Source organism: Amycolatopsis acidiphila (assembly GCF_021391495.1).
Lineage (GTDB): Bacteria > Actinomycetota > Actinomycetes > Mycobacteriales > Pseudonocardiaceae > Amycolatopsis_E > Amycolatopsis_E acidiphila.
Window position 1 is genome coordinate 1,069,468 of sequence record NZ_CP090063.1, and the last position, 229,686, is coordinate 1,299,153.

Sequence of the window (229,686 nt, forward strand, 5' to 3'; positions counted from 1 at the left end):
GATCCGTTATCCCGAAGGAGGCCTCGACGCCACCCGCGTCCGGGAGGTCCGCCGGATGAAGGCACGCGTGCAGACCGAGCGCATCCCGCGGGGCACCGACCCGAACCTGAACACCAAGCTGGGCCGCGGTGGTCTCGCGGACGTCGAATGGACCGTGCAGCTGCTGCAGCTGCGGCACGCGCACGAACTGCCGGCCCTGCGTACCACCGCGACTCCCAGCGCCCTGAGCGCCTCGGTGGACGCCGGCCTCATGGACCCGCAGGACGCCGCATCGCTGACCGAGGCGTGGCTGCTCGCGACGCGGGTCCGGAACGCCACGATGCTGGTGCGCGGGAAGGCGTCCGACCAGGTGCCGAGCAGCGGGCGCGACCTCGCCGCCGTCGCGCGTGTGCTCGGCTACAGCGACGAGGACGATCCAGGCGAGTTCCTGGACTACTACCGCAGGACGACCCGCCGGGCACACGCGATCGTGGAGCGCGTCTTCTTCCAGGACTGACATCACATCCGGAAATGTCCGACCCAAGACCTACAGTGGTCGGGTGACTGAGCGCGAACCGTTCCGGATGCAGATCAAGGTGCGGCTGTACGAGCTGGACCCGCTGGGCCATCTCAACCACGCCGTCTATCACTCCTATGCCGAGGTCGCGCGCATCGAGTGCATGGAGCAGGCCTCCCGGGGCAGCACCGTGCTGCACGACGAGCGCGTCTCGCCGGTGCTGCTGGCCTCGAGCATCAACTACCGCCGCGAGATCCGCATGGGCGAGACCGTCGAGGTCACCTGCGACGCCAAGTTCGGCACCGGGAAGAGCTTCCAGATAGAGCACCACATCCGGAAGCTCGACGGCACCCTGTCCGCCGAGCTGACCTGCACCGTCGGCCTGATGGACCTCGAGCGGCGCAAGTTGGTCGAAGACCCGCGCGGCCGCTTCGAACGCGCCGGCTACGACATGGCGGTTCTGTCCACTGCCGAGTAGGCGAAAAAGGAACGCCGACGGCGAGGGCGTTTTCCGCTCCTCGCCGCCGGCGTGCTCTGGTGTTATCCGGCGAACGGGTTACACGTCGTAGTACAGCGCGAACTCGTACGGGTGCGGGCGCAACCGCAGCGGGTCGATCTCCGCCTCACGCTTGATCGAGATCCAGGTCTCGATCAGGTCCGAGGTGAACACGCCACCCTCGGTGAGGAAGTCGTGGTCGGCTTCCAGGTTGTCGAGCACGGAGCCCAGGTCGGCCGGGACCTGCTTGACGTCCTTGGCCTCTTCGGGCGGCAGCTCGTAGAGGTCCTTGTCGATCGGGTCGGCCGGCTCGATCTTGTTCTTGATGCCGTCCAGGCCGGCCATCATCATGGCGGCGAAGGCCAGGTACGGGTTGCCCGAGGAGTCGGGGCAACGGAACTCGATGCGCTTGGCCTTGGCGTTGGTGCCCGTGATCGGGATACGCACGCAGGCGGAGCGGTTGCGCTGCGAGTACACCAGGCTGACCGGCGCCTCGAAGCCCGGCACCAGGCGGTGGTAGGAGTTCACCGTCGGGTTGGTGAAGGCCAGCAGGCTCGGGGCGTGAGCCAGGATGCCGCCGATGTAGTGGCGGGCGGTGTCGGACAGGCCGGCGTAACCGGACTCGTCGTAGAACAGCGGCTGGCCGTCCTTCCACAGCGACTGGTGGCAGTGCATGCCCGAACCGTTGTCGCCGAAGAGGGGCTTCGGCATGAAGGTCGCGGTCTTGCCCGCGTCCCACGCCGTGTTCTTCACGATGTACTTGAACAGCTGCAGGTCGTCCGCGGCGTGCAGCAGCGTGTTGAACTTGTAGTTGATCTCGGCCTGGCCCGCGGTGCCCACCTCGTGGTGCGCGCGCTCGAGCACGAAGCCGGAGTTGATCAGTTTCTGGCTGATCTCGTCACGCAGGTCGGCGTAGTGGTCGACCGGCGGGACCGGGAAGTAGCCGCCCTTGAACTTGGTCTTGTAGCCGCGGTTGCCGCCCTCTTCCTCGCGACCGGTGTTCCACCAGCCCTCGATCGAGTCGATCTCGTGGAAGGTGCCGTTCTCCGCGGAGTTGAACCGCACGGAGTCGAAGATGTAGAACTCGGCCTCGGCGCCGAAGAACACGGCGTCCGCGACGCCCGACTCGGCGATGTACTGCTCGGCCTTGCGCGCGATGTTGCGCGGGTCCCGGCTGTACGCCTCGCGAGTGAACGGGTCGTGCACGAAGAAGTTGATCGAGAGCGTCTTCTCCTTGCGGAACGGGTCGATCCGCGCGGTCTCGGGGTCGGGCAGCAGGAGCATGTCCGACTCGTGGATCGACTGGAAGCCACGCACGGAGGAACCGTCGAAGGCCAGGCCCTCGGCGTACGCCTCCTCGTCGAAGGCCTTCGCGGGGACGGTGAAGTGCTGCATGACGCCCGGCAGGTCGCAGAACCTGACATCGACAAACTGCACGTTCTCATCCGCGATGAGACGCTGGATATCTTCTGGAGTAGTGGACACCCTCTGTAACTCCTTCAACTGTATTGCCGGGGGCAGTACTCTCTTCGGCTAACGCTAAAAGCGCGGTGTTGCCCGACCGTCACCCGTATGTTTCGCGGATGTTAACGGGTGGCGCGATTTCGGCCAGTGGACCAGGCAGGACCACGTTTCCGCCAGCGACATACCCTGATGGTGTGGCGAGATGGACAGGCGAGTGGTTGTCGAGCGCTCCTACCGGTCTCGGTGGAGGTGACAGTGAGCCACCACGTTGGCGCGGAGAGCGACTGGGCCTGCCCGAAAGCGGTCCCGGCTCGGTCGCCCGTGGCGGCTCCCGGCTGCTGGCGCTGATCCTCGACCTGGTGCTCGCATCCCTGCTGACCTCGCTGTTCATGCGCCCGGTGTTCGCCGATCCCGCCGTGATGCAGACCTACAACCTGTGGTCCGTGGCGGTATGGGCGGTCATCACGGTGGTCCCGGTCACGTTCTTCGGCTTCACGCCGGGCATGGCCGCGACCGGTATCCGCGTCGCCCGGCTCGACGGCGGGTCGATGGTCGGTGCGTGGCGCGCTCTGGTCCGCGGCGCGCTGACCTTCCTGCTCATCCCGGCCGCGGTCCGTAACGTCGACGGCCGCAGCTGGCTCGACCGGCTGACCGGCACCGTGGTCGTGCGGTTGCGCTGAGATGAAAAAGGGACGCCCCGGCGGCGTCCCTTTTTTCGTTTTCGCGAAGGTCAGCGGCGGCGGATGGTCCGCTGCACGTTGCGCATCTTGGCGCCCTGCGGGATCGGGCCCTTCGGCATCGCGGCGCCCCGGTTACCCAGCGCAGCCAGCTTCGCCTCGAGAGCGGCGACCTGAGGGGGCTTGAGGTTGCGCGGAAGCTTCACCAGTTGCGGCTGCAGGCGGCGCAGCGGCGTCTGGCCCTCGTCGTTGCCGATGATCACCTCGTAGATCGGGGTGTCACCGACCAGCCGCGCGATGCGCTTCTTCTCCTGCGCGACGAGGTTCTTCACCCGGTGCGGGGCACCCTCGCCGACCAGGATGACGCCCGGCGCGCCGAGCACCCGGTGCACCGCGTCGAGCTGCGTGGTGGCGGCCACGGTCTGCGTCACGCGCCAGTTGCCGCGCATGTTGTCCAGCGCCCAGCCTGCCGCGCCCGGCTGCCCGTCGGCCTTCGAGTACACCGTCTTCTGCACGCGGCGGCCGAAGATGATCACGGCCAGCAGTACGCCGAGCACGATGCCGAGGGGAAGCAGGATCCACTGCGCGTTGAAGAAGAACCCGACCCCGAACACGACGCCGGCGACGACGATGACCGAGCCGAGCATCCACGGGATGAGCGCCTTGTCCTCTTTGCGCTGCATCTTGAACGCTTCGAAGATCTGCCCCCGCCGAGCCTTGCCCGCCGCGCGCTTGTCCCGCTTGGCCTGCTTGGCAGCTTCTTTGTCCTGCTTTCCCGCCATATGCACCAGGATACGGCCGGGTGGCCTTCGCGGAATCTGTCGGCCCCCTCTGCGAGGATGCGGGGGTGGTTGACGCAGCTGTTCGAACGAACCGGCCGGGCCTGCTGGACGGGCTCGATCCCGAGCAACGGGCCGCCGCGGTCGCGCCGCGGGGGCCGGTGTGCGTGCTCGCCGGCGCGGGCACGGGTAAGACGCGGACGATCACGCACCGCATCGCGCACCTGATCCGCTCGGGTCACGTCTCGCCGGGGCAGGTGCTGGCGGTCACGTTCACCACCCGTGCGGCGGGGGAGATGCGGACCAGGCTGCGGACGCTCGGCGTCGAGGGGGCGCAGGCGCTGACCTTCCACGCCGCGGCGCGGCGGCAGCTGCGCTACTTCTGGCCGCGCGTGATCGGCGATCGGCCATGGGACCTGCTCGAGGGCAAGCTGCGCCTCGTCGGCCAGGCCGCGAACAAGGTGGGCCTCGGCATCGAGGCGGAGGTCCTGCGCGACCTCGCCAGCGAGATCGAGTGGGCGAAGGCGTCGCTCATCTCGCCCGACGACTACCCGGCCACAGCCGTGCGCGTCCAGCGGGACACCCCCGGAACGCCGCAGCAGGTCGCCGAGGTCTACCGCGCGTACGAGAAGGTGAAGAACTCCGCGCAGGTGCTCGACTTCGACGACCTCCTCCTGCACACGACGGCGGTCCTCGAGGAGCACGGCGAGGTCGCGCGCGAGTTCCGCGACCGGTACCGCTGCTTCATCGTCGACGAGTACCAGGACGTCACCCCGCTGCAACAGCGCCTGCTCGACGCGTGGCTGGGGGGCCGTGACGACCTCACTGTCGTCGGCGACGCCAACCAGACGATCTACTCGTTCGGCGGCGCCTCACCGCGTCCCCTGCTCGAGTTCACCCGCCGCTTTCCGGAGGCGACGGTGGTGCGGCTGGAGCGCGACTACCGGTCGACCCCGCAGGTCGTCGAGCTGGCGAACAAGGTGATCGGCGCGGCGCGCAACCGGCCTGCCGGTTCCCGGCTGCGCCTCATCGGGCAACGCTCGCCCGGGCCGGAGCCGAGGTTCGCCGAGTTCGACGACGAGCCGACCGAGGCCGCCGCGGTCGCCGCGCGCGTCCGTGCCCTGCTCGACGCCGGGGTCGCGGCGAGTGAGATCGCCATCCTGTACCGCATCAACGCGCAGTCGGAGGCCTACGAGCAGGCGCTGTCCGAAGTGGGCATCCCGTATCTGGTCCGCGGTGGGGAGCGGTTCTTCGACCGCCGCGAGATCCGGCAGGCGATGAGTTCGCTGCGCGTCGCGGCGGCGGATCCGCCTCCGACGGAGCTCGTCACGGCGGTCCGCGCCGTGCTCGCCCGCGTCGGCCTGACCGATCAGCCGCCGTCCGGTGGCGCGGCGAAGGAGCGGTGGGACGCGCTGCTGTCCCTGGTCGAGGTGGCCGAGGAGCTGGCGGCGACGGTCGAGGGCGCGGACCTCCCGCGGTACGTGGCAGAGCTGGAGCAGCGGGCGGCGGCGCAGCACCCGCCGACGGTCGAGGGGGTCACGCTGGCGTCGCTGCACGCCGCGAAGGGCCTGGAGTGGGACGCCGTCTTCCTGGTCGGGCTCGCCGAGGGGACCATGCCGATCCTGCACGCGGACGGCGATGACGAGGCGATCGAGGAGGAGCGGCGGCTCTTCTACGTCGGCGTCACGCGGGCTCGCGAGCACCTGTGGCTTTCGTGGGCACTGTCGCGGCATCCGGGCGGGCGGCGGCACCGTCGGCGCAGCAGGTTCCTGTACGGGCTGCTGCCGGAGCACCACCCGGCGGCGCGCGTCCCGCGGTCGCAGTCCGGGAAGAATGGCCCGAAGCCGCGGTGCCGCGTGTGCGGCGGGCCGCTGCTGGAGACGATGGAGATCAAGCTCGGCCGGTGCGGCCGGTGTCCGTCCACACTGGACGAGGATTTGCTCGACCGGCTGAAGGAGTGGCGCATCACCCGGGCGAAGGAGCTCAAGGTGCCGCCGTTCGTGGTGTTCACGGACGCGACCCTCATCGCGATCGCCGAGCAGCAGCCCGCCGACCGGGGAAGCCTGGTGTCGATTTCGGGCATCGGCCCGAGCAAGGTCGAACGCTTCGGCGCCGAAGTCCTGGCGGTGATCAACGCCGAGCGCGGCTGAGACGGGCTCCCGCCCCCTCACCGGTTGACGCGTTGGTGCTCGCTGGCGGCCACGGGTGATTGGCGCCGCGGACCGGGCCGGGGCGGTCGCATCGGCTGCGGACGGTGCGTGGCGCGGGCCGGGACGGTCACATCGGCTGCCAACGGTGGGCCGGTGGGGGCGAGGCGGTCCTCTGGGTTGTCGGCGTTGGGTGGCGTGGCCGGGGGCAGCGGTCGTCTCGGTTGTGGGTGGCGGGAGCGAGGCGGTCCTCTCGGCTGCCGATGGTGGGCCGGTGGGGGCGAGGCTGTCCTCTCGGCTGTCGGCGTTAGGCGGCGAGAGCGATGCGGTTCTTTCGGTTGTCGGTGGTGGGTGGCGGGAGCGAGCGGTCGTCTCGGTTGTCGGTGGTGGGTGGCGGGAGCGAGCGGTCGTCTCGGTTGTCGGTGGTGGGCGGCGAGAGCGAGGCGGTCCTCTGACCGTCGACGGCTGGTTGCCCGCGCGGACCGTGGTCCGATTGGCGAGGCGTGGCCGTCCACCGCGGTTGGCCGCGATCGCCCAGTCCGCTGGTTGTCGATGAGAGCCGACCACCGAGGCCCCCACTTCGTCGGCACCGTAATGATCGACAGGTCTTGCGCAGCAGGCATTGCCGGGCGATCGTGTACTTACGAAGACCGGAATCGAGCGCAGTTGATCACGCCGATCGAACGATCCGCCGGCGCCTTGTTGGCAGCCGCCGGCGGCAGGCGCGGTTGACCGCGTCGGAGGCTCGATCCGTGCGGCAAAACCACCGCCAGAGGCAGATCTTCGTCGATTCGGAGAGTCTTCGGGAAAATGAGTTGCCCCCGTATGGCCAGGGGCAATAGCCTGCACAGGCCGGGTGATGACCACCCGAGGGGAATCCGCCCGTCGCGAAGGCGATGAGCGTTGGACAGCGAGAGGAGGTGCCCGGAAATGGAGATCACCATGATGATCGGTAACCCTGGCACCGCGCTGTCCTGCGCCACTCCGGTGAGCGCCGTCGTCGGCCAGGGTATCGGTCTGCGTTGGGCCAAGGAAAACGTGCTGTCGGCCGGAATCCCGGCCCGCCTCCGCCGCCTTGCCGCCCGTAGCAGCGCCTTCGGTGCCGAGGGCATGCCGACCGCCACCGATCTGCCGACGTACAAGCAGCCGACGATCCACGTTCCGCACCCTCCGCTTGAGCGAAGTCCCTGACGCCCATTCAGGGAATCAGGCTCACGAAGGCCGCGGAACCGTACATCGGATCCGCGGCCTTCGTGTTTTGTGCTGTACCCATCCACAACCGAAAACCGTTACTACACAAAGGAGAACGGGAATGTCATCGGCAATCGCCTTCGCGTCAGAGGGGGCGTTACCCGCCGAGTTCGTCGACCCCAGCACCGTGGGTGTCGGCGATCTGCTCGACGCGGCCGTCTCGCCCGACCTGGACCTGCCCTGCCGGTCCGGGGACGCCGACCTGTGGTTCGCGGAGGCCCCCGCGGACCTCGAGCGGGCCAAGCGCCTGTGTACCGACTGCCCGATCAGGGAGTCGTGCCTGGCCGGTGCGCTCGCCCGGCGGGAGCCGTGGGGCGTCTGGGGTGGCGAGATCTTCGAGCGCGGCGTGGTCGTCGCGCGGAAGCGGCCCAGGGGACGTCCGCGGAAGCACGCCGTCGTCGAGCGGTCCGTGGCGGAGCAGCCCATCGAGCGGCGGAACTCGACCGAGCAGCGGAGCGCTGCCGCGTGAGTGTCCTCCCCCTGACCAGCGAGAAGTCAAACCCAACGGATGTCCGACCGAGCTCGGCACCCGTCATGAACAAGGAGATCACCGAGATGTTGATGTATGAAGAACTGGCGAGAGCACGAATACAGGACCTGCGCCGGGACATCCGCGCGCAACAGGAGCGCGGGCACGCTCGCGCGGCCCGCAGGTGGAACCGGGTGGCGAGCTGGGCTATCCGGCGGGCCCACCGGCACCAGTCCTGACACGGGATCGCGGTGGCACGCCGAGCCAGCAGGCGCGCCACCGCGATGCCGGTGCAGGCCGTCGTAGCACCGGGGCGCGACCGTACGGCCCGGTTCCTGCGCTAGGTCGGGCCGGTGTCGGTGCCCCACGGGGATTGCTTGCCGTGGGTCGTCAGGCGCCGGCCCTCCGCAGGGGTCGCCTGCTGTGGGACCGGGGGCGCGGGAGTGCTGCCCGATTTCCGCGCTGGGTCAGACCGCCGCCGGTGTCCTGCACGGTTACCCGCCGTGGGATCGGAGGCACAGGTGTGCCGCCAGTTCCCCGCGGCGGGTGATCGGCATTGATGCCCCACCGGGGTTACGTGCCGCCGGTCCGCAAGGGTTACCTGCCGTTGCTCAGCTCCCGCCGGTCCCGCAAGGATGACTTGCCGCTGTTCGGTTGGTGTCGGCCCGCAGGGGTTACTTGTCGCCGTTCGGCTGGCGCCGGTCCCGCAAGGGTTACCTGCGGAGCGATCGTTGCGGGAGTGTTCGGCCGGGTTTCCGGTGGAGGCTCGGCCCGGCACCGATACCCGCAGGGGTTACCTGCGATCGAACGGCGCCGGTGCCCGGCAAGGGTTGCCTGCCGTGGGCCGGGCAGCGGGAGTGCGCCCGCTCTCCGATCCGAGGCCACGTCGCATCGGTTTGCCAGTCGCAACCGGACGCAGTCGCGCGTCGCTGCGGTAGCGTGCCGCGCCGGTCTGGTGCAGTGGATGTCCGCCAGGGTGGCGACAGCCGACCGCTCGCGGTAGCCGAAGTCCGTCGATTGTCACTTCAATTTGTGTTGACGCATCACCAATCCTGTCTGAGTGACAAGGGTTGTTCGCCGTAGGGAGACTGCGGCGAACGCCCTTATTGCGTTGTCGGGTCGTGTTGAATGAGGCCATGGCCGCACACGCGCACACGCACGACCACATCGACTGGGCGTCACGGATACCGGACCTGCGTCGAGCCGACGAACTCGACGCGGCTGCCTTCGCCACGATCGCCGCCCGGTTGACGGTCACGCTGTCCCAGGGCGCGACCGTCGTCGACGTCGGCTCTGGTGCCCGTGGGATGAGCGCCGCCTTGGCCGCCGCGCTCGCCACTCGCGGCGGCGGCACTCTCCTGCTCGTCGACGCGGTCCCGGAGCTGCTGACAGTCGCCGCCGAGACGGCGGTCGCCGGTGCTTCGCGCGGGGCCGCCACCGGAGGGGTGGCCCCCGAGGCCGGGCCAGCCGACGCGGATGTCGCAGGCACGCCCCGCTCAGGAGACGTGACAGTCGGCGCAGGGGGAGCCACGACAGTCAGCATCGAAACCGTCCGCGCCGACGTGGCTGCCCGTCCGCTCGGAGATCTTGTCCCATCCGCCGACCTCGTCTGGGCGGCATCGATGATTCACCACCTGCCCGATCAGCAGGCCGGGATCGCCGGTCTCGCCTCGGCGCTCGCGCCCGGGGGCGTGCTGGCCGTGGCCGAGGGTGGGCTCGAAACGCAAACCCTGCCGTGGGACCTCGGTGTCGGCGAGCCAGGTTTCGAACGCCGGCTGATGGCCACCGGCGACGAGTGGTTCGCCGAGATGCGCGCTTCGATCGACGGGGTGGTGCGCATGCCCTACGGCTGGAGCGCTGCCCTCGGCAATGCCGGATTGGCCGACGTCAGCTCGTTCACCGCGCTCATCGACCACCCGGCGCCCGTCACCGCTTCTGTACGCGAGTTCGTGATCGCTCGTCTCGAACGGCTCGTCGAGACCGTCGACGACCGGATCAGGGACGAAGACCGCGACACCGCACGGCGCCTGCTGGACCGGAGCGGTCCCGACTATCTCGGCAACCGCGACGACCTCTACGTGCTCGGCACCCGAACGGTCCACTTCGGACGAAAGCCGTGAACGCGACCTGTTCGCGGTGTGGTGCAACCCGAGAAGCGGAGGAGCAGCCGGCGCTCCTGCTCGCCTGGGTGTCCGAACGCGAACAGGGCACGCTCCGCTGGCTTTGCCCCAGGTGCGCCCGCGAGCACGTTCGCGACATCGAAGGCAAGCTTCCGGCTGAGTACTGGTAGCTGCCATTTCACACCGTCGCCGGGACCGAGCCGAGTGCGCGGACCTTCGGGCGTCTTCGTTTCGCGGCGTTGGCGAAGGCGCTCGTCAGTTCCTGCGCGATCCGTCTGACATGCTCTCGCAGCTGGTCCGGCGAGGTGCGAACCAGGACCACGCCCGCCGCGGCGAGAGCGAGGTGGTTCATCTTCGGGCCGGCGTTCTCCTGGCCGCCGGCTCCGAACTGCCAACCGAGCGCGACTTCGTCCCACCACGCGTCCACCACGCCGATCGGTCGCCCCTGCACGTCGCACACCGTCACGTTCCACACCGGCGGAGGCAACGGGACCGCTTCGAGCAACTCGCGGGCGACGCCCTGTAGGTACGTCTCGCCCATCGAGCCCAGGTTGCGCAGCATCTCGCGAACGGACGCGGTACCGCGCTGGTTACCCGAGTCGAGCTCGGCTCGGAGGTCGTCCGAGGTGCACAACCCGTAGTAGACCGGTAGCGCCAACAGCCGGCGGAGGCGTTCGGGAACCGTCTCGCGGCGGGCGATGTCGATGGTGGCGCGAGCGGGTGGTGCGAACGCGATGTCGTCGTGCCGCAGCGGTTCGGGCAGCCGGGACGTCCGCTCGAGGTGCACGAAATCCTGGGAGTGGATCCGCCGGTGCAGGGGCACGAGGGTGTGCACCTGATGTGGTGGCGCAAGACGGATGCCCTGCGCCCGCAGCGCGTCGATCCCGGTGACGACCGAGCCCTCGCCCCCGTAGGACGCCGCAGCGTGCAGCTTCTGCCGCCGGCTCGGCTCACCGTCGTCGAGCAGGACGACGCCGGGCAGTAGCCGGCGCCAGGGGCCGCCGGCCCGGCACCGTGACGCGATGGCGTGCGGGGTCACGCCGGCGTCGCGCAACCTGGTGGTCGTCACGACGTCGTCCGTTTCGGGCGCGCTCAGAGCTGCCAGCTCGGCGGATGTCAGTCGGGCCATGCCTTAAGCGTGACGCCATATCCGGTATCAGGGAACCCGATCTCGGAAATTGTGGACAACTCCCGTGAGCGAATGGTCGATTCATGCGAAAAGGGAGCGTCCTGTGGACAACTTGTAGCTCAAATGGCGCAGTCCGCAAAGCCCGGCTGCCATCGTTCGACAATCGCGCGAGCCGGGATCTCGGCGTCCAGCTGACAGAGAATTCCGGTCGATCCGGCCGTCACCCGGTGGATCATCAGATATTCCGGCGGCAGGTTCAGCGACCTGCCTACCCGAAAGTCCTGACCTCGGGAATCGCCGACACGCATGGCTTGGCGTTGCATCCATTTCCGGGTGAAATGGAATCGTTCGGTCGCCAACGGCTCGGTGAACGGCGCCAGATAGGCGAGCACGTCCTCCGCTTGTAAATCGCTGTCCGGGCGCACGAAACCGGCAGCGCGAAGCAGATCCATCAGTTCAGTCGAGCGACCGTCCAGTGCGAGCCTCGTCATTTCTCCGAGATGCCGTGGAATCCCATGCGGCAACCGTGCGACGGCGCCGAAATCGATCACGCCGAGCCTGCCGTCGTCGAGCAACAGGAAATTGCCCGGATGCGGATCCGAGTGCAGCAAACCGGCTTTCGCCGGCGAGGCGTAGTGGAATTCGGCGAGCAGTGCACCCACCGAGTCACGGGTCGACTTGTCCCCACCAGCGATGATCTTGGCCAGCGGGGTGCCGTTCATCCACTCGGTCACCAGCGCCTTCGGCGCGCTCGCGACCACTCGCGGGATGCGGACGTGCGTATCGCCCTCGAAGGCCCTCGCGAACGCGCGCTGGTTCTCGGCCTCGCCCCGGTAGTCCAACTCCTCGTCCATCCGGGCCGCCAGTTCGGCGAGCAGGGGTTTCACGTCGGTGCCCGGCACGAGCGCCTGGAACAGCCTGCTGAACCGCTGCAGCTGGCGAAGGTCGCTGCGCAACGCTTCGTCGGCCCCGGGGTACTGGACCTTGACGGCGACCTCGCGCCCGTCGTGCCATACGGCGCGGTGCACCTGCCCGATGCTGGCCGACGCCGTGGGCTCGTCGTCGAAATCCCGGAACCGGTCTCGCCACGAACGCCCCAGCTGCTCGGCGAGGACCCGGTGCGTCTGCTTGCTCGACATCGGCGGCGCGGCCGCCTGGAGCCGGGTCAGCGCGTCCCGGTACGGGGCGGCCATCTCGTCGGGGACCGCCGCTTCGAACACGCTCAGCGCCTGGCCGAACTTCATCGCGCCGCCCTTGAGCGAGCCCAGCACCTCGAACAGCTGCTCGGCGGCCTTGGCCGACAACGTCGCGTTGACCTCCTCGGCGCTCTGCCCGGTCAGCCTGCGACCCCAGCCGCCGACGGCCCGTCCGGCGATACCGAGGGGAAGACTGGCCAGCTTCGCTGTCCTCGCCGCGGTCCGGCGCGGGATGCCGGAGCCGTCTTGGTCGTCACGATCGCGGAAGTCGGTCACCTGGACGATTCTGCCTTGCGGATGATCCCCCGTGCAGCCTCCAGTGGGCGTACCTGGTCACGCCGGCAGCGGTCGGGCCCCACATCCGCAGGCCGGGTTCGGTGGCCAGGGGCGATGCTCGACAGTGCCTCCGAAGGTATCGATCTCGATCGTGGTGTTCCATGCCGGCGGCGGCCCGTTGCCGTGGTCGAGGGCTCGGAGGATCTGCCCGACGGCCATCCCGGCGGTGGTCTGCACACTGCACAGGTCGGCCCGCTGGCTGCGGCCCGCGAGCTGGCCCGCCACCATCGGCCACCGCGAGTCCATGGCCTTGCGGTGCAGATCGGCACAGCTCAGGCACGTGCTGCGGCCGGGATAGACGAGCGGGCCGACGATGCCCACCCCTTCGCGGACGCGCACGGGCAGGTGCGGCACACCCTCCTGCAGGAGGAGCAGCACGAGTTCGGGGGCGGGCACGATCGAGTCGGCGAGCACGACGAGCTCCGGCTGCCGATCGCCGCGCAGCCGTGTGTGCTTGACGGCCGGGTTCGCTCGCTGGATGGCTTCGCTCGCGGCTGCCCGGCGTTGTCTGCCGATGTCGGAGTCGAGGTAGCCGCTGCCGGTGTCCTTGTCGCTCACGACTCCCTCGGCCTCGACCTGGACGTGCCCGACACCGGAGGCGGCAAGGAGGGTGGCGATGGCGATCGTCAGGCGTCCGGTGCCGTGCAGGACGACGGCGCTGTGGGCGCGCCGGGTGAAGCTGTCGGCGCCGGACTGGCGGGCTCGCAACGACCAGAGGCCGACTTCGCCCGCGGTGCGGCCGTGGCCGGCAGGCGCCCACGCCTCTTCGACCAGGCCGAGCTCTGTCAGCTTGGTGAGCAGTTCGCGCAGGTAGTCGGTGTTCTCGGCGTCCGCCAGCGCGAGCAGTTCGTCGGTCCGCAGGCGTCCGTCGAGGCGGTGCAGGGCCCGGACGAGGTCAGGACTCAGCTCCTTCGCCACCATCGCGTGGCGTGGGTCCAGACCGATCTGGACCTCGCCCGGACGGCGGTCGAACACCTCCAGACCTGGTCTCAGACGTGGTCTCTTGGGTAGACGGGTTCCCGTCTTGCGGGTCAGTTGCTCGGTCATGACACATACGGTGACAACTCGACTACGAAACCGCCAGCTGAACACAGAAGTTATCCACAGGAGAAATTCGATGTGGATAACCCGGCTGGTCTGGCCGAGAACACTCCCGAGTTGTCGGTGGCTGCCCTTACCTTGGACGAGTGGCGAACGCACGGGTGCCCTCGCTGAGGGGACGGGACAAAACCGAGCAGGTGGAAAGCCCGCAGCAGAAAGTCGAAGTCAGGCGAAGCGCGCGGCGGCGGAGCACGGTCTCCGCGTACCGCGACGGAGACACGTTGGTCGTGCTCATCCCGGCCGGGATGAGCCGCGCGGAGGAGAAGCACTGGGTCGCGGAGATGGGGCGCAAGCTGCAGCGCACCGAGTCGCGGCGAGCGTCGCCGGCGCGAGAGTCGGATGCGGCGTTGCTGGCGCGCTGCGTGCAGCTGTCGGCGCGCTACCTGGACCGGAGCGCGCTGCCGGCGACAGTGCGCTGGGTGCCGCCCATGCGCACGCGATGGGCGTCCTGCACGCCGACCGACGCGTCGATACGAGTTAGTGAACGGTTGCGGCACGTGCCGTCCTGGGTGCTGGACTACGTGCTCGTGCACGAGCTCGCGCATCTGCGCGTGCCCGGGCACGACGCGGAGTTCTGGGCCCTGGTGCGGCGCTACCCCAAGACGGAACGCGCGATGGGGTATCTGGAGGGTCTGTCAGCCGCGGCGGGCTGGGGGATCAGTGAGTTGGACACGGAGGAGTGAAGCAATGGCCGATGGGGAGGTGTTTTGGGGAGCGAAGACGGCCGCGGGCGTGGGGCAGTGTCGGTCGGGTTCGTGACCGCGAGCCTGGGTCCTGCACCGTTGCCGGTGCGATGACGGGCAGGGTGATGCCGGTCCTGCGGGGTGAGCGTGGGCGTGTGCTTTTGCTGCTGGCCGGAGCCGTCCGTCGGTTGCTGGACGTAGGCGAGGTGAGGTGTCAGCCGCGGCACGCGCTGCTCGACCGCATGGGTGTGTCGCCTGCCGGGCGTGTGTGGCGGTAGGTGGACCACCGGGTTAGCAGGGCCGGTATCTGTGGTGGGATCCGTACGCCCACAGGTGTGGGGCGAGCGGTGCGCACCTACCCGGTGCGTAAAGGTCGTGGCATCTGCCTGTTGAGCAAGGTGCGGCATCTGCCTGGTCAGCAAGGTGCGGCATTTGCCTGTTCAGCAAGGCGCGGGACGTGCCGGTCGAGGAGGGTGCACGGCATCTGCCGGGCGAGCAGGACGGGTGCGCCGACGCCGCGTAGCGCTGCGGTGTGTCCCGTGCCGGCGTGGGTGGTGCGGTGCGCGACCTGCGTGCGCAGGGCAGTGTGTCCACCGCCGGGCGGGCAGGCCCATGGACTAACCACCGTGGCGCTGCGGCGTGTCGCGTGTCGGCGTGTGGCGGGGGTGCGCGACCTGCCTTGCCCAGGGCGGTACACGTCGCCTGCCGCAGGTGGGCAAGGCGCGCGCCGCCTGGCCGGTCAGGAGCGGCGGTGCCGCCACTCCTGACCGCGCGAGGTCAGCTGGACTCGCCGTCCTCACCCTTGTCGGAATCCGCACCCTTGCCGGGGTCGGCGTCCGGCGCCGGGTCGGACTTGTCGGCGGCCTTCTTGTCCTCGGCCTCCTGGGTGCGCTCCAGCTCGGCCATGGGGTCCAGGTCGTCGATGCCCGACTGGCCACCGAGGCGTTCGCTGAACTCCATCGGGTCGTCGAGGTCCTCGGCGTTCGGCATCAGGTCCGGGTGCGACCACAGGCCGTCGCGCTTCTCGGTACCGTGCTGGTCGCCGACCAGCTTCCACAGCGCGGACGCGGCCCGCATCCGGCGCGGACGCAGCTCGAGGCCGACCAGCGTCGCGAACGTCTGCTCCGCCGGGCCACCCGTCGCGCGGCGGCGGCGCAGCGTCTCGCGCAGGGCGCTCGCGCCCGGCAGCCGGTCACCGACAGCTTCGGCCACCACGACGTCGACCCAGCCCTCGACCAGGGCGAGCAGCGTCTCGAGCCGGCTGAGGGCCGCCTGCTGTTCGGGCGTCGTCTTAGGTTCGAGCAGACCTGAGGACATGGCCTCTTCGATGCTCGCCGGGTTGCTCGGGTCCACCTGCCCGGCCAGCTGCTCGAGCGCGGAGGTGTCCACCTTGATGCCGCGCGCGAACTCTTCGACAGTCGCCAGGAGGCGCTGCCGCAGCCACGGCACGTGAGTGAACAGTCGCTGGTGCGCGGCCTCCCGCGCGGCGAGGAACACGAGCACCTCGCTGTTGGGCAGCTCGAGCCCCTCGGTGAACTTCTCGATGTTCGCTGGTAGGAGAGCGGAAGTGGCGTCTGGACCCAGCGGAAGCCCCACCTCGGTCGACGTCAGCACCTCCGACGCCAGCTGCGCGAGCGCGTTGCCCAGCTGCGAGCCGAACGCCATGCCGCCCATCTGACCGACCATCTGCAGCAACGGTCCCGCCGCCTGCTTGGCCTCGTCCGGCAACGCCTCGACCCAGGCGCCGGACACCTGCTGCGCCACCGGGTCGCACAACCGCTGCCACGTCGGCAGTGTCTTCTGCACCCAGTCGCGCGCGGACCAGGCGACGGTCACATTGGCGCCCGCGGGCAGGATCGTCGCCGCGTCCAGCCACAGTTCCGCCAGGTGAGCGGCGTCGCGCACAGCCGTGTCCGAGTCACCGCTCGCCGCGAAACCGATCTGACCGCCGGCGGACCCGCTCAGCTTCTGCAGCGCGATCTGCTTGGCGAGGTCGTAGTTGACAGGCCCCGATGAACTCCCCGCCTGGCTGAGCATCTGGCCCAGCTGGCTGAGCATCTGGCCCAACTGGTTGAAGGCCTCGGCGCCGGACTGGCCGCCGCCTTCCGGCTCGTTTTCACCACGCTTGTCGGGATCGTTGGGCCCGAAGCCGAACGGGAGATTGCTCATATCCTCACCGTACGCGGCCGCGCCCGCGTATACCTCAACAGCCGGGTGCCCGATCCGGGCCCGGCAAGGGCTGGTGATCCAGAGCTTAGACCGGTCACCGTACGCTGTCTCGCGTGAGCGAGTCCCGTGAGGAAACCACAGGTCGAGGTGCAGCCCCGGCCAGCCCGGCGGACCCGGCGGCCGGCGAGGGCAAGAGCGCGAAACACGCACGGCGCACGCCACCCCCGAGCGGGGGCAAACGGCTCACCAGACGAGGCTGGACGGTCCTGCTGAGCGCGCTCCTCGTGATCGCGTTCGGGCTCACCGGCGCCTTCGTGCGCGTGCCCTATGTCGCCATCGGCCCCGGCCCCACCTACGACACGCTCGGTCAGGCCGGCGGGGCCCCGGTCATCCAGATCAGCGGTCGGCAGACCTACCCGACGGCGGGCGAGCTGCGCATGACGACGGTGTCGCTCAACGACCAGATCACCCTGTTCGGCGCGCTCGGCCTGTGGGCCAGCGGCCGCTACGCGCTCGCGCCCCGCGAGGAGTACTTCAAGCCGGGGGAGAGCGACGAGCAGGTCCAGCAGGAGAACGTCCAGGAGTTCCAGGACTCGCAGAGCAACGCCGAGGTCGCCGCTCTGCGGCACCTGGGCTTCCCGATCAAGGTGCTCGCGCAGGAGGTCGTCGGCGGGAGCCCGGCCGACAAGGTGCTCGCCGCCGGCGACCGGCTGCTGAACGTCAACGGCAAGCAGATCACGCAGGAGGACGACGTCCGCACCGCGCTGGCCGGCACCAAGGCCGGTCAGACCATCTCGATCACCTTCCAGCACGGCACGGACGCGCCCCGCACGAGCACGCTCACGCTCGCCGCGAACCCCGACTCGACGCAGCCGCAGGGCTTCATGGGCCTGCAGCCGATCGACCGGGCGGACGTGCCGTTCGACGTCAAGGTGTCGCTCCAGGACGTCGGCGGTCCGTCGGCAGGACTGATGTTCGCGCTGGCGATCGTCGACCGGCTGACCCCGGGCGAGATGGTGGCCGGGGAGCACATCGCCGGCACCGGGGAGATCGACGAGAAGGGCAACGTCGGACCGATCGGCGGCATCTCGTTCAAGGTCGTCGGCGCCCGCGAGGCCGGGGCAACGGTGTTCCTCACGCCCGAGCAGAACTGCGCCGAGGCGGCCGCGGCCGTTCCCAATGGGCTGAAGCTCGTGAAGGTGACCACTCTGGACTCGGCGCTGACCGCGCTCGACGACCTCAAGGCCGGCCGCCCGACGCCTTCCTGCTGAGAGCGAACACCGAGGTGGCTTTTCGGGTGGTGACCTGAGGGGCCGCTGGGGCCCTGGCTGCTGGGGTCGTGCCGGACCGCACCCGCCGGCGAGCTGACGGGAGCCTCGAAGCAGGCTCGTGACCGGGCCGGAACCCGAGGGCGGAGCCCGCTGCGCGCGTGGCCGCGATTGAGGCGCGAGCTGCGACGGAGCCTGGCGCCTGAGGTGATGTGGGCAGGAACCCCGGCGCTCGGGCCGAAGGTGGGGCGGCGGGCCTGGTGGCCAGGTGGGGCGGGAAGGCGGGTGGCCAAGGCCGGGGGCGGGCCGCGAACCCGCAGCCTCGGCTGGACACGGGCCGCAAAAGCCCGCGGCCTCGGTCGGACACGGCCCGCCAAAGCCCGTGGCGTCGGCCGGACACAGCTCGCAAAAGCCCGCAGTCTCGGTCGGACACGGGCTGCGAAAGCCTGTGTTCTCGGCTGGACACAGCCCGCGGCACCCGCAGCCCCGGCTAGATACAGTCCGCAAAGGCCCGCAGCCCCGGCTGGACACAGCCAGCAAAGTCCGTGGCCTCGGCTGGACACGGCCCGCGAAAGCCCGCGGCCCCGGCTGGACGCAGCTCGCAAAAGCCCGCGGCCCCGGCCGGACACAGCCCGCGGCACCCGCAGCCCCAGCCGGACACGGGCCGCGAAACTCCCCGCCAGAAGCGGGGGCATCAACCCCGCCCTGGCGGCAGGGCCTCAGGGGACCAGCGTCGCGCGGAGGGCTTCCACCAGGTTGGGGGCCAGGTCCGGGTGCTCGATCACCTCGTCGACCGCCTCACCGTCTTCGCCCTCGGGGGCGACCGCGTAGCCCCGCAGGCGCATCACGCACGCCGCGGGGCCGTCGCGCAGGACGGCGGCCACCAGGCGCGCCTCCGTGCGGTCCGGGTGGTCCGCGGCCGCCTGGCGCAGGCGCTCCGCGTCCGCCGACTCGTCGTCCGGCAGCTCCGCCTCCGCGCTCGGCGGCAGCACGATGATCTCCTGCGCCACGGCACACCCGACGACCACCTCCGGCCACGCGATGCGCCCCAGCGCCTCGGCCAGGTCGCCTTCGGGCAACTCTTCCTGCGCGACGGGCGTGAGCGGGCTCGCGGCATCCAGCTGACCGGCCAGGTCCGGCTCCTGCTGCAGCAGCTCCTCGGTCCGCACCAGCGCGAACAGCTGGGTCGGCTGGTCCCAGCCCGCCGAAGCCACGAACTCCTCCACCTCACGGGCCACCGCCGCCACGCCGGAGGTCTGATTCTCAGGTGTCGCCATTCGGTCATCGTGTCAGGTTGCGCCCGCCGGGGACCTGCGGGTGTCCGATTTGGGGCGGGTGGGGAACCAGGAGCGCCCTCCGTAGAGTTAGGTGACCAGGGGTAGCGTGCGATTTCGCCGCCCCGGACCGAACTCGCGACAACAGGAGCGTGTGCAGTGGCCAACCGGCCCCCTGTGAGCCTGCCGAAGCTGTCCCGCCGCAGCCGGATCCTGCTCATCATCGCCGCCGTGATCGTCCTGGCGCTGCTCCTCGGCGCGAGACTCCTGGACACCTATGTCAACTGGCTGTGGTTCGGCGAGGTGCACGCCCGCGAGGTGTTCAACACCGTGGTCCTCACCCGGGTCGTGTTGTTCTTCGCGATCGGGCTGCTGGTCGGCGGCAGCCTCGCGATCAGCCTGTGGATCGCCTACCGCACGCGCCCCGTGTTCGTCCCCATCTCCGGCGCCGACGACCCGCTCTCGCGCTACCGCTCGGCGATCGTCGGGCGCATCCGGTTGTTCGGCATCGGCATCCCGGTCATCACCGGGCTCATCGCGGGCGCCACCGGCGAGGGCGACTGGCAGCGGGTGCAGCTGTTCCTGCACGCCACCAGCTTCGGCCAGACCGACCCCGAGTTCGGCAACGACATCGGCTTCTACGCCTTCAGCCTGCCCTTCTACCAGTGGCTCATCGGCTGGCTGTTCGTCGCCATCACGCTCTCCTTCATCGGTGCGCTCATCGCGCACTACCTGTTCGGCGGAATCCGGCTGGCGGGCCGGGGCGGGCAGCTCGCGGCGGCGGCACGGGTCCAGCTGGCCACAACGGCGGGGTTGTTCGTGCTGCTCAAGGCGGTCGAGTACTTCTTCGACCGGTACAACCTGCTGTTCTCCGATCGCAATGCGCCCCTGTTCTATGGCGCCTCCTACACCGACCTCAACGCGGTCCTGCCGGCGAAGCTGATCCTGCTGTGCATCTCGGCGATCTGCGCCCTGGCGTTCTTCGCGGGCGCCTTCCTGCGCAACATCCAGCTGCCGGCGATCGCGCTCGTCCTGCTCATCCTGTCCGGCGTGCTGGTCGGCGCGGCCTGGCCCGCGATCCTCGAGCAGTTCTCGGTCAAGCCCAACGCCAACCAGAAGGAAGCGCTTCCCATCAGCCGCAACATGACGGCCACAAAGGACGCTTTCGGCCTCAACAACGTGCAGTACGAGGACTACGGCGGCAACGGGCAGGCCACCGCGGCGCAGATCAGCGACGACACCACGACGGTGCCCAACATCCGGCTGCTCGACCCGAACGTCCTCGCGCCCACCTTCACCCAGCGCGTCGGCCGCGAGAACTTCTACGGCTTCCCCGCGAAACTGGACATCGACCGTTACGACATCAACGGCAAGACCCAGGACTACATCGTCGCCGCGCGCGAGATCAACACCGCGAACCTCACCGGGAACCAGACCAACTGGATCAACAAGCACATGGTCTACACCCATGGCAACGGGTTCGTCGCCGCGCCTGCCAACACGATCGACCGCGCGGTCTCCAGCGCCAACAGCGACGGTGGCTACCCGATCGCGGCCACCAGCGACACCCAGAACCCGACCGGCAAGGGGCTCGACCCCAACAACCCCGCCGCGCCCGGCATCGAGGTCAGCCAGCCGCGCATCTACTACGGCGAACTGACCAACGACTACGCGATCGTCGGCGGCCAGGCGGGCAGGGCGCCCGGCGAGTACGACAGCGCCGCCAGCAGCGACTACCGCTACGACGGCACCGGCGGCGTGCCGATCGACAACTGGTTCAACCGGCTCGCCTTCGCCGCCAAGTACGGCGAACGCAACATCCTGTTCTCCGACGCCATCAGCGACGGCTCGAAGATCATGTACAACCGGGACCCGCGCCAGCGCGTGCAGAACGTCGCGCCGTGGCTTACGGTCGACGGCGACCCCTACCCGGCCGTCGTGGACGGGCGGATCCAGTGGATCGTCGACGGCTACACGACCCTGAACAACTACCCGTACTCGCAGCAGACGCAGCTCGGTGAGGCCACCGAGGACTCGCTCAGCGGTGTCGCGCGGCAGGCCAACAACAACATCAACTACATCCGCAACTCGGTGAAGGCCACCGTCGACGCGTTCGACGGCACCGTCACGCTGTACTCGGTCGACGACAAGGACCCGGTGCTCAAGGCCTGGGAGAGCGTCTTCCCCGGCACCGTCAAGCCCAGCTCCGACATCAGCCCGGACCTGCGCGCGCACTTCCGCTACCCCGAGGACCTGTTCAAGGTGCAGCGCGAGCTGCTGGCGAAGTACCACGTCGACGACCCGCAGGAGTTCTACACCACGAACACCTTCTGGAACGTGCCGCAGGACCCGACCCAGGAAGGCGGCACGAACCTCGACGCGTCCGGCCTGGCCAACCAGCCCGGCTACTACGTGCTCGCCGAGGCGCCGGGGGAGGGCAGTCCGACCTTCCAGCTCACGAGCTCGCTGACCGCGCTGCAACGGCAGTACCTCGCGGCCTGGATGTCCGTCTCCAGCGATCCGAAGGACTACGGCACGATCAGGGTCCTGCGACTACCCACGACCGCGGCGGGCAACAGCCAGGTCGACGGTCCGGTCCAGGTGCAGAACAAGTTCCAGAGCGACTCGCGCTTCGCTCAGGAGAGAACCCTGTTCAGCAACCAGAGCGTCACCGTCATCTTCGGCAACCTGATCACGCTGCCGCTCGAAGGCGGGTTCCTCTACGTCGAACCCGTCTACATCCAGCAACGCAACCAGAACAGCTATCCACAGCTGGCCAGGGTGCTGGTGGCCTACGGGTCCAAGGTCGGCTTCGCCTCGACACTCGGGGACGCGCTGAAGCAGGTGTTCGGCGATGGCGCCAACCAGCAGGCGACGTCACCGACCCAGCCCACCACGCCCACCACGGCGCCACCACCGTCGCCGAGCACGAACCCCTCGGCGCCACCGGCCGCCGGCAACAGCGGCAACCCAGCGCTCGACAAGGCGGTCACCGACATCACGACCGCGCTCGACCAGCTCCGCTCCGCCCAGCAGAGCGGTAACTTCGCCGCGCAGGGTGCGGCGCTGGCGGCGCTCGACGCGGCCACCCGCGAGTACGACGCCGCGAAGGGGACGACACCCACCACGACCACGACGGCACCCCCACCGGGAGGCTGACGGACCCCCGCTGCACCTCCCCGCAACCAGGGCGTAGACTCGTATTCACAACGCGGGGTGGAGCAGCTCGGTAGCTCGCTGGGCTCATAACCCAGAGGTCGCAGGTTCAAATCCTGTCCCCGCTACAGAGGTCGGAGGCCCGTGTCTGCGGAAAGCGCAGACCGGGCCTCCTTCGCATTGCCCTGGGGGTCGGACCCCCAGACCCCCGGCAGGGAGGCTCCGCCCCCTGCACCCCCGGTGGGGCTCCGCCCCTTGCCCCCCGTGCGCGGTGCGGGTTGGGGGATTGGTGCGAGTTGGGTGGGTGGGCGGGGGTGGTTTCCCAAGTGGACAAAAAATGGGGGGCGGGGGGTGTCGGGAGTGGTAGGGGGCGTGGGTGTATAGTTGTTTTTGCAACGCGGGGTGGAGCAGTTCGGTAGCTCGCTGGGCTCATAACCCAGAGGTCGCAGGTTCAAATCCTGTCCCCGCTACCACAGAGGAAGGCCCGGTCCAGGTGGACCGGGCCTTTTTCGTGCGGGTGGCCCACCGCAGGTTGGGCCGGATGGCGCATTTCAGTGACCATTGTGGACTGAGCTGGTGGCCACTGTGGACAGAACGTCGGAAAAGTGGGACGGTAATGGGGTGTCTGAACTGAATGCGACAGCAGCGGCGTTGCTTGGTCTGCTCCAGGACGGTCCGGCGACCGGGGGACAGTTGGTCGCGAGCGCTGAGGAGCGCTTCGGCGCCTTCTTCAGCGTCACCCGCAGCCAGGTCTACCGGGAACTGCCCGCGCTCGCCAAGGAAGGGCTCGTCCGGCTCGGCAAGCAGGGACCCCGCTCCAGCCAGCAGTACGCCATCACCGCCGCGGGCAAGAAGGCCTTCAAGGCCTGGCTCGGCTCCGACGCCGGTCCCGATCACTTGCGCAGTCCGCTGATCCTCCGGCTCGTGCATGCCGGATCGCTCACCGCGAAGCAGCGGGCCACGCTGATCGAGTCCGCCCGGACCGCCTACAGCCAGGAGCTCGACGAGGCGAGGGCCGCGGTCAAGGCCGCCAACGACCCGTACGTCAAGGCGGTGGCGGAGTTCGGCCAGGCGCACGCCAGGGCCGCGCTCAAGCTGGTGGACGCGATCCCGCAGTCCTGAACAGGGCACGGCGCGCCACGGCCGGTTCGCCCGTAACCGGCCGTGGCCCTTGCCGTAGCCTTGAGGGTTGTGAGTGCTGAGTTCGAAACCGACCTGAAAGACCTCGCCGGCAAGCTGGCGCAGGTCGAGGCCGTCATGGACCTGGACGCCCTGCGGGCACAGGTCGCCGACCTGGAGAAGCAGGCCTCCGCGCCCAACCTCTGGGACGATCCGGAGGCGGCCCAGAAGGTCACCAGCCAGCTCTCCCATCGGCAGACCGAGCTGCGCCGCGTCACCGAGCTGCGCCAGCGTCTCGACGACCTCGGCGTCCTCTGGGAGCTCGCCGAGGCCGAGGGCGACGCCGCGAGCCGCACCGAGTCCGAGGCCGAGCTGACCCAGCTCGGCAAGGACATCGACGCCCTCGAGGTCCGCACGCTGCTCTCCGGCGAGTACGACGACCGCAACGCCGTCGTCACCATCCGCTCCGAGGCCGGCGGCGTCGACGCGGCCGACTGGGCCGAGATGCTCATGCGGATGTACCTGCGCTGGGCCGAGCGCCATGGCTACCCCACCGACGTCTACGACATCTCCTACGCCGAAGAGGCCGGCATCAAGTCGGCGACCTTCAAGGTGAGTGCCCCGTACGTCTACGGCACGCTCTCGGTCGAGCAGGGCACGCACCGGCTGGTGCGGATCTCGCCGTTCGACAACCAGAGCCGCCGCCAGACGTCGTTCGCGCACGTCGAGGTCCTGCCCGAGGTCGAAGAGGTCGACCACGTCGACATCCCCGAGAAGGACATCCGCGTCGACGTGTACCGCTCGTCAGGCCCCGGTGGGCAGAGCGTGAACACCACCGACTCGGCGGTGCGCATCACCCACCTGCCGTCCGGCATCGTCGTGTCCTGCCAGAACGAGAAGTCGCAGCTGCAGAACAAGGCGGCCGCGATGAAGGTCCTGCAGGCCAAGCTGCTGCAGCGCAAGAAGGAGGAGGAGCGCGCCGAGCTCGACGCGCTCAAGGACGGCGGCTCCAGCTGGGGCAACCAGATGCGCTCCTACGTGCTGCACCCGTACCAGATGGTCAAGGACCTGCGCACGGAGTACGAGGTCGGCAACCCGACGGCGGTGCTCGACGGCGAGATCGACGGGTTCCTCGAAGCCGGCATCCGCTGGCGCAAGCAGGCCACCGTCGGCTAGCGGATCACTCCTGGTGACAGTGCTTGCTCCGAACCGGGGACAGATACCTACCAGGGCTTAACGGCGGCCATGAGTAGGATGGCCCACCGTGATCCGGCTCGACAGTGTCTCCAAGGTTTACAAGACGTCGACGCGTCCCGCTCTCGAGGGCGTGTCCGTTGAGGTGGACAAGGGCGAGTTCGTCTTCCTGATCGGCCCCTCGGGGTCCGGGAAGTCGACCTTCCTGCGGCTGCTGCTGCGGGAGGAGGTGCCCACCAAGGGCCGGGTGTTCGTGTCCAACTTCGACGTCGCCAAGATGGCCCGGCGCAGGATCCCCCGACTGCGCCAGACCATCGGCTGCGTCTTCCAGGACTTCCGGCTGCTCGGCAACAAGACCGTCGCGGGCAACGTGGCGTTCGCGCTCGAGGTGATCGGCAAGCCCAAGCACATCATCCGCAAGGTGGTGCCCGAGGTGCTCGAGCTGGTCGGCCTCGACGGCAAGGCCGACCGGATGCCCAACGAGCTCTCCGGCGGTGAGCAGCAGCGCGTCGCGATCGCGCGGGCGTTCGTCAACCGGCCGCTCGTGCTGCTGGCCGACGAGCCCACGGGAAACCTGGACCCGGACACCAGCCAGGACATCATGCTGCTGCTGGAGCGGATCAACCGCACGGGCACGACCGTGCTGATGGCGACCCACGACCACTCCATCGTGGACTCCATGCGCCGCCGTGTCGTCGAGCTGCAGTACGGCAAGGTGATCCGCGACGACGCCCGCGGCGTGTACGGCGTAGGCCGGTAGATCCCCCGCTCCGGTCCCCCGCCAGCTGGCCCGCTACTTCCCCCGACCCAAGGATCCGTTCCCCGATGCGCGCAAGCTTCGTCTTCAGCGAGGTCTTCACCGGCCTACGCCGGAACGTCACCATGACCATCGCGATGATCATCACCACCGCGGTCTCGCTCGGCATGCTCGGTGGTGGTCTGCTGATCGTGCGCACGATCGACAAGATGCAGGTCGACTACCTCGCCGACGTCGAGGTGTCGATCTACCTCACCCAGGACGTCAGCGCCAACGACAAGGACTGCTCGGCCGACCCGTGCAGCAGCCTGCGCCAGCAGATCCAGAACAACCCGGCCGTCGAGTCCGTGGTGTTCGAGAACCGCGACCAGGCCTACGCGCGGTTCAAGAAGATCTTCCAGGACAACCCGATCCTGGTGCAGTCCGCGCGGCCCGAGGCGCTGCCGGCGTCACTGCAGATCAAGCTGCACGACCCGAGCCGCAGCGAGATCATCCAGCAGCAGTACGGCAAGAGCCCCGGCGTCGACCGCGTCGAGGACCAGAAGCAGTTCCTCGACAAGTTCTTCGGCCTGCTGGGCGCGGTCCGCGACGGCACGTTCGTCATCGCCATCATCCAGGCGCTCGCGGCGCTGATGCTGATCTCCAACACCGTCCAGATCTCCGCGTTCACCCGGCGCACGGAGGTCGGCATCATGCGCCTGGTCGGCGCGACCCGCTGGTACACCCAGCTGCCGTTCCTGCTGGAGGCGGTGATGACCGGCATCGTCGGCTGGGCGCTCGCGGTCGGCGGGCTGGTCGCGCTGAAGTTCGCCTTCCTCGACCGGATCCTCGAGGTCACCACCGGCATCATCCCCAAGATCGAGGTACTCGACATCATCGTGACCTCGCCCTGGCTGCTGCTCGCCTCGATCATCATCTCCGCGACCACGGGCTACGTGACGCTGCGGCTTTACGTTCGACACTGACGATAAACTGGACCTCATGCCCAAGGAACGTGGTCACAAGGTGATCGTGTCGAACCGGCGTGCACGGCACGACTGGTCGATCCTCGACACCTACGAGGCCGGTCTCGTGCTGGTGGGCACCGAGGTGAAGAGCCTGCGCGCGGGCCGGGCGTCGCTGGCCGACGCGTTCGCCACCGTCGACGACGGCGAGGTCTGGCTGCGCAACCTGCACATCCCCGAGTACGAGCACGGCACCTGGACCAACCACGAGGCGCGCCGGCACCGCAAGATGCTGCTGCACCGTGGTGAGATCGAGAAGCTGATCGGCAAGACCAAGGAGAGCGGGCTGAGCCTGGTCCCGCTGTCGCTGTACTTCAAGGACGGCAAGGTCAAGGTCGAGCTCGCGCTCGCGAAGGGCAAGAAGGCCTACGACAAGCGCCAGGACCTGGCGAAGCGCGACGCCCAGCGCGAGATGAGCCGGGCCTTCGGCCGGGCGCTGAAGGGCCGTCGTTGACCGCCGTTCCAGGACCCGAGCGGGACGAGGACGTCGCGGAATGGGTACGTGAGCTGGGCCTGGACGGCCTGGTCGACCTGCACCTGCACTTCCTGCCCGAGCGGATGATGACCAAGGTCTGGGCCTACTTCGACCGGGTCGAGACGCGGATCGGCGCCTCGTGGCCGGTCTGGTACCGGCAGCCGGAGAGCGACCGCATCGCGCTGCTGGAGTCCTTCGGGGTGAAGCGGTACGCGCCGCTGGCGTACCCGCACAAACCGGGTATGGCCGAGTGGCTCAACGGCTGGCTCGCCGAGTTCGCCGAGCGCGTGCCCGCCGCCGTGCGCACCGCGACCTTCTTCCCCGAGCCGTCCGCGGCGTCCTATGTGGACGCGGAGCTGCGCGCGGGCGCCCGCTGTTTCAAGGCGCACGTGCAGGTCGGCGCCTACGACCCGCGGGACCCGCTGCTGGACCCGGCCTGGGGCGCGATCGCCGACGCGGGCGTGCCGGTCGTCGTGCACGCCGGGCACGGGCCCGAGCGCGGGCCGTTCACCGGGCTCGACGTGTTCGGCGAGGTCCTGGCACGGCATCCGCGGCTCGTCGCGGTGCTCGCGCACGCGGGGATGCCCGACTACGAGGCCGCGCTCGAGCTGGTCGAGCGGTATCCGCGGGTGCACATCGACACCACGATGGTCGGCACCCCGTTCACCGAGAAGCTCATGCCGCTGCCGCGCGACTGGACGGCCCGGCTCGCCGGCATCGCCGACCGGGTCGTGCTCGGCACGGATTTCCCGAACATCCCGTACTCCTACGCCACGCAGCTGCAGGCGATCGCCGGCTGGGCGGCCGACGATCGCCTGGGCGCGCCGTTCCTGCGTGCCGTGCTGCACGACACCCCGGCGAAGCTGCTCAACCTCTGACCGGCGTCCTGGTGCGCCGGGTCGCCAGCAACGCGCTGCCGAACACCAGCGTCACCCAGGGCACGGGTCCGTCGAGGACGTCGCCGTCCAGGGGAGTGGTGAACCCGCGGGCCGCGAGTCCCAGCAGCCCGATCGAGCCGAGCATGGCCGCGGTGACCAGCATCGGCGTCGGGGCGGGCGCGTGCATCGGCGTCGAGCGGGTCTCGAAGCGGCCGAACACGCGCAGCAGGCCGATGAGGACGACAGCGGCGGCGGCGAACCACAACGGTGCGGCGGCCAGCCACCGCAGCGAGCCGGGTTCCGGTGTGGCGTAACGAAAGCCGAGGACGCTGACCCCGGTGACGATCACCAGCGCGGGCATGTGCCACAGGTAGACGCTCATGAACCGGGCTCCGATCCACCGCAGCGCGCCGCCTGCCCCCGGGCGCGCCGCGAGTGTCCGCAGCTGCGGCCGGATCGCGAGCACGAGCCCGATCTGACCGACGGCGAGCGCCACCAGGACCGCGGTCGGCGGGTTCATGTTGGACACCGGCGCGCCCGGCATGCCGATCATGCTCATCGGATACGGGCCGAAGGCGACCATCAGCGCGGTGCCCCCGAACCCCGCCGCCGACAGGGCGAGCGCGGACTTCCGGGTCAGCGAGCCGAGCCTGCCCTCGACGTAGTGGAACCCGAGCTGGTGCACGGCCAGCCAGACGAAGACGGCGTTGACGTACCCGAACAGGCCGAAGCCCTCGAAGCGGACGATGTCCACGAGCACCGCCAGCACGCCCAGCGCGGCCGGGACCGCCGGCCCCCAGCGCCGATGCGCGGCGGCCATCAACGGGGTGACGAGCACGGTCAGCAGGTACACGGCCAGGAACCACAGCAGCTGCCCGGCGATCGCGCCCGCCACCTCGACCGGTTGCTCCGGCGCCCCGAAGTCGCGCAGCAGCACCGGGGCGGCGAGCCACACGGCGGCCAGTGGGAGCACGGGCAGCAGGAGCCTGCCGATCCGCGAGGAGAGCCAGACCCGCGCCGAGGCGGCGCGCTGCAGTGAGATGAAGTTGGCCGCGCCCCCGGCGAAGAACACCAGCGGCATGACCTGTGAAAGCCACGTGATCGCCGCCCAGCCGGGCGTGGCGAGCGCGTTACCGGTCGCCAGGCGGCCGTCGGTGTAGCTCAGCACGGGCATCAGCCAGTGCTGGGAGATCACCGCAAGGATCGCGCCGGCGCGTATGACGTCGAGAAAGGTGTCCCGCTGGCTTCGTTGCATGCCTGGAAGCCTTGTCGCGCGCGGGCTTCCAAACAGCAAGGACAGCCGCCGTCTTCACTTCCGGTTCCAGGCGGTTCCGTGGTGGGGCAGCCCCTACTCAGACCTCGTCCACTTCGGGCGTCGCGAGCCCGCACAGCCGGTACTCCCAGCCGGTCTCGGGCGTGTAGCCGAGGCGGTAGTGGGTCTCGATCTTCGGGCCGTCGTGGAGGTGGACGTGCCGCATCACGCTGCCGCAGACCGGCTCGGCCTCGCCGAGGGTCTGTACCCGGCCGTCCAAGGGGCCGCCGAAGAAGCGGACGCTCACCTCGGGCATCGTGCCCCCTTCGAAAGCATTGTCGATGTGGCGACGTCCGACCATGGTAGGGGAGCTTCCCGGGTCCTGCCGCCCTCGGATCGGGTGAGAGTTCACCACACCGGGCGTAGCTTGACCGGCCGCTCCCGGGCCGCGTCCCGCACGAACTCGATCAGGCCGTTGCGCAGCTGGTCCAGCTGTCCGGCGCCGATCAGTCCGGCCCACCGGGCCTCCGCGTCGACCGACCACGCGACTACCCGTTCGATGCACTGCCAGCCACGCTGCGTCAACCCGACCATCCTCGCGCGCCGGTCGGTCGGGTGCGGGCGCCGCTCGACGTACCCGCGTTTCTCCAGCTCGTCGATCAGCTGCACCGCGGCCTGCTTGGTGACGCCGAGGTGCTCGGCCAGTTCGACGGCGGTCGCGCCGCCCGAGTGCGAGAGGTACTGGAACGCGAACCCGTGTGCGGGTCGGACGTCGTCGAAGCCCTCGGCCGCCAGGTGCTCGTGGATCTGGTCCATGACCGCGCGGAAGGTGAGGGCCAGCAGGCCGGGCAGGTCTCCGTGCGGCATCGCGCCTCCTTTGGTCAAGTGGCTTGACTATATCGTGAGCCGCTCGTAGTGTCCTTCTGGTCAATCTAGTTGACTACTTGGAGGTCTTCCGATGACTCTGGCTTCCCTGGTGGACGCGCCGACGTTCGAGAACCTAGGCTTCACCTTCCGCCCGCTCGCCGTGCCGAGCCGTGGCTCGACGGAGCTGGCGGTGTGGGCACTCGAAGCGGCACCGGGTGCGGCGAGCGAGAGACACACGGTCAGCCGCGAGGAGGTCTTCGTGTTGCAGGAGGGCCGGATGCGCGCGGAGGTCGGCGACGAGACCCACGAGCTGGCGCCCGGTGACGCGCTGATCGTGCCGCCCGACACGCCGCTGTGCCTGCGCAACTCCGGTGCCGAGACCGCCCGGCTCACCGTCGCCACCTCGAAAGGAGTGGTCGGGGTCGTCAACGGCACCAGCGTGAACCCGCCCTGGGCCCGGTAACGGTTTCCGTCCGACCCTCGTCCAGGCGGTTCAGGTGCGGCCGAGGTAGGTCAGCACGGCGCGGACCCGGCGGTGCTCCTCGGGACTGGCCTCCAGGCCGAGCTTCGCGAAGATGTTGCCGATGTGCTTTTCGACCGCGCCCTGCGACACGACGAGCCTGCTGCCGATCGCGGTGTTCGACAGGCCCTGCGCCATCAGGCCCAGCACCTCGGACTCACGCGCGGTCAGTGCGTCGAGTGGGTTCTTGCGACCACGTGCCATCAACTGCGCGATCACCTCCGGGTCGATCGCCGTGCCGCCCCTGGCGACCCGGCGTACCGCGTCGAGGAAGTCCGCGACATCGGCCACCCGCTCCTTGAGCAGGTAGCCGACGCCGCCGGCGCCACCCGACAGCAGTTCGACGGCGTAGCTCTCCTCGACGTACTGCGAAAGCACGAGCACCGGCAGGCCCGGCACGGCTTCGCGGGCCGCGAGCGCCGCGCGCAGGCCCTCGTCGGTGAAGGTCGGCGGCATCCGGACGTCCACGATGGCCAAATCGGGCTTGTGCTCGGTGACCGCCTGAACGAGATCGTCGCCGTTGTCGACGGCGGCGGCGGTCTCGATGTCCTCGTCGGCGAGCAGGCGCTGGACCCCCGCGCGCAGCAGGACGGCATCCTCGGCAATCACCACACGCATGTCGCCCCCAGGGTGAGTTCGTGAGTGTCAGCCGCTATTCACTCACGAACCGCTCACCACGTACACGGTAGGTCCGCCCGCACGACGGTCGGGCCGCCTGCCGGGCTCACCACCGTGATCACCCCGTCGATCGTGGCCGCCCGGTCGGCGAGGCCGGACAGACCGCCGCCGGGGCGGAGCTCCGCGCCGCCGTGACCGTCGTCGGTGATCTCGACGATCACCTTGTCGTCGGTCCGCCACACCTTGACGCTCGCCTCCGTCGCGCCCGAGTGCTTGGCGATGTTGGTCAGCGTCTCGCCCACGATGAAGTACGCCGTGGTCTCGACCGCGGCCGGCGGGCGCGGTTCCACGTCGGTCCGCACGTCGACCGGGATCGGCGATTTCGCCGCCTGCGCCGACAATGCCGCGTCGAGCCCGCGGTCGCCCAGTACGGCCGGATAGATGCCGCGGGCGAGGTCGCGCAGTTCGGAAACGGCGAGCTTCGCGTCGAGATGGGCCTCGTCGATCAGTTCCCGCACCGCCTGCGGGTCCTTGTCCAGCTTGTTCTTCGCCCGGCCGAGGCTCATCGCCACCGCCACCAGCCGTTGCTGCGCCCCGTCGTGCAGGTCCCGCTCGATCCGCCTGCGTTCCGCCTCGGCGGCGTCGACCCCCCGCGCCCGCGAAGCCTGCAGGTGCTGCGCCTTGACCTCGAGCCGCTTCGCGCGGTTCGGGCCGAGCAGCGCCAGCGCGAGCGAGCCGTGCATCCAGCCGATCCAGGGCGACACCCAGATGGCCATCGGCAGCAGCACGATCGACGCGATCCCGATCGCCGCCTCGGCGATGCTCAGCGGGAGCGACAGCATCAGGTAGCCGAAGTCGCGCCAGGTCGTCGGATCGACCAGCCGCAGCCGCCAGCGCCGCAGGATCCCGCCTTCGACGGGGGCACGCTCGACCTCGGGCAGCGGGGTGCCGAGCATGCTGCGGACGAAACGGCGCTCCAGGTTCCCCGAGCCGCGCACCACACTCGTCATGGCCATCAGGATCGGGATGCCGACCCAGATCACGACCGTCGCGATGCCGACCGCGATGCCGACCACGATCAGCACGAACTGCGCCAGGTGCAGGGGGAACCCGCTGATCAGGTACGTGATCGTGCGGACCGCCTTCGGGCGCGGCTGCTCCAGGGGCGCCCGGTCTGCGGCCATACCGGTCATCATGCCACCGCGCTCAGGGCGTCGTTGTCCGCTTCGGCCAGCCGGCGCGCCCGCGGGCCGGGCCCGAGCACGAGGCGCACGAACCGGGCGTGCCCCGCGCCCAGAGTGCGGGTCAGCGCCAGGGACAGCGCGATCACCAGCAGGCCGAGCGCGGCCCACGGCAGGGCCTTCCCGGTCGAGTCGACCACGAACCACGGCTGGTCCTCGCGGAAGAAGACGAACGCCCCGCCCGGGAGGTAGCGGAAGTACACCGGGAGCGCGGCCAGGCCCAGCCCGGTCGACCAGGACGTCACGAGCACGACGAACTCGGCCACCCCGACGGGGAACAGCAGGACGAAATAGCCGAGATCCCGCCAGGTCGCGCCGTCGAGCAGCCGGGCGCGCCAGCGCACCTGCCAGCCGCGCGCCGGCAACGGCCGGTACGGCGCGGCGATGTAGGTCCCCAGCAACGCGTGTGCCCTGGCGCGTTCGAACCGTGCGGCGGCCCGGGTGCCCAGCAGCAGCGCCGCCAGCACCGGAACCCCGGCCCAGACGATCACCGTGCCCATCCCCACGGAGGCGAGCGTGACCACGGCCACGAACCCGGCGATCCCGAGTGGCAGGTTCAGCAGCAGGTAGCCCAGCGAGCCGGCCGCCGAGGGGCGTGGCCTGCTCCCGTCCACGACCGAGTGTGCCGACGTCATGATGGTTCCTTCCTCGGATGCGACAGGCACCAGCATGCGGTCGCGCCGCCGGCCCGGGCCATGGGGAACCCGGGCGTCTCCGGGGTGGGGCAGGCCCTACCCCGGGGGAACAAACCGGCTTGCCGGGGGCGTTAGACTAGGTGGATCGAGGATCACCGAGGGGGTGAACGGTTTCGACTTTGGACGTTGAGTCAAGGGAAGCGTGCCGGTGCAGGCGAGAGACCACCGTAAGCGTCATCGCAACTGAATAAGCGCCAAGACTAATAGTCAGCGCGACTACGCCCTCGCCGCCTGAGCGAGTGCGTGTCTGTCGGCCCGGGAGTGCCTCCGTCCCGGTAGCCGGCATCAGCTAGGAGGCTCACCGTCCGGACCTGGCCGCGGGGTCCGGATGGAACACTTACAGCGGCTGGGCCCGTCACATCGGCTTGTCCGCGTGACCGATGGGGCCGAGTAGAGGCATAGCGGGCTGCGCACGGAGAAGCCTTGGTGAGGCGCCAGAGGACCCGGGTTCAATTCCCGGCACCTCCACTCGACGGATGGGCGGACCATGCTCGCGGAAAGCGCTCGCATGGTCCGTCTCGTCGTGTCTTCTGGGGGCGCAGCCCCCAGACCCCGCCCGGGAGGGCTTCGCCCCCCGGACCCCCCGGTTGTGGTTGCGTCGCGTTGTTGGGTGACGGTGGGTGGGTTGGGGCGTCGCCCCTTGCCCCCGACCGTGGCTGAGTTGGGTGGGGCTTCGCCCCTCGCCCCCGGGGTGGCTGAGGTGGGTGCGGACGTCAGGTTGGGCGGAGGCTGGTGGTTAGGGTGGATAGGTAGGTCTTGACCAGTCGTGGGGGGTGGGGGCCGCAGCGGAGGGCGTGGGTGGTGCCGCCCAGGAGGCGGCGGATGTCCGAAGCGCGGAGATCGGCCCGGACGTGGCCGTCCTGCGTCGCCCGGCGCAGGAGTTTGCCCAGTGCCCTGTCGAATCGGGACTTCAGTGCGGTCGTGCGGGCATCGGCCGCCGACGGTGACTCCAGAACTTCGGCGAAACCGAGTTCGTTCAGTGCCCGGGTGAGCGCAAAGCGTAGTAATTCGTGCAACTCCGCCAATGGCTCCGCACCGGTGGCCGCGCTTTCCGCGCGCTCCGCCAATTTCTCCAGCGACGCGCTCGAAACGGCTTCCAGCAACGCCTGACGGCCGGGAAAATGCCGATACACCGTACCGACTCCGACGCCGGCGAGCCGTGCGATAGTGTTGAGCTGGAGCGAGTCGTCACCTGCGGCGAGCTGCTCGCGCGCGATCCGCAGCACGCGCTCGCGGTTCCGTGCGGCATCCGCGCGCAATGGCGTTTCACCCCTCGATTTCACGCGCTCATCCTACGATACGCGGAACGACTATCCGATCGGATGTGCGATCCATTTTCGACTCTCCACAATGCACCAAATCAGTGACCAGGCAGATTTCCAGGACGTTGCGCTCAGGTGACGGAGCGAAGCGAAACTGGACGGCTCGCGACCGGGCTGCGATGCTTGACAGGCGCGTGACGGATTTCGTCATGACAAACGCGAAGCCGGAAGAAGGTGCCAGATGGCCCGGGTAAGCCGTGCAAGCAGCTCCGATGAAGCTATGCAAGGGGGCTGGCTCGCAGGTGTTCGCGCGGAGGAGAAGGTCCACCGGGACGTCCAGGAGTGCAAGGCCGCGCGGACCGTGGCCGGGCACTCGGTGGACGCCAGCGAATGCGCGGAGTTGCTCGAGATGCTGGGCCTGCAGGCCAAGCAGGGCAAACAAGTCCTGATCTGACGATCACCCAGGGCGGCCGCCGATCCTGGTGGTCAGCTCACCGGCCGTGAGCCGCACCTGATGGGCGAGCTCTGGCCAGTCCTGCCCACACAGCACAGCCTCGTCGGGGCAGTGGTGCCGCAGGGTCACGCTGATCGCCGCCATCGGGCGGCCGCCGTGGTCGAAGACCGGATACGCCACCGAGGCGAACCCGGCCGTCACGAAGCCGTCCTCCACCGCCCAGCCGCGCCTGCGCTCGGCCTCGAGCACGCGACGTAGCTCGGCGAGGCCTCGTGGCCCCCGGTCGGTCCGGCGGACGAACGCGGCCGCGTTCGGGAACAACGCCCGCACGTGCGCGGCGGGCAGATGCGCCAGCATCGCGCGGCCCGACGCGGGCAGGTGCGCGGGAATCCGCACGCCCACGTCGGTCACCAGGGTCTCCGGCTTCGCCGGCCGTTCCTTGAGCAGGTACACCAGCTCGTTGCCGTGCAGCACACCCAGCTGCGCGGTGTGCCCGGCCTGGTCGACGAGCTTGCGCAGCAACGGTCCCGCGAGCCGCTCCAGTGGGTCGTGGCGCAGGTATGCGGAACCCAGCTCGAACGCGGCGATGCCGAGCCCATAGCGGCGTTCCGTGGGCAGGTGCACGACGAAGCCGGCGGACTCCAGTTCGGCCAGCAGGTGGTACGTCGTGGACCGCGGCAGGCCGAGCTCGCGCGCGATGGCCGGGGCCGAAGCCGGGCCCGCCCGCCTCGCCAGCGCGCCCAGCACCGCCAGCCCCCGCCGCAGAGCAGGTACGTCGGTCATCTGTCTGGGATACCAGACACAAGCACGCGCTCGTCAAGTGTGCGAGGCCGCCCGGGCGGGTGGAATGGGCTGATGGTGCGCACAGTGCGGTTGGACGCAGGGTCCGTGAGCCGGGAGCAGGTGGTCGCGGTCGCCCGGGGGGCGGCCCGGGTGGAGCTGGGCGAGACGGTCCTGAAGAACCTGGCCGCGACGCGAGAGCACATCGAGGCACTCGCCGACGCGACCGAGCCGACCTACGGCGTGTCCACCGGGTTCGGCGCGCTCGCCATCCGCCACATCCCGCCGGACCGGCGGACGGCGCTGCAGCGCTCACTGATCCGCTCGCATGCGGCGGGGGCGGGGCAGGCCGTGGAACCCGAGGTCGTGCGCGCGCTGATGTTGTTGCGCCTGCGCACGCTCGCGACGGGCTACACGGGAGTGCGCCCGGAGACCGCGGCCGCGCTGGTCGGGTTGCTCAACGCCGGCATCGTCCCGGTGGTGCACGAGTACGGGTCGCTCGGCTGCTCCGGTGACCTCGCGCCGCTGGCCGCGGTCGCGCTCGCGCTGATGGGGGAGGGCGAGGCCGACCACGACGGACGCCGCAAGCCTGCCGCGGAAGCCTTGCGGGACGCGGGTTTGCGGCCCGTGACGCTGGCGGAGAAGGAAGGTCTCGCGCTCACCAACGGGACCGACGGCATGCTGGGCATGCTGGTGCTCGCACTGGCGGACCTCGACCGGCTGCTCGACACCGCCGACCTCACCGGTGCGATGAGCGTGGAAGCCTTGCTGGGCACCGATCGCGCGTTCGCCGCGGACCTGCAGGCGCTCCGCCCGCATCCCGGCCAGGCCCGGTCCGCGCGCCGGATGTTCGCCGCTCTCCAGGGTTCCGGGATCGTCGCGAGCCACCGGGGGCCGGACTGCACCCGCGTGCAGGACGCGTATTCGCTGCGATGCGCCCCGCAGGTGCACGGCGCGGCGCGGGACACCGTCAGCCACGGCGAACTGGTCGCCGAACGGGAGCTCGCGTCCGCGATCGACAACCCGGTGGTGCTGGCGGACGGGCGCGTGGAGTCCAACGGCAACTTCCACGGCGCGCCGATCGCCTATGTGCTGGACTTCCTGGCCATCCCGGCGGCCGACGTCGCGAGCATGGCCGAGCGCCGGACCGACCGGCTGCTCGACATCACCCGCTCGCAGGGGCTGCCCGCGTTCCTGGCGGACGACCCGGGGGTCGACTCCGGGTACATGATCGCGCAGTACACGCAGGCGGCGGTGGTGAGCGAGCTGAAGCGGCTCGCGGTCCCGGCCTCGGTGGACTCGATTCCCAGCAGCGCCATGCAGGAGGACCACGTGTCCATGGGGTGGTCGGCCGCGCGGAAGCTGCGCCGTGCGGTCGACGGGCTGACCACCGTGCTCGCCGTCGAACTGCTGGCCGCCTCGCGGGCGCTGGACCTGCGGGCGCCGCTGCGTCCGGCGCCGGTGACGGCGGCGGTGCGGGACATCGTGCGTGAGCGGGTCGGCGGGCCGGGGCCGGACCGGCATCTGGCGCCGGAAATCGCTGCGGTGGAGGAGCTCGCGAGGTCAGGAGCCGTTCTCGAAGCACTGGAGGAAGCATGATCGTGCGAGCCGCCCGCGGGTCCGCGTTGACCGCGAAGAGCTGGCAGACCGAAGCCGCGCTGCGGATGTTCCACAACAACCTCGACCCCGAGGTCGCCGAGCGGCCCGAGGACCTCGTCGTCTACGGCGGCACCGGCAAGGCCGCCCGAAACTGGGCGAGCTTCGAGGGGATCACCCGCTGTCTGACCACTTTGGACGAGGACGAGACGCTGCTGGTGCAGTCGGGCAAACCGGTCGGGGTGTTCCGCACCCACGAGTGGGCGCCCCGGGTACTGCTCGCGAACTCGAACCTGGTGGGGGAGTGGGCGAACTGGCCGGAGTTCCGCAGGCTCGAACAGCTCGGGCTCACGATGTACGGGCAGATGACCGCCGGTTCGTGGATCTACATCGGCACGCAGGGGATCCTGCAGGGCACGTACGAGACCTTCGCGGCGGTGGCGGCGAAGCGGTTCGGCGGCTCGCTCAAGGGCACGCTCACGATCACCGCCGGACTCGGCGGGATGGGTGGCGCGCAGCCGCTCGCGGTCACGATGAACGGCGGTGCCGTGCTCGTCGTCGAGTGCGATCCGGAACGGGCCACGCGTCGCGTGGAGACGCGCTTTCTCGACGAAATAGCGTCCGATGTGGACGACGCCGTGCGGCGGGTGTCGAAGGCGAAGAGCGACGGTCGTGCGCTGTCGGTCGCCGTGATCGGCAATGCCGCAGAGGTCCTGCCCGAGCTGCTGCGCCGGGGTGCCGAGGCCGACATCGTCACCGACCAGACGTCGGCGCACGATCCGCTGGCGTACCTGCCGATCGGGGTGAGCGTCGAGGACTGGCACGACTACGCGGCGAAGAAGCCCGACGAGTTCACCGACCGGTCGCGGGACTCGATGGCCGAGCACGTCGGCGCGATGCTCGGTTTCCTCGACGCGGGTGCGGAGGTGTTCGACTACGGCAACTCGTTGCGTGGCGAGGCGAAGCTCGGCGGTTGCGAGCGTGCCTTCGACTTCCCCGGGTTCGTGCCCGCCTACATCCGCCCGTTGTTCTGCGAGGGCAAGGGCCCGTTCCGCTGGGCCGCGCTGTCCGGCGACCCCATGGACATCGCCGCGACCGACCGCGCCATCCTCGAGTTGTTCCCGGAGAACGAGTCCCTGGCGCGCTGGATCCGGCTCGCCGGGGAACGCGTTGCCTTCCAAGGGCTTCCGGCGCGCATCTGCTGGCTCGGTTACGGCGAGCGGCACCTGGCGGGCCTGCGGTTCAACGAGATGGTCGCCAGTGGCGAGCTGACGGCTCCGGTCGTCATCGGCCGGGACCACCTCGACTCGGGCAGCGTCGCCTCCCCGTACCGCGAGACCGAGGCGATGGCCGACGGCTCGGACGCGATCGCCGACTGGCCGCTGCTGAACGCGCTGCTCAACACCGCCTCCGGGGCGAGCTGGGTGTCGATCCACCACGGCGGCGGCGTCGGGATGGGCCGGTCGATCCACGCCGGGCAGGTCTGTGTGGCGGACGGGACCGAGCTGGCCGGCCGCAAGATCGAGCGGGTGCTGACGAACGACCCGGGCACCGGCGTGATGCGGCACGTCGACGCGGGGTACGAGCGCGCCGCGGAGGTGGCGCGGGAGCGCGGGGTGCGGGTGCCGATGGCGGAGCAGCGGTGAGCGCGCTCGGGTTGCTCGGTGAGATCGCCGACGTGGGGCGCGATCGTGTCCGGGGCGGTTACTCCCGGCACGCTTTCGACCCGGCGGAGGGCGAGCTGCGGACGTGGTTCACCGAGCAGGCGGAACGGCGAGGGCTCGACGTGGAGACCGACCGCAACGGCAACCTGTGGGCGTGGTGGGGGACACCGGGGCCGGACGCGCTGGTGACCGGCAGCCACCTCGACTCCGTGCCGGGCGGCGGCGCGTTCGACGGGCCGCTCGGGGTCGTCAGCGCGCTCGACGCCGTGGCGGCTCTGCGCGCGGAGGGGTTCCGGCCGCGCAAGCCGCTGGCGGTCCTGGTGTTCGCCGAGGAGGAGGGCGGCCGCTTCGGCGTGCCGTGCCTCGGTTCGCGGCTGCTCACCGGGTCGATCGACGCCGACAGGGCACGTGCGTTGCGGGACCCGGACGGCGTCACGCTCGCCGAGGCGGCGTCGCGGGCGGGGTTCGAGCCCGAGCGGTTCGGGCGGGACGACCTCGCGCTGTCGCGGATCGGCACGTTCCTCGAACTGCACGTCGAACAGGGCAAGGGGCTGATCGACCTGGGCTCGCCGCTCGCCGTCGGCAGCACGGTCATCGCGCACGGGCGGTGGCGGTTCTCGTTCTCGGGGCAGGGAAATCATGCCGGGGCGACGGTGATGGGCGACCGGCACGACCCGATGATCCCGGCAGCGGCGGTCGTCGCGGCCGCGCGCCGGGTGGCGTCGAAGGTCGAGGGTGCGCGGGCGACGGTCGGCAGGCTGGTGCCGCGGCCCGGCGGCACCAATGTGATCGCGTCCACTGTGGACGTTTGGCTGGACGCGCGGGTGACCGGCGAGGACCGGGTCCGCCCGCTGGTCGACGAGATCGCCGGCATCGCGGGCGAAGCCGCGGCCGAGGAGGGCTGCGCGGTGCAGCTCTCCGAGGAGTCCTACAGCGGCACGGTCGCGTTCGACGCCGGTCTGCGGGGGCGGTTGGGGGATCTGCTGGGCGGGGTGCCGGAGCTGCCCACCGGGGCCGGGCACGATGCCGCGATCCTGTCCGGGCACGTCCGCGCCGGCATGCTGTACGTGCGGAACCCGACCGGCATCAGCCACGCGCCGGAGGAGTTCGCCGAGGACGACGACGTGGAGCGGGGCGCGCGAGCACTTGCCGACGTACTGCGGAACTTGTCGACATGACGACCTATTGGTGTGCCTACGCGTGGCTGCCCGGCGGCGTGGCCCACGGGGTCCGCATCGACGTGGAGGCGGAGGTCCTGACGACCGTCACGCCGGGCTCGCCGCGCGCCGGGACCGTCCTCAATGGACTCGTGGTGCCCGGCTTCGCCAACGGTCACTCCCATGCGTTCCACCGGGCGCTGCGGGGCCGGACGCACCACGGGCACGGCACGTTCTGGACCTGGCGGGAGCGGATGTACGCGCTCGCCGAACGGCTCGACCCCGAGTCCTGCTACCGGCTGGCGCGCGGCGTGTTCGCCGAGATGACGCTGTCGGGCTATACGAGTGTGGGGGAGTTCCACTACCTGCACCACGCGCCGGGCGGGCGCCCGTACGCCGACCCGAACGCGATGGGGTACGCGCTGGCGCAGGCCGCCACGGACTCGGGCATTCGGCTGACACTGCTCGACACCTGTTATCTGACCGGCGGTTTCGGCCGTGAACTCGACGGACGGCAGCAGCGCTTCGCGGATGCCGACGCCGACGCCTGGGCGCGCCGTGTCGAGGCTTTCGCGCCGGACGGGCAGACCCGGGTCGGCGCCGCGGTGCACTCGGTTCGTGCCGTCCCCGCCGACCAGCTGCCCGTGGTCGCGGACCGGCCCGGTCCGCTGCACGTCCACCTGTCCGAGCAGCGCGGGGAGAACGAGGAGTGCCTCGCACACTACGGCCGGACCCCGACGGAAGTGCTGGCCGAGGCGGGTGTCCTCGGGCCGCGCAGCGTTGCCGTGCACGGGACGCACCTGAGCGACGACGACATCGGCACCCTCGCCGCGACCGGTACGCGGGTGTGCTTCTGCCCGACCACGGAACGGGACCTCGGCGACGGGATCGGGCCCGCACGAGCGCTGGCCGACGCGGGCGTCCCCCTGTGTCTCGGCAGCGACAGCCACGCCGTGGTCGACCCGTTCGAGGAAGCCAGGGCGCTGGAGCTGGACGACCGGCTCGCTTCGGAATCGCGTGGCCGGTTCGCCATGTCAGAGCTGCTGGCTACTGCGACCGACCACGACGCGATCGGCTGGGGTGAGCTGGTGCTGATGCCGGGCGCGTCGGCGGACCTGGTCGTGGTGGACCTCGGGTCGGTGCGGACGGCCGGATGCGAGCCGGACGCGGTGCTGCTCGCGGCGTCGGCGGCCGACGTGACGGACGTGCTGGTCGGCGGCAGGTGGGTGGTCCGCGACCGCGTCCACCAGCTGATCGACCGGCCGGAAACGGTGCTGGCGAAGGAGATCGAGGCGCTGTGGCGATCCTGATCGATGGTATCGGCGAGCTGACCACGAACTGTGCGACGGGCAGGCTCCGGGACGCGGCCCTCGTTCTCGACGGCGAGCAGATCGCGTGGGTGGGTCCGTCGAGGGCCGCACCGGCCGCGGACGAACGCGTCGACGTCGCGGGCAGGGCGGTGTTGCCCGGCTGGGTGGACAGCCACACGCACCTGGTCTTCGCCGGCGACCGGACGGCCGAGTTCGAGGCCCGGATGTCCGGAAAGCCTTACAGTGCCGGGGGAATCGCCGTCACGGTCGACGCGACGCGAGCGGCCACCGACGAGCAGCTGGCCGCGAACCTGCGCCGGCACGCGGAGGAGGCCCTGCGCCAGGGCACCACCTGCCTGGAGACGAAGACCGGATACGGGCTGTCCGTCGTGGACGAGGTCCGGTCCGCGCGTATCGCCGCCGAGGTGGCCGACGAGGTCACCTTCCTCGGCGCACACATCATCCCGCCGGATTCGCTGTCCTATGTAGACCTGGTGTGTGGCGAGATGCTCGACGCGGTGGCGGATTCCGTCCACTGGGCCGACGTGTTCTGCGAAGAAGGCGCTTTCGACGAGGCGCAGTCCGAGCGCGTGCTGTGTGCGGCGGCCGCGCGCGGGCTCGGCCTGCGCGTGCACGGCAACCAGCTCGGCCACGGGCCGGGCGTCCAGCTCGCGGTCCGCCACGGCGCGGCCAGCGTCGACCACTGCACGTACCTGACCGACGCCGACGTGGACGCACTCGCCTCGTCGGACACGGTCGCGACCCTCCTGCCGGCCTGCGACCTGTCCACCCGCCAGCCACTCGCGGCCGCGCGCCGCCTGCTCGACGCGGGCGCCGTGGTGGCACTGGCCAGCAACGCCAACCCCGGCAGCTCGTACACGACCTCGATGGCCTTCTGCGTCGCGACGGCCGTCCTGCAGATGCGGATGTCCGTCGAGGAGGCGGTGTGGGCCGCGACAGCCGGTGGCGCACGGGCGCTGCGGCGGGACGACGTCGGCGTCATCCGGCCGGGTGCCCGCGCCGACGTGCAGGTGCTCGAGGCGCCGTCCGTGACGCATCTCGCATATCGCCCCGGAGTACCGCTGACCTGGGCCGTTTGGCAGCGTGGCGTTCACCGGATGTTCAACTACAGACCGTCTGCCTGATTCACTCGCTGGGTATCGTCGAAGTACGTGGACCCCTCACTCATCGTCATCGTGGTGGTCGTCGCCGCACTGGCCTTCGACTTCACCAACGGATTCCACGACACCGCGAACGCCATGGCGACCTCCATCGCGACCGGGGCGCTCAAGCCCAAGGTCGCGGTCGCGATCTCCGCGGTGCTCAACCTCGCAGGCGCATTCCTGTCCATCGAGGTCGCCAAGACGATCTCCGGCGGCATCGTCGACGACACGAAGGTGACTCCCGTGATCGTGTTCGCCGGGCTCGTCGGCGCGATCATCTGGAACCTGCTCACCTGGCTGTTCGGCCTGCCGTCGAGCTCCTCGCACGCACTGTTCGGCGGCCTGATCGGCGCGACCTGGATCGCGTCGGGCGCCGACGCGGTGCACTTCGGCTCGGTCGTCTCGAAGATCCTCATCCCGGCCGTCGCGTCGCCGCTGGTGGCGGGGCTGGTGGCCGCGGTCGGCACGTTCCTGGTGTACAAGATCACCGCGTCCGTGCGACAGGACGTGGTGGGCAAGACGTTCAAGACCGCGCAAGCGCTTTCGGCTTCGCTGGTCTCGCTCGCGCACGGCACCAACGACGCGCAGAAGACCATGGGCGTGATCACGCTGACGCTGATCTCGTCCGGCTCGCTCGCGGCCGGGTCCGCGCCGCCGCTGTGGGTCATCCTCACCGCGGGCACGGCGATCGCCGCCGGCACCTACCTGGGCGGCTGGCGGATCATCCAGACGATGGGCAAGAAGATCACCGAGATCCAGACCCCGCAGGGCTTCGCGGCGGAGACCAGTGCCGCGGTGACGATCCTGGCGTCCTCGCACCTCGGGTTCGCGCTGTCCACCACGCACGTGTGCTCCGGCGGGATCATCGGTTCCGGCGTCGGGCGCAAGCTGGCCGAGGTGCGCTGGGGCGTCGCGGGCCGGATGGCGCTGGCCTGGCTGTGCACGCTGCCGGCGGCCGCCGTCGTCGGCGCGATCGCGGCGGAGGTCTCCAGCAGCGGCAGCATCGGCACGGTGCTGGTGGGCGTCGCCGGGGTGATCGTCGCGCTGGTCATCTACCTGTGGTCGCGGCGAAACCCGGTGACCGCGGCCAACGTCAACCAGAGCTCGCCGGCCGAGCCGGTCGCGGCATCGGCCTGAGGAGTGTCATGACGATCGACTGGGCTGCCCTGGGCAGCGTCTTCCTGATCGCCCTCGTCGCGGTCGGGGTCATCACGAGCGTGTTCGCCGTCGGCGTCCGCGGCCTCGCCGCCCGCACGACGGCGCGGGACACGGGCGCGAGCGGCAGCGGCGGGCTGACGGCGGCGATCATCTGCTTCGCGGTCTGCGCGGCCATTGTCGGCTACGGGATCTACCTGATCGCAGCCTGATACACCTCAGGTCGTCAGGTCGTCAGGTCGTCAGGTCGTCCGCGATCGCGTCCAGGCGGTGCTGCGGCAGCAGATCCGTGACGTAGTGCACGCGCGCCGGGTCGTCGAGCATGCGGGCGACCTGGGGGAGTGCCTTGTCGGGGATGACCTCCAGGCTCGACACGATCGTGCTCTCCGGCAGCGTGTCGACGAACCGCGCGATGGTGATCCAGTCCCGCCTGCGGGCCAGCTCGCGGGCGACCGCGACCACCACGGGCGCGGGGATGCCGGCGATGATGCCGGCCGCGCGACGCGGGTCCAGCTCGGCCGCCACGTCCGCGAGGAAGCCCGGCGAAAGCCGTTTCGCGATGTCCACCCCGCGGGCGACGTCGACCAGGCCCGCGATCCGCGCCGACAGCAGTGGCCCGAACACCCGCTCCGCCATCTTGGCCAGCAGCGGGCTCGGCAGCAGCTTGCTCGCGCCGGCCATCCGCTCCAGCACGCCGAGGTGCGCATCGAACAGCGTGCTGGTCACCCGGTCACGCAGCAATCGCAGGTCCGCGGCCGGGACGTCCCGCAGGTAGCCCAGCCGCTCCGGGGAGACGCCCAGCACCCTGGCGAGCTTCAGGATCTCCGCGTCCGAGTCCATCTACAGCCCCACGGCCTTGCGGATCGCCGGGCGCAGCAGCGCCGGGACGTACCGCAACGCCTCGTCGCCCGCCTTCGCCAGCGCCTTGGCCTGCCGCCGGCTCGCCTGGTGCAACGCGTCCGCGAGATCCTGCTGGTGCTCGGCCGGAAGCGCCGCGACGCCCTCGGGCAGACCGCCGAGCTCGGCGGCGAGAGTGCGGTCGTTCATCGCCCGATCATCTCACCTGATTACGGTTTCCCGCATGACAGTTGAGATCGAGACCTCCTACCCCGGCGTCGGCGGCCTGACCGCCTACCTCGCCCGTCCCGCGGGCGGTTCCACCCGCGGCATGCTCCTGCTGCCGATGATCACCGGCATCGGCGAGCAGGTCCGGAACTGGGCCGACGAGCTGGCAGGCCGCGGCGTCACCGCGTTGACCTGGGACCCCTGGCACGGCGTGAGCAGCGACGACACCAGCTACGACGCCCTGCACGCGCGCATGGTCCAGCTCGACGACGAGGTGGTGCTCGGCGAGCAGCGCGCGCTGCTGGACCACCTGCTCGGCGAGCTCGGCTGTGCGAAGGCCGGTGTCATGGGCTGGTGCCTCGGCGGCCGGTTCGCGCTGATCCTCGGCGGGCAGGACAGCCGGCTGGCCAACGTCATCGCCTACCACCCGACCGTCCCCGCGACGCCGCCGCCGAACCACACCGTCGACGCCGTCGCGCACACCGCGCAGATCCAGGCACCGGTGCTGATGCTCTACCCGGGCGCGGACGACCTGGTGCCCGCCGAGAGCTTCAACCGGCTGCAGACCGCGCTCCAGTCGCGCCCCAGCGGCCCGAGCATGGTCCACGTCTACCCGCACGCCGAGCACGGGTTCAGCAGCAGCCAGCGGCACGGCAACCCGGTCAACGCCGAGGCGTTCGCGCTGTCCTGGCCGCAGGCGCTCTCGCTCATCGACGTGACGACCGGGTAGTCCGGGCTGCCGGGAAACGTTCGTCCGGCTGTCGATTCCAGCCGTCGGCATTCGACGTACTGGTCATGGACTATCGCCTCGAACTGATCCCGCTCCCGGTCACCGACGTCGACCGCGCCAAAGCCTTCTACGCCGACCGACTCGGTTTCGGGGTCGACCTCGACTTCAGCCCGAACGAGGCGTTCCGCGTCGTACAGCTGACGCCGCCGGGATCGGCCTGCTCGATCGTCATCGGCGTCGGCGTCGTCGGCACTCCGCCGGGTTCGGTCCAGGGCCTGCACCTCGTCGTCGACGACATCCGTGCCGCCCGGGCCGAGCTGGCCGGGCGTGGGGTCGAGGTCGCCGAGGTGGCGGACATGAGCGCACCGGGCAAGTCGACCGTCTCCTACGCGGCGTTCACCGACCCCGACGGCAACGGCTGGACCCTGCAGCAGCTGCCCCGGCTATGAGCGCTTGGTCCGGCGGGTCGCCGTCGCGGTGAGCGGGTCCTCGGGCCAGGGATGCTTGGGGTACCGCCCGCGGAGTTCCGCGCGCACGGACACATACCCGTTGTGCCAGAAGGACTCCAGGTCACTCGTCACCGCGGCGGGACGTCCGGCGGGCGACAGCAGGTGCAGTACCACCGGCACGCCCGACACCCGTGGGGTGGCCGGCCAGCCGAACGTCTCCTGCAGCTTCACCGCGAGCACCGGTTCGCCCGTCGAGTAGTCGACCCGGATCCGCGAGCCCGACGGCACCTCGATCCGGTCGGGCGCGAGCGCGTCGAGCCGGGCGGCCTCGGGCCAGGGGAGCAGGCCGCGCAGCGCGTGCACGGTGTCGATGCGCGCCAGGTCGGCGTGGCGGCGGGCCGTGCCCAGCCAGTCGGCGGCGTTCGCCAGCAACGCTTCGTCGGTCATGCTGGGCCACGGCTCGCCGTGCACGCGATGCAGGAACGCCAGGCGCTGCCGCAGGTTGCGGGCCTCGGCCGACCACGTCAGCAGGTCGAGGCCCTCCTTGTGCAACCCGGTCAGGAGCGCTTGCCGGACCAGTTCCGGGTCGGGGTTCCGCAGCGGGCGTTCGGACAGCACGATCGCGCCCAGCCGACGGACGGATCTCGCCACCACGTCGCCGGCCCAGCCCACTTCGTCCACTTCGGACACCAGGTTCGGCGCCGCACGGAGGGCGAGTTCGGCGTCCGCGCGGGCGGCCAGCCTGATGATGCCGTGGGCGCGGCCGGGATCCCGGGTCGCTTCCGCGACCGCCAGCCATTCCCCGTCGCCGAGCCCGCTGCCCGCCGGCAGCTCGGCGGCGGTGCCGCTCGCCATCAGGTAGACCGGCGAGCCCTTTTCCCGCCGCCGCGCCAGCCGTTCCGGATGCGCCAGCGCCACGACCAGCGCCGGATCGGGCGCCTCGGGTGCGCCGGGCACCAGCCGGGCGAGGCGGCGCACCTCCGTGCGCCAGCGTTCGTCACGGGTGTCGCGCAGCCTGCGCAACTCGGCCTCGACGTCGGTGAGCGTGCCGCCCGCGTCCAGCATCGCCACGACCTCCGCGGCCGGGCGGGGCCCGACCTGTGCGGCGCCGTCCAGCAGGGCGCGCGCGAGCCGCGGGTGCAGCCCGAGGTCGGCCATCTTGCGGCCACGTGCGGTGATCTTGCCGTTCTCGAGGGCGCCGAGCGTCCGCAACAGTTCCTGCCCGGCGTCGAGCGGGCCGTCCGGCGGCGGATCCCACCAGGACAGCCCGGCGCCGTCCGGGGTCGCCCAGCAGGCGAGCTCGAGCGCGAGCCGGGTCAGGTCCGCGGTCCGGATCTCGGGCTCGGGGTAGGCGGGCAGGCTGACCTGCTCGTACTGCGCCCAGCACCGGTAGGCCCGGCCCGGCGCCTCACGCCCCGCGCGTCCGGCGCGCTGTTCGGCGACGGCGGCGGAGACGCGGACCGTCGCCAGTCCGGGCAGGCCGCGGCGGTGGTCGACCCGCGGCACCCGGGCCAGGCCCGAGTCGACCACGGCCCGCACGCCGGGCACGGTCAGGCTCGATTCGGCGACGGCGGTGGCCAGCACGACGCGCCGCCGGGGCCCCGGCTTCAGCGCGGCGTCCTGCCGGGCGGCGGTCACCCTGCCGTGCAGCGGAAGGACATCGGCGTCCAGCTCCGACAGCAAGGACGACGTTCTCGCGATCTCCCCGGCGCCCGGCAGGAAGGCGAGCACGTCACCGTCCACTTCGGACAGGGCAGTGCGGATCGCGCGGGCCACCGAGACCTCCACGCGCTCGTTCCGGGCAGGGGGCAGGTAGCCGAGCTCGACGGGATACGTGCGTACGTGTGCGGTGATCACGGGCGCGTCGCCGAGCAGCGCCGCGAGCCTGCCGGAGGCGACGGTCGCGGAGGTGGCCAGCAGCTTCAGGTCCTCGCGCAGTCCGCCGCGCACATCGAGCAGCAACGCCAGCAGGAGGTCGGCGTCGAGATGGCGTTCGTGGCACTCGTCCAGCAGCACCGTCCCGACCCCGGGCAGCTCGGGGTCGTGCTGCACCCGCCGCACGAGCAGACCGGACGTCACCACCTCGATCCTCGTGCGCCGGGAGACCTTCCGATCGCCCCGGACCGCGTAACCGACGGTGTCGCCGACCTGCTCGCCGAGCAGGGCTGCCATCCGGCTCGCCGCCGCGCGAGCCGCGAGCCGCCGTGGCTCGGCGACCACGATCCGGCCATCGGTGTGCTCGGCGAGCGCGAGCGGGACGACAGTCGTCTTCCCGGTGCCCGGCGGCGCGACGAGCACCGCGCTGCCGTGGGCGTCCAGCGCCGCGGTCAGCTCGCCCAGCACGTCGCGGACTGGCAGGTCGGGCAGCGTCGTCATCGCTCGGTCACGGCGGGTGGGGCGGGCAGCGGGTAGCCGGACGGCCCGAGGTTGACGCGCAGCGAGTCCAGCCACTTCCCGCTGCTGACCATCTGCTGGATGGCGTCGTCGAGCGCGTGCAGGCCTTCGGCGTCGCCCTTGCGCAGGCCGATTCCGTAGCGCTCGGTGGAGAACGGCTTGCCGACCACCTTGAGCAGCTCGGGGTTCTGCGTGACGTAACCGGCGAGGATGACGCCGTCGGTGGTCACCGCGTCGACCTGCCCGGCGAGCAGTGCCGTCACGCAGTCCGGGTAGCGCGGGTACTCCACCAGCTGCACGGCCTGCGCGAAGCGGGTCTTGACCTCCTGTGCGGGCGTGGAGCCCGTGACCGAGCAGAGGCGGCGGCCGTTGAGCGTCTCCGGGCCGGTGATCGCGTTGTCCGACCGGCGTACGAGCAGGTCCTGCCCGGTCTCGAAGTACGGCCCGGCGAAGGAGATGACCTGCTTGCGCTTGTCGGTGATGGAGTAGGCGGCGATCACCAGGTCCACGGTGCCCGAGGTGAGGTCGGTCTCCCTGGTCGCCGAGGTGGTCTCCCGCCAGATGATGCCGGGCGGCTTGACGCCCAGCTGCCCGGCGACGTATTCGGCGACGTCCACGTCGAACCCCACGAAGCGCCCGTCGAGCGTGTGCTCGGCGAGCCCTGGCTGGTCGAAGCGGATGCCGATGGTGAGATGCCCGCTGTCGGCCTTGCCGAGGAGGGTGCCGGGGTCGTGGGAGGAACACGCCGTGAGCCCGCAGAGCAGGAGAAGCACGGCCATCACTCGAACGAGCGGCACGAGCTCCTCCTTTCGGCCCGAGCGGCGTGACCTCACAGGTTTCTCAGGACGCGCCGATAGCCTAAGCGTGTGTTCCGACCTTCCCAACCCGTGCTCGACGTCGTCGGGACGGTGGTGCGGCTCGGCCTGGCCGCGGTCTGGCTCACCTCGGGATCGATCAAGCTCGCGGATCCCGGGCAGACCTACCTCGCGGTGAAGGCCTACCAGCTGCTGCCCGACGCCGTGGTGCACCCGGTGGCGACCGCGCTGCCGCTGCTCGAGCTGGCGCTGGGTGTGCTGCTGCTGTTCGGCCTGCTGACCAGGGTCGCGGCCGTCGTGTCGGCCGTCGTGCTGGTGCTGTTCATCGCCGGCGTCGCCCAGTCGTGGGCGCGCGGCCTCACGATCGACTGCGGCTGCTTCGGCGGCGGTGGCCAGGTCGCCGCGGGGCAGACCCAGTACCCGCAGGAGATCGCCCGCGACGTGGGCTTCATGGTGCTCGCCGGGTGGCTGATCGTGCGTTCGCGGACGCGCCTGGCCGTGGACGGGTGGCTCCGTTCGGAACAGCAGGTCTCGGACCTCCCCGTGTAAGAAGCAGAAAGGACCTGAACAAGTGGGTGGAGCGGAGCGGTCCGCACGTAACCGCCGGCAACAGCAGCAGCGGTCCGGCGCCCGCGCGGTGGCGCAGGCGCGCGGATCGTCGGGCGGCAACCGGCGGACGATCGTCGTGGTCGTCGCCGTGGTGGTGCTGGCCGCGCTGGTGATCGGCGGGGTCATCTGGACGAACCGGTCGAAGAACCAGACCCAGGGCGAAGCGATCCCGCCGGTGACGACGAACGCGTCGCTGGACACGCAGAACGTGCGCCAGGGCGCCGTGGTGGTCACCGGTAAGGCCGACGCCAAGGCGAAGATCGATATCTACGAGGACTTCCTCTGCCCGTACTGCGGCCAGCTGGAGAAGACCTACGGTAACCAGGTCGACCAGCAGATCGAGGCGGGGAAACTGCAGGTCAGCTACCACATGATCCCGCTGCTGAACAGCCGGTCGGACCCGCCGGGCTACTCGCTGGCCGCGGAGAACGCCGCGCTGTGCGCCGCGGACCAGAGGAAGTTCACCTCGTTCCACGACAGCCTGTTCGCGAAGCAGCCCGAGGAGGGTCAGCGCGGGTACGACAACGCGCAGCTGATCAAGCTGGGGCAGGACCTGGGCATCACCGCCCCGGCCTTCGCGACGTGCGTCAACGCGGGTACCTACAACCAGCCCCTGAACGACGCACTGGCGAAGATCTCGGCCGACCCGACCTTCCAGGGCACGCCGACGATCCTGCAGAACGGCGCCCAGGTCGACTGGACCCAGCCCGACTGGGTGACCAAGCTGGTGGGCCAGTCCTGACCCCGCGCGGGGGGTCCTTTCCCGGCCCCCCCGCGTACGGGCCGGTGGCGAGGTCATGTAACGTATGCGCAGACACGACGCGGGGTTGACTCCGCTCGCGGGGCTATGGCGCAGCTGGTAGCGCACCTCACTGGCAGTGAGGGGGTCAGGGGTTCGAGTCCCCTTAGCTCCACTTCGTGATCAACCCCCTTCGATCAGGCTGTTTCGGCTGGTCGGAGGGGCTTTCTTGTGGCTTCGGTTGATCTTGGCTGATCGTTTGTAATCGGGTCAGGCTGTCCCTGGTGGGGTGTTTCTGGGGAGTGCCACTCCAGGTCGTTGATAAGGGATCGACCTGTTTTTCGTTGCCCCGCTGGACGTGGCGGGTGTTGTCCCTCTTTCCAACGGTGAGAGGGGCGGCGGGAATTGGCCGTTGACGCGTGGTTAGCGACGGGGGAATAGGTCGCCGGGTTTTCATTGCTGGCTTTCTCTGTTGGGGTCGTTTGGGGTAACGGCTGCGGGTGGCTTTGTGCCAGCGGCGTTGGAGGTCGGCGAGCAGTCGGGTTTCGACCTCGGGGGCGACGTGGGAGTAGGTTTCGACGACCCGGTTGGGCAGGTGATGGCCCAGGCGGCGGGCTTGCGCGATCTCGGGGGCTCCGCCGGCGATGAGCCAGGTTGTGTGGCTGTGTCGCAGCCCGTGGAAGGTCAGTCCCGGACACACCGGGTAGATCCGGGCGCCCGGTTTGCGGGTGCCGTCGATGGCGGGGCGAAGGATGCGACGGTGGAAGGACGAGCGCCACAGCCAGGTGCCGCACGGGTTGGTGAACACGAACTCGTAGGGGTGCGTCTGGAGGTGCTGGCGCAGCAGTCGGACCAGGAATGGCGGCAGGGTGATGGTGCGGGCCGAGGAGGGTGTCTTCGGCGGGCCGAGCCAGCGGCGTCCGCCGCACTCGTGGAGCGAGCCGTGGTCGGGGTCAACGGTGAGATGGCCGGTGTCGAGGTGGAGGTTGTCGCGGTGGAGGGCGGCTAGTTCGCCCCGGCGGCAGCCGGTCCACGCGGCGGTGATGATCAGAAGCCGGGCGGTGGTGCCGCCGAGGGCGGAGGCTTGGTTGGCGATGCGCAGCACCTGCTCGGGCGTGGGCCAGACACGTTCGCGGGCGAGGGTGCGGCAGCGTCGGCCGCGGTGACCGCGTTGTCGGACGGGGTTGGTGGGGATGAGGTGTTGGTCGACCGCGTCGGTGAGGATCATCGACAGGAGTTTGACCCAGCTGGCGATGGTGGCTGCGGCGTAGCCAGCGTCCGCAACCTGTTTGGTCCAGGTGTCGATGTCGAGCGCGGTGATCTCGCCCAAAGACGCGTCGCCGAAGTGGGGCAGAATCTGGCAGCGCAGGTAGCTGCGGTAGTTGTCGATGGTGCGCGGGTCGAGGTCCTGGGCGGGCAGCCAGCGGGCGGCCCAGTCGGTGAGTGTGGTGCGGCTGTCGGCGGGGTCGATCCAGACCTGGCGCCTTTGGTCGGTTTCCATGTCCCGGGCGTAGGTTTCGGCGACCTTGCGGTCAGGGAAGCCCGGTATGGCGCCGGTGGTGCCGGTGTGGCGGCGGTAGCGGACCCGCCAGGAGTGTTGTCCGGATTGCTCGACCCAGGCCATGATGACCTCCCGATGCGCGACTGCTGGTCAGTTCCGTGATGCGTCCGGCCGTGACGGATGTCAAGTCGCAGCGCGCCGCGAAACGTGGGAAGGGGGCTGGAGCGCCTGTCTCCCAGGTTTCAGATGGCGGGACGAAGCATGTGACAAAGTGACGGCGGCTGGGTGGACGCGGCGGCTGTGGCCTGGCGGCAGGGCGCAGTGACCCGCAGTTAACGGTTGACACGCGAGCGATGATCTCGAGGTCGGCACATCTTCTATGGCCCGACCGTGTGCTTTCCAGCAATCCAGTGACGGCGGTGGGCACGCTAGCGGGCCGAGCGGTGAGGTGCTGGACCCAACCCGGCCCCGGCTTGCGGCGCCGCGCGCCACCGGTCGATCGCACCACGCACGCCGGTGATCTCTTGGCCGTGGGTCGCCCGAATCGACAGCGCTGCGTCGAGCAGGGCCGCCTCGATCTTGCCCGGTTACTCGCGGGGCACTCCGCCCAGCGATTCGGGCTGAGGAGTTGGCTCCGGATGGACGTGGTCACGGTAGCGAGATCGGGGTCACCATCGGGAGCCTGGTGTCTTTGCACACGGGGTTCAGCATGGTGCGACCGCTCCTTGTGTACCGACCGCACACCATCCCGGGTGCTGCCGAAGCCATTGCTGCTGGCTTGATTTCACGTCGCTGGGGGTCAGCCCGCGTGCGGCGTTCACGCAACCACCGGTCTGGCACTTGATGTTCGTGCCTGGTTCGTAGCACTGGTTCTCGTCGCGTAGGCAGGCATCCCTGCTGTGCGATGGTGCCGCGGCCTTGGTGGTACTCGCCGTACTTCGGGTCATCGCCGGCTTGGTGGTTGAGGACGGGGACGGGGCAGTGGTCGCGGGCTGCGGCGTCGATGTCGGTGCTGATTCTGGTGTGGATGTGGGAGCGCTGGTTGATGTGGGCGCAGCTGGACTCGTCGGCATGGGAGTACCTGCTTGCGACGTGTCACACCCGACCAGAAGGGCGAGCAGTACCGCGATCGGAGCCAAGAGGGTCAGACGCAGCACAAGCAGGTAGTCGCAGGCCAGTGGCTACCCGTTACCGGAGGCGGACACGGGCGGCTCCGGTTCGGCGGGGTCGCAGTGACGAGGACCGCAGGGACAACAGGCTGGGTGTAACGCACAGCCGTGGTTTGAAGATCTCCCAACGGCCAGCTGCCTCACCACCGGAGAAGACCTTCAATGCACGACCCCGACCTACCCGCCACGCCGCCGCGCCCAAGAAAACCAATTTGGAAGCGGTGGTGGTTTTGGCTGCCCGTCGGGTTCGTGGTTTTGATCGTCGTCGCCGGAATCGTGGGCCCCGCCTCTCCTGCCACGAACCAGGTCGCTGTCTCGGACCCGGCCGGCGCTCAGTCACCGCAACCGGCTCGCTCACCAGGCACATCGGAACTGCCAACGTCCTCGGTGTCATCGGCTCACACGAGCGCGCCACCACCGGTCGTGCCGGCGGCGGCGCTTCGCGGGCTGTGGGAGCAGCCAAACTGGTGGGATCAAAACCGCAAAGCAACGTCGACGTCTCTGTGCACCGAGGAGGGGGAGACGCCCGTCGGAACTGAGCGCGCATGGTCGTTGGCGTCCGGTGCTGTCGCCTGCGTTGACGACACGCCCGTCACGGCTGGGGTGGGGCCGTGATCAACGTCGACATCTACTTCCCCATGAAGGTGAACGAACAGCAAGCGCTGGCGATAGCGATGTCGATCCTCCCGGTCGACGCGGCGCCTGTCGCGACGTTCAACGGCGTCAACCCGGACTACTCGACCAAGTCCAGCGGGTCATGCCGCCAATCGACCTACACCTCGGCGGCGCTCGGTGGGGCGGTCCGGCAAGCCAACCCGACCTGGACTGCGGATCCGGCCAAGGCCAACATCATCCTGTACTCGGGGCACGCGACGTCCGAGGACGGCGCAGACAAGCCCTACTCGCCAACGAGTGTGAATCTCGCGTCGGTCGGAATCGGGCCAGAAAACCGCGGCACGGACGGGATTGTGCACTGCTGATCCGCACCAACGCGCGCCGGGGTTTCAGGTAGAGCGGCCCCAGCCGTGCCGCCCTACCCGCCCAGGGTATTTGGCCGCGGTCCGTTCGGAGAAATGCCAGCGCATCAGCTTCATTCGGAACCGATGGATGGGGGTGTGCGCGGCGAGGATGGCCTTGCTGACGTCACCTGGCTCGAACATACCGACCGCCGTCGACGGCGCCAAACCCGGCTCGGTGGCCTGGCCCCATCGAGTTTGCGACAATCAACCATACCGGACCAGCGGCGTGAGCTGCCCACCCGCGATCCAACCAAACTCGGTGCTGTTCCTTGTCACTATCGTGCGTGAACGCAGGCCTTGTCACGCCAATGGTTGGGGACACACCTGTCGTGAGGTCGGACGCTGCCTCCGTCTGCCATCCGCTGGTGTGGGTCCAGGGCGCGGACCACGGCCGTGTAGATCACGTCTACCGCGGTGTCGGGCGACGGGTTCGGAAGGTCGGGTACGCGGGCGCGCGCCAAGGCGGATGCGTCGTCGATGAGGACTGCGGTGGGAGCTTTCTGCGCCCTCTACGGTTCGACTTCGGGACCACGGACCGCTTCCGTGCGTAGGAGTCGGCCACCTCTGGCCCAGACCCGGGGGCACGATTCGCTAACGATCGACGCCTGTTGTCCTGGTCGGGCGGCATCTCATTTCGCGTGAACTTCGCCGCGTAGGCGCGTTGACCTGGGCATTGTCCGAGTCTGGCGGGTGCGACGTGTTAGCTCGTGTCACCGGAATGGGTGATCTTCGCAATGTGAAACATTTTGGCCGCCGTACCGATACCCACCAGCGCTGGGGTTGTTGAGGTCGGAGGCACATCGATGGGTCGTCGCCGGGGGTTCTTCGCCGAGATGCAGTATCAGGCGGCGAAGGCGCAGAAGGAAAGAGCGAGGCAACTCGCGGCCGCTGAACGCGAGCGGCTGCGTCTCGAAAGGGAGATGCATCGCGCTGAGGCCGCGGCCGCTATGGCACGCGAGCGCACAGCGCGTGCTAACGCGCAGCTGTCGGCACAGGCGGAACGCGAAGCCAAGCGCCTCCACGTTGAAGCCCAACAAGCGAAGGTCGAGTCGCTGAACGCGAACCTGCAAGAACAGTTCGCGGCTATCGATGGCGTGCTTGAGTTGACGCTAGCCGTCGATGACTACGTGGATCTGGAAAAGCTTCGCCGCGTGGCGCAGCACCCGGAGTTCCAGTCGCCGCACCAGGTCGTGCCGCCGCCACCTGCACCGATCGTGGCTCCGCCGGAGCCGTACTACCAGCCACCGGCTCCACCCACCGGAATCTCGGCGGTCTTCGCCAAGAAGAAGCACGCCGCGGCGACCGCTGCCGCTCAGGCCCAGTTCGCGCAAGCGCATACGTCCTGGCAGGCGGTGGTAGCGCAGATTCCGCAGCGGCAACTGGCCGCCACGCAGCAATACCAAGCTGCGGAGAACGAGCGGTTGCGGAGGTTGGCCGATGACCGGAGGCGTTACGACGCCGAGTGCGACGAACGTCAGCAGGTCGTCGACGCGGAGAACGAACGTCTCGACGATCTCATCAACCGGTTCGCGGCCTCCGAACCCGATGCGGTCGACGAGTACGTCGGTATCGTGTTCGGCAACTCGATCTACCCTGACGTGATCGCCGCCAACAGTGATGTCGACTTCTCCTACGATGCTGATCTGCGTGAACTGTCCATCACGCTTGTCTTCCCTCCGCCTGACGCGATCCCGACGACCAAGTCCTTCCGCTACGTGCGAGCGAGTGACGAGATCGCGGAAACCAAGCTGACACAGAAGGACATCACGACCAGGTACGTCAATTTGGTTCACAACATAACTCTGCGGACTGTTCACGAGGTCTGGGAGTCTGACCGTGCGGGAAAGATCGGCAGCATCTCACTGGTCGGCGGTGTCAACCACGTCGATCCCGCTGTCGGCAAGGACGTGTTCGTCCGTCTCATGGCGTTGGCAGTGAGCCGTGAGGACTTTGTGGAGATCGACTTGTCTCGCATTACTCCTTCCGAAACGCTGAAGCACATTCGTGCCGTCGTGTCGAAGGCACCGCATCGCCTGACCCCGATCGGCGACATGAAAGGAGTACGTAAATGAACTCCGACGCCGATGAGAGGATCCGGTGAGCGGGTTCCGCTTCGTTCCGCCCCCGGGCTGGCCGCAGCCGGCGCCTGGGTGGGCGCCCCCGGCCGGGTGGCAACCGCCACCATCTTGGCCGCCAGCGCCTCCGAGCTGGCAGTTCTGGGTCGCGGACGCGCCAACGGGCGACGGGAGGCAGGACACCGCCGAGGGGCCTGTCGACGTTCCCGCGGCCGAGCCCGACATCGACGACACATCGCGAGAGGGCGACCGGCAAGAGGTATCCACCGCTTCGGCTCAACAGGAACTGCGGCGCATCCAACTGCAGATCGATGAGGCGCGGCAGGAGCTCGTCGAACTCAATGATGCGATCCTGCTCCAACAGGTCGGCATCTACGAGTACCACCACCCGCTGGAGAGCGCGGAGCAGTACAAGGAGGCGCTAGCCGAGGTTCGCCAGGCGATCAAGGACTTCGTCAAGCGCAACGCCGCGATCCTCGCGGCCGAACGGTTCGCCTACAACAACTCGCTGGCACAGGGCCGAAAGATGACGGCTGATTTGTCAAAACTGATGCTGCGAGCCTACAACGCGGAGGCCGACAACTGCGTCCGGTCGGTTCGTGCGGGCACGGTTGCCTCGGCGAAGCAGCGACTCGACCGATCGGTCGAGTCGATCGCGAGACTCGGCAAGATGATGGAGATGCGCGTAGCTCCTGACTACCACCTCCTTCGCCTTCGTGAGATCGAGCTGACAGGTGACTACCAGATCAAGGTGCAAGAGGAACGAGAAGCTGTCAGGGCCGAGCGTGAACGGTTACGCGAGGAGCGCCGGGCCGAGGCCGAGCTGCAGGCCGAACGCGAGCGGCTGGACAAGGAACGCACTCACTACAACAACGTGTTGGCGAAGCTCGATCAACAGGACAAGCAAGAGCAGGCCGATGAGCTTCGTCGGCGCCTGGCCGCTATCGATGATGCGATAATGAAGAACGACTACCGCATCGCCAACATCCGAGCGGGCTACGTGTACGTCATCAGTAACATCGGTGCCTTCGGCGAGAACGTCGTGAAAATCGGAATGACTCGGCGCCTCGAACCTCGGGACCGGATCGTGGAGCTCGGTGACGCCTCAGTTCCGTTCCCCTTTGACACTCACCTGCTCCACTTTTCGGAAGATGCCGTCGCGCTTGAGAACGAGCTGCACAAGACGTTCGCCGATCGTCGTCTCAACCGGGTCAACCTTCGCCGAGAGTTCTTCTTCATCACGCCGCAGGAAATTCGTGCGGCCTTGGCGGAGAAGCTCGGCAACCTACTCGAGTTCACCGACACCCCGGAGGCATCACAGTACTTCCAGAGCCGATCAGCGTGGCCCGACCACAACTAGAGGTGAGGCGGTTGACGTCGACCGCCAGAGCAGTCAGGCCCGGCAACGATCGTGCCCGATCCATCCACCACAACCTGCCCGGTTGTCGACCGATGCTCAGCCGGAAAGGACGCTGTCCGCGGCCACCACAGTGGTATCGACCGCCCCTTTGGTCACCCCGGTCGAGTCCGGACGACCAACACCCGCGCCCACGCCAGGTCCGTCCGCCGGCCCTGTCAACTGGGCAAGCAGTTCAAAGCCTTGAGGACGCGATGTGGGGCAGCGCACCAAGCACTTAACGGAACGACAGAGGGAGCAGGTTCACGCATGACGACGGTTGGCGATCACATCCAGAGCACGGATGCAACGATCTGTCAGAACATCGCATCGCTGACTGACCAGCGCGAGCTGCTGTCCCAGAACGTCCTTGCTCAGCTCCGGAACCTCGTTGAGGGTGTCGCCGTGCGTCTTCAGCTCGGTTCCGCCGACGCTGACTACAATTATCCGGCGATCGGGCTCGGGCTTGCCTTCATCAAGGGCAGGGGCCAGTACGGATTCTTGAGCCGATTCCATAAACTTCTCGAAGCGAGCGCCTCTCACTACACCATGGATGGGGACGCCTCCGAGCGCCTGATGCTCAAGTACTACGAGTACCTCCTCCGTATCCGGACATTACTCAAGGACAAATGCGGAATCGAGGTGCTCGGCAATCTGGAGTCGTTCCCGGTCGACCTCGACCCGTCGCTGCGCGAGTACCACGATAAGATCGCCGCCCGGATCGAGGCGTTGCGATCGACAGGGTCGAGTAGTGGCGCGCGGGATCGCTACTATATCCACAAGACGCGCCCGTTCTTCGTTGGTGGGCGCATCTACTACGAGGTCACCTTCTATCGGGCCATCAACAAGGTCAGCAAGTTCGACCGTATCATCGCCTTCACCGACATCGACATGACCGACAAATACTCGGCCATGCTGACGCTCCAGCGTGACTCGATCGACGTCCTCAACCAGACGATGCCGATTATGATCATCCGCGATTGGGCGGTCTCGATCCGCCCGTGCGAGTTCGACAACTTCGCGCGCCTCCTAGGCATCACGACGAAAGTCCGTACTAGTTCTGCGGAGTATGGCTACCTAATGCGGGGGCTGACCGTGGGATCAGGAAGCCTACTCGACCTCATCGACATGGCCGACGACCAGTACGAAGCGACCAAGGCCGCGGGCACGGCTGGTATCGCCACGCCGCAGATCTTCCCAGTGCTGGACGATGCGCGCCGTATTGTGCGGTTGGCTGCGCCAGGTCATAACGTCATCCGATACCTCATGCTGAGGATGCACAATCGGACGTTGAAGCCGCAGTACAACTGGGACGAGTGCAGCCGTCTGTCTGACCTGAACCTTCTCTATGGCTGCATACCGTTCGACCAAATGCCCTTCTGCACCTCACTACCCGGACACAACCCGCGCTACTGGGATCTCGTCGAGAGCCTCGATGCGACTGACCGGGATCACGAGCTGCTCGCGCGGCGAGTGCGGAACAACGTCGACCGCCATGGAACCCTCTACACGCCCGTAGCCGATCTTGAGACGTTCGGAGACGTCGCTAAGCTGATCGCCAACTACAACAGGACGCTCTACTACAAGCAGGCAGAGCGTCAGCTGGTGCAGGACAAGGACCACGTCTTCATCCGAGGGTATGAGGACGACACCGTCGCCATCCTCGAGAAGCTCCAGGAGTACGCGGCGTCCGGGATCGACGGCTACACCCCGGCCGTCGAGCGTTGGATCGACGAGGCCCCTCATGCCATCGATGACGACGCCAAGAAGAACGCGCTGAAGCTCCTATTCAACCAGTCGAAGGTTGCCGTGATCTACGGCGCGGCCGGCACGGGCAAGTCCACGATGGTCGACCACATTGCCAACTACTTCAACGACAAGACGAAGCTGTTCCTGGCTCATACCAACCCGGCGATCGACAATCTCAAGCGCAAGGTCACCGCCCAGGACTCGACCTTCCGGACGATCAGCAGCCAGATTTACCGGACCGCGTCGGATCCGGAGTACGACCTCCTGGTCATCGATGAGTGCAGCACCGTCAGCAACGCCGACCTGATCAAGGTGCTGGAGAAGACGTCCTTCGAGCTGCTCGTGCTGGTCGGCGACGTCTATCAGATCGAGTCGATCCAGTTCGGCAACTGGTTCAGCACCATCCGCTCGTTCATCCCGGACACGTCGGTCTTCGAGCTGACGACCCCGTTCCGGACCAATAGCGCGCCGCTCCTCGGCTTCTGGGGCAAGGTACGGAACACCGAGGACGACATCGCCGAGGTCATCGCCCGCAACGGTTACTCCACCGTGCTCGACAGCTCCCTGTTCGAGTCTCAGCGCGATGACGAGATCATCCTGTGCCTCAACTACGACGGTCTCTACGGAATCAACAACGTCAACCGCTTCCTGCAGAGCAGCAACCCAAACCCGGCGATCAGTTGGCGTGCCTCCGCCTACAAGGTCGGCGACCCGGTGTTGTTTAACGAGACCGAGCGGTTCCGGCCGGTGACCTACAACAACCTCAAAGGTCGGATCGTCGACATCGCCCAACGGCCAGGCCAGATCCAGTTCGACGTCGAGCTGGATCGTCCACTCACCGAATTCGATGTCGTCGGTGAAGAGTTGGAGTGGGTGGAGGGTTCGACCGTACGCTTCTCCGTCTACGACTACGACACGAGCGATGAGGACGACGACTCGCTCAACACATCTGTGCCCTTCCAGGTGGCCTATGCCGTCTCGATCCACAAGGCACAGGGCCTCGAGTATGACTCCGTCAAGATCGTTATCACCGACGCCAACGAGGATGACATCACACACAGCATTTTGTACACGGCCGTGACCCGCGCACGTGACCGTTTGCGGATCTTCTGGACGCCAGAGACACAGCAGGCTGTTCTCAAGAGTCTCCACAGGAGCACCAACCCGAAAGATGTCGCCGTTCTTACCAGTCGTCGCGATCTCACTCCGGTTGCCGGGTCTCGGCGCAGCCCCTGACCCGCTGCAAAAGGTCAGGGGCTGCGCCAGCGTCGAACGCGATCAGGCGCGAGACCGATCCCACGTCTCCGCGTTCGTGGCACAAGCCGTGTGGCGGGGGGTTCGAGCGTGGGAACATCAAATTCCCATCGAAGTCGCAACCCAGGCGGAGCGCGTTGGGCGTCACCGAGGGAGGCCGTCAGGTTGGTACGAGTTGCGCACGTAGCTGCATGCTCGCACGACGCTCGATGCGGCTGGCGTCGCATTGACCGAAAGTGAACTGTGCTCATTGAGGTCCCGCGTATTGGAGGTCTTGATGTCCCGCGCTGATCGGTCGTAGGCCGAGCACCGCGCCGTCGTTGTCCATTGCGATGACTCCGCCCCAGTCTTCCTCGGCGTCACCGCGTCGTTGGGACCACGCCGAAAGCACCTGTGGCAGCGCCTGCTGGTAGCCCTGGAGATCTTGTTCGGCAAGGAGTCGATGAAGCCCCACCAACACGCCGGAGAACGCTTCCATCCGCTGCGAGCCGAACCGGAAGACGTGGTCGGTGCCTACGAACGACAGGCCGCCCAACGTAATGCCAGTATCGAACACCGCGTCGGTGCCGGGGAGGGTGTACGCGGAGCCGACCCGCTCTTGCTGCCGGCGCGTCAACAATTCGCGGGCCCCTGTTCGGTCCCCGACGAACGTCAATAGGCTGGCCGCGGATGTCCTGGCCAGGACGCGAGAGAACCACTCCGAGCGCTGCGGTGGAATGTAGAACCCTGGTCGAGCGTCATCGCGGCCTTCGGGTGTCTTGGTGGGGATTCCGGCGAGGTCGTTGAACTGCTCGACCGGTCCGTTCAGCGATGGCGCGCGCTCTCCGGGTACGGCGAGAACACCATCACCTTCCGGGTCTAAAATCCGCATCTCGATCCCGCCGTTACCTGCCAGGGCCGTGGCCATGAGCAGACTCGGCGGTGGTGCGGCCTCCTTGTCGGCGTCTCCGATCATGACGGCGTGGACCTGCGCTGACGCCTTCGCCAACTGCGTGTGTTGCGCATTGACCTTGCCGTGGGACCCCTTGCATTCCACTGTGACGAGGCGAGCTGGTTCGCCTTCCTTGAGGCCGATCAGAAAGTAGTCTGGTCGCAGCAGCGTGTTCTCCCGTGACCTGACTTCCGCGCCTTTCAACGCCCACCCGGCTTCGAGGGCGACATCGGCGTCAACCACGTCGAAACGATAATCGAGGTGTCGTTCCTGCACGATCCGGAGTGCAGCGGCCAAGGCGAACGCGATTCCCAGGTCCTCGGCTTGCACGGACTTTCGGTGATATCGCGGATCGCGACCGTCGGGCGAGAGTTCCATCCTTCCCTGATAATTGGACTGGAGAGTGCTGATGTACTTGAGGCAGCTCCAATGCTGCGCGAGCGCACGGGAGGAGCCCTGTCCCGACAGGACGGTCGCCCGGCCGAGCGTGTGGAGCAGCTCCCACGGGGTGATCGACATTCCACCCTTGTGTTCCTGCTTGGGCACTGGAGTCAACCGTGGTTTCCGATCGAGGGCCCACTGCTGCTTGATGCGGCGATCCACATCGATCTTCGCCGCCTTCTTCATGACTTTCCCTGCCAGATAGGAGCTCGATTGAATGGTCACCAGCGACGGCTCGAAAAGTCGCTTCAATGCTTCTCCGATATCCATCAGTTCCCCCATTGTCCCCGTTGGCTCCGACCAACTTGTCTACCGTGGTGGATGGCGGCTTGTCTGTCCGCCGATGGTGCGCTGATCGAAAACGTCACATCACGATGCGTGACACGGCCCGTGTTGCCCGCTCGGACGACGCAGGCCATTCAAGATCGTGGTCGTCACTGGCGCTGTCGGGTGGGGTTCCGCGTTCCCCGGAGTCTTGTCAGCGCGGTGCGTGGTCAACGCCCCGGGCTCCGGCGACCGGCAACACCAGCCGAGGTTGTACAGGTGGATAACGATGTCGACCTGTCCCGGGAGAGCCTGCGGCGACGAGACCGAGAGGCGGCCGCCGGTGGACGAGGTCGCCACGGCTTGCTGGCCGGGCGGTGCGGTGATCCACGATAGAGGCGCGACTACGACGCCAAGGCCCAGTGGGCGCGGCGATGCGCGCGCGGGAGTCGCGGCGGAGCCAGGCGATGAGGGCGAGCAACCACCAGATCTGAGCGCGAACCCGAAGATCAGGCAGCCGAGCGCGACGGCGGCAGCCGCGACCGTGCGGCCGTGGCGGGGCAGCGCGATCGCGATGAAGCAGCACCTGCACGTGCGGCGCACGTACCTCGGCCAGGAAGGCAAGCTCGGCGGGGATGGCGGCGAAAAGCCGCAGGCAGCGGACGGTGTACGGCCAGATGCGCTGGCAACGGGAACGATGGCTTGCGGAGCGGGTCCCTTCGCGCCGATAGCGCGATCGAGGGAGCGCTGCGGTCCGAGTTTGCCACCTGCCGCCAACCGATGTTGCGGCCGCGCGCATCCGCGAATGGGGCGTTGGCTGTTGAAGCGGATGTCTTGGTTGACTACGATGGAAGCCTGATCGCAGGGAGTGATCGCGCGATGATCGGCCTTCACACGGTTTTCGCTGGAGCAATTCTGGAGCACACCTGCGTGCACAACGGCATTCAACTGCGCCGAACCGCATTGAACGGAACCGTTTTTCCTGCGGATTCTCCGTTTGTGCAGGTGGAGAGGTCCAGTCCACCTGACTGGCAGTGAGGGGGTCAGGGGTTCGAGTCCCCTTAGCTCCACATCAGGGGTCTTACTAGAAACCGGGGCCAAATCAATGCCCTGGAGCAAGACCTCAACACCGTTGATCGATGTCGGGCCAGCCTCCAGGCTGGCCTTCGTCGTGTTCGAGGGTGCACTGGGCTCGTAGGTCGATCCGTAGCGGCTGTGCTGGATGGCGTGGAGCCGGTCGAATGGCTGGTTGAGGTCGGCGCTGACGACCCCGCCATCTTCGAGGTAGAGAGCCTGGAAGATCGCCTGGTTGAGCAGGCGGCGTTGCTCGTCGTCGCAGCGGCGGTAGAGCTCGCGGGGGTTCTCGAGGAGCTTGAGGCAGACCTCGATCAGGCGGGCGCCTTCGGAGAGGTCGCGGCCGGTCTCAGTGAGTCGTTCGCTGAGTCGTTGGCGCTGGTGTTCGATCTCGCGGAGCTTGGCCTTGATCTTGGCTTGGGGCAGTGTGCCGTCGGCGGCCAGGTCGATGAGGTTCTCCTCGCGGGCGTCGAGCGCCTGGAGTTCGCTGGTGAGCTGCCGGTGTAGCAGCCGGGTGGCGGTCTTATCTTCGGCGATCATCTCGGCGACGTGGTTCCTTACCTGCTTGGCGAAGTCGGCAGCGAACCGGACGGTCGCGTAGTGCTGCCGGGTGTGCCCAGGTTCTGGTTGACACCTGATGTGTGAGGCTTCGGTCTCGCTTAGAAGGATGTCATCGTGCCCAAGCCCTATCCCCGTGAGTTCCGTGATGATGTGGTCGCCGTGGCCCGTCGCGGCGAGGCCCCGTTGAAGCAGGTCGCGAAGGATTTCGGGATTTCCGAGTCGTGCCTGGCCAACTGGCTGCGTGCCGCCGAGGTTGAGGACGGCACCCGGCCCGGAGCGACGCGGGAGGAGTCCGCTGAGCTGCGGGAACTGCGCAAGCGCAACCGTCTGTTGGAGCAGGAGAACGAGGTCCTGCGCAAGGCGGCGGCGTATCTGGCGCAGGGCAATCTGCCGGGAAAATAGTCTTCCCGCTCGTCCGTGACCTGGCCGCGGCCGGCGTCCCGATCAGGGTGCCGGCCGCGGTGACGTGCAGGGTGCTGGGCATCTCCCGGCAGGCCTACTACCAGTGGCGATCCGCCCCGGTCTCGCAGCGCGACTGGGATGACGCCCATCTGATCAACGTCGCTCTCGAGATTCACGCCGACGATCCGGGCGATGGGTACCGGTTCATCGCCGACGAACTCGCCGCGTGTGGGTTCACCGCCTCGGAGAACCGGGTGTGGCGGATCTGCTCGATGCAACAGATCTTTTCGTTGCATGCCAAGAGAAAAGGCCGCTACCGGAAGGCGGGACCACCGGTGCACGATGACCTGGTGCGACGAAACTTCACCGTCAGTGCACCGAATGTGCTGTGGCTGATCGACATCACCGAACACCCCACCCGTGAAGGAAAACTCTACCTGTGTGCGGTCAAGGACTGCTGCTCCGGCAAGATCGTCGGCTACTCCATCGACTCCCACATGCGGGCCTCACTGGCCGTCAGCGCGTTGCGTAACGCGATCGCGCTCCGCGACCCATCCGGTACCGTCGTCCACTCCGACCGCGGAGCCTAATTTCGGTCCACAAGCTATCGACGTCTGCTGGGCACCCACGGGCTGACCGGGTCGATGGGGCGGGTCGGCGCGTGCGGTGACAACGCCGCCATGGAATCGTTCTTTTCCTTGCTGCAAAAGAATGTCCTGGACACGCGGCGCTGGCGCACCCGGGAGGAACTGAGACTGGCGATCGTGTCGTGGATCGAGACGAAATACCACCGCAAACGCCGACAACGAGGGCTGGGGAAACTCACCCCGGTCGAGTTTGAGACCATCTACACGGCCGCACCAGCGGCCTGAAAACCAGCCAGCCCCGGTGTCAACCAGACCCTGGGCAGCCCCACTCGGCAGCGGAGGCAGCTGGCGTTGAGGGCGGTCTTGACGTCCGCGTCGCGCGTGAGCTCATCGACAAGGCCCGCGCGGACCGGGTGTCGCTGGTCGGGCCGGATGGTGTGCTGCGGCAGCTGACGAAGACGGTGCTGGAGACGGCGCTCAACGCCGAACTGGACGAGCACCTCGGCTATGCGAAGGGTGATGCGGCCGAGAAATTCGGGACCAACGAGCGGAACGGGTCGTCGGCGAAAACTGTACGGACCGATGTGGGCGAAGTGCGCATTGACGTACCGCGTGACCGGGAAGGCACCTTCACGCCGCAGATCGTGCCGAAATACTCTCGACAGGTCGAAGGATTCGACGACGCCGTCATCTCACTCTACGCAAAAGGACTCACGACGGGCGAGATCCAGGCCCACCTATCCGACATCTATGACGCCAAGGTATCCCGTGACCTGATATCGAAGATCACGGACAAGGGGGTCGAGGATCTGAATTCGTGGCAAGCGCGACCGCTCGACAAAAATTTACCCGGTCGTGCATCATTGATGCTATTCATGTCAAGATTCGCGACGGGCAGGTGGCCAACCGTCCGATCTACGTCGCCGTCGGGATCACCCTGCCGGCGAGCGGGACGTGCCGGTATGCGGGTCGGCACCGGTGGCGAGGGCGCCAAGGGCTGGTTGAACCACCTGTCCGATCTGAAAAACCGGGGCGTGGAGGACATCCTGATCGTCGCCTGCGACGGTCTGAAAGGCCTGCCAGATGCGATCACCGCGTTGTGGTCGCGCGCGGAGGTCCAGTTGTGTGTGGTCCACCTGGTGCGGGCGAGTCTCCGGTACGCGTCGAAAAAATATTGGTCGGCGATCACGAAACGACTCAAACTCATCTACACTGCACCCCACCAGGAGGCGGCGGAAGCGGAATTCGCCGATTTCTGTGCCGAGTGGGAGGATACCTATCTGGCGATGATCCGGCTCTGGCGCAACAACTGGGAACAGTTCACTCCCTTCCTGGCGTAGCCTCCGGAGTTGCGGAAACTCGTATATACGACCAACGCGATCGAGAGCCTGAATTCCCGGTTCCGGCAAGCCGCCCGACGCCGCGGCCATTTCCCTAACGAGCAGGCCGCACTGAAGGTGCTCTATCTCGTGATCCAAAACCCGCTCAAAACCGTTCAAATATCACAGGAAAAGTAGTAGGATGGAAACAAGCGTTGAACACGCTCGCCATGCATTACGGCGACCGGCTCGACGTGCAGCACTGACAAGGTGATCACACTGTCACCCACAAGATTGCTGACACTCCCAGCTCTGGAACAACTCCTGGGAGATCGTGGTAGCCGCCTACGGCCTACTCATCCTCCTCGGCGGCATCCTCGTAATGGGCCACGAGCGCGTGCGCTGGCCAGGTGGACGCGAGGCAACCCAGGGACACCTGGTTGTTGGAAGAAAACGAGCTGATTCAGATGATCGAGCCGGATGTTTTCGTGCCGTCCCGCGTGTTCCAGCACGGTATGGTTCGGCGCCACATTGATTCCAACGATCCAGGGCGTCGACTTCCAGCGGTTCCCGTTGGAAACCCGGGAATCGTGCCCATCCCGCCGGCCTTCCTACTCGGCTGTCGGGTCGTCATCAGTTGAAGGTGCGTGCCTCGGTGGCCAACCGGACCAGCGATGGCGCCGGTTCCCAGCTGTCGTCACCATGGAACCGCCGCAGCGCGGACAGTACGTTCGCTAACCCGACCGTGTCGGCGTAGTACATCGGACCGCCACGGTACCGGGGGAATCCGTATCCCGCCACGTACACCACGTCGATGTCCGAGGCGCGGAGCGCGATGCCTTCGTCGAGGATTCGGGCGCCCTCATCGACGAGCGCGAAGACGAGACGCCGCACAATCTCGTCCGGCTCATACTTGCGGCGCGCCGTGCCGCGCTTCTCCAGAAACGCGGCCAGCAGATCGTCGACGACCGGGCTCGGGATCGCATCTCGGCTCCCGGGCTGATAGTCGTACCACCCGCCGCCGGTCTTCTGGCCGAACCGCCCCGACTCGCACAGGGCATCAGCGATCTCGTCCCGCGGCATGTCGGGTTGCTCTGCATAGCGCCTCTTGCGGACCGCCCACCCGATGTCGTTACCCGCCAGGTCGCCCATCCGGAACGGGCCCATGGCGAACCCGAAGCCCTCGACGGCGGAGTCGATCTCGACCGGTGTCGCGCCGGCATAGAGGAGATCCATCGCAGCATCCCGATACTTGGCCAGCATCCGGTTACCGATGAAGCCGTCGCACACCCGAGCGATCACACCGACCTTCCCGACCCGCTGGCCCACCGCCATCGCGGTGACCACCACGTCATCCGCGGTCTCCTTACCACGCACGATCTCCAACAGCTTCATCACGTTGGCGGGGCTGAAGAAGTGCATACCCAGGACATCTCGGGGGCGCCCGGTCACCGCGGCGATCGCGTCGATGTCCAGGGTCGAGGTGTTCGACGCCAGGATGGCGCCGGGTTTCGCCACCTCATCGAGCCGGCTGAACACCGAGCGCTTGACGTCGATGTCCTCGAAGGCCGCTTCGATGACCAGGTCGCTGTCGGACACGTCCGCGTAGTCGAGGGACGGCGTCAACAACGCCATGCGGTGCGCCAGCAGCTCCGGAGCCAGCTTTCCCTTGTCCACCCGGGTTTGATAGTTCCGAAGAATGACCCCCAGCCCGCGGTCGAGTCCCTCCTGGCTGCTGTCCAGGATGGTGACCGGAATCCCCGCGTTGATGAAGTTCATCGCGATGCCCCCGCCCATCGTTCCGGCACCGATGACCGCCACCGTGTCGACCGTCCGGGCCGACGTGTCCCGAGGGACGTCTGGGATCTTGCGGGCGGCTCGCTCGGCGAAGAACACGTGGCGCAGCGCGGCCGACTGCTCGCCGCTCACCAGCTCAAGGAACGTCCTCCGCTCCTCGGCCAGCCCCTCCTCGAACGGCACGGTGATGGCCTTCTCGACCAGGTCCAGCGCCGCCAGCGGTGCCAGAAATCCACGGCTGCGCCGACGGAGTCCCTCTCGTAGCGTGCTTATCGCATTCCGCTCGTCAGCCTCGACGTTGCGGTCCCGAACCCGCGGGAGCGGCCGTACCGCGGCGATCTCGGTCGCGAAGTCTGTCGCCGCCCGCACCAGATCGGTGTCCACGACCCGGTCGAGCAGCCGTTGCCCCTCGATGCCAACGAGATCTCCCGCCGTACGCGGCCTACCGCCGATGATGATGTCCGCCGCGACCTCTGCCCCCACCACACGCGGCAGCCGCTGGGTACCACCGGCGCCGGGCACCAACCCAAGGTTGACCTCCGGCAGCCCGATCTTGCTGGCCGAGGTCGCGATCCGGTAGTGCGCGCCCAGCGCGAGTTCCAGTCCGCCACCCAAACAGTTGCCGTCGATCGCCGCCACGATCGGCTTGTCGGCTTCCTCAAGCGCCGCGATGACGGAACCGAGCACCGGGTCTGCGGCTGACTTGGGCGTCCCGAACTCGGAGATGTCGGCTCCGGCGGAGAAGAATCCCTCGCGGCCGGTGAGCACTATCGCCTCGATGTCGGCGGAGTCGATGGCACGTCGCAGCTTGCGCACGACGCCCTCCCGCGTTGCGTGGCCGAGGCTGTTGATCGGAGGGTTGTCGATTCGGATGATCGCGATGCGTCCGGAGACGCTGTACCGAGCAGACATGTGGCAGAACTGCTTTCTAGGTTGGTGATGGTCGGACGGCCGTGTCCTCAGTGGACCCGAACGCGGCCGATGCGCTTAGCCGCGGCACTTCGGGCTCGTGGATTCGGTCAGCGGCGGCACGATGCCGCCGCGCTGCCCGCCCACGCCATGCCCTGCACGAAGCGCGACGCCACCAGCAGGATCGGCGCGAAAACCCCGATCGTCGCGCCGCCGGGTGATGACCACGGGCTGGTGGCCGTGCCGGTCACCAAAGTGGCCGGTGAGCGGCAGGGCGATGAATCCTGCTCGCACCAGAGAAGCCTGCCCACACTGGACAGAGTAGGTGTCACCGAACATCAACACCGTCTTCAGCGGGGCGGGCCGTACCCGGGCAGCGTCGCCCTGATGAGATACCGGCGGCTGGTGGGCCCAGCAGAGCGTTCGCGATCGCAGCCCGGTGCACGCGCGTCGGCCCGTAGGCCTGCTCTAGTGCCTTGCCGCGCTTGAGCCACAGGTGTAGGTCGTGTTCCCAGGTGAAACCGATCCCCCCGTGGCACTGCAGCGCGTGCTCGTTCGCGGTCGCCTCCGCCTCCGCGGCCGCGGCCTTCGCGACCGCGGCGGCGACTGGCGCCTCGGGCGCGCCGATGGCGAGCAGGTGCGCCGCCACCCAGGTCGCTGGCCGTGCGAATTCCACCGCTAGGTGCGCGTCGGCCAACCGGTGCTTCACCGCCTGGAACGACCCGACCGGTCGGCCGAACTGCCGGCGCTGCTGCACGTAGTCCACGGTCGTCTGGACCAGGTGCGCCCCGATACCCACCAACACCGCCGCGCTCCCCACCGCCAGGCGATCACGCAGCCGGGCCCCCGCGGTTTCGTCCCCCGCGAGGCGCGTAGCACCGGTGGAGAGCGCGCGGACGGTGGCGAGCCGACGGGAACGGTCGCAGCCGGTCTGCTCGATGAACTCGCAGCCGGCGGTCGGTACGGCGTGCAGTTCCTCACCCACGTTGAGGACGATCAGGTCGGCCACGTTAGCGCCGACGACCAGCGGCTGGTCCGGGACCGCGACGGTGGCGACGACCTCGCCGGCCACGATCGCGGGTAACCAGCGCTCCTGTTGTTCCGGTGTCCCGACCTCGGCCAGGGTCACCGCGGCGGCAGCGGTTTCGAGCAGCGGCCCGGGCAACGCAACTCGCCCGACCTCCTCCAGCACCAGCGCCATTTCAAGGTCGCCGAGCCCGAGACCGCCGAACCGATCGGGTACGGCGATGCCGAGGAACCCGACCTCGGCCAGCCGCGCCCACAGGTCGGCGTCGTGGCCGGTCTCGGAGTCCCAGGCCGCTCGCACCCTGTTGGGCGGGCACAGCGTGGCGAGGATCTCGCGGGCGGCGACCGCCAGATCGTGCTGGTCCCCGGTCAGGTCGACGTGCATCGGGGCTCCCTTGGTAGGCCGAGCACCCGCTCGGCGACGATGTTGCGCTGCACTTCGCTGGTACCCGCGAAGATCCGCGCCGCCCGCGCGTGCCAGTACCGCCGGTGCAGGCCGGGCGCCACGCCTTGCCAGGCGTCGTCGCCCATCTCCGCGAGCGGGCCGAGGATGTACAGGGCCGTCTCGAAGATCCGCGCCTCCATCTCGGACCAGAAGAGCTTGGTCATGCTCGCCTCTGGCCCTGGCCGTTCGCCTGCGCCGAGCCGGGTGGTGACCCGCTGCATGTACCGGCGGAACTGCTGGACCTCGACGTACCGGGCCGCGATCTGGTCGCGGATGAGCGGGTCGTTGGCGACCCCGGCCCACCGGGCAATGGCGACCAGTTGTTCGACGTCGCGGGCGAACCGAACGTGGTCGCCGAGACCCGTGCCGCGTTCGAAACCCAGCGTGGTCATGGCCACCGCCCAGCCGCTGCCGATCTCGCCAACGACGTTAGCGGCAGGAACGCGGACATCGCTGAGAAAGACTTCCGCAAAGCCCGGGGCACCGTGCATCTGGACGATCGGGCGCACCTCGATCCCGGGCGTCCTCATGGGCACCATGACAAACGTCAGCCCGCGGTGCCCGCTGCTGTCTGGGTCAGTGCGGACCAGCGCGAACATCCAGTCGGCGAAAACCGACAAGGAGGTCCAGGTCTTTTGGCCGTTCAGCACGAAGTCCGGCCCATCGCGCGTGGCGCGGGTCCGCACAGCCGCAAGGTCGCTGCCGGCCTCCGGCTCGGAAAAGCCCTGGCACCATAGCTCCGCACAGGTCAGCATGCCGGGCAGCCAGCGGGCCTTCTGTACCTCCGTGCCGTAGTGGATGATCGTCGGCCCGGCGAGGCCGAGGGCGAGGCGGTTGAGCCGCTGGGGGGCACCCGCGCGCAGGTACTCCTCGCCGAAGAGTGCCTGCCGGACGAGGTCGGCGCCGCCCCCGCCGTACTCATCCGGCCAGTGCAGGGCGGCGTAGCCCGCGTCGTGCAGGCGTTTCTCCCAGTCGCGATGTTCAGCGATCCCCACCTCGGTGTACGGCGGGGCGAGCGGACGATCCGGCACGTTCGCGGCCAGCCAGGCCCTGGCCCGCAGCTGGAACTCACGTTCGGCGTCAGAGTAGGACAGGTCCATCGATCACCTCATGCGCGTGAAAGTTAGCCAGAGTTCTGAGACACCTCGCCTCGATTGCCACCCGGTCGAGCGCCGACTCCAGGTGCGTGGTCGGGATGTACTCGTCGCACCAGGACCAGGGTTGCCCGGGCGCGAGCCGGTGCTCCTGGAGGAACCCAGTCGCGCCGTGAACCTGGTGGGCGCTGCGCGCGAGCCACGAGTGGCTCCGCAGCTCGAACGTCGCGGCGGCGCGCTGTTTTGTCAGCTCCGCACCCCATTCCCCAATGCGTCCATGTCCGGGTGACGGTCGGCCGGCGGCCAGCCCGAGAGCGCCGGTGCCGGTCATCGCCATGGCGAGAAGTCCGGCGTCCGCTTCTCCATGAACGCTTCCGCCCCCTCGGTCTGCTCGCCGGAGGCGAAGAAGCCGGGGTTGACCTGGTTGAGGATGTCGAACCGATCCTGCGACTCGCGGATCGCGGCGACGGAGTCGTCGAACGACTTCTTCACCAGCTTGAGGACGGTGGGGCTCAGTGCGAGCATCTCCTGCGCCCACTTCGCCACCTCGGCGTCGAGCTGCTCAGGCGGGACGACCGCGTTGACCAGTCCCCAGTCGAGGGCCTGCTGCGCACTGTAGCGCCGGCAGAGCATCCAGATTTCCTTTGCCCGCTTCATGCCGACCACCGTCCAGAGGTGGCTCACGAGCCAACCCTCGGCGGGACTCGCGACACGGGGCCCGTTCTGGCCGAAGATCGAGCGCTCCGAGGCGATCGTGAAATCGCAGAAGTAGGCCATATGGTGTCCGCCACCGATGGCGTAGCCGTCGACCCGTGCGATCACGGGCTTCAGGCACTCGCGGAACGCCCGGTAGAGCTTCTTCATGAGTTCGTCGAACGACTCGTCGCCGGCACGGAAGGTGTCCTCGCTCTCGACACTCACGTCACCGCCCGCGGAGAACGCGCGGTCGCCCGCGCCGGTGAGCACGATCACGCCCACTTCGCTGTCAGCGCCGGCTCGGCGTACCGCCAGAGTCAGCTCGCGCACGGTGTGCGGGGTGAAGGCGTTGAGTCGCTCAGGGCGATTGATCACCACTCGGGCGATCGAGTCCTTCACTTCGTACAGGACGTCTGCGTACTTATCCGGTTCCAGGCTCATGAGACCTCCTTGAGGTATAATTAGTTCCATTAATACTAGGTCCTGCCATGGGTCGCCGTCCAGACGGCCCATGGCAGCCGAACTTCTGAGGGAGTGGCGATGAGCGAAGCGGTGCAAGAACAAGTCCGTCGGGTTGCGTTCGTCACCGGCGGCGCCGGTGGCATCGGAACCGCAATCTGCCGTGCGTTGGCCGAGAGCGGGGTGAGCGTTGCCGTTGCCGACCTGTCCCGGCCGGCCGTAGAGAAGGTCGGGGCGGACATTGGCGGCATCGGAGTGTCGCTGGACGTCACCGACCCCGACTCGGTCGCCGCGGCCGTTACCGAGACGACCGAACGTCTCGGTGCTCCCGGGATCGTGGTGAACGTCGCCGGCTGGGACGAACTCAAGCCCTTCCTGGAGACCGACGAGGCCTTCAGCTCGAAGGTTCTGGAGATCAACCTCAACGGGCCGATCCGAGTGCTGCGCGCGACCCTGCCCGCGATGGTCGAGGCTCGCTGGGGGCGCGTCATTAACGTGGCCTCCGACGCCGGCCGGGTCGGGTCGTCGCTCGAGTCGGTGTACTCCGGGGCCAAGGGCGGCCTGATCGCCTTCACCAAGACGATCGCCCGGGAGTTCGCCCGGCACGCGATCACCGCCAACTCGGTGTGTCCCGGCCCTACGGACACCCCGCTCCTGCGTGACATCATCAGTGGCGAGCGCGCCGACAGCGTGATCAACGCCATGACGAAGGCGGTCCCCATGCGGCGACTCGGGACGCCGGACGACATCGCGCCGGCGGTGGCGTTCCTTGCCTCCGGCGCGGCCGGCTACGTCACCGGCCAGACGCTGTCGGTCAGCGGTGGACTCACAATGGCCTGACCACGGCGAGTGTCGGTTCCCAGGAGTCGCCCGCCCCCGACCGGTCAGCCAGACGTCGGTCGGGAGCGGTGTCGAGATTGACTTTCCCTCGATGTCGGCGGGCAGTTCGTCGACGAGGATCAGGTCATCGAGCAGCTTGACGCGCGCGAGCTGGCGGTCCAGCAAGAAGTTGGAGTGTGTCGAGGTCGGTCCGCCGGGCGCGGGGATGACGACCGCCCAGGCCCGTTCACACGGACGCGGGTCCGGTGGGCCGACCTCGACCACGGCCGCGGCAGGCTGCTCCGGCAACACCAAATCGACCTCCGCCGGGTAACCGGCAAACCGTCGCGACATCATCAAGGCGCTGGCGAACAAGCCCGTCGAGATCACCGTCGACGGCGCCCGGATGAAGGGAACTTCTCGTACGGCGCGAGGAGCATGTTCTTGATTCGTCGACAACGCGGAGCCGGCCATCTGCGTCGACCGCACCGAGGTCGCCGCGGACGTCGTCATCGGCGCGCGAGCAGTGCCCGTTGAGAAGCAGCCGCCGTCGCCAACCAGATGCACCGGTGCTCAGCTTCATCCACGAGTACCCCTGCACCACTTCATGCGAAGGCGGTGGAGTGGCGCGACGAGCCCGGCTCCGAGAGCCGGTGGCGGACCGCGCTCGGTCGCCATACTGCCGCGTCTGGTGCCGATCGGTTCCGGCCGGCGCTGAAAGCGACTCAGAGCGTCTCGTTTGGAGTTTATTGGGTGAGTTGCGATGATCTTGTGCCGTGATCGACTCGCTGTCGCAACGGTTGGTGCCCGACGAGTTGTGGGCACTGGTGGAACCGCTGATATCGTCCGCCAAAGTGCGTCCGCAGGGCGGTGGGCGGCCGCGGGCCGACCCCCGCGCGGTGTTCACCGCGATCGTGTTCGTGTTACCCAGCGGCTGTACGTGGCGACATCTACCACCATCGTTCGCGTCTCTGTGCCGACGGCGCATCGGACCTTCACCGAATGGACCGAGGTGGGACTGTGGCGCCAGCTACACCAGGTCATGCTCGATGAACTGGGCAGCCACGGCCTGATCGACTGGTCCCGGGCGGTGCTCGATGGAGCATCCCTGCGGGCGAAAAGGGGGGACCTCTGACTGGCCCAAACCCCGTGGATCGCGGCAAACCCGGATCGAAGATCCACGCCCTCTCCGACCGCGCCGGGCTGCCGCCGCGGGCCGTCGGAGGCCTCGGCGGCCAAACACCCCGACAGCCACGCTCTCAAACCGTTGATCATGGCCGTGCCACCCATACGATCCCGTAGAGGTCCCCGCCGGACGCGCCCGGCGAAACTCCACGCAGACAAGGCCTACGACATCCCCGAACTCCGCACCTGGCTGCGGCAGCGCGGCATCACCGCGCGCATAGCCCGCAAAGGCATCGAATCCTCCATCAAACTCGGCAAGCACCGCTGGGTGATCGAACGCAGCATCGCGTGGCTACTCGGCTACCGCCGCCTCACCATCCACTACGAACGCAAACCCACCCACTTCCTCGCCTTCCTCACCCTCGGCGCGGCCATCACCTGCTACAAGAAACTCCCCACATGAGACACTTCCCAATCTTCTTGTCAAGTGGCTGCGGAGCTCGACGTACTTCGTAGCAGCGTTTGTCGCGAAGTAGGGCCCACAGAACGTTGACGCTTCGGCGAGCTAGCGCGAGTACGGCGTGGGTATGGCGTTTGCCCTCGGCCCTCTTGCGGTCGTAGAAACGACGGGACTCCGGGCAACATCGGATACTGATCAACGCCGAGGTGTAGAAAACACGCTGCAAGCCACGGTGATAGCGTCTGGGCCGGTGCAGATTTCCGCTCACACGTCCAGAATCGTGGGGCGTCGGCGCCAAGCCCGCGAACCCAGCGAGGCGATCAGCGGTCGCGAAGAAGCTCATGTCACCGCCCGTCGCCGCGAGAAACTCGGCCCCGAGCAGCGTTCCGACGCCAGGTAGGCTGACGATCACCTCTGCGTGAGCGTGCTGGTGAAAGCGGTCCTCGATGAGCCGGTCAATCTCGGCGACCTTGTCGTTGAGGGCCATCACCTCCCGCGCCAAAATGGTCACCATCGAAGCGGTGGCCTTTTCTCCAGTCACAGTGGTCTGCTGCTGCTCGGCAGCGCCCACCGCGGCCTGAGCCAGCGTTGCCGGATTGCGTACCTTTCGTGTACGGAGCCACGCGTCCAGCCGCGCCGCTCCCAGACGGCGAATGGGGCTGCCCAGGCTTCGGTTGACACCGTGGGCTGACTGGTTTCAGGCCGCTGGTGCGGTCGTGTAGATGGTCTCAAACTCGATCGGGGTGAGTTTGCCGAGGGCGCGTTGTCGGCGTTTGCGGTGATATTTCGTCTCGATCCAGGACACGATCACCAGCCGCAGTTCCTCGCGGGTGCGCCAGCGCCGCGTGTCCAACACATTCTTTTGCAGCAAGGAAAAGAACGATTCCATCGCGGCGTTGTCGCCGCACGCACCGACCCGGCCCATCGACCCGGTCAGCCCGTGAGCACGCAACAGGCGCCGGTAGGCTGCCGATCGAAATTGGGCGCCGCGGTCGGAGTGGACGACGACGCCGCGCGGGTCGCGACGACGGGCCACGGCAACGACATCGTCACGGAACTCACGGGGATAGGGCTTGGGCACGGTGACATCCTTCCAAGCGAGACCGAAGCCTCACACATCAGGTGTCAACCAGACCCTGGGCAGCCCCAATCGCGGCGGGAGTCTGGTATCCCGCCACCAGGGTTAACGGTCCAGCGTTGGTCAATTCCAGGACGCGCTCCAGCGCGGGGAACATCGCGGTGATCGTGCCTCGCAGCCGATTGACCGCTCGCGTGCGGTCACAGACCAGATCACTGCGTCGAGCGGTCAGCAGCTTGAGCTCGACGATGGTCTCGTCGCTGGGGTGCAACGGATTCAGATCACGCCGCATACGGGCCTGATCGGCGATCACCAGCGCATCACGGGCATCGGTTTTGCCCTCGCCACGGTAGCTGCCTGATGCCCGGTTGACTGTCCGGCCAGGAATGTAGAGCAGTCGTTGGTCGTGATCGACCAAGATCGCGATGAGAAGGGCGGCCCCACCATCGGCTAGATCAACCGCCCATGTCACCTTATCGCCCAGCGTCGTCACGTCCGCGAGCAATGCCAGCAGCTCTGGCTCGTCGTTGGCTACTCTGCGGGACAGCAGCTTTCTGCCCTCAGTATCGAGGACGACACAGTGGTGGTCAGTCTTGCCGGCGTGGATCCCGGCCCAAATCCGGCTCATGGTGCTCCTGCAGCTCGTCGTGTAGCAGTGGTCCCGCCGACGACCTCGCCGACGTTGTCCTACACAGCGATCTGCTCGCACATCCCAATCAGCGGCCGAGTCGTCGCGGGGCACCGGGTGACCAAGTGTCTCCAGCCACCAACGGCAACGCTCTTACAGCCACGCCCGGCACCCCTGGGCTGATCGAACCCTACGACTGGCTCGCCTCACCCACCGCAGAAGGTAGGACGCTCTTAGCGTGCTCCGTCGCGAGGCGCGGTGGCGATCGCGACCAGTCGCCGGACGTTGCGGTCCGCGCGCGGCGCCGCCAACCCGAGCGTGGGTGCGTAGAGGATGACGTGGTCGACGGTGCCCTCGTAGCGCCGCAGCGCATCGCGCACCTGCCGAGGCGTGCCGGCTACGGCAATCGCGTCGATCATTCGGTCCGGCACGGCGGCGGTCATCGCTTCCAGGTCGCCGCGGGCGAACGCCTCCCGGATGGCCCGCGCCTCGGCGGCGAAACCGGCGACCGCGAGCGCCCTGTCGTAGGTCTTGACCGACGCGTAGAAGGCGATCTGCGATGCCGCGTCGCGCCTCGCCTGCTCCTCGTCCTCGTCGACGGCGGCGATCACCATTGTTGTGATCCGGATGTTCTCCGCGCGACGTCCCATGCGCCCCGCACCCTTGGTGATCGCCGGCCGCACGACCTCGTCGAGGTAGCGGAGAGTGAAGAGCGGGTGGCCGACGAGCCCGTCGGCCACCCTCCCCGCCACTTCGATCATGCGCGGGTTGACGCCGGCGAGGTAGACGGGGATGCACTCGCGCAGCGGGGGCCGGACATCGCCGGTCGGGGTTATGTCGACGTGGTAGAAGTGCCCGTCGTGGTGGACACGCCCCTCGTGGATCCGCCACAACTTGCGAACTACGGTGACGAGCTCCTCCATCCGCGCCGCAGGCGCGCTTGGATCCGTCCCGTGCCAATCGCGCAGCATCCGTACCGTGCCGTTGCCGAGACCGAGCACGAGTCGGCCGCCCGACAGCTTGTCGAGGCTCCGGGCCTCGGCGGCGAGGACGAGCGGGGTGCGGCCGACGCCGTAGAGGATCGAACTGCCGAGCCGGCAGCGCCTTGTGCCCGTCGCCATCGCGGCCAGCGACACGGTCGCGGACATCGAGTACAGCTCGCTTGTCCAGATGGCGTGGACTCCCGCGGCATCGGCCTCGGCCGCCAGCGCGACCGAGGCCTCCAGGTCGAGCCCGGCGGTCGAGATCCCCAAGGTCGTCGCGGCGGTTCCCGCATGGTCGGTCATTTTTCGGTCCTCTCGACTCGGCATCAGATGTCGAGTACCAGCCGGGGTGTCCGCGAGCGCGAGACGCAGATCATCATGCAGTGGTTGGCGGCCCGTTCATCGGGTGTGAGCACGGAGTCGCGGTGGTCGGGCTCCCCCTCGAGCACCGGGGTCTCACAGGTGCCGCAGGTGCCCTCGCTGCAGGACATCAACACGTCGACCCCGGCTTCCTCGACGACCTCGAGCACGGACCGGTCAGGAGGGATGGTGAGGGTGAGCTCGCTCTTGCGGAGCACGACCTCGAAGGACCCGCTGATCACCGGGTCGGTGAGCGGCTTGGCCGTGAACCGCTCAACGTGCAGCGAGCCGGCCGGCCAGCCTTCGCACCGCGCCTCGACGGCGGCCAGCAGCGGCTCGGGGCCGCAGCAGTAGACGAGGGTGTCCGCGCGCGGGGTGCCGAGCAGACTGTCGAGGTCGAGCAGACCGGTCCGGTCCTGCGGCGCGACGGTGATCCGGCCGCCGTAGCCGGCGAGCTCGTCAAGGAAGGCCATCGAGGCGCGCCTGCGGCCGCCGTAGACCAGGTGCCAGTCGGCACCGGCGGCGTCGACTGCGGCGATCATGGTGAGGATCGGAGTGATCCCGATGCCGCCGGCGATGAACAGGTAGCGCGGCGAGGCGAGGAGCGGGAAGTGGTTGCGCGGCCCGCGGACCCGCACCCGTGTGCCGGGGTGCAGCCGGTCGTGGATTTGGGCCGACCCGCCGCGGCTCTCCGGTTCGCGGAGGACGCCGAGGCGCCAGACGTGCTGGTCGGCGGGGTCGCCGCACAGCGAGTACTGCCGGACCAGCCCTTCGGCGAGGATCAGGTCGACGTGCGCGCCGGGTTCCCAGCTCGGCAGCGGGCGGCCGCCGACCTCGCGCAGGGTGAGGGTGACGACGTCCTCGGCGGGCACGTCGCGGGTCTCGACCACGACGTCAGCCTCGTACTCGCGCTCGACGGCAGTCACGCTGCTGGCGGTGTGTAGCACCGGCTCTCCGATCGGGGCGGGAACCGGGCGGGCAAAGGGACGGGTCACGAGGCCCTCCAAGCGGGCTGGGAAAGAGGCGGAAGATTGACGCGCATGTATAGTGTAATAGTAACCCTTTATAGTCTACCCGGGAGTGCTGACGTCGACCCTCGTGGCGACGAGTAGCCGAAGTGAGCGAAGGAGCCTCATGAAAGATCAGTACCTGCTTTCGCCCGAGCTGATCTCGGACCCCTATCCGTACTTCGCGCAGCTGCGAAGCACCGACCCGGTGCATTGGAACGAGCGTCACCGCGCTTGGTTTTTGTCCCGTTACGCCGACGTGGTCGGCGCCTTCCGCAGCCCGGACCTCACGGCGGACCGCATCAAGCTCGTCTACGAGAAGCAGTCGTCATCGCGGAAAGAGGACCTGAAGCGCACGTTCGACCTGATCCGTAGCAAGTGGTTCGGCTACATGGATCCCCCAGAGCACACGCGGCTGCGCAAGCTCGTGCAGAAGTCCTTCTCGCCGGAAGTGGTGCGAAGGCTTGAGGATCAGGTCGATGCGGCGTGCGACGGGCTAGCGGACAGGCTCCACGGGGACCTCAACACCGGTGAGCCGATCGACTTCATGGAGGTCTTCGCGCGGCCCCTGCCGGCGTACGTCATCGCCGACATGCTCGGTGTCCCGCGCGAGGACCGCGAGCAGTTCGAATACTGGTCATCGGAGCTGGTTCTGATGCTGTTCGGTGCCCTTGGCTCCCCGGACCGGGTCGAGCGCACGCACGCGGCGATGATGCAGCTCGAAGAGTACTTCCAAGGCCTCGTCAGGCTGTACGAGGGACGGCCGGCCGACAATGTGATCAGCCACCTGCTCCGAGCCGAGGAAGAGGGGCGCGTCCTCAACCGCGACGAGATCACGGCGACCTGCATCATGCTCCTCACCGCAGGCGACCACACGACCGCCAGCCTGCTGGGGAACACCGTCCTCGCGCTCTCGAATCACCCCGACCAGCTCGACAAGTTGCGCGCGAGGCCCGAGCTCGTACCGCAGGCCGTCGAGGAGTTCGTCCGTTTCGAGGGCCCGCTGAAGGTCACCGTGCGTGTGGCCGCACGGGAGCACACGCTCCACGGGCGGACCATCCGCGAGGGCGACAGGGTCTACCTACTGCAGGGCGCCGCGAACCGCGACCCCGAGCAGTTTTCCGACCCCGACAAGCTCGACGTCGAGCGGCAGGGGCCGACGCACGTCGGCTTCGGCCACGGGATTCACTTCTGCCTCGGCTCGGCGGTCGCCCGCATGACCGCCCGCGTTGCCATCCGGGCGCTCCTGACGCGCATGCCGCGTTTCGAGGTCAATGCCGACAGTGTGCAGTGGGAGCCGTACATGATCACGCGTAGTCTCCAGTCGCTGCAGATCCGGGCCGTTCAGCCAACCCGGCAGGAGGTGGGGGCGTGATGACGGCTCGGGTGGTGCGAGTTGATCCCTCTGTTTGCGTCGGGTCGGCAACGTGCAGCAGCACCGCTCCGGGTGTCTTCGCACTTGACCAGGAGGCCGGCGTCGCGCGTGTGATCTCGCAGGACGGAGCCCCGATCACGGACATCGAAGAGGCGGTCTCGCTATGTCCTGTCGAGGCGATCGCCTGGGAGACGGGAGATCGAGACCCGTCGTCCGGCGCCTCGCCCGCGTAGCGGCGAGGCGCAGTGTCCGTACTGGGAAATCGTTTTATGACGACGATGCCAGGCGCCGGTGATAGATATCAAGGACGCAGGCGAGCCGGAGCAGCCCGAGGCGGATGTCGGCGCGCGGTGTCCGTGGCGGGTGCGCAGCCTCTTGAAGGCGTGGCAGTCAGGCGGACGGGTCGACCGTGCGGCGAGGGGTCTGCTGGGCGAGTCCCTTCCGCGCGGATCCCGCCGAAGCGGACGTCGTGGTTTCCCGATGATCCCGCTCTTCGGTGACGACTGCTGAGTGGTTGGGCTGGGCTGCCCGGCGTGGTGTGGCGGTGACGGGAGGCGGGGACAACGAGCGTCCTGCGTTGCCGGTTCGGATCCAGGCCGGTCGTTCGAGCCAAGAATTTCCCTCCAAATCCCTCTCGGCTCAGTCGGAGATCGAACAAAACGCCTCGCGGCGCACAAGCCCGCGTTCGACGATTCAGCGGTGTGTGCTGAGCGCGGAGCCGTGCGCCGCGGCGCGGCGGGTGACTCGCCGGCTGCCCCTGCCACCCGAAGCACCGCCAACAACAGCTCGTGTAACGCCCGGCCAAACCCGACCCCGGGGCCAGTTCCCGCGACCGTCGCCAGCAGATCCCCTGGGACACCCAATCAGTTCGCCGGGGCAACTGGCTCCGGGCGAGGCCGGATTTGACCACGAACACGATCGCGGCCATGGCGGTGCGGTCAGTGACCGGCTTACGTCCGAGGTAGCGGTACCGATGAGCCGGCAACGGCGGGGTGGCCTGCTCCCACAGCGAGTCCGGAACGAGGCACCGCAATCACCAACGGCAGCTGCCCCGGTAGTCGCGACCATCCACAACAGACACGTCAAGGTCATTGTGATAACGACTTCTTGACCCGCTCCAACAAGTAGGCTATTAATTACACCTGGAACAGCGAGAGTCTCAAGCGCGAGGGACAGTGCGGTCTCGAGGAGGGCCAGTGCAGTTCGTATGTGGAATCGACATCGGCGGGACGTTCACGGACTTGGTTGTTCGGCCCATGGACGACGGCGCGGATGTCCGTCAGTACAAAGTCTTCACCGAGCGGGATCTGTCGAAGAGCACGTTGAGCGCCATCGAGGTGGCAAGCGCGGACTTCGGCCTTGAGCCCCGCGCTTTCCTCGAGGGCGTTGAGCACTTCTTCCTCGGGTCGACAGTAGCCCTGAACACGCTGCTGACGAGGTCGGGCTCGCGTGTCGGCATTGTGACCACGAAGGGTCACGGCGATACGTACCACCTCGCACAGATGGCGCGAGGTGGGGTGCGTGACCTGCGGGACGCCGTCACGCAGAATTTCCAGCCCCTCGTTCCGCGGTCGCGCATCGCTGAGATCGAGGAGCGCGTCGACTGCTTCGGCAACGTGCTTATCGGCGTCGACGATCAGCAGGCCACCTCCGTCGTGCGTCAGCTCGTGGAGGAACAGGGCTGCGATGCGCTTGTCATCTGCTTTCTCTGGTCGTCGGCGTTCCCAGACCACGAGAAGCACGTCAAGGAGCTGGCGCGTGGGTTGTATCCGGACCTGTTCATCACCGCCTCGAGCGATCTGACGCGGCTGCTGGACGAGTTCAGCCGGACCGCGACGAGTGTCGTCAACGCCTACGTCGGCAAGCGGGTCGAGACGTACTGCCGCGAGCTGTCGACCAAGCTGGCGGAGGCTGGCCTTAGCACGCCTCTGCTCATCATGCAGTCGACTGGCGGGCTCGCGCCGGTCGAGGATGTGGCCGACAAGGCCGTGAACCTGATCGGGTCTGGCCCGGCGGGCGGCGTCATGGCGGCCCAGAACATCTGGGCCAACCGCGGCAGCGGCAACGGCCACGGCGCGAAGCGCCCCTCACCCGGAGCGATCGCGGTCGACATGGGGGGCACCAGCTTCGACGTTGCCCTCATCCCGCAGGGCGAAATCCAGCTCACGACCGACATGCGGATCGCCCGCCACCCGCTGCTGATTCCGGCGATCGACGTCAACTCGGTCGGAGCAGGGGGTGGCAGTATCGCCGCCGTCGAGACCACGGCTGCCGGGTCTATCCTGCGCGTCGGCCCAGAGAGCGCGGGAGCGGTCCCCGGGCCCGCCTGCTACGGACGCGGCGGCTTGGTGCCGACGGTCACCGACGCAAACGTCGTGCTCGGTCTGATCAACCCGGACTACTTTGCTGGCGGATATGTGGCGCTCGACCGCGATGCGGCGGCTGAGGCGATGCGCAAAGTCGCCGAGCCGCTCGGCATGTCGATCGAGGACGCGGCTCGCGGCGTCATCAGTGTCGTCGACGCGGTGATGGGCGACGCGATCAAGGACGTCAGCATCCGCCGCGGTTATGACGCACGCGAGTTCTCAATGATCGCCTATGGCGGTGCCGGCGGTCTGCACGCCGCGAACATTGCTCGTAACCTCGGCATCTCGGAGCTCGTCGTGCCGAACCTCGCGGGGACGCTCTCGGCCTATGGGCTGACGACCGCGGATATCCTCTATACCTATCAGCTCACCGACCAGTCGATCACGGTCGCACCACCTCCGCCGTGGGGCAACGGCGTCCCCGGGCAACTCTTCAGCAAGTCCGCGGTCGAGTACATCGAGCAGCTGTTCGGCAACGTCGAGCGAACGCTCAACGAGTCGCTCGCCGCGCAGAGCATTCCGCCGGAGCAGCGCGTCTTCCAGCGCAGCGTGGACGTTCGCTACCAGGGCCAGATGCTGCGCCTGCCAATCTCCCTCCCCAGCGGGGCGCTGTCTCCCGCAATCCTCGAGGGTGTCGTGGCGCAGTGGGAGGAAAAGTTCCGCCGCATCTACGGCGCCGGCGCGGCGTGGCCGCAGGGTGGCATGGAGCTGATGAACTACTACGTCACGGGCACCGGGAAGATCAATAAGGCAAACGCCGGTGGGTCGAACGGGACCGCGAAAACGTCGGCCGAGCCGGTCGAGACACGCGCGGTCTACCTCGAGGAGTGGACCGACGTACCGGTCTACCGGATGAAGGCGCTCGCCCCGGGCGCCGAGGTCACCGGGCCCGCGATTGTCGAGGACCCGATGACGACCGTTTTCCTCGGCGAAGGCGATCGCGGGTCGATCAGCGAATCTGGTGCCCTTGGCATCACGGTCGCGGAGAAAGCGTAGAGACGGGACGACGTCGGAGAGAGAGTGGAAGGTGTCAGTGGCGATGACCAGGACCGCGCCGGCGACGGCTCAGATCAGCACCGACCCGGTGACGCTGGAGGTCTTCAGCAACCGGATCCAGAACCTAATGAAGCTCATGACGAGCACCCTCGAGAATCTCGCGGGCACGCTCGTCGGCCGGGAGTCGGGAGACTACTCGACCGCTCTGCTCGATCGTGACGGGGCCACGATCGCGTTCGGGAGCATGGTCGGCTTCCACCTTGGGCATATGACGTCCGTGGTGCCGTGGATCTACGAAAACCTCGGCCGAGAGAACGTCCGTCCAGGGGACATGTACCTAAGCAACGACCCGTATTCCGGCGGCGCCGTGCACAGCAACGACGTCGGGGTATTCGCGCCGATCTTCGTCGACGACGAGCTAGTTGGCTGGACCGGCTGCGACATGCACTGCATGGATGTCGGCGGTGCGCTCCCGGGCAGTTTCGTCCCGAACGCACTCGACGTCGTCGCCGAGGCGTGTCGCTTCACGCCGGTCCGGATCTACAGCGGGGGAGAGTACCGGCCGGACGTCGTTCGGGCGTTTCTCACCAACACCCGGCTGCCCGAGCGCGTCGGCCAGGACATCTCCGCCGAGGTCGGCGCCAACCACTACGGGCTCAAGATCGTTGAAGAGACGGTGCGCGAGTTCGGCACCGAGCGTTACCTCCAGCTCGTCGAGGACGTTAAGGCTTTCTCGGAGGCGCGGACCCGGCAGCGGATAAAGGAGGAGCTCGTCGACGGCGTCTACGAATACGTCGACTACGAGGAGCACGACTTCGTAAGCCACACGATCTACCCGATCCGGGTGCGGCTTACGGTGAGTGGCTCCGAGCTGTTCTTCGACTTTTCGGGGACCGCCAAGCAGGCGCCGAGCCTCATCAACTGCGCCCGCTCGGGGCTCAAGGGCGCGGTCATGGCCGCGCTGCTGATGCAGCTGGTGCCTGACATCCCGTTCAACGCCGGTGTGATGCGGCCCGTGCACGTGTTCAGCGAGGGCGGCACGATCAACGACTGCTCGCCGCCGGCTCCGGTGTCGTTGGCGACCGCGATGGCCGCGTGGCGCACGATCGACAGCGTCAGCGGGATCCTGACCCGAGCGGTCGACGCGTCTCCCTCGGAGTTCTTGCGGGAGCGGGCGACGGCGTGCTGGGGCGGCACGTGGCCGGTCTACGTGCTCAGCACACCGAGCGACCAGTACGGTCAGTACAGCGTGTTCCTGAACATGGACGGGAGTGGCGAGGGCTCCGGGGCGCTGCGCGGTATCGACGGCGCCCGCGGGAGCTCGGTGCTCCTGGCGGGACGCGTGCCGAGCGTCGAGGCGCACGAGCTGACCGAGCCGAACCTCTACATCAGCCGGCGCATCTGGCAAGACTCAGCGGGCGCAGGGAAGTGGCGTGGCGGCTGGAGCTTCCAAGAGGCCATTACGCCGTGGGGTGAGAAAACGGCCGACCAGTCCGGTACGTTCGCGATCGCGCGCAATGCCATCCCGACACCTGGAGCCTTCGGCGGCTACCCCGGTTCCGGGATCTTCTACGGCGTCCTGGAGGGTGTCGACATCGAGGGCCACGTCGGTCGCGGGCATCTGCCGAGTTGGGACGACCTGGGAGTCGACACCGACCTCGAGATCCTCGAAGCCAAGGAGGTCTGGGAGGGGCGGCGCCAGCTCCGCAAGGGCAAGGATGTGCTCGTCCTCAGCTTCGCCGCCGGCGGGGGATTCGGCGATCCGCTCGAGCGCGACCCGGAGCGGGTCCGAACCGACGTCGAGGAGGGGATCGTCTCGGTGGAGGCGGCCAGCAGCCTCTACGGTGTTGATTTGGTGCAGGGGGACGAAGGGAAGTTCGAATTCAACCCGGGCCGTGTCGAGGAGCGTCGCTCCGCGCTGCGCGCGGAACGGCTCGCCGGGGCGGAGTGAGTGAGCACCCGCCGCAGGTGGTGCGCAACCACCTGCGGCGGATCCCGAACGGGTTCATGTCCAACGACAAGGAGTAGTGGCGATGGAGCCATTCATTATCGGTGCGGTGCGGTACGACCCCGAAGACGGTCTTAGCTGCGAGAAGTGCGGCGGCCGGTTCTGCACATGGGGTGGGAACTACAAGGAGCACGTGAAATCCCGTCGGCTCGCGGCGACGGAGCTGAAAAAGCGCGTCTCACCTTCGTATTACGTCAAGGAGCACGACGATGTGGAGCTCCGGGAGTTCCACTGCCCGCACTGTGGGCTGCTCCTGGACTTCGAGGTCTACCGAGTCGGCGAGCCGAATCGCGTTGATTACGAGCCGCTCGATCGCGCGGGTGCGCGCGGATATGACGCGCGTGCGCTGTTTGAGCAGGCGCCGGACAGCTGGATCACGTTCCAGTGACCGGGGCCTCTGTCGGAAAACCAACGGCCGTTCTCGTCACGGGCGCAGCGGGCGGCATCGGGCGGGAGATAGCCTTCAGCCTCGGCCGGCGCGGCGTCGCCGTGCTTGTGAATGACGTTGACCCCGGCCGCGTGTCGGCCGTGGTCAAGGAGTTGCGCGCAGCAGGGGTGGACGCTGCCGACGCGCTGTTCGACGTCCGCTCGACGTCGGAGGCCAACACGGCCGTCGCGAAGCTCCTGGAGCGGTACGACATCGACGGGCTCGTCAACAACGCGGGCGCTTGGGTCGTCAAACCCTTTCACAAGTCCGACCGCTCCGACTGGGAGCAGGACATCGAGCTGAACCTCTACGGCGTCCTCACCGTCACGCGAGCGGTGATCGAGGGAATGATGGCGCGCGGTGGCGGCTCGATTGTGTCGGTTGTATCCGACGCGGCCCGCGTCGGGGACCCGACCGCGCCTCCCTACGCGGCCGCGAAAGGCGCTGTGATTTCGTTCAGTAAGTCGATCGCCCAGGCTTACGGCCGCAAGGGCATCCGCGCCAATTGCGTCGCCCTCGGCGTGATCGAGACCCCGCGAACCGAGTCGATGCTCTCCGACGAGAAAATCCGGACCGCGCTGCTGAAGCGCTATCCAGCAGGCCGACTTGGCAAGCCGAGCGATGTAGCGGCGACGGTCGCGTTTTTGCTCTCGGACAAGGCCGACTGGATTACCGGCCAGGTGCTGCCGGTTAACGGCGGCTACAGCATGATCGGCTAGTGCAGATGGAGGACAAATGAATTCGGCTCCCAACGGGCCTCCCAACGAGCGCAGCCACCCGCCGTCTGACGATCGCGCCTGGCGCGAGAGCTTCTATTTCGGCTTCGTCGACTCGCGGTGCGGGCTCGGGGTGTACAACAGCCTCGGCGAGAAGCCGGTGTCCGGGCGGTCGGCCTACATCTGCACGCTTTGGCGGGAAGACCTGCTCGCGGAGACGTATATCGCTGGGCTCGAGCGCACGGCTACCGAGCACGCGTGCGGCGGGCTACGCTACCGGCTAAACGAGGATGACAGAAGCTGGGCGATCGAATACCAGGCGAAGGTTCCCGTTCTCGGACCGGTCGGCCGGAGCTACGTCGGACAGATCGACGTCGACGAGGCGTTGCCTCGCCTCGACGTCGCGATGGACCTCCGCTTCGAGCCGACTACACCGGCCTATGAGTATGCGTCGTCTCCCGCCTGGAGCCGGCTGTTCGATGGCCACGTCGAGCAGTCGGGGCGCTTCACCGGCGTCGTGACCATCGCCGATGCGCGGTACGAGATCGACGCGTTCGGCTCGCGCGACCACTCGTGGGGCCCGCGCGACTGGAGCCACCCGCGCGGGTGGACGTTCTTTACCGCGAGCTTCGACCGCGGCCCCGCGTTCATCTCGCTCTGGGCCGCGGAGACGGCATCGGGAAGCTCCGTCGATGGCTACGTGTGGCGCGACGGTGCTGCCGCGAAGGTCACCGCGATCGCCTGCGATGTAGCCGGCGGGCGCCCGGCCCCCGGCGTGCCGTTCACGGTGCGCATTACCGACTCGAGCGGTGCGACAACCGATCTCGTCTGCCGCGCGCATTCGGTGATGCGCCATCAGGTGGGCGGCGGAAGGGGCCAGCTCCCCTCGCACGTCGACCGTTGGCTGGTCGAGATCAACTCGCCCCGCGATGGCATCGGCCACGGGGAGTTCGAGCTGCTCTCGCCCATAGGTACCGAACCCGCTGCGCCCCGGCAGCTGACGTCAACACCGGATTGAGAAGGAAGTCGGCCATATCGTGAATGTCGAAGCCCAAGCGGCCACCGTCGCGGACGACACGCCGCTCCTCGTAGGCGGTCGGGAGTATTGGTCCGACTCCCTCCACGAGGTGCGCAACCCCGCCCATCCCGAGCAGTGTGTCGGCAGGATTGTGCAAGCCGACGAGACGATCGCGATCTCCGCAATTGAGGCGGCGGCCGCGGCTCTTCCCGGCTGGGCGGCTACTCCCCGCGGCGAGCGGCTCATGCACGTTCGCCAGGCGTTGTCGGGAATCGAGGCGTTCGCCGCCGACCTCGCGCCCCTCATCACGCGCGAGATGGGGAAGAACCTCCGCGAGTCCGAGTCCGAGGTCGCGCTTCCCGGCGTGGCCCTCGGCAAGTACGAGCCGCACTTCCAGCGGATGATCGACGAGCGGATCTCCGACGAGCGCGGCGACGTGGTGGTCTCGCGGGCCCCTCGCGGCGTCACCACCCTGATCGTCCCGTTCAACTGGCCGGTCGCTCAGCTGGCGCTGAAGCTCGTCCCGGCCCTGCTGATGGGGAACACGGTCGTCGTCAAGGCCTCGCCGCTCGCACCGCTCGCTGTCACGAAGGTGGTGCACGCGATCGCGAGCGCGCTGCCGCCCGGGGTGGTCAACGCGGTGTTCGGGCCCGACTCGGTTGCCTCGGTCCTCACCACGCATCCCGCAGTCCGAACAGTGTCCTTCACCGGGAGCATTGCGACCGGTCGCAAGGTGATGGCCGCGGCGGCCGCGTCGCTGAAACACGTCGTGCTCGAGCTCGGTGGGAACGACCCGGCTTTGATCCTCGCTGACGCGGCGCTGGACAAGCGGCAGTGCATCCGGATCCTGCAAGCGATCTTCTCCACGTCCGGACAGGGCTGCCAGCTGATAAAACGGATCTACGTCCACCGCTCGCGCCACGATGAGCTCGTCGAGAAGCTGGTCGCCTGCGCCGACGACTACTACGTCGTCGGGGATGGGATGGAGCCGGAGGTGAACCTCGGCCCTGTCGTCACCAAGGCACAGCGTGACCGGATTCAGAACCTCATCGAGCGCAGCAGGGGCGCTGATACGACCGTCAGGGAGACCGGGAAAGTCCACGACACGCAGGTCTTCGAGCGCGGCTGGTTCGTACGCCCGTCGTTCATCACCCATGTCGACAGCGATGCGCCGATCGTCACGGACGAGCAATTTGGTCCAGTTGTGCCGATCATCGCGTTCGACGAGGAGGACGAGGCCCTGCGACTCGCGAACGCGACCGAGTTCGGGCTCGCGGCGTCCGTCTGGACCGAGGACGCCGAGCGCGGCATGGCGCTAGGTCGTTCGATCGAGGCGGGCACTGTCTTCGTCAACAACCACAATACCTTTGCGATCTTCGATGTTGGCGGTGTCGGTGGCGTCAAGCAGAGTGGCAACGGGCGTGAGCTCGGGCCATGGGGCCTTGAGGAGTTCGCCGACCTCCAGATCCGGAGCACGCGAGCCAAGTAATCACGGAGTGCGATCACGATGCTCGAGCGGGAGATAGACACTACTGGCGTGGCAGTTGCCCGGCTGAACCAGCCGGAGCGCGGCAACTGTCTTTCCGACGACCTGATCGCGGCGCTGATCGGCTGGATCGACGAGCTCGAGCAGGGGAAGGACGCCGCCGTCCTCGTCATCGAGGGCCACCCCCGCGTGTTCTGTGGTGGGGGAGACGTCCACCGCTTTCGCAGCTGGCATGCGTGGACCGGCGCCGAGCGGCAGCGCTACTTGAAGACCGGAATCCAACCCCTGTTCCGGCGCCTGCTCGACTCCCCGCTGCTGACGGTTGCGTGCGTGGAGGGTGCCGTCGTCGGCGCTGGGCTCGACCTCCTGCTGGCCTGCGACCTGCGGTTCGCCGCTACGTCGGCGAGCGTCCGCGGTGGCTATCTCGATGTCGGCCTGGTGCCCGCCGCCGGCGCCCCGTGGCACCTCGCGCGTCTCGTTGGGACGAGCCGCGCGCTGGAGCTGCTCGTCTCAAGCGAACGCCACCCGGCTTCCCAGCTTGCCGAGTGGGGCATTTTCAACCACGTCTACGCCGACGACCAGCTGCGGTCGGCGGTCGCAGCGACGTGCCGGGCGATCGCCGGGCACGGGCGAGACCGAGTAAGCCGGCTGAAGTCGTTGGTCGGCATCGCCGGTGAGGAGTCGTTCGCCGCGCATCTGGACCGCGCGGCGGCGCTGCTCGCGGTGCTCGGAGAGACGCGGACCGGAAAGACCGATACCAGGGAGAGCGAGCGCGACGATGCGTGACCGTGATTCAGCATGGGATTGGATGTCGGCACAGGCCGAGCGATCGCCGGAGCGACGCTTCATCTTCTTCGAGGGAAGGTGGCTGACCTACGGCGACGTCGTTACCCGGGCCGACGCGGTGGCCGGTGGGCTGAGCAAGGTCGGCGTCGCGAAGGGCGATCGGGTCGCCTTCCTCGCGGGCAACTCGCCAGACTATTTCGTCGCCTTCCTCGCCGTCGTGCGTCTGGGCGCGCTGTTCGTGCCCATCATTGACGGGTCGAAGGCACCCGAGATCGAGTACGTCTTCACCCACTCCGGTTCGACCTTCCTGGTCACGGATGCCACCCAACTCGCGGAGCTGAGCGGCGCGAACGCGGAGCTCCTCGGCGGATTCCGGCGCGTCTTCCTGCTGCCGGACCCCGATACCGGCTACCAGAGGGCTCCGGCCAGCGCCGATGGCCCCCAGTGCCTGACGCTCGACGAGCTGGCCCATCTCGACGGTCCCCGGCCCGATGTCGTCGTCTCCGGCGATGATGACCTTGGCATCTTCTACACGTCCGGTACGACAGGCAAGCCGAAAGGTGCCGTGCTACCGCACCGCGGCTTCGCCGCCGCGGGGCGACTGATGGCCGAGCAGCTGCAGTATCGCGAGGATGACGTGGTCCTTTGCGTGCTCCCGCTGTTCCATGTCGGCGGGCTGCACTACTGCGTTGCGCCGGCGATCGCCGCCAGGAGCGGCGTGATGCTGCAGCGCAAGTTCAGCGTCACCCGGTTCTGGCGCGATGTCGACGAGTCCGGCGCGACAGGCGGGCTTCTGATGCCCGCGCACATGGCGATGCTGCTCACACCGCCCCCGGCCCCCGACGACCGCTCCCACCCGCTGAAGCTTGTCTGCTCGCACTACCGCGATACCAAGTTCTCGGGTCGCTTCGGCGTGGACATCGCGACAACGTGGGCGCTCAGCGAGGGAAGTGGGATCGGGACTTTCACTCGCAGGCTCTATGACCGTTATGAGGAGAAGCTTGTCGGCTGGCCACTCGGAGACGGGAAGCTCAAGATCGTCGATGCCTCCGGCGAGGAGCTGCCACCGGACTCGGTCGGGGAAATCTGCATCCAGCACGACTCGCTGATGCGCGGCTACTGGCGCGACCCGGAGCAGACCACTCTTACGCTGCGCGACGGCTGGCTGCACACGCTCGACGCTGGTCGGCTCGACTCCGAAGGCCGGCTGTTCTTCGAGGGGCGCGTGAAGAACATGATCAAGCGCTCGGGCGAGAACGTCGCGGCAGAGGAGGTACAGAACGTGATCACGTCACATCCGGCCACGGTCGAGTGCGCTGTGATCGGGGTGCCCGATCCCATCCGGACCGAGGAGGTCAAAGCTTTCGTGGTACGCACGGCGGGCTCGGAGCTTGAGCCGGAGGAGATCGTACGCTGGTGCGAGGAGCGGCTATCCAGCTTCAAGGTGCCACGCTATATCCACTTCGTCGGCCAGCTGCCCAAGAGCACCACGGGCAAGGTCCAGCTCTTCAAGCTCCGCGCGCTTCCGGATCAGACCGCGTGCTGGGACCGCCTCTCGGTGGACGGCGCCCGACATTGACAGGCGCTTCGACGACACACGTGGCGGACGACGACCAAGTCCCGATCGAGCGCCTCCGGCAGTTCCTGCGCGACGCGATGCCTGCGGCCGCTGAGCTCGCGTCGGTGGAGCGGCTCAGCGGTGGCCTGTCGTGCCTAACGTATGCGATCGGTGGGGACGGCTGGGAGGCGATCCTGCGCCGAGCACCACAGGCCGTCAGCTCGTCGCGCGCCTACGACTTCGCGCACGAATTCCGCATCCTCGAACGGATGTGGGCCAACACGGAGATCCCCGTCCCCAAGCCGCTCGCCCTCTGTGAGGATGCGGCGATCATCGGGGCGCCGTTCTATGTGATGGAGCGCGTCAAAGGGCTCGTCCTGCAGCGACACATGCCGGAACAGGCAAGAGCGACGGTGGACGGCACGCGGGCTGCCGCCCTGCTTGTGGACGCGCTCGGCGCGCTCTCCGATGTCGCGCCCGAGCTGATGTCGAGCCGCCGTAACGGCGGCGCCTACCTCGAACGCCAGCTGGCGCTTTTCCGCAAGCTGTGGGCCGCCAACAGGACGCGGCCCATTCCAGAGGTCGAGGAGCTGGCCGGGTGGCTCGAGCGGAACCGACCGGCCACCCAACGCCTGTCGGCCGTGCATGGGGACTTCAAGCTCGACAACGTCATGTTCTCGGCGGGCAAGCCGCTCGAGATCGCAGCCGTGCTCGACTGGGAGCTGGCCACCGCCGGCGATCCACTGGTCGACCTGGGGTGGCTGGTGTTCTTTCTCACTCGAGACGACCACGACGACCTTGAGCTTGGAGAGCACGCGATCCGCGCGGGCAGCCCGTTCCCCCCGCGCGCAGCGCTCGCCCAGGCCTACGCCGAGCGCACGGGGCTCTCGGTCGACGCGCTGCCCTGGTACGTCGCGTTGTCCGGCTTCAAGCTTGCGGCGATCATGGAAGGCTCGTACCGGCGCTACCTGGAAGGCGACCGGAGCCAACCGAAGTTCGCGGGCCTTGAGCAGGCCGTCATGCGCTGGGCGCGCCGTGGACTGCGGGCCGCCCGGGGCGAACTGTCGATGGAATAGGTATGATGAGTCGAATTAGTCTTCACCGCATTGAAGGGAACGGGTGGGAAATGGCGACGGTCGTCGGACGGTGGTCGTGAGTCGGGGCGGATCCCCGCCGCGGCTCGCAACGGTCGACCTCGAGCTGTCCGCAGGGGTGGCGACAATCCGCCTCGCGCGACCGGAGGCGCTGAACGCGTTCGATCGCCAGCTGGGGGAGGACCTCCTCGCGGCGCTGCGTCACGTCGGGGCAGACGACGGCGTCCGCGCGGTGGTGCTGACCGGCGCCGGCCGCGCGTTCTCCTCGGGCGCCGATCTCAGGAGCGTCCGCGACGACGACGTGCGGACCCGGTCCGGGGGCCCGAACCTCTACCACGTGCTCAGTGAACGGTTTCATCCCGCGGCCGCATGCATCCGCGAGATGCCGAAGCCGGTGGTGGCTGCAGTCCGGGGGCCCGCGGTGGGTGTGGGCATGTCGCTGGCGCTGTCATGCGACTTCGTCGTGGCCTGCGAGAGCGCCTACTTCATGCTCGCTTTCGTGAACGTCGGACTAGTTCCCGATGGTGGGGCGTCGGCGTTCGTCCTGAGCCGGGTGGGGTTCACCCGCGGGGCACGCCTCGCGCTGCTGGGCGAGCGCCTCGGCGCGGATGAGGCGGTGGATTGCGGCCTCATCAACGCGGTCTACGCCGACGACGATCTCGACGACTGCGTACACGAGCTCGCCATGCGGCTGGCCGCCGGGCCGACGCTCGCCTACGCGGGCATCAAGCGGCAGCTGAACCATTGGCTGTTCGGGCGTATGGCCGAACAGATGGAACTTGAGGCCTCGATCCAGCAGCGCCTGACGGAGTCAGCCGACTTTGGGGAGGGCGTCGCCGCCTTCGTCGAGAAGCGCCCGCCTCGCTTCATCGGAGGCTAGAGGCGTCGAGGCAATGATCGAGATAATAAAGTTATGATGACAACCAAGCGAAGAGAGCTGAACATGGTGCTAACTGGGCAGCGACTAGGAACAGTTCCGGGGGCGTGGAAGCTTTGTTGAGCGTCAAATCGCACGGGCTGTCCCGAGCCGTCCGCCTCGCATCCCTTCCTCCTGTCCTGGCTCACGCCGTGACGCAGCGCAGTAGTCAAGGGCGTGCAGCGGGCCGTCAGAACCCGCTGCCGTTGACCATTTTGATACCTCGCGACCGCGCCCGAGTGCTTGGCGTGGTGTCGTAGATGTCGGGGAGCACGGTGCCCGATTCCGTCGCCCGTCCGTCCATCCTTCCCCCCAAGGCTGGCGAGATGCTCGCCGACGACATCCGCGCGAGCATCATCGGTGATGCCCTCCCTGCGGGCACGAGGCTGCCCTCTGAGCGTGAGCTCGTCGAGCAGCATGGCCTCAGCCGCGCGACCGTCCGCGAGGCGCTCCGCTTGCTCGACGCAGAAGGCCTCATCACCATCAAGCGCGGCCCGCGGGGCGGTATTACGGTGCGCCACCCCGACCCCACGCATTTCAGCCGGTCGCTGGCGACGATGGTCGCCTTGCGCGGCGCCTCGCTCGGGCAGCTTTTCGATTTCAGGCTATCGATCGAGCCGGACGCCGCCGCTGCGGCTGCGACCATGATCACCGACGAGCAGCGCAAGGTGCTCCTCGACTCGACCTTGCCACGGGACGCGGAGGTCCCCGAGAGCGTCGACTTCCACGTCCAGGTGTCGGCAGCGTCGGGGAACGCGCTTTACCACATCGTGGTGGCGTCGCTGCACGAGGTGCTCGAGCAGCATGTGACGCTCGAGGCGCTATCCGACGACGCCTGGGAGCAGACCCGGTCGGCTCACGAGAAGATCGCGAAGGCGATCGCGTCGGGCAACGCTACCAAGGCGCGCAATGCGATGCGCTGGCATCTTGAGCGTTTCCGCGAGGACATGGCGGAGCTCGGCCGGCTCGACGAGTGGATCATCCCGCGCTCGGCGTGGCATCGCCCCGCCACCCACCGGGCCACGGCACTCGGCTGAGCTGGCACCCAGCCGGGGAAGTGTCCCCCGATCGGGGGGATGCGGCTTGCTGAAGGTCCATCCATAGCGAGGGGGACCGGCCCCAGCGGCTCCACGGCGCGACGACAGCTCCAGCACCATCGCCACCGAGGTCCCACCACGGCCCGCGGCGTCCGCCTGCGGGCCGAGGCGCTGGCCCTGAGCCGACCGGGTGGATGCGCCTGTTCGGCGAAGCACCTCAGCCGGCCCAGCCCGGCCCAGGGCCGAACCGCGTTCCGGGCACCGGCCGAGGGTTCCCGCAGCTGCCGGACAGCCGTGACCGGGCAAAACTGGGCCGGGACTACAAGAGACGATCACTCGAGGTCCGTCGCTGAATCCGCGCTCAGTCGCGCCGCTCGAAGAAGCGTCGGATCCGCTTTGTCGCCTCGTCCCCCGCGAATAGCGCGACGATCTCCTCGAGCTCCTGCGCCGCCCCGAGGGCGGGGTCTGACCCGGCTGCCTCGACGCAGCGGATGATCGCCTCCCCCGCTCGTGTCGAATTCTCGCAATAGCGCGAGGCCCATTCGATGGCCGCCGAGTCCGCCGGGTCGGCGATCCGAGTGACAAGACCCAGGGCGGCCGCCTCAGCCGCCTCGACCTGGCGCCCCGAGAGCATGATCTCGATGGCGGTTGTCCGGCCGATCAGGCGCGTGAGCCGCTGCGTCCCGCCGGCGCCCGGCAGGAGACCAAGCCTGACCTCGGGCAATCCGAGGCGCGAGCGTGAGCTGGCGAAGCGGAGGTCACAGGCGAGCGCAAGCTCGAGCCCGCCCCCGAGCGCCATGCCGTCAATCGCGGCGAGCGTCACGCAGGGGAGGCCGGCAACCGCTTCGACGGCGCCCCGGACGGCCTCGACGTAGGCCCGGAAATCTGCCGGGCTCGCGCCCCTGACCACCGCTAGATCGGCGCCAGCGCCAAAATAGCGCGCGATCCCGGAGCGGAAGACGACGGCGGGCGGATGCTGCTGCGCGAGCAAGGTGACGGCTTCGTGCAGCGCGCGGATGAGTTCGAGCGAGAACGCCCCCACCGGCGGGTTTGACAAAGTGACGACGGCGACACGGCCCTCGTGGGAAACATCGACGCGGGCGATCGCTTCGTGGGCGGCCCTCACTGCTCGTCGCCCTCTGCTCGATCGAGCCCGCGCCAGGCGACGGGAGCGCCGTCGTGCATGTTCTTGACCATCGGGAAGGACCTCACCGGCTGGCACCCCTAACTGCTCGGCTGGCTGACGTACTCGGTCGTAGGCTTGGCAACCTCGTTGCTAATGAATAGAATCAGTATACTCGACAACGCGATGGTGACAACGGTCTGGGCCATCGATAGCGCGATGGTCAGGTCCTTGCCGGCGCGGGCTGCACCGGGACCTGCCGCGGTGAACACCCCGGACGGCGCCGATCACTTCGCGCCCCGCGCCAATGCGGGGTGAGTACACCGTGGAGGTGCTGGTGGGGCCCGATTTCCCGGCTACGGACCTCGATCGTCTGTTGGGGTGTGGAGCACTTTGGACACCCGGGTCCGCAGGGCGGGCTCGGCACACTTGAGGAGCGAATGACGTTGGCCGATCTGGAGTATGAGGTGCGCGAGAACGTCGCGACGATTCGGCTGAACCGGCCGCACCGCAAGAACGCGTTCACCCTCGAGATGGTCGATGCGTGGGCGGCCACCCTGGTAGATGCGCAGGGGGACCCGGAAGTCCGGGTGATCGTGGTGACTGGATCGGGAGGCTCGTTCTGCTCGGGCGTTGACCTGTCCGAATTCAAGGGTGAAGAGCGTGATCCCTTGGCGGAGAAGGAATTGCTCACCCGACGAGTGCATCGAGTGGCGCTGGTTTTGGAGGAGGTCGACAAGCCCGTTCTCGCGGCGATAGCTGGTCCAGCGGTCGGTGCGGGCATGGACATGGCCTTGCTGTGCGATTTGCGTTTCGCATCGCGCGGAGCCAGGTTCTGCGAGGGTTACATCAAGGTCGGCCTGGTGCCCGGCGACGGGGGATGCTGGCTGCTCCCGCGGGTTGTCGGCACCTCGACGGCGTTGAAACTGCTCTGGAGCGGCGACTTCATCGAGGCAGAGGAAGCACTGCGCATGGGGTTGATCGATGGGCTCCACGACGACGCCGACCTCATGGCCAAGGTGTATGCCTACGCGGAACGACTCGCCAAGCGACCTCCGGTCGCGATCCAAATGATCAAGCGGGCGGTTCGGCAGGGTGCGCGGCACGACCTGCGCACTGCCCTGGACCTGATTTCGTCGCATCAAGCGGTCGTCACGTCGACCCGTGATTCGCGGGAAGCATTCGCGGCATTTCAGGACGGGCGTGTTGGGGCGTACGTCGGGCGGTAGTAGGGAGCCGGAATCTCTTTCTTGGTCACTGTTTGGGAGAAGGTCACTGTGGATCATTTTGCGCCCCAGGAGAGTTGCGCCGCGTTGCGAGACGAGGTCAGGTCGGTCACGTCGGCCTGGCGCTCGCAGGGGCGGTACTCGCCGCGCAGCGATGCGTGGCTGCGCGCGTTCGATCTCGAGTTCAGCAAGGAGCTCGCCGCACGGGGGCTGATCGGCATGACCTGGCCGGCCGAGTTCGGTGGCGGCGAACGCAGCAACGTTGAGCGGTTGGCCGTCACTGAGGAGCTGCTTCGTGCCGGGGCGCCGGTCGCGGCGCACTGGATCGGGGATCGCCAGATCGGTCCCGCGATCCTGCGGCACGGCTCACGCGAACTCCAGGAGGAGATCCTGCCGCAGATCGTGTCCGTGGACGCGATCTTCTGCCTGGGTATGAGCGAACCGGAGGCGGGTTCCGACCTGGCGGCTGTGCGGACCACCGCCACGCCGGCGGACGGTGGCTGGCGTTTGAACGGGCACAAGATCTGGACCAGCCATGCGCATCGCGCCACCCACGCCTATGTGCTTGCCCGCACCGAGCGGACCGAGCGCAAACACCACGGCCTGACCGAGTTTGTCGTAGACATGGGCGCCGCCGGAGTCATGGTCAGTCCGATCGTCGATCTCGCGGGGGAGCACCATTTCAACGAGGTCCGGTTCGAGGACGTGTTCATCCCCGCACACCGGGTGATCGGCGAGATCGGCGCTGGATGGCGACAGGTAGTTGAGCAACTGTCATTCGAGCGTGGCGGCGCCGAGCGGGTACTGTCGAGCTATCCGGTGTTCGCGCAAATGGTCGCCCACGCCGCACAGCAGAGCGACTCGGAACTGCGGGTCGTGGTCGGGTCGCTGGTGTCTCGCCTTGCTGTGCTGCGCCAGCTGTGTTGGGAGGTCGCGCGCGCGCTCGATTCCGGGCAGGCCCCGGTGCAGCAGGCAGCGGCCCTGAAATATCTCGGCAACGCGTTCGAACGCGACGTGATCGAAGCGCTGCGTCGCACCGAGCTGGGCCGGGAACCGACGATGAGCAGCAGCTTCGGGCAGGCACTACTGGCCTCACCGGGATTCGGACTTCGCGGCGGATCCGCCGAGGTACTGCTGTCCCTTATCGCAAAGCAGGAGACACGAGCATGAGTGAACTAGCCGCCGACCTGCGTGACCTGGTTGGCGATCTGGTAGCCCGGACGACCGATGGAGGGACACCGGCCGCAGCGCTGCGGCTGTGGGAGCGGGCTCGCGAACTGGGGTTGCCACAGGTCGGTGTCCCGGAGGAATTCGGGGGATCGGGCGGCACCCTGAGCGATCTTCTCGTGCTTGTGCACACGTTGGGGACCCACGGAATCGGACTACCGATCGTCGAGGCGTCGGTCGCGGACTGGGTACTCGGTGAACACCGGGACGATTCGTGGGCCACAATCGCGTTTGCCGGCAGTTCGTCGCCCACGCCGGCCGACCGAGTCACGGGCGAGTTTCCCGCTGTGCCGTGGGCCCGCAACGCCGACCGGCTCGTGCTCTGCATGGCTGACGATGTTGCTGTGGCGGTCGATCTCCGGCACGAATCGGTGATTGTCCACGCCGAAGACAACATCGCTGGCGAGCCGCGCGACACGGTCGTGCTCGCACAGACGCCCGTCACGCCGATCGTGGGCAGCCCACCGGTGTCGGCGATCCGGGATCGCCTCGCGTTGCTGTGGTCGACCGCGGTTGCCGGCGCGGCACACGGGGCCTACCGGTTGACGAAGAGTCATGTCGCGCAACGGCGCCAGTTCGACGCACCACTGCTGAAATTGCCGGCAGTGGCCACGAATCTGGCGACGATGCGAGTTCACCTCATGCAGGCCGATGCCGCGCTGGCAAGCGCGGGTGGCACCGCGGACTCCGCTGGCGTCGCCATCGCGCGAATCACCACCGCAGCCGCGGCCACCGAGATCGCGAGGTTGGCTCACCAGCTGCACGGGGCCATCGGCATCACGCAGGAGCACCCGTTGCACCACTACACGCGGCGCCTATGGGCATGGCGGGACGCTCTTGCCACTGAGCGTGACTGGTGTGCGGTCCTCGGCGCGTACGCCAGCGAAGGGGGAGAGCATGAGGTGTGGACACGGTTGACCGCGTCGTCGACATCCACAGTGGAGTCCGAGCGCTGTCGCGGGTGAACCAGCTAGCGCCGGCCGTTCCCCAGGGCAACGGGGGAGACGAGTGGCGGCCTCGCTTGAGCACGATCAGGTGCACGAGGGACAGTTGAGTGACGTGCCCGACGGTGACCCGGCCGTGCCGTCCTATCGAGCGAACACCGAGCGTTTTGGCCGGCCGCCGTGGCGTCCGGCAGGTGAAAGATCCTTCAGGCCAGCGCAGACTCTCTTGCCGGGGGTGACGATCCCGTACTCGTGGATCTTCCGCTAGTTCAACTAGCGCGACAGGGCGAGTTCGATCAGCTCCTCCGGCGCGCAGCTGCGTTCGGCCAGCCCGGCGGCGACGGCGGCCGACGGGGTGTAACTGCGGGCCGCGAACCGGATGACGCCTCCGGAAATGATCCTCGTGTCGGCCGCCTGCGCGAGCGCGTACCCCGCCCCCACCGCGTCGCCGTTGATGGCCGCCACGATCGCCACCGGGTGCGCACGCAGCGCCGCCAGCGCCCGCGGCAGGTACTGCTGGGCCTCGGCCGTCGGCTCGAGGTCGGGCGCGAACACCGCCCCGGTGCCGGTGAGCACGACGGCGCGTTCCGGGCCCACGTAGGCGATCGCGGCCAGCAGGCTTTCCAGCAGTCCGGCAGTCAGTGCCGGCGCTGGGCGCATTCTGACCACAATCGCCCTGTCGTCGTAGCTCAGGTCAAGCATCGAACAGCTCCCTCATGGCGATCCGGCCCGCACACTTTCCCGAGATTAGAACGAAACCGGGCAACGTCGTGTCTCAAAGTGAGACCGCCCGGGGCGCGGCCGTGCGCGATCGTTGGGGAAACCGAGAAGACATGGAGTGGCCGATGTGGACAGTGAGCGAAGTGCCGCCGACGGACCGCCGCGAAGACGACGCGGACACCGAAGTCGTGCGCGGCGAAGGCAGCCAGGACGAAGCGCCCGACCAGGAACACCGGCCCTGCCTCGAGCGCGCACGCCGCCGGCTCCTCGACACCGGATGGCAGATCCAGGCCCTGACACCGTGAATGACAAAACCGCGTCCGGTGCTCGCGAAAGCACCGGACGCGGTTTTGTCTAGTAGATGTTCGACGGCCGCACCATGCCCTCGGCCAGATCGCCGGTGCCCGGGGCGATGATCGCACCCGGGTTGACCAGCACCTGCTCCACCACGGCGGTTTCGGTGGTGATCAGCAGCGCCGCGATCGACGCCGCGCTCTCCAGCGCCGAACGGGTCACCTTGAGCGGATCGACCACCCCGGCGGCGAAGAGATCGCCGTACTCGCCGGTCAGCGCGTCGAACCCGCCCCCGTTGTCCAGTTCGGACACCCGTGCCACGACCTCACCGCCGTCGTAGCCCGCGTTGGACGCGATCCACCGCAGCGGTTCCCCGAGTGCCCGGCGCACGATCTCGCGTCCCTGCGCGGCGTCTGCGTCGAGGCCGACCAGATCCACGCACCGCGCGGCCTGCGCCAGCGGCGCCCCGCCGCCGGCCACCACACCCTCCTCCAGCGCCGCACGGGCCGCCGCCAGCGAGTCCTCGACCCGCAGCATCCGCTCCTTGAGCTCGACACTCGTGGCCGCACCGACGCGCACGACGGCGATGCGGCCCGACAGCCGCGCGATGCGCAGCTTCAGGCTGTCCTGATCGTGCTCGATCCGCGCGCGCTGGAGTTGCTTGTCCAGCTGGCCGATCCGGGCCCGCACGAGCGCCTCGTCACCGGCACCGCCGATGATCGTCGTCGTCTCCTCGGTGATCGTGATGTGCTCGCAGCGGCCGAGGTCGGCTTCGGTGACCTCGGTCAGCGTGACGCCCGAGTCCTCGCTGACGACCCGTCCGCCGAGCGCGGCGGCCAGGTCCTCCAGCTCGGCGACCCGCCGGTGCCCGAAGCCGGGTGCGCGCACCACGACCGCCGGGCAGGTGCCGTGCACGTTGCCGCTGACGATCATCTGCAGTGCCGGCCCGTCGACGTGCTCCGCGAGGATCACCAGCGGCCGGTCCAGCCTGCGGGCCGCCTCCACGGTCGGCATCAGCTCCTGCACCTGGCTGATCTTCTTGTTCGTCAGCAGGATGACCGCGTCGTCGTAGGACGCCTCCATCCGTTCGCGGTCGGTGACCATGTACGGCGAGGTGTAGCCGTGGTCGAGCTCGATCCCGTCGACGAGCTCGACGCTCAGCCCGGGTTCGCCGGATTCCTCCACCTCGACGACGCCTTCGCGGCCGACCGCGGCCAGCGCCTGCCCGATGACCCGGCCGATCCGCTCGTCGTCGCTCGCCGCCAGCGTCGCGATCCGCTCCAGCTCCGCCTCGCCCGCCACCTGGGTCGCGGACTTGCGCAGCCACTCCACGACCGCCTCGACGGTCTCCTCGATGCCGCGGCGCACGCGCATCGGATTCGCGCCCTCGCCGAGCGCGGCCAGCCCTTCCCGCACCATCGCCTGCGCGAGCACCGTCGCGGTGGTGGTGCCGTCGCCGACCGCGCCGTTGGTCTTCATCGCGACTTCCTTGACCAGTTGCGCCCCCATGTTGGCGAACGGTTCGGCCAACTGGATCTCGCGGGCGATGGTCACGCCGTCGTTGGTGATCGTCGGCGGCCCCGTCAGCTTCTCCAGCACCGCGTTGCGGCCCTTGGGTCCCAGCGTCACCTTCACCGCGTCGGCCAGCGCGTTGACACCCAGCTCCAGCTGGCGCCGCGCGTCGACGCTGAATCGCAGCTCCTTCGCCATGATGCTTCCTTTCTTCTGATCAGGGAACGAGAATCGCCCGGCCGCGAACCTTGCCCGCGTTCAGGTCGTCGATGGCCAGCTGGAATTCCGCCAGCCCGTACCGCGCGGTGTGCAGCTTCACCTTGCCCTGCGCGGCGAGCACCATGAGGTCCTGCAGATCGGTGTAGGACCCGACGAGGTTGCCGATGAAGTTGATCTCGGTCGAGATGACGTCGATGGTCGGCACGTTGATGTTCTCGCCGTAGCCGACGACGTAGTAGTTGCCCGCACGGCGCAGCATCCGCACGCCTTCGGCCGTTGACCCGCCTTCGCCGACGAAGTCGATGACGGCCTCCGCGCCGTGCCCGCCCGTCACTTCGAGGACCTCGTCGACGTGGCTGCCGTCGGCCACCACGGTGACGTCGGCGCCGACCTGCCGCGCCAGTTCGAGCGCCGCGGGGTTGCGGTCCACGACGACGAGCGTGGCCGCGCTCATCGCCTTCATGCACTGGATGCCGATGTGGCCGAGGCCGCCCGCGCCGATGATCACGCAGACCTCACCGGGACGCAGGAACCCGGCCGCCTTCGCCGCGGCGTGCTGCGCGGTGAGACCGGCGTCGGCGAGCGCGGCGACATCGGCGGGCTCCAGGCTGTCGTCGAGCTTCACGCACGAACGCGCCGAGGTCAGCAGGTACTCGGCGTACCCACCATGCGTGTCGATACCGGGAAACCGCGAGTTCTCGCAGTGCACGTCGTCTCCGAGACGGCAGGCGCGGCACAGCCCGCACGTCATCAACGGGTGCAGGATCACCTTGTCCCCCACCGCGACGTTGGTCACCGCGTCGCCGACCGCGTGCACCCAGCCCGCGTTCTCGTGCCCGATCGTGTACGGCAGGGTGACGCCGGACTTCTCCGCCCACTGGCCTTCGAGGATGTGGATGTCGGTGCGGCACACCCCGGCGGCACCGATCTTGACCACGACGTCGAACGGACCGGTGATCTTCGGTTCGTCGACGTCGCGCAGTTCGAGCTTGCGGTGGTAGCCGGTTACCTGTGCGGCTTTCATGGGTGACTCCTGGAATTGGTGATGACCGGGGCGGCGCCCACCGGATCGGCGTAGCGGGTGGCGAGCAGTCCCCGGCAGAAATGGGCGTTGCCCTCGATGGACACCCGGGTGGTCGCCGCCAGCCGCAGCCACAGCTTCAGATCCGACTTCGCGACCGGCTCGCCGTCGTGACCGACCAGCACCCGGGCGTGCGAGTGGTTGAGCAGGCCGATGGCCTCGCGGCGGCGGAGCAGGGCCAGTTTCAGCCGGTCCTCGGGCAGGTCGAAAAGTTCGAGCAGCGGCAGTTCCTCCAGCGTCCACGCACCACTGGCCAGTACCGCGCGGCAGCAGCGTTCCATCGCGGCCACGTGGGCTTTGCGCTGGAACGTGCGGCGCAGCTCGTCGAGGCCTTCCTCGGCCTCCACACCGAAAGTCCCGACGTAGCCCAGCCCCGCGGCGGTGCCGGCGTTGATCTTGTCGGAGTCATGGTGGTCGTCCAGCAGCACCCGCACCCGCCCCGTGTCCGGGACTCCCGCCAGCGCGTCGTAGGCGTCGGCGACCATCAGGTACGCGAAATTGGGCGCACAGAAGGAAGTGGGGAGGCGCAGGTGCACCTCCACCCCCTCGTCGTCGATCGCCACGGACCGGACGAAGCCCAGCTCGGTCACGGGTTCGTCCAGCTCGGGGTCGAGCACCGTCGCCAGCGCCGAGAGGATTTCCGTTTCCACGGTCTGGACCGTCGCCGTCATCACACACCCGCCCCCGAGGCCGCGGGCAGCCGGAACTGTCGTGGCACGTCGAGGCCGTACAGCGAGGCCGCGTTGAGCCCGAGGATCTTCTTCTTCTGTTCCGGGGTGATCGCCGGGTACTCCGGCATGTCCTCGGGAATCTGGAAGTCCACGAACTTCTCGACCAGCCACTTCGGCGTCCACAGCGCGTAGTCGCTGCCGAAGAGGATGCGATCCTCGCCGATCCAGTACAGCAGCTCACCGATGATCTGCGCGAAGTAGCGCGGCCGGGCGTGGATGAACGGCATCGCGACCGCCAGTCCGCCGTAGACATTGGACTCCTGCGTGGCGATCCAGCAGAAGTCCTCCAGCCGCGGCAGCCCGACGTGCTCCACGATGAAGTTCAGGTCGAGGTAGTCGGTGGCGACCTTGTCGATGTCTGCGACATCGAACGCGTCCCGGTCCAGCGGCTTGATCGTCGGTCCCTTGTGGACGTGAACGTTGGTGATGCCCAGCTCCAGGCACTCTTCGAGGTAGCGGCGCGACCACGGTTCGTCCAACTTGTAGCCGCGCGAGTCACCGTGCCATTCCGCGGTGTAGAGCTTGACGCCCTTGAGGTTGAACCGCTCGGCGTCGCGCCGCAGCTGCTCCAGCCCGGCCTCGCCGTTGCGCGGGTCGTAGGCGTGGTTGTAGGTCAGCCTCTCCGGGTGCTGCCGGGCGAGCCCGAACGCTTCCTCGGTCTGGCCGAACCCGTTGTGGTAGAAGTCGGACAGCAGGGTCGCCTGGAAGATCGCGTGGTCGACATAACCCTCGGCGAAAAGGTCCTTCATGAACCGCTCGGCGCCGTAGTAGGTGTAGGTGTCGTAGTCCCAGATGACGTCTTCGGGGCTGAGATTGCGGTGGTAGTCGTAGAAGCAGTCGATGAACTCCTTGCCGTGCACGTTCTTGTGGTTCGACGCACGGCCGTCCCAGATGTGAACGTGCCCGTCCACGATGTAGTAGCTCTCGCCGTCCTTTTCGTACATGGAAACCTCTCGCTGTGTGGGGTGCGTACTGGAAGGGTGGTGGCGGGGCTCCCCCAGCGAGGGCCCCGCCACCACCGGGATCGGTTGTCCGGCCTCAGCCGTGTGCGAGCAGGTCGAAGCCGATGTAGTCGGCGGCGTCCTCCGGGTTGGCGAACAGCAGCGTGCGGTCGTCCAGGTGCACCATGCGCCCGTAGTGGGTCGAGCTGATCTCTTCGAAGATCGAGCCGTCGAAGGGCTGACCGAGTGCCTCGGTCAGCTCGTCGTAGTCGAACTCCAGAAGCTTGGTGCCGTCGACCCGGATCATGGACGGGTACTCGACCAGCGAGACGCCCTCCTTGGTCGCCATCACGTCGGCGACGACCCGCCCCACCGGGGTGTTCATCAGCGTGACACCACACATGTTCGAGGATCCGGCATGCGAACCGAACTGCATTTCGCTCACTTCGTCAACTCCTTGGGAACGTCGAGCCCGATCTCGTCGAGCAGCTGGGTGAACTTCTCCGTGGTGGCGGCGAGCGAGTCGGCGAACGTGACCGTCTTCTCAGCCGGCTGCGACCAGATCGGCTGCAGCGCGTGCGCCGCTTCCAGGCACGGCGGCACCCACTTCGCGAGCCACTGGCCGAACAGCTCCTTGTTGCTCGCGCCGAACTTCTCGTCGCGGGTGAGCAGCTGGAACAGGGCACGGGTGTAGCCGAGGTCTCGGCTGTAGTCGTGCTCCCCGGTGCCGACAATGGTCGGCGTGATGTAGTCGCCGTTCTTGGCCGAGATCTGCATGACCAGCTCGGAGCGGAACAGCTGACCGACCAGCTGCTCGAACACGACGTTGGTGCCGAACAGCAACTCGGCCCAGTCACCGACCGCGGTCAGCTCCTCGACGACCTTGCGGGTGGGCTGCCACTCCTCGGCCGAGGCCCACACCTCCTTGTGCGCCGAGCCGTCGAACGATTCGAGCGAGTCGGACAGGTCCAGGTTGAACAGGGCGAGGTCCTGGGCGAAGCGCATCTTGTGCGCCGCGTTGACCGCCACCGCCGTGTTGATCATGTTCGTCGGCCCGGAACGCTGGATCGAGGTGAACACGTGCAGCGCCATCCCGTTCTCGGCGTGCATCCAGGCACCGAGGTTGCGCGAGATGAACTTCTGCCAGGCGGTGTTCCAGTTTCCGTAGCCACCCGCGCGCTTGGCGTTCTCCAGGCACAGGGCGACCTGACGCACCACCGCGGAGTTGTTGCGGTAGATGGTCTGTTCCCACTCCTCGTTGGGATCGAGGAAGGCATGCCAGTTGGAGGATTTCGCGGCCGTCCACTCCTGCGGGTAGCCGCCGGGGCCGTCGCCGAAGCCGTAGATCCAGCCCTGGCTGAGGTGCCGCTCGGGGTCCGGCTGCACGTCGACGGTCACGTCCTCGTACACGGTCGCCCGCAGCTTGGCCGGTTTGAAGTAGTTGTAGGTGCGGCTCTTCGAACTGGGGAAGTCCAGGGCACCGGCTTCGGAGTCGGTGAACTCGACCTTGGGGAAGCTACGCACCTTCGGCGCAGGCGTTGCGCTGCTCGCCATGTGATATCTCCTCTGATATCTACTCGTCACGAACCGATGTGGTGAACTTGTCGTAGAAGACCTGGTCGTCGGGTACGCCCTGGCGCGCGGCCAGCTCCAGCGCGGCGTCCACCATGGGCGGTGGCCCGCACAGGTAGACCTCGGTCCGGTGCAGCTCCGGCTCGCGGGCCTCGGCCACATCGGTGACCATGCCCTGCTCGGCCGTGACATCGAGGTCCTCGATGCCCGCGTCCGATTCGGAAAGGGCGACGACGAACTCGAAGTCCGCGAGCCGTTCACCCAGTGCGCGGATCTCGTCCAGGTAGAACAGATCCGCCGGGGTGCGGGCGCCGTAGTAGAAGCGGATCCGGCGGGTGTCGCCGGTTTCGCTCAGGTGCCGCAGCAGGCCGAGCACCGGTGCCATCCCCGCCCCGCCCGCCATCAGCACCAGGGGAAGGACGTGCCCGCTCTTGAGCGTGAAGTTGCCGTACGGCCCTTTCAGCTCGATCGTGTCGCCGACCGCGATGCCCCCGTCCAGTAGCGACGAGAACACCCCACCCGGGTACTTCTTGATGACGAACTCGATGTGGTCCGACGTTGACGGCGTCGTCGCCATCGAGAACGACCGGTGCTCGTCGGTGCCGGGGATGGTCAGATCCGCGTACTGGCCTGGCTTGAACTCGTACGCCGGCGGGTCGACCGGCTTGAGCTTGAGGCCTACGATGTCGTGCGTGTGCGGCACGATCTCGGCGACCTCGGTCCGGATCTCCTGCAGCGGGGCGGAGTTGAGCAGCTCGTCCTCGTCGAAGTTGAGCAGCTCGATGGTGCAGTCGCTGAAGGCGTGTGCCCGGCACAGCAGCACGAAGCCCTCCTCGACCTCCGCGTCGTTGCAGGCGAAGGTGGAGTAGCGCTCCATCTGGATCTCGCCGTCCAGTACGTAGGACTTGCACGCCGAGCACTGGCCCTCGCGGCATCCGTGCATGAGGTGGATGCCTTGGCGGAACGCGGCGTCGAGGATCTTCTCGTCCTCGCCGACCTCCATCTCGATGTCGACCGGTTCGAAGGAGATGCGATGCTTGTCGGCCATTGATCTCTCGATTCTCGGGGCGGACGGCGGCGAGGTTCGCCGCCGTCCGCGGGCCTAGAAGACCGTCAGGCGGCCGTGACGTTGGGGTTGGCGCGGTAAGCCGCGGCCCACTCCTCGCGTTCGGCGTCGGTCATCTGGTTGAGCGTGACGTTCGGGCTGGCGAACCGGATGCCCCGGAGGTCGTCGAGCGTCCACAGCTTCTTCGGGTCGTCCAGGTCCAGATGCGGCTGCGGGATCAGCGTCCTGCCGTCGTCGCGGACGTAGCCCAGGTCCTTGACGATGTCGGCGAGATCGCGGTCGTGGTGCAGCGTCTCCCACTCGCGCTTGCCGGTGAGCCGGCCCATGTTGGGGGTCTCCCGGCCCTCGTACTCGGGGCGGAAGGCGACCTTGTCGGTCCAGGCGCAGGTTTCGGAGCAGTAGGTCCGCCACTGGTCGTCGACCTTGTCGACCACCAGGTCCTCGCGGACGAGGCAGGGCACCATGCAGGTCCAGCAGCGGTGCGGGTACTCGTAGCCGACCTCTTCGAACGCGATCGGCTTGTTCCGGCCCGGGTAGCGCAGCCGGTTGTAGGCCTCCCACCACTTGCCGAACTGGCTGTACCAGCCCGGGTACTTGTCCTCGAACCACTCGAAGTCGGCGTCGGTCATGCCGTCGATGCGCCAGTAGTTCACCGGCCAGCCGGTGGCGAAGAACTGCGCGACCCGGTGGACGTAGAACTTGTTGGTGATCCGGTTCCACGCCTCCTCGACCAGGTCGTGCGGGATCACCAGGCCGTACTTCTCCAGCGGGAGGAGATAGCTGCGGTAGTAGTCGTCGTAGATCCAGCGACGCCACATCTCGGCGTAGGACTCGCGGTCCTTGCGGCGGTCCTTGGTGCCGTACTCGATGAAGGTGCCGATCGCGGCGTCCACCACGCAGTGGTTGTTCCACCAGGCGTAGCGCAAATCGCGCTCCAGCAGCGGGCGGTTGCGCTCGTCGGCCAGCGCCATCAGCAGGATGGAGTAGCCGTTGGAGATGTGCCGGGACTCGTCCGACTGCACCGAGTGGAACACCGTGGGCAGCAGGTAGTCGCCGTTGGCGGCCGCCTCGTCGGGCATCGCGACGAACAGCGTGTTGGTGAACGCGGTCTCCGCGACGACGGTCAGGTAGATGTTGGCCGCGGTGATCGCGTCACCGGTGATGAACCCTTCACCGAACTGGCGGCCGATGGTGCCCGCGTAGTTGTTCGAGAACGCCTTCTCGGTGATGTCGAACCCGGCCGGGTCGATGTAGTTGTTCATGTACAGCTTTTTGAGGTTCATCTGGATCGTCGAGTGCCGTACCTCGTCGATCATCTGCACCGCGAGGCCGTTGTGGATCTCGGGGTTGGGCACCGCGTCGATGGCCATCGGCATCGCCCGCGCGGCGGAGATCTCCGGGAACGGGATGATCGACAGGAACAGCTTCTGCCACTCCAGCCAGCGCTGCTGCACCTGCCGGAACATGTTGCCCCGGATCGCGCCGTCCATCGCGCCGAAGACGCGGTTGTCCTTTTCCTCCTCCATCGGGAAGTACGACCGCATGATCTGCTTGAGCGGGTCCTTCTTCGGCGCCTTCTCGAACGTGTAGTCGGTGCCGAAGCGCGTCGCCGGGGTTGCGAAGGTGGGTTCCCACGACAACTCGGTGATCTTGTTATGCGCCTTGGTGAGACTTTGCCTGCTCAATTCAGCCTCCTTGAAACCGGGGTCTGGCCGCCGGAAGTCGTCACTGACGGAGAAGAGTGTGTTGCGGATCGCAGGTAACTTCTGTCTCATTGTGAGACTGCGGTAACCCGGGGCAGCCGTCACGATGGCTGCCGTGGGCCAATGAGCGCACCGAACAGCGCGTGACGTCGAAGGAGACGGTGGTGACGCAAGGACACGGGGCCAACTCGCAGATCAGCGTCCTGCGGGAGAAGTTTCTCTCGCGACCCCTGCCCGAACTCCCCGGCGTGCGGGACATCATTTCCGCGTCCTGGCGCCGCGCGCTCGAACACCGGGTCGACACCGACCAGCCCGACCCCGTCTTCGTCGCCGACCCCGACGGCGAAAGTCTCCTGGTCCGCAGCGCCAAGCCGGTGCTGGACAACCTCGCCTCGGAACTCGGCGACCCTCCGGTCGCCATCCTGCTCACCGACTCCGACGGGCTCGTGGTCAGCAGGACCACCGTCGATCGCAGCCTGGACAGCGGCCTGGACCGCATCCTGCTCGCGCCCGGCTACAGCTACGCCGAGAGCTCCATCGGGACCAACGGGATCGGCACGACGCTCGAATGCCAGCAGCCGGTGCTGGTGTCCGGATTCGAGCATTTCAACAGCGGCCTCGCCCAGTTCGAATGCGCCGGTGCGCCGATCCATCACCCCGTGCGCGGTCACCTGGTCGGCGTACTCGATCTGACGTCCTGGTCGGGCACCCCCGGCCCGCTGCTGCTGACGCTGGCGCGCCGCACGGCCAAGCAGATCGAGGAGGCGATGCTCGCCGGCGTCGGCGCCCGCGAACTGGCTTTGCTGCGCGAGTACCTCGCCGCCTGTCAGCGGGGATCGGGCGCGATACTGGCCGTCAACGAGGACGTGGTCATGGTCAACAACCAGGCGCAGGAGCTCTACGACGTGGCTGACCGCTCGGCTCTGATCACGCACAGCGGCGATGTCGCGGGATCGTCCAAGCCGGTCACCGTACTGGCGGATCTGCCTTCCGGGATGGTCGCCCGGCTGGAATACCGGCCCGTGTACAGCGGGTCGACGCTCGCCGGCGGGTTGTTCCGGGTGAAGAACCAGGCCGCCTCGCGGCGCACGGCCACGCAACCCGAGCTGAGCCTGCCCGGGGTAGTCGGCGGCAGTCCCGGTTGGCGGCAGACCTGCGCCGCCGCGGAGGCGAGTTTCACCGCCGGAAGCTGGCTGGTGCTCACCGGCGAGCGCGGCACCGGCAAAACCGCACTGGCCACGGCCGTGGCACGCCACCATGCACCGAGCGGCACCCTGCTCGTGCGGGACTGCGAGGGCGTCGACGACTACGAGGAGTGGGCGGCCGCGCTGGACGAGGAGGTCGCCGGGGGCCATTCGCCCGCCGTCATCCTGCGCCACGCCGACACGCTCGGCACCGAGGGTATGCGGCGGCTCACCGACCTGTTCACGATGTGGCAGGGAGCGCCCCCGGCGCACGCCCCGGTGTGGGTGGCCGTCACCCTCAGCGACGTGCGGCGCGATCCGGATGCCGCCGGATGGCTGATGCCGTTCTTCGCCCACACCGTCGAGGTACCGCCGCTGCGGCACCGGATCGAAGACGTGCGCCGCCTGGTGCCGCATCTGCTGGCCCGCCACGCGAAGAGCCGCGATCTGGAGCCGTCGGACGCGTGCCTGCGCCAGCTCATGCGGCTGCCGTGGCCGGGCAACATCCGCCAGCTCGACCGGATGCTGGCCGAGGTCTCGCGGCGGCACCGCTCGGGCAAGATCGAGGTGGCCGACCTGCCCGCGGAATGCCGGACGGTCATGCGGCGCCAGCTCACCCAGCTCGAATCGATCGAACGGGACGCCATCGTCCGCAGCCTTGCGGCCAACGACGGAAACAAGGAACGGGCCGCGGCCGACCTCGGCATGTCCCGCGCCACCATCTACCGCAAGATCCGGGCCTTCGGCATCGTCCCCGGCCCGTGACCTGTCCGGCGCAGCCGAGGGCCCTGGACAACACCTCGCGGGTGTCCGCGGGGTCGGTCACGTCGACGGTGGCCACACTGAGCGCCTTACCCCGTTCGTAGTAGCCGGCCAGCAGTTCCTCGTACCGGTCGCGGCGTGCCCGCAGATCGGTGATGGTGTCGCGTTCCGTGCGGTAGCCCAGCCGGACCGCGACTTCCAGGCCCATGCCACCGAACTCACCGGTCGGCCAGGCCACGGTCAGCGCGGTCGCGAGCAGGTCACCGCCATGGCGCCAAGGCGCCGACGCCGTAGCCCTTGCGCAGCACCACCGCGACCAGCGGCGTGGACAGCCGTGCCCCGGCCACGAACGTCTCCCCGAACCGGCGGACGGTGGCGGTGCGTTCGGCCTCCTGGCCGACCATGAACCTCGTGGTGTCCACAAGCGACACCACGGGCAGCCGGTGCTCGTCGCAGATCCGCAGGAAGCGGGTCGGCTTGTCGGCGGCGTCACCGTCGATCGCTCCGTCGAGATGTCCCGGATCGTTCGCCAGCACGCCGACCGGCCTGCCCGCCGGCCGCGCGAAGGCGGTGACGATCCCGGTGCCGAAGGCAGCCCGGATCTCCAGCACGCTGCCGGTGTCGAACAACGTCTCCGGCACGGGCCGGATGTCGTAGACCCGCACCCGGTTCTCCGGGACGAGGTTCCGCAGCATGCGCTGGTCCGCGCAGGCGACGTCCTGGGCGGCCACTCCGGTCACCGTGCGCAGGTAGACACGAGCCGTCGCGACGGCGGCAGCCTCGTCCGGGACCAGCACGTCGACCACGCCGTTGGGCACCTGCACCGGCATCGGTCCGACGTCCTGTGGCGCCACCACGCCGAGCCCGGCGCCCTGTTACGTGAATGTCGGCAGTCTTCGCGTTGAGGAGGCTTGAGTCTAGCCGTGACTCGGGCCCACAAACCCCTCGGCACGAATCTGGCTTCACCGAAATTAGCGCCCCACCTACGACCCTGCCACCAGACGCCTGCTGTCCGTCACACCACCGTTGCCTCTCTGGGATCCGCAAGGAGGGAACGGCTACACCTGCGGCTGATCGGGTTCTTCGCTGATGGGGACACGGGCGCACGGGACTTCGCCTGACGCAGGATGGCCCGCACGTCCCGGGGGACGCCGGTTAGTAGCACAGCTAGCCACCCCGAGCGCCGGGGCCAGTGCCGCCCAGCTGGTGCCGTTCGAGCGGGCCGCGCTGATCAGTTCCGGTTCCCACGCACTGAGCTCATCGCGCACCGCGCGCAGCGCGGCCAGCGCGTCGAGCAGTTGCTCGCGCTCCGCGCCACCTTTCCGGGCGGCGACGACCACGGCGCGAATGTCGCCGAGAGTCGTGATCGACGACTACCCCGCCGCGTCATCGGCTGGCGCACGTCCACGTCGATGACCGCCCAGCTGGTACTGGACGCCATCGGCCATGCGATCTGGACCCGCCAGCGCGAAGGCCGGCCGATCGCCGGTGTGATCCAACATCACGACCGCGGCAGTCGACACACCTCCGTGGCCTACAGCGAGCGCCTGGCCGCTGACGACATCCGCGGGAGCGTGGGCGCGACCGGCGCTTCCTACGACAACACTCTGGCCGAGTCGATCAACGGGCTCCACGAGACCGAGCTGATCAAGTCACAGGCCCCTGGCGCACCGTCGACCACATCGAGGTCGCCACCGCCGAACGGGTCGATTGGTTCAACCAACGCAGGCTCGACGAGTACTGCGGCGACATCCCACCGGCCGAGATGGAGAACCGCTACTACGCTCGGCAAACGACCCCGGCAACCACCGAAGTCTCAAATTAGTCTCCGGACACGCCGGGGCGGTTCAGCCATGGACTCAAGCGTAGCTGGACCCGATTAGTGTGCAGTTCTCGTTCGGTGGAGACGAGAACCACCAGACCAGCGCGCCGCTACGCCTGGCGGTGGCCGCGGCCCTACGCGTTGCCGGTGAGGATGGACATGGCCACGACGCGGATCTCCGCTGCGACGTTTGGCCGGACGTGGAATCGACCGAGGCGAACGAGGTCGTCGATGACCGTCAGGGCCGCGTGGGAGCGGACCCGGGCCGGCCGCAGGCCGATCTCGCTGTTCTCGGTGGTGACGGCGTCGGCCCATTCGGCGACCCGCTGGCGGAGCACGGCTCTGATCTGGCGTTGCAGGTCCGGCGGCAGATACGACACGTCCGAGACGTAGATCCCGACGAGTTCACGGTTACGGAGACAGAAGTCGGTGTACATTCCGACGAGCTCGGCGAGTGCGGGGGTGGGCGTCGCCTTCGAACGAAGGTCGTACTCCTCGGTGAGGCGTTCCGTGGCACGGGAAAAGGCTGCCACCAGGATGTCGGTTTTCGTATTGAAATGGTGGTAGAGACTGGGGCCGGCGAGTCCCGCCGAGGCGCCGATGTCGTCCAGGCTGACACCCGCGTAGCCCCGGCGGAAGAACAGGCCGATGGCGCTTTCCAGCAGCTCGTCACGGCGGGAGTTCGGCGACGGTGCATGGGTGATGGAACCGCCCCGCGTCTCGACCTTCGCCAAGCACTTTTCCAGCTGCAAGTTGAGGATCCTCATCGCGGAGCCGGCCAGTTCGCCGCTGACGAGGGCGCGGGGCACCGATTTCGGCATCGCCGGGCTCGCCAGCGCTGATGTCGCGGCGGTGATCAGCAGCCGGGCCTCGTCAGGCGCGAGCTCGGGACGGTGCTGGCGGAGGCGGCGAACCAGTTTGCCGATCACGCGGTCGAACTGCCGCCGGATCGACGCTTGCGATTCCGGGGCGAGAAACCTGGCCTCGCGCTGGAACAAGGCCCACAGGTAGCGTCGGTCCATCATCAGGTCCGCCATGGCCACGACTAGGTCTTCCAACGAGTCGCCGGCTGTCCGCGCGAGTGTGCGCTCGACGAGGTCGAGGCCGTCCAGGATCGCACCGACCAGGAGATCCTGCTTGTTCTTGAAGTGCCGGTACACCGCCGGTGCGGTCACTCCCACATCGGCCGCGACGTCGGCGAGCGACACCCGGGGGTACCCGTCCCGCTCGAATCGCCGTGCGGCGGCCTCCGTCAGCTGAGCACGTCGTTCGGCCGCGGTGAGTCGTTGTCTCGCTCCACCTGCCGCAGCGCCCGTTGCTGCCATCGCCACCCCGTCCTGTCGGTTCGGCCCCGATACCCGGCTGCTCGGGTACTGCCTCATTCTCCAGGTTGCATTCCGGTACAGGATGGCCGGACCTCTCGGCACTTGCCGGCGTGGCCTTGCGAATCCGGTTTTGGAGACCCGCCCGCCCGCAACCGCCGGAGGCGTGCGTCGAGGACGTTCTGTCACTCGTGGTCCACTGGCTGAGCTGGTGGGTCGTGAAGAGCAGGGTCTCTTGGACAGAGCGGCCGTCGGCCGCGGGGCACGGGCAAGCCGGCAGGCTCCTCGACCTCGTCGTCGGGCGACCCGGTGTTCGTGATCCACGTGACCAAAGCTGCTTCGCGCGCTTGGTCAGCGTCCAGCCGCTCATCGAGCCCTACTACCGTCGCGGCATTACGCGTACGTTTCGTTGTCGTGTACCTGCTTCAGGTCGTGTCCCGCGCAGAAACTGAGCCCCGCGCGGCCGAACACGACTGCCCGGCCCGGGCTTTCGCCGAGCATCCTGCGCGTCGTGCACGGACGCCCGGTTGTGGTTACCCGCGTACGCGGTTCACGCCGGTGACGAGCAGCGAGGATTCTTCGTTGCCACTCATGCGGAGAACCCGCCGTCCGCGACGAGCGTGTGGCCGGTGATCCACCGGGCGCGTCCGACATCAGGAATGCCGCGGCCTCTGCAATGTCATCCGGCGCGCCGAATCGCCTGAGTGGCATCGACTCTCGCGATGCCTTCAGCATCTTCTTGTCGCAGCCCCCACGTTCCAGTAGTTCTTCCCATGTCCCTTCACCTTCGACGAGTCCGCCGGTGACGTGGTTCGCCCAGGAGCAAGAGTCCGCCACGTCCGTGTTCACCCTGGTGGCGAACCGGGCTGGAGTATGGGGGAGATGTGTCCCGGTGGATTCGAAGGTCCCGGCGGCGTCGACGATGTCGTCCATGCCACCCTCGACACTGTCCACCGCAGACCGAGCGGGAGGCCCCGCCGGCCAGATCAAGTTGGACTGTGCCGGCTTGGCTGTCCTCCGCACGCACCTTGGCTGCCGCCTATCCGGCACGTCCGGCCTGATTGCGGTACGCGAAGGTGTCCCGGACGACACGGCATCCGATCGCGCACCCAAGACGCCTGAACCTCCGGCGATCAACACTTGCCGCATTGACTGCGTCATCCGAGGGCTGCGTGGCGGTGAGGCAGCGACCGGCTTGTGGTGGATATCTCGGCCGCTTCTTGGTCCGATCGGTATCGGCATCCGGCGGTGGAGCTCATGTCGGCGAGTGTCCGGGCTTCGTGTCCTCGATGCGAGTGTGGCGGTCGCCGACCCGTCCTCCGTGGAGACCGCCGCACCGGGCTCGTCCAAACCGGACACGCGCACGGCCTGGTTGTGGCGGGGATCCGGTCGGAGGTGTTCCTGGTCCGTCGTGGGCAGCGTTCGAACCCGTGCTTACGGTTGACCCAACAACGGTCTCACCACCGTAAGGCGACATAAGGAAGATTATGTCTCCTTCGGGTATCGGCGCGAGCCGATACTAGGAGGTGTTCGCCCTGACTGGCCGAGCCATCACCCGATTGGGTGTAGCTCGGCTGTTGGGCTCGCCTGCCTTTATGACCCAAGAGAGCGTCCTGGCCAGCATCTTTGGGGTGAAAAGGTGGCCAAGTCTGTCGGTTGTGGAGGGATGGCGGGAGCGAGCTTCGCCTACGAATCTCTCGGCACCTTGTTGTCTAGAATCTAGTTTATGTTAGGCTCCTCCGCGCTGGGTGAGCCCGATCACGGAAGCGCCCGGCTGGAACTTTGACCGGAGGGGCGCGAGAGTGCCGGCCTCCGGGAGTTCGACGATGGTGCGCCGGCGCACGCCGTGCTGCTCGGCGCACCTGAGTGCCGAGAGAACGGACTTCAGTGTGGACGTGCGTGCCTTACGGTGTGATTCGGTAGGAGCGACTCCGACCGCCGGCTCCTGTGTGGACACCTCACATTCGGTTGTCGGTCGTGATGGATTTACGCGCAGTCACCGGTGGATCGTCAGTGCGACTGCGATGTTCGTGCTTCCGGGGCGGCTGTCCGGGGCGGTGCGGGGATGGTTGGTATGACGGAAACTGCGCAGCGTGCCCAAACCCTCGAGGGCGGATTCCTCCGTCCGCCGAGTAGGTTCGCCCGGCTGGTGACACCGCTCGGTGCCTTTTTCGGCATGTCGATCGAGGCGTTCCGGACGATGTTCAAACGCCCGCTGCAGTGGCGTGAGTTTGTCCAGCAGACGTGGTTCATCGCCCGGGTTTCGATCGGCCCCGCGATCTTCGTCGGTATTCCGCTCACCTGTCTGGTCACGTTTCAGTTCAACGAGGTGCTGCGGGAAGTCGGCGCGATCGATCTGAGCGGTTCGGGTGCGGCACTGGCGACGGTCACCCAGATCGGTCCGGTGGTGGCGACACTCGTTGTCGCGGGTGCCGGAGCCACTGCGATCTGTGCTGATTTGGGGGCTCGCACCATCCGTGAAGAGATCGACGCGATGGAGGTCCTCGGTATCAACGTCGTGCACCGGCTGGTTGCGCCGCGGGTGCTCGCCTCAATCTTTTGCGGGGTCATGCTCAACGCGTTGATCATCCTGATCGGGCTGGCGGGTGGCTACGTGTTCTCCGTGTACTTGCAGGGCGCTTCGCCTGCTCTGTACGTGGCCGACTTGAATCTCCTGATCGGTGTTCCCGATCTGGTCCAGAGTGAATGCAAGGCGCTGGTGTTCGGCATGCTCGCCGGGCTTGTCGGTTGTTACCGCGGGTTGAGTGTGAAAGGCGGACCAAAAGCGGTCGGCAACGCGGTGAACGAAACCGTTGTCTATTCGTTCATGACGTTGTTCGTGGCGAACCTGTTCCTGACCGCGTTGCCCTACCAGCTCGGGCTTGTCGGCAAATAGCACGTGATGCCACGTGATGAGAGGACGATCCGCGATGGAGACGAGCAAAGTGTCACCCTTCGCGCGTTTCAAGCGCGCGGCCGGCGCGCCCGTCCGGCTCCTTGAGACGCTGGGCGACCAGGGGACCTTCTATCTGCGTGTTTTCGCGTGGGTGTACCGGGCGATCTTCCGGTACAAGAAGGAACAGACCCGTCTGGTCGCCGAGGTAGGTATGGGAAGTGGTGCGCTGGCGCTGATCGGCGGGTCGGTCGCCATCACCGGCTTTATGACGTTTTTCGTCGGTACGAGCTCGGGTGTACAGGGTTATCAGGCACTACGACAGGTCGACTTGACTGCATTGTCGGGATTCGCGTCCGCGTTCATCAATACCCGCCTCGCGGCACCGATCATCGCGGGCGCTGGGCTCGCGGCGACCGTGGGCACGGGAATCACGGCGCAGCTCGGGGCGATGCGGATCAGCGAGGAGATCGACGCGCTCGAAGTGATGAGCGTGCCTTCGCTGCCATATCTGGTCAGCACTCGGTTGATCGCGGGCCTGATCGCCGTGGTTCCGCTTTACGCACTGGCGCTGATTCTCAGCTACCTCGGCTACGAGGCGGTTTCAGTGCTGTTCTACGGGGTTTCCTCGGGTGGTTACACCCATTACTTCTACGCTTTCCTGCAGCCGATCGACATTCTCTATTCCTTCGTACAGGCGATGGCGATGGCTGTGGTGGTGATCCTCGTCCACTGCTACTACGGATACACGGCGAAGGGCGGTCCAGCTGGTGTGGGGGAGGCGGTCGGCCGCGCGGTCCGGACCTCACTGATCGGCGTGACGACCGTCACCCTCTTCGTCGCTCTCGCCGTTTACGGCGGCCACGACACCCTGCGGATCTCGGGATAGGAACCGGCGATGTCTCAAGTCACCCTGGATTCCCCCATCACCAAGCGCGTGTCAGGGCTCGGCATGCTGGTCGTCTTCGCCGGGATCGTCGCTCTTGTCTTGGCCATGTTCAACGGGGCGTTCACGTCGACGACCACTGTGTCCCTGCAGGCTGACCGGGCCGGTCTCATGATGGCCGCCAAGGATCGGGTCAAGTACCACGGCGTGCAGGTTGGCTCCGTGTCCTCGGTGGAGCTGAACGGGAACATTGTCAAGATCGTGATGCAACTGGATCCCAGTCAGGCGTCCATAATCCCGGCCAATGTCACCGCGGCGATCAGCCCGGAGACCGCTTTCGGCAACAAGTTCATCGAATTGCAGTCACCGCGGGCTCCCGCGCCCGGGCGGCTGCGAAACGGCACCGTGCTCATCGCCGATCATATCGGCACGGAGATCAACACCGTGTTTCAGAATCTGATGAACGTGCTGACGGTGGTCAAGCCGAGCCAGGTCAATGAAACCCTGCAGGCCCTGTCGTCGTCGTTGCAAGGGCGAGGTGACCAGCTCGGGCGATTCCTCAGTGAGATCAACTCCTATCTCGGATCGTTCAATCCGTTGCTGCCCGAGCTTGACCGGGACATGATCCAAGTGAGCAATGTCAGCAACCTTTACGCCGACATTTCCCCTCAATTCTTCAAGACATTGGAGAACGCGACCCAGATCGGCGCGACCGTGACGGACAAACAGGTCGCACTACACGATTTCTTGCAAGAACTGACGAGGCTTGGTGCCACTGGCACCGACTTGTTCAAGCAGAACGGCCAGAACCTGATCGACACGATGAGGCTACTCGAGCCCACGAGTGCCTTGCTGGACAAGTACTCGCCCGAGCTCTCATGCTTCCTGCAGGGTGAGGACAATGCCCGTCGGCTACTGGAACCCGCACTGGGTGGCAAGAAGCAATCGGGCGTGCTCACGGTGAACATCCTTCCCGGCAAGGAGCCGTACCAGTACCCCAATGACCTTCCGGAGGTCAACGCGGCATCCGGTCCGGACTGTCACGGGTTGCCGAACCTCGCGAACACACCGGTGCCGGCGCCGGAGATCGTGATAACCGGGAACGGCTATGTTCCTCCGTCCGGACAAGGCTCGGACGATGTCCAGCTCGGGAACCCGCCGTTGCAGCTTCTCCTTGACCCGACCAGGCGCCAGCAAGGAGCGAAATGAAGCGGTCATCGGCGATCGCCGTACGGGGAGATCTCATCCGCGTCGGCATATTCGCCGTCATCGGAGTCGTGATCATCACGCTGCTCGGCATTCAGCTCTCGGGCACCCAGTTCAACGACGAGAGCAACTACGCCGCGGCGTTCACCGATGTCAGTGGCTTGCGAGCCGGCGACGAAGTGCGGGCTGCCGGTGTCCGCGTCGGATCAGTCGAGGACATCGCACTGGCCGACGGCGTTCCGCGCATCACCTTCACAGTCGACAAGAACGTGTCGATGACCGACGATGTCCACGCTGCGGTCCGCTACAAGAACCTTATCGGCGACCGCTATCTCGAGCTGTCCAAAGCAGGCGAATCGATCGTGCTGCTGGCCCCGGGAGCGACGATCCCGGCCACCCGTACGTCGCCCGCATTGGATCTCGACTCATTGCTCAACGGTTTCCAGCCCTTGTTCCAGGGTCTGCAGCCAGACCAGATCAATCAGCTGTCCCAGGAGCTCATCACGGTCCTGCAGGGTGAAGGCGGAACGATCCAGGACCTGCTGGGCCACATTGGCTCCCTGACCAGCACCCTCGCGGACCGTGACCAGGTCATCGGAAGCGTGATCACGAACATGAACAGTGTGTTGGGCACCGTCAACCAGCACGGCAGTGAGTTCTCCGTGACGCTTTCGCGGCTACAACAGCTGGTGAGCGGGCTCGCCGCGGACCGGCAAGTGCTCGGGTCATCGCTCGACCGCATCGCGTCGCTGACCGGGTCGTTCAACACGATGCTCGAGCAGGTCAGGCCCTCGTTGAGGTCCACGGTGGACCAGTTCGGCCGGACGATCACCAACGTCGACGCCGACAAGGGCGAGCTGGATCAGAACTTGAAGGATCTCGTGGACTTCTATACCCGGGCGAGCAGGATTGGCGCGTACGGGAGTTTCACCAACGCTTACCTGTGCGGGCTGCAGATCAAGCTGACCGGCCCCGATGGCAAGACGATCTACACGCCGTGGATCGATTCGAACAGCAGCAGCGAACGTTGCAGGGACAACTGATGAAGACCTTCCGCGAGATGAACCACACCCGCGTCGGCGTCATCGGTGTCGTCGCGGTAGTGGCCGCCATGCTGATCCTGTTCAACATCACCACATTCCCGCAGCTGACCGGTGCGACCGAGTACACCGCGGATTTCGCCAACGCGGGTGGCCTGCAATCCGGCGACGCCGTGCGGATAGGCGGAGTCCAGGTCGGCAAGGTCAGGGACTTGACGCTCGCCGGCGACAAGATAGTCGTGACCTTCGACATCACCGATGACAACGCCCGCATCGGCGACGAGAGCACGCTGGCGATCAAGACGGAAACCCTGTTGGGAAGGAAGTTCCTGGCGATCACCGGCAGAGGGGCCAAGGCCGCTGATCCCGGCGCCGCGATCCCGGTGTCGCGCACTCAGGTGCCCTATGACCTCACGACGCAGCTGGGCGATCTCGCCACCACGTCGGGACAGATCGATGTCACCCAGCTGTCACAGGCATTGGATTCGGTCTCGGGTGCCCTTGCCGGCTCGCCACCGGAAATGAAGCAGGCACTGACGGGTTTGAGCAGGTTGTCGCAGACCATCTCCTCCCGCGACGGTGAGATCCAGCAGCTGCTGACCAACGCGGAGGGAGTGACCGGTGTGCTGGCCGACCGCAACAAGCAGCTGACGCAACTGTTCGTCGACGGCAATTCGCTACTGTCCGAGCTCGTGGCCCGCCGACAGGCCATTCACGACTTGCTGGTCAACGTCGGTGCTGTCGCCGATCAGCTGTCCGGCTTGGTCAAGGACAACCAGGCCCAACTGGGCCCGACGCTGACCCACCTGAATTCCGTGCTGGACATGTTGCGGCAAAACGAAGGCAACATCGCGACCGCACTCGAGCAGCTCGGTCCCTACGCGACGCGGCTGGGATCGGCGATCTCCAGCGGACCGTTCTGGGATGCCTACATCCAGAACCTGATCCCGGGCAACCTCATTCCCTTACCAGCCTTGCCTGGCAGCGAGGGCGCCGCCACCCAGGCCACCGGAGGTCGCTGATGGTTCGCGTGAAATGGCCCCGTCTCGACGGAAAACGGGCTTGGGCCTACAAGATTCTCGCCGGATTCGTCGTGCTGGCTCTGCTGGCGGCCGGTGCGGTGATCTACCTGGGGAGCGGAAGGACGACAGGTAACGTCGTTTTTCCCACCGCGACGAGCCTGTATGCCGGCGACGACGTCCGCATCCTCGGCCTCAAAGTCGGCTCGGTCGACGAGGTCACCCCCGCCGCGGACGGAGTCCACGTCCGCTTCCACTACGACTCGAAATACCACGTCCCTGCGGAGGCGCGGGCGGCCATCGTCTCCCCGGCACTGGTCTCCTCGCGATATGTGGAGCTGACGCCCGCATACACCGGCGGCCCAGAGCTCGCCGACGGCGACACCATCCCCGTACAGCGCACCGCGGTGCCGGTCGAATTCGACCAGATCAAAGATGAGCTGAACAAGCTGGCGTCCGGCCTCGGCCCGGACGGGGCCAACAAGTCCGGTTCACTGACCCGGCTTCTGGACACCGGGGCCAGCTACCAAGGGCAGGGACAGGACTTCCACGACACGATCCAGCAAGTGACGCAGGCGATCCAGACGTTGTCGGACGGGAGGACGGACTTGTTCGGCACGGTGCGAAACCTGGCGGTGTTCGTGAGCGCGCTGAACGCCAGCGACGACCAGATCACGCAGTTCATGGGCAGGCTCGACAGTGTTTCCGCGACGCTGAACGACAATCGGGACAATTTCTCCACGGCCATCTCACAACTGGACACCGCGGCCGCGGACGTGCAGACGTTCCTGGCGAGCAACCGTGGCCAACTCAAGGACGGAACCGACAAACTGTCGGAGCTGCTCGGGGTCGTCGCGAACGAGCGTGACGCTCTCGCGCAGGCCCTGCACGTGGCGCCGACGGTCCTGTCGAACGCCTACAACATCTACGACCCGCTGAGCGGCGCGTTCACCGGCTCGCTCCAGGTCGCCAACCTGCAAAATCCGGCCCTGTTCGTCTGTTCCGGAATCGGCGCTGCGGCGAAGGCGACTCCGGTCGAAGCCGGCCAGTTGTGCCAGCAGACGCTGGGGCCGCTGCTGAACCTGCTGCAGGTCAACTACCCGCCGGTGGGGGTCAATCCGATCGTTCGGCCCGGTACCCCCGGCAGCGGCACTGTCCGGCCGACCGGACCGGGTACACCAGCCGGCCCGGGCACCTCGCAGAGTCCGGCGGTCGTGCCCGATTCCGGTGGTGCGATGGCGAAGACGCTCGGACAGCTCCTCGGCGGACAGGAGACGAAGTGATGCGACCGGTACGCACGTTGGCTCCGCTGTGCCTGGTGGGCGCGCTCACCCTCAGCGGGTGTATGGCGGGTGGTCTCGGCGCGGTCCCGTTACCCGGCACCGAAGGCCGGGATCAGGGCTCATACACCGCGAAGATCGAGCTCCCCAACGCCTCCGAGATCTATCCCAATACCCGGGTCATGGTCGACAACGTCGACGTCGGCACTGTGACCTCGGTGCGGCTGCAGAACTGGCATGCCGAAGCAACGGTCTCCCTCAACCCGGGCGTGGTGCTGCCGGCCAACGCCGAAGCCAGCGTCGGCCAGACCACCTTGTTGGGGGCGAAGTACCTCGCGCTGGATCCGCCGACCGGAGCGGCGGCGCAAGGAAAGCTCACCGACGGAGCGATCATCCAGCTCGGACAGAGTCACAACTATCCGGACACCGAAGATGTACTCGCCAGCGTTTCCCTGCTGCTCAACGGCGGCGGGCTGCAGCAGGTCCAGACCATTACGACCGAGCTCAACAAAGCTCTCGGAAACGGCCGCGACGTACAAGTCCGGCAGACGCTGCAGCAGATGGACACCTTGACCAGCACTCTCGACCGGCAGCGCAACGACATCACCGCCGCCATCGACGGGCTCGACCGCTTGGGACGCCAGGCCAAAGAGCACGACCAGGTGATCCAGGACGTGCTCACCCAGATGCCGGCGGCACTGCAGACACTGAACCAGGAACGAACCACCTTGACCGATGCGCTGAACAGCCTCGGGACGTTCTCGGACTCGGCGACCAGCACCGTCAACGAGCTCCGTGACACCCTGACGCGCAACCTGGAGAACCTGACGCCGGTCCTGCAGGGGCTGGCGGACTCGGGGCACGCCCTCGTCGGCTCCACCGGGCTGCTGGCCACGGGGTTGTTCCCGCTCAAGACGAACAGGAGTCTGTTCAAGGGCGACTACGCGAGCCTTTCGATCATTTTGGACCTGACCGATTCGGCGATCAGCAAGTACTACCTCGCCCTGCTCCAGGGGACCCCGCTGGGCAATGTGCTTCCCGGGCTCGGCGGGGCCGCGGGCAATCCGCTCCAGGCACCTGTCGGTGGCAAATACGAGGGCGTCGGCGGGACTGGCCCGCTTCCCGCTCCACCACCGAGCAACGATCAGGATCCCTCGCAGGCGGCCGGCAGCGTCAACGGATTGATCAACGGCCTCCTCGGCGGGCTGACCGGCGGACAGGCAGGTGGCCGATGATCCCCAGGTTCGTCCGCGTTCAGCTGCTGATCTTCGCGATCGTCAGCGTGGTGAGCATCGCCGTGGTGGTCGTGGTGTACGCGCAGGTGCCGACCTTGCTGGGAATCGGCCAGCGCACGCTCAACGTCAAGCTCACCGACGCGGCGGGGCTGTACGTGGGCTCCCGCGTCACTTACAACGGGGTCGAGATCGGCCGGGTCACGTCCGTGACCGCCAGCCCCGACGGGGCGAACGCCGCACTGTCGGTCAGCAGCGATTACCGGATCCCCAGTGATGCCCGCGCGAACGTGCACAGCGTGTCCGCCATCGGTGAGCAGTACATCGACCTTGCGCCGGGAAGCGCCCAGCAGACCAGGTTTCTCGCCGACGGGGCAACCATCCCGGTCGGACGTACCAGCGTGCCCACTCCCACCGGCACGCTCCTGGACAACGCGAACAGCCTCATCGCGTCCGTGCCACCGGACAGCCTGCGGACATCCCTGCAAGAGCTGTCGGCCGCCTTCGACGGCACCGGGCCTGACCTCCAGCGCATCCTCGATCAGGCGGGTGCGCTCGTGGGAGATGCCCAGCAGAATTTCGGGCCTACTCAACAGTTGATCCAGGACGCGGGCCCGCTGCTGAACACCCAGACCGTGAGCAGCCCGCAGATCCGGGCTCTGGTCAACAGCCTCGCCGGCTTCACCGACACGGTCCATGCCGACGACGCCACCATCCGATCGCTGGTCGACCGCGGGATCCCCGCGGCGCAACAAGTCGACGGCCTGTTCCAGGACCTCAAGCCCACGCTGCCGATCCTGCTGGCCAACCTGTCGAGCGTGGAACAGGTCCTGGTGACCTACAACCCGGCGATCGAGGATGTACTGGTCACCTATCCGGCCTTGACCACCGCGCTCATTTCGGCCACCGCGCCGCATCAAGACGACCAGAGTCTCGCCATCGACTTCCGGACGACGGCACTGACACCGCCGCCTTGCACTACCGGGTTCCTGCCTGCGGATCAGCACCGGTCGCCGGATGATCTCAGTGAGGTGTCCACCCCGGACGATCTGTACTGCAAGCTGCCCCACGACGACCCGACCGAGGTCCGGGGTGTGCGCAACATTCCCTGTCTCGACGCTCCCGGGCGCCGTGCCGCGACCGTGCAGGAGTGCGCCGGCGCGGGTTTCCAGCCGACGCAACAGAAGAACACCGCGTTTCCGGCGGGCAGCCCGCTCGGGAACCTGACTTCCGCTCTGTACGACCCGAAGACCGGCTCAGGAGTTTCCGCGGACGGACAGTTGTTCGACCTCGGTGGGATCGGAATCAACGGAAAGTCGAAGGAGGACCTTACATGGCAACGAATGCTGCTCGCTCCGGTGGAACGATGACCGAGCCCGACGAAACGGGGCGGGATGCGATTCCGGACGACACCATCGTGGACGAGGAAACCGTGCCGGGTGACGTGACTCCGGATGAGGAGGCCGTGGACGGGACGAGTCCCCTGGCCGCTCGTCCTCGCCCCAGCCCGTTCCCGCGCAAGTCCGTTTCCGACGAGGCGGGCGACTCGCCGGATGCCACGGACGATCGGGACGAGGACGCGGACCAGGCCCGGCCGAAGCCGCGAAAAAGGCTCCATGGCTGGTTGATCGCAGCCACGCTGGTGATCTGCCTCGCGCTCGTCGCAGTCGGGGCCATGGCCGGCTTCGCCTTGTGGCGCGGGCACGAGCAAGACCTCGACCGGGCCGCCGCAGCCGACGCCGCGCGGGCCGAGGTCACCAACATCCTGACGATCGACCCGAAAACGGTCGACGTGGATGTGCAGCACATCATCGATGGCTCCACCGGGGCGTTCAAGACCGACTTCACCTCGCGCAAGGACGTGTTCGCCGACGTGGTCAAGGAACAGAACGTCAGCTCGACCAGCGACATCCGGTCCATCGGTGTCGAGTCGTCGACCGTGAGCCAGGCCAGTGTGCTCGTCGCGGCGACATCGACCGTGACCAACACGGCGTCGTCCGGTCAGCCGCAGCCGCGGGACTACCGGATTCGGGTGCAGCTGGACAAGGAAGCGGGCCACTGGCTGGCCTCGCAGATCGAATTCGTGCCGTGACCGGAGGAGTAGCAGCGATGGCCGCAGAAACCACAGTCGACGAACGCGATGAATTGGACGACCGGCGCGACCAGAGGCCGGAGGAGACACCCGATGAGAACCCGCGGGGAGAGGACGCGGACGAGACGCCGGAGGAAGTGACCGGTGAAGACGAGCCGACGCGCCCGGCTGCCCGCGAACGACGGTCGTGGATCAGCGCCGTTCTGCGCTGGCCGACCACGCCGGTGCGCGCTTTTGCGCGTCTCCTCATGCGAAAGCCCGTGCTCACCCTTTGTGTGCTCGGCGTCATCGCTCTGCTGCTGGCGGGCGGTGTCGGCGTCGTGGCGTACCTGCGACAGCAGCAAACCACAGCGATGGACGCGCGTGGCGCAGCCACGGACGCGGCGCGCTCCGAGATCACCACGATCCTGTCCTACAACTACCAGACCTTCGACCGCGACCTCATGAACGCGACAGAGCTGCTCACCGGCGACTTTCAACAGCAGTACCGGGATCTGATGACCGGTACCGTCCGGACTGCCGCACTGGACCAACAAACCGTGACGAACGCGAGTGTCGCCAGGTCGTCGGTGATTTCGGCGACGCCCGCCAGCGTCGAGACCCTGATCTTCGTGAACCAGACCACGACCAGCAAGGCGAGTCAGGGACCACAGCTCAGCGGAAGCCGAGTGCAAGTGACGATGACCAAGGTGGGGGACCGGTGGCTGATCTCCCACCTGACGCCGCTGTAGCCGCCCGACGCGGATGGCATGCGCGCTTTTCGGACATGCCATCCGCCCTCAGGCGGTGCGGGCGGGCAGGGCCATGCCTTCAGCGCCGAGGACCGGACCGCTGGTTCGCCGCGGCCGCTTCTGTGGCGCGACCGGTCCGGTTCAGGACCATGTCGACGTATTGGTCCAGCGACCACTTGAGGTCGTCCAGGTTGACCGGGGACTGCAGCTGCTGCATCCCGACAACGATGCTCAAGCCCAGCATCGCCAGCCGCTCGATTTCCGGATCGCGCGGCGCGGCATTATGCACGGCTCTGCGGATCAACCCGAGACGAAGCTCGTCGACCTCTTGCTGAACCGCCTGCACCATCGGATCGACCTTGCTCCACGCCCGGATCGCCGCCTCGGCACCGTGTGGCACGGTCATTGCCAGCGTGGTCAGCTTTCGCAGGCGTTCCGTCGGCTCGTCGACCGTTTCCGCTGCTTCGATGAGCTGTTTGGTGAGTTCCTGCCGCCACGTCTGCAAGAACTGGGCGACGAAATCCTGCAAGTTCTTGAAGTAGTTGTAGAAAGAGCCTGTGGTGATGCCCATCACCTTGCACAGCTTCACGACCTGCAGGTCCCGGAACCCTTCCGTGGAAAGGATTTCGAGTGCGCTGTCAAAGTACTCCTGGCGGGTGACCAACGTTGGCACCGCGGCTCCGATCGAGTGTGTGGTGCTCCGTGAGCACAGGTATCCGCTCTTGACTTAATCCATAATAGGCATTATCTGCAGCGGTGACAACCGGCCTGGTGGCCGGATGTGGGTCGTCGGACCAGCGACGTCTGTCGTGTCACTGCGCCCAGTTCTGTGACTGTAGCCGAGTGTGATGACGCAGTCGCGGTCGTCCGTTGCGCATAATCGGATTTATGTTAGGCTTAGATCGCTGGTGACCCGGATTACGGCATCAGCGATCTGAAGTGGTGAATTCCTGAGGTCGACGATCGGGCCTCGGGGTTGCCGATGGTGCGCCGCCGCACGTCCGTGCTTCTCGGCGCGCCGGACAGTGCCGAGAGGAACCAACACTATGGACGTTCGGGGCTTGCGTTGTGTCGTGACCGGCGCGGCGTCTGGTATCGGTGCGGAAGTGGCGAGGCAGCTCGTCGAAGGGGGCGCTACGGTCGCGGCCCTGGACATCAAGGCGCCCGATGTTCGGGTCGATCGATTCGTCGAGTGCGACCTCGCCGACCCCGCCTGTATCGAAGCGGCGGTCGATGAACTGGGGTCCGGCTGGGATGTGCTGTGCAATGTCGCTGGGGTGCCGGGCACGGCGCCAGCCGAGCTAGTGATGAAAGTGAACTTCCTGGGTTTGCGACACCTTACGGAAATGTTCCTTGACCGGCTCCACCGCGGTGGAGCCGTCGTCACGGTCGCTTCGATGGCCGGCTTCGGATGGCCGCAGCGGCTGGAGCAGATCCGCGATTTGCTGGCCACCGACGACTTCGACGCCGGCCTCGCCTGGTTCCGGGAGAACCGGCCCGAGGGCAACGCTTACAACTTCTCGAAGGAGGCCGTCACCGTTTACGTCATGACGATGGGGCTGGCGCTGGCCGAGCGGGGGCTGCGGATGAACGCGGTCAGTCCGGGGCCGGTGGAAACGCCGATCCTGGGCGATTTCGAGCAGACGATGGGGAAAGACAACCTGGACGGTGTCCGGGATCTCATCGGTCGGCACGCGACCCCGGCGGATATCGCGCCCGCGGTGCTGTTCTTGGCATCGGGCGAGTCGTCCTGGATCAATGGCGTGAACCTCGGTGCCGACGGCGGGATCGGGGGAGCCGTCGTGTCGGGATTGATCCCGGCGCCCGAGATCTGATCGTTCGTTCATCTTTCTCCCGCCATATCAAGAGATTTCTGGAGTCAGTTCATGCCTGGATTCACGACCGTCGACGAGGTCAACAAGTACATTGGCGGCATTTTCGAGAAAGCCTTGCAGGACGAAGGTATCGGCCCGAAGCTGGTCGCGACCGGGATGACGCTGCGGATGGATTTCTCCGACCCGGACTCGACAGTGACGATCGACTTTCCCCAGCGGCGGATCCTCACCGGCGAGGACGCCGTGATCGGTGCGGACGCCGTGCTGTCGATGTCGACCGACACCGCGAATCGCTACTGGCAGGGCAAAGTGAGCCTGCCGCTAGCGATGGCGAAGGGAAAGCTGAAGGTTGGTGGATCGGCGGCACAGCTGCTCAAGCTCGCGCCGATCGCGAAGGACCTGTATCCGGTCTACGTCGCGATGCTCAAGGAAGACCACCGCGACGACCTCGTCGTCTCCTGATCGAAAACGGGAAGTAGCGATGACCGCGACGGCGCGTGAGTTCGACACGATCGATATTTCCGACATGGCGTTCTGGGGGCGCCCGCCGGAGGAGCGTGAGGAGGTGTTCGGCCGACTCCGCGCCGAGCGTCCGGTTTCGTGGCAGCGCCCGGTGTTCAGTCCGTTGATGGGAGAGACCAACGAGGACGAGGCCGGATACTGGGCGGTTGTCCGTAACGAGGACATCGTGACGGTGAGCCGCCGTGCGGACGTGTTCTCCTCCGCGACAGGCGGGGTCACATTCGAGGATATGCCGTCGGAAATGCTGGAACTGGCTACCTCGATCCTGACGATGGACGCACCTCGGCATTCGAACGTCCGGCGCCTGATCAGTTCCACGTTCACCCCGAAGCGGGTGGCGTTGATCGAGGACCAGATCGCCAACCAGGCCCGCCAGATCGTGAACGCGATTGCGCCACTGGGTGAGGCGGAGTTCGTTTCGTCCGTTTCGGCCCGGCTTCCGATGTGGACGATCTCGGAGATGATCGGCATTCCCGAGGAAGACCGTGAGTCGGTGACCGCCGCCGCCAACTTGATGATCTCGTGGGACGACGACGAGGCCACCGGCGGCCTCGACGCGGCGACCGCGATGCTCAACGGCGTGGCCACTCTTCACGGAACCTGTCAGGACGTGATCGAGGCACGGCGGGCGAAACCTGCCGACGACCTGATGACGGCACTCGTGCAGGCCGAAGTGGACGGTTTCGGTCTCACGGACGAGGAGATACGTTCGTTTTTCGTCCTGCTGTGCGTGGCTGGAAACGACACGACCAAGCAAACCACGACGCACACCCTGCGTGCGCTGACGAACCATCCGGAACAGCGGCGCTACCTGACCGAGGACTTCGACGGGCGGATCGGTGCCGCGGTCGAGGAATTCGTGCGCTGGGCCACGCCGGTCATGACGTTCCGGAGGACCGCGCTCGAACGGTTCGAGCTCGCGGGCCAACTCATCGAACCCGGTGAAAAGGTCGTGATGTTCTACAGTTCCGGTAACCGCGACGAGACCGCGTTCGACCACCCCGAACGGTTCGACCTCGCGAGGGACAACCGCAACCATGTGGCTTTCGGCGGGCGTGGCGCACACTACTGCCTCGGCAACCACTTGGCGAAGACGCAGCTGAAGGCGATCTTCTCGGAGTTGCTCACCCGTTTGCCCGACATCCGTGCAGACGGCGACGCCGAGTTCTTGACGAGCACGTTCATCAACGGAATCAAGAAGCAGCGGTGCGTTTTCACGCCGCAACGCTGACGCGGACGGCGCCGGAGGCGCCGATGCCGGCTACGCACGAGGAGGTGCGATGGGTGCCGAGGTGGTCATCGAGGGACTGACGAAGTCGTTCGGCAGGCAGACCATCTGGCGGGACGTGACGCTGACACTGCCTCCGGGTGAGGTGTCGGTGATGCTGGGTCCGTCGGGGACCGGGAAATCGGTGTTCCTGAAGTCCATGATCGGTCTGCTCAAGCCTGATGGTGGAAAATGCCTGATCAATGGTGTGGACATCGTTCGCTGTAGTGAGCACAAGCTGTATGAGACGCGGAAATTGTTCGGGGTGCTGTTCCAGGATGGCGCGCTGTTTGGGTCGATGAATCTTTACGACAATGTGGCGTTCCCGTTGCGTGAGCACACGAAGAAGTCCGAGTCCGAGATCCGGCGGATCGTGTTCGAGAAGCTGGAGATGACCGGTCTGGCCGGTGCGGAGAAGAAGCTTCCGGGTGAGATCTCCGGTGGGATGCGCAAGCGTGCGGGCTTGGCTCGCGCCTTGGTGCTCGATCCTGAGATCATTTTGGTGGACGAGCCGGACTCCGGGCTGGACCCGGTTCGTACCACTTACATCAGTCAGCTGTTCCTGGATGTCAACGCTCAGAGTGATGCGACGTTCCTGATCGTCACGCACAACATCAACCTGGCCCGTACGGTGCCGGACAACCTGGGCATGCTCTTCCGCAAGGAGCTGGTCATGTTCGGGCCGCGCGAGGTGCTGCTGACCAGTGAGGAGCCGGTGGTCAAGCAGTTCCTCAACGGCCGGATGGACGGGCCGATCGGGATGAGCGAGGAGAAGGACTCCGCGACGATCGCCGCCGAGCGGGCGATGTTCGAGGCCGGGCACCATGTGGGTGGTGTCGAGGAGATCACCGGGATTCCGGAGCAGATGCAGCCGGCGCCCGGGATGCCGGAACGGATGGGCGCCCACCGTCGCAAGGGCCGTGTCATGAAGATCCTGGGCACGCTGCCCCCCGAGGCGCAGCAAGGGATCATCGACTCCCTCTCCCCTGAAGAACAGCAGCGCTACGGATTCCATTCCGATGGCAGGCGGCCCGCGGGTGACCATGCGTCATCCACGGCGAACTTCGACACCGCTTATCAAACGGCACAAGGAGATCTGAGGTGACGCTCAATGCGGAAACGATGGCGCGGTTCGCTCAGGTCTACCGCGACAACCGCGGAGCGGTCTACGCGTATCTCTACGGCCGCGCACCCGAACACGATCTAGCCGAGGATCTGACGAGCGAAACGTTCGTGCGCGCCTTGCGCGCGTTCGACGCCTACGTCGCGGGAGACCGTCCGATCCGCGCGTGGCTGTTCACCATCGCACGCAACCTGGTCACCGACGAAATGAAGAGTGCACGCCGACGCAGGCAGACACCACTACCGGACATGCTCGACGAATCCCGGTTCGTGGTGGCTGAGCCGGATCCCGCCGAGCTGGTATCGGCAGGCCACGCCCGGGACTCCATCCGGAGCAGCCTGGCGCGGCTCGGCGGGGACCAGGCGCGCTGCCTCGTTCTTCGCTTCTTCGAGGAACGCAGCATCGGTGAGACGTCCACGGTGATGAGACGCAGCCCCGGCGCGATCAAGGCGCTGCAGCACCGCGGTATCGACAGTCTGCGTGCGCTGATTACCACTGGCGCGATCGCGCCCTGACACATCCCGGAGGCCCGATGTATCCCGGAATCCACGCCCGGCGGAACCCTGCGAAGCCCGCCGTGATCCTCGCCGAAACGGGAGAGCTACGCACCTACGGCGACCTCGATGAGAACTCGGCCCGGTTGGCCCGGCTGTTCCACGACGCCGGGTTGCGCTCAGGCGACGTGGTCGCACTATTGTCGGACAACCAGCTCGAATGTTTCGACGTCTACTGGGCGGCACTGCGTTCGGGCCTCTACATCACGGCCATCAACCGTCATCTCGCCGTTGACGAGATCGCCTACATCGTCAACGACAGTGACGCACGAGCGGTGGTCGCCTCAGGCAGCTTGCGTGCCTCCGCTGAGGGGATCGTCGAACTGACGCCGGGGGTCGCCGTCCGGTACGCGTTCGGTGGCACCGTCGCGAACCACGACGACTACGGCGACGCGCTGAGGTCTGCCGGCCTTCGGTTGGAGGAACAGCCGCGCGGCGCCGAGATGTTGTACTCATCAGGCACGACAGGCAGGCCGAAGGGAATCAAACCACCGCTGCCCGGACGATCGGTCGATGAGCCGGGTGACCCGATCGTTGCGATGCTCCGCGGTGTCTATGGCATCACGAGCGAGAACGTGTACCTTTCACCGGCCCCGGTCTACCACGCAGCCCCCCTGCGCTGGTGTGGCGTCATGCATTCCCTCGGTGCCACGGTTGTCATGATGCACAAGTTCGAGCCCGAGCCCTTCCTCGCGGCGATCGAGCGGTACGCGGTGTCGGTGACCCAGGTCGTCCCGACCATGTTCGTGCGCATGCTGAAGCTGCCGGAGGCGACCCGCCACCAGTACGACGTCACGAGTCTCAAACTGGCCGTGCACGCGGCCGCGCCGTGCCCGCCCGAGGTGAAGAAGGCCATGATCGACTGGTGGGGACCGATCATCCACGAGTATTACGGGTCGACCGAGGCGAACGGCATGACCTTCATCGACACCGCGCAGTGGCTGGAAAAACCCGGTTCCGTGGGGCGCAGCGCGCTGGGGAGGATCCACATCTGCGACGACTCGGGTGCGGAGTTGGCTGCCGGTGAGACCGGGCTCGTGTACTTCGAACGCGATGAGCTTCCGTTCGAGTACCACAATGATCCCGAGAAGACCAAAGCCGCACAGCATCCCGCACATCCGTTGTGGACGACCGTCGGCGATGTCGGTTCGGTCGACGACGAAGGCTTCCTGTACCTGGCCGACCGGAAGGATTTCATGATTATCTCGGGTGGGGTCAACATCTACCCGAGGGAGATCGAAGACGCGCTGGCGCTGCATCCGAAGGTCGCCGACGTCGCGGTGATCGGTGTGCCCGATCCCGAGATGGGGGAGCAGGTGAAGGCAATCGTCCAGCCGGCGCCGGGGGGAGGCGCGGAACTCGAAGGCGAGCTGATAGCCTACCTGCGGGACCGTATCGCTCATTACAAGGCGCCCCGCAGTATCGCCTTCGTGGACGAGCTGCCCCGGACCCCGACCGGGAAACTCCTGAAGCGACTGCTCAAGGAACGCTTCGCCGCGCAGCCCGAGGAAGTGTCACGATGACCGTCGATACCGATACGGCCACCACCGTCGGCGAAACCATCGCCGGTTTGAGGCGAACCTTCGCAGACGGGCGCACCCGTTCCGTGGACTGGCGGATCGCCCAGCTGTCCGGGCTGGAGCGCCTGCTCACCGAGGCCGAGGACACCATCGTCGCGGCACTCGCAGCCGACCTCGGCCGTCCGGCCGCCGAGGCGTTCATCGGTGACATCGGCGCGACCAAGGCCGAAACCACGTTCGCCCGGAAGCGGGTCGCCAAGTGGATGCGGCCCCGCCGCACCAGGCTTCCGTTGACGGCACTGCCGGGACGGGGCTGGTACCAGTACGAGCCGCTGGGCGTGGTGTTGGTGATCGGGCCGTGGAACTATCCGTTCTACCTCACCCTCGGCCCGCTCGTCGGCGCGATCGCCGCGGGTAACTGCGCCGTCGTCAAACCGTCCGAGCACGCCCCGCGCTCGTCCGAAGCGCTGGCGGAGCTGCTTCCCCGTTACCTCGATGCCGAGGCGGTCAAGGTGGTCGAGGGCGAGGCCGACGTGACCCAGGAGCTGCTCGCGCAAGGGCTCGATCACGCGTTCTTCACGGGTGGCACCGAGATCGGCCGTCATGTGATGCGCGGGGCCGCGAACCACCTGACACCCGTGACGCTGGAACTGGGCGGCAAGAGTCCGGTCATCGTCACCGCGCAGGCCGACCTCGACGTCGCCGCGCGGCGGATCGCCTGGCTGAAACTGATGAACTCGGGACAAACGTGCATCGCGCCCGACTACGTCCTGGTGGAACGTGCCGTCCGGAACGCTTTCCTCGAACGCCTAGTGGCCACGGTCCATACCTTCCGCGACGGCAACGCCGGGACCGGTATGCGGATCGTCGACGAACGCCAGTTCGGCCGGCTCGCCGGCCTGATCGAGGGCGCTGGGGGCGAGATTGTCCTCGGTGGCGGGGTGGACCGGGATGGTCTGACCGTCGAGCCGACCGTGATCGCCGATCCCGATCCCGGTTCGGGCCTTATGGCGCAGGAGATATTCGGCCCGGTCCTGCCGGTGCTGACGGTGCCCACACTCGAAGACGCGATCGAGTTCGTCAACGCCAGGCCCAAACCCCTTGCGACCTATCTTTTCAGCCGCCGTAAACCCGAACACGATGCCGTGCTGCGGAGGACGAGCTCGGGTGGCGTGGTCATCAATCATCTGGCGTTCCATTGCATGACGCCACAACTGCCGTTCGGTGGGGTGGGGGCGAGCGGGATCGGCAGTTACCACGGTGAATGGGGGTTCCAGACCTTCAGTCACCGCAAAGCGGTGGTGTCCAAGCCGTCTCGGCCCGATATCGCCTTGCTCTATCCGCCGTACACCGGCCGGAAAATGAGGATGATCCGCCGATTCTTCTGAGATTTGCCGCGAAAGAGAAAATGGATGAGCGATCGGGAGCTCAGGCGCCGTCAGTTGCCCCTGTTAAGGTGGGCAAGTGCCTGGTGAAGCCGACGTTCCTGGACCGGGTTCCCGATCGTCGACCCGTGAACGGGTGCTCGTCGCGGCCGCGCAGGTGTTCAGCGCCAACGGATACGGTGGCGCCACCCTGCTCGACATCAGTCGCATTGTCGGAGTGCGACAGGGCAGTCTGTACTACCACTTCCCGTCGAAGGAAGTGCTGGTCGTTGAGCTGCTGAGGGCCGGTGTCGAGCGGACTTCCGCAGCGGTCAAGAACGCGGTCAACGCACTGCCGGCCCGAGCCGGCGCATCCACGCGGCTCCACAGGGCGATCGCCGAATACCTCGACCAGGCTCTGGCGCGAGGTTCCTTCAGCGCTGCTTACGTGCGGATCATCGGGCAGGTGCCCGCTGAGGTCCGCAACGAGGTCGAGCCCGAGGCCCGGGAATTCAGCCGCTACATGCTCGGCTTGTTCGAAGACGCCCGCAGTGCCGGTGCACTGCGCACGGACATCGACTTGCCCACGGTCTGGCTGCTCGTGGTCGGTGCGGTGAACTGGACTGTCGAATGGCCCGGGTACCGCAAGCAGGATATCGGCATGGTTCACGAGAACCTGGAAAAGCTGGTGTTCGGCGGAATCGACCGACGAGTATGACGGTTTCCTTCAGCTGACGCGTTTCACCTCGCTTCACCGCGGTCTTGCCGAACTCTTTCAACATAATCTACTCTATGTTAGATCGTTTTCTTGAGGAGGAAGCATGGAGATCATCGTTGACCGCGCCAGGTGCACGGCGCTCGGTATCTGTGAATCGCTGGCCCCCGAGGTGTTCGAAGTGGACGACCAAGGCGACCTGTTGTTGAAGAGCAACACTGTTCCCGAAGGGCAGCAGGGCGAGGTCGAGGCGGCGATCGCCGGATGCCCGACGGAAGCCCTTCGGCTGCGTGGCTGACGGCGCGCGGAAGGAGGAAACGACGATGCACGGTGGACGACTGGTCGTGGTCGGCGCCTCACTCGCCGGACTACGCGCTGCGGAAACCGCGCGCAAGGCCGGTTTCGGTGGAGCCATCACCTTGGTCGGCGCCGAGGAACACCTACCGTACGACCGCCCGCCGCTGTCGAAAGCCTTCCTCGATCGCGGTGCGGATTCGGCCGGGGCCTGCGTACCCACCTTCCGGCCGGTGGAGACGTTGCGCGACGAGCTCGGCGTCGAGCTGGTGCTCGGCAACCCGGCGTTGGCTCTGCATCCGGCACGGAAGGCGGTGCAGGTCTTCGATCGCGAAATCCGCTACGACCACGCCGTAATCGCGACCGGTGCCACTGCGCGCAGGTTGCCGGCTACGGAGGGGCTGCGCGGCGTACACACCTTGCGCACGCTCGATGACGCGGTCGCGGTCCGGGCGGCGCTGGACGCGGGTGCGCGGACTGTGGTGGTGGGCGCGGGTTTCATCGGATCGGAGGTGGCTTCCGGTGCCCGCAAGCGCGGCCTGGAGATCACGGTGGTGGAGGCGCTGCCCACTCCGCTGGTCCGGGCGGTGGGCCAGGCGATGGGGGAGGTCTGTGCGTCGCTGCATCGGCGTAACGGCACGGATCTGCGGTGCGGGGTCAGTGTGACTGAGATCCAGGGGGACGGCCGGGTCGAGCGTGTCGTGCTGTCCGACGGATCCACCGTGGAAGCGGACCTTGTGGTCGTCGGTGTCGGTACCGAGCCCGCCACGGGCTGGCTCGAGGGCTCCGGACTGACGCTGGACAACGGGATCGTGTGTGACGAAACGTTGTTCACCGGTGTCGAGGGCGTCTACGCGGCTGGTGACGTGGTCCGGTGGCGCAATCCGGCCTTCGGCAGGCAGATGCGCCTGGAGCACTGGACGAGCGCGGCGGAGCAGGGGGCCGCCGCCGTCCGCAATGCGCTGGAGCCGGCTGCCGCGAGACCGTACTCGACGGTGCCCTACTTCTGGTCCGATTGGTACGACAGCCGCATCCAGTTCGTGGGACTGCCCCAGGCGGACGAAGTCCGCGTCGTCGAGGAGCACGTACCCGGCCGCCACCGGTGTGTGGCATTGTACCGGGAGGGCGACCGGCTGACCGGTGCGCTGACGATCGACGGTCAGTCCGTCATCATGAAGTACCGCGGTCTGATCATGAAGAATGCCGGCTGGGACGAGGCATTGGCTTTCGCCGAGCAACGTCGGGCCGCGTAGCGGGTCAAGCCACGAGCAGGGGCCCTGGGGCGATTTGAACTGCTCACCGGAAGTTGGACTGGAAATCCAGTGCCAGCTTCCGGTGAGCAGTTGTGTGCATGTGCGTAGTTTGCTGGCTGAACATCCGCGGGTCACGGCGGTAGGGTTGTTCGGGGCCGGGTGGGGGTGGCACGTGGTCGCAAAGCGGTTTGGGTTGAACCCGGCTGCTGTTCACCGGTTGTATGACCGGTGGCGGGTGTGTGGAGGTGGAGCGCTGGTGGCCAAGCCGGCGAAACGTTCGTTCTCGTTCGAGTTCAAGCTGGACGTGGTGCGGCGGTTTCCGGCTGGTGAGACCGAACTGGATCTGGCCTGTGAGTTCGACCTGTCCTCGCCGAAGCTGATCGAGACGTGGGCGCGGAAGTACCGCAACGAGGGCGATGACGGGTTTACGTCCGAAGCAACCCGGCGGACGTCTGAAGCCCGACGCGGTGCCGAGTGAAGCGGGTGAGCTGGAGCAGTTGCGGCGCAAGAACGAACAGTTGCGAGCCGAGGTTGCGTATCTGGGAAAATTGCGGGTCTTTAGGGCGCAACAAGACGGTGAAGGTCCGCTCCGTCGCCTCCTCAAGGCGAGCATCGACTGGACGTGCTGTTGCGGGTCGTCGGGCTTGCCCGGTCAACGTTCTTTTATCACCAGGCCCGTTTGGGAAGGCCTGACCCGCGAGCCGGGCTGAAGGCCGTGATCACGGATGTATTCACCAGCAACCACGCCCGTTACGGGCATCGCGATGTCCACTGGGAACTGGTCAAGGCCGGCTGGCAGGTCGCGAAGAAGACCGTGCTGAAAGCCGACGCGGCGGCTCGGGCTGGTCTGCCGGTCACACCGCGAGAGGCGATGCGTCTCGTATCACGGGAGATCGGCTAGGTCGCCCCGAACCTGCTGGATCGGGACTTCACCGCCGACGCGCCGAATCGGAACTGGGTCACCGATGTGACCGAGTTCCGCGTCGGCGAGGCCAAGCTCTACCTGTCGCCTGTGATGGACCTGTTCGACCGGCAGATCATCGCCCACTCGATCGGGGCCTCCCCGAGCCTGGCGCTGACCAACAGTTCACTGCTGCCAGCGCTCGCCACACTCGGTGCCGATGGCGCACCAATGGTGCGTTCCGATCAGGGATTCCCCTATCTGCACGCGTCCTGGCGGCGCCTGCTCGCCGATGCTGGAGCGACCCGGTCGATGTCCCGCAAGGGAAACTGTTACGACAACCGCGGTAATCGCGAACTTCTTCGGGCATCTCAAACACCGACCGCATCTCCACAAGACTCGAGGGCCTGAGCCCGGTACAAAACCGGACCCAAGCCCTCGCGGCCCAGACTCTCAATTACCCGGTCCAACAAACGGGGACCAGTTCACATTGCGGCCGGGGCCCCTTGTTTCGGGGCTCAGTCAGCTACGCGTCGTCCGGGTCAACGACAGCAGATACGCGCCGCCGATCTTGCCGTCACGTGGTGGCAGGGCGCCGAGCTGGCGCATCATCTCGGTGATCTCGTACTGGGCCAGATAACGGGACAACAGCCCGTCGGTGAACCGCAGGAAGATGTCGCAGCCGTAAGTGCTGAACCGCTTGTCTGGGTCCAGCTGCGGCGGGCCACTGCCTTCCTGCCGGAACAGCACGAGTCCCCGCCCGTCCTCGGGGGCGGTGAACAACTGGACTTCCTTGAACTCCACGTCGGGCATGGTTTTCCAAATGCGCTCCACGTACTCGTGCATGTTGTCCCGGCCGTGGATGACGTCGGTCCAGAAGACGGTGTCCTCCCAGACGATGTCCTGATGCAACAGCGCGAGTACCTGCTCGGTGTCGTGGGAGTTCCAGGCCGCCAGCCAGTCGGTGGCGAAACGCCTGAGGAACGCAGGATCTACGGGGCGGTTCTCGGTCAAGGGGTTGGCTCCTAACTGCCGGAGGGGAACACTGGAGGACGTCGCTCCAGGAAGGCGTTGACTCCTTCCTGCCCGTCCGCTGTGTCGACAAGGGCGGAGATGGACGCCGCTTCGGCGTCGAGGTGTTCTTCGAGGGGACGTGCGGGTGCGTCGCGCACCAGGCGAGCAGATGAGGCCAGCGCAGCCCTGGGGCCTCGGGTGAACGCACGTGCCAGTCCGGTCGCCCGCTCGAGTGCCGTCCCGGGGTCGACGACCCGGCTGACCAGCCCGAGCCGTTCGGCCTCGGCACCGTCGAGCCTGCGGTTGGTCAGGATCAGGTCGTTGGCCCTGGCCGGGCCGAGTAGCCGCGCCAGGGTCCAGGACACCCCGCAGTCCGGGGAAAGCCCGGCCGCGGTGTAGGCGACCACGAACCGGGCCGTGCGCTCGGCCACCACCAGGTCCGCGGACAGTGCGAACCCGATTCCACCGCCGGCGCAGGCACCCTGGACCGCACTGATCACCGGCACGGACAGCGAGCGCAGGCCCAGCACCGCCTGGTGCGCCGTCCCGGCGAGTTCCGCGAGGAACTCGCTGGGACGGTCCGCATCAGCGAACGAGAGCAGGTCTCCGCCGACGCTGAACTGGTCGCCGTGGCCGAACAAGACCGCGGCCCCGACGTCGGCGTGCGCGACCACGTCGGCCACGGCGTCCCGGAGTGCCTGGGCCATCGGAAGGGTGATCGCGTTGCCGTTGTCGGGCCGGTTGAGGCCGATCAGCGCGAGGCCGTCTGTGATCTCCAGGCTCACCGGGCCCTGTGTTCGTGCGTTCACAGGCCGAGGTCCCGCCCGATGATCTCCTTCATGATTTCGGTCGTGCCGCCGTAGATGGTCTGGATCCGGGCGTCGACGAAAGCCCGGCTGACCGGGTACTCGCGCATGTACCCGTATCCGCCGTGCAGCTGGAGGCAGCGGTCGGCGACCCGGACCTGCAGTTCGGTGCACCACCACTTCGCCTTGGCGGCCTGGACCGGACTGAGCCGGCCCTCGGAGTGCAGGTGCACACAGTGGTCGACGAAGACCCGCGCGATGTCCACTTCGGTGCGCAGTTCGGCCAGTAGGAACCGGCTGTGCTGGAAACGGCCGATCGGGTTCCCGAACGCGCGTCGTTCGCTCACGTACTCCAGAGTGCGCGCCAGCACACCCTCGGCGGCCGACACCGCAGTGACAGCAAGCGACAGGCGCTCCTGTGGCAGGTTGCGCATGAGCTGGAAGAAGCCTTCGCCTTCCTCTCCCAGACGGTTGGCGACGGGGACGCGCACGTCGGTAAAGTGCAGTTCGCTGGTGTCCTGTCCGTGTAGACCGAGCTTGTCGAGGTTCCGTCCGCGCTCGAAACCCGCCATCCCCCGTTCGACCACGACCAGGCTCAGACCCCGGTGCTTGTCTTCGGAGGTCCGGGCGGCGACGACGACCAGGTCGGCGTTCTGGCCGTTGGAGATGAATGTCTTGGATCCGTTGAGGACGTAGTCGTCACCCTCGCGCACGGCGCGAGTCGCGATGCCGGACAGGTCGCTGCCCGTGCCTGGTTCGGTCATCGCGATCGCACCGACCAGCTCGCCCGAGGTCATGCCGGGCAGCCAGCGTGCTTTCTGTTCCTCGTTCGTCAGATCGAGGATGTAGGGGCCGACCACGTCGTTCTGCAGTGCCAGAGCAAGTCCTGCCGAGGCGTAGCCGGACCGCCCGAATTCCTCGTCGAGGATCGCGCTGAACCGCCAGTCGCCGATGCCGGCCCCGCCGTGGGTCTCGGGTGTGGCGAACAGCAAGAGGCCTGCGTCACCCGCTTTGCTGAACAGCGACCGGTCGACGATGCCCCGCTGTTCCCAGTCCTCGTCGTGAGGTGCGACTTCGGTCTTGATGAACGATTGGACGGTCTGCCGGAACAGTTCGTGATCCTCGTCGTACACCGTGCGGATCTGCTCAGGCATGTTCACCTCCTGGCAGGAACAGGTCCGGTTTGAGGTCGCCCTCCAGCGCGTCGCCGTAGCGGTAGGGCGAGAAGTCGGTGACGCCTTCGTCGCGCAGCACGTCGTCGTCGATGAAACAGACACCGGTGCGGTCGGTCGCTTTGCGGGACAGAATGGCGTGCGCAGCGTCAGCCATGATCTCGGGCCTGCGCGATACGGCCATCGCCGCGTCGCCGCCCACGATGTTCTGGACCGCGGCGGTCGCGATCGTCGTCCGCGGCCACAGGCAGTTCGCCGCCAGCGGACGCGGGTGGTCCTGTCCCGCCAGGCCGAGCGTCAGCATCGTCATGGCGTACTTGCTGATCGTGTAAGGCGCGTGCTGGTGCAGCCAGACCGGGTCCGGGTTGAGCGGTGGCGAGAGCGTCAGCACGTGCGGGTTGTCGGAGTCGTAGAGGTGTGGCAATGCTGCGCTGGTCAACGCGAAAGTGCCGCGTGCGTTGATGTCGAGCATCAGGTCGTACCGCTTGAGGGCCAGTTTCCCGAGCGGTGCCAGCGCGATCGCCGAGGCGTTGTTCACGACGATGTCGATCCCGCCGAACGTTTCCACGGCCTGGCTGACAACGCGTTCGACATCCTCCTCACGGCGCACGTCACCGACCACCGCCAGGCCTTTGCCACCGGCTTTCTCGATCTCGGCGACCGCCGTGTGCACGGTGCCGGGCAAGCGGGGGTCGGGCCGATCGGTTTTGGCCAGCAGCACGATATTGGCGCCGTCTCGCGCCGCGCGGGTAGCGATGGCCAGACCGATGCCCCGGCTTCCGCCGGACATCACGATGGTGCGGCCGGCCAGCGGGCACTGTCCGTCCTGTGTGGTCACTGGTAGTCCTCTCCGTTTTCGGACTTGCGCACGAGCGACGCGGGTGGGGTGAACCGTTCTCCGTAGCGGGCCGCCAGCTCCCTTGCCCTGGCGACGAAACCGGGCAGACCGCCCTCGTACTGGTTGACGTACTGGATGACGCCGCCTGTCCACGAGGGGAAACCGATGCCGAGGATGGAGCCGACGTTGGCGTCGGGGATGGACCGCAGGACACCCTCGTCGAGACAGCGGATGGTGTCCAGCGCCTCGGAGAACAGCATGCGTTCCTGCATGTCGATCAGCGGCACATCGGTGTTGGTACCGTCGAACGCCTCGGCCAGACCGGCCCACAGGCCCTGCCTTCGGCCTTTGTCGTAGTCGTAGAACCCCGCACCGGCCGCGCGGCCGGTGCGGTCGAACTCGTCGATCATGCGGTCCACCACAGCCGCTGCCGGATGCACTGGTTGGTCGACCCCGGCCGCCCGGTAGCCCTCGGCGGTCTCCTCGCGGATCTTGCGCAAGAGCGTCAGGGCGAGCTCGTCCACAAGTGCGAGTGCGCCGACCGGATAGCCCGCTTGGGTCGCGGCCTGTTCGATCGACGCCGCAGGCACACCTTCGCCGAGCAGCGCGATGGCTTCGTTGACGAACTCCAGGATGACCCGGCTGGTGAAGAATCCGCGGCTGTCGTTGACGACGATCGGGGTTTTGCCGATCTGGCGTGCGAAGTCGATAGCCTTGGCCAGGGTGGCGTCGCTGGTCTTCTCGCCGACCACGATCTCCAGCAGGGCCATCTTGTCCACGGGGGAGAAGAAGTGCAGGCCGATGAAGTCTTCGGGCCGTGTCACCCCTTCGGCGAGATCGGTGATGGGCAGGGTCGAGGTGTTGGACCCGAGCACCGCGTCGGGCGTCAGGTGCTCGGCGATCTCGGCGATGACCTTTTTCTTCAGCGAGGGGTCTTCGAAGACCGCCTCGATGAGCAGGTCTGCTCCGTCTGCATCGGGAGCGTCGGCGGTCGGCGTGATGCGGCCGAGGAGTGCGTCCCGTTGCTCCGGTGTCGTGGTGCCTCGCTGCACCGCTTTGTCCAGGATCTTGGCGCTGTAGCCTTTACCGCGTTCGGCGGCGTCGAGCGTCACGTCCTTGAGAACGACATCGAGTCCGGCTTTGGCGCTCACGTAGGCGATGCCGGCGCCCATCATGCCCGCGCCGAGCACGACGACCTTCTTCGCCTCGTACGGCGGGTGGCCGTCAGGGCGGCTGGCGCCGCGGTCGATGGCCCGCATGTCGAAGAACATGGACTTGATGATGTTCGCCGATACCTGCCCGCAGATGAGGTCCGCGCAGTAGCGGGACTCGATGATCAGGGCGTTGTCGAAGTCCACCTGCGCACCTTCGACCGCGGCCGCCAGCAGGTTGTGCGGCGCCGGAGCCGGCGCGCCGTGGTTCTGCTTGCGCAGCACCGCGGGCAGCGACGGCAGCACGGCGGCCAGGCCGGGGCTGGCCGGTGTTCCGCCGGGGATCTTGTGGCCAGGACGATCCCATGGCTGGGCTGGTTCGGGATTCGCGGCGATCCACTCTCGCGCCGCGGTTGCCAGCTCGGCAGGGCCGGAGACTACGGCGTCGAGCAGACCGCGTTCCACAGCGGCGGCAGGACGGAATTTCCTGCCTGTCAGCAGGATGTCCTGTAGCGCGGTTTGCAAACCGAACATCCGGACCGTCCGGGTCGTCCCACCGCCACCTGGCAGCAAGCCCAAGGTCACCTCGGGGAGCCCGACCCTGACGTGGGAGGCGTCGACCGCGATCCGGTGATGGCAGGCCAGCGCGATCTCGTAACCACCACCGAGCGCGGCGCCGTTGATCGCCGCGACGACCGGCCTGCCGAGCGTCTCCAGGCGCCGCAGGGAGTGCTTGACCGCTTCGAGCATCGCGGTGATGTCGGCGACCTGGTCCCGGGTGGCGCGCATCATCATGCCGAGGTCGCCGCCGGCGAAGAACGTCTTCTTGGCCGAGCCGATGATCACCCCGGTGATCGAGTCCCGCTCCGCGTGCAGATGTTCTACCAGAACCGGGAATTCACGGCGGAAGCGTTCATTCATAGTGTTGGCCGACCCGTCGGGGTCGTCCATCGTGACGGTGACGACTCCGTCATCGCCACGGTCCCAAAGGAACATCGGGTGTTCGTGCTCAGTCATCGACAACTCCTACGAATTCGGCGAGAGGGTTCACAGACGTTCGATGAGGGTGGCCACGCCCATGCCGCCGCCGATACACAGCGTGACGACCGCGCGGCGGGCCTGACGGCGTTCGAGCTCGTCGAGCATGGTGCCGATGAGCATCGCGCCGGTGGCTCCCAGCGGATGCCCCATGGCGATGGCTCCGCCGTTGACGTTCACCTTGTCCAGCGGAATGCCGAGATCCTTGGCGTACTTCAGGGGGATCGCGGCGAAAGCCTCATTGATCTCGAACAGGTCGATGTCGTCGACGGCCAGTCCGGTGTTGTCCAGCAGCTTGCGAGTGGCGGGGATGGGACCGGTCAACATGATCGTCGAATCCGCGCCCGAGGTCGCGGTGGCCACGACCCGGCCCCGAGGGGTGAGGCCGTACTCGGCGCCTGCCCGCTCGGCACCGATCAGGACCAGCGCGGCGCCGTCCACGATGCCGGACGAGTTGCCGGCGTGATGCACGTGGTCGATGCGCTCTACCCAGTGATAACGCTGCAGCGCCACCGCGTCGAACCCACCTTGCTCGCCGAGCTTCGCGAAGGACGGCTTGAGTCCGCCCAACGACGCGACGGTCGTGTCCGGTCGCATGTGCTCATCGTGATCGAGCATGGAGGTGCCATTGCGGTCCCGCACCGGAACGACGGATTTCGCGAAGTAACCACCCGACCACGCCGCCGCGGCCAGACGCTGGGACCGTTCGGCGTAGGAGTCGACCGTGTCGCGGGTGAATCCTTCGATGGTGGCGATCAGGTCCGCGCTGACACCTTGCGGGATGTATGACGTCGCGTAGTTGGTTTCGGGGTCGTTCATCCACGCTCCACCGTCGGAGCCGAGCGGCAGCCGCGACATCGACTCGACGCCACCGGCGATGACCAGCCTGTCCCAGCCGGAGCGCACTTTCTGCGCGGCGGTGTTGACCGCTTCCAGGCCGGATCCGCAGAACCGGTTGAGCTGCAGCCCGGAGACGGTGTCGGGCAGGCCCGCGGCAATCGCGGCGGTGCGCGGTAGTACGGAGCCCTGGTCGCCGACCGGCGACACGATCCCGAGCACGAGGTCGTCGATCGCGGCGGGGTCGAGATCCGGTTGCCGTCGGCGAAGTTCGTGGATCAGGTCCACCACGAGGGATACCGGCTTGATGGTGCGCAGGGAGCCGGTGTTCTTGCCGCGGCCGCGGGGCGTGCGGATCGCGTCGTAGATGAACGCTTCCGGAACCGACGGTGGGTTGGGCATCGCTGACGCTTCCTTCCAGATGGATTCTGCGTGTGGCTATTGACCCAGACGGTAGTCTAGTTAATATTCACTAGGCAAGCCCGCCGGTTGTCCGGGGCTGGGAGACACTGGAGCTGGGACGCACGTGGGACGGATGGCGACGCAAAACGGGCATAGTGGAGGCGTTGGTCGCCTGACGGCCCGGCAACGCGGGCGTCAGCTGACCGAGACGGCCGCGCGCCGGTTCCACCGGTACGGCTTTCACGGGGTGGCGCTCATCGACGTGGCCCGTGACGTCGGGATCACCGCGCCAGCGCTCTACCGTCACTTCCGCAACAAGAACGCATTGTTGGCCGCGACCGTGCACAGCGGACTCGACTTGGTCGACGCGGCGTTCACGACGGGAGGGGAGTCGTGGGTCGAGCTCTTGTCCGAATTCGCGGGCGTCGCACTCGTCCGGCGGGACCTCTGGGCGCTGCTGCAGCGCGAAGTCCGGCATCTGGGGGAACCGGAGCGGCACGCGGTCGAGGCGAGGTTCGACGACTTCGTCGCGCGGCTCTCCATGCGGTTGCGCGCCGTGCGGCCCGATGCCGATTCCGAGCAGCGACAGTTGCTTCTCGTTGCGGTCCTGGGGACTCTGGCCAGCCCAGCGGTGAGTGGTTTGCGAATCGGGCGTGAGCGGTATCAGCGTGTCCTCACCGCCGCGGCGATCGCGGCGTCCAAGGTCTCCCTGCCAGCCGTGGCAGCGGCACCGCGTGTGGCGATGTCGCGTCAACGGTCGGCAGTGCCTCAGACGCGCGGCGAACAACTTCTCGAGACCGCTGTTTCGTTGTTCCATGAGCGCGGCTACACCGCTGTCACGCTCGATGACATCGGTGCAGCCGTCGGACTGGCAGGCCCCAGCATCTATCACCACTTCGCGACGAAGTCGGACCTGCTGGTGACGGCCTTCAGCAAAGCCGCGCGGCGGCTGGCCCTCAGCCGCGCAAGTGGCGTCGACGAAGCCGTGCTGGACAACCTGGTACGCGGGTACATCGAACTCGGAGTTCAGCAGCGCCAGCTGTTCGGGGTGTACGTCACCGAGGCCGTCAATCTGCCGCCCGAAGCCGGCCGCCGGATCCGGCGCGAACTGGCCGCGAACGTCGCCGAATGGAGGTACGCGCTGCAGCGCAGCCGCCCCGAACTCGGCGAGGCGACGAGCTCAGTGCTCGTGCATGCGGCTCGCGGCATCGTGAACGACGTTGTGCGCGTAGGGGGTCTGCATGCCAGGCCCGGCATCGTGGCGGAGCTCACGGCACTCGTGCGCGGCGTGCTGAATACCGCGGTACCGAAAGAACGGGGGGTGAGCGGATGAGAATCGGACTACAGCTGGGCTACGGAGGGGACGGGCGGTTCACTCTCGGCCTTGGGGCGTCCGGCTCACAGGTGGTCGAGGGTTTTCACGGGGTTCCCTACGATGCCCCGTTCGGGCACATCCGGGAGATCGTCGAGATCTGCCGGCAGGTCTGGAGCCGAGAGCCGATGTCTCATCAGGGTGCGTACTCCCAGATTCCTTTGCGAGCGGGGGAGGGCACCGGCCTCGGCAAGCCCCTCAACCTGATCGACTGCCCCGTGCGTACCCGGATCCCGATCAGCATTGCCGCGCTCGGCCCTCGGAACGTGGCGCTGGCGGCCGAGATCGCAGAGGGCCGGGAGCCGATCTTCTTCCACCCGGACAAGGCTGCGGAAGTGCGGGCGGAGAGCGTGGCTGCCGGCAAAGCCCGGCGCGATCCGGCTCTGGGAGAACTCGACATCGCTGTCGGGCCTTCCGGTCGCCTTCGTCGAAAGGTCGCAGCAGGCGGCGTATTTCGACGACGTGCGTCCCCAGCTCGCGTTGTACGTCGCAGGGATGGGTGCACGCGGGAAGAACTTCTACCACGATCTCACGTGACGCTATGGATACGAAAAGGCGGCGCGGGATGTCCAGGACCACTACCTCGCCGGGCGCGGGAACGATGCCGCGGCAGCAGTGCCGGACGAACTCATCCAAGCTGTTTCCTTGATCGGCCCACGTTCAGCCGTTCAGGAACGAATGGCTGCGTTGCGCGCCGCCGGTGTCACGACGATCAAGGCTCAGCTGCTGGCCCTGACGACGCGGGCCGGCTGGCCGCCGTCGAACAACTGGTCGGACTGGCCGGCTGAGCCGGTAAACCGTTCAAGAGAGGAATCCGTCATGGGCGACCACCAGTACCTCATAACGTCGATCGGCGAGGGTGTCGGCGTGATTCAGCTGAACCATCCGCGGAAACGCAACGCACTGGGCTGGGAGCTGCACCGGGAGATCATCGCGGTGCTCGGCGAGTGGGCCGAGGACGACCGCGTGGCTGCGGTCCTGCTGGTCGGCAATGAGGACTATTTCTGCGCGGGCTGGGCCCTCGACGTACTCGAGGAAGTGACGGGTGACGACCTCATCCGGTTCAACGATCTGGCCTGCAAGCTCATGGTCTCCCTGTACGACTACCGCAAGCCGACCGTCGCGGCGGTCGCCGGTGTGGCGCCGGGCTACGGCATGGATCTCGCGAACATGTGCGACATCACGGTCGCCTCGGAGAACGCCATGTTCGGCTCGACACAGGTGAAGTACGCGATGAACGGGTTCTACCACGGGATGCTGCGCAAGGTCGGCGCGCAGCGTGCGCGTCGGATGCTGTTCACCGGGGATCCCATCGACGCGAAGGAAGCGCTCCGCATCGGGCTCGTCGACGAATTGGTTCCGGTGGGCACCGTGCGGGAGAGCGGATTCCGTCTGGCCCGCCATATCGCCGAAGCCGGTCCGGAGCTGGCGACGGTGCTGAAGGAAGTCGCCCTGCGTGCGAGCAACATGGACCACATCGGCGCGACGGCGTACGAGCTGAGGGTGACTGCCGATCTGATCCAGCGGGGCCTGTTCACCCGGCGCCTGTCCGAGGGGCTCGCCGCGTTGCGCTCTGGACAGAGCAAGGCGACCGCACGGTTGCGCTCGTGACGTTGCCGTCTTCCAGGGTATGGCCTCACGCCGCCGGGAACCACCAAGGCCGGTTCTCTAGTGAATATGCACTAGATATGCTGACTACGGTTTCATCGGAAGGGAGCACGTCGATGACCACGATGTCAAACGTGGCCGCCGAGTACCGGCAGGCCGGCTACCGGGCGAGCGGGTTGTGGACCGAAGACAGGATCGGCGACCTGGTGAGGTCGCGGGCCGCGCGGTATCCCGACCGGGAGCTTTTTTGCTTCGAGGGACGCCGCGTCACCTACCGTGAGTTCGACGGCTGGACCACCGCGGTCGCCGCCGACCTTGTCCGGCGCGGGGTGCGGCCAGGTGATCGGGTGCTGGTCCAGCTGCCCAACTGCCTGGAAGCCTTGGTGCTGCAGGTCGCGGCGTTCAGGATCGGCGCGATCGACGTTCCTGTGGTGCCGATCTACCGGGAACACGAGATGCGCCGCATTCTCGCCGACTGCCGGCCAGCGGCCGTCGTGGCCGCCGCAGAGCTCAGTCCCCGCCGTCCGGCCGAGGAGTTCGATGGCTTGCTGGCCGAGATGGGGCACCAGCCCGCGGTCCGCTACATCGTCGGGGATCACCGCGACGGCTGGGAGCAGGTCACCGCGGATGCGGGCGACGGCTTCGAACTGCCTGAGCCGTTGCCCGCGAGCGCACCGGCGCTGCTGCTGTACACGTCGGGTACGACTTCCGCGCCGAAAGGCGCACTGCTGACCGGGCAGGCGCTGTACGCACACATGCGCAACTTCCAGGAAGCGCTCGGTGCTGGCCAGCAAACGGTGACACTGGCCGCGACTCCGCTGTCGCACCTCGGTGGTTTCATCGCGGGCGTCATCTTCCCGGCGTTCCTCGGTGGTAGATCGATCATCATGCGCGGCTGGAAGCCCGATGAAGCCGTTTCGCTCATCGAGGACGAGCGGGTATCGCTGATGATGGGCGCGACGGTCTTCGTGTCCGATCTCGTGGAGCGCTACGAACGGGGGCTGGCGCCGAGGCACCGCCTGCCGACCTACGCGTGCGCCGGTGCTGCCATTCCCGGCGCTCTCGTCGATCGAGCCGCGGAAGTCGGAGTGTCCGTGGTCCGGGCCTACGGCATGACCGAGACAGCCGGGGTCTGCGCCATCGCGGCGGCGACTGACCCACTGGATCGGCGCCGTGACTGGGACGGCAGGGTCCTGCGGGGGATGGAGATCCAGGCCGTGGACGACAATCGCCGGCTGCTGCCGCTGGGGAGCCAAGGTGAACTCCGGATCCGGGGCCCGCAACTGCTCACCCGGTACACCGACCAGGGCCTGACCGAGTCGCAGATCGACGAGGACGGATGGTTCTACCCCGGCGACGTGGGCCGTGTCGATCGATGGGGCTGGGTACAGATGACCGGCCGCAGCAAGGACATCGTCAACCGCGGTGGCGAGAAGTTCTCGACGATGGACATCGAGCTCGCCCTCGCGTCTCACCCCGACATCGAATCCGCCGCCGTGACAGCCGTCCCCGATGCCCGGCTGGGTGAGGGTGTCGGCGCCTGGCTCGTCCTGGCCCCGGGCGTGACCTGGCAGGGGCCCGAAAAACTGATCGCCCACCTGGAACAGGAGAAGCTCGCCAAACAGAAGATTCCCACCCAATGGCACGTCATCGCGGCGATTCCGCGTACCGCGGCCGGAAAGATCCAGAAACACCTTCTCGCGCGAGTTGACGACGTCGTCGTCCAGTAGCCGAGCGAAACAGACAAGGAACGATCTCATGACTCAGTTCGACAACATCAAATCGACCGTCAAGAACGGCGTCGGCACGATCACGTTCGACCGGCTCGACCGGCGCAACGCGCTCAGCGTCGAGCTGATGGCGGACCTGAGTGACCAGCTCGACGAGTGGGCATACGACGACGAGGTCGCGGCCGTCGTGCTCACCGGCGGCGAAGACGTCTTCTGCGCGGGGCTGGACCTGGATCTGCAATCGGGCTTCACCCAGGAAACCCGTTCGGTCTACTCGGACGCGTGTCTCCGCGCCTACAGCACTCTGCTGGACTACCGCAAGCCGACGATCGCCGCGGTCGGCGGCCCCGCACTCGGCGGCGGCTGCGACATAGCGGTGTTCACCGACATCCGGGTCGGCAGTGACAACGCGATCTTCGGGTACCCGCAGATCAAGTTCGGCCTGACCCCCTATTTCTCGCCGTTGTGGCGGATCGTGGGCCTGAGCCAGGCGAAGCTGCTGACTTTCTCGGGAGACAAGGTCGATGCGGCCGAAGCCCTGCGCATCGGGTTGATCGACCGGCCGGCACCGAAAGGCGAGGTTGTCGCCCGCGCGACCGCGCTCGCCGCGTCGATCGCGGAAACGACGGTGAAATCAGCGGTCAACAACAAGGAGATGGCGCGGACGTCCCCCGGACTGGACCCGATCAACGCGCTGACCTACGAGACGCTGGCGTACCGGGAAGTGATCTGGCACCCGGACATCGTCGCCCGGATCAACGACGCCTACAGCCGGATCAAGAGGAAGTAGGCGAGCGTCCGTTCATCGCGGGGGAGCACGATGTCACTGCCGCCCAGCGGGGCCAGCACCGGCGACAGCGGTCCGGAGCCTGTGGCCGAGGTCCTAGAATTGGATGCGGTGAGCAACGATTCGGCATCAGCCGATGTCCCGCCGACGACGGGGAGCTGCGCCGCCGGTCGCTGACAACGGACCTGGCTTTGGACATCCTTACTCCGCCGCCGTGGTCCACGACAGCGCTTCACGCGACGGCGAGGGTGTTACGAGCTGAACCGACAGGTGGTTTCGGACAGTGCAGCGTGACGGACGACCGGGGCGAGTTGGTGGCCGTAGCGTCTGGCCGGTTCCAGTATGTCAAGGCCGGCGGACCGGGCGAACGAAGTGCTCTTGGAATCGTCCATGATTCCGCCTTCCCGGCGGCCGCCGACCTCGCCGCGTACCTCGGCGCGCGGACGGAGACCGAGGGCGAAACCACGAAGGTGAATCTCCTGACTCGCGGGTCTGGAGCAACGCTTGTGGGCGGCTGCACGGTGGGATCTGGATGGCGCTGGCCGAGATAGCGGCATCGGCGGTCCTCGCGCGGCGGGGAGACCTGCGGCCAGCCCACGTGCACGTCCGTTATCTGCGCGCTGCTGAGCCGGGAGAAGTGTCGGCCGTCGCGCGGCCTGTGCATGTCGGCAGATCGTTCGGGCTGGCCGAGGTCACCGGTTCCGACAGCGGGGGCAAGCTCTGCATGACGGCCACGGTGACCGGCCGGTTGTGGGAAGGAGGTCATGATGGCGGGACAGATCAGAGTCGAGGGTGACGGTGCGGTGCACCGTCTCTTTCTGGGCAGACCGGAGCGGCACAATGCGCAGACGCCCGCCCTGTGGGCGGAACTTGCCGCTGCTGGCCGTGAGCTTTCGTCGGATCCAGCACTTCGCTGCCTGGTCGTCACCGGGGATGGCGCGTCCTTCAGCTCGGGGATCGATCTGGACGAGATGCGAAACCCCGAGGGATTCATCCGGCGGCTCGCGCCGCACCCGTGGGGATCCCGATCGCATGATGGCCGAGATCTCGTTGGTGCAGCGGGCATTTCGCTGGATACCGGCGGCGCAGCATCGCGTGCACCCGCGGCGCACCGTATGTGCCACCGGAGCAGGTGTGGATCTCGACGATCTCGGCCAGCAACCGCTCGTCGGCCAGCCGACGCGCCGAAGGCTGTTTCGCTGCTTGAGCCACCCATAGAAGGTCGAGGACGCGATATCCAGAACCCGTAGTACGAGATCGACCGGGTGCTGCGGGTGTTCGTGCGCGAACCGCAGGATCACCTCCGGGTCTGGCCGATCTCGGAGGCGAAACACGCGCTCGCATCACGCAAGTTGGCATTGATGCGTTCCAGCTCCGCGACCCGCTTGCGCAGCTGCTTGTTCTCCTCGGCCATCTCGCTCGTGGGCCGGTCGCCTCGCTCGCCGCGGTCGGCTTCGTCCTGGCGGATCCAGTTCCGCAACGCCTCGTGATGCACGCCGAGTTGTTCGGCCAGCTTGCGGATCACCGGTTTGGGGTCGCAGTCCCGGTACAGCCGAACCGCGCGGGCCGGCAACTCGTCGGGGGTACTTCTTCGGTGCTGCCACTGACGCGCTCCTTCCGGTCCTATCGGACCATGGATTGGAGCTCTCCGTGAAAGCGGGGGAACCTCAATCGTCCCCCACCGCTGCGTCGCGGCGGAAAGGCCTATGAACCAAGTTGTTCGAACGCCCGGCTCCGGGAGGCCGAACTCGAAGCGGCGCTGCCGGGTTTGCTGCCGACGGTGCTGGCCGCGGCGACGCGAACGGGGCCGGTGACGAGGTGGTCGCACTGAACCGCTGATCACCCGGTGGTCGCTGTGGACGTATGCCACCGAGCCCCCGCTGGGAAACTGGTCAGGATCTGACGACCTGGTAGGTGAGGTGCGTCGCCCGCGGTGATTCGGTGACCTCCTGCTGGACCAGCGTCGTCGGGCCGACGAGGTCGAACAGGCGCGTGCCGTCGCCGAGTACCAGTGGTGACAGGTGGATGCGCAGCTCGTCGACCAGCCGTGCCGTCAGGCTCTGGTCGACGACATTCGCGCCGCCCATCACAGCGACGTCCTTGTCGTCCGCGGTTGCGCGGGCTTGGTCGATGGCGGCTGCTACTCCTTCGGTCACGAACCGGAACCTGGAGGCGAGCCGCACGTGGGTGGGTGGCTCGTGGGTGACGACGTAGCACGGCGGCGCGACCGACTGGTCCTGGTCGTACCCGTATCCGACGTCGTCGCTCCAGCCGTGCGGTCCGTCCACGATGTCGTACAGCCGTCGCCCCATCACTACCGCGCCGGTCTGCTCGAAGCTGCGCGCCAGCACCGCTTCGTCGACGGGGGAGCGGGGCTCCTCGAGCACCCACGCGTGGATCCCCTCGCCGCCGACGCCGAGGCCGTGCTCGGAGTCCACGCCGGATGCGGTGACGTATCCGTCCAGGGACATCGAGATGTCTGCGATCACCTTGCTCATGCTCACTCCCTCAGGGTCTGTTGTCCGGATAGACCCGACAAGTGCGCAGAACTCATCGGTGGCGGGTCGTTCGACGAGCGGCCGGCGCGGGGCTCCATGAGTACAGGGTTCGTTCTCGACCATGCTACGGCCGGTGGGATATCGTCGGCATATCGAAAATCAGATACGTGCTGGTAACACCACGCTCCCTTGACTGGGGGACATGACCTACCGCGAACCAGCACGAACAGCGGCCCGCCGCAGCCGATCGCCGGCGCCCGCGTCCTCCTCGGCCGTCCCGACAATGGGCATCACGATTTACGAATGCGGCCGGGACGAGGCCGTCTTGTTCCGAGAGTTGGCGCCTCGCTGTGGCGTTACGCCAACCATCACGGACGCTGCGGTATCGGAGGCCAACATTGAACTGGCATTCGGAAACCAATGCATCAGCGTTGGTCATAAAACTCATATCACCAACGCCACTCTTCTCGCGCTCAGTCGGGCCGGCGTAAGGTATATCGCCACAAGAATCATCGGGTACAACCATCTCGATGTGGAATACGCGGAGAGTGTTGGCATCTTCGTCGAGAACGTCGCTTATTCGCCCGACAGCGTGGCTGACTACACAGTGAGGTGATCTCATCAAGTTGTGGTGTTGGACGCCGAAAAAGCGTAGGCAAGGCTATGCGGGCGGGTTGCGGGACGCTGAGCTGAGCCCTGGGAAGACGGGCGGGGAGCCCCTGGTAAGACTGGATTTGCGAAGATCAAGTCCGGACCAGGAAGCTCCCCGTGATCACCTATCATGCCATCCTCGACGTGCCCGGTGAACTGGCTCAGTACCTGGGCAGACTGCTGCATGCCGAGCGCCGCCGACGTGGCACCCGCAAGACGACCCGCGCGTTGAGCTGCTTCGCCCAGGCGGTGCTGGGCCTGCGCTGGTTCCGTCACCACGTCGATGTCACCGCACTGGCCCGTGATCACGGGATCTCGCGCGCCACCGGCTACCGGTACCTGGACGAGGTCATTACCGTCCTCGCCGATCAGGCGCCGGATCTGCACGACGCATTGCGGAAAGCCAAAGACGACGGCGTGACCCACCTGATCTTGGACGGCACGGTCTTCTCCGCCGACCGTTCTGGCGAGCAGGCCACCAGCGTGAAAGGGAAGCAGATCGACGCGTGGTACTCGGGAAAAGCTCACCAGCACGGTGGCAACGTTCAAGCGCTCTCGGCGCCGACCGGGTTTCCGTTGTGGGTCAGTGACGTCGAGCCCGGCTCGGTCCACGATCTGACCGCGGCCCGGCAGCACGTGCTGGGCGCCTTGTACTGGGCGGCATCGCAACTGGATCTGCCGACGCTGGCCGATGGCGGCTACACCGGCGCCGGCATCGGAGTGTTCACCCCGATCCGGCAACCCGCCGAGGGTCACGTCCTTGACATCGACAACCGTACCTACAACGCGCTGCTCCGGGGCCTGCGATGTTTGGGCGAACGCGGCTTCGCTCTGCTCACCGGACGCTGGCGAACGCTGAGCCCCATCACCGCGAGCCCACGCAAGATCGGTGACATCGTCAAAGCCTCGCTCGTGCTCACCCAGTACGAGCACGGCAAGATCACGTGAAAGTCGCTGAGATCACCTCACTGATGCTGATGCTGATGGTGGTACGAGACGCAAAATCCATTATCAGACGTGCGGATGTTCATGATTACAGGTTGAACGATGTACGCGGGAAAGAACTGCGCGATCTGACCATCGGGGTAATTGGAACAGGACGTATCGGTGTGGCGGTCATGGACAGGTTGCGCGGCTTTGGCTGCCACGTACTGGCCTATGACAGTCGTCCCAGGAACTCTGCCAACTACCTTCCTCTCGATGAAGTGCTGCAGCTGAGCGACATTGTCACGCTCCACGTCCCACTGAACGCGGACACGCACCACCTGCTCAACCGTCGACGTATCGCGCAGATGAAGCACGGTGCGTTCGTCATCAATACCGGGCGCGGTTCACTTCTTGATACCGGCGCCCTCCTGCCGGCGCTGGAAAGTGGCAGGTTGGGCGGCGCGGCGTTGGACGTCCTCGAAGGAGAGGAAGGGATCTTCTACACCGACTGCCGCAACAAGCCCCTCGAAAGCGGGCCGCTGTTGCGGCTGCAAAGAATGCCGAACGTGATTGTCAGTCCGCATACCGCCTATTACACGGACCACGCCCTGAGTGACATCGTCGAAAACAGTATGATCAACTGCTTGAGCTTTGAAAGTGGGAAGCAGCATGGATAGGTTGAAGATCGGAATCATATTCGGGGGAACTACCGAAGAGCATCCCGTCTCCGTCAAGTCTGCGCAAGAGGTGGCAGGAAACCTCGACGCCGAAAAGTATGAGCCGTTCTGGATCGGGATTACGAAGAGCGGTTCCTGGAAGCTTTGTGACTGCCCTGGAGCAGAGTGGGAAAACGGCGACTGCCGTCCGGCCGTGCTGTCGCCGGACAGCAGCGTCCGCGGGCTGCTTGTTCTGGAACAGGGACAATACGAAACGATCAGTCTGGACGTCGTGTTGCCTGTTCTGCACGGCAAGCTGGGCGAGGACGGTGCGATGCAGGGCTTGTTGGAGCTCTCCGGCATCCCGTACGTCGGCTGCGATGTGCAAAGTTCTACCCTGTGCATGGACAAGTCCCTCACTTACGTCGTCGCCAGAAGCGCTGGAGTCGCAACGCCGAAGTTCTGGACCGTCACGGCGAACGAGAATATTGATCCCGGCCAACTCGCCTACCCCGTCTTTGTCAAGCCGGCCCGTTCGGGTTCGTCCTTCGGCGTCAGCAAGGTATCTCCCAAAGAAGAACTGCCGGGTGCGGTGGAGACCGCACGACAGTACGACTCGAAGGTGTTGATCGAAGAGGCTGTTGTCGGCAGCGAGGTCGGATGTGCGATCTTGGGGAACGACCTGGATCTGGTCACGGGCGAGCTGGACCGAGTCGCGCTCTCTCATGGCTTCTTCAGGATCCACCAGGAGAGCGAGCCCGAAGCTCGAAGGGCTTCGTGAGGTAGTCGTCGGTACCGAGTTCGAACCCGGTGGCCTTGTCGTCGAGCCGGTCGGCAGCGGTGAGCATGAGGATCGGCATGCCGCTGCCGGAGGCGACGATGCTTTTGGCGACCTCGTCACCGGTAGGTCCGGGAATGTCTCGGTCGAGGACGGCGATGTCGTAGCCGTTGACGCTCAGCAGTTCCAGCGCGGTGTCGCCGTCACCGGCGATGTCTGCCGCGATCGCTTCCAGGCGCAGGCCATCGCGGATGGCCTCTGCCATGTAGGGTTCGTCCTCGACGATCAACACACGCATGCTCCCCGATGCTACAAGCCGGCGCATATCGTCGGCATATCGAAAATCAGGTACGTGCTGGCAACACCACGCTGCCTTGGCTGGGAGGCATGTCCTACAGCGAACCAGCACGAACGGCGGGTCGCACCCGGTTGCTGGCGTCCTCGTCCTCCTCGGCCGTCCGGCGCGCCCTCGGCAAGGCACACGGCGCTGTCCCCGACCCCGTGACGGTCTTCGACGACGAGATTCCGGCCGTGGGCAACCTCGATCCCGATCTGCTCGGTGCCCTGCGCCGAGCTGCGACCGATGCCGCGGACGACGGGGTCGAGATCTTCGTCAACGGTGGCTGGCGTTGCCGGGAGTACCAGGAACAACTACTCCGCGAGGCGGTCTCGAAGTACGGCTCGGAAGAGGAAGCTGCCCGATGGGTGTCGACCCCCGACAGGTCTGCTCATGTGTTGGGGGCGGCGGTGGACATTTGGCCCCCCGATGCCAAGGCGTGGCTGTCCGAGCACGGCGCCGGGTACGGGCTGTGTCAGATCTACCGCAACGAACCCTGGCACTACGAACTGCGCCCCGAAGCCATCGAGGACGGCTGCCCGCCCATGCATGCCGACCCTGCGCAGGATCCAAGGATACGGCAGTGACCAGGATGCGCGGCATGTTCGAGCCCGGATCGGTCGACCTCCTGCCGCGGCAGGAACATCGCGATCGGACGGCGCTGCCATGGTCGCGGGGCCGCAATCGCCGCCGGCGCGGAGTGGCTCGGCGGCACGGCGAGGAGCACCGCTCGACGTCGCTGGTCAAATTCCCAATTCCACGTTGCACCACGCGGACCGTCCGTCCACAACGGACGACGAGAAGTTCCTGCGCTCGGCAGTGGTGTGAGCAATTCCGGCGCATCCGCGGGGGTGGTCGGCCGTCTGGGGGAGGGGCTTTTGCATGCGTTCGGTCGAACGATCCATGACTTCGCTGGCGCTCAGGCGTATTCGTCGGGGGGATCGGCGGAGCGCACCACTCGCCATGGCCGGTCAGCTGGGTCCGGTCCCTGCTGGGCGCGCACCTGAAGGCCGTCGAGGAGCAGGTCGACAACGTGTCCATACAGGACGAACCCTTCGTTGCCCACGGCGGAGCGGGACTCACCCCGGTCCCATCGCTCGTCCTCTGCGGCCACGAGCCCGCAGGTGGTGGCGAAGAATCCCCGCGCCAGTTGCTCGGCATCGGTCAAGCCTGCGGTGCGGAGCAGGTCGGTGATCTGGCGGGTGAGTGGTGCCGCAGGCCCGGTGTCGGAGGTACACCAAGCCGCCAGCGGGCCGGCGCAGCCCGGGCTGGTCCATAGGACACCGAACAGCGCGCCGGCCCATCTGCGCAGCCTGATGTCCCAGGCCGTGTCCTCGTCGACAGGGATACGGGGGATGAGCGTGGTGACGCGAGCGACGACGGCGTGGCGAACAGTGCCGATGTCGCCGAGCCTGTTGTTGATGGTGAAGCGGGCGACACCCAGTTCGCCGGCGAGCCTGTCCATGGTCCAGCCCATCAGGCCGTGCCGCTGGGTGAGCGCGAGCGCGACCGTGACGATCCGCTCCTCAGTGACCCGGGCGCCCGGGCTGCGTTTGCCTCTGCCTCCACTGATGCGCGCGCTCATACCAGCACCAGGCGTGGCAGCTGGGTCAGAGGGAGAAGACAGCCGGTGCAGAGAGCGGCAGGAACGTCTGTGCGCCGCCGAACCTCGACATCGGCGATGGGAAAGGTGATTCCGCACAGGCGGATGGCGATGCCCACGACATAGGCGGCCCCGTCGTCGAGGTCGAAATCGAGCTGCATTGGCGCCGGTGATCGACCGGGAGCCGGGACGAGTTCGTTCATTGTCGCTCGTTGCTGCCGGACTTGGGCTGCCCCTGGCCGATCCGGTGGAGATTCCGCCACCGAAACGCCGTGTCCCCTTGCTCCGGGGGGTCCGGCATCGGTGAGGCCGAACCGCCGCACACGGGCCGGAGCAGCCTTGGCGAGACGAGTCATCGTTCGCTGCTGTCGGACTCGGGCCACCACTGGTCGAGGATCTCCATCCGTGCGTCCAGGAGTGCCGGGTCGCGCAGGTCGATGATGTGCACGCCGTTCCAGCGGCGGAACCCGATGCCCTCGAGCATCGCCCCGGCGCGCACGCTCGCCAACTCCGCCGCCACCCGGCCGCCTGGGGAGGGGAAGTCCAACGGCGAGACGCGGCACGCGCCAATCCGCGCATCGGGGGCGAGGATGCGCAGCGCGCTCGCGACCAGTGCGGCGCCCAGGCCGTGCCCGCGCCAGCCCTCGACCAGCTCGACCCGGCGCAGGATGACCATCCGCGGTGGCCCGGGGGAGATCTGCTTGTCCAGCTCGGGGTGCAGCTTGCCCTCGTCGGGGTCGATGACGGTCTCGGCGATGAACTCCAGTGCCCATTCGCCGAGCACGACCGAGTCGAGCAGGTTGCGTTCCTTGGTCAGGTCGGCGATGACCAGGGAGATGTCCCCGACGTGCCGCAGCTCCTCGGGGCACACGTCGAGCGGGGAGATGTCGGCGGAGGCGTGCCACTGTTCGGGTTGTTCGTCCTCGTCGTCGATCTGCCACCAGAACCGGCGGTGCGACAGGTTCAACTCGATCGACAACGGACTCGCCGGAAGGTCGGGCACCATTGTGATCACGCTCTCTCCGGAGCCGCCGACCGTCACGTCAACGTCTCCTAGCTGCGACTTTGCTGACACCACTCCTGAACCTACCGAAGAACCTGCAGGTCAGCTCATGCATTCAACTGCATGTCGTAGCATGCATGCTCGCTCCAGCATGGCTTTTTGATCATGAAGGCACCATCGTGTTGCCGATGCCTGCGAGGATTGCGCCCCAGCACGAATCGGCGGCCAGTGTGCTGGCTCGCCGTATTCGTGCACGGCGGGCCGAGCTGGGGCTGACCGTCGAACAACTGGCCTTCCGGTCAGGCCTGTCCGTCCGCTACATCGCTTCGCTGGAAGCTCGCGATGTCACGTCGCCGGGCCTGCAGCCGTTGCTGCAGATCGCTCAGGCGCTGCAACTGGAGAGTGGTGACTTCCTGGGAGGTCTGGCTCCCAACAGTGCAGCGTCCCCACCCGACAGTAAACCGCACAAATAGCACTTTAGTTAATTCGTGGTGAAGCCCAACCCTCGCTTTCGAGCCGTATTTCTTTGCGGAACAGAAGGCCGAACGCGGAAGGTACAGCCTCCTGTACCCCGCTCCGGGTGGTCACGGGAATGACCTTCGAGCGGGCGGCTGGTGAACTCTTCACATCAAGCCAACCGCCTTCTCCCGAAGGGAAAAAGCACCGCGATGACCATCAACAGCCAAGCGATCGCCGCCGGTCGGCTGGTACGGCGCACCGGATTACGGGGCAGTGTCGGCCGCCGCCCGCTCACCTGGTTCTTCTCGCTGTCCTTCCTGCTCAGCTGGGTCGCCTGGCTACCTTACGTCTTGTCCGAGGACGGCCTTGGCGTCCTGCACTTCGGCTTCCCGGTCATCTTGGGCACCACCCAGTTGCTCGGCGTGCTGCCCGGCGCCTACCTCGGCCCGATCTTGTCGGCATTCGTGGTCACCGCCGCCGCGGACGGCCGCACCGGGCTGCGCCAGTGGACCGGCCGGCTGGCCAAATGGAAGGTCAGCTGGCGCTGGTATCTCGGGGTGCTGATCAGCGTGCCCGCCGTGCTCACCCTGACCACCGTCGCGGTGGCCGGCCAGAACCCCATCACGCCCTCGGGCGCGGTCATGGTCGCCTACCTGCCCGGCCTGATCCTCCAGCTGCTCACCACCGGCATCGCCGAGGAGCCCGGCTGGCGTGACTTCGCCCTGCCTCGCCTGCAAAGCCGGTTCGGTCCGCTGCGCGGCACCCTGATCCTCGGACCGCTGTGGGGCGCCTGGCACCTGCCGCTGTTCCTGACCCAGTGGGGCGGGCCGCACGTCACGCCGGAGATGCCGCTCGAGTTCATCGGCACCTGCATCGCCTTCAGCATCGTGATGACCTGGGTGTTCAACCGTACCGGCGAAAGCCTGCCGCTGGCCATGCTGCTGCACACCAGCGTCAACACCTTCTTCTCCGTCGCCTTCAGCCAGATGTTCCCCACGCTGGACCAGACGGACACCATCCACGCGTTCCTGATCGGCGCGACCGCCGTGGCGCTGATCCTGCTGGTCGCCACCCGGGGCCGGCTGGGCTACCGGCGACACGTCGAGGTCTCATCCCAGCCGGACTGACACCAGGACCGAAACCGGGCGAGCCGGCGCAGCGCATCAGGCGCTGCGCCGGCTCTCGTCCTTGAGATAGTGCAGCACCGCGGTGACGCGCCGGTCGGCGCGGTCGGTCGGGGCCAGGTCGAGTTTGGCGAAAATACTGCGGATGTGCTTGTGCACCGCGCCCTCGGTCACCACCAGCCGCTCGGCGATCGCGCTGTTGCCAAGGCCCTCGGCCATCAACGCCAGCACATCGCGTTCCCGCGCGCTCAGCCGCGCCAGCCGGTTGTCCGGCCGCGTCCGCACCATCAGCTGAGCCACGACCTCGGGGTCGATGGCGGTGCCGCCGCCGGCCACCCGGTGCAGTGCGTCCAGGAACTCCTCGACCCGCCCCACCCGCTCCTTGAGAAGGTAGCCCAGCCGCGAGCCGCCGTCGGTGAACAGCTCGGTGGCGAACGCCTGCTCGACGTAGGCGGACAGCACCACCACGGCGAGCCCTGGCTGTCGGCGCCGGGCTTCCACCGCGGCGACGATCCCTTCGTCGGTATGTGTCGGCGGCATCCGAACGTCCACAATCGCCAGATCGGGCGTGTACTCGTCCACCGCGACAAGGAAGTCCTCAGCGTTGGCCACTGTGGCCACGACATCAAGAGACTCGGCGCGCAACAGCAGCGCGAGGCCTTCGCGCAGCAGCAGGTCGTCTTCGGCTATCACAATCCGCATGGCACGCTCGCAGTCAGCACAGTTGGTCCGCCGACGGGACTGCTCAGCGCGAACGTCCCGTCATGCGCTTCGACACGACGCCGGATGCCGGTCAGCCCGGACCCGCCGTGCCCGTCCGCGCCGCCGTGCCCGTCGTCGGTGATGTCCACACACAGCCGTTCGTCCCGGCGGCGCAGCCGGACGGTGGCGTGGCCGGCGCCGCTGTGCCTGGCGATGTTGGTCAGTGCCTCCGCGACCACGAAGTACAAGGTCGCCTCCACCGAGGCCGCGCACCGGTCGGGCACCTCGGCGTCGACCTCGCAGGGCACGACGCAGTCGGCGGCGAGGCCGGTGAGCGCGTCGGGAAGGCTGCGCGCGGTCAGCACGGGCGGCAGGATACTGCGCACCACGCCGCGCAGTTCGGCCAGTGCCTGCTCGGCGGCATCCTGCGCGCGGTCCAGGATTTCCCGCGCGTCGTTCGGGTCGCGGGCCAGCGCGCGGTTCGCCGCGCCGATCAACACGGTGACCGCGACCAGCCGGTTCTGGGTCCCGTCGTGCAGCGACCGCTCGATGCGCCGCAGTTCGGCGGCGTGCGCGTCCAGCGCGGCCGCTCGCGTCGCCTTCAGTTCGGCGACCCGCAGCGCCAGGTCGGTGCCGTCGTCGGGCACCAGCAGCCGGCGCCCCGACCACGCCTGTGCCCAGGCGATGACCGGCAGCACCAGGACGGTGATGACCAACGCCGCGAAGCCGATCAGGCAGACGAGAAACGCGCCCGGCCAGTCGTGCACCGTGAAGTAGTTCTGGGACGGGACGTCCGCGCTGGGCGGCGCCAGCTTCCACCACACCGGGAACAACAGGTCGTGCAGTCCGTCGATGGGCAGGGTGAGCGCGACCAGGCTGAACAACATCCCGAGCGTGGCGTGCCAGCCGGTCCAGCCCAGTTCCCGCAGCACCGTGGGCTGCCGCAACGCGTCGCCCAGCTGGGCGGGCACCGGTTCCGCACCCAGGATCTCCGGCCCCCAGCGGGACAACCGAGCGCGTTCCCGGTCGGCGACCATGCGCACCAGCCGCAGTGCGGACGGCAGCAGGAACAGCCCGACCCCGACCAGGCACAGCACCCCGGCGAACAGCAGCCACAGCAACGCGATCGCCGCCAGCACCGCCGTGCCCAGCCCGCCGACGATGTGGTCGAGCGCGTCCAGCGCGGCGCGGCCGCGAACGGCCGGGCTCCAGGGCCGGGTGGCGCGCGGGGGAGCTTGGGTGGACATCCACACCTCCTGGGCCACAGACCGTAGACCACCGGGGCGATCGGGGACCAGCCGCATATCGGATTGGTACAGCCTGCTGTACCTCGACTGTCCATTCCGCTGGATCGCCCGGGCCGCAACGACTTTCTAGTGTTGGGCATGGCAATCAGCCCGTTGGCCGGCCCGGCTGGCACAACCTTGTGGAGAACATCATGAGCGTCCGCACCACCGACACCGGCTCGCACGCCGCCCCGGCTTCCCGGCAGGCGGTACCCGCGTCCCGTGGCTTCGCGCGCCCGGTGCTGTGGCTGCTGCTGGTGGTCAGCGCCACCTGCAACGTGGTTGCGTCCGTGTCGAACCTGGTCGTGGTCAGCGTCGTGTTCGGGGTGATCACGCTGTCCCTGGGCGCCGCCCTGGTGATGCACCACTACCGGGGCCGCCGCCGTTGACCCTCAGCAGACGAGGTGACCGGCAGTTCGTGTACGCCGTAGATGTTCATGTCGGTCCGGAGTTTCACCTCCCCGGCGGGGATGGCGAGCTCGAGAACCGGGAAGCGGCGCAGCAGTCCCTCGAAACCGGCGCGCATCTCGATCCGGGCCAGTTGCTGGCCGAGGCACTGGTGGATGCCGTGGCCGAAGGACAGGTGGCCGCGGGCCTTGCGGTGGATGTCCAGGGTGTCGGGGTCGTCGAAGCGCTGGGGGTCGTGGTTGGCGGCCAGCATCGAGACGACGACGGTCGATCCCTTGCCGATCGTTTCACCGCCGAGCTCGATGTCCTCCGTGGCGTAGCGGTACAGGATGTCGACGACCGACAGGTAGCGCATGAGCTCCTCGACGGCATCGGGCAGCAGGTCCGGGTCGGCGCGCAGTTCGGCCAGCTGCTCGGGGTGCTCCAGGAGCGCGAAGGTGCCCAGTGCCAGCATGTTGGCGGTGGTCTCGTGGCCCGCGAGCAGCAGCAGGAAGGCGCTGCCGGTCAGCTCCTCGATGGTGAGGTCGTCGTGACGGGCCAGGTCGGACAGGATGTCCTCGTCCGGGGCGGCGCGTTTGTGCGTGACCAGCTCGGAGAGGTACGTGGTCAGTGCGCTGTACGCGGCCACCTTCTCCTCGAGCGACTGGTCCTTGACCAGGAACTTGGCGGAGTTGACCTGGAAGTTCTCCCGGTCCGCGTAGGGGACACCCAGCAGTTCGCAGATCACCAGCGAGGGCACCGGCAGCGCGAACTCCTTGACCAGGTCCACCGGTGGGGTCAGGCGCGCCAGCTCGTCCAGTTGCCGCTCGACGATGTCGGTGATGTGGTCTTCGAGCTGCTTCATGCGTCTGACGGTGAAGGCGCCGGTGAGCCTCTTCCGCAGCCGGGTGTGCTCCGGTGGGTCCATGGCGATGAACAGGCCTGGCACCTGCGGCGACGGTTCGGTGGCGGCGGGCATACCGGGGGTCTCGTAGGGCACGTGGAGAACGCCGATGTCCTGGCGGGAGCTGAACCGGGTGTCGGCCATCAGCCGGCGGACCGCGTCGTAGCCGGTGACGAGCCAGCCCTCGTGACCGTCGGGGAAGACCAGGGGACTGACGGGGCGCGCCTCGCGCAGCCGGCTGATTTCCCGGGGCGGGTCGAAGGGGCCCGCATCGCGCTCCATGGGCAGGCCGTGCGGGACGGGAACCGTTCGGGTCATCGATTTTCCTTTCGTGGCGGTGTTGCGACCACGATCGCCGACGGACCTGACACGCGACCGCCACGGCCCTGACACCGGGGCCGAATCCGCCGAGGCCGTGTCAGAGGCGTGGCGGGGGCGTGTCAGGCCGGGCGCCGATGGTGGTCACATGAGAAGTTCAGCGATTGCGGTTTCCGGACTGCGAAAGGCATTTGGGGACAGGATCGTGCTCGACGGCATCGATCTGGATGTCCCTGCGGGCTCGGTTTTCTCCCTGCTCGGCCCGAACGGGGCGGGCAAGACGACGACGGTGCACGTGCTTACCACGTTGATGAAGGCCGACGGTGGGACGGCGCGCGTCGCCGGGCACGATGTCGCGACCGAGGCCGAGTCCGTGCGCGCGGCGATCGGGGTCACCGGTCAGTTCGCGGCGGTCGACGAGCTGCTGACGGGGCAGGAGAACCTGCAGCTGATGGTGGACCTGAACCGGACGGCCTCCGCCGGCGGCAAGCGGATCGTCACCGAGCTGCTGGAGCGCTTCGATCTGGTGGAGTCGGCGCGGCAGCCCGCCTCGACCTATTCCGGGGGAATGCGCCGGAAGCTGGATCTGGCGATGACGCTCGTCGGCGAACCACGGATCATTTTCCTGGACGAGCCGACGACGGGACTGGATCCGCGCAGCCGTCGCACGATGTGGTCGATCATCCGCGAGTTGGTGGCCGGCGGGGTGACCGTTTTCCTCACCACCCAGTACCTCGACGAGGCCGATCAGCTCGCCGACCGGATCGCGGTACTCGAGCAGGGCCGCCTGGTCGCGCAGGGCACCCCCGACGAGCTCAAACGCCAGATCCCGGGGACCCACGTCCGGCTCCGGTTCAGCACCGTCGCCGAACTCGACGCGGCAGCGCGGATCTTCGCCGGTTCCACGCGGGACGACGAAGCACTGGCCCTGCGGGTTCCCGGCGACGGTGGGACGAAATCGCTGCGGGCCCTGCTGGACAGGTTCGACGAGCACTCACTCAGCGCCGAAGGGTTCTCCGTCCACACACCCGACCTCGATGACGTTTTCCTCGCCCTGACGGGCCACACCACGGAGGTGGTCGCGAAATGAGCGCCAAGTCCCATTCGATGGTCATGTTGCGCCGCAACTTCAAACACATCGCCCGGAACCCGACCTCGGTGTTCAACGCGGTCCTGATGCCGATCGTGCTCATGTTCATGTTCGTGTACATGCTCGGCGGCGCTTTCGACGTCAGTGTCGACTACATCGACTACGCGACGCCGGGACTGATGCTGTTGGCCGTCTGTTACGGGCTGGGGGCCACCGCCACGTCGGTGAACTCCGACATGACGAAGGGCATCATCAACCGGTTCAAGGTCATGGACGTGTCCCGCGGTGCGGTGCTGACCGGTCACGTCGTCGCCAGCGTGCTGACCAACCTGATCGCCATCGCGGCTCTCGTCGGGGTGGCCTTCCTGCTCGGCTTCAGCCCGTCGGGGAGTTTCCTCGACTGGCTCGGCGTGGTCGGCATCGTCGTACTGCTCGGGTTCGCGGCCGGCTGGCTCACGGTCGCCTTGGGACTGGCGGCGAAATCGCCGGAAACGGCGGGTCTGGCCGCCGTGCCGCTGGTCATGCTGCCGTTCTTCAGCAGCGCGATCGTGCCGGCGGCGAAGATGGGACCGGGCGTCCGGCAGTTCGCGGAGTACCAGCCCTTCACGCCGATCATCGAGACCACGCGTGGGTTGCTCAACGGCACACCGTCCGCCGGCTACGCGATCGTCGCCATCGCCTGGTGCGCCGGGATCGCTCTCGTCGGGTACCTGTGGGCGCGTTCCACGTTCAAGAAGCGAGCGTGACCTCCCTGGCCGACCCCGAAACCCCGCACCCGCATCACGCACGAGACACAAGGAGAGTTGCCATGCCTGCATTCGCCACGCCAGGGCCCGTTGTCGCCACCGTCGTCGTCGCCGGTGCCCGGGTACGGGTCACCGCGAGCGACCGGACCGACACCGTGGTGCTGGTCGAACCCATCGACAAGGCGAACCAGTCGGACGTCAAGGTCGCCGACAAGACCAAGGTCGACTTCGCCGGCGGCCGGCTGTCGGTCAAAACCACCGTCTCCGGGGACAAGAACGGTTCGGTCGCCATCACGATCGGGTTGCCCGCCGGCTCCAGCCTGGTCGCCTACCTGGTGCACTCGGGCTTGCAGGCTGACGGCTCGTTCGGCGAGTGCGAGCTGCACCTGGCATCGGGCCGGGTCCGGCTGGACCGCGTCGACGCACTGCGGGCGAACATCACGGCCGGTGAGGTCGCGGTCGGCCACATCGCCGGGCGCGCCGACATCGACGGCAGCGCGGTCGCGATGCGAATCGGTGAGATCGAGGGCACCGCCAGGCTCTCGAGCTCGGGCGGGCAGATCTGGATCGGCCACGCCGCGGCCGCTCTCGAGCTCGGCAGTGGCAGCGGCGGTTTCGACATCGACCGCGCCGACGGCAGCGTCACCGTCAAGACAGGCGACGGTGCCATTCCGATCGGCCGGCTGACGCGCGGTCAGGCGGAGCTGTCGAACCGCTCGGGAGACATCGAGGTCGGCATCAGCGAGGGCACCGCCGCCCTGGTGGACGCGGACAGCAAGCGAGGGTCGGTGCTCGACTCCGTTCTGTCGCAGGAAAACCCGGGCACGTTCGACGACAAGGTCACGGTCCACGCCAGATCGCGGCACGGCGACGTCATCATTCGACGCGCGGCGAGCTGACCCTCAGGCGAGCGTGACCGTGATCAGCTGACGCCAGCTCGTCTGCGTGCCCTCCCGCGTCGCCTCGGCGAACCGTGCATCGCCGAGGCGGTGCCGCGCGGCCTGCTCGATCCGGCCCACATCCGGGTGGGAGCGATCCTGCAGGCCGCGCACAGCGGCACCTGCCGCGAGCAGCCGGGCGGCCTGTTCGTACTGTTCGCGGCGTAGTGCCAGGTCCGCGACCCCGACGAGTACCTGTGCGATCGAGGGCGCGTGCCCAGCCTCGGCCGCCGCCTCGCAGGCCGCTGCCCGATGCGCACGGGCGTCGCCGAGATCGTCGGCAAGGTAGCCGAGCAGATCGTGTGTTATCGCGCGGATGTTCGCCTGGTCCGCTTCATCGCCCAGGATGGTCGTCGCGACGCCGAGTTGGTCGTACGCCTCCTCGGCGTCGCCGCGCCAACGAGCGAGCTCCGCCTTCGAGAGGGCCAGCAGCGCCAGCGCGTCCGGCCAGGTGACCCGTTCCGCGCAGTGCACTGCCTCGGCGATGGCGGCCGCGCTGGAGTCCTCGTCGCCGAGCAGCCAGTACAGCTGAGCCTGTCGCGACCGCATCCGGATGACGTCCTCGATGGCGCCGGCTTCGGTGACGACAGCGACCGCTTGTTCGTAGTGCTCGCACGCAGCGGTGAACTCGCCGCGTACGGCGATCCGGTCCGCCAACTCGCTCAAGGCGAACGAGATCCCCCACCGTTCGCCGATCGCGCGGAACTCGGCGAGCGCCGCCTCGAGATAGGCGTCCGCTTCTCGTCCGTCGTGGCCGAGCACGATCCGCATCTTGCCGAGGTGCAGCCGCGCCAGTGCGCGTACCCAGGGGTCCGTGTCGTCCAGCAACAGTTCCCATGCGGGCAGGAACGCGTCCGGCGCCCGCAACATGCGTTCCAGCGGGACGACCAACCGCAGTGCCGGGTGATGCTGCTGACTGCGCCGGCCGAACCGGTACGCCTTGTGGATCCATTCCGCCGCCGCGTGTTCGTCGGCAGGCCCGGAGCCCACGAACATCGAGATGAGGGCGTACACCGTCGCCCGGATCTCGTCGGCCACCTCGCCCGGCGTTTCGGCGGTCGCGGTGAGCAGCTCCATGCCTTCGGACTTGTGCCCACCGAGCCACCAGTACCAGCCGGCGCCCGCGGCGAGTCGCATCGCCTCGGGCGCCTCGCCGGCCGCGAGCGCGGCACGCATCGCGGCACCGAGGTTGTCGTGCTCGACCTCAAGTGCGGCAAGCCATTCCAACTGCTCGGCGCGGCGAAGACGCGGCTCCGCGGTCTCGGCGAGTTCGGTGAAGTAGGCGAGGTGCGCATGGCGGGCCAGGTCCGATTCCGCCGCCTCCGCGAGCCGCTGGGCGGCGTACTCCTTGATGGTGCCGAGCATCCGGTAGCGCGGCGCGCCGTCGCCTTCGGCGACCACCAGCGATTTCTCGGCCAGCGCGGTGAGCAACTCGAGCACCTGCTCCTGCTCGATGGTGTCCCCGGCGCAGACCCGCTCGGCCGCTTCCAGGCTCGCCCCGCCCGAGAACACCGAGAGCCTGCGCAGGACCATCCGTTCGGCATCGGTGAGCAGTTCCCAGCTCCAGTCGACCACCGCGCGCAACGTCCGGTGCCGCGGCAAGGCGGTACGGCTACCGCCGGTCAGCAGGCGGAACCGGTCGTCGAGGCGGTGGGCGAGCTGGTCGATGGACATCGTGCGCAACCTGGCCGCGGCCAGTTCGATCCCCAGCGGCATCCCGTCCAGCGCCCGGCAGACGCGCACCATCGTCGACAACGTGTGGGCGTCGGCCGCGAGATCCTTGCGCACCGCGCCCGCCCGGTCCCGCAGCAACCGGACGGCAGGCGAGGACTCGATCTCGCCGGGGCCGGCATCCCCGTCCGGCAAGGCCAGCGGCTCGACCAGCCAGAGCGCCTCACCGGTGATGCCGAGCGGTTCCCTGCTCGTCGCCAGGATCCGCAGCCGCCGGCACTCCCCGAGCACTCGATGGGCGAACGCCGCCGCCGACTCGATCACGTGCTCGCAGTTGTCCAGGATCATCAGCGTCTCCCGCTCGCGGATCGCGGCGATGAGCCGGTCCACCGGCTCCGCGTGCGGTGCCCCGCCGAGCAGCGCGTCCCGGAGGCCGAGCCCGGCGAGCGCCGCCTGCGCCACGTCGTTCCCGCCGCCCTTGTCACCGTCGGCGCCGATGGCCGCGAGCTCCACCAGCCAGGCCCCGTCCGGCAGGTCGTCGAGCAGCGTGCGCGTGGTTTCCGTGGCCAGCCTGGTCTTTCCCGAGCCGCCCGGCCCGATCAGTGTGGTGAGCCGGTGTTCGGCGATGAGCTCGCGGACCGCGGTGACATCAGCGTCCTTGCCGACGAAGCTGGTCAGCTCGGCACGCAGGTTGGTCTTCCGGTTTTCCTCCCGCCGCCCCGACTCGCCGCGCAGCAGCGTGACGTGCAATGCGGACAGCTCCGGTGAGGGGTCGACGCCCAGCGCGTCGGCGAGGGCTTCTCGCGTGCGCTGGTACACGAGCAGCGCATCGGTTGGGCGACCGGCCGCGGCGAGGGCGCGCATCAGCGCGGCGACAAGCCGTTCTCGCACCGGATGCGCGGCCACCAAGTCCGTCAGTTCCGCGACCAGATCGCCGCCGCGGCCGAGCCGGATCTCTGCCTCGAACCGGTCCTCCATAGCGGCGAGGCGCAGGCCTTCGAGCCGGGTGACCGCCGCGTCGAACGCGTCGCTGTCCTGCAGGCCGACGTCTTGCATGGCCGCACCGCGCCACAATCCCAGGGCCGCCCGCAGCAGCTTCGCCCGCTGCGGGTCCTCGTCGTTGCGGGCCTGGCCGACGAGGCGTTCGAACCGCACGGCGTCGACGGCACCGGGTTCCACCGTCAACCGGTAGCCGTCCGGCTGCCCCTCGACCGACCCTTCCGGCAGCGCCTTGCGCAACCGGGAAACCAGGCGCTGCAAGGCATTCGTCGCGTCGGCGGGCGGGTGCTCACCCCAGATCCAGCCGACGAGCCTCGCCTTCGGGACCGCGTGGCCTGGTTCGAGCGCGAGGGCGACCAACAGCGCGCGCAACCGGGCACCCGGCACGTCGGCGAAGACGCCGTCGTCCGTGCGAACCTCGAACGGTCCAAGCATCCCGATCAGCACCCGGCTGATTTTGTCACGGGCGGACGGCAGCGTCGTCGCCCTGGCCGAGCTGGTGCTCGGCGACGTCGGGCTAGCGAGGTGCGAGGCCGTCGATCATCAGGGCGAGGGTGAAGTCGAACCGGTCGTGGCCCTCGCCGGCGGTGAGCTCGGCGGCGTGGGGGAAGGTCTCGGCGGGCAGTGCGGTGAACCGGCGTCGCAGTTCGTCGCGGTCGAGGACCCAGGCAACGTCGTCCTGTGCTGATCGCCGACGCGCGATCGACGTCTCGAGGCAGTAGGCGGCGACGTACAGCAAGAGGGCGTCGATGGCCCAGGCGGCGGCCTGCGGGGCGACGCCGCCGGCGAGCAGGATCGCCAGCATTCCTTCGTTGACGCGCACGGTCTCGAGGTCGGTGGGGACCATGGCGAGCGCGGCGCGGGAGATCCCCGGGTATTTCAGGTACTGGTCGCGTAGCTGGGTGCACACGCCGCGGATCTGCTCGCGCCAGGCCGCGGGGTCCGGCTCGGGTAGTACGAGCTCGGCGCACAGCCGCCCGATGAGCAGCTCGTCGAGGTCGGCCTTGTTGACCACGTGGGCGTAGAGCGAGGCGGGACCGGTGTCCAGCGCGCGGGCCAGCCGACCCAGTTGGTCAGCACACCGCCGAGCACCGGCCCGAGTCCCGCGGCCACACCGCCGAGGCCACCCCAGACGCCGATGGCGCGGGCGCGCTGCTCCCGGTCGGGGTACGAGGCGTTGATGAGGGCCAGCGACGTCGGCAGCGCCAGCGCGGCACCCGCCCCCTGGACCACGCGCGCCCCGATCAGGACCGGCAGGCGCGGCGCGAGGCCGCACACCAGCGAAGCGATCGTGAACACCGCCAGCCCGGCCAGGAACACCCGGCGCGAGCCCAGCCGGTCACCGAGCGAGCCCGCGGACAGCAGCAGGCAGGCGAACACCAGCGTGTAGCCGGCGGTCACCCACTGCAGTCCGCTGACGGTGGCCGTCAGATCCTGGCCGATGACGGGCAACGCCGTGTTCACCACGGTCGCGTCCATCATGATCATGAAGAAACCGAGGCACAGCGCCAGGAGGGGCAGCCTGCTGCCGGTGCGCGGCGCAGGTCGGGGCTTCTCCGCCGTCGACCGGTCGACATGCTGGGAAGACATTGCCGCGATTCCTCGTCTCGTCGAAGGAAAGGACCGGTCTCGGCCCTTGCGCCGACGTTAGGCGGCTGTTTTTACGCGTGCCGTCGAAATGTGCCCGGCACCGGTCACCTTTTCGGTCGCAGCGGGGTGACCGGGGGTGCGGCGGCGGTCGCCAGGGTGTCGGTGTCGATGCCGAAATGCTCGGCGAATCCGTGTTTTCCGGCGTCGGTGACGGTCAGTGCGCGTGGCGCCCCTTTGGTTTTGCGACGCAACCATTCCAGTTCCTCGAAACGGTTCAGCAGCGCGGCTCCCGCGGTTCCGCCGAGGTGATGCCGTTGCTCGGTCCAGTCGACGCAGTACGCGACCAGGCGCCGCCGCTTCCGCGAGTCGACGGCCGCCGGCAGGTGCACGCCCAGCTCGGTGAACAGCACGTGGCCGGGCTCGGTGAGTTCGTAGTCGACGTCCTTGCCGGGCGCGGAAAGGCGGTCGTGGCGGGCGTGGGCCGGCCGGTGCACCCCGTCCCCACCCCGCACGGCGTCCTTGTCCAGCAGGGACTGCATGACGGCCACCCCGAGATGTCCCGCCAGGTGGTCGTAACAGCTGCGGGCCAGGCGCATCGCCCGCGCCCTGGTGTCCGCGCGCAGCGAGCGGACGGGCCGGATCGGGGAGACCCGGGCTAGTGCCTCGAGCGCGTCGGCCACGCTGCGGGAGGACAGTTCGTAGTAGCGGTGCCGGCCCTGCCGGCGCACGCGCAGCAGGCCTCCGTCCACCAGTTTCGTGAGGTGGGCGCTCGCGGTGGACGGCGAGACGCCTGCTTCGCTCGCGAGCATCGACATCGGCAGAGCGTGCCTGTCCAGCAGGGCCACCAGCATCGCCGACCGGGCCGGATGCCCGATCAGTTCGGCGGGCACGCTGAAGTCGATGTCACCGCCGGCGGCGATCGATTCACGGCTCGTACTCATGATTCGACCGTAACGCCGGAACATTTCGCCGGCAGGCGAAGCGTGCCTGGCAGCGCATTTCGGCAAATACGGAATCCGCGGTATGTCCGTATGGGGGAAGACTCGTTTCGTCTCCGGGCGAAAAGGCGGGCCTCTAGCGTCGCTGTCGAACCTGGTGAACAGCACGAGGGAGGGTTGCTCCGGGTCAGGCCGAGGGGCAGAAGACGCTACTGCGAGCTCGCCTCGCTGGAGGCCTTCGGTGTCGTCCTGCCCTGGTCGTCAGCGACGTCGGGCGGGCCGGGTGCGGGCAGGCGTTCGGCATCGACGTTCCCGGCCTGCTCGCCCGGGCGGGCCACCTGGTTCACGACGGAAAGGAGCTTCGTCATGGCCGCACGCAACGGACTGACCATCACCGCGGTGGGGGACGTGTTCCTCGACCGCGACCAGCCGGGGTCGGCGTTCGACCACGTCTCGGATCTGTTCCACGACGCCGATCTCGCGTTCGCGAACCTGGAGGGCGTCTACGCCGAATCCTGGGAGCGGGCGCCCAGCGCCGGTGTTCCGCTGACCGCGGACCCCGGGTTCGTCGGGCACCTGGCGAAATCCGGGCTGAACGTGTTCTCGCTGGCCAACAACCACAGTGGACGGCGGTTTCGCCGCGCTGCTGCGCACGCGTGAGCTGCTGGAGGAACAGGGCGCCGCGGTTGCCGGCGCCGGTGAGAACCAGGCCGCGGCACGACGCCCGGTGATCCGGCGGACGCCGCACGGCACAGTCGCCGTGCTCGCCTACAGCGCGGTCTTCCCGCAGGTTACGAGGCGCGTCCCGGCTGGCCCGGCCTCGCCCCGCTGCGCGCGTACAGCCAGTACACGCCGTGGGAGGAGAACGAGTGGAATCCCGGGCTGCTGCCGCGCGTGACGACGGTTCCACACGAAGCGGATCTGGCTGCCCTGCGCTCCGACATCGCCGAAGCGCGCACGCAGGCGGACGTGGTGCTCGTCAGCGTGCACTGGGGCGATTTCAGCCGGCCGTACGTGCTGACCGATCACGAGCGGCGCGTCGCGCGGGTCTCGGTCGAAGCCGGTGCCGACGCGGTCCTCGGGCACCATCACCACCTGCTCCGGGGAATCGAGTTCTACCAAGGGAAACCGGTGTTCTACGGGCTCGGGCACTTCGTGTTCGACCTTCCGGACTTCGAGAACCGACTGGCCCGCGAGGCCTACCTCGGACGCGGCGACGAGGCGACGGTGCGCGCCGGCAAGCGGCGCTTCGGCGAGTACCGGATCGGCGCGCGCGAAGGCTATCCGCTGCTACCGTTTCACGCCGACGGCCGGCTGACCGGTGTCGCCGTGCTCCGGCACGACGGCGAGGCGCTGCGGCCGGCCTTCGTCCCCTGGGTGCTGGGGCCGGACAACCGGCCGCGCCCGGCGACGGAGGAGGGCGAGCTCGAGCGCGTGGCCGGCTACCTGCGCCGGTGCATCGCGGAGGAAGACCTGGAAGCGGTTCTGCACGAGGACCGGACGGGAGCGGGCTTGCCGCTGCTGCGGGTCACGTCCTCCTGAATGAGGAAAGGAGCACGCCCGGCCATCTTGGTGCTCGCCGACGCCTGTCTTTGTGGACAGTGACAGGGTTGGTCGCTACAGCGAAAAAAAGCAACAAGACGTCCGGCTCGAGCTACTCAAAGTAACCTCGTAAAGATTGTTAACGGCACGCAAGTACCAAGCGATAACACAATCGCCACAGGCCAGGAACCGGCCCGCGGGCTCAGACGGAAATTCCGCTGATTCCGATCTGCGACTTGGAGGTTGCCGTTCACCTGAATCCGGCGGGGTCGGTAATAACTTGCCTCTGTCACGCTGCCTTTGTTGTTCTCGACGTGAGGACTGTTCAGTGAGAAATCTGATGAAGACAGTACTCGCGGCGATGACCGCGGCGATCGCGCTGACGTCCTCGGTCGTCGTCGCGACGGCGCCGAACGCATCGGCGGGGGCGGCGGGCACCTGGTGCGGCAGCGGCAGGGCGAACCTGGCGATCCTGGGCGCCAGCTCGGAAACCGGGTACGGCACGACCGGCTATCCCGCGAACGTCAACACCTACTACCCCACCCAGTTCGGCTGGACCAAGCACCTTTCCGATCTGCTGCACGCCGCGTGGGGCACCACCACGGAGAACTACAGCCACAACGGCGCCCTGGTCAGCGACTACCTGCCCGGCGGCCGCTGGAGCACCACCACCGGCGCCGTCGCGAACCTGGCCACCACCAAGCCGACCCTGGTCATCGTCGACCTCGGCGGGAACGAGTACTGGAGCCAGGTCGACCCCGCGGTCTTCGAGAGCAACCTCCGCACCATGATCGCCGACATTCGCGCCGTCCGCCCCGACGTGGACCTCATGCTCTACCTCCACGAAGAGATCTCCTGGCCCGCCAAGGGAAACGAGTTCTGGGCGCAGGCCACCCCCAAGTACCCGTGGTCGCAGTACGCGGCCCGGATCTTCGCGGTCGCCTCCAGTGTGCCCACCGGCATGGTCGACATGCGCCAGTTCATCTACCCGTCCAAGACCAACCCCGCCGGACTCTGGTACTCCGACGGGATCCACCTCGACGACGCCGGCCAGTCCGTCGTCAACGCCGCGTGGTGGGGCTGGCTCGCCTCCTCCTGCTGACCGGCGGTGGGGGAAGTGGCTGTCAGCTCTGCGCCGTTCCGCGCCGCCGGGCTCTCCAGCCGTCGGGCTGATGCGGTCAGTCGCGCCCGCCTGGGCCGACTTCGGCCTCACGATCAACGCGGTGTGCGGCCGGGGGGCCCGTCAGGTGGGCTTCGGCGGATTTCCGGAAGGCGGCCACCAGCCGGTTGCGTTCGCCGGCGCGGGTGGCGAGTGCGACGTGGCTCGGTTCGACGCCTTCGAGGGGCACCATCGCGAGGTCGGGGCGAAGGCCGCCGAAGACGGCGCACGCCGGGATGATCGCCACGGCGTCCCCGCCCGCGATGAGTTCGATCTTGTCCTCGACGGCCGTCAGGAGGGGGCCGTCCGGAGCGGGGCGGCCGTCGGGGCGGGGGTCGACTCGCCAGAAGGCGTTCCAGGTGGCGTCGGCCGCACGGGGGAGCGGCTCGTCGGCGATGTCGTCCAGCGTCACGGATTCCTTGCCCGCCAGGCGATGGTCGATCGGGACCAGGAGCGCGCGTGGCTCGTCGTAGAGGACCGTCACGTGCAGCTGGTCGGTGGGGAAGGGCAGCCGGACCACGGCGGCGTCCACGCGGTGCTCCAGCAGGGCGGCGCGTGGCTCGTGCCAGTCCAGGTGCAGCGTGCGCACGTCGGCCTCGGGATGGCGATGGCGCAGGTCGCGCACGGCCGGGGTGATGATCAGGTTCTCGATGTAGCCGACCGTGATCCGGCTGGGCTGTGCCGCCGCCCGGGTGCGAGCGGCGGCCTGGGCCGCGGACCGCAGCACCGCGGTGGCGAGCGGCAGGAAGACCTCGCCGGCCTCGGTGAGCCTGCTGCCCTGCGGGGTGCGGTCCAGCAGGCGTGCACCCAGCTGCTGTTCGAGGCGGCTGATCTGCCGGCTGAGCGAGGACTGGGTGACGTGCAGCGCCGCGGCGGCGCGGCCGAAGTGCCGGTGCTCGGCGACGACCGTGAAGCACCGCACCAGTCGTAGGTCGAGATCGGCCGGAGGCTGGGTCATGCCTCAGTGTATCCCTCTGACGTGCGGTGTTGCGCAAAGCGAGATGCGCCTTGCGGAACATTCATTGGACCTGGAGCCGTGCGCGGGCACAGGGTGGAAGAAGATCCTCCACTTTTCCCGAAAGGAACTCCATGGAGACCGTGGTCGAAGGTCGCCGGACCTTGGGGCCTGTCGGCGTGTACCTGCCGATCTCGATGACCAGCACGCCGGGCGTCGACCTGCAACGCGACGCCGCGAAGCGGCTGGAGCACGCGGGCTACCGCATGGTCTGGACCAACGAGGTAGTCGGTGGCAAGGACGCACTCGTGCAGCTGGCCGTGCTGCTGGCGGCGACCGAGCGGTTGGCGTTCGGCACCGGTATCGCCAACATCTGGGCCAGGGAACCGCAAACCACGCACGCCGCGGCCGCGATGCTGGCGCAGGCCTACCCCGGCCGGTTCGTGCTCGGCCTGGGGGTCGGCTACCGCGAGCAGGCGGCGGGCACCGGCCGGGAGTTCGGCAGCCCGCCCGCCACGATGCGGGACTACCTGGACCGGATGACCACCCAGACCTGGCCGCCCGCGGCCGAGACCAGGTACCCCCGGATCATCGGCGCGAACGGCCCGAAGATGCTCGCGCTGGCCGCCGCCTGCGCCGATGGGGCGTTTCCCGCGATGCTGCCGCCCGGACACACCGTGCGGGCCAGACAGCTGCTCGGTCCGGACAAGCTCTTGGTCGTCGGGCTGTCCGTGGTCGTGGACAGCGATCGCGACCGGGCGAAAGCAACTGCGCGGGAGAAGGTGGCGGGCCGGCTCGGCATGCCGTCGTACGCGGCGGGCATCGCGCGGCTGGGCTACTCGGACCAGGAGATCAGCGAGGTGAGCGACCGGCTCGTGGACGCGATCGTGGCCCACGGCGATGCGGCGGCGATCGTGGCGAAGGTGCGCGAACACCTGACCGCGGGCGCGGACCACGTGGTCCTGATGCCCCCGACGACCGGCTTCGCCGCCGACGTGGACCTGCTCGAACACCTCGCCCCGGCGCTGGCGGACCTGGACTTCGCGGACGCTCCCCAGCTGTACACCTAGATCCGGCAGAGCGCCTGGACCGTCGTGCCGGACGGGGTGGTGTGGATGCGCACGAGGTCCGCCAGGTGGTTCACCATCAGCAGACCGCGACCGCCGGGCTGGGAGCTCGTGCGGGGGAGCCGGCCCGCCATCGGGTCGCTCACGTGGCCGTCGTCGCGGACCTGGCACGTCACGTGGTCGCCGTCGCGCCAGAGGCGCAGCTCCGCGCGGGCGCTGGGGGTGTGCAGGAGGCTGTTGGTCACCAGCTCGGTGGCGATGAGCGCCAGGTCCGCGGCCCGGTCGCGGCTCAGGCCGTGGCGCACCGCCCCGGCGCCGACGAACCGCCGCATCGCGGGCAGCAGCGTGACCTTGTCCACGAGGAACCGCGCGGCATCCGCCGGGCTGTTCAACGGCTCGTTGTAGCGGCTCACGACCACATCGGGTGCGTAGGCCTCGCTGACCGCCTCCGCGCCCGACTCCCACAACACCGGATGCGTGGCACGCGCGTCGGCCAGGGCGACCTCGTCCAGGCCGTCCTTGTCGTACGGGCACAGGATCGTCACGTCCCGGCCGGTGAACGCCTCGTTGATCAGCGCCTCGTGCTGTGCGCACGCCGGGTACTCGGTCCGGCTCCGGCCGGGCCAGATCGGCTCGCCGATGATCCGGACGTGCGTGTCACGGTGCTTGTCCGCGAACGCGCGCAGCACGCCGGGGATGATCCGGCCCGGGTTCCGGCCCGCCTCGGACATGTCGAGCATGAACACGCTGTCCGCGGCGCCGCCGAGCGCGGCGCGGAGGAGCTCGAGCTTGCGGCCCGGGACCGCCACGGCGACCGGGCCGCCCTGCTCGAGCCCTTCGGCCAGGAACGGGACCAGCGCGCTCAGGTACTCGTCGTCACCGCGGTAGAACAGGGCCGGGTGCACGAACGGCTCGGCTCCGGGTGGAGAACTTCGCATCGGTTTCCGCAACTACGTGAATGACCTGGGACCCCCCACGATAGACCTCCCCGCGTCACGCCGTCGCCGTCGCGAGGGCCGCCGCCAGCGCGGCGGGCTCGGAGAACATCGGCCAGTGACCCGTGGCCAGGTCGACGCGGCGCCACGGTGGCCGGTTGACCGACGCGAGCGCGGGCACGCCGGCGTCCAGCATCGTCGAGAAGTCGTGGCAGGCGACGATGGCCCGGCCGACGTGCGGCGCGAGTTCGGCGGGCCCCGGCAACGGCTGCTCGTAGCTGTCGAACGGATGCGGCACCGCGCGGGTGCGCATGAGCTCCCGATGGTCCTCGGTCAGGCCGGCCAGACTGCTCGACTGCGCCAGGACCTCGAACGGCGGCATGGGCAGCAGGCCGTCGGTGATCTGGGAGCGCAGCTGCTCGGCCGCCTCGGGCGGCATCAGGTCGAGCATCCGCATGCCCTCGGTGAGCGGTGCGCTGTCGACGTAGACGACGTGCGCGAGCCTGTCGCCCAGCCGCGCGGCGGCGCCGGTGACCGGGATACCGCCGTAGCTGTGCCCGACCAGGGCGAACTCGCGCAGGTCCTGCTGCTCGGCGAAGGCGACGATGTCCTTGATGTGGGTGGCGAGGTCCGCCTCCGGCGCCGGGGTGCCGTCGAGTCCCGTGAGCGTCAGCGGGCGTGGGTCGTGCCCCTGCGCCCGCAGCGCCTCGGCGGTCCCGGCCCAGGCCCAACCGCCCAGCCAGGCACCGGGGACGAGGACGAAAGTGGTCATGGTTCCTCCGTGTTCTCTTCTGTGCGGCGACCGTATGCTCGAAACAGGACAGAATCCGCCCTGTTGAGTCGAGTGATTTCGTGACGCATCCGCTGATCCGCGTGCTGGCCCTCCTCGAACTGCTGCAGGCGCACGCCGGGCTGACCGGCACCGAGCTGGCCGGACGCCTCGGCACCGACGTCCGCACGGTGCGCCGGTACGTCGCGCACCTGCGTGAGCTGGGCATTCCCGTCGAGGCCGGGCGCGGTCGCCACGGCGGTTACCGGCTCGCGCGCGGCTACCGGATGCCGCCGCTGGTGTTGAGCAACGACGAAGCGCTCGCCGTCGTGCTGGGGCTGCTCGCCGGGGAGCGGCTGGGCATGAACCCCGCCGCGCCCGCCGGTGCCGGGGCGCTGGCCAAGATCGAACGGGTGCTTCCCGACGCGCTGCGTGAGCCGCTCGCGGCGATGCGGGACACGCTGGGGTTCACCGCGCACACGGTGACCGGCCGGGCGCCGGAGGCAGGTGTGCTGCTCGCGCTCGCGCAGGCTTCGCGGCGGGGGCGGAGCGTCGGCCTGCGGTACGAGTCGTGGCGCGGGGAACAGACCGAGCGCGACCTCGATCCCTACGGCGTCGTCTTCCACGCCGGGCGGTGGTACGTCACCGGCCACGACCACCTGCGCGGCACACTGCGGACGTTCCGGATCGACCGCATCGCGTCGGTGGTGCCGGGGTCCGGCGCGTTCGTGGCGCCGGCCGGGTTCGACCCGGTCGCGCGGGTCGCGTCGTCGCTCGCGCGGGCGCCGTACCGCTGGGAAGTCGAGGTGTTGATCGACGGCCCGCCCGCCGAGGTGGCGCGCCGGCTGCCGACGACGGTCGCCGCGCTCACCCCGGCAGGCGACGGGGTCCTGCTGGTCGCGCGGGCGGAGCGGCTCGACGGGATGGCACATCTGCTGGCTGCCCTGGAATGGCCGTTCACGATCCGCCGCCCGGACGAGTTGCGGGTGGCGCTCGGTGAGCTCGCGCAACGGCTGGCCGCCATCGCGAGGGCCTGAACGAGGGCCGGCATCTCCGTGAAAGTTCGCCGCACCCGCCGCCGCGGCGAACTACCCCACGGGCCCGACTCCGGCAACGGCACGCTCTGGTACTGGACGGCGTACCAGGACGGTGACAGCGCGGAACTGCGCCAGGGCGCACCGGCGACGCACTCGGCGTTCATCACCGGGGCCCGCCAGGCCGGGCACGTCGTGCGCGGCTGGGACTTCGATTCGGCGAGCCTGGCGACGGACCCGCTCGCGAACTACCCGGCGACCAACCATCCGTGGGACGCCTGGTACCGGTCCCTGCTGAGCCAGGCTGTCGAGCGACCGGTCACGGCACGAACGTCTGCAGGTGGTCGACGACGGCGAACCGGCTGGACGGGCTCGCCTGCGCCACGGCTGTGCGCAGAGCCGCCAGGCCTCCCCAGTCGCGGGCCGGTTCGTCCAGCGGGTAGTCGAAGTCGTCCCAGTGCGTCGGGAGCACGTAACGCGGGAAGCCGACCGTGCGCAGCAGCCGGGCCGCGTACTCGTGGATCGAGCCGCCGCCCACGGGCATGAGTACCACATCGGGGCGCAGCCCGGCCAGTTCCGATTCGACGTAGTTGGACCCGCCGAAGTCGAGCACGCTGACCCCGCCGCCGGCGACCTCGTAGGCGAGGGTGCCACCCTCGACGAGGTGGCGGATCTCCGTCGGCACCGGCGGTTTCGTCAGGCCGAAGCCGGGCCGGGTGCCGGGGAACGCCACCGTGGCACGGGATCCGCTCTCCGAGTGCAGGGCGCGCAGCACGCGGATCGTGTAGCTGCCGAAGTCGAGGTACTCGCCGCCGGTCGCGAGCGAAAGCTGGCCCTCGGGCGCGCCGAGGGCGGCCAGCAGGTTGAGGTGGGTCTCCGTGCCCAGCACCGTCGCGCCCGTTTTCCGTGCCAGGTAAGGAACATCGGTGAGGTGGTCGTAGTGGCCGTGGGTGACCAGGATGTGGTCGGCCCGTAGCTCACCCGAGTCGACGTACCGGTCGATCAGCGCGGTGTCCACGGAGATGGGCGTCTTCGGGTCGGCGCCTGCCGGGGTGTAGGTGCCGGTTCTGAACCGGGTGAGCCACGGGTCGATCAGCACCGTCCTGCCGCCGGGCAACCGGATTTCCCAGCCGTTGTTGCCCCACCAGCGCAGGCTCACGCCGTTGCCCTGGGCGGCGGCGGCCGGAAGGGCGCCGGCCAGGACGGCGGCGGCCCCCGCGCTCGCGCCGAAGAGTCCCCGTCTGGTGAAAGTCGTCATGAGCGCCACATCAGCACGAAATCGGCCCGGTTGTCCAAGACCGGCGGCATGCTCCTGCGATATCGGTTCTGATATCGGCCCAAGTGCCGCGGGCCGCGGCAATGGTCTGGACATGAACGAGCAGAGGCGTCCGGATGGAGCAGCCGGTGGAGTTTTTCCGCCGCTTGCCGAACACTGGACCGCACTGCGTGCTCGACGGTGAGTAGGAGGCGGTCATGACCAGGTTGCGCTTCGGGGCTTTCCTCGCGCCGTTCCACCCCGCGGGGGAGAACCCGACGCTGGCGCTGCAGCGGGACCTGCGGCTCATCGAGCACATGGACGAGCTCGGCTACGACGAGGTGTGGGTCGGCGAGCACCATTCGGCGGGCAGCGAGCTGATCGCGTCGCCGGAGATCTTCATCGCGGCCGCCGCCGAGCGCACGAAACACATCCGGCTCGGGACCGGGGTGACCTCGGTGAGCTACCACAACCCGTTGTGGGTGGCCGACCGGATGGTGCTGCTGGACCACCTCACGCGCGGGCGGACGATGCTCGGCGTCGGGCCGGGGTCGCTGCCCACCGACTCGGCGATGATCGGGCTCGACCCGACCGACACGCGCGAGCTGCTCGACGTCAACCTGGACATCATCATGCGGCTGCTGGCCGGTGAGACGGTCACGGCCGAGACGAAGACCCACCGGCTCGTCGACGCGCAGCTGCAACTGCGGCCCTACACCGAGCCGTGCTTCGACATCGCCGTCGCGGCCGTGGCCTCGCCCACCGGCCCGCGGCTGGCCGGGCGGCACGGCACGGGCCTGCTCTCGATCGGCGCCACGCTGACCAAGGAGGGGTTCGACGCGCTCGCCCACCACTGGAACGTCGTCGAGGAGCGCGCGGAGCACTTCGGGCAGCCTGCGCCGGACCGCGCGGGCTGGCGACTGGTCGGGCTGATGCACGTCGCCGAGACCCGCGAGCAGGCCTACCGCGACGTCGAGCACGGCATCGAGCAGTGGTTCCGGTACTTCCAGCGGGTCGCGGCGTTCCCCCAGATGGCCGTCGAGGGCGGCGACCTCAAGGAGATGATCGACTTCATCAACGAGGCCGGCGTCGGCGCCATCGGCACCCCGGAGGACGCCCGCGCCCAGGTGGAGCGGCTGTGGGAGCAGTCGGGCGGCTTCGGCGCGATGCTGCTCCTCGCGCATGAATGGGCGAACCCGGCGGCGACGCGGCGGTCGCTGGAGCTGATCGCACAGCACGTGATGCCGCATTTCCAGGGGCCGGGCCGCAGCCACGCGCAGTCCACTTCGGACGCCAGGGAGCGGGCGCGCGGCACCCGGGACGGGCACGCGAAGGCGCAGCTGTCGGCGGTGGAGCACATGACCGGCAAATACGCCAAGGAGGTCGCGGACAAATAGCGGCCCCTTGTCGTGACGCGGGCACTGGGAAAGGATGCGGACGGACCGCAACCTGATCGGGGACGAAGGACCGTGGACGCTCCAGCAGTGGCACGCACGCCGACCGGCCGCAAGCTGCAGCTGGCCGCGCTCGTGCGGCACCTGCGGGAGAAGCGGCAGCTCACCCAGCACGAGGCGGGGCGCGAGGTGTGGCCGCACGCCAGCGCCGGCAGCGTGCAGAACAAGATCGCCCGCCTGGAGAGCGCGGACACCGGCATCACGCCCGAGGACCTCGACGCGCTGTTGCGGTTGTACGACACGAGCGACGTCCACCGGCGGCTCGCGTCCACGCTGAACAGCGACCTCTCGCAGCGTGGCCGGTGGCAGGGGTACCGCTCGATCTACTCCGAGTCCTACCGGCGCTACGTCGACCTCGAGGAGGACGCCGAGCTCATCCGGTACGTGTCGAACGAGCGGATCCCCGAGCTGCTGCAGTGCGAGGCGTACGTGCGGGCGGAGTTCGTCCACTCGACGGATGGGATAGAGGACCTCACGGTGCGGGCGAGCCGGGCCAGACAGGAGGGTGTGCTGCTGCGGGCGGACCCGCCGTGGTTCTACGCGGCGCTCAGCGAGTCGGCGCTGCGCCGGGTCCAGGGCGACGAAGTGGTGATGCGCAAGCAGATCGAGTACCTGGTCGCGCTGTCCGAACGGCCGAACATCACCGTGCAGGTGGTGCCGTTCAGCTCCCGCTCCCGGCCGAACGTGATCACGCACAAGGGGATCCTGGAACGCTTCGCGCTGCTGCGGCTGGCGTCACCCGGCGTGATCGGCGAGCTGCCGCGGCATCTGGACTACGCGTTCACGAAGGTCGGCGAAGAGCTGAGCTGGAGCGACGAGGTGCAGCACTATGAGGACCTGTGGAGCAGGGCGAGCAGTGCCGCCCTGTCCCCGCACGAGAGCCGGGCGTTCCTCCGCGAGGTCGCCCGGGACTTCCGCTGACGAGGAGAGCGATGCTGGGGGAGGAACGGACGACCGCCACCGCGGCGGGGGTCTACGACTGGTTTCTCGGCGGGCGGCACCACGTGGCCGCCGACCGGGAGGCGGCGATCGACAGCCAGCGGTCGTTCCCGCTGGCCTCACGCGTGGTGAAGTACAACCGTGAGTTCCTGCGACGTGCGGTCCGGTATGTCGCCGGCGCGGGGGTGCGGCAGTTCCTCGACATCGGGTCCGGCTACCCGACCGTGGGCAACGTGCACGAGGTCGCACCGGGCAGCCGTGTCGTGTACGTCGACTACGAGCAGGACACGGTCGACGTCAGCCGTCGCATCCTGGCGGACAACCCGGACGCCACGTCGATCCACGGCGACCTGCGGGAGCCCGACGGCATCCTGTCGCATCCGGAGGTGCGCGAACTGCTGGACTTCGGGCAGCCGGTGGGGCTGCTGCTGATCGCGGTGCTGCACTTCGTCCCGGAGGAGCTCGGGCCGGCGCGGCTGGTGCGCCGGTACCTCGAGCCGCTGGCGCCGGGCAGCCACCTGGTGATCAGCCACGGCACGTCCCCCGCCGACGAGCGCGGGCGGCGGATCCAGGACGAGTGGCGGCAGGTGTACAACCACACGGTCGCCGAGACCTACCGCAACCGTCCGGTCGACCAGCTGACGTCGTTCTTCGCCGGGACGACGCTGCTGCCGCCGGGCCTCGTGCCCGCCCCGGACTGGCGTCCGGAGGACCCGGCGTACGTCCCGGACCCCGAGGACGAGTCGAGGCAGGTCATCGTCGGCGGCGTCGGCGTGGTGGGCTAGCCCTTCGAGATTTCCCTGTCGTGCCAACGAGAAGGGGCCGGGTTGCTGCTCTCGAACGCCTGTTCTAAGGTGGGTGGCGAGGGTAGGAGTCGCAGGGGAGTCGAGATGGCATACAAGATCATGCACCGGTCGCGCGAGCAGGAGATCCGGTTCCCGACGCAGGCGGCGGCGGAGCGTTACGCCGAGCAACTGGCGGGTGGGCTCGGCAACTGGACCGTCGTGGAAGCGGGTGCCGTCCCGCTTCCGGCCGAGGCGCCGGGCGACGAGGTGCGCTGACGCCGGGGCCGCATTTTACGATCTCGCGGGCCTGGGTAGTCCTCCGTTCGTGACGATGCGGATGGAATGGGTCGGTCTGTTGCGCCACGGGCAGAGCAGCGGCAACGTGGCGCGTGAGGAGGCCGAGGCCGACGGCCACCAGGTGATCGATATCGCCGAGCGGGACGCCGACGTGCCGTTGACGCGGCTCGGCGAGGAACAGGCCGCGGCGGCGGGCGACTGGGTCGCCCGCCACCCGGTCGACCTCGTCGTCGCGTCGCCGTACGTGCGGGCCGCCGAGACGGCGCGACTGGCACTTGCCGCTGCGGCCCGTCAGGGCGCGGCGGTGCCACGCCACCCGGTCGTCGACGAACGCCTGCGCGACCGTGAGCTCGGCGTGCTGGATCTGTTGACCAGCAAGGGGGTTCGCGAGCGCCGGCCGGACGAGCTCGAGCGCAAGCGGCGGCACGGCAAGTTCTACTACCGCCCGCCCGGCGGCGAGTCCTGGGCGGACGTCGTGCTGCGCGTGCGGTCGCTGCTGCGGGAGCTGCAGGCCGACGCGGCGGGCAAGCGCGTCCTGCTGGTGGCCCACGAGATGACCGTCTTCACCCTGCGCTACCTGCTCGAAGGCATCGCCGAGCCGGAGTTGTTGCACATCGCCGCGTGCACCGAGGTGGCGAACGGGTCGATCACCGGCTGGCAGCACGTCGCCGACGGCCGTTACCGCATGACCGAAGCGCAGGAGACGATGCACCTGCACGCCGCCGACGCCCCGCCGACCGAGGACGACGATGCCGCAGCCTCCCTCACCTGACGCCACCCCGATCAGCTCCGCGCTCCTGCGCGAGTGGCCCGTCCCGGCCGACGATCGCGGCACCGCCTTCGTCCTCGGCGGCGCGCGCACGGTTCCGGGCGCGGTGCTGCTGACCGGCACCGCCGCGCTGCGTGCGGGCGCGGGCACGCTGCAGCTGGGCGCGAGCGAGCGGCATGCCGTCGCGCTGGGCGTGGCCGTGCCGGAGTCGTCGGTGTTCGGCCTGCCCGAGACCGCAGGAGGCGCGATCTCCCGGGACGCCGCGGACGTCCTCGCCGACGTGCTGCCGCAGGCGCGCGCGGTGGTGATCGGGCCAGGGCTCACCGATGCGGACGAGACTTTCGCGTTGCTGGAACGGGTTCTCCCGCTGGTGTCCGCCGACGCGCGGCTCGTGCTGGACGCGTTCGCGCTCGGTGCGCTCAGCAGGCAGCCCGCGCTGGTCAAGTCGTGGGCCGGGCACGTCGTGCTCTCGCCGAACCACGTCGAGGCGGCCTTCCTGCTGGACCGCGCGAAGGAGGAGATCGACGACTACGAGCGCGCCGCGGCGGAGATCGCCGACCGCTACCAGGCGGTGGTCACGCTGATGGGCGCGATCGCGACACCCGCCGGCGACCTGTGGGTGGACGGCGGTGGGCACATCGGCCTGGCGACCTCCGGCAGCGGGGACGTGCTCGCGGGACTCATCGGCGGTTTCCTGGCCCGCGCGGCGGACCCCGCCCAAGCCGCCTGCTGGGCGACGCACGTGCACGCGATGGCGGGCCAGCGGCTGATCCCGCGGACCGGCCTGACGGGACTTCTCGCGCGGGACCTCGTCGGCGAGGTCGGTGCGGTGATCTCCGAGCTGACCGCCTGAAACGGCGGCTACGGCACCACGGTGACCGGCCACAGCCCGGCGCGCACGAGGCGCGTCGCGACGGAGCCGACGAGCCGGTGGCCCGCGCTCTCGGACGCGCCGACCACGACGAGGTCCGCCTGGCGGGTGACCGCCACCCGCTTCAGTTCCGTGTACGCGTCGCCGCGGCGCACCTCGAGGGTGATCGAGATGTGCGCCTCCGCGGCCAGGTTCTGGATCGGCCGGCGCAGCTCGTCGATCATGTCGCTGTGGGCCTGCTCCTGTGCGGCCGCGAGCAGGCTCGGCGACATCCCCGTCCATGCCGAAGGCGACAACACGTACACCACGACCAGCCGGGAGCGCTGCCGCCGGGCGAGGCCCGCCGCGTAGGCGCCGGCCCGCAGCGCCGTGGGTGAGCCGTCGACCCCGGCGAGGATGAGCTGCGGCCCGTCGGTCCCGCGCTCGAACGGCCCGGGCACCCACGCCGGCCCGTACTCCTCGACGAACGGCAGGGAGGCGGTGTCGTCGGTGCTCACCCGCCCATTATCCCCGGTGCCCCCGCGGCCCCGGTGAGGCGGCAGCGCGCGGCAAGAATCGCGATCGCCTAGGATTTCGGCACTTCTGCGAGAGCTGGGGGCAGACCGGGATGAGGGCGCGCACCGCCGATGTCGTCGCCAGTGTCGCGCTCGCGGGCGCGTCGGGGGCGGTCGACCTGCTCGCGCTCGCTGATCTCGGCGGGGCGTTCGCCAGCGTCGTCACCGGCAACCTGGTCAACACCGGGTTCGGCCTCGGCACGGCGGATCTCGCCCGGATCCTGCCGTCGGTGACCGCGGTCGTGGCCTTCGCGGCGGGCGTGATCGCGTGGACCGTCGTGTGGCGCCGGTCGTTGCTGGGGCCGCTGTTCGCCGAGCTGGTGCTGTTGCTCGGCGTCCTGGCGGGCTGGCTCGCGACGGGCACCCACCCGGGCAGGTCCGTGGCGCTGGTGCTGCTCGCGCTGGCGGCGCTGGCCATGGGCGGGCAGAGCGTGGCGGCGCTGCGACTGGGCGCCGCGACGACCTACCTGACCGGTGCGCTCACCAACGCCCTGCACGACCTGGTCAGCGGCAAGGCGGGCGGCCGTCGTGCGGCGGCGCGTCAGCTGCTGGCGCTGGTGCTCGGCGCGCTGGCCGCCGCCGGCCTGCGCGGGGTACTGCGCTGGGCGGTGCCAGTGCTGCCGGTGGTGCTGCTGGTGATCGCGATCACGGCCGTGCTGGTCAGGAAGCGCGGCTGAGCGGGCACACCTAGGGCTTGCGCCCGACCCCGACCCAGATGACCGACTCCTCGGGGCTGGCGAAATCGAGCTCCGGCGAGTTCGGGCCGCTCTCCTCCGGATGCCACAGCGGGGTCCAGGTCATCCCGGGCTCGACGAGCTCGAAGTCGCCCAGCAGCGCGCGGATCTCGCTTTGCTTGCGCCACACCACCGGGTTCGACGACGCGTCGTAGAGCTCCTTGACCTCGACGAGCTTCTGCCCGACCTCCGGCGGGACGCCCTCGTCGCTGACCTGCGAGACCACCAGGTACGAGCCCGGGTTCATCAGCTCGCGGTAGCGGGCCACGGACTGCGGACCGACGTCCGCGCCGTCGTGTCCTGGCTGGTGGATGTGCAGCACGGCCACCAGCAGGACCGCGACCGGCTGGTCGAAGTCGATCACGCCGGCCTCGCCGACGCGCTCCCACAGCCCGTCCGGGTCACGCATGTCCGCGTGGATCACCGCGTGCCGCTTCGGGTCGCCGTGCTTTTCCAGCAGGTACCGCGAATGCGCGACCGCGACCGGCTCGTTGTCGATGTAGACGACCTTCGAGTCGCCGGCGACCTCGTCCGCGATCTGGTGGGTGTTGCCCATCGTCGGGATGCCGGAGCCGATGTCGATGAACTGTCGCACGCCCAGGCGCATCAGGTGCCGCACCGCGCGGTGCAGGAACAGGCGGTTCGAGATCGCGACGGACTTCAGCACCGGGAACCCGGTCAGCACCTTCTCGCCGAAGACGCGGTCGATCGCCCAGTTGGCCGTGCCGCCCAGCAGGTAGTCGTAGACCCGCGCCACGCTCGGGTGGTCGAGGTCCACGCCTTCCGGCGGGAAGGGATCAGGTCCCCGTTGGCTCACCGCAGTTCCTTTCCCATCGCTTTTGGGGCAATAGTAGCGGCCTGGGAGGGCTGTCGTGGTGACGACCACCACTTCTCCCGGCTGCCCGGGATCCTCCATTGTGGATAATCGAAAACCGTTGATACGGAAGGGTTTCACGAAGGAAAACGAGTCGTTCATTACCTACTCAGCGGTAGGCGGCGGGCCCGCTCGGCCGAACGGCGTAGTGCCCGAGCGGTCGTCCGCGCCCGGGTGAACGGGCAGACTTCGCTCGGTCCCCTGACGCCGAAGCGGAGTTCCTGCGAAACCGAACGCTTTCGGGGACGTCGGGACGAACTGTCGGCGCTGCGGTCCGCCGCGCGCTCCGGCCGGGGGTGCGTCGTGCTGGTCCGCGGTCCGGCGGGGATGGGCAAGAGCGCGCCGCCGTCCCGCTGTGGCGCGCCGACGGCGCACGCCTTGGCCACCGGCCAGACCGGTTCGCCGAGCAGCCGCAGCGCCGGTCGGCGGCCGGTCGGGTGGGGTCAGGAAGGCGTACCGGTCGACGGTCCGCAGCGAGTCCGCGCGCTGGTAACCCGCGACGGCGCCGTGCAGCGCCGCGGGTCTCGCGGTGCAGTTTCGCGACGAGCTCCGCGGCGGGCTCGGCCTGCAGGAGGTCGGTCAGCAGGTCCTGATCTCGCCCGGGTCGAGCGGCCGCAGGGTGACGATGTCGGCCAGCTTGTCACCGGCGAGCCGGGCGAACGCCGCGCGAAGCGGGCCAGGCGGGACGGGGAGGCGGCGGACGCAGGCGATCCGGGCGGTCCGAGGCGAGCACGCGCCCGAGCGCTTCGGCCCGGCAGCCCCCGTGAGGTCACGCAACCAGTATGTCCTGCACGCGGTTCACCCGGTGAGACCGTTCGCGTCGCCCGTCTCCGCGGCAGAGATCGCGATCGGTGACCTCCAGTTCCGCCGATCGAGCTGCGTAGCGCCGGCGATGTCAGGGAATCACCTGGAAAGCTTCAACATGCATCGGACAAGTCCCCCGGTCCCCGCCGAACCAACGTCCCCCGGCGGACGAAAGCCGGCCTTTTGCCCAGGAAGGGCGGGCGAAAGGCCGGCTTTCCGTTGTGCGCGCTCAAGGGGTGTCGATGCCGGTGGGCCCGCCCGAGCTGCGGCCGAGCGGCTGCGCTGCTGGCCTCGCCGGCGGAGACTCGACCGGCGGCCGGGCCGCCCCCACCGCGCTACCAGGGGTTGTTGTCCTCGTCGTCGTTCTCGGCGTTGCCGGAGCTCGCGGGACGCTGCGGCTCGTCCGGCGGCTCGTCGGCCGGCTCCTCGTCCTCGTCGGCATCCAGGCTGGGGAACCGGCTGCGCAGGTTGTCCACCAGCAGCGACCGGGTCTCCGGGTCCTCGTCGCCGACCTCTTCGGTCATCACCTCGGAGACCCGCTCGGCGATACCGGACTGCGCGCGCCGCATCGTCGTCAGGATCTGCGCGGACAGCTCCTCCAGTGGCATGCTGCGCGCCCGGCCCGAGAGGTTCAGGTCGGTGACGCTGCCGTCGGCCCGCACGGTGACCCGCACCGAGCCGTCGGTGTTGCTCGAGCTGAGCCGGATCTCCTCGGTGCGCTCCTGCGCGGCGCGGTAGCGCTCGGCCTTCTGCGCGAAGCCCTCCGCCCACGCGTCGATCTGCCTGGCCGCCTCGTCGGGGTCGCGCATCAGGCCGCCGAGTCCGTTCGGGGCGGTCATTCCGACACCACCGTCCCGATCCGCGGCGACACGGTGGCCGGTTCGGCGACGGTGCCCTCCCGCAACATCGGGGTGCCGATCCGCGGCGAGGCCGTCGCCGGCTCGTCCGACCGCAGCTGCGCCTCGAACGGCTGGGCGTTGGCCTGGTCCTGCTCGTCGTAGTTCGACGCCGCCGTGCGGACGTTGTCGGCCGTCGTGGTCATCCCCTCGACCGCCGCCTTGAGCGCGTCCGTCGCGTCCTGCTGCGTCGTCGCGTTGACGATCGGCGGCAGGAACGCGCACAGCAGGCCGTAGGCCGAGCTGTCCATGACGACGGAGTTCGCGGCGTCGACCGCCGTGTTGAGCCGGTCGGTCAGGCCGTCCAGATGGCTCGCGTGCGTGCGCAGCTCGTCCGGAACCACTTCGAAAGACATGACGCCCCCCTTCTACTTCTTCTTGCCCTCTTTGGTCTTCTTCCAGTCACCGATGACCGGCGGGGCGACCACCTGGCCCGGTTCGAAGAGTTCGGGATCGCCCTCGAGGTAGTCGGCGACCCGGTGCTCCTTGTCCTCCTCGCCCTTGCCTCGGCCACCGTGACCGCCCATGCCCGACCCGGACGTGCCGTTGCGGCCCGCGGCTCCCGCGGCTCCCGTGCCACCACGCCCGGCCGCGCCCTCCTCGGCGGCGGCCGCCGAGCCGGAGCTGGCACCGGCAGCGAGCTTGCCACCGCCCGAGCCGGCAGCACCGCCACCGCCGAGGCCGCCGGCGCCCTTCACGCCACCTGCGCCCTCACTGTCGCCGAGCCCGCCGACGCCCTTGAGCGAGCCGGCGCCACCGAGACCACTGCTGCCGCCGAGGCCGGGAATGCCCTTGAGCCCGCTGGAGCCGCCGAGACCGCTCGATCCGCCGAGCCCGGCGCCGCCGACCCCGCTGATCCCACTGGTGCCGCCCAGCGAGTCCAGCCCGCCCAGCGGGTTGCCGGTGGGCGAGCCGGAACCGCCGAGGCGGCTGGCGATGCTGTCGCCGTTGATACCGCCGGAGTAGCCGATCGTCGGCATCCGGGTGGACCCGCCGCCGGCCGAGCTGAGGTCGGTGCCGGTGACCGAGGAGGGCAGCGTGCTGTCCGGAATGGACGGCAGCGAGCCGCTCAGCGAGCCACCCGAGGGCGAGCCTCCGCCGGAGAGTGAACCGCCCGAGAGTCCAGGCACGTTGCCGCCGCCCGACGCGCTCAGCGGCGTCCCGTTCGCCGAGGAACCGCCGTCGAGCGACGGCAGGTTCGCACCGCCGCCCGAGGCGCCACCCGCTCCCGCGCCGGCCAGACCGGCTGGCGTGCCCGCGCCGCCGGGCGCCCCCGCGCCGGTGAGCTGGTCCGCTCCGGCGTCGGGCAGCTGCTGCGTCCCGAACCTGGGGGAGGCCGGTACCGCACCGCCGGACGACATCGGGCTCGCGCCGGACGGCAGGGTCGCCGTCCTCGCCGTGGAGCCCGGCAGCTTCGGCGGCGCCGGGAACGCCGGCGTCGTGGTCGCCGAGCCGACCGTGTCGTCGTACTGCGACATGATCCGCGCGGCCTGCTGGCGCGAGGCCTCCTGCTGCCGCAGCGCCGTCTGGTCGACCTGCGCCTGCTGCGCGTACACCACCGGGTCGGTGATGGTCTGCAGACGGGCGTTCGCGGCCTGCACGTCGAACTGGACGGGCGGGTTCGCCGCCATCTGCTTCTGCGTCTCGTTCAGCGCCTGCGAGTGGATCTCCTGCTGACGGCCGGTCAGCGCTGCGCCCTTGGCCGTGGTGCCGAGCCACTTGCCGACGTTGGCCAGGTGCTCGCGTGCCGCGTCCCCGCCCGAGCCCTGCCAGTCGGCCATGCTGTCGCTGATGGCACCGGCCAGGTTCTGCTGGTGGTCGGTGAGCTCGTTGCCCAGCCGCACCCACTCCTCGGAGGTGACCGCGACGGCCGCCGAGTCCGCGTTCTGGCTGATCGCCTCGACCATCTGCGGGTGCGTGGCGTTGTCCCACATCGTGCTCGGCGCGGTGCCGTTGTCCCGTATCTCCAGGCCTTCGTCGAGGTGGTTGCGCGCGTTGGAGATCCGCTGCTCGTAGCGCTTCTGGATCTCCTTGTCGCGCGCCAGCGGGGTGACCACGTCGCCGAGCCAGCCGTGCGCGATGTCGTCGTCTACCTGCCGGGTGACCTCGGCGCGGATCTCGTCGCCCGAGGCGACCTCGGAGCCGACCGGCCCGATGTAGTACGGCGAGCTGGGGTCCGCGGTGATGTCGTCGAAAGCGCTACCCGGTGCGGACAAGGCCACGATCGTTCTCCTCCGTGTGCTTCTCGGGCGTCAGGCCTGCTCGGTGCCGACCCGGGTCAGGGTGGTGCCGGTGTCGCCGTCCTGAGACTGGTAGTTCGACTTCGCGAGCTTGATCGCCTCGATGTAGGTGGGCAGCTCCGCCTTCGCCTGCTGGAGCTGGGTGAGCAGCCCGCGGTCGTCGGCCGCGGTCCGGACCATCACGTCGGACACCCACTTCGACGTCGCGGTGGTGCTCAGCGGCGGCGCCTGCTGGAACTGCTGCAGCGCCGACCAGCGCGCCTCGAGGCTGTCGATGATGCCCTGCAGCGCCTGGATCATCCGGTCGCCGGTCGTCTCGTCGACGGCGAAGCCGCCGGTGGTGGCCATCTGCTTCAGCTCGACGCCGCTGAGCAGGCGCCGGGACTCGGTGACCGCTGTCGCCTGCTGCCTGACCTGCGCGGTGGTGTCGTCGTCGCTCATTCTCCCGTGCCCTCCCGAACTCAGTAGACGGCGGAAATCAAGGTGCGGACGCCCTCGGCGACGTCGGTGAACCCGGCTGGAACATACCGGGCGGTGAGCGTGCCCGACCCGTCGGTCGAGGTCTGGACCAGGTAGCGGCCGGCCTCGGTGTCGAGCCAGGTCAGTGGTGGCGCGGACCGGCGCTCGCCGTGGCGGCCGCGGCCGCTCGCGGTGAAGTAGCCGCCGCCGAACCGCGGCTCGGCGAAGATCTCCTCGAGAAGCTCGGCGTCGCTATCGCCGCGCTCGGGCACCGCCACCCGGGTACGCACGACCTCCTGCAACTCCAGGCTGCCGAAGGCCGCGGTCTCCTCCTCGTCGAACTCCGCCTCGGCCTGGCGCCGCGCGGCCATCGCCGAGCGGGGCCTGTCCTCGCGGTGGGAGATGCTCAGCGGGCCGGTGGGCGCGGGGTCCATCGCGGGCAGCGCCTGGGCGATGGTGCGGACCAGTTCCTCGTCGGGGAACAGGGAGAACCACAGCCCGTCCTCGCCGTCGGCCTGGCTGATCGCCAGCGCCTGCGCGCCATCGGTCGCGGCGAACAGCGCGAGGTCGCCGTACCGGCTGTCGTTGCCGCTCGCCGTCACCGCGACGCGGTGCTCGCCCAGCAGCTCGAAGGCCAGCCGCACCTGCCGGTTGAGCTCGCCCTGCACCGACAGGCGCCGGTCCTCCAGGTCGAAGTAGACCTGCCGCGCCAGCTTGGCGAAGCGGACCGGATCCACGGTCGTGTTACTGATGCGCAGCGGGAAGACGCGGACGTCCACACCCACCGCGCGCCCGACGACGACGGCCTCCACGCTGCCGAGCGTGAAGTCGAACCGAGACACCATCGACGCTTACGTCACCTTTCCGGGAGCAGATCTCGACAAAACAGCAGGTTTCCCACCGTGAAGCGTTGGCGGTGAGTGTGGCCTCTTCGTTCTTCAGTGTCCCGCGCCAGGGCGGCCCGTGTCGAGCCGCGCACGCCGCGGAGTCGGTGATTCACAGCGCATCGGCGGGCGGCGAACACCGTGGATGGGACGGTCCGCGGCGGATGTTGGTTCACACCTTTCGGTGACATTGCCTCAACGGCCACAGGAGTCCGGGCTGATCGGGCAGTGGTGAGGCGGCAAGACGTCCGCAGAGTCCGAAACGGCTGCGAATGCCGGATTTTCCGTCTCCGAGCCAGCTAGTAAATCCGTGAACTACCCGCTCTCGGCGGTTAGGCTGCTCCCATGGCTGCCGGCGAGCTCGACTTCTGGTCCTTCGTCGAGCTGGCCAACCGCCGCCTCGCCGAGGAGTACGGCTTCCGGCACCAGCTCGCCACCGAGGTCCTGCTGACGCTCAACCGCGCGTCGAACACCGTGACCTACGACCTCGAAGCCAGCGTGCACCGGCCACGCGGGCGCTCCTGGTCCGGGTTCCGCCTGCTGTTCGTCACCTGGCTGGCCGGCCCGCTGGAGGCGAAGAAGGCCGCCGAGCTCACCGGGATGAGCCGGGCGGCGGTGTCCAATCTGGCCAAGACCCTCGTCGCGGACGGCCTGCTCGCGCGGACGCCGGGCGAGCACGACGGCCGTTCGGTGCTGCTCTCGCTGACCGGGGACGGGCGCCGCGAGATGGTCGAGGTGTTCCGCGCGCAGAACGAGCGGGAGTACGAGTGGACGAACGTGCTCACCGAGGCCGAGCAGCGAATCCTGGTGATGCTGCTGGACAAGCTCATCACCAACCGGCACCAGTTCGACGTGCGCGGCCGCAACTGACCCCTTGTTCGTCGCCCAGATAGTACATACATTGACTACATTGGCCGAGCGCGAGGAGGCGAAGGTCATGGCGTACTACCGCCAGGTCGGGCAGGTGCCGCCGAAACGGCACACCCAGCACCGCACGCCGGAAGGCGGCCTCTACTACGAGGAGCTGATGGGGGAGGAAGGCTTCTCGAGCGGCTCCTCGCTGCTGTACCACCGCCACCTCCCCGCCGCGATCGTCGACTCGGCGCGGTGGGAGCTTCCGGACCTGGGCACCGAGGCCAACCATCCGCTCAAGCCGCGGCACCTGAAGCCGCACGAGCTGTTCCCCGGCGAGGAGTGGAAGCGGCACGACGTGGTGACCGGCCGCAGGCTCGTGCTGGGCAACGGCGACGTCCGGATCTCGTACGCCGCCGCCGGGGAGGCGTCCCCGCTCTACCGCAACGCGATCGGCGACGAGTGCGTATACGTCGAGGCCGGCGAAGGCGTCGTCGAGACGGTGTTCGGCGCGCTGCCGTTCCGCGCGGGTGACTACGTGATCCTCCCGCGCGCCACGACGCACCGGTGGGTGCCGCACGGGCTCGTGCGCGCTTACGTCATCGAGGCCAGCTCGCACATCACACCCGCGCGCCGCTACCTGTCGAAGTTCGGGCAGCTGCTGGAGCACTCCCCGTTCTGCGAGCGTGACCTGCACGGTCCCGCCGAACCGCTGCAGGCCGAGGGCGAGGACGTCGAGGTGCTGGTCAAGCACCGCGGCAGCCGCGGCGTCGTGGGCACGAGGTTCGTCTACCCGCGGCACCCGTTCGACGTCGTCGGCTGGGACGGCTGCCTCTACCCGTACACGTTCAACATCGAGGACTTCGAGCCGATCACCGGCCGCGTGCACCAGCCGCCGCCCGCGCACCAGGTGTTCGAGGGCGAGAACTTCGTCATCTGCAATTTCGTCCCGCGCAAGGTGGACTACCACCCGCTGGCCATCTCGGTGCCGTACTACCACTCCAATGTGGACTCCGACGAGGTGATGTTCTACTGCGGCGGGGACTACGAGGCGCGCAAGGGCTCGGGCATCGGGCAGGGCTCGATCTCGCTGCACCCCGGCGGGCACTCGCACGGCCCGCAGCCGGGCGCGTACGAGCGCAGCATCGGAGCCGGGTTCTTCGACGAGCTGGCCGTCATGGTCGACACGTTCCGCCCGCTGGAGCTGGGCGAAGGCGGCCTGGCAGCGGAGGATCCGGGGTACGCGTGGACGTGGGCGGCCCGGGGGCCGGCGTGATCCCCGCGCTGTTCCGCGGCCTGCTCGACGACGCGGCGGTCTTCCCGCCCGGGCTGATGCCGCTGAACGACGCGGTGACCGCGCCGGGCGGGCCGGCGGGGCTGCCGGACGTGCTCGCCCGGGCGGGAACCGGTTGGTGGCGCTGGAAGTCGCGGTCCCGGAGGCGATGCCGCCTGCCGAGTTCTTCGCCGCGCTCGAACCGGTGGACGTGCCCGTGTTCGTCGGGGTCCCGCGCGACGAGCGCCGGGCGGAGGTGCTCGCGCTGCGTGACGGGACGGCCCTGGCGTCCACGGTGGACGAGTCGGCCCGCGCGGCCTTCCGGTCCTTCGGCACCTGCGGCATCATCGAGCCCCTGACCGAGCCGGCGGCGCTGGGCCTGGTCCCGGCGCCCGCCACGGAAGGAGTGACCCCGTGAGGATCGACGTGCCCGAAGGTTCGCTGTTCGGCCCCGCGAACCTGCCCTACGGCGTGTTCTCCACGCCCGGCACCGCGCCGCGGGTCGGCGTGCGCGTCGGGGACTCGGTGCTCGACCTGGCGGCCGCGCTGGGCGACGACGTGTTCGCCGCGCCGACGCTGAACCCGTTCATGGCGCAGGGGCACGAACGCTGGGCCGAGGTCCGGCGGCGGCTGACCGACCTGGTGTCGGCGGAGGTGCCCGGCGAAGCCGTGCACGCCGTGGCTGACGTCACGCTGCACCTGCCCGTCGAGGTCGCGGACTACGTGGACTTCTACGCCTCCGAGCACCACGCGTCGAACCTCGGGCGGCTCTTCCGGCCGGACGCCGAGCCGCTGACGCCGAACTGGAAGCACCTGCCCGCCGGCTACCACGGCCGCGCCGGCACGGTTGTGGTGTCGGGCACCGACGTCGTGCGCCCCCGTGGCCAGCGGAAGGCGCCGGACGAGCCGTCCCCGGTGTTCGGCGAGTGCCGCAGGCTCGACATCGAGGCCGAGCTGGGCTTCGTCGTCGGCACCGGCTCCGCCCTGGGCAGCACAGTGTCCACTTCGGACTTCGCGAGCCGGGTGTTCGGCGCGGTGCTGGTGAACGACTGGTCCGCACGCGACATCCAGGCGTGGGAGTACGTGCCGCTCGGGCCGTTCCTCGGCAAGAGCTTCGCGACGTCGGTCTCGCCGTGGGTGGTGCCGCTGGCGGCGCTCGGGGCCGCGCGCGTGCCGACCCCGGTGCAGGACCCCGAGCCGCTGCCGTACCTGCGGGAACGCGAGCCGTGGGGACTGGACATCGAGCTGGCCGTCACGTGGAACGGCGAGGAGGTGTCGCGGCCGCCGTACCGGGAGATGTACTGGTCGCCGGCGCAGATGCTGGCGCACCTGACGGTCAACGGGGCGGCCACCCGCACCGGCGACCTGTACGCGTCGGGCACGATCTCGGGCCCTGCGAAGGATCAGCGCGGCGCGTTCATCGAGCTGACCTGGGGCGGCAAGGAACCGGTGCGGGTCGGCGGCGAGTCCCGCACGTTCCTGCTCGACGGCGACGAGGTCTCGATCACCGCGACGGCTCCGGCTGCCGACGGCACCCGCCTCGGCTTCGGCGAGGTGCGCGGCCGCGTCCTCCCCAGCCGCGACGGCTGAGGCGCTTCCCGCGGCCACGAGTCGGCCGGCGTCCGCTGCGCGAGCAGCCCGTCGACGAAGGCGCGCAGGCCTTGGCGTAGATGTCCCGCGAGACCAGGCTCGGCCAGCGGCTCCCGAGCGCCGCGAGGTGCGGGAAGCGGGACTCGTCGAGCCGGGCGAAAGCGGTGTCGCGGTACCGCGGCCGGTCCTCGTCGGCGCGGCGCCTGGCGTGGGCCCGGACCAGGATCTCGCCGACCCTGCTGGCCACCCGCGAGGAGCAGGGAGCCGTGGCCGGGGCTGGTCGGCTCGAGCACCGCGCTCACCTTCATGCTCGGGCCGCTGCTGGGCACCGGCCCGCAAGCCACCTCTGACACAGTCCCTAGACCTGCGACACCGTCGGCCTTGGCGCCGGCGTCTCCGGTCGGGAGCCGGGCGCCGGCGCCATCAGGACGGCGCAGATGGGGACCGCGAGCGCCAGCGCGGCCAGCACGAACACCGGGAACAGGAACGAGAACACCTCGACCCCGGACGGGTCCGGCGCGGACAGGTCCAGGTGGACCTCCATCGCCGCCATGCCGGTGTAGTGCATGCCCGTCACCGCGACGCCCGCGACGACGCCCGCCGCCAGCCGGTGCAACGGCTTGTCCACCGCGACGGTGAACCACAGCGCGGCCGTCGCGGCGACGACGGCGATCACCACGGACAGCAGCACCAGCCAGGGGTTGTACCCGATCGTCCCCTTGATCTCCAGCGCCCGCATGCCGGTGTAGTGCATGAGGTTCACCGCGCCACCGGTGATGACCCCGCCCGCGACCAGCCGCCACCAGGCGAACTTCGCCCGCACCCCGAACACCAGCAGCCCGCAGAACACGGCGACCACCGCCATGATCGCCGACAGCACCGTCCACAGGATGTTGTAGCGCACCGGCATCCCGGGCGTCGCGAAGCCGAGCATGGCGATGAAGTGCATGACCCAGATGCCGACCCCGCCGAGGGACAGCGACGCGAGCCCGAGCCAGCCCAGCCGGGTGCGCGCGTCGGTCGCGTACCGCGCCTGCAGCGTGCACGCCAGGCCGAGGGTGCAGCCGACCGCGGACGTGAGGTAGGCGAGCACCAGCAGCCAGTCGCCCATGGCGAAGTGCTGGACGTGATTCATGTCCACTGGGGAAGCCTCCTGGAAGATGTCGGAACTGAGTTGCCCGGCGGTGCGGGTGGCGGAACCTCGGACGGCCCCTCGCGGTGGGACCGCCTCCTCATGACTGCCCTACCTTCTGTGGTGGGTGAGGTAGTCCGTTCGTAGGGTCGGTTCACCCAGGGGTGTCGGGTATGGCTTTCATGACGCTGCCCTCGATGGTTCAGGTGGCTTGGCCGCCTGGCACCCCACGACGACCCGGCCGCTGATTGGGATGTGCGAGTAGATCGCTGTGTAGGGCCATGCCGGCGAGGTCGTCTCCGGGAGGAAAATCCATCGAGTGTGCGGAGGTGACCGTGCCCCAGGTCTGGGCCGGTGTGGATGCCGGGAAAACTCATCACCACTGCGTGGTGATCGACACTGAAGGACAGCGGTTGATGTCGCGTCGGGTCCTCAACGACGAGACCGAGTTGCTGCGCCTGATCGCCGATGTCATCGCGCTTGGCACCGACAACGCGGTGACCTGGGCGGTGGACCTGGCCGACGGCGGGGCCGCTTTGCTGATCGGGCTGCTGGCAGCCCATGACCAGTGGCTGCTCTACATCCCCGGCCGCGCGGTCAACCGCGCAGCCAGTGGCTACCGGGGTGAGGGCAAGACCGACGCCCGCGACGCCGCGATCATCGCAGACCAGGCCCGGATGCGCCGCGACCTGCACCCGATCCGTCCTGGTGACGAGATCACCACCGAACTGAAGCTGCTCACCGGCCGCCGCACCGACCTCGTCCACGACCGCACCCGCACTATCAGCCGCCTGCGGGAACTGCTCACCAGCATCTTCCCCGGCCTGGAACGCGTCCTGGATGTCACCAACACCGGACCACTGGTCCTGCTCACCGGCTACCAGACCCCCGCCGCGCTGCGCCGGACCGGCCAGGCCCGGCTGGAGAGCTGGTTGGGCCACCGCAAGGTCCGAGGCGCCGCCGAACTGGCCGCCAAAGCAATCCAGGCCGCCCAAGGACAGCACACCACGTTGCCCGCCGAAGCGTTGACCGCTCAGCTCATCGCCACGCTGGCCGGGGAGGTGATGGCCCTCAACGAGCAGATCCGCGACACCGACAAGCTCATCGAGGGCCGGTTTCGCCGCCACCGCCACGCCGAGCTGATCACCAGCCTGCCCGGCATCGGCACCTTGCTCGGCGCGGAGTTCCTGGCCGCCACCGGCGGCGACCTGAGCGCCTTCACCAGCGCCGACCACCTGGCCGGCTTCGCCGGCCTGGCACCCGCACCCCGCGACTCCGGCCGCGTCCGCGGCAACCTGCACCGGCCCCAGCGCTATCACCGTGGCCTGCAACGGGTCTTCTACACCTCCGCGCTGATCAGCATCCAGTTCAGCCCCGAATCGCGTCGCTTCTACGACCGAAAACGCGCCGAAGGCAAACATCACACCCAAGCCGTCCTCGCGTTGGCCAGACGACGAGTCAACGTGCTGTGGGCACTCCTGCGCGACGGGCGCTACTACCAACCCGTACCGGTCACCGCCACCGCTTGACATCAGCATTAGGAAGCCACCTCCGGGGAGTCAGTTCGCCGCGGTCAGCTGGACCATGGCGTGTTCGGTGGCGGCGATGAGCGCCTGTTTCGTCGATTCGGTCGAGCGGGCGTCGCAGGTGATCACCGGAACCGCGGCGCCGATGGCGAGCGCGTCCCGGACGTCCTGCACCGAGTGCTGCTGGACGTCGTTGAACTTGTTGATCGCGATCAGGAACGGCAGCCGCCGCGACTCGAAGAAGTCGATGGCGGCGAAGCTGTCGGCGAGCCGTCTGGTATCGACCAGCACGACCGCGCCGATCGCGCCGCGCACCAGGTCGTCCCACATGAACCAGAACCGATGCTGACCCGGCGTGCCGAACAGGTAGAGCACCAGGTCGTCGGCCAGCGTGATCCGGCCGAAGTCCATGGCGACGGTGGTGGAGGTCTTGTCGGGCACGGCGGTCAGCTCGTCGATCCCGGCCGAGGCCGCGGTCATCACGGCCTCGGTGCGCAGCGGGATGATCTCCGACAGCGCGCCGACGAAGGTGGTCTTGCCGACCCCGAAGCCGCCCGCGACGATGATCTTCGCGGAGGTGATGCCCGGCCTCGGGTCAGAGTGTGCGTAGTCCACTGAGGACCCTTTCCAGCAGGTCGTGTCGTTCGTCCCAGGACGCGTTCTCGGAGAGAGTGTCCCGCACGATCACCCAACCGGAACCGAGGAGATCCGCTACGAGCACCCTGGCCACCTGGAGCGGCACCGTCAGGTGCGCCGCGATCTCGGCCATCGACCGTGGTTGCAGGCACAACTGGGTCACCATGGACAGCGGGCTCGCGCGGTTGAAGGGCACCGTACGCCCCTCCGGCGTCGTTTGGACCAGGGCCTCGATGGCGAGCTCGACCGTCGGCCGGGTCCGGCCCTCGGTCCAGGCGTAGGGGCGCGCCAGTGACGGGCCGGACCGGCCGCCGGGCGGCCCCGGGTCACTCACGGTCCCGCCTGCCGCCCCCGATGGAGGCGCCCCGCGCCGGCGGGCCTGCCAGCTGGCGCAGCGGGGTGTCGACCATCTTGCCCACCCGGTCGACCAGCAACGTCATCTCGTAGCCGACGAGGCCGATGTCGCAGCCGGGGCTGGCGAGCACGACCAGGTTCGAGCCGTCGCCGACGCTCATCAGGAGCAGGAACCCCTCCTCCATCTCGATCACCGACTGCACGACCCGGCCCGCGGTGAACAGCTCGGAGGTGCCCAGCGCGAGGCTGGACAGCCCGGAGGCGATCGCGGACAGCTGGTCGGCGCGGTCCCGTGGCAGGCTCTGCGACGCGGCCACGAGCAGCCCGTCGGCGGAGACCAGTGCGGCGTGCGCGACGCCGGCGACCTCCTCGGTGAACGCGGAGACCAGCCAGCTCGGGGACGGCGCGGTCGGTGAGTGCGTCACGATCTCTCCTCGTTCGCGGTGCGCTGCCTGGCCGCCCGCATTCCGTTGTAGTGCCTGGACAGGTTGTTCCGGACCGCGGCCGGGTCGCGGAAGTCGCCGGGTTGCACCCGCGCCTTGCCCTCGGGGCGGGGCAGCGCGGCCCCGGGCGCGAGCTGCGCACCCGGGGTACGGGTGGGCAGGCCCGCGGAGCTGACGACGCTCGACGCCGGTGACTGCACCGCGGTCTCCGCGGCACGGCGGGCGTCGTCGGCCGGGGTGACCCAGTTCTTCGAGGTGGGCGCGGTCTCCGCCGGCGCGTCGGGGTCGTGCTCGGTGAACCAGTTGGAGACGACGCGGTCGAAGATCGGGGTGCGGACCTGTGGCTGGACCGGCACCGACGGGCGCGGCGCGGAGTACGCCGAGCCGTTGACCGCCGAACCGTTGACGGCCGAGCCGTTGTAGGCCGAGCCGTTCACCCCGGCCGTCACCGGGACGCGCGCCGGGGCGCCCTCGGCGATGATGAGATCGCCGGGCAGGTGCACGCTCGCGGTGACCCCGGTGCGCCCCGCGCGGGTCAGGGTCGGGCGCAGCCGCACCGTGACCCCGTGGATGGCCGCGAGCCTGCCGACCACGAACAACCCCATCCGCCGCGCGGTCTCCGGGCTCACGATGTCGCCCGAGGCGAGCCGCTGGTTCGCCGCGTCGAGGTCCTCGCCGGTCATCCCGAGCCCGTTGTCGACGACCTCCACGAGCAGGCCGCCGTCGCTGCCGCGGTCCGCGGTCAGGTACACCTTCTCCTCCGGCGGGGAGAACCTCGTCGCGTTCTCCAACAGCTCGGCCAGGATGTGCACGACGTCCGCCGCGGCCTGCGAGCGCACGGCGCCGTTGGGCACGTTGACGAGCGAGACCCGCCGGTAGTCCTTGACCTCCGAGGTCGCGCCACGCAGCAGTTCGACCATCGAGACCGGGCCGGTGTCGCGGCGTGCCGGGCTGCCGCCCGCGAGGACCTGCAGGTTCTCGCCGTTGCGGCGCAGGCGGGTCGCGAGGTGGTCGAGGCGGAACAGCTCGTCGAGCCGCTGCGGGTCCCGTTCGTCGGACTCGAGCCCCTCCAGCACGGTCAGCTGCAGCTCGACCATCGACTGGCTGCGCCGGGCCAGCGTCATGAACATCTCACTGACCTGCTTGCGCAGCTCGGCCTGCTCACCGGCGAGGCGCACGGCCTGGCGGTGCATGTCGTCGAAGGCGTGCGCCAGCTGGCCGATCTCCTCCTCGGTGTTGATACCGACGGGCTCGACCGAGTCCCACGACACCACCTCGCCCTTGCGCACGCGTTCGATGGTGTCCGGCAGCCGCCGGTGCGCCGCGTCGAGCGCCGCCTGGTGCAGCCGCCGCACGGGCGAGACGAGCGAGCGCGCCATCATCAGGGCCACCGCGAGCGCGGCGAGCAGTGCGCCGATCACCAGCGCCGTGTCGCGCAGCGCGGTCGAGCGGGCGGTGTCGGTCTGGCTGGAGATCGACGTGCTGAGCGAGCCGAAGGTCTCGGTGACCAGGTCGCCCAGCCCGGCGCTCTCGGTGGCGATCGGCAGCAGCAGCGAGCTCAGCTCGGCCCTGCGGTCGGTCGCGAGCGAGGACTGGAGCACGGCGCGGCGGTCGGTGGCCGAGGTGGTCGCGGAGTTGAACCGGGCCGCGGCGTCGGTGCCGAGCCCGCGCTGGACCTGGCCGTGGATCACCGACTCCTCGGCGGCGGCCTGTGCCGCGGCGGCCAGCACGGCCTGGTCCGCGCCGTCCGGTTTGATCGAGCGCAGCAACGCTTCCTGCACTGCGAGTGTCGTCCGCAGCTGGACCAGTGAGCGCGCGGTGTTCGCCGTCGCGTCGAGTGCGCTGTCGCCGGCCCCCGCGATCAGACCGGGCACGAGCTCGGCGAGCGAGTAGACGATGTCGCGGTAGCCGGAGGTGGCGCCGACCGGATCACCGCCCGCGTTCGCGGTCCGCAGGCCGGCCAGCCTGCCCAGCGCGGTGCTCAGCGCGCGGCCGCTTCCGGCGGGCAGGCCCGCGAAGTCGGCGTCGTGCTGGACCGCGGCGGCCTTCGCGTCGACCGCGTCGATCTCCGCCGTGGGCGTGGCGCCGGCGGTCGCCGAAGCCATCGCCACCATCTCCTGGTCCACCAGGTCGGCCAGGTCCGACACCCCCTGCACGACGGACAGCTGGTCGCGCACCACGCTGAGCCTGCTCGCCTGGTCCAGCTCCGAGCGCACCCGCGCGCCGGCCAGCGTGAGGGCGACGATCACCGGCAGCAGCAGGACGACGGAGATCTTGGTCCGGAGACTCCAGCCGCCGGGTGGCCAGGCCGCCCGGCCGGGCCGCGGCGGAGCCGGCACGGTTTGTTCCATTCGACGCCGCTCGATTCGTGAACTCACGGAAAACCGACAGAATTGAAATGGTCCCCCCGGATGGACCAAATCGCGTAGGAGACAACCGCAGACCGGGTCGCGTTGTCAAGCGTTCAAGCGGAGTAACGGCAGGTGCGGAATTGGCGGAACGACCCGTTTCGGCTCCGGTAGGTGACGGGTGATCAACTAGTTGTGCCAGCAGGCGGGGACGAGAGGGTGCACAGGCACAGAAAGCGGTTTCCCGGTCACGGACGGTGCGGGCGGGGGTCCGCCGGTATTCGCCGGAATTTAATTCGATCTCTCGCAAATGGCGGCAGTAATACCGGCAGGAGGTCATTTCCCGCGGCGCCCCGGTGGTTGTTTATTTTCCGGGTCGGCGGTATCGCGGTGATCTCGCGTCGGCGCTAATCTCGGACCGTGACAGCAATCGGGCGGGCCGTGCTGGCCCTGCACTGGCAGGTCAACGTCATCTCCCCGGACGGGTTCTTCGGCGGGCTGCTCGGCGAGCCGGTGGCCCGCAGCGGGGTGGTGGGCCGGGCGGTCCGGTTCCACCAGGCCGCGCGTGCCGCCGGACTGCCGGTGATCTTCACCCGCTTCACGATCCCCGAGGGGGAAGGCGAACTGGTCCGCAACACCGGGTTCATGCGCGCGGTGGGGGAGGCGCAGGAGGCGTTCCGGCCCGGGGCGCCGGGTGCGCAGCTGATCCCGGAGCTGGCCGGGCTGGCGAGTGCGGTGGTGGACAACCAGAAGTTGTCCGGGCTCGCGGGCAACGGGCTGGCGCGGGAGCTGCGGTCGCAGGGCGTCGACACGCTGCTGATCACCGGTGTCGCGACGAACCTGACCGTCGAGCAGACCGCCCGGCACGCCACCGACCTGGGCTTCACGGTGCACGTCGTGAGCGACTGCGTGACGGCCGCCGACGAGACGACGCAGGCCGCCTCGCTGGCGAACCTCGAACTGACGACCGCGGGCTGCCTCGCGGCCCCGGACGCGCTGGCGCAGGTGACGGCCTAGCTGTTGCCATGAGCCGTGCTCGGCGTCATTCCCGCCCCGCTCCCTAGCCGCGCCTCGGGCGGGGGAGGGCCGTGCGAGTGTCCGGCAGCCCGGCGAACAGGTCGCCAAGGCGGTCCACCCGCTCCAGCGTCTCCTCGCTCGCGAACGTCATGTCCGCCACCCGGCGGCACGCGCGCACCTCGTCCCAGGTGACCGGCGTCGAGACGGTCGGCAACTCCCTGCCCCGCAAGGAGTACGGCGCCACCGTCGTCTTCGCCGGGTTGTTCTGGCTCCAGTCGATGAACACCTTCCCCGGCCGCAGCGCCTTCGCCATCTTCGCCACGACCAGGTCGGGATGCTCGGCGGCCAGCAGCTCCGCGAGCGACTCGGCGTACTCCGAGGGCGCCTCCGGCCGGCGGGTGCGGATCGAGCAGTAGAGCTGAAGTCCCTTGGAGCCACTGGTCTTCGCGAACGCCGTCAGCCCGTCGTCGGCCAGCACCTCGCGCAGCCACCCCGCCACCCGGCAGCATTCGACGACCGTCGCGGGCTCACCCGGGTCCAGGTCGAACACCAGCAGGTCCGGGTTGCGCCGGGCGTCCTTCGGCCCCACCGTCCACTGTGGAACGTGCAGCTCCAGCGCCGCCAGGTTCGCCGCCCACACCAGTGTCGGCATGTCGTTCACCAGCGGGTAGGCGTTGCTGCCCTCGCCACGGCGCCGGCTCTCCAGCCGCGCGGTCTTCACCCACTCCGGCGCGTGCCGTCCGGCGTCCTTCTCGTAGAACGGCTCGCCGCGCACGCCTTCGGGGAACCGCCGGAACGTGGCGGGCCGCTTCCGCAGATGCGGCAGCATGACCGGCGCGATCCGGGCGTAGTAGTCGATCACGTCGCGCTTGGTGAACTCCGCGGCCGGGTACAGCACCTTGTCCAGATTGGACAGCGTGAGCCGACGGCCCGCCACCTCCACCGTGATCCGTTCCCCGGCCATGGCTCCACCCTGCCGCACCGCGGCGGCGCTCGCACGGGGAGGACGGGGTGGTCCCCGGCGGGGCAGGGGAGCCCGCCGGGGACCGCTCGACGCCACAGCGCCCCGAGGGGGAGGAGGGCACTGGGCTGCCGGTGAGTAAGCGCTTTCAGCTCGCCCACCCGCCCAGTGTAGAACCGAACTCGGAACGCGCACAGCGATCCGCCGCCCCCCGGCCCGGCATGGCCTGCTGACCAGGCCGGATGGGAAGCGGCGCATACACTGCGTTATTCGGTGTCCGGCGCGTCGTGACGGATGGTAAGGAGAACGCATGCCCAAACCCGTGTTCGCGCAACCCGACCCGGCCGGCCCGGCGATCGGGCTGACCGGGGTCACCGTGCACGTGCGCCGGGTGCCGCTCATCGAGGACGTCGACTGGCGGGTCGAGTACGGCCAGCACTGGGTCGTGCTCGGCCGCAACGGCGCCGGCAAGACCACGATGATGTCCGTCGCCGCGGCGCAGCGGTTCCCCAGCGCGGGCACCGCCGTCGTGCTCGGCAGGCGGATGGGCAGGGTGGACCTGCGCGACCTGCGCACGCACATCGGCCTGGTGAGCCCGAAACAACGCCTGCCGGACGAGGAGAACCACATCGCGCACACGGTCGTGCTGACCGGGCACAGCGGCAGCGTGCTCCCGCTGTGGGAGCGCTACGACCAGCCGTTGCGCGACCGTGCGACGAAGCTGCTCGAGCTCGTCGGCTGCGCCGAGTTGGCCGATCGTCCGGTGCGCGTCTGCTCGCAGGGCGAGCGCGCCCGCGTCCGGCTCGCGCGTGCGCTGCTGGCCGACCCGCTCCTGCTGATCCTCGACGAGCCGTTCGCCGGGCTCGACATGCCCTCGCGCGAGGACCTGCTCGAAGCGCTGCACACCCTCGCCCGCGCGCAGCCGGAGCTGGCGACCGTCACGGTCACCCACCACCTCGAGGAGATCCCGGCGACCACGACGCACGCGTTGTTGCTGCGCAAGGGAAAGGTGCTGACCGCGTGCCCGGCCGAGCGGACGGTCACCAGCGAGCAGCTCTCGACGTGCTTCGAGCGGGCGCTGGACGTGCACCGGATCAACGGCCGCTGGACGGCGCACGCCCGCGTTTGACCGGCCGGCGGCGGGTATCCCAGCCACCGTGACGGACACCACGGGCAAACCACTGGCGGTCGTGACCGGCGCCTCCACGGGGATCGGGCGCGAGCTGGCTAAGCAGTTCGCCGAGCACGGCTTCGACCTGGTCATCGCGGCCGAGAACGCGGAGCTGGACGACGCGAAGCGGGAGATCCCCGCGCTCGGCGCGCAGGTCGACGCCCTGCGCGTCGACCTCGCCAAGCCCGAGGGCGTGGAGGAGCTGGTCGGTCACGTCGGCGGCCGGCCGGTGACGGCGCTGGCGCTCAACGCCGGGGTGGGGGTCGGCGGCTCCTTCACCGACGGCGGGTCGCTGGAGGACCAGCTCACCATCGTCGACCTCAACGTGCGGTCGACCGTGCACCTGGCCAAGCGCGTCATCCCGCGGATGGTCGAGCAGGGTGGCGGCCGCGTGCTGTTCACGTCCTCGATCGCGGCCAGCACCCCCGGCCCGTTCCAGTCGGTCTACCACGCGTCGAAGTCCTTCGTCGGCTCGTTCGCCCAGGCGCTGCGCGAGGAGCTGAAGGACACCGGCGTGACGGTGACCGCGCTGATGCCCGGCCCGACCGACACGGAGTTCTTCACCCGCGCCGGGATGGAGGACACCAAGCTCGGCGCCGGCCCGAAGGACGACGCGGCCGAGGTCGGCAAGGAGGGCTACGAGGCGCTCATGAACGGCAAGGACCACGTGATCACCGGCGCCCGCAACAAGGTCCAGGCGAAGGTCTCGCAGCACAGCCCGGACACCCTCGCGACCAAGATGACCCGCAAGATGTCCGAGCCGGGCAGCGCGAGCTGAGCCGGCGCCGTCCTCAGCGCTGGGCGCTCACCACGTCGCGGGCCTCCTGCCTGCTCTCCACGATGGGCGCCGAACCGTCGAGTGGCCGCCGTGCGGTCTCGCGGGTGAGCAGGATGCAGATCGCCCCGACGACCCCGGCGGCCATCAGGTAGTAGGCGGGCCAGTTGAGGTCGCCGGTGCCCGCGACGAGCGCGCTCATCACCGCCGAGGTCGTGCCGCCGAACAGCGAGACCGCGATGTTGAACGAGATCGAGAGCCCGCCTGCCCGGATGTGGGTCGGGAACATCGCGGGCAGCGTCGAGGGCAGCACGGCGGAGAAGCAGATCAGGATCAGCCCCGTGATGAGCAGCCCGGCGAGCGTCCGGACGTCACCGCCGGCCTGCAGCAGCAGCACCGCCGGCAGCGACAGCACGACCAGCCCGACGCAGCCTGCCAGCACGACCTTCCGCCGGCCGACCTTGTCCGACAGCCGCCCGAGGAACGTGATCACCACCATCAGCACGACCAGCATCACGATCTGCAGGACCTCCGCGGCGGTCTCCCCGGTACCGGTGTGCCCGTGGCTGGGCAGGGTGTCGGTGAGGTAGGTCGGGAAGTAGCTGGTGAGCATGTAGTTCGTGACGTTCCAGGCCAGCACGAGCCCGCCGCACAGCAGCATGACCCGCCAGTAGTCGACGAAGACGGTGCGGTACTCGCTCTTCTTGGGCTTGTTCGCGTCCCCGGCCTTCTTCATCAGCTCCGCGAACGCGGGCGTCTCCTCCAGCTTCAGCCGCAGGTAGAGGCCGACCACGCCGAGCGGCAGGGCGATCAGGAACGGGATCCGCCAGCCCCAGCTCAACAGCTGGTCGGTGCTGAGCACGCCGCTCAGCACGGTCGCGATCGTCGCGCCGAACGCGTAGCCGGTGAGCGTGCCGAACTCCAGCCAGCTGCCGAAGAACCCGCGGCGCCTGTCGGGCGCGTACTCGGCGATGAAGGTCATCGCGTTGCCGTACTCGCCGCCGGTGGACACGCCCTGGATCAGCCGCGCGAGCAGCACCAGCAGCGGCGCCGCGATGCCGATCTGCGCGTAGCTGGGCACCACGCCGATCACGAACGTGCCCGCGGCCATCAGGATCACTGTGATCGAGAGCACGCGTTTGCGGCCGATCCGGTCGCCGAGCGGGCCGAAGAACAGGCTGCCGAACGGGCGGATCAGGAAGGACACGGCGAACAGGCCGAACGTGGCGATCGTGCCCATCGCCGGCGGCAACCCCGAGAAGAAGACCTTGGTGATCGTCGTCGCGAGGTACCCGTAGACGCCGAAGTCGTACCACTCCGTGATGTTGCCGACGGCGGCCGCCCCCACGGCTCTGCGCACCGTTGCGGGGTCGGCGATGTTGACGTCTTCGAGCCGCAGTTTTCCATTTTGCACGGTCTGGAGTGCCCCTCCGGTGGTCTGCTGAAACCTTTCTGGTTACCCGTTAACCTGGCGATTATGCATCCCCCGGTGCCCGTCCTCGTGCTGGCGGGCTTCCTCGGCGTGGGGAAGACCACCCTGCTCAACCACCTGCTGCACAACGACCGGGGCGTGCGCATCGGCGTGCTGGTCAACGACTTCGGCGCGATCAATGTGGACGCTCTCACCGTCGCCGGTCAGGTTGACGCGTCGGTCTCGCTGGGCAACGGCTGTCTCTGCTGCGCGGTCGACGCGAGTGGGCTCGACAGGATGCTCGACCGGCTCACCCGGGCGGGTGGGCTCGACCTCATCGTGATCGAGGCGAGCGGGCTCGCCGAGCCGCGCGAGCTGGTGCGGCTGGTGCTGTCCGCGGAGCACGAGGGGATCGAGTACGGCGGCCTGGTCGAGGTCGTGGACGCGGCCGAGTTCGAGGCGACCCGCGCGCGGCATCCGGAGCTCGACCGGCACTTGGCGTTCGCGGACCTGGTGGTGCTGAACAAGATCGACCGCGTGGGCGCCGAGGACGTGGCGCGCGTGCGGGAGCTGGCCGGAAAGCTCAGCGGTGGCAGGCCGGTCCTCCCGGTCAGCCACGGCGGGATCGACGTCACGCTGCTGCTCGACCCCGTCGCGCGCCCGCGGCCGCCGGTCGAGCAGCTGTCGTTCGACGAGCTGCTCGAGCACGGCGACCATCTGCACGCGGAGTACCAGACGGTGGCGTTCGAGACCGCGGCAGTGCTGCACCCGCGGAAGTTCCTGCGCTTCCTCGACGAGCGGCCCGCCGGGCTCTACCGCGCGAAGGGCACGGTCGACTTCGGTGAGCGGTTCACGCTGCACACCGTCGGCCGTTTCCTGCGCTTCGAACGCGCCGAGCGCGCGGCGGGCGGAACTTCGCTCGTGCTCATCGGCACCGGGCTCGACGAGGAGGCGCTGCGGGCCGCGCTGAACTCGTGCGTCGAGCCGGACCCGGACTCGATCGAACCGAACGCGATGCTGCGGGTGTGGAGGTACACGTCGTGAGCACGTTCGAGGAGTTGCCGGCCGAGGGCCGGGACTTCTCCTGGTTCGACGGCCGTGTCACGGAGGAGTGCCCGGTGTGCGCGCCGTGCGCGCGGCGGTTCCTGATCGAGGCGAGGGCGTGACGTCCCAGCACTGCAAGGGTTTTCGCGGAAAGAGCTAGCCGAAAGGGGATCGCGATTCCCACTCGGCGAGGGATTCCCAGGCCTGCAGGGTGCGGCGGCTTTCGAACCGGCGGTGCTCGCCGGTGAGCGGATCGGGGAACTCCAGCGTCTTCGCCAGCAGCTGCAGTGGCCTGCTGAAGTCGTGCAACGGGGTTTCCCGCACGACGGGGTAGAAGCGGTCACCCAGGATCGGGACGCCGAGTGCGCTCATGTGCACCCGCAGCTGATGCGTCCGCCCGGTCGCCGGCACCAGCCGGTACCGGCCGATCCCGCCCGCGTGCTCGATCAGCTCGACGTGGGTCTCGGCGTTCGGCGGGCCCGGAACCTCCTCCGCCGTAACGGTTCCGCGTTCCTTCACGATCCGGCTGAGCACCGTGCGCGGCAGCTCCAGCGCGGGGTCGAACCGCGCGATCGCCTCGTACTCCTTGCGCACCCGGCGGTCCCGGAACAACGTCTGGTACGCGCCGCGGTGCTCGCGGCGGGTGACGAACATCAGCAGCCCGGCGGTGACCCGGTCGAGCCGGTGCGCCGGGCTCAGCTCGGGCAGCGCGAGGTCGCAGCGCAGCCGGACCAGCGCGGTCTCGAGCACGTGCTGCCCGCGCGGGATGGTCGCCAGGAAATGCGGTTTGTCGACCACCACGAGGTTCTCGTCGGCGTGCACGACCGAGATCTCGAACGGCACCGGGACCTCGTCGGGCAGGTCGCGGTGGAACCAGACGTACGCACCGGCCTTGAACGGTGTTTCCGGCGTGACCGGCCCGTCCAGCCCGACGATCCGCCCCTCCGCCAGCATCTCGTCCAGCCGTCCCGGCGGCAGCCGCGGGATGCGCTCGACGAGGTGGTCCCGGATCGTCGCCCACGGCCCCTCGACCGGCAGTTTCATCCGTGCCGGGTCCAGTCCGTTGCGCGGCGGCAGCGGGGCTTCGGGCCTGCGTCTCACGGCCTCGAGGGTACGGCACGCGCCGAGAAGCACGGTTCTGTCCGACCGGTCCGATACCCTGTCCTATCGTGGCCCGCCCCTTCGAGACCACATAACGCCACGACCTGGGAGTAAGACCCTGTGACCGCTTCTGCTGAGCCCCTGTACGGGGCCGACGACCTCACGCACCTCGAGGGACTGGAAGCCGTCCGGAAGCGACCCGGGATGTACATCGGGTCCACCGACAGCCGCGGGATCAACCACCTCTTCACCGAGATCGTGGACAACTCCACCGACGAGGGTGTCGCTGGTCACGCCGGCCGCGTCGTGGTGACCCTGCACGCGGACGGCAGCGTCCAGGTCGACGACGACGGCCGCGGCATCCCCACCGACAAGCACGCCAAGTCCGGGCTCTCGGGCGTCGAGCTGGTGCTGACCAGGCTGCACGCGGGCGGCAAGTTCGGCGGCTCGGGCTACAAGACCTCCGGCGGCCTGCACGGTGTCGGCGCCTCCGCGGTCAACGCGCTGTCGCACCGCTTCGACGTGACGGTCAAACGGGACGGCAAGGTGCACGAAATGTCCTTCGCGCACGGCGTGCCGGGTGTGTTCGACGGCGCGGGCCCGAAGGCGAAGTTCACGCCGCAGCCCGGGTTGCGGGTCGTGGGCAAGATGAAGCGCGGCGAGAAGACCGGCACCTCCATCCGGTACTGGTACGACTCCCGCTACTTCGAGACCGGTGCGAAGCTCGACGTCGAGGGCGTCCGCGACAAGCTGCGCAACACCGCGTTCCTCGTGCCCGGCGTGGAGTACGTGCTGCGCTCCGCGACCGAGGACGCGATCAGCGAAGAGAAGTTCGCCTACCCCAACGGCCTACGCGACATGGTGGACTTCCTGACCCCGGACGGCGACAAGCCGGTGTCCGGCACGCTGATGATCACCGGCGAGGGCACCTACAAGGAGAACGCCGCCGACGAGAACGGCGTGATGAAGTCCAATGTGGAGCGACGGGCCGAGGTCGAGGTCGCGCTGCGCTGGAGCACCGGCTACGAGCGCACGGTGGAGTGCTTCACCAACACGATCCGCAACGTGCATGGCGGCACCCACCGCCGCGGCTTCGACCGCGGCGCGGTGAAAGCCTTGCAGGAGGCCATCTCCAAGACCCGCGGGCTGCTCAAGCCCAAGGAGGACATGCCGGGGGTCGACGACGTCCTCGAGGGCATGACCGCGGTCATCCACGTGCGCATCCCCGAGCCGCAGTTCACCTCGCAGACCAAGGACGAGCTGTCCACGGCGGGGATCACCCGGGTGCTCCAGGGGGTGGTGGAGAAGCAGCTCAAGGCCTGGACCGAGGACCGCAAGACCAAGTCCGAGGCCAAGATCGTGCTGCAGAAGGTGGTCGACGCCGCGCGCGTGCGGCTGACCCAGAAGCAGCAGAAGGACGCGGCCCGCCGCAAGACGGCGCTCGAAGGCGCGGCCATGCCGCCCAAGCTGGTCGACTGCCGCACCACGGGCGTCGCGCGCAGCGAGCTGTTCCTGGTGGAGGGCGACAGCGCGCTGGGCTGTTTCACGGCGGACACGAGGGTCGCGCTGGCTTCGGGGGAGAGTAAGTCCTTCGCCGAGCTGGCCGGCGACTGGGCACGAGGCGTCACGCATTTCGGTTATACGACGAACAAGGCGGGCAGGGTGGTCGTGGCACCGCTGGTCGAGCCGCGTCTCACGAAGCGCGATGCGCCACTGGTGCGGGTGACCTTGGACAACGATGAGTCCGTCCGCTGCACCCCAGACCACCTCTTCCGGCTTCGGGACGGCTCCTATCGGCGAGCCGACCAACTCACGGCCGGTGACTCCCTGATGCCGCTCTACCGGTCCGTGTCGTCCAAGGCGAAGGGCGACAAGCTCGACGGGTACGAGCGCGTCTGGATGAACGATCGCGACGAGTGGGTCTACACCCACTACGTGGCGGACGCCCACAACCTCCGGCAGGGTCTGGACAGCGCTGACAACGGCAACGTCCGCCACCACGTCGACGTGAACAAACGCAACAACGATCCCCGCAACCTGCGGCGGATGACCTGGGACGACCGTGCCGCACTGCATGCCTCGATGATGGGGCAGCACGTTCACGACGGTTACCGGGAGTGGCTCGGTCGTGGTGGCCTGGAGTTCAAGTCGGCCATGCTGTCAGCTCAGTGGGAGGACCCGGCGTTTCGCGAGGCTTGCCTGGCACGGCTGGCGAGGCTGAACGACGATGCCGACTTCCGTGCTCGGATCGAACAGGGCTTCCAGGACTGGTACGCCTCGCTCAGCGATGACGAACTGAGTGCGTATGCCGAGCGCATGCGGGAGCGACAGGCGGCGTACTGGGCGCGCTCGGAGAACCGCGCCGAGGCTGCCGAGCGCGTCCGGATCTTCTTCGCGCAGCCGGGGCGCCGGGCGGAGTGGAGCGAGCGGTCCAAGGAGCAGTGGCAGGACGAGGATCTGCGGGCGTGGCGGTCGAACAAGACGGCCGAACAGTTCTCCGATCCGAGCGAGCGGGAGCGTCAGCGCGCGGCGGTCATGGCCTGGCATCAGGAGCATCCGGAGTTCGGGCTGCGGCACTCGTTGCGGATGAAGCTGCGGTTGCGCGACCCGGAAAACGGGCACCTTGCGAAGGTTCAGGAGGGCCGCGCTCGTTATGTGTCGAGTGTGCCCCGCGCGGACCGGGTCGCTCAGCAGACCGAGGGGCGCCGCATCGCGGCGCTCAGGCGGCTGGCCGGCGTGCTGTCGGAGCCGGACTCCGAACTGGCCGAGGCATACGAAACCCAGCGCCTGCGCACGGCTCGAACGGGGTTGCGCTTCGACCGCCTGCTGGCGCACTACGACGGTGACTACGCCCGGCTGCGTGAGGCAGCGAGCCTGGTCAACCACCAAGTGGTCGCAGTGGAGAAACTGACCGAGACCGCGGACGTGTACGACCTGACCGTCGAGGGCTACCACAACTTCGCGCTCGAAGCGGGCGTCTTCGTGCACAACAGCGCTCGCATGGCGCGGGTGTCGGAGTACCAGGCGCTGCTGCCGTTGCGCGGCAAGATCCTCAACGTGCAGAAGGCGTCGCTGGGCGACACGCTGAAGAACGCCGAGATCGCGTCGATCGTGCAGGTGCTCGGCGCGGGCACCGGGCGCACCTTCGACCTGTCGACGATGCGCTACGGCCGGGTCATCCTGATGGCGGACGCCGATGTCGACGGCTCGCACATCCGCACGCTGCTGATCACGCTGTTCGCCCGGTACATGCGCCCGGTCATCGAGGACGGGCGGCTGTACGCGGCGATGCCGCCGCTGCACAAGATCACCACCAAGGGCCGGAACCCGGAGACGCACTTCACCTTCAGCCAACGGGAGATGGAGGCGAAGGCCGCGGAGCTGGAGCAGGCGGGCAAGCAGATCGTCACCCCGGTGCCGCGGTTCAAGGGCCTCGGCGAGATGGACGCGGACGAGCTGTGGGAGACCACGATGAACCCGGCCACCCGCTCGGTCCGCCGGATCACCCTGGACGACGTGGAAGCCGCGGAGGCCGCGCTCGACCTGTTGATGGGCGAGAAGGTCGAACCCCGGCGCAACTGGCTGGTCGAGTCCGCCGCGCGGGTGGACCAGGCCGCGATCGACATCTGAGGCCGCAGGAGAACTCATGGCACGCCGCAAGACACCCACGACCAGGGTCGATCCCGCCGCCTTCGACCAGGCGGGCGCCCAGGTCTTCGAGAACCCGGTCAAGACCGAGATGGAGGACTCGTACCTCGAGTACGCGTACTCGGTCATCCACTCGCGCGCCCTGCCGGACGCGCGGGACGGCTTGAAGCCGGTGCACCGCCGGATCCTGTTCTCGATGAACGAGGCCGGCTACCGCCCGTCGCACGCGTACGTGAAGTCCTCCCGCGTCGTCGGCGACGTGATGGGCCGCTACCACCCCCACGGCGACACGGCGATCTACGACGCGATGGTCCGCCTGGCACAGGACTTCTCGATGAACGCGCCACTCGTGGACGGGCACGGGAACTTCGGCAGCCCGGACGACGGCCCGGCGGCTTCGAGGTACTGCGTCGTCGGCGACACGCGGATCCGGCTCGCGGACGGCTCGAGCCCGCGCATCGCCGACGTGGTGGATCTGCCCGCCGACAGCGAGGCCGCCGCGGACTTCGAGGTCCTGGACAAGGACGGCAAGCCGGTCCGGGTGACGAAGGTGTTCAACTCCGGCGTCCACCCCACGATCCGGACGACCACCAAGTCGGGTTTCTCGCTTCGGGGCAGCGAAAACCACCTGGTCCTGTGTCTGGAGGCGCCGCTGGGAGTGCCGCTGTTCCAGTGGCGGCGCCTGGACGAGCTGAAGCCCGGCGCGGTCGTGGCCGTCGCACGTAACGCCTGGCTGCAGGTAGTGCCCACGGCTCGCGAGTACATGCTCGGCGTGCTCGCCGGTGCGTGGGTTTCGGAAGGCCGGGCGAGCGAGAACCGGGCGGGCTTCAACAACACGGACGAGCACTTCTTCGGCGAGGTCCTGCACGCCTACGACCAGGTCGTAGGCGGGCCGCGATATGTATCGGCGCGGCGCACCCGGCGGGACCGCAAGCAGGTGCACGAGCTGGACATCCAGGACTACGCCGGTGGCATGGCGGCGTTCCGGGAGAGCCCGCTGGCCGAGCTGATCGGTCACCAGGCCAGGGACAAGTTCGTGCCCGAGTTCGTCTGGCACGGCGGCTGGGGCGTCAAGCGCGCGTTCCTGATGGCGCTGTTCGAGGGCGACGGCGGCCCGCGCCTCGCTGTGGACGGCTTCAACGTCCAATACACCAGCTACAGCGAGCGCCTGACCAGCGAGGTTCAGGAGCTGCTTGCCGAGTTCGGGGTCATCGCCCGGCATTGCCGGTACACGCGAACGAGTGGCGCAGTCGAGCACCGGCTCGTGATCTCCGGGCTTCGCAACGTACGGGCGTTCGTGGAGCGTGTCGGCTTCCTCGAGACGAAGCGGGCGAAGGTGACCGAGTTGTTGCGGCGCTCGGTCCTGAGTCCGCACCGGCTCAGCCAGGACAAGGTCCCGTTCGTCGCGGACTACGTGCGGGGCGCGCTCGACTTCGATCGCCGCGGCAGCGACCGGAAGTGGCTGACCCAGCACAATTTCGACCGCGTCGAGCGGTGGGAGACCGAGCGGCTGCGAATCATCGACCGGATCAAGGACACCGAGGTACTGGCCACGATCCTGCCGGTGATGGATTCCGGCTACCGCTTCGAGGAGGTCACCGAGGTCTCGGCAGCCGAACCGGCGGAGGTCTATTCGGTCCGGGTCGAGTCCGACGACCACTCCTTCCTCGCCGGCGGGTTCGTGAACCACAACACCGAAGCCCGGATGTCGCCCGAGGCGATGCTGCTCGTCGGGGAGCTGGGCGAGGAGACGGTCGACTTCCGGCCCAACTACGACGGGTCGCTGCAGGAGCCGTCGGTGCTGCCGGCGGCGTACCCGAACCTGCTGGTCAACGGTACGTCCGGGATCGCGGTCGGGATGGCGACGAACATGATCCCGCACAACATGGGCGAGGTCATCGGCGCCGCCCGCTGGCTGATCAACCATCCGAACGCCTCGCTGGACAAGCTGATGGAGTTCGTGCCCGGCCCCGACCTGCCGACCGGCGGCATGCTGCTGGGCCTGGACGAGGTGCGCAAGGCCTACGAGACCGGCCGCGGCGTGGTGCGGATGCGGGCGAAGGTCCAGATCGGCCCGCTGGAGGGCAGCCGCGGCCGGCAGGCCATCACGGTCACCGAGCTGCCGTACGGCGTCGGGCCGGAGAAGGTGATCGAGAAGATCACCGACGAGGTCAACAAGTCCAAGCGGCTCACCGGGATCGCGGACGTCAAGGACCTCACCGACCGCGAGAACGGGACCCGCCTCGTCATCGAGTGCAAGGTCGGGGTGAACCCGCAGCCGCTGCTGGCGGACCTGTACCGGCTCACGCCGCTGGAGCAGTCGTTCGGCATCAACAACCTGGTGCTCGTCGACGGCCAGCCGCAGACGCTGGGGCTCAAGCAGCTGCTCGACGTGTTCCTGGCCCACCGCTACGAGGTCGTCACCCGCCGGACCAGGTACCGCCGGCGCAAGCGCGAGGAGCGGCTGCACCTGGTCGAGGGCCTGCTGCTGGCGCTGCTGGACATCGACAAGGTGATCCGCCTGATCCGCAACAGCGACAACGCCGCCGAGGCCAAGGAAGGCCTGATGAAGCGGTTCAAGCTCTCGGAGATCCAGGCGACGTACATCCTGGACACCCCGCTGCGGCGGCTGACCAAGTACGACAAGCTCGAGCTGGAGGAGGAGCAGGAGCGGCTGCGCGAGGAGATCGCGGAGCTGACCAAGATCCTCAAGGACGATGGCGTGCTGAAGCGGGTCGTGTCCAACGAGCTGGCCAAGATCGCCAAGGACTTCCGCACCGAGCGGCGCACGGCGCTGATCGACGGTGACCTCAAGGAGGTGCTGGCGGCGTCGCAGCCGGCTGGTCCCCGCGAGGTCGCCGACGACCCGTGCCAGGTGATCCTGTCGGCCACCGGCCTGGTCGCGCGGACCGCGGCGGAGTCGGAGGAGGCGCCGGAAGGGCGGCGGCGCAACGGCCGCGTCAAGCACGACGCGGTGGCGGCGCTCGTGCATTCGACCGCACGCAGCCAGGTGCTGCTGATCAGCAGCCGTGGGCGCGCCTTCAAGACCGACGTGCTGCCGTTGCCGGTCCTGCCGGAGCAGGCGGGCACGGTGTCGCTGCGCGGCGGGATGGCCGCGCGGGAGCTGGTGCCGCTGGACAAGGGCGAGCGGGTCGTCGGCATCGCGCCGCTGGGCGAGCAGGCGGCGGACTCGCCGGGGCTCGCGCTCGGCACGCGCCAGGGCGTGGTGAAGGTGTGCGCGCCGGAGTGGCCGGTGCGGGCGGACGAGTTCGAGGTCATCAGCCTCAAGGACGGGGACGAACTGGTCGGTGCGACCTGGCTGACCAACAGGAACGAGACGCTGGCGTTCGTGGCGTCCGACGCGTCGCTGCTGAGGTTGTCGGTGTCGCTGGTGCGGCCGCAGGGGCTCAAGAGCGGCGGGATGGCGGGCATCAAGCTCACCGACGGGGCACACGTGGTGTTCTTCGGCGCGGTCCGCACGGACGACCCGGAACGCGGCGAGCCGATGGTGGTCACGGCCACCGGCACGACGGTCAAGATGACGCCGTTCGCGGAGTACCCCGCGAAGGGCCGGGCGACCGGCGGTGTCCGCGCACACCGGTTCCTCAAGGGCGAGGACGCGTTGTCGGTGGCGTGGATCGGGCCGCGCCCCGCCGGGGCGGCGTGCAACGGCGACCCGGTGGAGCTCCCCGAGCCGGTCGACCGCCGCGACGGCTCCGGGGCAGCGCACCCGGGCCCGGACTTCGTCGGGCACCTGATCGAACGTGGCTGAGGCCCTGGCCGGTCGCCCCCACCACCCCTCCCCAGCTGCGGGGTTACCGGGGCGAACCGGTCAGGCACGCACGGTGATGCAAGGCTTGATCGGTTGGCGGGAATGGCGTGGCCGGGATACCTTGTGCTGAGTAACGATGTGGGTTTCCCAAGTCCCGAGGCTGGTTAACTACCGATCATGGCAACGACGGCGAGCGCGGAAGAACGGCTCCGCCGGTTCGGATCGGTGAGCGACAGCGCGCTCGCCCACATCGAGGGCGACGAGGTTCTCACCGAGTTGCTGGGCCGGGTCCGCGAAGGTCTCCAGAGCGACACAGTGGCTGTGCTGCTGGTCGAACCCGGCGGTCGCGAACTGGTCGCCACCGCCACGCAGGGCATCGAGACCGAGGTCCGCCAGGGCGTGCGCGTCCCGCTCGGCAAGGGCTTCGCCGGCCGAGTCGCCGCCGAGAAGTCGCCGGTGATGCTCGACCGCGTCGACAGCACCACGGTGGTCAACCAGCTCCTGTGGGAGAAGGGCATCCAGACCCTGGTCGGCGTCCCGCTGCTGGTCAGTGGCGAGGTGCTGGGCGTGCTGCACGCCGGCAGCCTCACCCCCCGCCGGTTCACCGAGGACGACGTCGAGTTCCTGCAGGCCGCCGCCGACCGGATCGCGCTCGTCGTGCACGCCCACCAATCCCAGGCCGCCCGCGCCGCCGCCACCGCGTTGCAGCGCAGCCTGCTGCCGCCGCAGCTGCCGCAGGTTCCGTCGCTGGACTTCGCCGCCCGGTACGTGCCCGGCGGCGGGTCGAACGTGGCCGGCGACTGGTACGACGTGTTCACCCTGCCGAACGGCTGGCTCGGTCTCGTCATCGGCGATGTCGTCGGCCACGACCTGCCCGCCGCGGTCGTGATGGGGCGCCTGCGCAGTGCGCTGCGCGCGTACTCGCTCGAGACCACCGATCCCGCCGACGTGCTCACCCGGCTCGACCGCAAGGCCCAGCACTTCGAGCCCGGCATGATGGCCACCGTCCTCTACGGCACCCTCGAACCCGATTTCGGGCGGCTGTACCTGTCCTCGGCCGGGCACCTCGCGCCGGTGCTGGCCCGCCCCGGCGAACCGGCGCACTTCGCCGACCTGCCGATCGACCCGCCGATCGGCGCGATCCGCGAGGTCCGGCGCCGCAAGACGACGATCGAGCTGCAACCGGGCACGATCACCTGCTTCTACACCGACGGCCTCGTCGAGCGCCGGTACGCCCCGCTCGACGACGGGCTGGAGCTGCTTCGCTCGACGGTGAGGGCCGCGTCGGCCGACGCGGTGTGCGCGCAGGTCATGACGACGCTGATCGGCGAGTACGTCTCGGAGGACGACGTCGCCATCCTGACCTTCCGGCGGCAGGACCTGAAAGAGGTCAACTCGCTCGACATGATCGTGCCTGCCGTGCCCGAGTCCCTCAAGGACATCCGGGCGGCGATGCGCCGGTGGCTCTCGTCGGCGGGAATCAGCGGAGACCTCGCGGGGGACCTGCTGCTGGCCGTGGGGGAGGCGTCCACCAACTCGGTCGAGCACGCCTACGGCCCCGCCGGCGGCACCGTACACCTGAAGATCGACCTGATCGGTGCGGAGGTCGTGATCAGGGTGCGGGACACGGGACACTGGCGCCCGGCGCGCGGGGAGAACCGGGGACGAGGCCTGACCCTGATGAACAAGTGCGGTGACGTCCAGGTCGACAGGAGCGACGAAGGCACCACAGTGGTGATCCGCCGCAGGCTCGAAGCGGAGGCGCAAGCATGACCACGGCGGACCTGACCTCGGTGCTGGACGGCGAGTCGGTGCGGATCCGGATAGCAGGCGAGATCGACCTCGCGAATGCCACCGAGGTGCAGGACGAGATCAACGGGATGATCACCAACGACGCCAGCCGGGTGGTGCTCGAACTGGCGGAGCTGGAGTACCTCGACAGCGCGGGGCTGCGCGTGCTGTTCACGCTCGCCGAGCGGCTGCGGGTGCTGCAGATGAAACTGGACCTGCTGGTGCCCGTGGGCGCGCCGGTGCGCCGGGTGGTGGAGATGTCCGGGCTGGATCCGGTGGCACGGCTGCTTCCCGAACCCGCCGGGGATTGAGCCCGGCGCCGCCGGGTAGCCGGACGGCATGGTGAGTTTCGGCTACTTCCTTTCGTGTGAGGAGTTCGGCCCCCGCGAGCTCGTGGAGCAGGCGAGGATGGCCGAGGACGCCGGGTTCGAGCGGCTGTGGATCTCCGACCACTTCCATCCGTGGCTGGACGAGCAGGGGCAGAGCCCGTTCGTGTGGTCGGTGATCGGCGCGCTGTCGCAGGTGACGTCGCTGCCGATCACGACCGCCGTGACCTGCCCGACGATCCGGATCCACCCGGCGATCATCGCCCAGGCCGCCGCGACCGCGGCCGTGCAGTGCGAGGGCGGGTTCACTCTCGGCGTCGGCAGCGGTGAGGCGCTGAACGAGCACGTGCTCGGCGACCGGTGGCCGGTCCCGGACGAGCGGCTGGACATGCTGGACGAGGCGATCGACGTGATCCGCGAGCTGCACACCGGCAAGCTCGTCACCCATCGCGGCAAGCACTACACCGTCGAGCAGGCGCGGATCTACACGCTGCCCGAGCAGCCGGTGCCGATCTACATCTCCGCGTTCGGGCCCAAGGCCGTCCGGCGCGCCGCCGAGCGCGGGGACGGGTTGTGCACGGTCATGCCGGACGCCGACCTGGTGCGCCGCTACCGCGACGCCGGGGGCGAGGGGCCGGTGCAGGGCGGCATCAAGGTGTGCTGGGCCGACTCGGAGAAAGCGGGCCTGCGCACGGCGCACCGGCTGTGGCCGAGCGACCTGCTGCCCGGCAACCTCGGCCGGAACCTGCCGATTCCCAGCGAGTTCAAGGCCGCGTCGTCGCTCGTCACCGAAGACGCCGTCGGGCAGCAGTTCCCGTGCGGCCCCGACCCGGAGCGGCACGTGCAGGCGGTGCGCCAGTTCGTCGACGCCGGCTTCGACGAGGTGTACGTGCAGCAGATCGGCCCGGATCAGGAGAAGTTCTTCGAGGCGTGGTCGGGCAAGGTGTTGCCGGCGCTGAAGTCCTGACTGGACACCAGACTTAGTGGGAGTCGCGGGGGATGGTGTGGCCGCGGGTGCCGTGGAGGAAGTCGAAGTCGGCGCCGGTGTCGGCTTGTTGGACGTGCTGGGTGTAGAGCCAGGTGTAGCCGCTGGTGTAGGGGTTTTCGGGGGGTTGCCAGTGCTGGCGGCGTTGGTCGAGTTCGGCGTCGTCGACGTGCAGGGTCAGGCTGCGGTGGGGGACGTCGAGGGTGATGCGGTCTCCGGTGTGGACCAGGGCCAGCGGTCCGCCGAGGGCGGACTCGGGGGTGACGTGCAGCACCACGGTGCCGTATCCGGTGCCGGACATGCGCCCGTCACAGATCCGCACCATGTCCCTCACCCCGGCCTTCAACAGTTTCGCCGGCAGGGCGACGTTGGCCACCTCCGGCATCCCGGGGTAGCCCTTCGGGCCGGCGCCGCGGATGACCAGCACCGTGTCCGCGGTGACCTCCAACCCGGGGTCATCGGCCACCGCGTGGTAGTCCTCCACGGTGTCGAACACCAACGCCGGCCCGGTATGGGTCAGCAACGCGGGGGTGGCGGCGGACTGTTTGAGCACCGCCCCACCCGGCGCCAGGTTGCCCCGCAGCACCGCCGTCCCGGACCCGGCCGGCTGGAACGGCGCCCCCAGCGGCGTGATCACCTCCGGATTCCAGTTCTCCGCCCCGGCCACGTTGTCCGCGACACTCTTCCCGGTCACCGTCAACGCCGAGCCGTGCAGCAGGTCGTGTTCCACCAGGTCCCGCATCACGACCGGCACACCCCCGGCGTAGCAGAAGTCCTCCATCAGAAACCGGCCCGAGGGCATCACATTCACCAGGGTCGGCACCGCCCGCGCCAGAACATCGAAATCATCCAGGCTCAACTCCACACCCACCCGCCCGGCGATCGCCAGCAAATGGATGATCGCGTTCGTCGACCCCCCGATCGCGGCATTCACCCGGATCGCGTTCTCGAACGCCTCCCGCGTCAACACCTGCGACGGGCGCAGCCCCTCCTCCACCATCGCCACGATCCGCTGCCCCGCCGCCTGCGCGGTCTCGAACCGGCGCGCGTCCACCGCCGGCCACGACGCCGACCCCGGCAACTGCATCCCCAACGCCTCGGTGACACACGCCATCGTCGACGCCGTACCCATCGTCATACAGTGCCCGTTCGAACGGGCCATACACCCCTCCGCGAAAAAACACTCCTCCTGGCTCATCCGCCCCGCTTTGAGCTCCTCCTCGAACTTCCACACATGCGTGCCCGACCCCACATCCTGACCCCGGTACTTCCCCGTCAACATCGGCCCACCGGTCACCAACACCGCCGGCACATCCACACTCGCCGCCGCCATCACCATCGCCGGGGTCGTCTTGTCACACCCGGAGAGCATCACCACCCCATCCAACGGGTTCGCCCGGACAAGCTCCTCCACCTCCATCGCCATCAAGTTCCGGTACAACATCGCCGTCGGCCGCATCAACGTCTCACCCGTGGCCATCGTCGGAAACACCAACGGGAAACCTCCCGCCTGCCACACCCCCCGCCGCACCGCTTCGGCCACCCGATCCAAATGCGCGTTACACGGCGCCAACTCCGACACACTCACCGCCACACCAATCACCGGCCGCCCGTCGAACACCTCAGAACCAAAACCCTGATTCCGCATCCACGACCGATAAATCATCCCCGCCCGACCCGTCGCACCAAACCACGCAGCACTACGCCTCTCACCGGTCACGAGCTGTTCCTCTCCCTCGAATACGGCCGCATCAAACATTAAATCATTGGATGATTCCGTGTCCAGCACGAAAAGTTGTACAGTAGCAACTGTTATAGTCGTACAACTACCTTGGAGCGTTCTTGCCAGAGTTGACCTACCGCCGCAGACTTCTGGTGCTGGCGATCTGCTGCATGAGCCTGTTCGTCGTCTCGATGGACAACACGATCGTCAACCTGGCGTTGCCCTCCATCCAGCGAGAGTTCGCGGCACGGGTGTCGAGCCTGCAGTGGACGATCGACGCCTACTCGCTCGTGCTGGCGAGCCTGCTGATGCTCTCGGGCTCCACCGCCGACCGGCTCGGCAGGCGCCGGACGTTCCAGACCGGGCTGACGGTGTTCACCATCGGTTCGCTGCTGTGCAGCATCGCGCCGACCGTCGGGCTGCTGGTCGTCTTCCGGATGGTGCAGGCAGTCGGCGGGTCGATGCTGAACCCGGTCGCGATGTCCATCGTCACCAACACGTTCACCGAACCGAAGGAGCGGGCGCGTGCGATCGGTGTCTGGGGCGCGGTGTTCGGGGTAAGCATGGCGCTCGGGCCGGTCGTCGGCGGCGCGCTCGTCGACGCGATCGGCTGGCGGTCGATCTTCTGGATCAACGTGCCCATCGGCATCGCCGCGTTCGTGCTGGCCGCGGTGTTCGTGCCCGAGTCACGGGCGGCGCGCGCCCGCCGCGTCGACCCGGTGGGGCAGCTGCTCGTCATCGTGATCCTCGGCAGCCTGACCTACGGGATCATCGAGGCGCCGCGTGCGGGCTGGGGCTCCGCGCAGACCCTCGGCTGCTTCGCGCTCGCCGTGCTCGCGGTGCTTTGCCTTGTGCCGTACGAGAAACGCCGGGCGGAACCGCTCATCGACCCGCGGTTCTTCTCCAGCGTCCCGTTCTCCGGTGCCACGCTGATCGCGGTATCCGGGTTCGCCTGCATGGGCGGGTTCCTGTTCCTCAACGCGATCTACCTGCAGAACGTGCGCGGGTACTCGCCGCTGCACGCCGGGCTGCTGACGCTGCCGACCGCGGCGATGATCCTCGCGTTGTCGCCGGTGTCCGGGCGGATCGTCGGCAGCTGGGGTGCGCGGATTCCGCTGATGGCAGGCGGTGGCGGCATCATCGCCGCCGGCCTGCTGCTCACCACCCTGACCGCGCACTCCTCACTGTTGATGCTGGTGGTGACGTACTTCGTGTTCGGCGTCGGGTTCGGCATGGTCAACCCGCCCATCACCAACACCGCGGTGTCCGGGATGCCACGGGAACAGGCCGGGGTCGCGTCGGCGGTCGCGTCGACGAGCCGGGTGACCGGGGGTGCGCTGGGCGTGGCGGTGCTGGGCGCGGTCGTGACGTCGCGGGTGCGGGGTCCGCTCGCGACCGGGTTCGCCCCGGCGAGCCAGGTCGCATGGTGGATCATGGTCGGATGCGGGATCACGGTGCTCGTGCTCGGGTTCGTCACGACGGGAACGTGGGCGCGCCGGACGGCGGCGCGGTTCGTCGAGGGGGAGCTGATCGCGGTGGGCGAGCGGTGAGCGAGACGGCGATCCGCGTGTGGGAGCGGATGCGTGAGCTGGTGGTCGACCGGCACGACCGGCGCAAGGAGGTCGTCGAGCGGCTCGGCATGAGCTTCGTGAAGACCAAGGCGCTCCGGCTGCTGGCGAAGCGGCCGATGACGATGCGCGAGCTGGCCGAGGAGCTGCTGACCGACCGCCCGTACGCGACCGTGCTGGTGGACGACCTGGAGCAGCGCGGGCTGGTGGAGCGCACGGTGCACCCGGACGACCGCCGCTCGAAGATCGTCAGCACGACGGACACCGGCCGCGCCGCGGCCGCCATCGCCACGGAGATCATGGGCAGGCCGCCCGCTTCGCTGCTCGCGCTGCCCGCGGCGGAACTGGCCGCGCTGGACGAGATCCTGGCCCGCGTGGCGGACTAACGCCGCGCGGCGAGGAACACGAGCTCCCGCCCCGGCCTGTCGGGCGCGCCCCGGACCTCCGCGACGGCGAACCCCTGTGCGGTCAGTGCTGCCTCGACCTCGTCCCGGTCGCGGAAGCGCAGGGTCGAGTCGGACGTCAGCACCTGCCCGTCCGAGGCGAAGACGTAGGTCCAGCGGAAGGTCACCAGCGGGAGGCTGAGGTCGACCAGTTCGACCCAGCTCTCGACCGCACCTCCGTCCGGGATCTCAGTGAACCGGTGTGACGCCTCGCGAGTCCAGCCCTCCCAGGCGCGGAAGGCCGGGTCGCGGGTCTCGAACACCAGGTGCCCGCCCGGCCGGAGTGCGGCGTGGATGCCGCGCAGCGTCGCGTCCCAGGCAGCGGGTTCGGCGATCGCCTGTGCGACGTTCGCGGTCATCGTGGCGAGGTCGGCCCGCATCGGCGGGAGGGTGCCGGCGTCGCCGTGGAGCCAGCGGACCCTGCCGGCGCCCGGCTTGGCCCGCGCCACGTCCAGCGAGCCCTTCGCCGGCTCGACCCCGGTCACCCGCCGGCCGTGGTCGGCGAGCAGCAGCGCGAACGTGCCTGTGCCGCAGCCGATGTCGAGCACCTCGTGTGCCGCCAGCTCGTCGGCGATCGCCAGGTAGGCGTCGAGATCGGAGCGATCGGACTCGAGCGCGTCGTAGATCGCGGCGAGCCGCGGATGCTCGAAGACCTCGTCGGCCACGTCAGTCCCCCATCGTCACGATGCGGCAGGCCAGGTGCAGCGCGAGCCGTTCGTCGCGGCGGCCCAGGTCCACGTCCAGCAGCTGCTCGACGCGGGCGATCCGGGCGGCGACGGTGTTGCGGTGCACCCCCAGCACCGCGGCCGTCTCCGCGAGGGAGGACTCCGCGTCGAGGTAGGCCGCCAGGGTGCGCACCAGGTCGCCGGGCGCTTGCCGCAGCGGGGCGACCAGTGCGCGGGCCGCGGGCTCGAAGGTGTCGGTGCGGGTCCATTCGAGCAGCAGCTGCGCCATCCCCAGCTGGTCGACGTGCAGGAAGTGCCCGGCCTCCGGCCTGGTCGCGGCGAGCCGCGCGGCATCGGTCGCCTCCGCGATCGTCGTCGCCAGCCCCTCCGGGCGGGGGTGCGGGCGCCCCACTCCCATGTGCGTGCCGAGTGTCCGGCCGAGGCCCTGGTGCGCCGCGCGCAGGCGGGCCGCGAGCTTCCGCACCCGCGCGGCCGTCGGCTCCTGGTCGAGGGTCAGCCAGCCGGTCCAGCCCTCGCCGTGCTCGACGATCACGGTGTCCTCGGCGCCGAGCGCCCGTACCACCTCACGGGTCCGCGCGACTGTGTCCACTGTGGATGAAGCACCGATGCGGAGACCGATGTGCCATCCGCCGAGCCGCCAGCCCGCGTCCGCGACGCGGCGGCGGAGGTCCGCACCGGGCTCCGCGTCCAGGCGCAGCAGGTCACCGAGCAGCGCGGCCCGCGAGCGGGCGTCCCGTTCCAGCTCCAGCCGGTTCGCCAGCAGCCACCGTTGCACCGCGCCGGCGGCGACCGCCAGCGCGGGCGGCACGATCTCCGCCCGCGCCGCCGCCGTGCCCTTGAGCGCCGCGGCGACCCACAGGCCGGGGCGGGGACGCAGCGCGGGATGGGCGAGCAGCACGCCGTCGTCGAGGTCGATCCGTTGCGCCACCGGCTCGTCGACCCGGACGAGCCGGGCGTCGGCGAGCTCGCCCGCGAACGGCCGGCCACGGTCGTCGAGCAGCGCGACGGGGGAACGCAGCAGGTCCCGGAGCACGGTGACCACGTCCTCCGGTGACTGCGGCCGATCGCCCAGCGCGCGCTGCGTCGCCATCACCAGCTGCGCCTGGTCGAGGTCCGGTTCGGCGAGGTGCAGCCGGGCGGTCACCAGTAGCTCCAGCGGATCGGCCTCGGTGACCAGCAACGGCATGCCGAGCCGGTCGGCGAGCAGCCGCGTGCCGGTCAGCGGCGCGAGCCCGGGCAGCAGCACCCCGGCACCGCCGGCGTCCGCGCTGCGCCGCAGCAGCGCGTCGATCCGCCAGTCGGTCGCGGACACCGGCCCGGCGACGAGCACGAGCTCACCGGGGGCCGGCAGATGCCCGGGGTCGAGCGTGGCCCGCACTGTCCGCAAAGGACGGTCGAGCTGCGCGCCACCGGCGAGGACACGGACGGCGTTTGCCCAATCGGGAACGGCGAGCAGGCGGCGCAGGTTCATCGCAGCACCGGCTCGGTGTCGATCCCGAACGCGCGTGGTCCGAGCACCGGCAGGTGCCGCGGATCGGTCCAGAACGAAGCGGCCGGCAGCCGGAGCACCGCGACCTCCACGCCCTCGCGGATCGCGTCGCAGCTGATCGGCACGCACGTTCGGCGGTCGGCGACCGTGAGCACGTCCGGGGTCGAGGCGACCGCGTGCCCGTCGCGCAACGCGAGCAGGTACTCGTTCTCCATCTCCAGCCGCAGCAACGAGCCGTCGCGGTGGTCGGTCAGCGTGACGCTGCCGCGACCGAAGCCGGGGCGGCCGTGCTCGCCGGGCCCGACGCGCCGGGACACCTCCAGTACGCGGCCGGTCGCGAGCACCTCACCCCTGATCGCCGCTGCGAGCGCCGCCGGGTCCGGGCTCTCGCCGAGCGCGAGCACCCGCCGGCCCAGCTCCAGCGCTCCGCTGACCGTGTCCAGGACCGCCGCCGCCGGCAGCGCCGAGGCGGGGATCGGGGCCAGCGCCAGGATGGCCCAGCCGCTGGAGCTGGCGAGGAAGGCGCGGGCGGTGCGCTCGATCGTCGCGTCGGAGCCGGTCGCCAGCACGAGCACCTGCCCGCTGGGTTCCGCGACCACGGCGGGCGCGAGCCCGCGGCCCACCGTGGCGACCGACAGCTGGTCGAGGCGGGGCAGGCCACGTCCCGACAGATCGGCGTCCACAACGGACAGACCCAGCTCGTGCGCGGCGACGATCGGCAGCAGCCCGTTGAGGCCGCCGACCTCGATCGAGATGAGGGCGTCCGCCCGCTCCGCGGTCCACCGCTCGATCGCGGCGACGGCGGTGGCGACCTCGTCACCGCCGGGCAGCTTCTCGGTGAACACCGCCGTGGCGCCGACGACCCCGACCGGGACGACCTTCGCCTCGGGGGGCAGGTCGCCGACCGGGGTCACGGCGGCAGGCAAGCGTTTGCGCAGCAGAGCCGCGGCGGTGATCGTGTCGCCGCCACCTCCCGAGCCGAGCAGCGCGACCCCGCGTTCCAGCGCGGGGACGTCCTGGGCCGTGATCTTCATGGAACCGCCTCATACCTGGCACAGTGCACTCGTGACGACGGTAGACGAACAGATGTCCGTGACGGCGGAAATGATCGTGGACGGGCGCGTGCCGACCGGCCCCGTGCTGTCCCGGACGGCCGGTGGGTCGCCTACCTGCTCGTCGAGGACGAGCTGTGGCTCGCCGCGGTGGACGGGAGCGAGCCGCCCCGGCAGCTGGCCGGCGGCGGGCGGTACCGCGCGCCGAGATGGGCGCCGGACTCGCGGTCGGTCTTCGTCCTGGCCGGTCAGCTGTACCGGGTGTGGCTCACCGGAGAGGCCGAGGTGCTGACCCGCTGGGAGGCCGGGATCAGCGACTGCCGCCCGCTGGCCGACCCCGATCTGGTCGTCCTGATCGCCCCTGAACACCGGGAGGACCAGGACATCCGGGTGTGCGGCCGGCACGTGGCTCCCGACCGGTTGTGGCTGCTCGACCTGCGCGACCGGAGCGTGCGCCTGGTTCGATCGCTGGCTCACCTAGGGACTGTCAGAGGTGACTTGCGGGCCGGTGCGGGTGGCGGAACCTGAGGCGGCCCCTCGCTGTGGGATCGCCTCTTCGTGACCGCCAGGTCACCACGTCGGCGCTGTCCTCTCGATGAGCCGCCCACCCGCCGGCCCACCACCACCCTCAACCGGCACGCTCCGCGCGGCTGCCTCGATTCAAACCCGCGGCGGTGCAAGCTGACGGCGCAGGCGCAAGCGGCTCGGCCGCTTATGAACACAACCTAGCCTCGACGGGCTCGAACGCGTACGGCAGGCCGAACGCCGCCGGGCCGAAGGTCGCCAGCGCCTCGGGTGTGCGCATGATGTCCGGGGTCGAGATGCCCACGACCGTCACGCGCTGGCCGTAGCGCAGCGTCTCGGTGGTGATCGGCTCCGCCGACTCCGACTCCAGCACGCAGATCAGGTCCGGCACGAGGCATTTCACCTCGCCGTCGACGAGCGCCACCAGGTTCTCGTTCTGGAACTCCAGCTCCAGCTTGTGCTCGCCGTCGAAGGACACCGCCGCCGCCCGGCCACGCGCGAAACCGGCCTCCGTGCGCCGTTCGACGTCGGAGATCTTGCCGCGGAACAGCACCCGCAGGTTCGAGTACAGGGTCGTGGAAAGCGCTTGCGCCAGCTGCGCGACCGGGTCCTTGCCCCGTCCTTCGCGGATCGCCCGGCCGACCTTCA

General features: G+C 68.4%; 205 protein-coding genes, 3 tRNA genes, 1 other RNA gene and 17 pseudogenes (2 of these 226 cut by a window edge). 132 read left to right on the forward strand and 94 right to left on the reverse strand.

Annotation, left to right across the window (positions count from 1 at the left end):
* Both LWP59_RS05250 and LWP59_RS05255 read left to right on the forward strand, forming a co-directional pair.
* Positions 1-496, forward strand: the final stretch of a protein-coding gene (locus LWP59_RS05250) for a bifunctional [glutamine synthetase] adenylyltransferase/[glutamine synthetase]-adenylyl-L-tyrosine phosphorylase (protein ID WP_144644827.1). The gene continues 2,486 nt to the left of window position 1, outside the view; only the last 496 of its 2,982 coding nucleotides appear in the window; the start codon falls outside the window, past its left edge; its stop codon occupies positions 494-496.
* 43 nt (positions 497-539) lie between these two features.
* On the forward strand, positions 540-974 hold the full coding sequence (locus tag LWP59_RS05255) for an acyl-CoA thioesterase (RefSeq protein WP_144644824.1): 435 nt from the start codon (positions 540-542) through the stop codon (positions 972-974).
* A gap of 78 nt (positions 975-1,052) precedes the next feature.
* On the opposite strand, the gene glnA is transcribed toward LWP59_RS05255, so the two are convergent.
* Positions 1,053-2,477, reverse strand: a complete 1,425-nt coding sequence (gene glnA, locus LWP59_RS05260; RefSeq protein WP_144644821.1) for a type I glutamate--ammonia ligase — start codon at positions 2,475-2,477, stop codon at positions 1,053-1,055.
* A 173-nt stretch (positions 2,478-2,650) separates the two neighbouring features.
* Between glnA and LWP59_RS05265 the strand changes: the two genes are divergently transcribed.
* Complete coding sequence (locus LWP59_RS05265) at positions 2,651-3,136, forward strand: RDD family protein (RefSeq protein WP_144644818.1); 486 nt, start codon at positions 2,651-2,653, stop codon at positions 3,134-3,136.
* Between the two features lie 50 nt (positions 3,137-3,186).
* Here the strand turns inward: LWP59_RS05265 and LWP59_RS05270 are convergent, their stop codons facing one another.
* A complete protein-coding gene (locus LWP59_RS05270) occupies positions 3,187-3,915 on the reverse strand; it encodes a DUF4191 domain-containing protein (protein ID WP_144644815.1) in 729 nt (242 codons plus the stop codon).
* A 65-nt stretch (positions 3,916-3,980) separates the two neighbouring features.
* Between LWP59_RS05270 and LWP59_RS05275 the strand changes: the two genes are divergently transcribed.
* The 4 genes from LWP59_RS05275 (at position 3,981) to LWP59_RS05290 (ending at position 9,899) form a co-directional block, all read left to right on the forward strand.
* Entirely contained in the window at positions 3,981-6,062 is a 2,082-nt protein-coding gene (locus tag LWP59_RS05275; protein WP_144644812.1) for an ATP-dependent DNA helicase UvrD2, read from the forward strand.
* Positions 6,063-6,989: 927 nt separating this feature from the next.
* Positions 6,990-7,250, forward strand: a complete 261-nt coding sequence (locus LWP59_RS05280) for a hypothetical protein (protein WP_144644809.1) — start codon at positions 6,990-6,992, stop codon at positions 7,248-7,250.
* Positions 7,251-7,371: 121 nt separating this feature from the next.
* On the forward strand, positions 7,372-7,779 hold the full coding sequence (locus LWP59_RS05285) for a WhiB family transcriptional regulator (RefSeq protein WP_144644806.1): 408 nt from the start codon (positions 7,372-7,374) through the stop codon (positions 7,777-7,779).
* Positions 7,780-8,849: 1,070 nt separating this feature from the next.
* The gene (locus tag LWP59_RS05290) at positions 8,850-9,899 is read left to right on the forward strand and encodes a class I SAM-dependent methyltransferase (protein WP_308431769.1); all 1,050 of its coding nucleotides are present in this window, start codon (positions 8,850-8,852) and stop codon (positions 9,897-9,899) included.
* Positions 9,900-10,077: 178 nt separating this feature from the next.
* On the opposite strand, the gene LWP59_RS05295 is transcribed toward LWP59_RS05290, so the two are convergent.
* The 3 genes from LWP59_RS05295 to LWP59_RS05305 form a co-directional block, all read right to left on the reverse strand.
* Positions 10,078-11,028, reverse strand: a complete 951-nt coding sequence (locus tag LWP59_RS05295; protein ID WP_144644803.1) for a hypothetical protein — start codon at positions 11,026-11,028, stop codon at positions 10,078-10,080.
* Positions 11,029-11,147: 119 nt separating this feature from the next.
* A complete protein-coding gene (locus LWP59_RS05300) occupies positions 11,148-12,500 on the reverse strand; it encodes an ABC1 kinase family protein (RefSeq protein WP_144644800.1) in 1,353 nt (450 codons plus the stop codon).
* 57 nt (positions 12,501-12,557) lie between these two features.
* The gene (locus LWP59_RS05305) at positions 12,558-13,607 is read right to left on the reverse strand and encodes a ThiF family adenylyltransferase (RefSeq protein WP_144644797.1); all 1,050 of its coding nucleotides are present in this window, start codon (positions 13,605-13,607) and stop codon (positions 12,558-12,560) included.
* A 164-nt stretch (positions 13,608-13,771) separates the two neighbouring features.
* On the opposite strand from LWP59_RS05305, the gene LWP59_RS05310 reads away from it, so the two are divergent.
* Positions 13,772-14,344, forward strand: a complete 573-nt coding sequence (locus LWP59_RS05310; protein WP_144644830.1) for a M48 family metallopeptidase — start codon at positions 13,772-13,774, stop codon at positions 14,342-14,344.
* A 777-nt stretch (positions 14,345-15,121) separates the two neighbouring features.
* On the opposite strand, the gene LWP59_RS05315 is transcribed toward LWP59_RS05310, so the two are convergent.
* A complete protein-coding gene (locus LWP59_RS05315) occupies positions 15,122-16,513 on the reverse strand; it encodes a zinc-dependent metalloprotease (protein ID WP_186383589.1) in 1,392 nt (463 codons plus the stop codon).
* 113 nt (positions 16,514-16,626) lie between these two features.
* Here LWP59_RS05315 and LWP59_RS05320 point away from each other — a divergent pair, with 113 nt between their 5' ends.
* Complete coding sequence (locus tag LWP59_RS05320; protein WP_144644794.1) at positions 16,627-17,784, forward strand: YlbL family protein; 1,158 nt, start codon at positions 16,627-16,629, stop codon at positions 17,782-17,784.
* Positions 17,785-18,500: 716 nt separating this feature from the next.
* Here LWP59_RS05320 and LWP59_RS05325 read toward each other — a convergent pair.
* A complete protein-coding gene (locus LWP59_RS05325; RefSeq protein ID WP_144646315.1) occupies positions 18,501-19,058 on the reverse strand; it encodes a PPA1309 family protein in 558 nt (185 codons plus the stop codon).
* Between the two features lie 174 nt (positions 19,059-19,232).
* Between LWP59_RS05325 and LWP59_RS05330 the strand changes: the two genes are divergently transcribed.
* From LWP59_RS05330 to LWP59_RS05370, 9 genes are all read left to right on the forward strand, one after another.
* Complete coding sequence (locus LWP59_RS05330) at positions 19,233-22,214, forward strand: UPF0182 family protein (protein WP_191334856.1); 2,982 nt, start codon at positions 19,233-19,235, stop codon at positions 22,212-22,214.
* A 51-nt stretch (positions 22,215-22,265) separates the two neighbouring features.
* Positions 22,266-22,339, forward strand: a tRNA-Met gene (locus LWP59_RS05335).
* A gap of 268 nt (positions 22,340-22,607) precedes the next feature.
* A tRNA-Met gene (locus LWP59_RS05340) sits at positions 22,608-22,684 on the forward strand.
* A gap of 148 nt (positions 22,685-22,832) precedes the next feature.
* Positions 22,833-23,333, forward strand: coding sequence for a PadR family transcriptional regulator (locus LWP59_RS05345; RefSeq protein WP_144645987.1), 501 nt, complete (start codon positions 22,833-22,835; stop codon positions 23,331-23,333).
* A 69-nt stretch (positions 23,334-23,402) separates the two neighbouring features.
* Positions 23,403-24,506 (forward strand): peptide chain release factor 2, encoded by a 1,104-nt coding sequence (prfB, locus tag LWP59_RS05350; protein ID WP_144645985.1) that lies wholly within the window; start codon positions 23,403-23,405, stop codon positions 24,504-24,506.
* Between the two features lie 88 nt (positions 24,507-24,594).
* Positions 24,595-25,284 carry a cell division ATP-binding protein FtsE gene (ftsE, locus tag LWP59_RS05355; RefSeq protein ID WP_144645984.1) on the forward strand — a complete coding sequence of 230 codons (690 nt, stop codon included), beginning with the start codon at positions 24,595-24,597 and terminating at the stop codon, positions 25,282-25,284.
* A gap of 65 nt (positions 25,285-25,349) precedes the next feature.
* On the forward strand, positions 25,350-26,246 hold the full coding sequence (gene ftsX / locus LWP59_RS05360; protein WP_144645982.1) for a permease-like cell division protein FtsX: 897 nt from the start codon (positions 25,350-25,352) through the stop codon (positions 26,244-26,246).
* A gap of 16 nt (positions 26,247-26,262) precedes the next feature.
* Positions 26,263-26,739 (forward strand): SsrA-binding protein SmpB, encoded by a 477-nt coding sequence (smpB, locus tag LWP59_RS05365; RefSeq protein WP_144645980.1) that lies wholly within the window; start codon positions 26,263-26,265, stop codon positions 26,737-26,739.
* Complete coding sequence (locus LWP59_RS05370) at positions 26,736-27,638, forward strand: amidohydrolase family protein (protein ID WP_144645978.1); 903 nt, start codon at positions 26,736-26,738, stop codon at positions 27,636-27,638. The genes smpB and LWP59_RS05370 overlap by 4 nt, the downstream gene beginning before the upstream one ends.
* Here LWP59_RS05370 and LWP59_RS05375 read toward each other — a convergent pair.
* The 3 genes from LWP59_RS05375 to LWP59_RS05385 all read right to left on the reverse strand — a co-directional run bounded on the left by LWP59_RS05375 (position 27,628) and on the right by LWP59_RS05385 (position 29,757).
* Complete coding sequence (locus tag LWP59_RS05375) at positions 27,628-28,893, reverse strand: acyltransferase family protein (protein ID WP_144645976.1); 1,266 nt, start codon at positions 28,891-28,893, stop codon at positions 27,628-27,630. The genes LWP59_RS05370 and LWP59_RS05375 overlap by 11 nt on opposite strands.
* 97 nt (positions 28,894-28,990) lie before the next feature.
* Entirely contained in the window at positions 28,991-29,206 is a 216-nt protein-coding gene (locus LWP59_RS05380) for a hypothetical protein (RefSeq protein WP_144645974.1), read from the reverse strand.
* A gap of 92 nt (positions 29,207-29,298) precedes the next feature.
* Positions 29,299-29,757 (reverse strand): MarR family winged helix-turn-helix transcriptional regulator, encoded by a 459-nt coding sequence (locus LWP59_RS05385; RefSeq protein WP_144645972.1) that lies wholly within the window; start codon positions 29,755-29,757, stop codon positions 29,299-29,301.
* A 91-nt stretch (positions 29,758-29,848) separates the two neighbouring features.
* On the opposite strand from LWP59_RS05385, the gene LWP59_RS05390 reads away from it, so the two are divergent.
* Complete coding sequence (locus tag LWP59_RS05390) at positions 29,849-30,220, forward strand: cupin domain-containing protein (protein WP_144645970.1); 372 nt, start codon at positions 29,849-29,851, stop codon at positions 30,218-30,220.
* 30 nt (positions 30,221-30,250) lie between these two features.
* Here the strand turns inward: LWP59_RS05390 and LWP59_RS05395 are convergent, their stop codons facing one another.
* Genes LWP59_RS05395 through LWP59_RS05405 form a run of 3 tightly spaced genes read right to left on the reverse strand, consistent with a single transcriptional unit; the run spans position 30,251 to position 32,771 of the window.
* Positions 30,251-30,895: a response regulator transcription factor gene (locus tag LWP59_RS05395; RefSeq protein ID WP_144645968.1), complete on the reverse strand. Its 645-nt coding sequence runs from the start codon at positions 30,893-30,895 to the stop codon at positions 30,251-30,253.
* A gap of 53 nt (positions 30,896-30,948) precedes the next feature.
* The gene (locus LWP59_RS05400; protein ID WP_144645966.1) at positions 30,949-32,079 is read right to left on the reverse strand and encodes a sensor histidine kinase; all 1,131 of its coding nucleotides are present in this window, start codon (positions 32,077-32,079) and stop codon (positions 30,949-30,951) included.
* 8 nt (positions 32,080-32,087) lie between these two features.
* A complete protein-coding gene (locus LWP59_RS05405) occupies positions 32,088-32,771 on the reverse strand; it encodes a sensor domain-containing protein (protein ID WP_144645964.1) in 684 nt (227 codons plus the stop codon).
* Positions 32,772-32,930: 159 nt separating this feature from the next.
* Between LWP59_RS05405 and ssrA the strand changes: the two genes are divergently transcribed.
* Positions 32,931-33,302: a transfer-messenger RNA gene (gene ssrA / locus LWP59_RS05410) on the forward strand.
* Positions 33,303-33,544: 242 nt separating this feature from the next.
* Here ssrA and LWP59_RS05415 read toward each other — a convergent pair.
* Entirely contained in the window at positions 33,545-34,114 is a 570-nt protein-coding gene (locus LWP59_RS05415; protein WP_191334854.1) for a TetR/AcrR family transcriptional regulator, read from the reverse strand.
* 259 nt (positions 34,115-34,373) lie between these two features.
* Here LWP59_RS05415 and LWP59_RS05420 point away from each other — a divergent pair, with 259 nt between their 5' ends.
* On the forward strand, positions 34,374-34,547 hold the full coding sequence (locus tag LWP59_RS05420) for a hypothetical protein (RefSeq protein ID WP_186383156.1): 174 nt from the start codon (positions 34,374-34,376) through the stop codon (positions 34,545-34,547).
* A 3-nt stretch (positions 34,548-34,550) separates the two neighbouring features.
* Here LWP59_RS05420 and LWP59_RS05425 read toward each other — a convergent pair whose 3' ends face one another.
* Positions 34,551-35,330, reverse strand: coding sequence for an IclR family transcriptional regulator (locus tag LWP59_RS05425; RefSeq protein WP_144636393.1), 780 nt, complete (start codon positions 35,328-35,330; stop codon positions 34,551-34,553).
* A gap of 72 nt (positions 35,331-35,402) precedes the next feature.
* On the opposite strand from LWP59_RS05425, the gene hutH reads away from it, so the two are divergent.
* Genes hutH through LWP59_RS05460 form a run of 7 tightly spaced genes read left to right on the forward strand, consistent with a single transcriptional unit; the run spans position 35,403 to position 43,584 of the window.
* Positions 35,403-36,926, forward strand: a complete 1,524-nt coding sequence (gene hutH, locus LWP59_RS05430) for a histidine ammonia-lyase (RefSeq protein WP_144636390.1) — start codon at positions 35,403-35,405, stop codon at positions 36,924-36,926.
* Positions 36,923-38,569, forward strand: coding sequence for a urocanate hydratase (hutU, locus tag LWP59_RS05435; protein ID WP_144636386.1), 1,647 nt, complete (start codon positions 36,923-36,925; stop codon positions 38,567-38,569). The genes hutH and hutU overlap by 4 nt, the downstream gene beginning before the upstream one ends.
* Complete coding sequence (locus tag LWP59_RS05440) at positions 38,566-39,765, forward strand: allantoate amidohydrolase (protein WP_144636383.1); 1,200 nt, start codon at positions 38,566-38,568, stop codon at positions 39,763-39,765. Before hutU ends, LWP59_RS05440 begins: the two co-directional genes overlap by 4 nt.
* Entirely contained in the window at positions 39,762-41,054 is a 1,293-nt protein-coding gene (locus LWP59_RS05445) for a formimidoylglutamate deiminase (protein ID WP_144636380.1), read from the forward strand. The genes LWP59_RS05440 and LWP59_RS05445 overlap by 4 nt, the downstream gene beginning before the upstream one ends.
* Positions 41,042-42,199: an imidazolonepropionase gene (gene hutI / locus LWP59_RS05450; RefSeq protein ID WP_144636377.1), complete on the forward strand. Its 1,158-nt coding sequence runs from the start codon at positions 41,042-41,044 to the stop codon at positions 42,197-42,199. Before LWP59_RS05445 ends, hutI begins: the two co-directional genes overlap by 13 nt.
* Before the next feature lie 27 nt (positions 42,200-42,226).
* Entirely contained in the window at positions 42,227-43,354 is a 1,128-nt protein-coding gene (locus LWP59_RS05455) for an inorganic phosphate transporter (RefSeq protein WP_144636375.1), read from the forward strand.
* Positions 43,355-43,362: 8 nt separating this feature from the next.
* Entirely contained in the window at positions 43,363-43,584 is a 222-nt protein-coding gene (locus LWP59_RS05460) for a hypothetical protein (RefSeq protein ID WP_144636372.1), read from the forward strand.
* 22 nt (positions 43,585-43,606) lie between these two features.
* On the opposite strand, the gene LWP59_RS05465 is transcribed toward LWP59_RS05460, so the two are convergent.
* Together LWP59_RS05465 and LWP59_RS05470 are read right to left on the reverse strand one after the other, a co-directional pair.
* Positions 43,607-44,212: a hypothetical protein gene (locus LWP59_RS05465; protein ID WP_144636369.1), complete on the reverse strand. Its 606-nt coding sequence runs from the start codon at positions 44,210-44,212 to the stop codon at positions 43,607-43,609.
* The gene (locus LWP59_RS05470; protein ID WP_144636365.1) at positions 44,213-44,419 is read right to left on the reverse strand and encodes a hypothetical protein; all 207 of its coding nucleotides are present in this window, start codon (positions 44,417-44,419) and stop codon (positions 44,213-44,215) included.
* Positions 44,420-44,453: 34 nt separating this feature from the next.
* Here LWP59_RS05470 and LWP59_RS05475 point away from each other — a divergent pair, with 34 nt between their 5' ends.
* Positions 44,454-45,167 carry a dienelactone hydrolase family protein gene (locus LWP59_RS05475; protein ID WP_144636363.1) on the forward strand — a complete coding sequence of 238 codons (714 nt, stop codon included), beginning with the start codon at positions 44,454-44,456 and terminating at the stop codon, positions 45,165-45,167.
* A 65-nt stretch (positions 45,168-45,232) separates the two neighbouring features.
* The gene (locus LWP59_RS05480) at positions 45,233-45,616 is read left to right on the forward strand and encodes a VOC family protein (RefSeq protein WP_144636360.1); all 384 of its coding nucleotides are present in this window, start codon (positions 45,233-45,235) and stop codon (positions 45,614-45,616) included.
* Here LWP59_RS05480 and hrpB read toward each other — a convergent pair.
* Together hrpB and LWP59_RS05490 are read right to left on the reverse strand one after the other, a co-directional pair.
* A complete protein-coding gene (gene hrpB / locus LWP59_RS05485; protein ID WP_144636359.1) occupies positions 45,611-47,992 on the reverse strand; it encodes an ATP-dependent helicase HrpB in 2,382 nt (793 codons plus the stop codon). The genes LWP59_RS05480 and hrpB overlap by 6 nt on opposite strands.
* Positions 47,989-48,789 carry a glutamate ABC transporter substrate-binding protein gene (locus LWP59_RS05490; protein WP_144636414.1) on the reverse strand — a complete coding sequence of 267 codons (801 nt, stop codon included), beginning with the start codon at positions 48,787-48,789 and terminating at the stop codon, positions 47,989-47,991. Before LWP59_RS05490 ends, hrpB begins: the two co-directional genes overlap by 4 nt.
* Before the next feature lie 87 nt (positions 48,790-48,876).
* Here LWP59_RS05490 and LWP59_RS05495 point away from each other — a divergent pair, with 87 nt between their 5' ends.
* The 3 genes from LWP59_RS05495 (at position 48,877) to LWP59_RS05505 (ending at position 50,348) form a co-directional block, all read left to right on the forward strand.
* A complete protein-coding gene (locus LWP59_RS05495; protein ID WP_144636357.1) occupies positions 48,877-49,374 on the forward strand; it encodes a MauE/DoxX family redox-associated membrane protein in 498 nt (165 codons plus the stop codon).
* Between the two features lie 22 nt (positions 49,375-49,396).
* Positions 49,397-50,176 carry a DsbA family protein gene (locus tag LWP59_RS05500; protein WP_144636355.1) on the forward strand — a complete coding sequence of 260 codons (780 nt, stop codon included), beginning with the start codon at positions 49,397-49,399 and terminating at the stop codon, positions 50,174-50,176.
* 99 nt (positions 50,177-50,275) lie between these two features.
* Positions 50,276-50,348 (forward strand) — tRNA-Ala (locus LWP59_RS05505).
* Here LWP59_RS05505 and LWP59_RS05510 read toward each other — a convergent pair.
* Positions 50,340-51,797, reverse strand: a complete 1,458-nt coding sequence (locus LWP59_RS05510; RefSeq protein WP_144636353.1) for a tyrosine-type recombinase/integrase — start codon at positions 51,795-51,797, stop codon at positions 50,340-50,342. The two genes, LWP59_RS05505 and LWP59_RS05510, sit on opposite strands and share 9 nt — an antisense overlap.
* A gap of 1,657 nt (positions 51,798-53,454) precedes the next feature.
* Here LWP59_RS05510 and LWP59_RS05515 point away from each other — a divergent pair.
* The 4 genes from LWP59_RS05515 to LWP59_RS05530 all read left to right on the forward strand — a co-directional run bounded on the left by LWP59_RS05515 (position 53,455) and on the right by LWP59_RS05530 (position 60,318).
* Entirely contained in the window at positions 53,455-53,823 is a 369-nt protein-coding gene (locus LWP59_RS05515) for a hypothetical protein (protein ID WP_144636350.1), read from the forward strand.
* 842 nt (positions 53,824-54,665) lie between these two features.
* A complete protein-coding gene (locus LWP59_RS05520; protein ID WP_144636348.1) occupies positions 54,666-55,934 on the forward strand; it encodes a hypothetical protein in 1,269 nt (422 codons plus the stop codon).
* A gap of 25 nt (positions 55,935-55,959) precedes the next feature.
* Positions 55,960-57,297 (forward strand): DUF4041 domain-containing protein, encoded by a 1,338-nt coding sequence (locus tag LWP59_RS05525; RefSeq protein ID WP_144636346.1) that lies wholly within the window; start codon positions 55,960-55,962, stop codon positions 57,295-57,297.
* Positions 57,298-57,603: 306 nt separating this feature from the next.
* Positions 57,604-60,318 (forward strand): ATP-dependent DNA helicase, encoded by a 2,715-nt coding sequence (locus LWP59_RS05530; RefSeq protein ID WP_144636344.1) that lies wholly within the window; start codon positions 57,604-57,606, stop codon positions 60,316-60,318.
* A 265-nt stretch (positions 60,319-60,583) separates the two neighbouring features.
* Here the strand turns inward: LWP59_RS05530 and LWP59_RS05535 are convergent, their stop codons facing one another.
* Together LWP59_RS05535 and LWP59_RS05540 are read right to left on the reverse strand one after the other, a co-directional pair.
* Positions 60,584-61,978 (reverse strand): hypothetical protein, encoded by a 1,395-nt coding sequence (locus LWP59_RS05535; protein WP_144636341.1) that lies wholly within the window; start codon positions 61,976-61,978, stop codon positions 60,584-60,586.
* A gap of 99 nt (positions 61,979-62,077) precedes the next feature.
* The gene (locus LWP59_RS05540; protein ID WP_144636339.1) at positions 62,078-63,586 is read right to left on the reverse strand and encodes a hypothetical protein; all 1,509 of its coding nucleotides are present in this window, start codon (positions 63,584-63,586) and stop codon (positions 62,078-62,080) included.
* Positions 63,587-63,721: 135 nt separating this feature from the next.
* Here LWP59_RS05540 and LWP59_RS05545 point away from each other — a divergent pair.
* A pseudogene (locus tag LWP59_RS05545) lies at positions 63,722-64,881 on the forward strand (IS3 family transposase).
* Between the two features lie 176 nt (positions 64,882-65,057).
* A pseudogene (locus tag LWP59_RS05550) lies at positions 65,058-66,113 on the forward strand (IS256 family transposase).
* Between the two features lie 435 nt (positions 66,114-66,548).
* On the opposite strand, the gene LWP59_RS05555 reads toward LWP59_RS05550, so the two are convergent.
* The 6 genes from LWP59_RS05555 to LWP59_RS05580 form a co-directional block, all read right to left on the reverse strand.
* Positions 66,549-68,624, reverse strand: a complete 2,076-nt coding sequence (locus LWP59_RS05555) for a 3-hydroxyacyl-CoA dehydrogenase NAD-binding domain-containing protein (protein WP_144636338.1) — start codon at positions 68,622-68,624, stop codon at positions 66,549-66,551.
* Positions 68,625-68,731: 107 nt separating this feature from the next.
* Positions 68,732-68,932, reverse strand: a complete 201-nt coding sequence (locus LWP59_RS05560) for an MHS family MFS transporter (protein ID WP_144636336.1) — start codon at positions 68,930-68,932, stop codon at positions 68,732-68,734.
* A 17-nt stretch (positions 68,933-68,949) separates the two neighbouring features.
* Positions 68,950-70,032: an acyl-CoA dehydrogenase family protein gene (locus LWP59_RS05565; RefSeq protein ID WP_144636332.1), complete on the reverse strand. Its 1,083-nt coding sequence runs from the start codon at positions 70,030-70,032 to the stop codon at positions 68,950-68,952.
* Complete coding sequence (locus LWP59_RS05570; protein WP_144636329.1) at positions 70,017-71,192, reverse strand: acyl-CoA dehydrogenase family protein; 1,176 nt, start codon at positions 71,190-71,192, stop codon at positions 70,017-70,019. The genes LWP59_RS05565 and LWP59_RS05570 overlap by 16 nt, the downstream gene beginning before the upstream one ends.
* Entirely contained in the window at positions 71,173-71,523 is a 351-nt protein-coding gene (locus LWP59_RS05575; RefSeq protein WP_144636327.1) for a hypothetical protein, read from the reverse strand. The genes LWP59_RS05570 and LWP59_RS05575 overlap by 20 nt, the downstream gene beginning before the upstream one ends.
* Complete coding sequence (locus tag LWP59_RS05580; RefSeq protein WP_144636322.1) at positions 71,514-72,323, reverse strand: enoyl-CoA hydratase-related protein; 810 nt, start codon at positions 72,321-72,323, stop codon at positions 71,514-71,516. The genes LWP59_RS05575 and LWP59_RS05580 overlap by 10 nt, the downstream gene beginning before the upstream one ends.
* A 99-nt stretch (positions 72,324-72,422) precedes the next feature.
* On the opposite strand from LWP59_RS05580, the gene LWP59_RS05585 reads away from it, so the two are divergent.
* Positions 72,423-73,181 (forward strand): SDR family NAD(P)-dependent oxidoreductase, encoded by a 759-nt coding sequence (locus LWP59_RS05585; RefSeq protein ID WP_144636317.1) that lies wholly within the window; start codon positions 72,423-72,425, stop codon positions 73,179-73,181.
* A gap of 755 nt (positions 73,182-73,936) precedes the next feature.
* Positions 73,937-74,748, forward strand: a pseudogene (locus LWP59_RS05590) (IS5 family transposase).
* On the opposite strand, the pseudogene LWP59_RS05595 reads toward LWP59_RS05590, so the two are convergent.
* The 5 genes and pseudogenes from LWP59_RS05595 to LWP59_RS05615 all read right to left on the reverse strand — a co-directional run.
* Positions 74,720-75,400: pseudogene (locus tag LWP59_RS05595) on the reverse strand (transposase); the annotation flags it as partial. The pseudogenes LWP59_RS05590 and LWP59_RS05595 overlap by 29 nt on opposite strands.
* Positions 75,401-75,442: 42 nt before the next feature.
* Positions 75,443-75,784, reverse strand: a pseudogene (locus LWP59_RS05600) (integrase core domain-containing protein); the annotation flags it as partial.
* Between the two features lie 79 nt (positions 75,785-75,863).
* Positions 75,864-76,451 (reverse strand): IS110 family transposase, encoded by a 588-nt coding sequence (locus LWP59_RS05605; protein WP_222425475.1) that lies wholly within the window; start codon positions 76,449-76,451, stop codon positions 75,864-75,866.
* A gap of 233 nt (positions 76,452-76,684) precedes the next feature.
* On the reverse strand, positions 76,685-77,737 hold the full coding sequence (locus tag LWP59_RS05610) for an LLM class flavin-dependent oxidoreductase (RefSeq protein ID WP_144636314.1): 1,053 nt from the start codon (positions 77,735-77,737) through the stop codon (positions 76,685-76,687).
* A 23-nt stretch (positions 77,738-77,760) separates the two neighbouring features.
* Positions 77,761-78,765: pseudogene (locus tag LWP59_RS05615) on the reverse strand (PDR/VanB family oxidoreductase); the annotation flags it as partial.
* 163 nt (positions 78,766-78,928) lie between these two features.
* On the opposite strand from LWP59_RS05615, the gene LWP59_RS05620 reads away from it, so the two are divergent.
* The 13 genes from LWP59_RS05620 to LWP59_RS05675 all read left to right on the forward strand — a co-directional run bounded on the left by LWP59_RS05620 (position 78,929) and on the right by LWP59_RS05675 (position 94,584).
* On the forward strand, positions 78,929-80,176 hold the full coding sequence (locus LWP59_RS05620; protein ID WP_144636308.1) for a cytochrome P450: 1,248 nt from the start codon (positions 78,929-78,931) through the stop codon (positions 80,174-80,176).
* The gene (locus LWP59_RS40875; protein ID WP_144636305.1) at positions 80,176-80,409 is read left to right on the forward strand and encodes a ferredoxin; all 234 of its coding nucleotides are present in this window, start codon (positions 80,176-80,178) and stop codon (positions 80,407-80,409) included. The genes LWP59_RS05620 and LWP59_RS40875 overlap by 1 nt, the downstream gene beginning before the upstream one ends.
* A gap of 963 nt (positions 80,410-81,372) precedes the next feature.
* Complete coding sequence (locus LWP59_RS05625; RefSeq protein ID WP_144636300.1) at positions 81,373-83,538, forward strand: hydantoinase/oxoprolinase family protein; 2,166 nt, start codon at positions 81,373-81,375, stop codon at positions 83,536-83,538.
* Positions 83,510-85,489 (forward strand): hydantoinase B/oxoprolinase family protein, encoded by a 1,980-nt coding sequence (locus LWP59_RS05630; RefSeq protein ID WP_144636297.1) that lies wholly within the window; start codon positions 83,510-83,512, stop codon positions 85,487-85,489. Before LWP59_RS05625 ends, LWP59_RS05630 begins: the two co-directional genes overlap by 29 nt.
* Positions 85,490-85,571: 82 nt before the next feature.
* Positions 85,572-85,934, forward strand: a complete 363-nt coding sequence (locus tag LWP59_RS05635; RefSeq protein ID WP_144636294.1) for an acetone carboxylase subunit gamma — start codon at positions 85,572-85,574, stop codon at positions 85,932-85,934.
* Entirely contained in the window at positions 85,931-86,692 is a 762-nt protein-coding gene (locus tag LWP59_RS05640; protein WP_186383155.1) for an SDR family NAD(P)-dependent oxidoreductase, read from the forward strand. Before LWP59_RS05635 ends, LWP59_RS05640 begins: the two co-directional genes overlap by 4 nt.
* 16 nt (positions 86,693-86,708) lie before the next feature.
* Positions 86,709-87,707, forward strand: coding sequence for a DUF7065 domain-containing protein (locus tag LWP59_RS05645; RefSeq protein WP_144636288.1), 999 nt, complete (start codon positions 86,709-86,711; stop codon positions 87,705-87,707).
* Between the two features lie 19 nt (positions 87,708-87,726).
* The gene (locus LWP59_RS05650; RefSeq protein WP_186383154.1) at positions 87,727-89,196 is read left to right on the forward strand and encodes an aldehyde dehydrogenase family protein; all 1,470 of its coding nucleotides are present in this window, start codon (positions 87,727-87,729) and stop codon (positions 89,194-89,196) included.
* A gap of 18 nt (positions 89,197-89,214) precedes the next feature.
* A complete protein-coding gene (locus LWP59_RS05655; RefSeq protein WP_144636283.1) occupies positions 89,215-89,979 on the forward strand; it encodes an enoyl-CoA hydratase/isomerase family protein in 765 nt (254 codons plus the stop codon).
* A 22-nt stretch (positions 89,980-90,001) separates the two neighbouring features.
* Positions 90,002-91,558 carry a class I adenylate-forming enzyme family protein gene (locus LWP59_RS05660; protein WP_186383153.1) on the forward strand — a complete coding sequence of 519 codons (1,557 nt, stop codon included), beginning with the start codon at positions 90,002-90,004 and terminating at the stop codon, positions 91,556-91,558.
* A gap of 20 nt (positions 91,559-91,578) precedes the next feature.
* Positions 91,579-92,613: a phosphotransferase family protein gene (locus LWP59_RS05665; protein ID WP_144636277.1), complete on the forward strand. Its 1,035-nt coding sequence runs from the start codon at positions 91,579-91,581 to the stop codon at positions 92,611-92,613.
* A 136-nt stretch (positions 92,614-92,749) separates the two neighbouring features.
* On the forward strand, positions 92,750-93,511 hold the full coding sequence (locus LWP59_RS05670) for an enoyl-CoA hydratase/isomerase family protein (protein ID WP_222425474.1): 762 nt from the start codon (positions 92,750-92,752) through the stop codon (positions 93,509-93,511).
* Positions 93,512-93,822: 311 nt separating this feature from the next.
* Positions 93,823-94,584: a FadR/GntR family transcriptional regulator gene (locus tag LWP59_RS05675; protein ID WP_191334852.1), complete on the forward strand. Its 762-nt coding sequence runs from the start codon at positions 93,823-93,825 to the stop codon at positions 94,582-94,584.
* 361 nt (positions 94,585-94,945) lie between these two features.
* On the opposite strand, the gene LWP59_RS05680 is transcribed toward LWP59_RS05675, so the two are convergent.
* On the reverse strand, positions 94,946-95,710 hold the full coding sequence (locus LWP59_RS05680) for an enoyl-CoA hydratase/isomerase family protein (RefSeq protein ID WP_186383152.1): 765 nt from the start codon (positions 95,708-95,710) through the stop codon (positions 94,946-94,948).
* A 443-nt stretch (positions 95,711-96,153) separates the two neighbouring features.
* Between LWP59_RS05680 and LWP59_RS05685 the strand changes: the two genes are divergently transcribed.
* Genes LWP59_RS05685 through LWP59_RS05695 form a run of 3 tightly spaced genes read left to right on the forward strand, consistent with a single transcriptional unit; the run spans position 96,154 to position 99,125 of the window.
* Positions 96,154-96,936 (forward strand): enoyl-CoA hydratase/isomerase family protein, encoded by a 783-nt coding sequence (locus LWP59_RS05685; protein ID WP_144636255.1) that lies wholly within the window; start codon positions 96,154-96,156, stop codon positions 96,934-96,936.
* Between the two features lie 48 nt (positions 96,937-96,984).
* The gene (locus LWP59_RS05690; protein WP_144636252.1) at positions 96,985-98,103 is read left to right on the forward strand and encodes an acyl-CoA dehydrogenase family protein; all 1,119 of its coding nucleotides are present in this window, start codon (positions 96,985-96,987) and stop codon (positions 98,101-98,103) included.
* Positions 98,100-99,125 carry an acyl-CoA dehydrogenase family protein gene (locus LWP59_RS05695; protein ID WP_144636249.1) on the forward strand — a complete coding sequence of 342 codons (1,026 nt, stop codon included), beginning with the start codon at positions 98,100-98,102 and terminating at the stop codon, positions 99,123-99,125. Before LWP59_RS05690 ends, LWP59_RS05695 begins: the two co-directional genes overlap by 4 nt.
* Before the next feature lie 252 nt (positions 99,126-99,377).
* Here LWP59_RS05695 and LWP59_RS05700 read toward each other — a convergent pair whose 3' ends face one another.
* Positions 99,378-99,806: an enoyl-CoA hydratase-related protein gene (locus LWP59_RS05700; RefSeq protein WP_144636246.1), complete on the reverse strand. Its 429-nt coding sequence runs from the start codon at positions 99,804-99,806 to the stop codon at positions 99,378-99,380.
* Positions 99,807-99,949: 143 nt separating this feature from the next.
* Here LWP59_RS05700 and LWP59_RS05705 point away from each other — a divergent pair, with 143 nt between their 5' ends.
* Positions 99,950-100,129, forward strand: coding sequence for a hypothetical protein (locus tag LWP59_RS05705; protein WP_233921975.1), 180 nt, complete (start codon positions 99,950-99,952; stop codon positions 100,127-100,129).
* 49 nt (positions 100,130-100,178) lie between these two features.
* Here the strand turns inward: LWP59_RS05705 and groL are convergent, their stop codons facing one another.
* The 8 genes from groL to LWP59_RS05745 all read right to left on the reverse strand — a co-directional run bounded on the left by groL (position 100,179) and on the right by LWP59_RS05745 (position 108,925).
* Positions 100,179-101,828 (reverse strand): chaperonin GroEL, encoded by a 1,650-nt coding sequence (groL, locus tag LWP59_RS05710; RefSeq protein ID WP_144636244.1) that lies wholly within the window; start codon positions 101,826-101,828, stop codon positions 100,179-100,181.
* Positions 101,829-101,847: 19 nt separating this feature from the next.
* The gene (locus tag LWP59_RS05715) at positions 101,848-102,873 is read right to left on the reverse strand and encodes an NAD(P)-dependent alcohol dehydrogenase (protein ID WP_144636241.1); all 1,026 of its coding nucleotides are present in this window, start codon (positions 102,871-102,873) and stop codon (positions 101,848-101,850) included.
* Positions 102,870-103,601, reverse strand: coding sequence for an iron-sulfur cluster assembly protein (locus tag LWP59_RS05720; RefSeq protein ID WP_144636239.1), 732 nt, complete (start codon positions 103,599-103,601; stop codon positions 102,870-102,872). Before LWP59_RS05720 ends, LWP59_RS05715 begins: the two co-directional genes overlap by 4 nt.
* A complete protein-coding gene (locus tag LWP59_RS05725) occupies positions 103,601-104,605 on the reverse strand; it encodes an amidohydrolase family protein (protein ID WP_144636237.1) in 1,005 nt (334 codons plus the stop codon). Before LWP59_RS05725 ends, LWP59_RS05720 begins: the two co-directional genes overlap by 1 nt.
* A 94-nt stretch (positions 104,606-104,699) precedes the next feature.
* Positions 104,700-105,038, reverse strand: coding sequence for a propane 2-monooxygenase effector subunit MimD (gene mimD / locus LWP59_RS05730; protein WP_186383157.1), 339 nt, complete (start codon positions 105,036-105,038; stop codon positions 104,700-104,702).
* A 5-nt stretch (positions 105,039-105,043) separates the two neighbouring features.
* Positions 105,044-106,156 (reverse strand): aromatic/alkene monooxygenase hydroxylase subunit beta, encoded by a 1,113-nt coding sequence (locus tag LWP59_RS05735; RefSeq protein WP_144636232.1) that lies wholly within the window; start codon positions 106,154-106,156, stop codon positions 105,044-105,046.
* A 19-nt stretch (positions 106,157-106,175) separates the two neighbouring features.
* Positions 106,176-107,222: an FAD-binding oxidoreductase gene (locus LWP59_RS05740; RefSeq protein WP_144636230.1), complete on the reverse strand. Its 1,047-nt coding sequence runs from the start codon at positions 107,220-107,222 to the stop codon at positions 106,176-106,178.
* 65 nt (positions 107,223-107,287) lie between these two features.
* Positions 107,288-108,925, reverse strand: coding sequence for a ferritin family protein (locus LWP59_RS05745; protein ID WP_144636227.1), 1,638 nt, complete (start codon positions 108,923-108,925; stop codon positions 107,288-107,290).
* 182 nt (positions 108,926-109,107) lie between these two features.
* Here LWP59_RS05745 and LWP59_RS05750 point away from each other — a divergent pair, with 182 nt between their 5' ends.
* Complete coding sequence (locus LWP59_RS05750; RefSeq protein ID WP_229858088.1) at positions 109,108-110,892, forward strand: sigma-54-dependent Fis family transcriptional regulator; 1,785 nt, start codon at positions 109,108-109,110, stop codon at positions 110,890-110,892.
* Between the two features lie 257 nt (positions 110,893-111,149).
* Here the strand turns inward: LWP59_RS05750 and LWP59_RS05755 are convergent, their stop codons facing one another.
* The 4 genes from LWP59_RS05755 to LWP59_RS05770 all read right to left on the reverse strand — a co-directional run bounded on the left by LWP59_RS05755 (position 111,150) and on the right by LWP59_RS05770 (position 114,966).
* Positions 111,150-111,719 carry a carboxyl transferase domain-containing protein gene (locus LWP59_RS05755; RefSeq protein ID WP_229858086.1) on the reverse strand — a complete coding sequence of 190 codons (570 nt, stop codon included), beginning with the start codon at positions 111,717-111,719 and terminating at the stop codon, positions 111,150-111,152.
* Between the two features lie 228 nt (positions 111,720-111,947).
* Complete coding sequence (locus LWP59_RS40880) at positions 111,948-112,229, reverse strand: hypothetical protein (protein ID WP_373299785.1); 282 nt, start codon at positions 112,227-112,229, stop codon at positions 111,948-111,950.
* A gap of 616 nt (positions 112,230-112,845) precedes the next feature.
* A complete protein-coding gene (locus LWP59_RS05765) occupies positions 112,846-114,093 on the reverse strand; it encodes a TetR/AcrR family transcriptional regulator (protein ID WP_326489614.1) in 1,248 nt (415 codons plus the stop codon).
* A gap of 333 nt (positions 114,094-114,426) precedes the next feature.
* Positions 114,427-114,966, reverse strand: coding sequence for a Rossmann-fold NAD(P)-binding domain-containing protein (locus LWP59_RS05770; RefSeq protein ID WP_144636220.1), 540 nt, complete (start codon positions 114,964-114,966; stop codon positions 114,427-114,429).
* A gap of 1,141 nt (positions 114,967-116,107) precedes the next feature.
* Between LWP59_RS05770 and LWP59_RS05775 the strand changes: the two genes are divergently transcribed.
* The 10 genes from LWP59_RS05775 to LWP59_RS05820 are packed head-to-tail and all read left to right on the forward strand — an operon-like array spanning position 116,108 to position 126,412.
* Positions 116,108-116,929 carry an MlaE family ABC transporter permease gene (locus tag LWP59_RS05775; RefSeq protein WP_222425472.1) on the forward strand — a complete coding sequence of 274 codons (822 nt, stop codon included), beginning with the start codon at positions 116,108-116,110 and terminating at the stop codon, positions 116,927-116,929.
* Between the two features lie 34 nt (positions 116,930-116,963).
* Positions 116,964-117,815: an ABC transporter permease gene (locus tag LWP59_RS05780; protein ID WP_144636217.1), complete on the forward strand. Its 852-nt coding sequence runs from the start codon at positions 116,964-116,966 to the stop codon at positions 117,813-117,815.
* A gap of 9 nt (positions 117,816-117,824) precedes the next feature.
* Positions 117,825-119,021, forward strand: coding sequence for an MCE family protein (locus tag LWP59_RS05785; protein WP_144636215.1), 1,197 nt, complete (start codon positions 117,825-117,827; stop codon positions 119,019-119,021).
* Positions 119,018-120,061, forward strand: coding sequence for an MCE family protein (locus LWP59_RS05790; protein ID WP_144636212.1), 1,044 nt, complete (start codon positions 119,018-119,020; stop codon positions 120,059-120,061). The genes LWP59_RS05785 and LWP59_RS05790 overlap by 4 nt, the downstream gene beginning before the upstream one ends.
* Complete coding sequence (locus tag LWP59_RS05795) at positions 120,061-121,080, forward strand: MCE family protein (RefSeq protein WP_144636208.1); 1,020 nt, start codon at positions 120,061-120,063, stop codon at positions 121,078-121,080. Before LWP59_RS05790 ends, LWP59_RS05795 begins: the two co-directional genes overlap by 1 nt.
* The gene (locus tag LWP59_RS05800; protein ID WP_144636205.1) at positions 121,080-122,360 is read left to right on the forward strand and encodes an MCE family protein; all 1,281 of its coding nucleotides are present in this window, start codon (positions 121,080-121,082) and stop codon (positions 122,358-122,360) included. The genes LWP59_RS05795 and LWP59_RS05800 overlap by 1 nt, the downstream gene beginning before the upstream one ends.
* Positions 122,361-122,395: 35 nt before the next feature.
* Positions 122,396-123,592, forward strand: a complete 1,197-nt coding sequence (locus LWP59_RS05805; RefSeq protein ID WP_186383149.1) for an MCE family protein — start codon at positions 122,396-122,398, stop codon at positions 123,590-123,592.
* The gene (locus tag LWP59_RS05810) at positions 123,589-124,959 is read left to right on the forward strand and encodes an MCE family protein (RefSeq protein WP_144636200.1); all 1,371 of its coding nucleotides are present in this window, start codon (positions 123,589-123,591) and stop codon (positions 124,957-124,959) included. Before LWP59_RS05805 ends, LWP59_RS05810 begins: the two co-directional genes overlap by 4 nt.
* On the forward strand, positions 124,956-125,681 hold the full coding sequence (locus LWP59_RS05815; RefSeq protein ID WP_144636197.1) for a hypothetical protein: 726 nt from the start codon (positions 124,956-124,958) through the stop codon (positions 125,679-125,681). The genes LWP59_RS05810 and LWP59_RS05815 overlap by 4 nt, the downstream gene beginning before the upstream one ends.
* 17 nt (positions 125,682-125,698) lie before the next feature.
* Positions 125,699-126,412 carry a hypothetical protein gene (locus LWP59_RS05820; RefSeq protein WP_144636195.1) on the forward strand — a complete coding sequence of 238 codons (714 nt, stop codon included), beginning with the start codon at positions 125,699-125,701 and terminating at the stop codon, positions 126,410-126,412.
* Positions 126,413-126,491: 79 nt separating this feature from the next.
* Here the strand turns inward: LWP59_RS05820 and LWP59_RS05825 are convergent, their stop codons facing one another.
* Complete coding sequence (locus LWP59_RS05825) at positions 126,492-127,085, reverse strand: TetR/AcrR family transcriptional regulator (RefSeq protein ID WP_186383148.1); 594 nt, start codon at positions 127,083-127,085, stop codon at positions 126,492-126,494.
* A gap of 373 nt (positions 127,086-127,458) precedes the next feature.
* Here LWP59_RS05825 and LWP59_RS05830 point away from each other — a divergent pair, with 373 nt between their 5' ends.
* The 13 genes from LWP59_RS05830 to LWP59_RS05890 all read left to right on the forward strand — a co-directional run bounded on the left by LWP59_RS05830 (position 127,459) and on the right by LWP59_RS05890 (position 138,171).
* Positions 127,459-128,247: a coniferyl-alcohol dehydrogenase gene (locus LWP59_RS05830; protein ID WP_144636190.1), complete on the forward strand. Its 789-nt coding sequence runs from the start codon at positions 127,459-127,461 to the stop codon at positions 128,245-128,247.
* Between the two features lie 51 nt (positions 128,248-128,298).
* Positions 128,299-128,709, forward strand: coding sequence for an SCP2 sterol-binding domain-containing protein (locus LWP59_RS05835; RefSeq protein ID WP_144636187.1), 411 nt, complete (start codon positions 128,299-128,301; stop codon positions 128,707-128,709).
* Positions 128,710-128,728: 19 nt separating this feature from the next.
* Positions 128,729-130,000, forward strand: coding sequence for a cytochrome P450 (locus tag LWP59_RS05840; RefSeq protein ID WP_144636183.1), 1,272 nt, complete (start codon positions 128,729-128,731; stop codon positions 129,998-130,000).
* Between the two features lie 49 nt (positions 130,001-130,049).
* On the forward strand, positions 130,050-131,141 hold the full coding sequence (locus LWP59_RS05845) for an ABC transporter ATP-binding protein (RefSeq protein ID WP_144636180.1): 1,092 nt from the start codon (positions 130,050-130,052) through the stop codon (positions 131,139-131,141).
* Positions 131,138-131,674 carry a sigma-70 family RNA polymerase sigma factor gene (locus tag LWP59_RS05850; RefSeq protein ID WP_144636176.1) on the forward strand — a complete coding sequence of 179 codons (537 nt, stop codon included), beginning with the start codon at positions 131,138-131,140 and terminating at the stop codon, positions 131,672-131,674. Before LWP59_RS05845 ends, LWP59_RS05850 begins: the two co-directional genes overlap by 4 nt.
* 17 nt (positions 131,675-131,691) lie before the next feature.
* Complete coding sequence (locus LWP59_RS05855) at positions 131,692-133,236, forward strand: acyl-CoA synthetase (protein WP_144636173.1); 1,545 nt, start codon at positions 131,692-131,694, stop codon at positions 133,234-133,236.
* Positions 133,233-134,621, forward strand: coding sequence for an aldehyde dehydrogenase family protein (locus LWP59_RS05860; RefSeq protein WP_144636170.1), 1,389 nt, complete (start codon positions 133,233-133,235; stop codon positions 134,619-134,621). Before LWP59_RS05855 ends, LWP59_RS05860 begins: the two co-directional genes overlap by 4 nt.
* A gap of 76 nt (positions 134,622-134,697) precedes the next feature.
* Positions 134,698-135,315 carry a TetR/AcrR family transcriptional regulator gene (locus tag LWP59_RS05865; RefSeq protein WP_144636167.1) on the forward strand — a complete coding sequence of 206 codons (618 nt, stop codon included), beginning with the start codon at positions 134,698-134,700 and terminating at the stop codon, positions 135,313-135,315.
* A gap of 103 nt (positions 135,316-135,418) precedes the next feature.
* On the forward strand, positions 135,419-135,610 hold the full coding sequence (locus tag LWP59_RS05870) for a ferredoxin (RefSeq protein ID WP_144636164.1): 192 nt from the start codon (positions 135,419-135,421) through the stop codon (positions 135,608-135,610).
* Positions 135,611-135,635: 25 nt separating this feature from the next.
* Entirely contained in the window at positions 135,636-136,859 is a 1,224-nt protein-coding gene (locus LWP59_RS05875; protein WP_144636161.1) for an NAD(P)/FAD-dependent oxidoreductase, read from the forward strand.
* Between the two features lie 256 nt (positions 136,860-137,115).
* Positions 137,116-137,337 (forward strand): transposase, encoded by a 222-nt coding sequence (locus LWP59_RS05880; RefSeq protein WP_144636158.1) that lies wholly within the window; start codon positions 137,116-137,118, stop codon positions 137,335-137,337.
* 144 nt (positions 137,338-137,481) lie between these two features.
* Positions 137,482-137,760 carry a hypothetical protein gene (locus LWP59_RS05885; protein ID WP_144636155.1) on the forward strand — a complete coding sequence of 93 codons (279 nt, stop codon included), beginning with the start codon at positions 137,482-137,484 and terminating at the stop codon, positions 137,758-137,760.
* A gap of 15 nt (positions 137,761-137,775) precedes the next feature.
* Entirely contained in the window at positions 137,776-138,171 is a 396-nt protein-coding gene (locus LWP59_RS05890; protein WP_267903748.1) for a DDE-type integrase/transposase/recombinase, read from the forward strand.
* Positions 138,172-138,282: 111 nt separating this feature from the next.
* Here the strand turns inward: LWP59_RS05890 and LWP59_RS05895 are convergent, their stop codons facing one another.
* From LWP59_RS05895 to LWP59_RS05920, 6 genes are read right to left on the reverse strand one after another with little or no spacing between them, the layout of a single operon-like run.
* Positions 138,283-138,774: a nuclear transport factor 2 family protein gene (locus tag LWP59_RS05895; protein ID WP_144636150.1), complete on the reverse strand. Its 492-nt coding sequence runs from the start codon at positions 138,772-138,774 to the stop codon at positions 138,283-138,285.
* A gap of 11 nt (positions 138,775-138,785) precedes the next feature.
* Positions 138,786-139,559, reverse strand: a complete 774-nt coding sequence (locus LWP59_RS05900; protein WP_229858079.1) for an enoyl-CoA hydratase/isomerase family protein — start codon at positions 139,557-139,559, stop codon at positions 138,786-138,788.
* Between the two features lie 20 nt (positions 139,560-139,579).
* Positions 139,580-140,734, reverse strand: coding sequence for an acyl-CoA dehydrogenase family protein (locus LWP59_RS05905; RefSeq protein ID WP_144636142.1), 1,155 nt, complete (start codon positions 140,732-140,734; stop codon positions 139,580-139,582).
* A complete protein-coding gene (locus LWP59_RS05910; RefSeq protein WP_144636139.1) occupies positions 140,727-141,590 on the reverse strand; it encodes an SDR family oxidoreductase in 864 nt (287 codons plus the stop codon). The genes LWP59_RS05905 and LWP59_RS05910 overlap by 8 nt, the downstream gene beginning before the upstream one ends.
* Positions 141,587-143,758 carry a 3-hydroxyacyl-CoA dehydrogenase NAD-binding domain-containing protein gene (locus LWP59_RS05915; RefSeq protein ID WP_144636136.1) on the reverse strand — a complete coding sequence of 724 codons (2,172 nt, stop codon included), beginning with the start codon at positions 143,756-143,758 and terminating at the stop codon, positions 141,587-141,589. Before LWP59_RS05915 ends, LWP59_RS05910 begins: the two co-directional genes overlap by 4 nt.
* Before the next feature lie 30 nt (positions 143,759-143,788).
* Positions 143,789-145,018 carry an acetyl-CoA C-acetyltransferase gene (locus LWP59_RS05920; protein WP_144636133.1) on the reverse strand — a complete coding sequence of 410 codons (1,230 nt, stop codon included), beginning with the start codon at positions 145,016-145,018 and terminating at the stop codon, positions 143,789-143,791.
* Between the two features lie 133 nt (positions 145,019-145,151).
* Between LWP59_RS05920 and LWP59_RS05925 the strand changes: the two genes are divergently transcribed.
* The 7 genes and pseudogenes from LWP59_RS05925 to LWP59_RS40885 form a co-directional block, all read left to right on the forward strand.
* Positions 145,152-146,351 carry a TetR/AcrR family transcriptional regulator gene (locus LWP59_RS05925; RefSeq protein WP_144636130.1) on the forward strand — a complete coding sequence of 400 codons (1,200 nt, stop codon included), beginning with the start codon at positions 145,152-145,154 and terminating at the stop codon, positions 146,349-146,351.
* Positions 146,348-147,178, forward strand: coding sequence for an LLM class flavin-dependent oxidoreductase (locus LWP59_RS05930; RefSeq protein WP_373299778.1), 831 nt, complete (start codon positions 146,348-146,350; stop codon positions 147,176-147,178). Before LWP59_RS05925 ends, LWP59_RS05930 begins: the two co-directional genes overlap by 4 nt.
* 31 nt (positions 147,179-147,209) lie before the next feature.
* On the forward strand, positions 147,210-148,001 hold the full coding sequence (locus tag LWP59_RS05935) for an enoyl-CoA hydratase/isomerase family protein (RefSeq protein ID WP_144636127.1): 792 nt from the start codon (positions 147,210-147,212) through the stop codon (positions 147,999-148,001).
* Entirely contained in the window at positions 147,998-149,728 is a 1,731-nt protein-coding gene (locus LWP59_RS05940; protein WP_229858076.1) for a class I adenylate-forming enzyme family protein, read from the forward strand. Before LWP59_RS05935 ends, LWP59_RS05940 begins: the two co-directional genes overlap by 4 nt.
* 28 nt (positions 149,729-149,756) lie before the next feature.
* Positions 149,757-150,518 (forward strand): enoyl-CoA hydratase/isomerase family protein, encoded by a 762-nt coding sequence (locus LWP59_RS05945; protein ID WP_144636123.1) that lies wholly within the window; start codon positions 149,757-149,759, stop codon positions 150,516-150,518.
* A gap of 502 nt (positions 150,519-151,020) precedes the next feature.
* A pseudogene (locus LWP59_RS05950) lies at positions 151,021-151,311 on the forward strand (PaaI family thioesterase); the annotation flags it as partial.
* Positions 151,283-151,483 (forward strand): annotated as a pseudogene (locus LWP59_RS40885) (enoyl-CoA hydratase/isomerase family protein); the annotation flags it as partial. The pseudogenes LWP59_RS05950 and LWP59_RS40885, both read left to right, overlap by 29 nt.
* Before the next feature lie 22 nt (positions 151,484-151,505).
* Here LWP59_RS40885 and LWP59_RS05955 read toward each other — a convergent pair.
* From LWP59_RS05955 to LWP59_RS05965, 3 genes are all read right to left on the reverse strand, one after another.
* The gene (locus LWP59_RS05955) at positions 151,506-151,727 is read right to left on the reverse strand and encodes an IS3 family transposase (protein ID WP_186383146.1); all 222 of its coding nucleotides are present in this window, start codon (positions 151,725-151,727) and stop codon (positions 151,506-151,508) included.
* 85 nt (positions 151,728-151,812) lie between these two features.
* Positions 151,813-152,385 (reverse strand): transposase, encoded by a 573-nt coding sequence (locus LWP59_RS05960; protein WP_144636117.1) that lies wholly within the window; start codon positions 152,383-152,385, stop codon positions 151,813-151,815.
* 22 nt (positions 152,386-152,407) lie between these two features.
* Entirely contained in the window at positions 152,408-153,013 is a 606-nt protein-coding gene (locus tag LWP59_RS05965; RefSeq protein WP_144636114.1) for a dihydrofolate reductase family protein, read from the reverse strand.
* A 283-nt stretch (positions 153,014-153,296) separates the two neighbouring features.
* On the opposite strand from LWP59_RS05965, the pseudogene LWP59_RS05970 reads away from it, so the two are divergent.
* The 4 genes and pseudogenes from LWP59_RS05970 to LWP59_RS05985 form a co-directional block, all read left to right on the forward strand.
* A pseudogene (locus tag LWP59_RS05970) lies at positions 153,297-153,623 on the forward strand (lactate dehydrogenase); the annotation flags it as partial.
* Between the two features lie 158 nt (positions 153,624-153,781).
* Positions 153,782-154,612: a transposase family protein gene (locus LWP59_RS05975; protein ID WP_144636109.1), complete on the forward strand. Its 831-nt coding sequence runs from the start codon at positions 153,782-153,784 to the stop codon at positions 154,610-154,612.
* A 2-nt stretch (positions 154,613-154,614) separates the two neighbouring features.
* Positions 154,615-155,268 (forward strand): annotated as a pseudogene (locus LWP59_RS05980) (NAD(P)-dependent oxidoreductase); the annotation flags it as partial.
* A pseudogene (locus LWP59_RS05985) lies at positions 155,261-156,010 on the forward strand (D-alanine--(R)-lactate ligase); the annotation flags it as partial. The pseudogenes LWP59_RS05980 and LWP59_RS05985, both read left to right, overlap by 8 nt.
* Here the strand turns inward: LWP59_RS05985 and LWP59_RS05990 are convergent.
* Positions 156,006-156,323: pseudogene (locus LWP59_RS05990) on the reverse strand (response regulator); the annotation flags it as partial. The pseudogenes LWP59_RS05985 and LWP59_RS05990 overlap by 5 nt on opposite strands.
* Positions 156,324-156,526: 203 nt before the next feature.
* Between LWP59_RS05990 and LWP59_RS05995 the strand changes: the two are divergent.
* On the forward strand, positions 156,527-156,949 hold the full coding sequence (locus tag LWP59_RS05995) for a M15 family metallopeptidase (protein WP_229858672.1): 423 nt from the start codon (positions 156,527-156,529) through the stop codon (positions 156,947-156,949).
* 332 nt (positions 156,950-157,281) lie between these two features.
* Here the strand turns inward: LWP59_RS05995 and LWP59_RS06000 are convergent, their stop codons facing one another.
* From LWP59_RS06000 to LWP59_RS06010, 3 genes are all read right to left on the reverse strand, one after another.
* Positions 157,282-157,947, reverse strand: a complete 666-nt coding sequence (locus LWP59_RS06000; RefSeq protein WP_144636103.1) for a TetR/AcrR family transcriptional regulator — start codon at positions 157,945-157,947, stop codon at positions 157,282-157,284.
* Entirely contained in the window at positions 157,944-158,168 is a 225-nt protein-coding gene (locus tag LWP59_RS06005) for a hypothetical protein (protein ID WP_144636100.1), read from the reverse strand. Before LWP59_RS06005 ends, LWP59_RS06000 begins: the two co-directional genes overlap by 4 nt.
* A 149-nt stretch (positions 158,169-158,317) precedes the next feature.
* The gene (locus LWP59_RS06010; protein ID WP_144636097.1) at positions 158,318-158,980 is read right to left on the reverse strand and encodes a hypothetical protein; all 663 of its coding nucleotides are present in this window, start codon (positions 158,978-158,980) and stop codon (positions 158,318-158,320) included.
* Between the two features lie 125 nt (positions 158,981-159,105).
* Here LWP59_RS06010 and LWP59_RS06015 point away from each other — a divergent pair, with 125 nt between their 5' ends.
* Together LWP59_RS06015 and LWP59_RS06020 are read left to right on the forward strand one after the other, a co-directional pair.
* Entirely contained in the window at positions 159,106-159,441 is a 336-nt protein-coding gene (locus LWP59_RS06015; RefSeq protein ID WP_144636094.1) for a helix-turn-helix domain-containing protein, read from the forward strand.
* 195 nt (positions 159,442-159,636) lie between these two features.
* Complete coding sequence (locus LWP59_RS06020) at positions 159,637-160,554, forward strand: CPBP family intramembrane glutamic endopeptidase (RefSeq protein WP_144636091.1); 918 nt, start codon at positions 159,637-159,639, stop codon at positions 160,552-160,554.
* 36 nt (positions 160,555-160,590) lie between these two features.
* Here LWP59_RS06020 and LWP59_RS06025 read toward each other — a convergent pair whose 3' ends face one another.
* Complete coding sequence (locus LWP59_RS06025; protein WP_144636088.1) at positions 160,591-161,253, reverse strand: response regulator; 663 nt, start codon at positions 161,251-161,253, stop codon at positions 160,591-160,593.
* Positions 161,241-162,500, reverse strand: coding sequence for a sensor histidine kinase (locus tag LWP59_RS06030; protein WP_144636085.1), 1,260 nt, complete (start codon positions 162,498-162,500; stop codon positions 161,241-161,243). The genes LWP59_RS06025 and LWP59_RS06030 overlap by 13 nt, the downstream gene beginning before the upstream one ends.
* 191 nt (positions 162,501-162,691) lie before the next feature.
* On the opposite strand from LWP59_RS06030, the gene LWP59_RS06035 reads away from it, so the two are divergent.
* Entirely contained in the window at positions 162,692-162,928 is a 237-nt protein-coding gene (locus LWP59_RS06035) for a hypothetical protein (protein ID WP_144636082.1), read from the forward strand.
* Here the strand turns inward: LWP59_RS06035 and LWP59_RS06040 are convergent.
* Positions 162,907-164,148, reverse strand: coding sequence for a cytochrome P450 (locus tag LWP59_RS06040; protein WP_144636080.1), 1,242 nt, complete (start codon positions 164,146-164,148; stop codon positions 162,907-162,909). The genes LWP59_RS06035 and LWP59_RS06040 overlap by 22 nt on opposite strands.
* A 148-nt stretch (positions 164,149-164,296) precedes the next feature.
* Between LWP59_RS06040 and LWP59_RS06045 the strand changes: the two genes are divergently transcribed.
* From LWP59_RS06045 to LWP59_RS06055, 3 genes are all read left to right on the forward strand, one after another.
* On the forward strand, positions 164,297-165,238 hold the full coding sequence (locus LWP59_RS06045; protein ID WP_144636077.1) for an ATP-binding cassette domain-containing protein: 942 nt from the start codon (positions 164,297-164,299) through the stop codon (positions 165,236-165,238).
* Positions 165,235-165,984, forward strand: a complete 750-nt coding sequence (locus LWP59_RS06050; RefSeq protein ID WP_144636074.1) for an ABC transporter permease — start codon at positions 165,235-165,237, stop codon at positions 165,982-165,984. The genes LWP59_RS06045 and LWP59_RS06050 overlap by 4 nt, the downstream gene beginning before the upstream one ends.
* A 62-nt stretch (positions 165,985-166,046) precedes the next feature.
* Complete coding sequence (locus LWP59_RS06055) at positions 166,047-166,883, forward strand: DUF4097 family beta strand repeat-containing protein (protein ID WP_144636071.1); 837 nt, start codon at positions 166,047-166,049, stop codon at positions 166,881-166,883.
* 3 nt (positions 166,884-166,886) lie between these two features.
* Here the strand turns inward: LWP59_RS06055 and LWP59_RS06060 are convergent, their stop codons facing one another.
* The 5 genes from LWP59_RS06060 to LWP59_RS06080 form a co-directional block, all read right to left on the reverse strand.
* Positions 166,887-170,039, reverse strand: a complete 3,153-nt coding sequence (locus LWP59_RS06060) for a BTAD domain-containing putative transcriptional regulator (RefSeq protein WP_144636068.1) — start codon at positions 170,037-170,039, stop codon at positions 166,887-166,889.
* A gap of 70 nt (positions 170,040-170,109) precedes the next feature.
* Positions 170,110-170,502 carry a TetR/AcrR family transcriptional regulator C-terminal domain-containing protein gene (locus LWP59_RS06065; RefSeq protein WP_186383158.1) on the reverse strand — a complete coding sequence of 131 codons (393 nt, stop codon included), beginning with the start codon at positions 170,500-170,502 and terminating at the stop codon, positions 170,110-170,112.
* Positions 170,472-171,182: an MFS transporter gene (locus LWP59_RS40595; RefSeq protein ID WP_144636063.1), complete on the reverse strand. Its 711-nt coding sequence runs from the start codon at positions 171,180-171,182 to the stop codon at positions 170,472-170,474. Before LWP59_RS40595 ends, LWP59_RS06065 begins: the two co-directional genes overlap by 31 nt.
* 104 nt (positions 171,183-171,286) lie before the next feature.
* Positions 171,287-172,123, reverse strand: coding sequence for an ArsR/SmtB family transcription factor (locus tag LWP59_RS06075; protein WP_144636060.1), 837 nt, complete (start codon positions 172,121-172,123; stop codon positions 171,287-171,289).
* 206 nt (positions 172,124-172,329) lie between these two features.
* Positions 172,330-172,488: a hypothetical protein gene (locus LWP59_RS06080; RefSeq protein ID WP_186383144.1), complete on the reverse strand. Its 159-nt coding sequence runs from the start codon at positions 172,486-172,488 to the stop codon at positions 172,330-172,332.
* On the opposite strand from LWP59_RS06080, the pseudogene LWP59_RS40890 reads away from it, so the two are divergent.
* The 3 genes and pseudogenes from LWP59_RS40890 (at position 172,487) to LWP59_RS06090 (ending at position 174,764) form a co-directional block, all read left to right on the forward strand.
* Positions 172,487-173,018 (forward strand): annotated as a pseudogene (locus LWP59_RS40890) (CapA family protein). The gene LWP59_RS06080 and the pseudogene LWP59_RS40890 sit on opposite strands and share 2 nt — an antisense overlap.
* Entirely contained in the window at positions 173,015-173,662 is a 648-nt protein-coding gene (locus LWP59_RS40290; protein WP_325062719.1) for a CapA family protein, read from the forward strand. Before LWP59_RS40890 ends, LWP59_RS40290 begins: the two are co-directional and overlap by 4 nt.
* Positions 173,663-174,002: 340 nt before the next feature.
* Positions 174,003-174,764: an SGNH/GDSL hydrolase family protein gene (locus tag LWP59_RS06090; protein ID WP_144636048.1), complete on the forward strand. Its 762-nt coding sequence runs from the start codon at positions 174,003-174,005 to the stop codon at positions 174,762-174,764.
* Between the two features lie 76 nt (positions 174,765-174,840).
* Here LWP59_RS06090 and LWP59_RS06095 read toward each other — a convergent pair whose 3' ends face one another.
* A complete protein-coding gene (locus LWP59_RS06095; protein WP_191334957.1) occupies positions 174,841-175,779 on the reverse strand; it encodes a LysR family transcriptional regulator in 939 nt (312 codons plus the stop codon).
* Positions 175,780-175,910: 131 nt separating this feature from the next.
* Here LWP59_RS06095 and LWP59_RS06100 point away from each other — a divergent pair, with 131 nt between their 5' ends.
* Positions 175,911-176,846, forward strand: coding sequence for a TIGR03620 family F420-dependent LLM class oxidoreductase (locus LWP59_RS06100; protein WP_144644539.1), 936 nt, complete (start codon positions 175,911-175,913; stop codon positions 176,844-176,846).
* On the opposite strand, the gene LWP59_RS06105 is transcribed toward LWP59_RS06100, so the two are convergent.
* Both LWP59_RS06105 and LWP59_RS06110 read right to left on the reverse strand, forming a co-directional pair.
* The gene (locus LWP59_RS06105; protein ID WP_144644541.1) at positions 176,843-177,781 is read right to left on the reverse strand and encodes an anti-sigma factor RsbA family regulatory protein; all 939 of its coding nucleotides are present in this window, start codon (positions 177,779-177,781) and stop codon (positions 176,843-176,845) included. The two genes, LWP59_RS06100 and LWP59_RS06105, sit on opposite strands and share 4 nt — an antisense overlap.
* 55 nt (positions 177,782-177,836) lie before the next feature.
* A complete protein-coding gene (locus LWP59_RS06110) occupies positions 177,837-178,550 on the reverse strand; it encodes an alpha/beta fold hydrolase (RefSeq protein ID WP_144644544.1) in 714 nt (237 codons plus the stop codon).
* An 80-nt stretch (positions 178,551-178,630) separates the two neighbouring features.
* Here LWP59_RS06110 and LWP59_RS06115 point away from each other — a divergent pair, with 80 nt between their 5' ends.
* Positions 178,631-179,584, forward strand: a complete 954-nt coding sequence (locus LWP59_RS06115) for a helix-turn-helix transcriptional regulator (RefSeq protein WP_144644547.1) — start codon at positions 178,631-178,633, stop codon at positions 179,582-179,584.
* 316 nt (positions 179,585-179,900) lie between these two features.
* Here the strand turns inward: LWP59_RS06115 and LWP59_RS06120 are convergent, their stop codons facing one another.
* Positions 179,901-180,839 (reverse strand): MBL fold metallo-hydrolase, encoded by a 939-nt coding sequence (locus tag LWP59_RS06120; RefSeq protein WP_144644550.1) that lies wholly within the window; start codon positions 180,837-180,839, stop codon positions 179,901-179,903.
* Between the two features lie 215 nt (positions 180,840-181,054).
* On the opposite strand from LWP59_RS06120, the gene LWP59_RS06125 reads away from it, so the two are divergent.
* From LWP59_RS06125 to LWP59_RS06150, 6 genes are all read left to right on the forward strand, one after another.
* Positions 181,055-182,233, forward strand: a complete 1,179-nt coding sequence (locus LWP59_RS06125; RefSeq protein ID WP_144644553.1) for an LLM class flavin-dependent oxidoreductase — start codon at positions 181,055-181,057, stop codon at positions 182,231-182,233.
* Positions 182,234-182,320: 87 nt separating this feature from the next.
* On the forward strand, positions 182,321-183,211 hold the full coding sequence (locus LWP59_RS06130) for a helix-turn-helix domain-containing protein (RefSeq protein ID WP_186383576.1): 891 nt from the start codon (positions 182,321-182,323) through the stop codon (positions 183,209-183,211).
* 11 nt (positions 183,212-183,222) lie between these two features.
* The gene (locus LWP59_RS06135) at positions 183,223-184,014 is read left to right on the forward strand and encodes an SAM-dependent methyltransferase (protein WP_144644558.1); all 792 of its coding nucleotides are present in this window, start codon (positions 183,223-183,225) and stop codon (positions 184,012-184,014) included.
* A gap of 105 nt (positions 184,015-184,119) precedes the next feature.
* Positions 184,120-184,290, forward strand: coding sequence for a hypothetical protein (locus tag LWP59_RS06140; RefSeq protein WP_186383577.1), 171 nt, complete (start codon positions 184,120-184,122; stop codon positions 184,288-184,290).
* A 55-nt stretch (positions 184,291-184,345) separates the two neighbouring features.
* On the forward strand, positions 184,346-185,083 hold the full coding sequence (locus tag LWP59_RS06145; RefSeq protein WP_229858551.1) for a histidine phosphatase family protein: 738 nt from the start codon (positions 184,346-184,348) through the stop codon (positions 185,081-185,083).
* Entirely contained in the window at positions 185,061-185,933 is an 873-nt protein-coding gene (locus LWP59_RS06150; protein WP_144644563.1) for an NAD(P)H-hydrate dehydratase, read from the forward strand. Before LWP59_RS06145 ends, LWP59_RS06150 begins: the two co-directional genes overlap by 23 nt.
* An 8-nt stretch (positions 185,934-185,941) precedes the next feature.
* Here the strand turns inward: LWP59_RS06150 and LWP59_RS06155 are convergent, their stop codons facing one another.
* Entirely contained in the window at positions 185,942-186,448 is a 507-nt protein-coding gene (locus LWP59_RS06155) for a universal stress protein (RefSeq protein ID WP_229858549.1), read from the reverse strand.
* Between the two features lie 110 nt (positions 186,449-186,558).
* Here LWP59_RS06155 and LWP59_RS06160 point away from each other — a divergent pair, with 110 nt between their 5' ends.
* Positions 186,559-187,182 carry a DUF1275 family protein gene (locus LWP59_RS06160; protein ID WP_144644566.1) on the forward strand — a complete coding sequence of 208 codons (624 nt, stop codon included), beginning with the start codon at positions 186,559-186,561 and terminating at the stop codon, positions 187,180-187,182.
* Positions 187,183-187,192: 10 nt separating this feature from the next.
* On the opposite strand, the gene LWP59_RS06165 is transcribed toward LWP59_RS06160, so the two are convergent.
* From LWP59_RS06165 to LWP59_RS06195, 7 genes and pseudogenes are all read right to left on the reverse strand, one after another.
* On the reverse strand, positions 187,193-188,056 hold the full coding sequence (locus LWP59_RS06165) for an SAM-dependent methyltransferase (protein WP_229858548.1): 864 nt from the start codon (positions 188,054-188,056) through the stop codon (positions 187,193-187,195).
* 636 nt (positions 188,057-188,692) lie between these two features.
* Positions 188,693-188,890, reverse strand: coding sequence for a hypothetical protein (locus LWP59_RS06170; RefSeq protein ID WP_144644572.1), 198 nt, complete (start codon positions 188,888-188,890; stop codon positions 188,693-188,695).
* A 362-nt stretch (positions 188,891-189,252) separates the two neighbouring features.
* Positions 189,253-189,756 carry a YbaB/EbfC family nucleoid-associated protein gene (locus LWP59_RS06175; RefSeq protein ID WP_144644575.1) on the reverse strand — a complete coding sequence of 168 codons (504 nt, stop codon included), beginning with the start codon at positions 189,754-189,756 and terminating at the stop codon, positions 189,253-189,255.
* Positions 189,757-189,863: 107 nt separating this feature from the next.
* Positions 189,864-190,169, reverse strand: a pseudogene (locus LWP59_RS06180) (type VII secretion target); the annotation flags it as partial.
* Between the two features lie 12 nt (positions 190,170-190,181).
* Positions 190,182-192,035: a PPE domain-containing protein gene (locus LWP59_RS40295; RefSeq protein WP_144644581.1), complete on the reverse strand. Its 1,854-nt coding sequence runs from the start codon at positions 192,033-192,035 to the stop codon at positions 190,182-190,184.
* Positions 192,036-192,065: 30 nt separating this feature from the next.
* Positions 192,066-192,494: a hypothetical protein gene (locus tag LWP59_RS06190; RefSeq protein WP_144644584.1), complete on the reverse strand. Its 429-nt coding sequence runs from the start codon at positions 192,492-192,494 to the stop codon at positions 192,066-192,068.
* Between the two features lie 20 nt (positions 192,495-192,514).
* Complete coding sequence (locus tag LWP59_RS06195) at positions 192,515-193,357, reverse strand: ESX secretion-associated protein EspG (protein ID WP_144644587.1); 843 nt, start codon at positions 193,355-193,357, stop codon at positions 192,515-192,517.
* Between the two features lie 384 nt (positions 193,358-193,741).
* On the opposite strand from LWP59_RS06195, the gene LWP59_RS06200 reads away from it, so the two are divergent.
* The 4 genes from LWP59_RS06200 to fahA all read left to right on the forward strand — a co-directional run bounded on the left by LWP59_RS06200 (position 193,742) and on the right by fahA (position 197,111).
* Entirely contained in the window at positions 193,742-194,266 is a 525-nt protein-coding gene (locus tag LWP59_RS06200) for a MarR family winged helix-turn-helix transcriptional regulator (RefSeq protein ID WP_144644591.1), read from the forward strand.
* Between the two features lie 67 nt (positions 194,267-194,333).
* On the forward strand, positions 194,334-195,524 hold the full coding sequence (locus LWP59_RS06205) for a homogentisate 1,2-dioxygenase (RefSeq protein WP_144644602.1): 1,191 nt from the start codon (positions 194,334-194,336) through the stop codon (positions 195,522-195,524).
* Between the two features lie 136 nt (positions 195,525-195,660).
* A complete protein-coding gene (locus tag LWP59_RS40895; RefSeq protein WP_373300069.1) occupies positions 195,661-195,939 on the forward strand; it encodes a hypothetical protein in 279 nt (92 codons plus the stop codon).
* Positions 195,936-197,111, forward strand: a complete 1,176-nt coding sequence (gene fahA, locus LWP59_RS06215) for a fumarylacetoacetase (protein WP_144644594.1) — start codon at positions 195,936-195,938, stop codon at positions 197,109-197,111. The genes LWP59_RS40895 and fahA overlap by 4 nt, the downstream gene beginning before the upstream one ends.
* A gap of 358 nt (positions 197,112-197,469) precedes the next feature.
* Here the strand turns inward: fahA and LWP59_RS06220 are convergent, their stop codons facing one another.
* Positions 197,470-198,246: an MHYT domain-containing protein gene (locus LWP59_RS06220; RefSeq protein ID WP_186383578.1), complete on the reverse strand. Its 777-nt coding sequence runs from the start codon at positions 198,244-198,246 to the stop codon at positions 197,470-197,472.
* A 278-nt stretch (positions 198,247-198,524) separates the two neighbouring features.
* On the opposite strand from LWP59_RS06220, the gene LWP59_RS06225 reads away from it, so the two are divergent.
* Entirely contained in the window at positions 198,525-199,772 is a 1,248-nt protein-coding gene (locus tag LWP59_RS06225) for an IS110 family RNA-guided transposase (RefSeq protein WP_407653125.1), read from the forward strand.
* Between the two features lie 30 nt (positions 199,773-199,802).
* Here LWP59_RS06225 and LWP59_RS06230 read toward each other — a convergent pair whose 3' ends face one another.
* The 4 genes from LWP59_RS06230 to LWP59_RS06245 are packed head-to-tail and all read right to left on the reverse strand — an operon-like array spanning position 199,803 to position 203,541.
* The gene (locus LWP59_RS06230; RefSeq protein WP_144639698.1) at positions 199,803-200,384 is read right to left on the reverse strand and encodes a GTP-binding protein; all 582 of its coding nucleotides are present in this window, start codon (positions 200,382-200,384) and stop codon (positions 199,803-199,805) included.
* Positions 200,365-200,739: a DUF742 domain-containing protein gene (locus LWP59_RS06235; protein ID WP_144639700.1), complete on the reverse strand. Its 375-nt coding sequence runs from the start codon at positions 200,737-200,739 to the stop codon at positions 200,365-200,367. Before LWP59_RS06235 ends, LWP59_RS06230 begins: the two co-directional genes overlap by 20 nt.
* Complete coding sequence (locus tag LWP59_RS06240) at positions 200,732-201,184, reverse strand: roadblock/LC7 domain-containing protein (protein ID WP_144639701.1); 453 nt, start codon at positions 201,182-201,184, stop codon at positions 200,732-200,734. Before LWP59_RS06240 ends, LWP59_RS06235 begins: the two co-directional genes overlap by 8 nt.
* On the reverse strand, positions 201,181-203,541 hold the full coding sequence (locus LWP59_RS06245) for a HAMP domain-containing sensor histidine kinase (protein ID WP_229857840.1): 2,361 nt from the start codon (positions 203,539-203,541) through the stop codon (positions 201,181-201,183). Before LWP59_RS06245 ends, LWP59_RS06240 begins: the two co-directional genes overlap by 4 nt.
* A gap of 429 nt (positions 203,542-203,970) precedes the next feature.
* Between LWP59_RS06245 and LWP59_RS06250 the strand changes: the two genes are divergently transcribed.
* Entirely contained in the window at positions 203,971-204,567 is a 597-nt protein-coding gene (locus LWP59_RS06250) for a cysteine hydrolase (protein WP_222425570.1), read from the forward strand.
* A gap of 43 nt (positions 204,568-204,610) precedes the next feature.
* Here the strand turns inward: LWP59_RS06250 and ligD are convergent, their stop codons facing one another.
* Positions 204,611-205,531: a non-homologous end-joining DNA ligase gene (ligD, locus tag LWP59_RS06255; RefSeq protein WP_144639705.1), complete on the reverse strand. Its 921-nt coding sequence runs from the start codon at positions 205,529-205,531 to the stop codon at positions 204,611-204,613.
* Positions 205,532-205,838: 307 nt separating this feature from the next.
* Here ligD and LWP59_RS06260 point away from each other — a divergent pair, with 307 nt between their 5' ends.
* Both LWP59_RS06260 and LWP59_RS06265 read left to right on the forward strand, forming a co-directional pair.
* Positions 205,839-206,657: an ABC transporter ATP-binding protein gene (locus LWP59_RS06260; protein WP_144639707.1), complete on the forward strand. Its 819-nt coding sequence runs from the start codon at positions 205,839-205,841 to the stop codon at positions 206,655-206,657.
* A gap of 28 nt (positions 206,658-206,685) precedes the next feature.
* Entirely contained in the window at positions 206,686-207,477 is a 792-nt protein-coding gene (locus tag LWP59_RS06265) for an SDR family NAD(P)-dependent oxidoreductase (RefSeq protein WP_144639709.1), read from the forward strand.
* A 13-nt stretch (positions 207,478-207,490) separates the two neighbouring features.
* Here the strand turns inward: LWP59_RS06265 and LWP59_RS06270 are convergent, their stop codons facing one another.
* Complete coding sequence (locus LWP59_RS06270) at positions 207,491-208,888, reverse strand: MFS transporter (RefSeq protein ID WP_229857838.1); 1,398 nt, start codon at positions 208,886-208,888, stop codon at positions 207,491-207,493.
* Between the two features lie 63 nt (positions 208,889-208,951).
* Between LWP59_RS06270 and LWP59_RS06275 the strand changes: the two genes are divergently transcribed.
* Positions 208,952-209,929 carry a CobW family GTP-binding protein gene (locus tag LWP59_RS06275; RefSeq protein WP_144639711.1) on the forward strand — a complete coding sequence of 326 codons (978 nt, stop codon included), beginning with the start codon at positions 208,952-208,954 and terminating at the stop codon, positions 209,927-209,929.
* A complete protein-coding gene (locus LWP59_RS40300; RefSeq protein ID WP_267903772.1) occupies positions 209,926-210,051 on the forward strand; it encodes a hypothetical protein in 126 nt (41 codons plus the stop codon). The genes LWP59_RS06275 and LWP59_RS40300 overlap by 4 nt, the downstream gene beginning before the upstream one ends.
* A 34-nt stretch (positions 210,052-210,085) precedes the next feature.
* On the opposite strand, the gene LWP59_RS06280 is transcribed toward LWP59_RS40300, so the two are convergent.
* Positions 210,086-211,030, reverse strand: a complete 945-nt coding sequence (locus tag LWP59_RS06280; RefSeq protein ID WP_144639713.1) for an RluA family pseudouridine synthase — start codon at positions 211,028-211,030, stop codon at positions 210,086-210,088.
* A 120-nt stretch (positions 211,031-211,150) separates the two neighbouring features.
* Between LWP59_RS06280 and LWP59_RS40600 the strand changes: the two are divergent.
* The 7 genes and pseudogenes from LWP59_RS40600 to LWP59_RS06305 form a co-directional block, all read left to right on the forward strand.
* A pseudogene (locus LWP59_RS40600) lies at positions 211,151-212,569 on the forward strand (ATP-binding protein); the annotation flags it as partial.
* Positions 212,546-214,015: pseudogene (locus tag LWP59_RS40605) on the forward strand (ATP-binding protein); the annotation flags it as partial. The pseudogenes LWP59_RS40600 and LWP59_RS40605, both read left to right, overlap by 24 nt.
* Before the next feature lie 6 nt (positions 214,016-214,021).
* A pseudogene (locus tag LWP59_RS40610) lies at positions 214,022-214,660 on the forward strand (toprim domain-containing protein); the annotation flags it as partial.
* 16 nt (positions 214,661-214,676) lie between these two features.
* Entirely contained in the window at positions 214,677-218,450 is a 3,774-nt protein-coding gene (locus LWP59_RS40900; RefSeq protein WP_144639717.1) for a DNA gyrase subunit A, read from the forward strand.
* A gap of 177 nt (positions 218,451-218,627) precedes the next feature.
* Positions 218,628-220,223, forward strand: coding sequence for an ATP-binding SpoIIE family protein phosphatase (locus LWP59_RS06295; RefSeq protein ID WP_144639719.1), 1,596 nt, complete (start codon positions 218,628-218,630; stop codon positions 220,221-220,223).
* A complete protein-coding gene (locus LWP59_RS06300) occupies positions 220,220-220,552 on the forward strand; it encodes an STAS domain-containing protein (protein ID WP_144639721.1) in 333 nt (110 codons plus the stop codon). Before LWP59_RS06295 ends, LWP59_RS06300 begins: the two co-directional genes overlap by 4 nt.
* 28 nt (positions 220,553-220,580) lie before the next feature.
* Positions 220,581-221,534, forward strand: coding sequence for a TIGR03557 family F420-dependent LLM class oxidoreductase (locus LWP59_RS06305; RefSeq protein WP_144639723.1), 954 nt, complete (start codon positions 220,581-220,583; stop codon positions 221,532-221,534).
* Between the two features lie 13 nt (positions 221,535-221,547).
* Here the strand turns inward: LWP59_RS06305 and LWP59_RS06310 are convergent, their stop codons facing one another.
* Complete coding sequence (locus LWP59_RS06310; RefSeq protein WP_144639831.1) at positions 221,548-223,311, reverse strand: IlvD/Edd family dehydratase; 1,764 nt, start codon at positions 223,309-223,311, stop codon at positions 221,548-221,550.
* A gap of 83 nt (positions 223,312-223,394) precedes the next feature.
* Between LWP59_RS06310 and LWP59_RS06315 the strand changes: the two genes are divergently transcribed.
* Both LWP59_RS06315 and LWP59_RS06320 read left to right on the forward strand, forming a co-directional pair.
* Positions 223,395-224,825 carry an MFS transporter gene (locus LWP59_RS06315; RefSeq protein WP_144639725.1) on the forward strand — a complete coding sequence of 477 codons (1,431 nt, stop codon included), beginning with the start codon at positions 223,395-223,397 and terminating at the stop codon, positions 224,823-224,825.
* Positions 224,822-225,229 (forward strand): MarR family winged helix-turn-helix transcriptional regulator, encoded by a 408-nt coding sequence (locus LWP59_RS06320; RefSeq protein ID WP_229857837.1) that lies wholly within the window; start codon positions 224,822-224,824, stop codon positions 225,227-225,229. Before LWP59_RS06315 ends, LWP59_RS06320 begins: the two co-directional genes overlap by 4 nt.
* On the opposite strand, the gene LWP59_RS06325 is transcribed toward LWP59_RS06320, so the two are convergent.
* From LWP59_RS06325 to LWP59_RS06335, 3 genes are read right to left on the reverse strand one after another with little or no spacing between them, the layout of a single operon-like run.
* Entirely contained in the window at positions 225,226-225,951 is a 726-nt protein-coding gene (locus tag LWP59_RS06325) for a class I SAM-dependent methyltransferase (protein ID WP_144639729.1), read from the reverse strand. The two genes, LWP59_RS06320 and LWP59_RS06325, sit on opposite strands and share 4 nt — an antisense overlap.
* A gap of 1 nt (position 225,952) precedes the next feature.
* Positions 225,953-227,443, reverse strand: coding sequence for a helix-turn-helix domain-containing protein (locus tag LWP59_RS06330; protein ID WP_144639731.1), 1,491 nt, complete (start codon positions 227,441-227,443; stop codon positions 225,953-225,955).
* Positions 227,440-228,495 (reverse strand): DUF917 domain-containing protein, encoded by a 1,056-nt coding sequence (locus LWP59_RS06335; RefSeq protein WP_144639733.1) that lies wholly within the window; start codon positions 228,493-228,495, stop codon positions 227,440-227,442. The genes LWP59_RS06330 and LWP59_RS06335 overlap by 4 nt, the downstream gene beginning before the upstream one ends.
* A 168-nt stretch (positions 228,496-228,663) precedes the next feature.
* Between LWP59_RS06335 and LWP59_RS06340 the strand changes: the two genes are divergently transcribed.
* Positions 228,664-229,041, forward strand: a complete 378-nt coding sequence (locus LWP59_RS06340) for a hypothetical protein (RefSeq protein ID WP_144639735.1) — start codon at positions 228,664-228,666, stop codon at positions 229,039-229,041.
* Positions 229,042-229,225: 184 nt separating this feature from the next.
* Here LWP59_RS06340 and LWP59_RS06345 read toward each other — a convergent pair whose 3' ends face one another.
* Positions 229,226-229,686, reverse strand: partial view of a DUF917 domain-containing protein gene (locus LWP59_RS06345; protein WP_144639736.1) — the 3' end only. 634 nt of this gene lie beyond the right edge of the window; the window shows 461 of its 1,095 coding nt (coding positions 635-1,095); its start codon lies off the right edge, out of view; it ends in the stop codon at positions 229,226-229,228.

Coding starts and splice junctions, on each gene's coding strand:
- LWP59_RS05305 (WP_144644797.1), bottom strand. CDS start 13,607: ATGACCGAGCAACTGACCCGCAAGACGGGAACCCGTCTACCCAAGAGA.
- LWP59_RS40875 (WP_144636305.1), top strand. CDS start 80,176: ATGACGGCTCGGGTGGTGCGAGTTGATCCCTCTGTTTGCGTCGGGTCG.
- LWP59_RS05445 (WP_144636380.1), top strand. CDS start 39,762: ATGACGACCTATTGGTGTGCCTACGCGTGGCTGCCCGGCGGCGTGGCC.
- LWP59_RS06080 (WP_186383144.1), bottom strand. CDS start 172,488: ATGACGAAGCTCCTTTCCGTCGTGAACCAGGTGGCCCGCCCGGGCGAG.
- LWP59_RS05905 (WP_144636142.1), bottom strand. CDS start 140,734: ATGCCTGAGCAGATCCGCACGGTGTACGACGAGGATCACGAACTGTTC.
- LWP59_RS05395 (WP_144645968.1), bottom strand. CDS start 30,895: ATGCGTGTGGTGATTGCCGAGGATGCCGTCCTGCTGCGCGCGGGGGTC.
- LWP59_RS05855 (WP_144636173.1), top strand. CDS start 131,692: ATGTATCCCGGAATCCACGCCCGGCGGAACCCTGCGAAGCCCGCCGTG.
- LWP59_RS05935 (WP_144636127.1), top strand. CDS start 147,210: ATGGGCGACCACCAGTACCTCATAACGTCGATCGGCGAGGGTGTCGGC.
- LWP59_RS05465 (WP_144636369.1), bottom strand. CDS start 44,212: ATGGACTCGGACGCGGAGATCCTGAAGCTCGCCAGGGTGCTGGGCGTC.
- LWP59_RS05700 (WP_144636246.1), bottom strand. CDS start 99,806: ATGCTTGACCTGAGCTACGACGACAGGGCGATTGTGGTCAGAATGCGC.
- LWP59_RS06055 (WP_144636071.1), top strand. CDS start 166,047: ATGCCTGCATTCGCCACGCCAGGGCCCGTTGTCGCCACCGTCGTCGTC.
- LWP59_RS06100 (WP_144644539.1), top strand. CDS start 175,911: ATGGAGACCGTGGTCGAAGGTCGCCGGACCTTGGGGCCTGTCGGCGTG.
- LWP59_RS06095 (WP_191334957.1), bottom strand. CDS start 175,779: ATGACCCAGCCTCCGGCCGATCTCGACCTACGACTGGTGCGGTGCTTC.
- LWP59_RS05490 (WP_144636414.1), bottom strand. CDS start 48,789: ATGGCCGTGCTTCTCCTGCTCTGCGGGCTCACGGCGTGTTCCTCCCAC.
- LWP59_RS06040 (WP_144636080.1), bottom strand. CDS start 164,148: ATGACCCGAACGGTTCCCGTCCCGCACGGCCTGCCCATGGAGCGCGAT.
- LWP59_RS05740 (WP_144636230.1), bottom strand. CDS start 107,222: ATGGCCGACAAGCATCGCATCTCCTTCGAACCGGTCGACATCGAGATG.
- LWP59_RS05315 (WP_186383589.1), bottom strand. CDS start 16,513: ATGAGCAATCTCCCGTTCGGCTTCGGGCCCAACGATCCCGACAAGCGT.
- LWP59_RS05930 (WP_373299778.1), top strand. CDS start 146,348: ATGAGAATCGGACTACAGCTGGGCTACGGAGGGGACGGGCGGTTCACT.
- LWP59_RS06135 (WP_144644558.1), top strand. CDS start 183,223: ATGCTGGGGGAGGAACGGACGACCGCCACCGCGGCGGGGGTCTACGAC.
- LWP59_RS05575 (WP_144636327.1), bottom strand. CDS start 71,523: ATGGCGATGACCGGCACCGGCGCTCTCGGGCTGGCCGCCGGCCGACCG.
- LWP59_RS05425 (WP_144636393.1), bottom strand. CDS start 35,330: ATGACCGACGTACCTGCTCTGCGGCGGGGGCTGGCGGTGCTGGGCGCG.
- LWP59_RS06305 (WP_144639723.1), top strand. CDS start 220,581: ATGGTGAGTTTCGGCTACTTCCTTTCGTGTGAGGAGTTCGGCCCCCGC.
- LWP59_RS06015 (WP_144636094.1), top strand. CDS start 159,106: ATGCTCGCTCCAGCATGGCTTTTTGATCATGAAGGCACCATCGTGTTG.
- LWP59_RS06005 (WP_144636100.1), bottom strand. CDS start 158,168: ATGAACGAACTCGTCCCGGCTCCCGGTCGATCACCGGCGCCAATGCAG.
- LWP59_RS06195 (WP_144644587.1), bottom strand. CDS start 193,357: ATGGTGTCTCGGTTCGACTTCACGCTCGGCAGCGTGGAGGCCGTCGTC.
- LWP59_RS06045 (WP_144636077.1), top strand. CDS start 164,297: ATGAGAAGTTCAGCGATTGCGGTTTCCGGACTGCGAAAGGCATTTGGG.
- LWP59_RS05510 (WP_144636353.1), bottom strand. CDS start 51,797: ATGGCCTGGGTCGAGCAATCCGGACAACACTCCTGGCGGGTCCGCTAC.
- LWP59_RS06225 (WP_407653125.1), top strand. CDS start 198,525: ATGCCGGCGAGGTCGTCTCCGGGAGGAAAATCCATCGAGTGTGCGGAG.
- LWP59_RS06190 (WP_144644584.1), bottom strand. CDS start 192,494: ATGAGCGACGACGACACCACCGCGCAGGTCAGGCAGCAGGCGACAGCG.
- LWP59_RS05920 (WP_144636133.1), bottom strand. CDS start 145,018: ATGCCCAACCCACCGTCGGTTCCGGAAGCGTTCATCTACGACGCGATC.
- LWP59_RS05390 (WP_144645970.1), top strand. CDS start 29,849: ATGACTCTGGCTTCCCTGGTGGACGCGCCGACGTTCGAGAACCTAGGC.
- LWP59_RS05460 (WP_144636372.1), top strand. CDS start 43,363: ATGACGATCGACTGGGCTGCCCTGGGCAGCGTCTTCCTGATCGCCCTC.
- LWP59_RS05585 (WP_144636317.1), top strand. CDS start 72,423: ATGAGCGAAGCGGTGCAAGAACAAGTCCGTCGGGTTGCGTTCGTCACC.
- LWP59_RS05815 (WP_144636197.1), top strand. CDS start 124,956: ATGACCGAGCCCGACGAAACGGGGCGGGATGCGATTCCGGACGACACC.
- LWP59_RS05695 (WP_144636249.1), top strand. CDS start 98,100: ATGAGTGAACTAGCCGCCGACCTGCGTGACCTGGTTGGCGATCTGGTA.
- LWP59_RS05780 (WP_144636217.1), top strand. CDS start 116,964: ATGGAGACGAGCAAAGTGTCACCCTTCGCGCGTTTCAAGCGCGCGGCC.
- smpB (WP_144645980.1), top strand. CDS start 26,263: ATGCCCAAGGAACGTGGTCACAAGGTGATCGTGTCGAACCGGCGTGCA.
- LWP59_RS05835 (WP_144636187.1), top strand. CDS start 128,299: ATGCCTGGATTCACGACCGTCGACGAGGTCAACAAGTACATTGGCGGC.
- LWP59_RS05925 (WP_144636130.1), top strand. CDS start 145,152: ATGGCGACGCAAAACGGGCATAGTGGAGGCGTTGGTCGCCTGACGGCC.
- LWP59_RS06175 (WP_144644575.1), bottom strand. CDS start 189,756: ATGACCGCCCCGAACGGACTCGGCGGCCTGATGCGCGACCCCGACGAG.
- LWP59_RS06260 (WP_144639707.1), top strand. CDS start 205,839: ATGCCCAAACCCGTGTTCGCGCAACCCGACCCGGCCGGCCCGGCGATC.
- ftsX (WP_144645982.1), top strand. CDS start 25,350: ATGCGCGCAAGCTTCGTCTTCAGCGAGGTCTTCACCGGCCTACGCCGG.
- LWP59_RS05845 (WP_144636180.1), top strand. CDS start 130,050: ATGGGTGCCGAGGTGGTCATCGAGGGACTGACGAAGTCGTTCGGCAGG.
- LWP59_RS05870 (WP_144636164.1), top strand. CDS start 135,419: ATGGAGATCATCGTTGACCGCGCCAGGTGCACGGCGCTCGGTATCTGT.
- LWP59_RS05285 (WP_144644806.1), top strand. CDS start 7,372: ATGTCATCGGCAATCGCCTTCGCGTCAGAGGGGGCGTTACCCGCCGAG.
- LWP59_RS06140 (WP_186383577.1), top strand. CDS start 184,120: ATGGCATACAAGATCATGCACCGGTCGCGCGAGCAGGAGATCCGGTTC.
- LWP59_RS05860 (WP_144636170.1), top strand. CDS start 133,233: ATGACCGTCGATACCGATACGGCCACCACCGTCGGCGAAACCATCGCC.
- LWP59_RS05380 (WP_144645974.1), bottom strand. CDS start 29,206: ATGCCCGAGGTGAGCGTCCGCTTCTTCGGCGGCCCCTTGGACGGCCGG.
- ligD (WP_144639705.1), bottom strand. CDS start 205,531: ATGGCCGGGGAACGGATCACGGTGGAGGTGGCGGGCCGTCGGCTCACG.
- LWP59_RS06220 (WP_186383578.1), bottom strand. CDS start 198,246: ATGAATCACGTCCAGCACTTCGCCATGGGCGACTGGCTGCTGGTGCTC.
- LWP59_RS06300 (WP_144639721.1), top strand. CDS start 220,220: ATGACCACGGCGGACCTGACCTCGGTGCTGGACGGCGAGTCGGTGCGG.
- LWP59_RS05820 (WP_144636195.1), top strand. CDS start 125,699: ATGGCCGCAGAAACCACAGTCGACGAACGCGATGAATTGGACGACCGG.
- LWP59_RS05570 (WP_144636329.1), bottom strand. CDS start 71,192: ATGGACCTGTCCTACTCTGACGCCGAACGTGAGTTCCAGCTGCGGGCC.
- LWP59_RS05725 (WP_144636237.1), bottom strand. CDS start 104,605: ATGTACGAAAAGGACGGCGAGAGCTACTACATCGTGGACGGGCACGTT.
- hutH (WP_144636390.1), top strand. CDS start 35,403: ATGGTGCGCACAGTGCGGTTGGACGCAGGGTCCGTGAGCCGGGAGCAG.
- LWP59_RS05420 (WP_186383156.1), top strand. CDS start 34,374: ATGCAAGGGGGCTGGCTCGCAGGTGTTCGCGCGGAGGAGAAGGTCCAC.
- LWP59_RS06120 (WP_144644550.1), bottom strand. CDS start 180,839: ATGACGACTTTCACCAGACGGGGACTCTTCGGCGCGAGCGCGGGGGCC.
- LWP59_RS05775 (WP_222425472.1), top strand. CDS start 116,108: ATGACGGAAACTGCGCAGCGTGCCCAAACCCTCGAGGGCGGATTCCTC.
- LWP59_RS05965 (WP_144636114.1), bottom strand. CDS start 153,013: ATGAGCAAGGTGATCGCAGACATCTCGATGTCCCTGGACGGATACGTC.
- LWP59_RS05915 (WP_144636136.1), bottom strand. CDS start 143,758: ATGACTGAGCACGAACACCCGATGTTCCTTTGGGACCGTGGCGATGAC.
- LWP59_RS05565 (WP_144636332.1), bottom strand. CDS start 70,032: ATGCACGTCGACCTGACCGGGGACCAGCACGATCTGGCGGTCGCCGCC.
- LWP59_RS06295 (WP_144639719.1), top strand. CDS start 218,628: ATGGCAACGACGGCGAGCGCGGAAGAACGGCTCCGCCGGTTCGGATCG.
- LWP59_RS05295 (WP_144644803.1), bottom strand. CDS start 11,028: ATGGCCCGACTGACATCCGCCGAGCTGGCAGCTCTGAGCGCGCCCGAA.
- LWP59_RS05535 (WP_144636341.1), bottom strand. CDS start 61,978: ATGGATATCGGAGAAGCATTGAAGCGACTTTTCGAGCCGTCGCTGGTG.
- LWP59_RS06275 (WP_144639711.1), top strand. CDS start 208,952: ATGCATCCCCCGGTGCCCGTCCTCGTGCTGGCGGGCTTCCTCGGCGTG.
- LWP59_RS05770 (WP_144636220.1), bottom strand. CDS start 114,966: ATGGACGACATCGTCGACGCCGCCGGGACCTTCGAATCCACCGGGACA.
- LWP59_RS05800 (WP_144636205.1), top strand. CDS start 121,080: ATGGTTCGCGTGAAATGGCCCCGTCTCGACGGAAAACGGGCTTGGGCC.
- LWP59_RS05520 (WP_144636348.1), top strand. CDS start 54,666: ATGGGTCGTCGCCGGGGGTTCTTCGCCGAGATGCAGTATCAGGCGGCG.
- LWP59_RS06150 (WP_144644563.1), top strand. CDS start 185,061: ATGCCGCAGCCTCCCTCACCTGACGCCACCCCGATCAGCTCCGCGCTC.
- LWP59_RS06205 (WP_144644602.1), top strand. CDS start 194,334: ATGGCGTACTACCGCCAGGTCGGGCAGGTGCCGCCGAAACGGCACACC.
- LWP59_RS05470 (WP_144636365.1), bottom strand. CDS start 44,419: ATGAACGACCGCACTCTCGCCGCCGAGCTCGGCGGTCTGCCCGAGGGC.
- LWP59_RS05785 (WP_144636215.1), top strand. CDS start 117,825: ATGTCTCAAGTCACCCTGGATTCCCCCATCACCAAGCGCGTGTCAGGG.
- LWP59_RS05325 (WP_144646315.1), bottom strand. CDS start 19,058: ATGGCGACACCTGAGAATCAGACCTCCGGCGTGGCGGCGGTGGCCCGT.
- hrpB (WP_144636359.1), bottom strand. CDS start 47,992: ATGACGACGCTGCCCGACCTGCCAGTCCGCGACGTGCTGGGCGAGCTG.
- LWP59_RS05405 (WP_144645964.1), bottom strand. CDS start 32,771: ATGACGTCGGCACACTCGGTCGTGGACGGGAGCAGGCCACGCCCCTCG.
- LWP59_RS05480 (WP_144636360.1), top strand. CDS start 45,233: ATGGACTATCGCCTCGAACTGATCCCGCTCCCGGTCACCGACGTCGAC.
- LWP59_RS05810 (WP_144636200.1), top strand. CDS start 123,589: ATGATCCCCAGGTTCGTCCGCGTTCAGCTGCTGATCTTCGCGATCGTC.
- LWP59_RS05795 (WP_144636208.1), top strand. CDS start 120,061: ATGAAGACCTTCCGCGAGATGAACCACACCCGCGTCGGCGTCATCGGT.
- LWP59_RS06160 (WP_144644566.1), top strand. CDS start 186,559: ATGAGGGCGCGCACCGCCGATGTCGTCGCCAGTGTCGCGCTCGCGGGC.
- groL (WP_144636244.1), bottom strand. CDS start 101,828: ATGGCGAAGGAGCTGCGATTCAGCGTCGACGCGCGGCGCCAGCTGGAG.
- LWP59_RS06200 (WP_144644591.1), top strand. CDS start 193,742: ATGGCTGCCGGCGAGCTCGACTTCTGGTCCTTCGTCGAGCTGGCCAAC.
- LWP59_RS05270 (WP_144644815.1), bottom strand. CDS start 3,915: ATGGCGGGAAAGCAGGACAAAGAAGCTGCCAAGCAGGCCAAGCGGGAC.
- LWP59_RS05610 (WP_144636314.1), bottom strand. CDS start 77,737: ATGACCGACCATGCGGGAACCGCCGCGACGACCTTGGGGATCTCGACC.
- LWP59_RS06035 (WP_144636082.1), top strand. CDS start 162,692: ATGAGCGTCCGCACCACCGACACCGGCTCGCACGCCGCCCCGGCTTCC.
- LWP59_RS05620 (WP_144636308.1), top strand. CDS start 78,929: ATGAAAGATCAGTACCTGCTTTCGCCCGAGCTGATCTCGGACCCCTAT.
- LWP59_RS06145 (WP_229858551.1), top strand. CDS start 184,346: ATGCGGATGGAATGGGTCGGTCTGTTGCGCCACGGGCAGAGCAGCGGC.
- LWP59_RS05375 (WP_144645976.1), bottom strand. CDS start 28,893: ATGCAACGAAGCCAGCGGGACACCTTTCTCGACGTCATACGCGCCGGC.
- LWP59_RS06090 (WP_144636048.1), top strand. CDS start 174,003: ATGAAGACAGTACTCGCGGCGATGACCGCGGCGATCGCGCTGACGTCC.
- LWP59_RS06030 (WP_144636085.1), bottom strand. CDS start 162,500: ATGTCCACCCAAGCTCCCCCGCGCGCCACCCGGCCCTGGAGCCCGGCC.
- LWP59_RS06020 (WP_144636091.1), top strand. CDS start 159,637: ATGACCATCAACAGCCAAGCGATCGCCGCCGGTCGGCTGGTACGGCGC.
- LWP59_RS06105 (WP_144644541.1), bottom strand. CDS start 177,781: ATGCGAAGTTCTCCACCCGGAGCCGAGCCGTTCGTGCACCCGGCCCTG.
- LWP59_RS06050 (WP_144636074.1), top strand. CDS start 165,235: ATGAGCGCCAAGTCCCATTCGATGGTCATGTTGCGCCGCAACTTCAAA.
- LWP59_RS06110 (WP_144644544.1), bottom strand. CDS start 178,550: ATGACCACTTTCGTCCTCGTCCCCGGTGCCTGGCTGGGCGGTTGGGCC.
- LWP59_RS05840 (WP_144636183.1), top strand. CDS start 128,729: ATGACCGCGACGGCGCGTGAGTTCGACACGATCGATATTTCCGACATG.
- LWP59_RS06335 (WP_144639733.1), bottom strand. CDS start 228,495: ATGAAGATCACGGCCCAGGACGTCCCCGCGCTGGAACGCGGGGTCGCG.
- hutU (WP_144636386.1), top strand. CDS start 36,923: ATGATCGTGCGAGCCGCCCGCGGGTCCGCGTTGACCGCGAAGAGCTGG.
- LWP59_RS05635 (WP_144636294.1), top strand. CDS start 85,572: ATGGAGCCATTCATTATCGGTGCGGTGCGGTACGACCCCGAAGACGGT.
- LWP59_RS05475 (WP_144636363.1), top strand. CDS start 44,454: ATGACAGTTGAGATCGAGACCTCCTACCCCGGCGTCGGCGGCCTGACC.
- mimD (WP_186383157.1), bottom strand. CDS start 105,038: ATGCAGTTCGGTTCGCATGCCGGATCCTCGAACATGTGTGGTGTCACG.
- LWP59_RS05530 (WP_144636344.1), top strand. CDS start 57,604: ATGACGACGGTTGGCGATCACATCCAGAGCACGGATGCAACGATCTGT.
- LWP59_RS05385 (WP_144645972.1), bottom strand. CDS start 29,757: ATGCCGCACGGAGACCTGCCCGGCCTGCTGGCCCTCACCTTCCGCGCG.
- LWP59_RS05875 (WP_144636161.1), top strand. CDS start 135,636: ATGCACGGTGGACGACTGGTCGTGGTCGGCGCCTCACTCGCCGGACTA.
- LWP59_RS40900 (WP_144639717.1), top strand. CDS start 214,677: ATGGCACGCCGCAAGACACCCACGACCAGGGTCGATCCCGCCGCCTTC.
- LWP59_RS05790 (WP_144636212.1), top strand. CDS start 119,018: ATGAAGCGGTCATCGGCGATCGCCGTACGGGGAGATCTCATCCGCGTC.
- LWP59_RS06000 (WP_144636103.1), bottom strand. CDS start 157,947: ATGAGCGCGCGCATCAGTGGAGGCAGAGGCAAACGCAGCCCGGGCGCC.
- LWP59_RS05705 (WP_233921975.1), top strand. CDS start 99,950: ATGTGGACAGTGAGCGAAGTGCCGCCGACGGACCGCCGCGAAGACGAC.
- LWP59_RS05540 (WP_144636339.1), bottom strand. CDS start 63,586: ATGATCGCCGAAGATAAGACCGCCACCCGGCTGCTACACCGGCAGCTC.
- LWP59_RS05945 (WP_144636123.1), top strand. CDS start 149,757: ATGACTCAGTTCGACAACATCAAATCGACCGTCAAGAACGGCGTCGGC.
- LWP59_RS05655 (WP_144636283.1), top strand. CDS start 89,215: ATGCTCGAGCGGGAGATAGACACTACTGGCGTGGCAGTTGCCCGGCTG.
- LWP59_RS06125 (WP_144644553.1), top strand. CDS start 181,055: ATGACCAGGTTGCGCTTCGGGGCTTTCCTCGCGCCGTTCCACCCCGCG.
- LWP59_RS05755 (WP_229858086.1), bottom strand. CDS start 111,719: ATGCCGGTGCAGGTGCCCAACGGCGTGGTCGACGTGCTGGTCCCGGAC.
- LWP59_RS40595 (WP_144636063.1), bottom strand. CDS start 171,182: ATGTCTTCCCAGCATGTCGACCGGTCGACGGCGGAGAAGCCCCGACCT.
- LWP59_RS06330 (WP_144639731.1), bottom strand. CDS start 227,443: ATGAACCTGCGCCGCCTGCTCGCCGTTCCCGATTGGGCAAACGCCGTC.
- LWP59_RS05765 (WP_326489614.1), bottom strand. CDS start 114,093: ATGAGGCAGTACCCGAGCAGCCGGGTATCGGGGCCGAACCGACAGGAC.
- LWP59_RS05830 (WP_144636190.1), top strand. CDS start 127,459: ATGGACGTTCGGGGCTTGCGTTGTGTCGTGACCGGCGCGGCGTCTGGT.
- LWP59_RS05735 (WP_144636232.1), bottom strand. CDS start 106,156: ATGGCGAGCAGCGCAACGCCTGCGCCGAAGGTGCGTAGCTTCCCCAAG.
- LWP59_RS05555 (WP_144636338.1), bottom strand. CDS start 68,624: ATGTCTGCTCGGTACAGCGTCTCCGGACGCATCGCGATCATCCGAATC.
- LWP59_RS05400 (WP_144645966.1), bottom strand. CDS start 32,079: ATGGCCGCAGACCGGGCGCCCCTGGAGCAGCCGCGCCCGAAGGCGGTC.
- LWP59_RS06025 (WP_144636088.1), bottom strand. CDS start 161,253: ATGCGGATTGTGATAGCCGAAGACGACCTGCTGCTGCGCGAAGGCCTC.
- LWP59_RS05715 (WP_144636241.1), bottom strand. CDS start 102,873: ATGAAAGCCGCACAGGTAACCGGCTACCACCGCAAGCTCGAACTGCGC.
- LWP59_RS06075 (WP_144636060.1), bottom strand. CDS start 172,123: ATGAGTACGAGCCGTGAATCGATCGCCGCCGGCGGTGACATCGACTTC.
- LWP59_RS05720 (WP_144636239.1), bottom strand. CDS start 103,601: ATGACGGCGACGGTCCAGACCGTGGAAACGGAAATCCTCTCGGCGCTG.
- LWP59_RS05660 (WP_186383153.1), top strand. CDS start 90,002: ATGTCGGCACAGGCCGAGCGATCGCCGGAGCGACGCTTCATCTTCTTC.
- LWP59_RS05645 (WP_144636288.1), top strand. CDS start 86,709: ATGAATTCGGCTCCCAACGGGCCTCCCAACGAGCGCAGCCACCCGCCG.
- LWP59_RS06310 (WP_144639831.1), bottom strand. CDS start 223,311: ATGTTTGATGCGGCCGTATTCGAGGGAGAGGAACAGCTCGTGACCGGT.
- LWP59_RS05605 (WP_222425475.1), bottom strand. CDS start 76,451: ATGAGCCGGATTTGGGCCGGGATCCACGCCGGCAAGACTGACCACCAC.
- LWP59_RS05280 (WP_144644809.1), top strand. CDS start 6,990: ATGGAGATCACCATGATGATCGGTAACCCTGGCACCGCGCTGTCCTGC.
- LWP59_RS05580 (WP_144636322.1), bottom strand. CDS start 72,323: ATGAGCCTGGAACCGGATAAGTACGCAGACGTCCTGTACGAAGTGAAG.